The sequence below is a fragment of the Bacillus sp. ES1-5 genome (assembly GCF_022487605.1).
Classification (GTDB): Bacteria; Bacillota; Bacilli; order Bacillales; family Bacillaceae_G; genus Bacillus_A; species Bacillus_A wiedmannii.
Window position 1 is genome coordinate 169,783 of sequence record NZ_JAKVPU010000002.1, and the last position, 230,686, is coordinate 400,468.

At 36.3% G+C, this 230,686-nt stretch carries 237 protein-coding genes, 1 pseudogene, 3 riboswitches and 1 other annotated feature (2 of these 242 running past the window's edge); of the genes and pseudogenes, 193 read left to right on the top strand and 45 right to left on the bottom strand.

The features are described 5' to 3' along the window. From MKO96_RS10665 to MKO96_RS10680, 4 genes are all read right to left on the bottom strand, one after another. A protein-coding gene (locus MKO96_RS10665) for a methylthioribulose 1-phosphate dehydratase (RefSeq protein WP_000811321.1) crosses the window boundary here: on the bottom strand, positions 1 to 320 show its 5' portion. Its footprint begins 319 nt before the window's first position; 320 of the gene's 639 nt are visible here — the first part of the coding sequence; the start codon lies at positions 318 to 320; the stop codon falls past the left edge of the window. Continuing rightward, positions 317 to 976 carry a 2-hydroxy-3-keto-5-methylthiopentenyl-1-phosphate phosphatase gene (locus tag MKO96_RS10670; protein WP_240587462.1) on the bottom strand — a complete coding sequence of 220 codons (660 nt, stop codon included), beginning with the start codon at positions 974 to 976 and terminating at the stop codon, positions 317 to 319. Before MKO96_RS10670 ends, MKO96_RS10665 begins: the two co-directional genes overlap by 4 nt. Then, complete coding sequence (gene mtnW, locus MKO96_RS10675) at positions 973 to 2,217, bottom strand: 2,3-diketo-5-methylthiopentyl-1-phosphate enolase (protein ID WP_240587463.1); 1,245 nt, start codon at positions 2,215 to 2,217, stop codon at positions 973 to 975. Before mtnW ends, MKO96_RS10670 begins: the two co-directional genes overlap by 4 nt. Before the next feature lie 64 nt (positions 2,218 to 2,281). Further along, positions 2,282 to 2,387, bottom strand: a riboswitch (SAM riboswitch). 64 nt (positions 2,388 to 2,451) lie between these two features. Continuing rightward, positions 2,452 to 3,630: a pyridoxal phosphate-dependent aminotransferase gene (locus MKO96_RS10680; RefSeq protein ID WP_240587464.1), complete on the bottom strand. Its 1,179-nt coding sequence runs from the start codon at positions 3,628 to 3,630 to the stop codon at positions 2,452 to 2,454. A 14-nt stretch (positions 3,631 to 3,644) separates the two neighbouring features. Between MKO96_RS10680 and MKO96_RS10685 the strand changes: the two genes are divergently transcribed. The 4 genes from MKO96_RS10685 to MKO96_RS10700 all read left to right on the top strand — a co-directional run bounded on the left by MKO96_RS10685 (position 3,645) and on the right by MKO96_RS10700 (position 7,258). After that, positions 3,645 to 4,508: a carbon-nitrogen family hydrolase gene (locus MKO96_RS10685; RefSeq protein ID WP_240587577.1), complete on the top strand. Its 864-nt coding sequence runs from the start codon at positions 3,645 to 3,647 to the stop codon at positions 4,506 to 4,508. Positions 4,509 to 4,579: 71 nt separating this feature from the next. Continuing rightward, positions 4,580 to 4,722: riboswitch (SAM riboswitch) on the top strand. Between the two features lie 91 nt (positions 4,723 to 4,813). Next, positions 4,814 to 5,995 carry an S-methyl-5-thioribose kinase gene (gene mtnK, locus MKO96_RS10690; RefSeq protein WP_087982717.1) on the top strand — a complete coding sequence of 394 codons (1,182 nt, stop codon included), beginning with the start codon at positions 4,814 to 4,816 and terminating at the stop codon, positions 5,993 to 5,995. Further along, the gene (gene mtnA / locus MKO96_RS10695; RefSeq protein WP_240587465.1) at positions 5,992 to 7,053 is read left to right on the top strand and encodes an S-methyl-5-thioribose-1-phosphate isomerase; all 1,062 of its coding nucleotides are present in this window, start codon (positions 5,992 to 5,994) and stop codon (positions 7,051 to 7,053) included. Before mtnK ends, mtnA begins: the two co-directional genes overlap by 4 nt. Before the next feature lie 67 nt (positions 7,054 to 7,120). Beyond that, positions 7,121 to 7,258 carry a YvrJ family protein gene (locus tag MKO96_RS10700; protein WP_000393342.1) on the top strand — a complete coding sequence of 46 codons (138 nt, stop codon included), beginning with the start codon at positions 7,121 to 7,123 and terminating at the stop codon, positions 7,256 to 7,258. A 58-nt stretch (positions 7,259 to 7,316) separates the two neighbouring features. On the opposite strand, the gene MKO96_RS10705 is transcribed toward MKO96_RS10700, so the two are convergent. Next, positions 7,317 to 8,093 (bottom strand): 3-hydroxybutyrate dehydrogenase, encoded by a 777-nt coding sequence (locus tag MKO96_RS10705; protein WP_240587466.1) that lies wholly within the window; start codon positions 8,091 to 8,093, stop codon positions 7,317 to 7,319. A 195-nt stretch (positions 8,094 to 8,288) separates the two neighbouring features. Here MKO96_RS10705 and MKO96_RS10710 point away from each other — a divergent pair, with 195 nt between their 5' ends. From MKO96_RS10710 to MKO96_RS10730, 5 genes and pseudogenes are all read left to right on the top strand, one after another. After that, positions 8,289 to 8,621: a PadR family transcriptional regulator gene (locus MKO96_RS10710; RefSeq protein ID WP_000107986.1), complete on the top strand. Its 333-nt coding sequence runs from the start codon at positions 8,289 to 8,291 to the stop codon at positions 8,619 to 8,621. After that, positions 8,621 to 9,385, top strand: a complete 765-nt coding sequence (locus MKO96_RS10715) for a DUF1129 domain-containing protein (protein WP_240587467.1) — start codon at positions 8,621 to 8,623, stop codon at positions 9,383 to 9,385. Before MKO96_RS10710 ends, MKO96_RS10715 begins: the two co-directional genes overlap by 1 nt. A gap of 16 nt (positions 9,386 to 9,401) precedes the next feature. Further along, positions 9,402 to 10,163 (top strand): DUF1129 domain-containing protein, encoded by a 762-nt coding sequence (locus MKO96_RS10720; RefSeq protein ID WP_240587468.1) that lies wholly within the window; start codon positions 9,402 to 9,404, stop codon positions 10,161 to 10,163. A gap of 22 nt (positions 10,164 to 10,185) precedes the next feature. Then, on the top strand, positions 10,186 to 10,851 hold the full coding sequence (locus tag MKO96_RS10725; RefSeq protein WP_240587469.1) for a DUF1129 domain-containing protein: 666 nt from the start codon (positions 10,186 to 10,188) through the stop codon (positions 10,849 to 10,851). 71 nt (positions 10,852 to 10,922) lie between these two features. Next, positions 10,923 to 11,164: pseudogene (locus tag MKO96_RS10730) on the top strand (DNA-binding protein). A 15-nt stretch (positions 11,165 to 11,179) separates the two neighbouring features. On the opposite strand, the gene MKO96_RS10735 reads toward MKO96_RS10730, so the two are convergent. Then, positions 11,180 to 11,797 (bottom strand): ImmA/IrrE family metallo-endopeptidase, encoded by a 618-nt coding sequence (locus MKO96_RS10735; RefSeq protein ID WP_240587470.1) that lies wholly within the window; start codon positions 11,795 to 11,797, stop codon positions 11,180 to 11,182. Positions 11,798 to 11,957: 160 nt separating this feature from the next. Here MKO96_RS10735 and MKO96_RS10740 point away from each other — a divergent pair, with 160 nt between their 5' ends. The 3 genes from MKO96_RS10740 (at position 11,958) to MKO96_RS10750 (ending at position 14,126) form a co-directional block, all read left to right on the top strand. Beyond that, complete coding sequence (locus tag MKO96_RS10740) at positions 11,958 to 12,251, top strand: DUF3928 family protein (protein WP_000288329.1); 294 nt, start codon at positions 11,958 to 11,960, stop codon at positions 12,249 to 12,251. A 110-nt stretch (positions 12,252 to 12,361) separates the two neighbouring features. Further along, a complete protein-coding gene (locus MKO96_RS10745) occupies positions 12,362 to 12,811 on the top strand; it encodes an NUDIX hydrolase (protein ID WP_240587471.1) in 450 nt (149 codons plus the stop codon). A gap of 139 nt (positions 12,812 to 12,950) precedes the next feature. Beyond that, complete coding sequence (locus tag MKO96_RS10750) at positions 12,951 to 14,126, top strand: acetyl-CoA C-acetyltransferase (RefSeq protein ID WP_000552069.1); 1,176 nt, start codon at positions 12,951 to 12,953, stop codon at positions 14,124 to 14,126. 31 nt (positions 14,127 to 14,157) lie between these two features. Here MKO96_RS10750 and MKO96_RS10755 read toward each other — a convergent pair whose 3' ends face one another. Both MKO96_RS10755 and MKO96_RS10760 read right to left on the bottom strand, forming a co-directional pair. Beyond that, positions 14,158 to 14,910 (bottom strand): AAA family ATPase, encoded by a 753-nt coding sequence (locus tag MKO96_RS10755; protein ID WP_000567977.1) that lies wholly within the window; start codon positions 14,908 to 14,910, stop codon positions 14,158 to 14,160. A 10-nt stretch (positions 14,911 to 14,920) separates the two neighbouring features. Further along, positions 14,921 to 15,163 (bottom strand): hypothetical protein, encoded by a 243-nt coding sequence (locus MKO96_RS10760; RefSeq protein WP_240587578.1) that lies wholly within the window; start codon positions 15,161 to 15,163, stop codon positions 14,921 to 14,923. A gap of 175 nt (positions 15,164 to 15,338) precedes the next feature. Here MKO96_RS10760 and MKO96_RS10765 point away from each other — a divergent pair, with 175 nt between their 5' ends. Continuing rightward, positions 15,339 to 16,067, top strand: a complete 729-nt coding sequence (locus tag MKO96_RS10765; RefSeq protein ID WP_240587472.1) for a DUF4184 family protein — start codon at positions 15,339 to 15,341, stop codon at positions 16,065 to 16,067. A 36-nt stretch (positions 16,068 to 16,103) separates the two neighbouring features. After that, positions 16,104 to 16,868: a hypothetical protein gene (locus MKO96_RS10770; protein ID WP_240587473.1), complete on the top strand. Its 765-nt coding sequence runs from the start codon at positions 16,104 to 16,106 to the stop codon at positions 16,866 to 16,868. Positions 16,869 to 16,914: 46 nt separating this feature from the next. Here MKO96_RS10770 and MKO96_RS10775 read toward each other — a convergent pair whose 3' ends face one another. Then, positions 16,915 to 17,346, bottom strand: coding sequence for a DUF3997 domain-containing protein (locus MKO96_RS10775; RefSeq protein ID WP_240587474.1), 432 nt, complete (start codon positions 17,344 to 17,346; stop codon positions 16,915 to 16,917). Between the two features lie 131 nt (positions 17,347 to 17,477). Here MKO96_RS10775 and MKO96_RS10780 point away from each other — a divergent pair, with 131 nt between their 5' ends. The 3 genes from MKO96_RS10780 to MKO96_RS10790 all read left to right on the top strand — a co-directional run bounded on the left by MKO96_RS10780 (position 17,478) and on the right by MKO96_RS10790 (position 18,936). Further along, complete coding sequence (locus tag MKO96_RS10780) at positions 17,478 to 17,933, top strand: RDD family protein (RefSeq protein WP_087981750.1); 456 nt, start codon at positions 17,478 to 17,480, stop codon at positions 17,931 to 17,933. Positions 17,934 to 18,263: 330 nt separating this feature from the next. After that, positions 18,264 to 18,362: a flagellar motor protein gene (locus MKO96_RS10785; protein WP_087954423.1), complete on the top strand. Its 99-nt coding sequence runs from the start codon at positions 18,264 to 18,266 to the stop codon at positions 18,360 to 18,362. A gap of 64 nt (positions 18,363 to 18,426) precedes the next feature. Next, a complete protein-coding gene (locus tag MKO96_RS10790) occupies positions 18,427 to 18,936 on the top strand; it encodes an SDR family NAD(P)-dependent oxidoreductase (protein WP_000218425.1) in 510 nt (169 codons plus the stop codon). A gap of 63 nt (positions 18,937 to 18,999) precedes the next feature. On the opposite strand, the gene MKO96_RS10795 is transcribed toward MKO96_RS10790, so the two are convergent. After that, positions 19,000 to 20,100, bottom strand: coding sequence for an ABC transporter ATP-binding protein (locus MKO96_RS10795; protein WP_240587475.1), 1,101 nt, complete (start codon positions 20,098 to 20,100; stop codon positions 19,000 to 19,002). Between the two features lie 262 nt (positions 20,101 to 20,362). Here MKO96_RS10795 and malL point away from each other — a divergent pair, with 262 nt between their 5' ends. Then, positions 20,363 to 22,039 (top strand): oligo-1,6-glucosidase, encoded by a 1,677-nt coding sequence (gene malL, locus MKO96_RS10800; protein WP_087981747.1) that lies wholly within the window; start codon positions 20,363 to 20,365, stop codon positions 22,037 to 22,039. A 40-nt stretch (positions 22,040 to 22,079) separates the two neighbouring features. Here malL and MKO96_RS10805 read toward each other — a convergent pair whose 3' ends face one another. After that, positions 22,080 to 23,840 (bottom strand): alpha-glycosidase, encoded by a 1,761-nt coding sequence (locus MKO96_RS10805; protein ID WP_240587476.1) that lies wholly within the window; start codon positions 23,838 to 23,840, stop codon positions 22,080 to 22,082. Between the two features lie 323 nt (positions 23,841 to 24,163). Here MKO96_RS10805 and MKO96_RS10810 point away from each other — a divergent pair, with 323 nt between their 5' ends. The 4 genes from MKO96_RS10810 to malR all read left to right on the top strand — a co-directional run bounded on the left by MKO96_RS10810 (position 24,164) and on the right by malR (position 28,938). Continuing rightward, positions 24,164 to 25,423 (top strand): extracellular solute-binding protein, encoded by a 1,260-nt coding sequence (locus tag MKO96_RS10810; RefSeq protein WP_240587477.1) that lies wholly within the window; start codon positions 24,164 to 24,166, stop codon positions 25,421 to 25,423. 64 nt (positions 25,424 to 25,487) lie between these two features. Further along, positions 25,488 to 26,789: a maltosaccharide ABC transporter permease MalC gene (malC, locus tag MKO96_RS10815; protein WP_001194989.1), complete on the top strand. Its 1,302-nt coding sequence runs from the start codon at positions 25,488 to 25,490 to the stop codon at positions 26,787 to 26,789. Further along, entirely contained in the window at positions 26,790 to 27,632 is an 843-nt protein-coding gene (malD, locus tag MKO96_RS10820; protein ID WP_001022607.1) for a maltosaccharide ABC transporter permease MalD, read from the top strand. A gap of 283 nt (positions 27,633 to 27,915) precedes the next feature. Next, entirely contained in the window at positions 27,916 to 28,938 is a 1,023-nt protein-coding gene (malR, locus tag MKO96_RS10825) for a maltose operon transcriptional repressor MalR (protein WP_000219036.1), read from the top strand. A 13-nt stretch (positions 28,939 to 28,951) separates the two neighbouring features. On the opposite strand, the gene MKO96_RS10830 is transcribed toward malR, so the two are convergent. Both MKO96_RS10830 and MKO96_RS10835 read right to left on the bottom strand, forming a co-directional pair. After that, positions 28,952 to 30,115, bottom strand: coding sequence for an aminotransferase A (locus tag MKO96_RS10830; protein ID WP_087981744.1), 1,164 nt, complete (start codon positions 30,113 to 30,115; stop codon positions 28,952 to 28,954). 123 nt (positions 30,116 to 30,238) lie between these two features. Continuing rightward, positions 30,239 to 30,439 (bottom strand): hypothetical protein, encoded by a 201-nt coding sequence (locus MKO96_RS10835; protein WP_000929285.1) that lies wholly within the window; start codon positions 30,437 to 30,439, stop codon positions 30,239 to 30,241. Positions 30,440 to 30,748: 309 nt separating this feature from the next. Here MKO96_RS10835 and kinB point away from each other — a divergent pair, with 309 nt between their 5' ends. Continuing rightward, positions 30,749 to 32,023 carry a sporulation sensor histidine kinase KinB gene (gene kinB / locus MKO96_RS10840; RefSeq protein ID WP_087981743.1) on the top strand — a complete coding sequence of 425 codons (1,275 nt, stop codon included), beginning with the start codon at positions 30,749 to 30,751 and terminating at the stop codon, positions 32,021 to 32,023. A 38-nt stretch (positions 32,024 to 32,061) separates the two neighbouring features. Here the strand turns inward: kinB and MKO96_RS10845 are convergent, their stop codons facing one another. After that, entirely contained in the window at positions 32,062 to 32,811 is a 750-nt protein-coding gene (locus MKO96_RS10845; protein WP_000388458.1) for a DUF3967 domain-containing protein, read from the bottom strand. Positions 32,812 to 33,048: 237 nt separating this feature from the next. Here MKO96_RS10845 and nucA point away from each other — a divergent pair, with 237 nt between their 5' ends. Continuing rightward, entirely contained in the window at positions 33,049 to 33,483 is a 435-nt protein-coding gene (gene nucA, locus MKO96_RS10850) for a DNA-entry nuclease (RefSeq protein ID WP_240587478.1), read from the top strand. 35 nt (positions 33,484 to 33,518) lie between these two features. Further along, complete coding sequence (gene comJ / locus MKO96_RS10855; RefSeq protein WP_240587479.1) at positions 33,519 to 33,908, top strand: competence protein ComJ; 390 nt, start codon at positions 33,519 to 33,521, stop codon at positions 33,906 to 33,908. A gap of 37 nt (positions 33,909 to 33,945) precedes the next feature. On the opposite strand, the gene metE is transcribed toward comJ, so the two are convergent. The 3 genes from metE to MKO96_RS10870 all read right to left on the bottom strand — a co-directional run bounded on the left by metE (position 33,946) and on the right by MKO96_RS10870 (position 39,092). Then, positions 33,946 to 36,234, bottom strand: coding sequence for a 5-methyltetrahydropteroyltriglutamate--homocysteine S-methyltransferase (gene metE, locus MKO96_RS10860; RefSeq protein WP_240587480.1), 2,289 nt, complete (start codon positions 36,232 to 36,234; stop codon positions 33,946 to 33,948). 128 nt (positions 36,235 to 36,362) lie between these two features. Continuing rightward, positions 36,363 to 36,550: riboswitch (cobalamin riboswitch) on the bottom strand. Between the two features lie 351 nt (positions 36,551 to 36,901). After that, positions 36,902 to 37,459, bottom strand: a complete 558-nt coding sequence (locus tag MKO96_RS10865; RefSeq protein WP_240587481.1) for a PadR family transcriptional regulator — start codon at positions 37,457 to 37,459, stop codon at positions 36,902 to 36,904. A 91-nt stretch (positions 37,460 to 37,550) separates the two neighbouring features. After that, entirely contained in the window at positions 37,551 to 39,092 is a 1,542-nt protein-coding gene (locus MKO96_RS10870) for an MDR family MFS transporter (RefSeq protein ID WP_240587482.1), read from the bottom strand. Positions 39,093 to 39,518: 426 nt separating this feature from the next. Between MKO96_RS10870 and MKO96_RS10875 the strand changes: the two genes are divergently transcribed. Further along, positions 39,519 to 40,019 carry a hypothetical protein gene (locus MKO96_RS10875; protein WP_240587483.1) on the top strand — a complete coding sequence of 167 codons (501 nt, stop codon included), beginning with the start codon at positions 39,519 to 39,521 and terminating at the stop codon, positions 40,017 to 40,019. Positions 40,020 to 40,050: 31 nt separating this feature from the next. Here MKO96_RS10875 and MKO96_RS10880 read toward each other — a convergent pair whose 3' ends face one another. Continuing rightward, entirely contained in the window at positions 40,051 to 40,284 is a 234-nt protein-coding gene (locus MKO96_RS10880; RefSeq protein ID WP_000939452.1) for an SPP1 phage holin family protein, read from the bottom strand. 163 nt (positions 40,285 to 40,447) lie between these two features. Between MKO96_RS10880 and MKO96_RS10885 the strand changes: the two genes are divergently transcribed. Both MKO96_RS10885 and MKO96_RS10890 read left to right on the top strand, forming a co-directional pair. Next, positions 40,448 to 41,089: a diguanylate cyclase domain-containing protein gene (locus MKO96_RS10885; RefSeq protein ID WP_240587484.1), complete on the top strand. Its 642-nt coding sequence runs from the start codon at positions 40,448 to 40,450 to the stop codon at positions 41,087 to 41,089. A gap of 653 nt (positions 41,090 to 41,742) precedes the next feature. Beyond that, entirely contained in the window at positions 41,743 to 42,405 is a 663-nt protein-coding gene (locus MKO96_RS10890; protein WP_240587485.1) for a YkyA family protein, read from the top strand. Positions 42,406 to 42,436: 31 nt separating this feature from the next. Here the strand turns inward: MKO96_RS10890 and MKO96_RS10895 are convergent, their stop codons facing one another. Continuing rightward, entirely contained in the window at positions 42,437 to 42,895 is a 459-nt protein-coding gene (locus tag MKO96_RS10895; RefSeq protein WP_240587486.1) for a YkyB family protein, read from the bottom strand. A gap of 177 nt (positions 42,896 to 43,072) precedes the next feature. Between MKO96_RS10895 and ppx the strand changes: the two genes are divergently transcribed. Together ppx and MKO96_RS10905 are read left to right on the top strand one after the other, a co-directional pair. Then, positions 43,073 to 44,611: an exopolyphosphatase gene (gene ppx / locus MKO96_RS10900; RefSeq protein ID WP_240587487.1), complete on the top strand. Its 1,539-nt coding sequence runs from the start codon at positions 43,073 to 43,075 to the stop codon at positions 44,609 to 44,611. 107 nt (positions 44,612 to 44,718) lie between these two features. Further along, positions 44,719 to 46,827 (top strand): polyphosphate kinase, encoded by a 2,109-nt coding sequence (locus MKO96_RS10905; RefSeq protein WP_240587488.1) that lies wholly within the window; start codon positions 44,719 to 44,721, stop codon positions 46,825 to 46,827. 174 nt (positions 46,828 to 47,001) lie between these two features. Here MKO96_RS10905 and MKO96_RS10910 read toward each other — a convergent pair whose 3' ends face one another. Both MKO96_RS10910 and MKO96_RS10915 read right to left on the bottom strand, forming a co-directional pair. Continuing rightward, entirely contained in the window at positions 47,002 to 47,238 is a 237-nt protein-coding gene (locus MKO96_RS10910; RefSeq protein WP_048563234.1) for a hypothetical protein, read from the bottom strand. A gap of 97 nt (positions 47,239 to 47,335) precedes the next feature. Beyond that, positions 47,336 to 48,193 carry a metallophosphoesterase gene (locus tag MKO96_RS10915; protein ID WP_240587489.1) on the bottom strand — a complete coding sequence of 286 codons (858 nt, stop codon included), beginning with the start codon at positions 48,191 to 48,193 and terminating at the stop codon, positions 47,336 to 47,338. 244 nt (positions 48,194 to 48,437) lie between these two features. Here MKO96_RS10915 and fadH point away from each other — a divergent pair, with 244 nt between their 5' ends. From fadH to MKO96_RS10930, 3 genes are all read left to right on the top strand, one after another. Next, positions 48,438 to 49,202 carry a 2,4-dienoyl-CoA reductase gene (fadH, locus tag MKO96_RS10920; RefSeq protein WP_000660897.1) on the top strand — a complete coding sequence of 255 codons (765 nt, stop codon included), beginning with the start codon at positions 48,438 to 48,440 and terminating at the stop codon, positions 49,200 to 49,202. Between the two features lie 255 nt (positions 49,203 to 49,457). Continuing rightward, positions 49,458 to 50,675, top strand: coding sequence for an EAL domain-containing protein (locus tag MKO96_RS10925; protein WP_046957433.1), 1,218 nt, complete (start codon positions 49,458 to 49,460; stop codon positions 50,673 to 50,675). A 182-nt stretch (positions 50,676 to 50,857) separates the two neighbouring features. Further along, on the top strand, positions 50,858 to 51,346 hold the full coding sequence (locus tag MKO96_RS10930; RefSeq protein ID WP_001233813.1) for a DUF3993 domain-containing protein: 489 nt from the start codon (positions 50,858 to 50,860) through the stop codon (positions 51,344 to 51,346). Between the two features lie 118 nt (positions 51,347 to 51,464). Here MKO96_RS10930 and MKO96_RS10935 read toward each other — a convergent pair whose 3' ends face one another. After that, complete coding sequence (locus MKO96_RS10935; protein WP_001225788.1) at positions 51,465 to 51,701, bottom strand: glutaredoxin family protein; 237 nt, start codon at positions 51,699 to 51,701, stop codon at positions 51,465 to 51,467. A gap of 233 nt (positions 51,702 to 51,934) precedes the next feature. Here MKO96_RS10935 and MKO96_RS10940 point away from each other — a divergent pair, with 233 nt between their 5' ends. From MKO96_RS10940 to MKO96_RS10985, 10 genes are all read left to right on the top strand, one after another. Beyond that, on the top strand, positions 51,935 to 52,171 hold the full coding sequence (locus MKO96_RS10940; protein WP_000055151.1) for a YkuJ family protein: 237 nt from the start codon (positions 51,935 to 51,937) through the stop codon (positions 52,169 to 52,171). Positions 52,172 to 52,386: 215 nt separating this feature from the next. Next, positions 52,387 to 52,536 carry a hypothetical protein gene (locus MKO96_RS10945; RefSeq protein ID WP_000440533.1) on the top strand — a complete coding sequence of 50 codons (150 nt, stop codon included), beginning with the start codon at positions 52,387 to 52,389 and terminating at the stop codon, positions 52,534 to 52,536. A 74-nt stretch (positions 52,537 to 52,610) separates the two neighbouring features. Further along, the gene (locus MKO96_RS10950) at positions 52,611 to 53,129 is read left to right on the top strand and encodes a ribonuclease H-like YkuK family protein (RefSeq protein WP_240587490.1); all 519 of its coding nucleotides are present in this window, start codon (positions 52,611 to 52,613) and stop codon (positions 53,127 to 53,129) included. Positions 53,130 to 53,237: 108 nt separating this feature from the next. Beyond that, the gene (gene abbA, locus MKO96_RS10955; protein WP_048546142.1) at positions 53,238 to 53,429 is read left to right on the top strand and encodes an antirepressor AbbA; all 192 of its coding nucleotides are present in this window, start codon (positions 53,238 to 53,240) and stop codon (positions 53,427 to 53,429) included. A gap of 169 nt (positions 53,430 to 53,598) precedes the next feature. Further along, the gene (gene cbpB, locus MKO96_RS10960) at positions 53,599 to 54,042 is read left to right on the top strand and encodes a cyclic-di-AMP-binding protein CbpB (protein WP_000623572.1); all 444 of its coding nucleotides are present in this window, start codon (positions 53,599 to 53,601) and stop codon (positions 54,040 to 54,042) included. Positions 54,043 to 54,184: 142 nt separating this feature from the next. Further along, positions 54,185 to 55,069 (top strand): transcriptional regulator CcpC, encoded by an 885-nt coding sequence (locus MKO96_RS10965; protein WP_002008407.1) that lies wholly within the window; start codon positions 54,185 to 54,187, stop codon positions 55,067 to 55,069. 71 nt (positions 55,070 to 55,140) lie between these two features. Then, positions 55,141 to 55,863: a 2,3,4,5-tetrahydropyridine-2,6-dicarboxylate N-acetyltransferase gene (gene dapD, locus MKO96_RS10970; protein WP_240587491.1), complete on the top strand. Its 723-nt coding sequence runs from the start codon at positions 55,141 to 55,143 to the stop codon at positions 55,861 to 55,863. A 61-nt stretch (positions 55,864 to 55,924) separates the two neighbouring features. Further along, positions 55,925 to 57,055, top strand: coding sequence for an N-acetyldiaminopimelate deacetylase (locus MKO96_RS10975; RefSeq protein WP_000301171.1), 1,131 nt, complete (start codon positions 55,925 to 55,927; stop codon positions 57,053 to 57,055). A gap of 254 nt (positions 57,056 to 57,309) precedes the next feature. Beyond that, entirely contained in the window at positions 57,310 to 58,176 is an 867-nt protein-coding gene (locus MKO96_RS10980) for a hypothetical protein (protein ID WP_046956446.1), read from the top strand. An 83-nt stretch (positions 58,177 to 58,259) separates the two neighbouring features. Beyond that, positions 58,260 to 58,925, top strand: a complete 666-nt coding sequence (locus tag MKO96_RS10985; protein ID WP_000504032.1) for a potassium channel family protein — start codon at positions 58,260 to 58,262, stop codon at positions 58,923 to 58,925. A gap of 38 nt (positions 58,926 to 58,963) precedes the next feature. On the opposite strand, the gene rnjA is transcribed toward MKO96_RS10985, so the two are convergent. Then, a complete protein-coding gene (rnjA, locus tag MKO96_RS10990) occupies positions 58,964 to 60,631 on the bottom strand; it encodes a ribonuclease J1 (RefSeq protein ID WP_000670372.1) in 1,668 nt (555 codons plus the stop codon). A 4-nt stretch (positions 60,632 to 60,635) separates the two neighbouring features. Next, a complete protein-coding gene (locus MKO96_RS10995; protein WP_000576445.1) occupies positions 60,636 to 60,848 on the bottom strand; it encodes a DNA-dependent RNA polymerase subunit epsilon in 213 nt (70 codons plus the stop codon). Between the two features lie 547 nt (positions 60,849 to 61,395). On the opposite strand from MKO96_RS10995, the gene MKO96_RS11000 reads away from it, so the two are divergent. After that, positions 61,396 to 62,169 (top strand): Cof-type HAD-IIB family hydrolase, encoded by a 774-nt coding sequence (locus MKO96_RS11000; protein WP_172552736.1) that lies wholly within the window; start codon positions 61,396 to 61,398, stop codon positions 62,167 to 62,169. A 59-nt stretch (positions 62,170 to 62,228) separates the two neighbouring features. Here the strand turns inward: MKO96_RS11000 and def (MKO96_RS11005) are convergent, their stop codons facing one another. Next, the gene (def, locus tag MKO96_RS11005) at positions 62,229 to 62,783 is read right to left on the bottom strand and encodes a peptide deformylase (protein ID WP_240587492.1); all 555 of its coding nucleotides are present in this window, start codon (positions 62,781 to 62,783) and stop codon (positions 62,229 to 62,231) included. A gap of 165 nt (positions 62,784 to 62,948) precedes the next feature. Then, positions 62,949 to 63,095 (bottom strand): YjcZ family sporulation protein, encoded by a 147-nt coding sequence (locus tag MKO96_RS11010; RefSeq protein WP_000274561.1) that lies wholly within the window; start codon positions 63,093 to 63,095, stop codon positions 62,949 to 62,951. A 513-nt stretch (positions 63,096 to 63,608) separates the two neighbouring features. Here MKO96_RS11010 and pdhA point away from each other — a divergent pair. The 5 genes from pdhA (at position 63,609) to MKO96_RS11035 (ending at position 68,972) form a co-directional block, all read left to right on the top strand. Further along, positions 63,609 to 64,724 (top strand): pyruvate dehydrogenase E1 component subunit alpha, encoded by a 1,116-nt coding sequence (gene pdhA, locus MKO96_RS11015; RefSeq protein ID WP_000536893.1) that lies wholly within the window; start codon positions 63,609 to 63,611, stop codon positions 64,722 to 64,724. 3 nt (positions 64,725 to 64,727) lie between these two features. Beyond that, positions 64,728 to 65,705, top strand: a complete 978-nt coding sequence (gene pdhB / locus MKO96_RS11020; protein WP_000068162.1) for a pyruvate dehydrogenase complex E1 component subunit beta — start codon at positions 64,728 to 64,730, stop codon at positions 65,703 to 65,705. A gap of 93 nt (positions 65,706 to 65,798) precedes the next feature. Beyond that, entirely contained in the window at positions 65,799 to 67,088 is a 1,290-nt protein-coding gene (gene pdhC / locus MKO96_RS11025) for a pyruvate dehydrogenase complex dihydrolipoyllysine-residue acetyltransferase (RefSeq protein WP_071713168.1), read from the top strand. 5 nt (positions 67,089 to 67,093) lie between these two features. Next, complete coding sequence (lpdA, locus tag MKO96_RS11030) at positions 67,094 to 68,506, top strand: dihydrolipoyl dehydrogenase (protein WP_000260105.1); 1,413 nt, start codon at positions 67,094 to 67,096, stop codon at positions 68,504 to 68,506. Positions 68,507 to 68,744: 238 nt separating this feature from the next. Then, the gene (locus MKO96_RS11035) at positions 68,745 to 68,972 is read left to right on the top strand and encodes a hypothetical protein (RefSeq protein ID WP_087981726.1); all 228 of its coding nucleotides are present in this window, start codon (positions 68,745 to 68,747) and stop codon (positions 68,970 to 68,972) included. 1 nt (position 68,973) lies between these two features. Here the strand turns inward: MKO96_RS11035 and MKO96_RS11040 are convergent, their stop codons facing one another. Further along, positions 68,974 to 69,366, bottom strand: a complete 393-nt coding sequence (locus tag MKO96_RS11040; RefSeq protein ID WP_087981725.1) for a DUF1885 family protein — start codon at positions 69,364 to 69,366, stop codon at positions 68,974 to 68,976. A gap of 128 nt (positions 69,367 to 69,494) precedes the next feature. Between MKO96_RS11040 and MKO96_RS11045 the strand changes: the two genes are divergently transcribed. From MKO96_RS11045 to MKO96_RS11060, 4 genes are all read left to right on the top strand, one after another. Further along, positions 69,495 to 69,791: a DUF3055 domain-containing protein gene (locus MKO96_RS11045; protein WP_240587579.1), complete on the top strand. Its 297-nt coding sequence runs from the start codon at positions 69,495 to 69,497 to the stop codon at positions 69,789 to 69,791. A 196-nt stretch (positions 69,792 to 69,987) separates the two neighbouring features. Next, positions 69,988 to 70,116 carry a GapA-binding peptide SR1P gene (locus MKO96_RS11050; RefSeq protein ID WP_000536778.1) on the top strand — a complete coding sequence of 43 codons (129 nt, stop codon included), beginning with the start codon at positions 69,988 to 69,990 and terminating at the stop codon, positions 70,114 to 70,116. Positions 70,117 to 70,175: 59 nt separating this feature from the next. Beyond that, entirely contained in the window at positions 70,176 to 70,304 is a 129-nt protein-coding gene (locus MKO96_RS11055; protein ID WP_064474947.1) for a GapA-binding peptide SR1P, read from the top strand. Between the two features lie 45 nt (positions 70,305 to 70,349). Beyond that, positions 70,350 to 70,478 (top strand): GapA-binding peptide SR1P, encoded by a 129-nt coding sequence (locus MKO96_RS11060; RefSeq protein WP_000536796.1) that lies wholly within the window; start codon positions 70,350 to 70,352, stop codon positions 70,476 to 70,478. Between the two features lie 40 nt (positions 70,479 to 70,518). On the opposite strand, the gene MKO96_RS11065 is transcribed toward MKO96_RS11060, so the two are convergent. Both MKO96_RS11065 and speA read right to left on the bottom strand, forming a co-directional pair. Next, positions 70,519 to 71,349, bottom strand: coding sequence for a protein-glutamine gamma-glutamyltransferase (locus MKO96_RS11065; protein ID WP_240587493.1), 831 nt, complete (start codon positions 71,347 to 71,349; stop codon positions 70,519 to 70,521). Positions 71,350 to 71,424: 75 nt separating this feature from the next. Next, positions 71,425 to 72,897, bottom strand: a complete 1,473-nt coding sequence (gene speA, locus MKO96_RS11070; RefSeq protein WP_140386878.1) for an arginine decarboxylase — start codon at positions 72,895 to 72,897, stop codon at positions 71,425 to 71,427. A gap of 367 nt (positions 72,898 to 73,264) precedes the next feature. Here speA and MKO96_RS11075 point away from each other — a divergent pair, with 367 nt between their 5' ends. After that, positions 73,265 to 73,534, top strand: coding sequence for a UPF0223 family protein (locus MKO96_RS11075; protein WP_000456565.1), 270 nt, complete (start codon positions 73,265 to 73,267; stop codon positions 73,532 to 73,534). A gap of 81 nt (positions 73,535 to 73,615) precedes the next feature. On the opposite strand, the gene MKO96_RS11080 is transcribed toward MKO96_RS11075, so the two are convergent. Beyond that, positions 73,616 to 74,242, bottom strand: a complete 627-nt coding sequence (locus tag MKO96_RS11080) for a YktB family protein (protein ID WP_000175087.1) — start codon at positions 74,240 to 74,242, stop codon at positions 73,616 to 73,618. 206 nt (positions 74,243 to 74,448) lie between these two features. Between MKO96_RS11080 and MKO96_RS11085 the strand changes: the two genes are divergently transcribed. Beyond that, the gene (locus MKO96_RS11085) at positions 74,449 to 74,637 is read left to right on the top strand and encodes a hypothetical protein (protein ID WP_001250166.1); all 189 of its coding nucleotides are present in this window, start codon (positions 74,449 to 74,451) and stop codon (positions 74,635 to 74,637) included. A gap of 88 nt (positions 74,638 to 74,725) precedes the next feature. Next, on the top strand, positions 74,726 to 75,517 hold the full coding sequence (locus MKO96_RS11090; protein WP_098355051.1) for an inositol monophosphatase family protein: 792 nt from the start codon (positions 74,726 to 74,728) through the stop codon (positions 75,515 to 75,517). Between the two features lie 47 nt (positions 75,518 to 75,564). Here MKO96_RS11090 and MKO96_RS11095 read toward each other — a convergent pair whose 3' ends face one another. Continuing rightward, positions 75,565 to 75,741, bottom strand: coding sequence for a DUF5325 family protein (locus MKO96_RS11095; RefSeq protein ID WP_048563222.1), 177 nt, complete (start codon positions 75,739 to 75,741; stop codon positions 75,565 to 75,567). A gap of 140 nt (positions 75,742 to 75,881) precedes the next feature. Between MKO96_RS11095 and typA the strand changes: the two genes are divergently transcribed. The 3 genes from typA (at position 75,882) to MKO96_RS11110 (ending at position 78,476) form a co-directional block, all read left to right on the top strand. Next, positions 75,882 to 77,726: a translational GTPase TypA gene (gene typA, locus MKO96_RS11100; protein ID WP_000914755.1), complete on the top strand. Its 1,845-nt coding sequence runs from the start codon at positions 75,882 to 75,884 to the stop codon at positions 77,724 to 77,726. A gap of 157 nt (positions 77,727 to 77,883) precedes the next feature. Further along, complete coding sequence (locus tag MKO96_RS11105) at positions 77,884 to 78,186, top strand: YlaH-like family protein (RefSeq protein WP_000893657.1); 303 nt, start codon at positions 77,884 to 77,886, stop codon at positions 78,184 to 78,186. Between the two features lie 14 nt (positions 78,187 to 78,200). Continuing rightward, positions 78,201 to 78,476, top strand: coding sequence for a hypothetical protein (locus MKO96_RS11110; protein WP_063260459.1), 276 nt, complete (start codon positions 78,201 to 78,203; stop codon positions 78,474 to 78,476). Between the two features lie 35 nt (positions 78,477 to 78,511). On the opposite strand, the gene MKO96_RS11115 is transcribed toward MKO96_RS11110, so the two are convergent. Further along, the gene (locus MKO96_RS11115; RefSeq protein WP_001995040.1) at positions 78,512 to 78,712 is read right to left on the bottom strand and encodes a YlaI family protein; all 201 of its coding nucleotides are present in this window, start codon (positions 78,710 to 78,712) and stop codon (positions 78,512 to 78,514) included. Positions 78,713 to 78,857: 145 nt separating this feature from the next. On the opposite strand from MKO96_RS11115, the gene MKO96_RS11120 reads away from it, so the two are divergent. Both MKO96_RS11120 and MKO96_RS11125 read left to right on the top strand, forming a co-directional pair. Then, on the top strand, positions 78,858 to 79,313 hold the full coding sequence (locus MKO96_RS11120; protein WP_000024571.1) for a PNPOx family protein: 456 nt from the start codon (positions 78,858 to 78,860) through the stop codon (positions 79,311 to 79,313). A 246-nt stretch (positions 79,314 to 79,559) separates the two neighbouring features. Continuing rightward, a complete protein-coding gene (locus tag MKO96_RS11125; protein WP_000358079.1) occupies positions 79,560 to 80,888 on the top strand; it encodes a PhoH family protein in 1,329 nt (442 codons plus the stop codon). 46 nt (positions 80,889 to 80,934) lie between these two features. On the opposite strand, the gene MKO96_RS11130 is transcribed toward MKO96_RS11125, so the two are convergent. Continuing rightward, a complete protein-coding gene (locus tag MKO96_RS11130) occupies positions 80,935 to 81,432 on the bottom strand; it encodes a molybdopterin-binding protein (protein WP_088123318.1) in 498 nt (165 codons plus the stop codon). A 150-nt stretch (positions 81,433 to 81,582) separates the two neighbouring features. On the opposite strand from MKO96_RS11130, the gene MKO96_RS11135 reads away from it, so the two are divergent. From MKO96_RS11135 to pyc, 3 genes are all read left to right on the top strand, one after another. Further along, positions 81,583 to 81,870 (top strand): Fpa/YlaN family protein, encoded by a 288-nt coding sequence (locus MKO96_RS11135; RefSeq protein ID WP_000135698.1) that lies wholly within the window; start codon positions 81,583 to 81,585, stop codon positions 81,868 to 81,870. A gap of 125 nt (positions 81,871 to 81,995) precedes the next feature. Then, on the top strand, positions 81,996 to 83,177 hold the full coding sequence (locus MKO96_RS11140; RefSeq protein WP_240587494.1) for an FtsW/RodA/SpoVE family cell cycle protein: 1,182 nt from the start codon (positions 81,996 to 81,998) through the stop codon (positions 83,175 to 83,177). Positions 83,178 to 83,511: 334 nt separating this feature from the next. Next, entirely contained in the window at positions 83,512 to 86,958 is a 3,447-nt protein-coding gene (gene pyc, locus MKO96_RS11145) for a pyruvate carboxylase (RefSeq protein ID WP_087981717.1), read from the top strand. Positions 86,959 to 87,196: 238 nt separating this feature from the next. Here the strand turns inward: pyc and ctaA are convergent, their stop codons facing one another. Further along, positions 87,197 to 88,132 carry a heme A synthase gene (ctaA, locus tag MKO96_RS11150; protein WP_087981716.1) on the bottom strand — a complete coding sequence of 312 codons (936 nt, stop codon included), beginning with the start codon at positions 88,130 to 88,132 and terminating at the stop codon, positions 87,197 to 87,199. 496 nt (positions 88,133 to 88,628) lie between these two features. On the opposite strand from ctaA, the gene ctaB reads away from it, so the two are divergent. From ctaB to ctaG, 6 genes are all read left to right on the top strand, one after another. Continuing rightward, positions 88,629 to 89,552, top strand: coding sequence for a protoheme IX farnesyltransferase (gene ctaB / locus MKO96_RS11155; protein ID WP_001015058.1), 924 nt, complete (start codon positions 88,629 to 88,631; stop codon positions 89,550 to 89,552). Positions 89,553 to 89,645: 93 nt separating this feature from the next. Continuing rightward, complete coding sequence (gene coxB, locus MKO96_RS11160) at positions 89,646 to 90,695, top strand: cytochrome c oxidase subunit II (protein WP_000745278.1); 1,050 nt, start codon at positions 89,646 to 89,648, stop codon at positions 90,693 to 90,695. A gap of 60 nt (positions 90,696 to 90,755) precedes the next feature. Further along, on the top strand, positions 90,756 to 92,591 hold the full coding sequence (gene ctaD, locus MKO96_RS11165) for a cytochrome c oxidase subunit I (protein WP_000501451.1): 1,836 nt from the start codon (positions 90,756 to 90,758) through the stop codon (positions 92,589 to 92,591). Continuing rightward, a complete protein-coding gene (gene ctaE, locus MKO96_RS11170) occupies positions 92,591 to 93,214 on the top strand; it encodes a cytochrome c oxidase subunit III (RefSeq protein ID WP_000557861.1) in 624 nt (207 codons plus the stop codon). The genes ctaD and ctaE overlap by 1 nt, the downstream gene beginning before the upstream one ends. Before the next feature lie 3 nt (positions 93,215 to 93,217). After that, positions 93,218 to 93,550: a cytochrome c oxidase subunit IVB gene (gene ctaF, locus MKO96_RS11175; RefSeq protein ID WP_087981715.1), complete on the top strand. Its 333-nt coding sequence runs from the start codon at positions 93,218 to 93,220 to the stop codon at positions 93,548 to 93,550. Positions 93,551 to 93,635: 85 nt separating this feature from the next. After that, complete coding sequence (gene ctaG / locus MKO96_RS11180) at positions 93,636 to 94,541, top strand: cytochrome c oxidase assembly factor CtaG (protein WP_087981714.1); 906 nt, start codon at positions 93,636 to 93,638, stop codon at positions 94,539 to 94,541. A gap of 36 nt (positions 94,542 to 94,577) precedes the next feature. On the opposite strand, the gene MKO96_RS11185 is transcribed toward ctaG, so the two are convergent. Further along, positions 94,578 to 94,943: a YugN family protein gene (locus MKO96_RS11185; protein WP_064474955.1), complete on the bottom strand. Its 366-nt coding sequence runs from the start codon at positions 94,941 to 94,943 to the stop codon at positions 94,578 to 94,580. Between the two features lie 206 nt (positions 94,944 to 95,149). Here MKO96_RS11185 and MKO96_RS11190 point away from each other — a divergent pair, with 206 nt between their 5' ends. The 6 genes from MKO96_RS11190 (at position 95,150) to MKO96_RS11215 (ending at position 98,679) form a co-directional block, all read left to right on the top strand. After that, positions 95,150 to 96,184: a CAP domain-containing protein gene (locus MKO96_RS11190; RefSeq protein ID WP_240587495.1), complete on the top strand. Its 1,035-nt coding sequence runs from the start codon at positions 95,150 to 95,152 to the stop codon at positions 96,182 to 96,184. A gap of 186 nt (positions 96,185 to 96,370) precedes the next feature. Beyond that, complete coding sequence (locus MKO96_RS11195; RefSeq protein ID WP_061678261.1) at positions 96,371 to 96,808, top strand: YlbD family protein; 438 nt, start codon at positions 96,371 to 96,373, stop codon at positions 96,806 to 96,808. An 11-nt stretch (positions 96,809 to 96,819) separates the two neighbouring features. Continuing rightward, positions 96,820 to 97,065: a YlbE-like family protein gene (locus tag MKO96_RS11200; protein ID WP_001200991.1), complete on the top strand. Its 246-nt coding sequence runs from the start codon at positions 96,820 to 96,822 to the stop codon at positions 97,063 to 97,065. A gap of 82 nt (positions 97,066 to 97,147) precedes the next feature. Continuing rightward, complete coding sequence (locus tag MKO96_RS11205; RefSeq protein ID WP_240587580.1) at positions 97,148 to 97,720, top strand: histidine phosphatase family protein; 573 nt, start codon at positions 97,148 to 97,150, stop codon at positions 97,718 to 97,720. A 116-nt stretch (positions 97,721 to 97,836) separates the two neighbouring features. Then, positions 97,837 to 98,286, top strand: coding sequence for a YlbF/YmcA family competence regulator (locus tag MKO96_RS11210; RefSeq protein ID WP_087981711.1), 450 nt, complete (start codon positions 97,837 to 97,839; stop codon positions 98,284 to 98,286). Between the two features lie 126 nt (positions 98,287 to 98,412). Continuing rightward, on the top strand, positions 98,413 to 98,679 hold the full coding sequence (locus MKO96_RS11215) for a YlbG family protein (RefSeq protein WP_002080814.1): 267 nt from the start codon (positions 98,413 to 98,415) through the stop codon (positions 98,677 to 98,679). A gap of 55 nt (positions 98,680 to 98,734) precedes the next feature. On the opposite strand, the gene MKO96_RS11220 is transcribed toward MKO96_RS11215, so the two are convergent. Then, positions 98,735 to 99,124 carry a DUF7147 family protein gene (locus tag MKO96_RS11220; RefSeq protein WP_000616012.1) on the bottom strand — a complete coding sequence of 130 codons (390 nt, stop codon included), beginning with the start codon at positions 99,122 to 99,124 and terminating at the stop codon, positions 98,735 to 98,737. Positions 99,125 to 99,641: 517 nt separating this feature from the next. Between MKO96_RS11220 and rsmD the strand changes: the two genes are divergently transcribed. Next, positions 99,642 to 100,208, top strand: coding sequence for a 16S rRNA (guanine(966)-N(2))-methyltransferase RsmD (gene rsmD, locus MKO96_RS11225; protein WP_001266975.1), 567 nt, complete (start codon positions 99,642 to 99,644; stop codon positions 100,206 to 100,208). Continuing rightward, positions 100,205 to 100,696: a pantetheine-phosphate adenylyltransferase gene (gene coaD / locus MKO96_RS11230; protein ID WP_000200598.1), complete on the top strand. Its 492-nt coding sequence runs from the start codon at positions 100,205 to 100,207 to the stop codon at positions 100,694 to 100,696. The genes rsmD and coaD overlap by 4 nt, the downstream gene beginning before the upstream one ends. Here the strand turns inward: coaD and ylbJ are convergent. Continuing rightward, a complete protein-coding gene (gene ylbJ / locus MKO96_RS11235; protein ID WP_098274642.1) occupies positions 100,688 to 101,914 on the bottom strand; it encodes a sporulation integral membrane protein YlbJ in 1,227 nt (408 codons plus the stop codon). The two genes, coaD and ylbJ, sit on opposite strands and share 9 nt — an antisense overlap. A 113-nt stretch (positions 101,915 to 102,027) precedes the next feature. Between ylbJ and MKO96_RS11240 the strand changes: the two genes are divergently transcribed. After that, positions 102,028 to 102,819 (top strand): patatin-like phospholipase family protein, encoded by a 792-nt coding sequence (locus MKO96_RS11240; RefSeq protein ID WP_000662602.1) that lies wholly within the window; start codon positions 102,028 to 102,030, stop codon positions 102,817 to 102,819. Next, positions 102,812 to 103,837: a SepM family pheromone-processing serine protease gene (locus MKO96_RS11245; RefSeq protein WP_000476312.1), complete on the top strand. Its 1,026-nt coding sequence runs from the start codon at positions 102,812 to 102,814 to the stop codon at positions 103,835 to 103,837. The genes MKO96_RS11240 and MKO96_RS11245 overlap by 8 nt, the downstream gene beginning before the upstream one ends. A 25-nt stretch (positions 103,838 to 103,862) precedes the next feature. Here MKO96_RS11245 and MKO96_RS11250 read toward each other — a convergent pair whose 3' ends face one another. Next, positions 103,863 to 105,104: a nucleotidyltransferase gene (locus MKO96_RS11250; RefSeq protein WP_369294514.1), complete on the bottom strand. Its 1,242-nt coding sequence runs from the start codon at positions 105,102 to 105,104 to the stop codon at positions 103,863 to 103,865. 153 nt (positions 105,105 to 105,257) lie between these two features. On the opposite strand from MKO96_RS11250, the gene MKO96_RS11255 reads away from it, so the two are divergent. From MKO96_RS11255 to MKO96_RS11265, 3 genes are all read left to right on the top strand, one after another. Then, positions 105,258 to 105,758 (top strand): YceD family protein, encoded by a 501-nt coding sequence (locus tag MKO96_RS11255; RefSeq protein WP_000872150.1) that lies wholly within the window; start codon positions 105,258 to 105,260, stop codon positions 105,756 to 105,758. A 61-nt stretch (positions 105,759 to 105,819) separates the two neighbouring features. Continuing rightward, entirely contained in the window at positions 105,820 to 105,993 is a 174-nt protein-coding gene (rpmF, locus tag MKO96_RS11260; protein WP_001984764.1) for a 50S ribosomal protein L32, read from the top strand. Positions 105,994 to 106,122: 129 nt separating this feature from the next. Further along, positions 106,123 to 106,629 (top strand): RsfA family transcriptional regulator, encoded by a 507-nt coding sequence (locus tag MKO96_RS11265; protein WP_087981707.1) that lies wholly within the window; start codon positions 106,123 to 106,125, stop codon positions 106,627 to 106,629. 35 nt (positions 106,630 to 106,664) lie between these two features. Here the strand turns inward: MKO96_RS11265 and MKO96_RS11270 are convergent, their stop codons facing one another. Then, positions 106,665 to 107,138 carry an N-acetyltransferase gene (locus MKO96_RS11270; protein ID WP_087981706.1) on the bottom strand — a complete coding sequence of 158 codons (474 nt, stop codon included), beginning with the start codon at positions 107,136 to 107,138 and terminating at the stop codon, positions 106,665 to 106,667. Positions 107,139 to 107,513: 375 nt separating this feature from the next. Here MKO96_RS11270 and panE point away from each other — a divergent pair, with 375 nt between their 5' ends. The 39 genes from panE (at position 107,514) to pyrE (ending at position 151,153) form a co-directional block, all read left to right on the top strand. After that, positions 107,514 to 108,404, top strand: coding sequence for a 2-dehydropantoate 2-reductase (gene panE / locus MKO96_RS11275; protein WP_240587497.1), 891 nt, complete (start codon positions 107,514 to 107,516; stop codon positions 108,402 to 108,404). Between the two features lie 79 nt (positions 108,405 to 108,483). Continuing rightward, on the top strand, positions 108,484 to 110,100 hold the full coding sequence (gene bshC / locus MKO96_RS11280; RefSeq protein ID WP_240587498.1) for a bacillithiol biosynthesis cysteine-adding enzyme BshC: 1,617 nt from the start codon (positions 108,484 to 108,486) through the stop codon (positions 110,098 to 110,100). Between the two features lie 369 nt (positions 110,101 to 110,469). Then, positions 110,470 to 111,402 carry a 16S rRNA (cytosine(1402)-N(4))-methyltransferase RsmH gene (gene rsmH, locus MKO96_RS11285; protein ID WP_000472512.1) on the top strand — a complete coding sequence of 311 codons (933 nt, stop codon included), beginning with the start codon at positions 110,470 to 110,472 and terminating at the stop codon, positions 111,400 to 111,402. 15 nt (positions 111,403 to 111,417) lie between these two features. Continuing rightward, the gene (gene ftsL / locus MKO96_RS11290) at positions 111,418 to 111,780 is read left to right on the top strand and encodes a cell division protein FtsL (RefSeq protein WP_000067081.1); all 363 of its coding nucleotides are present in this window, start codon (positions 111,418 to 111,420) and stop codon (positions 111,778 to 111,780) included. 21 nt (positions 111,781 to 111,801) lie between these two features. Continuing rightward, positions 111,802 to 113,952 carry a penicillin-binding protein gene (locus MKO96_RS11295; protein ID WP_087981702.1) on the top strand — a complete coding sequence of 717 codons (2,151 nt, stop codon included), beginning with the start codon at positions 111,802 to 111,804 and terminating at the stop codon, positions 113,950 to 113,952. Between the two features lie 81 nt (positions 113,953 to 114,033). Then, a complete protein-coding gene (locus tag MKO96_RS11300; protein ID WP_087981701.1) occupies positions 114,034 to 115,950 on the top strand; it encodes a stage V sporulation protein D in 1,917 nt (638 codons plus the stop codon). A gap of 207 nt (positions 115,951 to 116,157) precedes the next feature. After that, positions 116,158 to 117,633 (top strand): UDP-N-acetylmuramoyl-L-alanyl-D-glutamate--2,6-diaminopimelate ligase, encoded by a 1,476-nt coding sequence (gene murE, locus MKO96_RS11305; protein ID WP_240587499.1) that lies wholly within the window; start codon positions 116,158 to 116,160, stop codon positions 117,631 to 117,633. Positions 117,634 to 117,655: 22 nt separating this feature from the next. Then, positions 117,656 to 118,630 carry a phospho-N-acetylmuramoyl-pentapeptide-transferase gene (gene mraY / locus MKO96_RS11310; protein WP_000893058.1) on the top strand — a complete coding sequence of 325 codons (975 nt, stop codon included), beginning with the start codon at positions 117,656 to 117,658 and terminating at the stop codon, positions 118,628 to 118,630. Then, the gene (gene murD / locus MKO96_RS11315; RefSeq protein ID WP_240587500.1) at positions 118,631 to 119,983 is read left to right on the top strand and encodes a UDP-N-acetylmuramoyl-L-alanine--D-glutamate ligase; all 1,353 of its coding nucleotides are present in this window, start codon (positions 118,631 to 118,633) and stop codon (positions 119,981 to 119,983) included. A 90-nt stretch (positions 119,984 to 120,073) separates the two neighbouring features. After that, the gene (gene spoVE / locus MKO96_RS11320) at positions 120,074 to 121,165 is read left to right on the top strand and encodes a stage V sporulation protein E (protein WP_000753517.1); all 1,092 of its coding nucleotides are present in this window, start codon (positions 120,074 to 120,076) and stop codon (positions 121,163 to 121,165) included. Between the two features lie 104 nt (positions 121,166 to 121,269). Next, positions 121,270 to 122,364 carry an undecaprenyldiphospho-muramoylpentapeptide beta-N-acetylglucosaminyltransferase gene (gene murG, locus MKO96_RS11325; protein WP_087981698.1) on the top strand — a complete coding sequence of 365 codons (1,095 nt, stop codon included), beginning with the start codon at positions 121,270 to 121,272 and terminating at the stop codon, positions 122,362 to 122,364. 61 nt (positions 122,365 to 122,425) lie between these two features. Next, the gene (gene murB, locus MKO96_RS11330; protein ID WP_240587501.1) at positions 122,426 to 123,331 is read left to right on the top strand and encodes a UDP-N-acetylmuramate dehydrogenase; all 906 of its coding nucleotides are present in this window, start codon (positions 122,426 to 122,428) and stop codon (positions 123,329 to 123,331) included. A gap of 98 nt (positions 123,332 to 123,429) precedes the next feature. After that, a complete protein-coding gene (gene divIB, locus MKO96_RS11335) occupies positions 123,430 to 124,200 on the top strand; it encodes a cell division protein DivIB (protein WP_000798232.1) in 771 nt (256 codons plus the stop codon). Positions 124,201 to 124,600: 400 nt separating this feature from the next. Next, the gene (ftsA, locus tag MKO96_RS11340; RefSeq protein ID WP_087981695.1) at positions 124,601 to 125,908 is read left to right on the top strand and encodes a cell division protein FtsA; all 1,308 of its coding nucleotides are present in this window, start codon (positions 124,601 to 124,603) and stop codon (positions 125,906 to 125,908) included. 39 nt (positions 125,909 to 125,947) lie between these two features. Further along, on the top strand, positions 125,948 to 127,102 hold the full coding sequence (gene ftsZ, locus MKO96_RS11345; protein ID WP_087981694.1) for a cell division protein FtsZ: 1,155 nt from the start codon (positions 125,948 to 125,950) through the stop codon (positions 127,100 to 127,102). A gap of 328 nt (positions 127,103 to 127,430) precedes the next feature. Next, on the top strand, positions 127,431 to 128,348 hold the full coding sequence (gene spoIIGA / locus MKO96_RS11350; RefSeq protein WP_000261976.1) for a sigma-E processing peptidase SpoIIGA: 918 nt from the start codon (positions 127,431 to 127,433) through the stop codon (positions 128,346 to 128,348). Between the two features lie 19 nt (positions 128,349 to 128,367). Continuing rightward, the gene (sigE, locus tag MKO96_RS11355) at positions 128,368 to 129,087 is read left to right on the top strand and encodes an RNA polymerase sporulation sigma factor SigE (protein WP_000976947.1); all 720 of its coding nucleotides are present in this window, start codon (positions 128,368 to 128,370) and stop codon (positions 129,085 to 129,087) included. 157 nt (positions 129,088 to 129,244) lie between these two features. Then, positions 129,245 to 130,024, top strand: a complete 780-nt coding sequence (sigG, locus tag MKO96_RS11360) for an RNA polymerase sporulation sigma factor SigG (protein ID WP_000197753.1) — start codon at positions 129,245 to 129,247, stop codon at positions 130,022 to 130,024. A gap of 172 nt (positions 130,025 to 130,196) precedes the next feature. Beyond that, entirely contained in the window at positions 130,197 to 130,475 is a 279-nt protein-coding gene (locus tag MKO96_RS11365) for a YlmC/YmxH family sporulation protein (RefSeq protein WP_000619414.1), read from the top strand. A 120-nt stretch (positions 130,476 to 130,595) separates the two neighbouring features. Beyond that, positions 130,596 to 131,414, top strand: a complete 819-nt coding sequence (gene pgeF / locus MKO96_RS11370) for a peptidoglycan editing factor PgeF (protein WP_087981693.1) — start codon at positions 130,596 to 130,598, stop codon at positions 131,412 to 131,414. Continuing rightward, positions 131,411 to 132,085, top strand: coding sequence for a YggS family pyridoxal phosphate-dependent enzyme (locus MKO96_RS11375; RefSeq protein WP_240587502.1), 675 nt, complete (start codon positions 131,411 to 131,413; stop codon positions 132,083 to 132,085). Before pgeF ends, MKO96_RS11375 begins: the two co-directional genes overlap by 4 nt. A gap of 19 nt (positions 132,086 to 132,104) precedes the next feature. Next, positions 132,105 to 132,575 (top strand): cell division protein SepF, encoded by a 471-nt coding sequence (locus MKO96_RS11380; RefSeq protein WP_064474974.1) that lies wholly within the window; start codon positions 132,105 to 132,107, stop codon positions 132,573 to 132,575. Positions 132,576 to 132,581: 6 nt separating this feature from the next. Then, entirely contained in the window at positions 132,582 to 132,845 is a 264-nt protein-coding gene (locus tag MKO96_RS11385) for a YggT family protein (protein ID WP_087981691.1), read from the top strand. 15 nt (positions 132,846 to 132,860) lie between these two features. Then, entirely contained in the window at positions 132,861 to 133,628 is a 768-nt protein-coding gene (locus MKO96_RS11390; protein ID WP_087981690.1) for a YlmH family RNA-binding protein, read from the top strand. Positions 133,629 to 133,717: 89 nt separating this feature from the next. Further along, positions 133,718 to 134,224, top strand: a complete 507-nt coding sequence (divIVA, locus tag MKO96_RS11395; protein WP_001131609.1) for a septum site-determining protein DivIVA — start codon at positions 133,718 to 133,720, stop codon at positions 134,222 to 134,224. A 51-nt stretch (positions 134,225 to 134,275) separates the two neighbouring features. Next, positions 134,276 to 134,500, top strand: a binding site (T-box leader). A gap of 71 nt (positions 134,501 to 134,571) precedes the next feature. Then, the gene (gene ileS2, locus MKO96_RS11400) at positions 134,572 to 137,337 is read left to right on the top strand and encodes an isoleucine--tRNA ligase (RefSeq protein WP_000455964.1); all 2,766 of its coding nucleotides are present in this window, start codon (positions 134,572 to 134,574) and stop codon (positions 137,335 to 137,337) included. A gap of 156 nt (positions 137,338 to 137,493) precedes the next feature. Continuing rightward, positions 137,494 to 137,823, top strand: coding sequence for a TraR/DksA C4-type zinc finger protein (locus tag MKO96_RS11405; RefSeq protein WP_001004658.1), 330 nt, complete (start codon positions 137,494 to 137,496; stop codon positions 137,821 to 137,823). A gap of 124 nt (positions 137,824 to 137,947) precedes the next feature. Then, positions 137,948 to 138,406 carry a lipoprotein signal peptidase LspA gene (gene lspA, locus MKO96_RS11410; RefSeq protein WP_000642186.1) on the top strand — a complete coding sequence of 153 codons (459 nt, stop codon included), beginning with the start codon at positions 137,948 to 137,950 and terminating at the stop codon, positions 138,404 to 138,406. Between the two features lie 4 nt (positions 138,407 to 138,410). Continuing rightward, entirely contained in the window at positions 138,411 to 139,319 is a 909-nt protein-coding gene (locus tag MKO96_RS11415) for an RluA family pseudouridine synthase (RefSeq protein ID WP_000005846.1), read from the top strand. 202 nt (positions 139,320 to 139,521) lie between these two features. Next, a complete protein-coding gene (gene pyrR, locus MKO96_RS11420; RefSeq protein WP_001156490.1) occupies positions 139,522 to 140,064 on the top strand; it encodes a bifunctional pyrimidine operon transcriptional regulator/uracil phosphoribosyltransferase in 543 nt (180 codons plus the stop codon). Positions 140,065 to 140,210: 146 nt separating this feature from the next. Next, on the top strand, positions 140,211 to 141,494 hold the full coding sequence (gene uraA, locus MKO96_RS11425) for a uracil permease (RefSeq protein WP_000435919.1): 1,284 nt from the start codon (positions 140,211 to 140,213) through the stop codon (positions 141,492 to 141,494). Between the two features lie 145 nt (positions 141,495 to 141,639). Beyond that, positions 141,640 to 142,554, top strand: a complete 915-nt coding sequence (gene pyrB / locus MKO96_RS11430) for an aspartate carbamoyltransferase (RefSeq protein WP_240587503.1) — start codon at positions 141,640 to 141,642, stop codon at positions 142,552 to 142,554. After that, positions 142,538 to 143,824 (top strand): dihydroorotase, encoded by a 1,287-nt coding sequence (pyrC, locus tag MKO96_RS11435; protein WP_240587504.1) that lies wholly within the window; start codon positions 142,538 to 142,540, stop codon positions 143,822 to 143,824. The genes pyrB and pyrC overlap by 17 nt, the downstream gene beginning before the upstream one ends. Next, positions 143,821 to 144,918: a carbamoyl phosphate synthase small subunit gene (locus MKO96_RS11440; protein WP_000828668.1), complete on the top strand. Its 1,098-nt coding sequence runs from the start codon at positions 143,821 to 143,823 to the stop codon at positions 144,916 to 144,918. Before pyrC ends, MKO96_RS11440 begins: the two co-directional genes overlap by 4 nt. Continuing rightward, positions 144,903 to 148,121: a carbamoyl-phosphate synthase large subunit gene (gene carB / locus MKO96_RS11445; RefSeq protein ID WP_046957415.1), complete on the top strand. Its 3,219-nt coding sequence runs from the start codon at positions 144,903 to 144,905 to the stop codon at positions 148,119 to 148,121. Before MKO96_RS11440 ends, carB begins: the two co-directional genes overlap by 16 nt. Further along, entirely contained in the window at positions 148,118 to 148,897 is a 780-nt protein-coding gene (pyrK, locus tag MKO96_RS11450; protein WP_000983346.1) for a dihydroorotate oxidase B electron transfer subunit, read from the top strand. Before carB ends, pyrK begins: the two co-directional genes overlap by 4 nt. Then, complete coding sequence (gene pyrD, locus MKO96_RS11455) at positions 148,894 to 149,823, top strand: dihydroorotate oxidase B catalytic subunit (protein ID WP_001081053.1); 930 nt, start codon at positions 148,894 to 148,896, stop codon at positions 149,821 to 149,823. The genes pyrK and pyrD overlap by 4 nt, the downstream gene beginning before the upstream one ends. Beyond that, positions 149,808 to 150,524, top strand: coding sequence for an orotidine-5'-phosphate decarboxylase (gene pyrF, locus MKO96_RS11460; RefSeq protein ID WP_000083488.1), 717 nt, complete (start codon positions 149,808 to 149,810; stop codon positions 150,522 to 150,524). Before pyrD ends, pyrF begins: the two co-directional genes overlap by 16 nt. Continuing rightward, on the top strand, positions 150,521 to 151,153 hold the full coding sequence (gene pyrE, locus MKO96_RS11465) for an orotate phosphoribosyltransferase (protein WP_098653370.1): 633 nt from the start codon (positions 150,521 to 150,523) through the stop codon (positions 151,151 to 151,153). The genes pyrF and pyrE overlap by 4 nt, the downstream gene beginning before the upstream one ends. A gap of 114 nt (positions 151,154 to 151,267) precedes the next feature. Here pyrE and MKO96_RS11470 read toward each other — a convergent pair whose 3' ends face one another. Next, positions 151,268 to 151,522: a YbeF family protein gene (locus tag MKO96_RS11470; RefSeq protein ID WP_001003934.1), complete on the bottom strand. Its 255-nt coding sequence runs from the start codon at positions 151,520 to 151,522 to the stop codon at positions 151,268 to 151,270. A 167-nt stretch (positions 151,523 to 151,689) separates the two neighbouring features. Continuing rightward, positions 151,690 to 153,075: a hypothetical protein gene (locus MKO96_RS11475; protein ID WP_240587505.1), complete on the bottom strand. Its 1,386-nt coding sequence runs from the start codon at positions 153,073 to 153,075 to the stop codon at positions 151,690 to 151,692. Between the two features lie 116 nt (positions 153,076 to 153,191). On the opposite strand from MKO96_RS11475, the gene MKO96_RS11480 reads away from it, so the two are divergent. Beyond that, entirely contained in the window at positions 153,192 to 153,557 is a 366-nt protein-coding gene (locus tag MKO96_RS11480) for a YoqO family protein (RefSeq protein WP_240587506.1), read from the top strand. A gap of 15 nt (positions 153,558 to 153,572) precedes the next feature. Continuing rightward, positions 153,573 to 153,941, top strand: a complete 369-nt coding sequence (locus MKO96_RS11485) for a YoqO family protein (protein ID WP_240587507.1) — start codon at positions 153,573 to 153,575, stop codon at positions 153,939 to 153,941. A gap of 34 nt (positions 153,942 to 153,975) precedes the next feature. On the opposite strand, the gene MKO96_RS11490 is transcribed toward MKO96_RS11485, so the two are convergent. After that, a complete protein-coding gene (locus MKO96_RS11490; protein WP_240587508.1) occupies positions 153,976 to 154,500 on the bottom strand; it encodes a DinB family protein in 525 nt (174 codons plus the stop codon). A gap of 83 nt (positions 154,501 to 154,583) precedes the next feature. Then, a complete protein-coding gene (locus MKO96_RS11495; RefSeq protein ID WP_240587509.1) occupies positions 154,584 to 155,654 on the bottom strand; it encodes a M24 family metallopeptidase in 1,071 nt (356 codons plus the stop codon). Positions 155,655 to 155,938: 284 nt separating this feature from the next. On the opposite strand from MKO96_RS11495, the gene MKO96_RS11500 reads away from it, so the two are divergent. Beyond that, a complete protein-coding gene (locus tag MKO96_RS11500) occupies positions 155,939 to 157,102 on the top strand; it encodes a lysozyme inhibitor LprI family protein (protein WP_240587510.1) in 1,164 nt (387 codons plus the stop codon). Between the two features lie 49 nt (positions 157,103 to 157,151). Here MKO96_RS11500 and MKO96_RS11505 read toward each other — a convergent pair whose 3' ends face one another. Continuing rightward, positions 157,152 to 158,861, bottom strand: coding sequence for an Rqc2 family fibronectin-binding protein (locus tag MKO96_RS11505; RefSeq protein WP_087981676.1), 1,710 nt, complete (start codon positions 158,859 to 158,861; stop codon positions 157,152 to 157,154). A gap of 105 nt (positions 158,862 to 158,966) precedes the next feature. Between MKO96_RS11505 and MKO96_RS11510 the strand changes: the two genes are divergently transcribed. From MKO96_RS11510 to spoVM, 17 genes are all read left to right on the top strand, one after another. Next, entirely contained in the window at positions 158,967 to 161,690 is a 2,724-nt protein-coding gene (locus tag MKO96_RS11510; protein WP_240587511.1) for a calcium-translocating P-type ATPase, SERCA-type, read from the top strand. A 99-nt stretch (positions 161,691 to 161,789) separates the two neighbouring features. Further along, entirely contained in the window at positions 161,790 to 162,665 is an 876-nt protein-coding gene (locus MKO96_RS11515) for a YicC/YloC family endoribonuclease (RefSeq protein ID WP_087981674.1), read from the top strand. A gap of 67 nt (positions 162,666 to 162,732) precedes the next feature. Next, entirely contained in the window at positions 162,733 to 162,996 is a 264-nt protein-coding gene (remA, locus tag MKO96_RS11520) for an extracellular matrix/biofilm regulator RemA (RefSeq protein ID WP_001251456.1), read from the top strand. A gap of 13 nt (positions 162,997 to 163,009) precedes the next feature. Then, positions 163,010 to 163,627 carry a guanylate kinase gene (gene gmk / locus MKO96_RS11525; protein WP_001257740.1) on the top strand — a complete coding sequence of 206 codons (618 nt, stop codon included), beginning with the start codon at positions 163,010 to 163,012 and terminating at the stop codon, positions 163,625 to 163,627. Positions 163,628 to 163,629: 2 nt separating this feature from the next. Continuing rightward, a complete protein-coding gene (rpoZ, locus tag MKO96_RS11530) occupies positions 163,630 to 163,842 on the top strand; it encodes a DNA-directed RNA polymerase subunit omega (RefSeq protein ID WP_000933964.1) in 213 nt (70 codons plus the stop codon). Between the two features lie 172 nt (positions 163,843 to 164,014). Next, positions 164,015 to 165,220 carry a bifunctional phosphopantothenoylcysteine decarboxylase/phosphopantothenate--cysteine ligase CoaBC gene (gene coaBC, locus MKO96_RS11535; RefSeq protein WP_000911721.1) on the top strand — a complete coding sequence of 402 codons (1,206 nt, stop codon included), beginning with the start codon at positions 164,015 to 164,017 and terminating at the stop codon, positions 165,218 to 165,220. After that, complete coding sequence (priA, locus tag MKO96_RS11540; protein WP_240587512.1) at positions 165,217 to 167,622, top strand: primosomal protein N'; 2,406 nt, start codon at positions 165,217 to 165,219, stop codon at positions 167,620 to 167,622. Before coaBC ends, priA begins: the two co-directional genes overlap by 4 nt. A gap of 11 nt (positions 167,623 to 167,633) precedes the next feature. Further along, the gene (gene def / locus MKO96_RS11545) at positions 167,634 to 168,104 is read left to right on the top strand and encodes a peptide deformylase (RefSeq protein WP_061678221.1); all 471 of its coding nucleotides are present in this window, start codon (positions 167,634 to 167,636) and stop codon (positions 168,102 to 168,104) included. A 23-nt stretch (positions 168,105 to 168,127) separates the two neighbouring features. Beyond that, positions 168,128 to 169,072, top strand: a complete 945-nt coding sequence (gene fmt, locus MKO96_RS11550) for a methionyl-tRNA formyltransferase (RefSeq protein WP_098274668.1) — start codon at positions 168,128 to 168,130, stop codon at positions 169,070 to 169,072. Continuing rightward, positions 169,069 to 170,403, top strand: coding sequence for a 16S rRNA (cytosine(967)-C(5))-methyltransferase RsmB (gene rsmB, locus MKO96_RS11555; RefSeq protein WP_087981670.1), 1,335 nt, complete (start codon positions 169,069 to 169,071; stop codon positions 170,401 to 170,403). The genes fmt and rsmB overlap by 4 nt, the downstream gene beginning before the upstream one ends. A gap of 4 nt (positions 170,404 to 170,407) precedes the next feature. Further along, positions 170,408 to 171,496, top strand: a complete 1,089-nt coding sequence (rlmN, locus tag MKO96_RS11560; RefSeq protein ID WP_000450539.1) for a dual-specificity RNA methyltransferase RlmN — start codon at positions 170,408 to 170,410, stop codon at positions 171,494 to 171,496. A 4-nt stretch (positions 171,497 to 171,500) separates the two neighbouring features. Continuing rightward, positions 171,501 to 172,253: a Stp1/IreP family PP2C-type Ser/Thr phosphatase gene (locus MKO96_RS11565; protein WP_000648694.1), complete on the top strand. Its 753-nt coding sequence runs from the start codon at positions 171,501 to 171,503 to the stop codon at positions 172,251 to 172,253. An 8-nt stretch (positions 172,254 to 172,261) separates the two neighbouring features. After that, positions 172,262 to 174,235: a serine/threonine protein kinase PrkC gene (prkC, locus tag MKO96_RS11570; protein ID WP_240587513.1), complete on the top strand. Its 1,974-nt coding sequence runs from the start codon at positions 172,262 to 172,264 to the stop codon at positions 174,233 to 174,235. Between the two features lie 266 nt (positions 174,236 to 174,501). Next, positions 174,502 to 175,383, top strand: coding sequence for a ribosome small subunit-dependent GTPase A (rsgA, locus tag MKO96_RS11575; protein ID WP_001113945.1), 882 nt, complete (start codon positions 174,502 to 174,504; stop codon positions 175,381 to 175,383). A gap of 2 nt (positions 175,384 to 175,385) precedes the next feature. Then, positions 175,386 to 176,030 (top strand): ribulose-phosphate 3-epimerase, encoded by a 645-nt coding sequence (gene rpe, locus MKO96_RS11580; RefSeq protein WP_087981668.1) that lies wholly within the window; start codon positions 175,386 to 175,388, stop codon positions 176,028 to 176,030. Positions 176,031 to 176,129: 99 nt separating this feature from the next. Continuing rightward, on the top strand, positions 176,130 to 176,810 hold the full coding sequence (locus MKO96_RS11585) for a thiamine diphosphokinase (protein ID WP_060488423.1): 681 nt from the start codon (positions 176,130 to 176,132) through the stop codon (positions 176,808 to 176,810). A gap of 66 nt (positions 176,811 to 176,876) precedes the next feature. Continuing rightward, a complete protein-coding gene (gene spoVM / locus MKO96_RS11590; RefSeq protein WP_001213599.1) occupies positions 176,877 to 176,957 on the top strand; it encodes a stage V sporulation protein SpoVM in 81 nt (26 codons plus the stop codon). Positions 176,958 to 177,030: 73 nt separating this feature from the next. Here spoVM and rpmB read toward each other — a convergent pair whose 3' ends face one another. After that, on the bottom strand, positions 177,031 to 177,219 hold the full coding sequence (gene rpmB / locus MKO96_RS11595) for a 50S ribosomal protein L28 (protein ID WP_000124776.1): 189 nt from the start codon (positions 177,217 to 177,219) through the stop codon (positions 177,031 to 177,033). Between the two features lie 375 nt (positions 177,220 to 177,594). On the opposite strand from rpmB, the gene MKO96_RS11600 reads away from it, so the two are divergent. The 51 genes from MKO96_RS11600 to pnp form a co-directional block, all read left to right on the top strand. After that, positions 177,595 to 177,957: an Asp23/Gls24 family envelope stress response protein gene (locus MKO96_RS11600; RefSeq protein WP_000021109.1), complete on the top strand. Its 363-nt coding sequence runs from the start codon at positions 177,595 to 177,597 to the stop codon at positions 177,955 to 177,957. A 22-nt stretch (positions 177,958 to 177,979) separates the two neighbouring features. Continuing rightward, positions 177,980 to 179,656, top strand: a complete 1,677-nt coding sequence (locus MKO96_RS11605) for a DAK2 domain-containing protein (RefSeq protein ID WP_076539722.1) — start codon at positions 177,980 to 177,982, stop codon at positions 179,654 to 179,656. Between the two features lie 288 nt (positions 179,657 to 179,944). Then, complete coding sequence (gene recG / locus MKO96_RS11610) at positions 179,945 to 181,993, top strand: ATP-dependent DNA helicase RecG (RefSeq protein WP_240587514.1); 2,049 nt, start codon at positions 179,945 to 179,947, stop codon at positions 181,991 to 181,993. 88 nt (positions 181,994 to 182,081) lie between these two features. Next, on the top strand, positions 182,082 to 182,675 hold the full coding sequence (fapR, locus tag MKO96_RS11615; RefSeq protein ID WP_240587581.1) for a transcription factor FapR: 594 nt from the start codon (positions 182,082 to 182,084) through the stop codon (positions 182,673 to 182,675). Beyond that, positions 182,672 to 183,664, top strand: coding sequence for a phosphate acyltransferase PlsX (gene plsX, locus MKO96_RS11620; protein WP_000684108.1), 993 nt, complete (start codon positions 182,672 to 182,674; stop codon positions 183,662 to 183,664). The genes fapR and plsX overlap by 4 nt, the downstream gene beginning before the upstream one ends. Before the next feature lie 14 nt (positions 183,665 to 183,678). Then, a complete protein-coding gene (fabD, locus tag MKO96_RS11625) occupies positions 183,679 to 184,623 on the top strand; it encodes an ACP S-malonyltransferase (RefSeq protein WP_098274672.1) in 945 nt (314 codons plus the stop codon). Then, positions 184,623 to 185,363, top strand: coding sequence for a 3-oxoacyl-[acyl-carrier-protein] reductase (gene fabG / locus MKO96_RS11630; RefSeq protein ID WP_000911778.1), 741 nt, complete (start codon positions 184,623 to 184,625; stop codon positions 185,361 to 185,363). Before fabD ends, fabG begins: the two co-directional genes overlap by 1 nt. A 69-nt stretch (positions 185,364 to 185,432) precedes the next feature. Continuing rightward, entirely contained in the window at positions 185,433 to 185,666 is a 234-nt protein-coding gene (gene acpP, locus MKO96_RS11635) for an acyl carrier protein (protein ID WP_000786062.1), read from the top strand. Between the two features lie 58 nt (positions 185,667 to 185,724). Further along, positions 185,725 to 186,462, top strand: a complete 738-nt coding sequence (gene rncS, locus MKO96_RS11640) for a ribonuclease III (protein WP_001146867.1) — start codon at positions 185,725 to 185,727, stop codon at positions 186,460 to 186,462. Between the two features lie 147 nt (positions 186,463 to 186,609). Then, positions 186,610 to 190,179 carry a chromosome segregation protein SMC gene (smc, locus tag MKO96_RS11645; protein ID WP_240587515.1) on the top strand — a complete coding sequence of 1,190 codons (3,570 nt, stop codon included), beginning with the start codon at positions 186,610 to 186,612 and terminating at the stop codon, positions 190,177 to 190,179. Positions 190,180 to 190,194: 15 nt separating this feature from the next. Next, positions 190,195 to 191,184, top strand: a complete 990-nt coding sequence (ftsY, locus tag MKO96_RS11650) for a signal recognition particle-docking protein FtsY (protein WP_087981662.1) — start codon at positions 190,195 to 190,197, stop codon at positions 191,182 to 191,184. 133 nt (positions 191,185 to 191,317) lie between these two features. Beyond that, a complete protein-coding gene (locus tag MKO96_RS11655) occupies positions 191,318 to 191,650 on the top strand; it encodes a putative DNA-binding protein (RefSeq protein ID WP_000891061.1) in 333 nt (110 codons plus the stop codon). Between the two features lie 12 nt (positions 191,651 to 191,662). Next, positions 191,663 to 193,012 (top strand): signal recognition particle protein, encoded by a 1,350-nt coding sequence (ffh, locus tag MKO96_RS11660; protein WP_076539707.1) that lies wholly within the window; start codon positions 191,663 to 191,665, stop codon positions 193,010 to 193,012. Positions 193,013 to 193,112: 100 nt separating this feature from the next. Beyond that, positions 193,113 to 193,385 (top strand): 30S ribosomal protein S16, encoded by a 273-nt coding sequence (gene rpsP, locus MKO96_RS11665; protein WP_000268750.1) that lies wholly within the window; start codon positions 193,113 to 193,115, stop codon positions 193,383 to 193,385. A gap of 14 nt (positions 193,386 to 193,399) precedes the next feature. Beyond that, positions 193,400 to 193,627, top strand: coding sequence for a KH domain-containing protein (locus MKO96_RS11670; protein ID WP_000737397.1), 228 nt, complete (start codon positions 193,400 to 193,402; stop codon positions 193,625 to 193,627). A 121-nt stretch (positions 193,628 to 193,748) separates the two neighbouring features. Continuing rightward, positions 193,749 to 194,264, top strand: coding sequence for a ribosome maturation factor RimM (gene rimM / locus MKO96_RS11675; protein ID WP_087981661.1), 516 nt, complete (start codon positions 193,749 to 193,751; stop codon positions 194,262 to 194,264). Then, positions 194,264 to 194,998, top strand: coding sequence for a tRNA (guanosine(37)-N1)-methyltransferase TrmD (trmD, locus tag MKO96_RS11680; RefSeq protein WP_048563178.1), 735 nt, complete (start codon positions 194,264 to 194,266; stop codon positions 194,996 to 194,998). The genes rimM and trmD overlap by 1 nt, the downstream gene beginning before the upstream one ends. 146 nt (positions 194,999 to 195,144) lie before the next feature. Then, positions 195,145 to 195,489 carry a 50S ribosomal protein L19 gene (gene rplS / locus MKO96_RS11685; protein ID WP_001186518.1) on the top strand — a complete coding sequence of 115 codons (345 nt, stop codon included), beginning with the start codon at positions 195,145 to 195,147 and terminating at the stop codon, positions 195,487 to 195,489. A 101-nt stretch (positions 195,490 to 195,590) separates the two neighbouring features. Beyond that, entirely contained in the window at positions 195,591 to 196,142 is a 552-nt protein-coding gene (gene lepB / locus MKO96_RS11690) for a signal peptidase I (protein ID WP_087981660.1), read from the top strand. Positions 196,143 to 196,162: 20 nt separating this feature from the next. Beyond that, entirely contained in the window at positions 196,163 to 197,053 is an 891-nt protein-coding gene (gene ylqF / locus MKO96_RS11695; protein ID WP_000236708.1) for a ribosome biogenesis GTPase YlqF, read from the top strand. Positions 197,054 to 197,104: 51 nt separating this feature from the next. After that, positions 197,105 to 197,878 carry a ribonuclease HII gene (locus MKO96_RS11700; protein WP_087981659.1) on the top strand — a complete coding sequence of 258 codons (774 nt, stop codon included), beginning with the start codon at positions 197,105 to 197,107 and terminating at the stop codon, positions 197,876 to 197,878. A 194-nt stretch (positions 197,879 to 198,072) separates the two neighbouring features. Next, the gene (sucC, locus tag MKO96_RS11705; protein ID WP_076539696.1) at positions 198,073 to 199,233 is read left to right on the top strand and encodes an ADP-forming succinate--CoA ligase subunit beta; all 1,161 of its coding nucleotides are present in this window, start codon (positions 198,073 to 198,075) and stop codon (positions 199,231 to 199,233) included. A gap of 19 nt (positions 199,234 to 199,252) precedes the next feature. Next, positions 199,253 to 200,155 carry a succinate--CoA ligase subunit alpha gene (sucD, locus tag MKO96_RS11710; protein ID WP_000115178.1) on the top strand — a complete coding sequence of 301 codons (903 nt, stop codon included), beginning with the start codon at positions 199,253 to 199,255 and terminating at the stop codon, positions 200,153 to 200,155. An 87-nt stretch (positions 200,156 to 200,242) separates the two neighbouring features. Further along, positions 200,243 to 201,112 (top strand): DNA-processing protein DprA, encoded by an 870-nt coding sequence (dprA, locus tag MKO96_RS11715; RefSeq protein WP_240587516.1) that lies wholly within the window; start codon positions 200,243 to 200,245, stop codon positions 201,110 to 201,112. Positions 201,113 to 201,256: 144 nt separating this feature from the next. Further along, positions 201,257 to 203,335 carry a type I DNA topoisomerase gene (gene topA, locus MKO96_RS11720; RefSeq protein WP_001286953.1) on the top strand — a complete coding sequence of 693 codons (2,079 nt, stop codon included), beginning with the start codon at positions 201,257 to 201,259 and terminating at the stop codon, positions 203,333 to 203,335. Positions 203,336 to 203,383: 48 nt separating this feature from the next. Continuing rightward, positions 203,384 to 204,688: an FADH(2)-oxidizing methylenetetrahydrofolate--tRNA-(uracil(54)-C(5))-methyltransferase TrmFO gene (trmFO, locus tag MKO96_RS11725; protein WP_000211996.1), complete on the top strand. Its 1,305-nt coding sequence runs from the start codon at positions 203,384 to 203,386 to the stop codon at positions 204,686 to 204,688. Positions 204,689 to 204,753: 65 nt separating this feature from the next. Further along, positions 204,754 to 205,653, top strand: coding sequence for a tyrosine recombinase XerC (xerC, locus tag MKO96_RS11730; protein ID WP_001101235.1), 900 nt, complete (start codon positions 204,754 to 204,756; stop codon positions 205,651 to 205,653). Positions 205,654 to 205,695: 42 nt separating this feature from the next. Next, positions 205,696 to 206,238, top strand: a complete 543-nt coding sequence (gene hslV / locus MKO96_RS11735; protein WP_000526271.1) for an ATP-dependent protease proteolytic subunit HslV — start codon at positions 205,696 to 205,698, stop codon at positions 206,236 to 206,238. 22 nt (positions 206,239 to 206,260) lie between these two features. Further along, positions 206,261 to 207,652, top strand: coding sequence for an ATP-dependent protease ATPase subunit HslU (gene hslU / locus MKO96_RS11740; RefSeq protein ID WP_000550070.1), 1,392 nt, complete (start codon positions 206,261 to 206,263; stop codon positions 207,650 to 207,652). Between the two features lie 77 nt (positions 207,653 to 207,729). Continuing rightward, entirely contained in the window at positions 207,730 to 208,509 is a 780-nt protein-coding gene (gene codY / locus MKO96_RS11745) for a GTP-sensing pleiotropic transcriptional regulator CodY (protein WP_000421290.1), read from the top strand. Between the two features lie 351 nt (positions 208,510 to 208,860). Next, positions 208,861 to 209,562, top strand: a complete 702-nt coding sequence (rpsB, locus tag MKO96_RS11750) for a 30S ribosomal protein S2 (RefSeq protein ID WP_000111484.1) — start codon at positions 208,861 to 208,863, stop codon at positions 209,560 to 209,562. Positions 209,563 to 209,665: 103 nt separating this feature from the next. Beyond that, a complete protein-coding gene (gene tsf / locus MKO96_RS11755) occupies positions 209,666 to 210,553 on the top strand; it encodes a translation elongation factor Ts (protein ID WP_064475011.1) in 888 nt (295 codons plus the stop codon). A 66-nt stretch (positions 210,554 to 210,619) separates the two neighbouring features. Next, positions 210,620 to 211,342: a UMP kinase gene (gene pyrH / locus MKO96_RS11760; protein ID WP_000042666.1), complete on the top strand. Its 723-nt coding sequence runs from the start codon at positions 210,620 to 210,622 to the stop codon at positions 211,340 to 211,342. 2 nt (positions 211,343 to 211,344) lie between these two features. After that, a complete protein-coding gene (frr, locus tag MKO96_RS11765; protein WP_000531506.1) occupies positions 211,345 to 211,902 on the top strand; it encodes a ribosome recycling factor in 558 nt (185 codons plus the stop codon). Between the two features lie 85 nt (positions 211,903 to 211,987). Beyond that, complete coding sequence (gene uppS / locus MKO96_RS11770) at positions 211,988 to 212,764, top strand: undecaprenyl pyrophosphate synthase (RefSeq protein ID WP_000971311.1); 777 nt, start codon at positions 211,988 to 211,990, stop codon at positions 212,762 to 212,764. A gap of 17 nt (positions 212,765 to 212,781) precedes the next feature. Continuing rightward, complete coding sequence (gene cdsA, locus MKO96_RS11775) at positions 212,782 to 213,573, top strand: phosphatidate cytidylyltransferase (RefSeq protein ID WP_076539685.1); 792 nt, start codon at positions 212,782 to 212,784, stop codon at positions 213,571 to 213,573. 23 nt (positions 213,574 to 213,596) lie between these two features. Beyond that, positions 213,597 to 214,739 (top strand): 1-deoxy-D-xylulose-5-phosphate reductoisomerase, encoded by a 1,143-nt coding sequence (dxr, locus tag MKO96_RS11780; RefSeq protein WP_240587517.1) that lies wholly within the window; start codon positions 213,597 to 213,599, stop codon positions 214,737 to 214,739. Between the two features lie 17 nt (positions 214,740 to 214,756). Then, positions 214,757 to 216,013: an RIP metalloprotease RseP gene (rseP, locus tag MKO96_RS11785; RefSeq protein ID WP_240587518.1), complete on the top strand. Its 1,257-nt coding sequence runs from the start codon at positions 214,757 to 214,759 to the stop codon at positions 216,011 to 216,013. Between the two features lie 109 nt (positions 216,014 to 216,122). Next, positions 216,123 to 217,823: a proline--tRNA ligase gene (locus MKO96_RS11790; RefSeq protein WP_087981657.1), complete on the top strand. Its 1,701-nt coding sequence runs from the start codon at positions 216,123 to 216,125 to the stop codon at positions 217,821 to 217,823. Between the two features lie 124 nt (positions 217,824 to 217,947). Then, on the top strand, positions 217,948 to 222,249 hold the full coding sequence (locus tag MKO96_RS11795) for a PolC-type DNA polymerase III (protein WP_240587519.1): 4,302 nt from the start codon (positions 217,948 to 217,950) through the stop codon (positions 222,247 to 222,249). A gap of 334 nt (positions 222,250 to 222,583) precedes the next feature. After that, positions 222,584 to 223,054, top strand: a complete 471-nt coding sequence (gene rimP, locus MKO96_RS11800) for a ribosome maturation factor RimP (RefSeq protein WP_000359098.1) — start codon at positions 222,584 to 222,586, stop codon at positions 223,052 to 223,054. Between the two features lie 17 nt (positions 223,055 to 223,071). Beyond that, positions 223,072 to 224,178, top strand: a complete 1,107-nt coding sequence (gene nusA / locus MKO96_RS11805; protein ID WP_000102596.1) for a transcription termination factor NusA — start codon at positions 223,072 to 223,074, stop codon at positions 224,176 to 224,178. A gap of 11 nt (positions 224,179 to 224,189) precedes the next feature. Further along, positions 224,190 to 224,462, top strand: coding sequence for an RNase P modulator RnpM (rnpM, locus tag MKO96_RS11810; RefSeq protein WP_000071127.1), 273 nt, complete (start codon positions 224,190 to 224,192; stop codon positions 224,460 to 224,462). Next, positions 224,463 to 224,774 carry a YlxQ family RNA-binding protein gene (locus tag MKO96_RS11815; RefSeq protein WP_001286527.1) on the top strand — a complete coding sequence of 104 codons (312 nt, stop codon included), beginning with the start codon at positions 224,463 to 224,465 and terminating at the stop codon, positions 224,772 to 224,774. It abuts the gene before it with no gap. A gap of 4 nt (positions 224,775 to 224,778) precedes the next feature. Beyond that, positions 224,779 to 226,845, top strand: coding sequence for a translation initiation factor IF-2 (gene infB / locus MKO96_RS11820; protein ID WP_076539681.1), 2,067 nt, complete (start codon positions 224,779 to 224,781; stop codon positions 226,843 to 226,845). After that, positions 226,842 to 227,123: a DUF503 domain-containing protein gene (locus tag MKO96_RS11825; RefSeq protein WP_000582364.1), complete on the top strand. Its 282-nt coding sequence runs from the start codon at positions 226,842 to 226,844 to the stop codon at positions 227,121 to 227,123. The genes infB and MKO96_RS11825 overlap by 4 nt, the downstream gene beginning before the upstream one ends. 15 nt (positions 227,124 to 227,138) lie before the next feature. After that, positions 227,139 to 227,495 carry a 30S ribosome-binding factor RbfA gene (gene rbfA / locus MKO96_RS11830; RefSeq protein WP_000776445.1) on the top strand — a complete coding sequence of 119 codons (357 nt, stop codon included), beginning with the start codon at positions 227,139 to 227,141 and terminating at the stop codon, positions 227,493 to 227,495. Between the two features lie 86 nt (positions 227,496 to 227,581). Beyond that, positions 227,582 to 228,505, top strand: coding sequence for a tRNA pseudouridine(55) synthase TruB (gene truB, locus MKO96_RS11835; RefSeq protein WP_240587520.1), 924 nt, complete (start codon positions 227,582 to 227,584; stop codon positions 228,503 to 228,505). A gap of 43 nt (positions 228,506 to 228,548) precedes the next feature. Next, the gene (gene ribF / locus MKO96_RS11840) at positions 228,549 to 229,520 is read left to right on the top strand and encodes a bifunctional riboflavin kinase/FAD synthetase (RefSeq protein WP_088097483.1); all 972 of its coding nucleotides are present in this window, start codon (positions 228,549 to 228,551) and stop codon (positions 229,518 to 229,520) included. Between the two features lie 100 nt (positions 229,521 to 229,620). Continuing rightward, the gene (rpsO, locus tag MKO96_RS11845) at positions 229,621 to 229,890 is read left to right on the top strand and encodes a 30S ribosomal protein S15 (protein WP_001229392.1); all 270 of its coding nucleotides are present in this window, start codon (positions 229,621 to 229,623) and stop codon (positions 229,888 to 229,890) included. Positions 229,891 to 230,050: 160 nt separating this feature from the next. Then, positions 230,051 to 230,686: the 5' portion of a polyribonucleotide nucleotidyltransferase gene (gene pnp, locus MKO96_RS11850; RefSeq protein ID WP_240587521.1), read on the top strand. Its footprint extends 1,503 nt past the window's final position; 636 of the gene's 2,139 nt are visible here — the first part of the coding sequence; its start codon is at positions 230,051 to 230,053; its stop codon lies off the right edge, out of view.

Consider the following 230,686-nt stretch of genomic DNA (forward strand, 5'->3'; position numbering starts at 1 on the left):
GTGATGACGTTATTATCAGTTGTATGAACATGAAGTACGCACCCAGCATTCGTATTGTTATAAATATGTGTATGCAATATTGTTTCTGCTGAAGGGCGTAATTCAGTCTCTAATACGGGAAGCCCTAGATGATCTACTAATAGAAAATCATCTGGAGTAGTTTTTGTTTTATCTTTACCACTTGCTGTAATAAGAAAAGTAAGTGGCTCATGACTAACCTTTATAGAAATATTACCACTCGTTGCTGGAAACCAATTTCGTGTTGTTAATTCTTTTTTTATCTCGCTTAAGTCATACCATTGACGAAAAAGTTGTTTCATGATTTCACCTCCAACAAATGTTTTAATTGGGTTTGAACATCGTGAAATGTTTCAAACGGTGTATAAGCAATATAATTCTCTTCACACTTTGTAATAAGGAAGTCGCGAGCAAATACTTTATCTGCTTGTTTCGCAGCTTGTAAATCAGTAATTGAATCTCCAATCACAATATGGAAGTCATTCGTATTACTTAATTTACGGATTAAAGATGATTTGCATAATCCGCAATGATTTTGACAATGATGATCACAAGGATGAGGCCACTTAACTGTAATGAATTCACTTGAAAAGTCTGTTTCATTACAGTAAATTTGCTCTTTTGGAATGATTCCTTGTAAGAGTGGATAGACGAAGAAATCCATTCCACCTGATATAACGTAAAAAGAAATGTTATTTTCATTTACAAATTGTATAAATTCATGAAAACCACTACGGATTTCAGCAGTTTCTATTAAAAATTGAATCATATCATCGTGTAGACTAGTAGGTATTAATTGAAATAATTGAGAAACACCTTCTTGAATAGACAGCTCTTGTGATAAAATTCTATTCTTTACTTCTTCGGCTTCTGATGGTGCGAATTTTTCCATAATGGACATAATGTTATCATTATTTGTAATCGTGCCATCGAAATCACAAAATACTTGAATACTCATAATTTCACCCCATGAGAAGGATTTCCCCATATTTGTAGTGCACTATGCAAATTTATGTCATCTACTTCATGGAGTGGTGTATTTTGCAAAGTAGCATTAATTGCAGTACGGAAAGCTTTACCGCCCCCTTGCGCCCCACTCGGATGTCCATGTATCCCGCCGCCAGCATTAATAACAACATCTTTACCGAAATCTCGTAGAATAAAGGGAACGAAACCAGGGTGAATACCAGCAGACGGAACAGAAAAACTCTTCTTGAAAAATGCATCGTCTTCAGTTAAATATTTTGAGATGGCAAGAGCCTCCTCTTTTTCTAGTGCAACACTTCCGTATGGAGATGGGAATAATGAAAAGTCAGCCCCGGCATAACGTAGTAGCTTTCCAAGTAATAATGGAAAGGAGACTCCATATAACTTGGATGCTGAATAAGCACCACTTACAGCAGGGTGTGCCATAATAGGAACTGGGATTTCATCATCTTCTGCAAGTGATTGTAGTACATCTAGTCCGTAAGCAAATACATTAAATAATAGAATATCTGCCCCAGCTTGCACTGCGCGTTTCGCATTTTCTTTTAAATCGAAAGTTCGTCCTGTTAAATTTACGGCATATAACGTTTTATGTCCGTATGTTTCATATACGGATTGTAAAACTTCTTTTCCAGATACAATGCGTTTCGTAAGTGGTGTTAATGTATTCTCAAATAATATTTCATCATCTTTTACTATATCTACACCACCAATTGCTTGATCGCGTAATTGCGTTTTTAAATACCCAATATTTCGTCCAATCATTCCTTTAAAAATACTCATTAAAAGGGGACGTTCATGCACTTGTAAAAGATTTCGAATACCATCTATCCCGAATTTTGGACCAGGGAAATATTGTTTTAACTCGTCTGAAAATGTTAAGTCGATTAATTTCACTTCACCATCAAGTGATAGCTTTCCGAATGTAGTTGTTAAAATTGCTGGTAAGTCCGGACTGAAGTTTAATAACGGATATTCGATTTTAATAATCCCGCGTTTAACTTTTTTACGTAAATACGAATTGGTATGTTCTTGTTCAGCTAGTTCCTCAACATGAATGACGTTGCCTTTATGCTGTTTTAATTGTTCTTGCAATAAGTGTGGCAAATGAGTCCAAGAACCAATTGTTAAACCGAGTGCAATTTGCTCGGCCTTTTTTTCTAAGTTATGTGAATCATCATGGATTAAATACGTTGCTATAATTTCGCTCATTGTTAAAACCTCCTAGTTAAATAAAAAAACCTCTCAGCTAAGGAGAGGTTTTTTTACAACCAGCTCCTTATCTGTCAGCATAATGCTGCGAGAATTAGCACCGTGTCTACAATTGTAGATCGGTTGCCGGGTTTCGTCGGGCTCGTCCCTCCACCTGCTCTTGATAAGAAGTATTTAGAAATGTTTAAATTTTTAAGATAACTGAATTTTGTCAGATATTTTTCATGTTGTCAATTACTTTTTGAAAAAATTTAATTTATCAATTCGATTAATGGCTTCTCGTAATCTATCTTCTGTATGCAAGAGACCAACACGGACATATCCTTCGCCATGTTCACCAAATCCAACACCAGGAGCAACTGCAACGTGTGCTTTTTCTAGTAAAATATCAGAAAATTGCTCAGATGTATATCCTTTCGGAACAGGAAGCCATGCAAAGAATGAGCCTGTTGGAATGTCTACATTCCAACCAATTGAGTGACAAGCTGAAACAAGAGCGTTTCTTCGAGATTCGTAACTATTTACAAGGTCTATTACGCAAGACTGTGAACTTAATAGTGCTTCGCGGGCAGCATCTTGAACTGCACCAAAAATACTAACATACATATGATCTTGTAATAAGTTAATTGTCTCAATCACACTTTCATTCCCCACAGCGAAAGCGATGCGCCATCCAGCCATATTGAAAGTTTTCGATAGAGTGTAAATTTCAATACCTGTATCTTTAGCACCGTCTGCTTGCAAGAAACTAACAGGTTTTTGACCATCGAATCCAATAGCACCGTAAGCAAAATCATGAACGACTAATATATTATGTTCATTAGCAAAATGAATGGTTTCATCAAAGAAATCTTTTGATGCAGTAGCACCGGTAGGATTATTTGGATAGTTTAAAAACATTAATTTTGCACGCTCGGCAATAGAGTCATCGATTTTCGTATAATCTGGTAAAAAATTCTTTTCTGCAATAAGCGGCATTGTTTCAAATTGTGCTTTAGCTAAAGCAACTCCTGATAAATAATCTGGATAGCCTGGATCTGGAACGAGAATAGTATCACCAGGGTTTGTAAAACAAACTGGTAATTCTACTAATCCAGCTTTTCCACCAAACAAAATAGCAACTTCTGTTTTGGGATTTACTACTACATCATATTCGCGTTGATAGAATGTTGCCACGGCTTCTTTTAAACTTTCGTGTCCGCGAAATGGCGGATATTTATGATGAATGGCCTTTTCAGCAGCGTCTTGTAAAGCTTTTACGATATGCTGCGGTGTTGGTTGATCTGGATTACCTTGTCCTAGATTAATAACATCGTGACCTGCTGCAACGACTTTGTTAACTTTTGCAACAAGTGAAGCGAAAAATTGTGTTGGCAATGATGTTACTATCTCAGAAGGTTGAAATAATTTCATACTTTCCACCTCTTTTGAAAGTTGTTACAATTCTAGTGACAAATGATATAATCTTTCCAGTATTTTGTAAAGAAAAAATTAAGAATGGGGCTGACAAAATGAAAGTCGCATGTATTCAAATGGATATTGTCTTTGGAGATGTAGAAAAAAATATTGAGAATGCTAAAAATAAAATAAGTGAAGCGATGAAAGAAAGACCAGATGTTATTGTCTTACCAGAACTGTGGACAACAGGATATGATTTAACGAGGCTTACTGAAATTGCAGATAGGGATGGATTGCAAACGAAAGAAAAGCTGAAAGAATGGTCGAAGCAATATGGTGTACATATTGTCGGTGGGTCTATAGCGAAGCAAACAGAGCAAGGTGTTACAAATACAATGTATGTTGTAACTAATAAAGGAGAACTAATTAATGAATATAGTAAAGTGCACTTATTTCAGCTTATGGATGAACATAAATATTTAATCGCTGGAAATAGTACAGGTGAATTTAAGCTAGATGATGTAGAGTGCGCCGGCACAATCTGTTATGATATTCGTTTTCCAGAGTGGATGCGCGTTCATACTGCTAAAGGTGCAAAAGTTTTATTTGTTGTAGCAGAATGGCCATTGGTTCGTTTAGCTCATTGGCGTTTGTTATTGCAAGCAAGAGCAGTTGAAAATCAGTGTTATGTTGTTGCCTGTAATAGGGCAGGGAAGGATCCGAATAATGAGTTTGCCGGTCATTCTTTAATTGTCGATCCTTGGGGCAAAGTTGTTGTAGAAGCGAATGAAGAAGAATCAATTTTATTTGGAGAGCTTCATTTTGAGAAAATTAAAGAAGTACGCAAAGGAATTCCAGTTTTTGCAGATCGTCGTCCAGAATTATACAAATAAAATGTTGACAAGGGATTTTTATTCTTGGTATAGTCTTCAACATAAAGTTAAAAATTCAAAAAATTATACAACTCTTATCAAGAGCAGGTGGAGGGATTTGGCCCGATGAAGCCCAGCAACCGACCGTAATACCATTGTGAAATGGGGCGTTTATTTACGCCAAAAGGCACGGTGCTAATTCCAGCAGAAAGTAAACCTTTCTGGCAGATAAGAGGGGAGAAGATAAACTTCAAACCTCTTTCTTTGTGGAAAGAGGTTTTTCTACGTCAGAAAAACCTCTGAATTTAAAAAAGGGGGAGAAGACGATGGGATATTATTCATTAACTGAAACGACAGCTATACAATATGCGAAAGAACACGGTTATTTTGAAAAGAAAGCAAATGTAGTTTGTCATGAAATTGGAGATGGAAATTTAAATTACGTGTTCAAATTAGATGATGGAGAGAAGTCTATTATAATAAAACAAGCACTGCCATATGCGAAAGTAGTTGGTGAGAGCTGGCCACTGTCTATAAAAAGAGCGACGATTGAAAGTAAAGCATTACAAATTTTTGCGAAGTATGTGCCGGAATATGTGCCGGGAGTGTACAGTCATGATGAAGAGTTAGCGGTAACAGTCATAGAAGATCTATCAAGGCTAACAATTGCAAGAAAAGGATTAATAGATGGAGAGGAGTACCCACTTTTATCTCAACATATTGGTCGTTTTCTAGCACATGTTTTGTTTTATACTTCAGATTTCGGGTTAGAGTCAGAAGAGAAAAGGGTACTAGAAGGTGCATTTGTAAACCCAGACCTTTGTAAGATTACAGAAGATTTAGTGTTTACAGATCCGTTCGGTCATTACGATACGAATGATTATGAGCCGGAGTTACAACTAGCGGTGGATGAATTGTGGAGTGACAAAACTTTAAAGTTAAAAGTCGCGCAATATAAATATAAATTTTTAACGAGAAAAGAAGCGCTTATTCACGGTGATTTACATACTGGTAGTATTTTTTCATCACCTTCTGAAACGAAAGTGATTGATCCGGAATTTGCAACATATGGCCCATTTGGATTTGATCTTGGTCAATTTATTGCAAATCTATTATTAAATGCTCTATCCAGAGAAGAAGAACAGAGAAGTTTGCTATTTTTCCATATTGAGAAGACGTGGAGTTATTTTGTAGAAACTTTTACGAAGTTATGGATTGGAGAAGGTGTAGAAGCATATACGAAAGAGAAACAATGGTTGCCGATTATTTTGCAAAATATTTTTAAGGATGCCGTTGGATTTGCTGGATGTGAGCTTATCCGTAGAACAATTGGCTTAGCGCATGTAGCTGATTTAGATGAAATAGCAAATAAAGAAACGAGAATTCAAGCTAAGAAACAAGCGCTATCCTTAGGTAAAGAACTAATAAAATATGAATCTAAGAGCGCTGATATTCAACTGTTCCGAACACTATTTCAACAGACAGTTCCAGGAGGTATAAAAGCATGAGTACAATTGTTACTGTTCCGAGGTCTGTCAGTTGGAAAGGTGATGCCATTGCAGTATTAAATCAAACAAAGTTGCCGCATAGCACAGAATACAAAACATTAACGACGATTGAAGAGGTATGGAAAAGTATTGTCATGCTAGAAGTACGAGGAGCACCTGCAATTGGAATTGTAGCTGCATTTGGCTTGGCGCTTGCATCAAAAAAATATAACACTGTACATATTGAAGAATTTCAAAAGAAGTTTAATAGAGATTGTAATTATTTAGGAACGTCACGCCCGACAGCAGTCAATTTATTTTGGGCAATCGATCGTATGAGAGAATCGATTCGAGAAATTACTACAATAAAAGAAGCACAAAAAATATTAGAAGAAGAAGCGCTTCTCATTCAGCAAGAAGATGAAGCGGTATGCCGGCGTATTGGAGAACATGCATTAACATGCTTTAAAGAAGGTGATAACATTTTAACAATTTGTAACGCTGGAAGTATTGCAACTGCTAGATATGGCACTGCATTAGCACCGTTTTATATTGGGAAAGAAAAGGGTGTACGTTTACATGCGTATGCGTGTGAAACGAGACCGGTTTTACAAGGCGGGCGTTTAACGACCTGGGAATTAAAACAGGCAAATATTGATGTAACACTTATTACCGATAATACGGCAGCTCATGCTATTCAAACGAAAGAAATAAACGCGATTATAGTAGGAGCGGACCGAATTGTCGCAAATGGAGATACAGCAAATAAAATTGGAACAATGAATTTAGCTATATTAGCAAAGTATTTCGATATTCCATTTTACGTTGCAGCTCCGTTATCTACGTTTGATATTACGAAACAAACAGGTACAGAAATTGTTATTGAAGAAAGAGATGAAACCGAAGTTACGAAAATTTTTGGAAAACAAGTGGCGCCAATTGGAACTGATGTTTATAATCCTGCATTTGACGTAACACCGAATGAATTAATTACAGGTATTATTACTGAAAAAGGCATCATACGTGGAGATTATAAACGGGAAATTGCATTATTATTTGAAAGACAAGCTAATACATAATAGCTTGTTTTTTTATGCCTAAATGTATTTCGCACTCTTATTTATATAATGAAAGGGGGAGAGAAAGATGGAAGAGTGGATCAGGATGATAGGTAATGTAGGGTTTCCGATTGTTGTAACATTATATTTACTCCATCGTATTGAAAGTAAATTAGATGGGGTAATTGTTGCAATCGAGAAACTCCCTAAACAATTACTAAAGTAGGAAGGTCCTAGCGATAGAAAGTAAAATAAAGTTTGCTCTTCGTGAGCAAACTTTATTTTTATTGAGCAGTATAGCCACCATCAATAACAACTGCTTGACCAGTTATACCCTTTGCTTTTTCGCTCGCTAAAAACATAGCATAATCAGAGATTTCTTGTACTTGTAATAAGCGTTTTTGTGGTACAAGTGGATAAATAACATCCTCTAAAACATTTTCAAGTGGTACGTTTCGTGTAGTAGCTAAATCTTGTAGTTGATTACGTACAAGAGGGGTATCGACATAACCAGGACAAAGCGCATTAACGGTAATTCCGTGAGTAGCGCCTTCTAAAGCGGCAACTTTTGTTAATCCAATTACGCCATGTTTCGCGCTATTGTAGGCGGATTTCCCTGCAAATCCAACGAGGCCATTAATGGAAGCGACATTAATAATTCGGCCATACTTTTGTTTTTTCATAATCGGGAAGGCATGCTTAATTGCGATAAAAGGAGCGATTTGCATAATTTTAATAAGTAGTTCGAACTTTTCAGTTGGAAAATCTTCAATTGGTGACACGTGCTGCATTCCTGCGTTGTTAATTAATATATGTAATGAACCGAAATGCGTAACGGTTTGAGAAATTGCAGCGGTAATTTCTTCTTCAGATGTAACATCACATTTTAAACCGATAGCTTGATAGCCTTCTTTTTGTAATTTTTCAGCAGCTTCTTTTGCACGTTCTTCAAGACGATCGGTAATCACAACTTTTGCACCTTCTTTTGCAAAAGCGTTTCCCATTTCATAACCAATACCGCTTGCAGCACCTGTTAAAAAGACAACTCGATTTGTAACCATGGTGAAAAACATCCCTTCGTAATAAAGTTCTCATATTGCTCTATTTAGAGAGTTGATAATAAAAATCCTGCAAAGATTTGGAAAAATATTGTTAGCTATCTTGTTTTGCAAAATAGTTCCTGCTATACTATTTTTTAAAGCAAGATACTTACGCTTATCTATCTTGTAAAACAAGATAGTGGGAGGATTTCAATTATGTCGACAAGTCAAATGCTGAAAGGGATTTTAGAAGGATGCTTACTTGCTATTATTTCTGAAGGTGAAATATACGGTTATGAAATGAGTGAAAAGCTAGCGAAGTATGGCTTTACAATGGCGAGTGAGGGAAGTATTTATCCGTTATTAATACGAATGCAAAAGGAAGGATTAATAACAAGTGTAATGAAGGAATCTCCATCTGGTCCAAAGCGGAAATATTATACATTAACAGAAAAAGGCGAGGAAGCACTTCATGAATTTATGGATCGCTGGGAAGCGATGCAAAGTAGTGTAGAGCGTCTGCTTGAGGGGAAGGGGAGAAAAAAATAATGTTATCAAGTGAAGCACGAAAGTTTTTATTAGATATGAGATTATTTTTAGTGGCAAAGAGTGTGAAAGAAAGCGATATTGAAAATTTTATAGAAGATGCGGAACTCCATTTAATTGAGGGTGAGAGTGATGGGAAAAGTGTAGAAGATATTTTCGGAAGCTCACCGCAAGAATATGCAAATGAACTTGTAAAAGTAATGGAAAAGGATAGACAAGAAACGTGGAAGCAAATTGGCTTTACAGTAATGAATATCGTATCGTTTTGGATTATTGCTTCTATCTTAATAGTGAATAACGGAATGTTACAGATTTCACTTATTCAGTGCATTGGCTATAGCTTTACATTGATCGTAGCTGTAATAAGTCCTAATTTTCTACTTCGTAAAATGACCTTCGTAACAAGTTTTACAAAAACATGGTTTGCTATGTGGTCTTTAGTCATGATTGTACCAATGTTTCTAATAGGGGCTGTAACGATATTAGATGTGATATATCCTACAAAAATGTTTATATTCACTCAAACGCAAAGCTATATATTAGCTGGAGGTATATTTATCATCACAGTAGCGATAAATATATATTTTGAAGGATGGTTTAAAAACTTATATTTAATTATTCCGCTTTCTATTATGTTAGTGTTTCAAACATTTACATCGGAAGACCTCGTGCCAATGTTATTTCAAATTATATGTTTATACGGAAGTTTGTTTATTTTAATTTTCCTTGAAATTATGATGAAGATGAATAGAAGAGAAGCTGTTTAATAAGGAAGGGGCTATAATGAAGGTTTCTAAAGAAGGAGAAAAGTTTTTAATTGATACGAAAGTGTATTTAATAACGAAGGGAATTAAAGAAGAAGATGTGGACGCTTTTTTAGAAGATGCAGAACTTCATTTAATAGAAGGTGAGAAAAAGGGAAAGATTGTAAAGGATATATTTGGTGATTCGCCAAAAGAGTATGCAGAAGAATTGGCGAAAGAGATGGAGAAGGATAAAGGCGGAAATGTAAAGACTATTTTAGGAATGATAATTGGAATAGGTGGATATTGGTTACTTACAAATATTTTATTTGAAAGCCCAAATCATGAATTTACATTAACGAATGTACAATTGATTGGATACCCAATTGTTTTAATGATTACGATTGTAGGAATTGTATTTGCTTTTAGAATGTCATCATTTAAGAGCAAAATAAAAGAATTTGGCATTATTTATGTAGCATCTTTGCTACCAATTCTATTACTAGTATTGTTAATGTTTATGAATAAATGGTATGGGACACCTGTATTGCAATTAACGACTATGCAAAGTTATATACTAGCTGGAATTGTTTTATTAGTGCTGTTAATTAGTGAAGCGTACATACTTGGATGGATTGGAATATTAGCTGTTATCGTACCGTTATTCATTATGTTTGTATTTAAAGGATTAGGAGAGAAAAATCCATACTGGGGAATGTTAGAATCTTTACTTCTGTACGGAAGTTTATATGTATTAATGAGATGGTCTTTAAAAATTGAAGAGAGAAAAAGTGTAAGCTAGTAGTTTGGAAGGAGGGAATGCGATGCTTTCTCATGAGTCACGAGATTTCCTTGCAAATACAGGTACTTATTTAACAGCAAAGGGGATAAGTGAAAAAGATATTGAATCATTTTTAGAAGATGCAGAATTGCATTTAACTGAAGGTGAAAAAAGGGGCAAGAGTGTAGAGGATATGTTTGGTGATTCACCAAAGGAATATGCAAATCAACTTGTAAAAGAAATGCAAGTTGATTATAAACGGAATCTAGGATGGCTAGCTACAGCTATTATGAGCATATTATGCTATTGGACTGTTCCAGATCTTTTATTTCGAAATTTAAATGAACCTTATACCATTTCTTTAATAGGGTTGATTGGATATCCGGTTATTTTAGTGTTAATGATTATGGGAGGAATTTTATTTTTAAGAGGTGCTAGTTTTCAAAGGAGTATGTTGAAAAAGAGCTTACTGCTATTTGGAGCAGTAATACTTACTTATTTACCAGTATTAATAATGTTCTTAAAAGATTGGTATAGTTTTCCTTTCTATGAAGTCCCTCAATTAGGAAGATATTTAATTGGAGGAGTTATACTAGTAATAACAACGATTGTAAATGTTCGGTCTCTTGGTTGGATTGGTTTGTTTGTGTTAGGAATTCCAATTTTTATGATAGTTATGGTTGAACAACTAGTAAGAGTATTTTTCTAATTAGAAGCTCTAGAGATGAAAGAAGAGGATGAGTATATATGTAAATCATACTAATATGTATATTAACTATTATGTTTCTAGGATTAATGACTTTAGGAATTTATACTGCTTTCACCAAAAGAGTATAATGAATATTTTAAACATCACGATATATTTTGCTCTTCAGTTTACTAGGAAAGTGGCTGCTCTGGATATACTATAAATTATTTCCAAAGAAATACTATATTTTGATTTTTAGAGAGAGTGCGTTTAGTTGTATATTGTATCCTTTGCAGCCGGGATTTGGTTTGTAGATTGGAATAAATTGTTTTAAACAGTAACAGGACAGTTACTGTTTTTTTCTTTGTAATAAAGAGCTTTGTAAAGAGAGTTCTTTTTGTTCGTTTGTTAATAAGGAATGAATATGGACGTTTTCAGGACGAGGTACGATAGGGTACATAAGATTTGATGGAGACGGATGGTGCTCCGATCCAGTTAGGGAATGAGGATCTGCGTGAGTAAGTTTTCCGTGAACACGTCTTGTAAATAAAATATGACCGATTTCGTGAGCGAGCGTATATATATTTTTCATGGGAGCAGCTGAATTTGTTAAAACGATATAACCAGTAAGTTGCTGTTGTTTTGCTAAAGAGTAAGCGCAGGCAATTACGGCTGTTTCTTTGAAATAATCACTGCCAATATAACAAATGTAAAGGTCGCATTCAGGAGCTTCATTTACACATGTTTGGAAAAAGGCTGCTAATTTTTCCTGACTTTGAATAGAATTTTTATAACTAATTTCACGGTCAGAAAAACGGAAAAGTTCATTTAAAATAATTACGTCTGTAATTTGAAATGTAATCGGGTGCCAAATTGATTCTGCTACTGCTAAATCTTTTGCGATACGGTCATCAGAAATATCGGCGCCTGGAGTAATGCAAATACATATATTGACGTATGGATCCATAAGGAACACCTCAACTGAAAAAATTCTTCTTATAATATATGTGGAAAAAAGCTCCTATGTATGGATAAACGCCTTGTTTATTACAAGTCGAAAAAATTTCATAGTTCTATAACGTAGTGTGATCCTCTTTTTGATATAGTAAAGAAAAGGGGGAGAATATATGTATACATTAAAAATCGTTTCAGACAGAGAAGCTCTTTATCAATTTGCAAGTTATGTAAGAGTTGTGCAAGGGGTGGAAGATGTATATGTAGAGGTGGGAGAACCTTTATATGAACATCCATTAATGAAGTTTTATGTACATATTAAGCTGGGGGAAACATATGAGCAACATAAAGCGTTACAAGAAATAGCAAGATTAGTAGAATTAGGGCGTTTTACATACGTTCATTATCGTAATGATGAAATTGAAGAAGCTTTTGAAGCTGTGAAATATGAAAGTTTTAAGAAATAAAAATGGAAAAAGGGAAGCGAAAGCTTCCTTTTTTTTCTTGGAAATTACATCAACAAAAGGAGAAAAATTTTGTTATGATAAGGGAGGGTGAGGAAAGGAGAATTTACATATTGGGGTATATTGAAGAGTTACGCAAAGTCGTTGGGACAAGACCACTTATTCTTGTTGGATCAGCAATAATTATACTAAATGATAATCAAGAAGTATTGCTTCAATATCGTTCAGATACATATGATTGGGGTGTACCTGGCGGAGCGATGGAACTAGGAGAAACGACGGAAGAAACTGCTCGCCGAGAATTATTCGAGGAGACGGGATTAACTGCAAAAATCATGCAATTTCTAGGTGTCTTATCAGGAAAGGAAGTATATTTCCGTTACCCTAATGGGGATGAAATTTTTAATGTTATTCATCTGTATCAGGGGCATAATGTGAGTGGAGAATTAAGGCTTGATCATGAGGGATTGAAGCTTCAATATTTTCCGGTAGATAAGTTACCAAAATTAAATGAAACGACAGAGAAAATTTTACAAAAATTTTTATATGCATTAACAGAATAGAAGGTTAATTCCTTCTATTTTTATTATATTAAATATTTTGATTTTTTAGTATGTTTATAGTATGATAGATGTAGACATACATCTTATGGAATTTCACCTAAAAACTGACTAGGGTACATAAGAGAGGGGCAAGTGCAAAATGCATAATGTTGTTATTACAGCTGCAGTTCGTTCGCCAATTGGAACTTTTGGAGGAGCGCTAAAAAATGTAACGCCAGTAGAATTAGCGGTTCCTGTACTTCAGGAAGCTGTAAAACGAGGCGGGGTAGAACCACACGAAGTTGATGAAGTAATTTTAGGTCATTGTATTCAAAGAACTGATGAAGCAAATACTGCAAGAACAGCTGCATTAGCGGCAGGATTTCCTGACACAGTTACGGGGTATACAATCCAACGCCAATGTTCTTCAGGTATGCAAGCAATTATGTCAGCTGCAATGCAAATTCAATTAGGTGTAAGTGATGTTGTAATTGCAGGTGGAGTAGAAGCAATGAGTTCAAGCCCTTATGCATTAAAACAGCACCGCTGGGGACAACGTCTACAGCACGGAGAAATTCGTGATACGGTGTGGGAAGTACTAGAAGATCCGATTCACCATATTATGATGGGTGAAACTGCGGAAAACTTAGTTGACCAATATGAAATTACAAGAGAGGAACAAGATGAAGTTGCGCTTCGCAGTCATACATTGGCACTGCAAGCAATCGAGTCTGGATATTTTGACGAGCAAATTGTTCCTATTACGATAAAAGAACGTAGAAAAGAAATAGTATTTTCGAAGGATGAACATCCACGTGCAGATATTACAGCGGAAAAATTAGCAGGATTAAAACCAGCTTTCCGTAAAGATGGATCTGTAACGGCAGGGAATGCATCTGGCCTTAATGATGGAAGTGCGGTTCTAGTATTAATGAGCGAAGAAAAAGCGAAAGAAAAAGGCTTACAGCCGTTAGCTAGAATTGTTGGATATTCAGTAGCTGGGGTAGATCCGAAAATTATGGGTATTGGACCAGCACCAGCAATTCGTAAAGGGTTAGAAAAAGTAGATTGGTCATTAGAAGATGCTGATTTACTGGAAATTAATGAAGCTTTCGCGGCTCAATACCTAGCTGTAGAGAAAGAATTAGGTTTAGACCGTGAAAAAGTGAATGTAAACGGTAGCGGTGTAGGACTTGGACATCCAATCGGTTGTACAGGAGCTCGTATTACGGTAAGTTTAATTCATGAATTGAAGAGACGCGGTTTAGAAAAAGGAATTGCCTCTCTATGCGTCGGTGGCGGTATTGGGGTAGCATTATTTATAGAAGCACTATAAAAAAGAAGCAGCAATCGCTGCTTCTTTTTTATTAAGAATCAAATAAATGATGAAATAATCGATCACGATTTTCAAAGAAAAGTTTTGTCGTTTGGTAATGCTCGGTTTCTTCTAATGTGGATTCATGAATCCCTTCTTGTGTTAAAGAATATATAGTGGATTCAGGATAAGCCATTAAAATAGGAGAATGCGTCGCGATAACAAATTGTGAACCTTGTTCCGCTAGTTCGTGCATTCGAATAAGCATGGAAAGTTGCCTCATTGGTGATAGAGCGGCCTCAGGCTCATCTAAAATGTATAAACCTTGTCCTGAAAAACGATTCATAAATAAGGAAAAGAATGATTCGCCGTGTGATTGTTTGTGTAGTGAGATACCACCATATGAGTCAATAACTGGATTCCCGCGTGCTTCTAGATCAGCATCCATCTCATCAATATAAGAAGCAACGTTATAAAATGATTCAGCGCGAAGAAAGAAACCGTCGTTTGGTGTATTGAAACTTTTAGAAATTCGAAGGTATTCATGTAAAGATGAATGTGAATCGTTTGTACTAAAGCGGAAATTCTTCGTTCCACCTTCTGCATTAAATCCTAAAGCGATTGCAATTGCTTCGAGTAATGTTGATTTTCCCGTTCCGTTTTCTCCAATAATGAATGTTACATTTGGGTGGAAGGCAAGTGATTGTAAAGTTCGGATAGCGGGTAGACAGTAAGGATATGCAGAAAAACTAGGGATATTTTCTTTTTTTAATGTGACATTTTTTAAAAAGGGTACGTCAATCAATATATAAACCTCAATTCATAACGGATTTTGATTCTAAAAAAGCAGCAAATACAAGAGTAAGGCAACTTGCAAATAGTATTGTATATTGAAGTGCGCCAAAGCCAAGACCTTCCCAGCCGAAAGTCATTCTCTTCCATATGAAAATAAAAAGAACGCTTATAAAGCCAACGAGAGCAGGCATATATTTTATAATTTTTAAGTGCTTCCACAGAAAAAAGCTGATGTATGTAAGTACAAAGAAGATAAGCAGAATGAGAAAAAAGGCAAGTGTTAATGAAACGTGAACCTCTCCTTATTTTCTGAATATTTTATGTGGATTATAACATGTAAACTATCATATTCCAATGTGAAAATAAATATTGCATCAAGATCAATTCTCTCGTTATGATAGATGGTATTCTATTGAAGATATGAAAAGGAGTTCAAACATGCCGTTTACATTTGCGCATCCAGCAGCAATTCTTCCTTTGGTGAAAAAGCGTTCTCAATATATTTCAGTAACGGCTCTTATATTAGGGAGTATGGCGCCTGATTTTGAATATTTTTTATACTTTAGACCGTATGGTGTTATTGGTCATACAGGGCTTGGGTTCTTATATTTAAATTTACCGCTTGTATTTCTACTCGCATACATATATCATTACATTTTAAAAAAGCCGTTTATAACACATTTACCTAAACCGTTTGCTGGCTATTTTGCATATGCAGTAGATGAGCGGTGGGGGCTTCATACATGGAAGGATTTCTTTGTATTTTGCTATTCTGCTTTATTTGGTATGCTCACGCATGTCGTTTGGGATGCATTTACTCATAATACAGGCTATTTTGTTACGAAGATACTATTGTTACAAAGAGGATTACATAGTATTCCAGTGTATAAATATATGCAACATGGGAGTACATGTGTTGGTTTCTTATTACTATTATACGTACTATGGAAGTATAAAGATGAAACAGGGAAAGATATTATGATAGCTTCAGAAAAAAGGGAGTATTGGGTTTCGGCAATAATTGTGGCAGCTCTTATATTTATCGTTCACGCGTTCGTAGATCCCTATTTTCATATTTTCCAAATAGGAGGTATAATAGTATCTGGACTGACAAGTTCGTTTTGTGGACTTCTCATTGTTTCTATAGTTTACAAAGCAAAGGACTAATTTACATTAATGAATGATAGTGTTAGGAGAAATTATATGATGAAAGCATGGAAAAGTATTTTTGTTTTATGTAGTTTTCTTCTTATGTTAAGTGGTTGCTTCCATCAAGAAGAAAAGAAAGCTGAACCGAAGAAGAAAGAATCTATTCCTGAAACAAAAGAATATGGTGGGCGTGAGCTGAAAAAAGTAGGACAAAAAGTGAAAGAAACAGGGTGGGGTACTTTTAAGTTAGACCAGATTCAATCTGTGAATCAAACATTTGAAGTAGCACCAATGAAAATTCACATGCAAGATGTGAAAGTAATCTCTTTATCGCAGATGAGTAAAGATGCAAAAAATACATTAAAAGTATATACGGCATTAACTCCTGAAGAAGTAAAGCGTAGATTAGGAGATAAAGTAAGTCAAGAAGATGCGGAGTTATATGCATCGATCAGTGGTACAGAAATTAGTGATACGATTCGTTACGTTGAAATTACATATAAGGTGGAAAATACCGGGAATAAAAATATGCAATTTTTCTCTATGAATGATGTTACGATTAATGATAAGCAACACTTTAAAGTAGCAACTCAAAACTTTTTATATGATGAAGATACGCTCATTGGTACAAAAAATGTATCAAGAGAAGACTATAAGCCTGGTGAAACAAGAGATGGTATTATCGGCTTAATACTTGATGATGGAAAAGAAAAGGTAAAGAATATTAAGTTTACAACAGATAATGTAGTTGCAGCAGATGCAGAAACGCAAGATGTTGTAAAAGAGGCACAAACTTTTAATATCTCACTTTCTGAGTAGGGGATTTTTAAAAACATATAAGAAAAAACAGTCAGCGCTAAAAATATTATGCTGACTGTTTTTGCTGTTCTTTTATGTATGAATCTACATTTTGAAAAGGTACCTTAATTTTAAACGCATCTTTTTGTTCATTAAATTGCTTTTCATTATAAGGGCCAAAACGTTTATTATGCTTTACGTCAATAATCCAATAATGCTCACTTTTTTTATTTGCAATTGCTCCGTCAGGGTTATTCGGATCTGACTTTTCCTCAATTTGTTTTGCAATAATGTATTTATCATCCCAAGCAATGTCTGTAATTTTTGCAGGAATGTATTGTGTGGCATATACAGCATCTTGCGATGGGAAAAGTTCAAATGCATTTCCAGAAGTACGTATGAGTTCGTATTCATCGTTAATCGTATAAGTTATATGATTTGTATTTCCAGCACAACCGGCTAATAGGAATGCGACGAATAGGATTATCCATTTTTTCAATATGGGAACCTCCTTTACAATGCTGTTGTAACACATTGTACAAGAAAAGTAAGAGAAACGCTAGTTTACAATGTTTTTTAGAAGTGGTACGATGAGACGGGTAAAGAAGGATATGAAGGAGTCGACATAAAATGAAGTTAAAGATGCATCGTCCAGCGCTTGTAATGAATCGCATAGGTGCTTCCCTAATTGATATGTTTTTAATCTCGGTTATGTATGGTGCAGTAGTAGCTATTATGACCGGAAATTATAGTGCTATTTTTAATCGCTTTAATATTAGTTTTGGTGATTATAGATATGATCTCGCAGTAGTTTTTATATTAATGGCGATATATTTTATTTTGGTACCCTTTATTTGGAACGGTGTTACACTTGGTAAAAAGGTAACGAGAATAAAATTAATTTCATTGAAGAGTGAAAAGTTAACATTACAAACATTAATTATACGATTTTTTGTATTGTTATTACCGAACATATTGCTACTTGGACTTCCGATATTATGTAACGTATATATGATGTTATTCCGCAAAGATAATTGTGGTTTTCAAGATTTAATTACAAAAACAAAAGTGATAAGTCTTGTATAATAAAACAGAGACCTTTTTATACATAAAATAAGAAGGTCTTTTTTTATCCCGCTTTAATGGGCAGTAAGACCCCCACCTCAAAATTCAGCGAAAGCAAAGAAGTTAGGTGGGGGATCAACTGCCCATAAAAGTCCGATTGGTTCAACTAATAATCAGTGGGGGATGAAGAAAACCCCCACTGATTAAAGTTTCACTTTATACAAATATATTTTAAAGGATATATAATAAGAAAAAGTTAATCCATATCATTTTTGATTTTAATAGATTGAAAATTAAGAAAATGTTATAATAATTAAAATAATATCTTTATATAATAAGGGGGAAATTGAAATGACTGGAGGTAGCGTAATCTTTTGGGGGATTTTAATTTTCATCGGTTTAGTTTTCGATCAGCGTAATAGTAAGAAAAAAGAAGAAGTAAAAAAGTAATCGCTTACAAATAAATAAGCAACTTTTCTTGCTTGCAGACTAATCTCATAAAGGAGTATACTGAATGACGGTAAGACTTATAGAAGGGGTAATGAAAATGAAGCTTGCAGGAAAAGTTGCTATCGTAACTGGCGGTGGCATCGGTATTGGACGTAATACAGCTCTTTTGTTGGCTAAACAAGGCGCAAAAGTAATTGTGACGGACATTGATCAAGAAAGTGGACAAGCAACAGTGGAGGAAATTACGAATCTAGGCGGAGAAGCACTTTTTGTATCCTATGATATGGGAAAGCAAGGAGATTGGCAACGCGTTATCAGTATTACTTTGAATGCATTTAGTCGCATTGATATGCTTTTTCAAAATGCTGGTTTATATAAAATAGATTCTATTTTTTCTCGCCAACAAGAGAACGATTCCAATGTACTTTGTATTAATGACGTTTGGATAGAGATAAAACAATTAACGTCATCTTTTATGAAACAGCAAGAAGAAGTGGTGCTGAGTGACTTACCGATTTCCGGCATCATTGGCACGAAAGGACAATCATTTCATACAGTAGAAGCCCTCGTATAATAATGAAAACCGCCCTCAAAATATGTGGACGGTTTTTTTGTATGTTATATAGGAAAAAACTTTTTAACGAATACGTTGTTCAGTTTGACTGTCAAAGAAATGCGCTTTATTCATATCAAATGCTAGTTTAATTTGGTCACCAGGAGAAAATGTATGTCTTGCATCAACACGTGCTGCAAAATCTTGATCTCCAAGTTTCATATATAAAATAGATTCAGCACCTAGTAACTCAGCAACTTCGATTTTTGTTGTGAAGGCAGTAGATTGTGAAGCTTCTAAAAATAATAGTTCATCATGAATGTCTTCAGGACGAATACCTAAAACAATTTCCTTATTTACATAGCCTTGTTCACGTAACATCTTCATTTTTCCTTCAGTTACTTTAACTTTTAATGAATTATCTATAACGAAATCGGTTTCAGTTAATTTACCACGGAAGAAATTCATCGCTGGAGAGCCAATAAATCCACCAACGAAAATATTTTCAGGTGTTTCATATACTTCTTTTGGAGTTCCGATTTGTTGAATCTTGCCGTCTTTCATAACAACGAGACGTGAAGCCATTGTCATTGCTTCTGTTTGATCATGCGTTACGTAAATTGTTGTCGTTCCAAGACGGTGGTGTAATTTAGATATTTCTGAGCGCATTGCAACACGTAATTTAGCGTCTAAGTTGGATAAAGGCTCATCCATTAAGAAAACTTTCGCGTCTCGAACAATTGCTCTACCTAATGCAACACGTTGACGTTGTCCACCAGATAACGCTTTCGGTTTTCTATTTAAATATTGTTCCAGTCCTAAAATCTTTGCTGCGTCTGTCACACGACGGTCGATTTCATCTTTTGGTATTTTTCTAAGTTTTAATCCAAATGCCATATTATCATACACACTCATATGTGGATATAAAGCATAGTTTTGGAAGACCATTGCGATATCGCGATCTTTTGGAGGGACATCATTCATTAGCTTACCATCAATTGAAAACGCTCCTTTTGAAATATCTTCAAGTCCAGCCACCATTCGTAATGTTGTAGATTTTCCGCATCCAGAAGGACCGACAAATACGATAAACTCTTTATCTTGAATGTGTAAATTAAAATCTGTTACAGCTGTTACGTTATTATCATATATTTTATAAATGTTTTCTAATTTCAATTCTGCCATGGTATTGCCCCCTAGAAAAAATTATGCAAACGTTTTCTTTGAATTTATTATAAACTAATAGATTCAAAAAATAAACAAAAAAATAAAACGTTTTCATTTATTAGAGTAATACTAGTAATTTTCGTATGTTTTCCTAGAAAAATAAGAATAAAATTTGTAAGCGCTATTTTAAATTAAGATAGAATCTGTTATCATTCATTAATGAAAACGTTTGCGCCTTAAAAAATAGAAAATCGAATTATTAATGAAATGGGGTAGCATAATGGAAAAACAGTGGTGGAAAGAAAGTGTAGTATATCAAATTTATCCTCGTAGCTTTATGGATAGTAACGGTGATGGTATTGGGGATCTTCGCGGTATTATTTCAAAGCTAGATTACTTAAAAGAATTAGGGATTGATGTCATTTGGTTATCGCCAGTCTATGAATCTCCAAATGATGATAATGGTTATGATATAAGTGATTATTGTAAAATTATGAATGAGTTCGGAACAATGGAAGATTGGGATGAGCTATTACATGAAATGCATGAACGTAATATGAAACTTATGATGGACTTAGTTGTTAACCATACTTCTGATGAACATAATTGGTTTATTGAATCACGTAAATCAAAAGATAATAAATATAGAGATTACTATATATGGCGTCCTGGAAAAGAAGGAAAAGAGCCGAACAACTGGGGAGCAGCTTTTAGTGGATCCGCATGGAAGTATGATGAAATGACAGATGAATATTATTTACATCTGTTTTCTAAAAAACAGCCGGATTTAAATTGGGATAATGAAAAGGTAAGACAAGATGTTTATGAAATGATGAAATTTTGGTTAGAAAAAGGAATTGATGGCTTCCGTATGGATGTTATTAATTTTATTTCTAAAGAAGAGGGATTACCAGTTGTTGAAACGGAAGAAGAGGGGTATGTTTCAGGTCATAAGCATTTTATGAACGGTCCAAACATTCATAAATATTTACATGAAATGAATGAAGAAGTATTGTCTCATTATGATATTATGACGGTTGGTGAAATGCCTGGTGTAACGACAGAAGAAGCGAAAATGTATACTGGGGAAGAACGAAAAGAACTGCAGATGGTATTCCAATTTGAACATATGGATTTAGATTCGGGAGAAGGCGGAAAATGGGATGTAAAACCATGTTCACTCCTTACTTTAAAAGAGAATTTAACGAAGTGGCAAAAAGCATTAGAGCATACAGGGTGGAATAGCCTGTATTGGAATAACCATGATCAGCCACGCGTTGTATCTCGTTTTGGTAATGATGGAATGTATCGCATTGAATCTGCGAAGATGTTAGCGACGGTGCTTCATATGATGAAAGGAACACCATATATTTATCAAGGAGAAGAAATCGGAATGACGAACGTTCGATTTGAATCGATTGATGAATATCGAGATATTGAAACATTAAATATGTATAAGGAAAAAGTGATAGAGCACGGTGAAGATATAGATAAAGTAATGCAGTCTATTTATATAAAAGGCCGAGATAATGCTAGAACACCGATGCAGTGGGATGATAAGAATCATGCTGGATTCACAACAGGTGAGCCATGGATTACGGTAAACCCTAACTACAAAGAAATCAATGTGAAACAAGCGATCCAAAATAAAGATTCAATTTTTTATTACTATAAAAAATTAATTGAGTTACGTAAAAATAATGAAATAGTTGTGTATGGATCATATGATTTACTATTAGAGAATAATCCTTCTATTTTTGCATACGTAAGAACATATGGAGAAGAAAAACTTCTTGTTATTGCAAACTTTACGGCGGCAGAATGTGTATTTGAATTGCCTGAGGACATTAGTTATAGTGAATCAGAGTTATTAATACACAATTACGGCGTAGAGAATGGATCGATAGATAACATGACATTACGTCCATATGAAGCGATGGTATTTAAATTAAAATAAGAAAAACCCTTATGCCATACCTTGGCATAAGGATTTTTTATTACCATTTTAAGATTGAGAATCCATATGGAGGAAGTGTAACTTGTAATACACTTGCTTCTGCTGAAAATTCTTCGTTTGTATAAATGTTAATGATTTTCTTTCCATTAACATGGAGAGGGAGTGAAGTAGTAACTTCCCTATTAGTCGGATTTAAAACGAAAAAGATAGTTTCATCTTCATATGTTTTCGTATAAGAAATATAATTATGTTCATCATTTGCTTCGATGAATTGGAAAGTACCATGTCCTCCAAATGCTTTATATTGCTTTCGTAATGAAATTAATGTTTGTATATGTGTAAATAATAGATGATCTTGTTCTTTCGTATCCCAAATCATACATTTGCGACAAGCTGGATCCATACCGCCGTCCATACCAATTTCGTCTCCATAATAAATGCAAGGAGAGCCGATGAAAGAAAGATGGAATACATAAAGTAACTGTAACTTATTTTTATCTCCGTTACATGTTGTCAATATTCTTGGTGTATCATGGCTGTCTAATAAATGAAACGCTGATTCATTTACATTCATAGAGTAGGAATGGAGAGATTCTGTAATTTGTTTCATAAATTCATTTGCTTTAATGGAATCGTTGGCAAAGTAAGACAGTAGAGCATTTGTAACAGGATAGCTCATTACAGCATCAAATTGATTTCCTTGTAGCCATGGAAGTGCATCGTGCCAAATTTCTCCTAAAATATATACTTCAGGATTTAATGCTTTTATCTCGCTTCGGAATTCTCTCCAAAAGCTGTGGTCGACTTCATTTGCTACATCAAGGCGCCAACCGTCTATATTAAATTCTCTTACCCAATAACGCCCAACTTCAAGTAAGTATTCTTTTACATCTGGGTGTGCTGTATTTAATTTAGGCATATACGGTGTAAACGCGAAAGTATCATAATTCGGAAGTGGCTCAGTTATAATTGGAAATTCATGAATATGGAACCACTCTTTATAAGCAGACTTCTCGCCGTTTTCTAGTACGTCTTGGAATTTATCGAAAAAGTATCCACTATGATTAAACACGGCATCGAGCATTACTTTTATACCGTGTGTATGACATGCTTGAACGAGTTCTTTGAACGTTTCTTTCGTCCCGAATTGTGGGTCGATTTCCATGTAGTCAATTGTGTCATATTTATGGTTGGAATGTGCTTTGAAAATAGGCGTGAAGTATATTCCCGAAATTCCAAGCTTAACAAGGTAATCGAGGTTTTGAATAATACCAGCAAAATCTCCGCCGAAAAAATTAGTTGGAGTTGGCTCAGCGCTTCCCCAAGGAAGAGTGTTTTCTGGATTTAGTGCACGATCTCCATTAGCGAACCGTTCTGGGAAAATTTGATACCAAACGGTGTCTTTAATCCAAGAAGGTGCTTTGAATACATCATTTGCATGAATAAATGGCAAACAGAAAAAGTTACCAACGTCATCATTTGGAATACTGGAAAAAAATCCCCGCTCTGCATAAATAAGCGTTTCTGTATCATTTTTTAATTCGAATCCATAACGTAAGCGCTTAAATTTTGGTTCGATAGAAATGGACCAATAATCAAACAATGCGGTAGAACCAGTTTTTTTCATCGGTGTATTTGATGTAATCCATTTCCCATCTTTCCAGTCATAAGGATCACCGTAAATAAGAGTGGCACTTTGAACATCTTCTCTTTTAGTACGTATTCGGATGTGAATCGTTTTTTCATCGTAAGCGTATGCGTAATTATCTTTTGGCCTATGATAAATAGCTTCTTTAAGCATATAGAAAATCCCCCTTTAATATCTCCATGCATATTGTTCCCTTAAGTATAATAATAAAGTATATGTTGCAAACGATTGCTTTTTGTATAGCTTTAATATTGCTTATAAGAGTAGTATTCATTTCATATAAAGTCAATGTATAAGGAGTGTAGTAATAATATTTTAAAATTAATATTTGCAAAATGAATAAAAGAATGTATAATGATAGACAAATAGCGCAAACGTTTTCATAGATTAGGATATTGTTTGCGCTTCTATTAAACTATTAAATGCAAACGTTTTCAATTAGTAAGGTACATATACAATTTAGGGAGGTTTTTGGGATGAAGAAAGCATTATCATTATTAACGGTTTCAGCATTATCAATTGGTATGTTATCTGCATGTGGACCGAAAGATTCAGGGAAAAAAGAAGAAAGTAAAGTAAAGAAAGATTACGATCTTCTCGTTTGGGAAGATGATAAAAAAGGTGTTGGTTTAGAACCAGCAGTGAAAAGCTTTGAGGAAAAATATAAAGTAAAAGTAAAAGTTGTTGAAATGCAAATGACAGATCAAGTGAAGAAGTTACGTCTTGATGGACCAGCGGGGACGGGACCAGATGTTGTAACATTGCCACATGATCAAATCGGAAACGCAGTAACAGAAGGCTTACTTTCTGAAGTGAAAGCTGATGATGCTGTAAAGAGTAAATTTACTGACTCATCAATAGCAGCGCAGACATATAACGGAAAATTATATGGTTTACCAAAAGCAATTGAGACACCAGTCTTTATTTACAATAAAAAATTAATGCCAAAAGCACCGGAAACGATGGACGAGCTGTTTAACTTCTCAAAAGAATTTACGAAGGATGGCAAGTACGGATTTTTAACACTAGGAGATAACTTCTACTTTGCTAATGCATTCATGGCAGGTATGGGTGGTTATGTGTTTGGTGAAAAAGATGGAAAGCCAAATGCAAGTGATGTTGGATTAAATAATAGCGGAGCAGTACAAGGTGCGGAATACCTTCAAAAATGGTACAAAGAAAAGTTATTCCCGAAAGGTATTATCGGTGAATCTGGTGGACCTGCTGCTGATGGACTATTTAACGAAGGAAAAGCAGCATCTATCATGAACGGCCCATGGGCGTTCCAAGCAATGGAAAAGAACGGAATTGATTATGGTGTTGCTCCAATGCCGAAATTACCAAACGGTCAACCAATGAAAACATTTGTTGGGGTTAAAGGATGGCATGTAACAAGTTTCTCTAAACAAAATGATTTAGCTACAAAGTTCACTGAATGGGTAACAAATGAAGAGAACGCAAAAATTCGATTTGAGAAAACAAAAGAAATTCCTCCAGTAAAAGCAGTAATGGAAGATCCAATTATTAAAGATAATGAAGCTGCAAAAGCAGTTGCAACACAATCTGAAAATGGAATTCCAATGCCGAACATTCCAGAAATGCAAGAAGTATGGAAACCAGCTGGAGATGCGCTTCAATTAGTTGTTACGGAAAAAGAGGCACCAAAAGCAGCACTTGACAATGCAGTGAAGCAAATTAAAGGTAATATTGAGGCAAATCATAGTAAGAAAAAATAAGGTGAAATTCGTGCCTCTCATATGAGGGGCACGAATTCTCTCCCAGAAAAAAGGGGGAAGGAACATGCAAACATCTATGGAACCAGCAAACGGCTTAAACGGTTCAAAACATAGGAAAATGGCAACCATGTTATCAATCATTCCAGGCGTGGGCCAAATGTATAATAAGCAATTTGTAAAAGGTCTTATTTTTCTAGTATTAACAGGCTCATTTATTGTAGCCTTTGCTGATTTATTAAATATGGGATTATGGGGAATTGTAACGCTTGGTACAGAAGTTCCACGTGACCATTCTGTCTTTCTATTAGTAGAAGGAATCTTGGCACTCATCGTCATCGTGTTTGGACTCGGAATATATGCATTTAATTTATATGATGCATACCAAAACGGGAAGAAACGTGATATAGGAACACCTTTAAACTCTGTAAAAGAGCAATACCGTAATTTACTAGATCAAGGTTTTCCATATTTAATGGTTTCACCAGGTTTTCTATTACTTATCTTTGTAGTTGTATTTCCAATCATCTTCGTAATTTTAATTGGATTTACAAACTATGATTTATATCATTCTCCTCCAGCTAAATTAGTAGATTGGGTTGGGTTTAAAAACTTTATTGATATCTTTACATTACCGATGTGGAGAGAGACATTTTTAAGTGTATTTTCTTGGACTGTCATTTGGACATTCGTAGCAACGACATTACAAGTAGCGCTTGGTATTTTCTTAGCGATTATCGTGAATCAGCCTGGTATTAAAGGGAAGGCAATTATTCGAACAATCTTCATTTTACCGTGGGCGGTTCCAGCATTCGTATCTATTCTTGTTTTCTCTGGTATGTTTAATGAAACATTTGGAGCAATTAACAATCAAGTATTAGCTTTATTTGGAATCGAAAAGATTGCTTGGATGACAGATCCATTTTGGGCGAAGATTGCTTTAATTATGATTCAAACGTGGCTTGGATTCCCGTTCGTCTTTGCAATGACGACAGGTATATTGCAATCGATTCCAGGAGAATTATATGAAGCTGCTACAGTAGATGGAGCTACAGCTTGGCAACAGTTTCGTAAAATTACATTGCCACTTGTTCTATATGCAACAGCACCAATATTAATTACGCAATATACGTTTAACTTTAATAACTTTAGTATCATCTATCTATTTAACGGCGGAGGTCCTGCTGTAGCTGGACAAGACGCAGGTGGAACAGATATTTTAATTTCATGGATTTATAAGTTAACGATGACTTCGGCGCAGTACGGGAAAGCGGCAGCTCTTACAATGATCTTATCGTTAATCGTTATTACAGTTGCGTTATGGCAATTTAAGAGAACAAAATCATTCCAAGAAGAGGATATGATGTAAATGAATATTAAAAGACAAAAGATGTTACGTCTCTCATTAAGTTATCTCGTTATTTTCGTAATGTGTGCCATCATTTTCTATCCATTATTATGGATTATTGGCTCATCGTTCAATCCAGGTGATAGTTTATCTGGATCAAGTATTATTCCGCAAAATGCAACGTTAGATCATTATCGTAAGTTATTAGATTTAGAGAATAGTAATTATTTACTATGGTATAAAAACACGTTAAAAGTAAGTGTTATAACGATGATTTTCTCAGTGTTAGCAATTAGTTTTACTGCTTATGCATTTTCGAGATACCGTTTTGTTGGAAGGAAAAATGGTTTATTAACGTTTTTAATTCTGCAAATGATTCCGAACTTTGCGGCGCTAATCGCTCTATACGTATTAGCACAGTTAACAGGGTTAATCGATACGCACCTTGCATTAATTTTAATTTATGTAGGCGGGGCAATTCCAATGAATACATGGCTTATGAAAGGATATTTTGATACGATTCCGAAAGAATTGGATGAGTCAGCTCGTATGGATGGGGCAGGACATTTCCGTATTTTTTGGCAAATCATTATGCCACTTGCAAAGCCAATCGTAGCGGTTGTGGCATTATTCACTTTCATTGGTCCATTTACAGATTTCATTTTAGCGAGTGTTATTTTGCGCACACCAGAAAATTATACGTTAGCAGTTGGGTTATATGAAATGGTAGCGAAGAAATTTGGTAATGAATTTACAACGTTCGCAGCGGGTTCAGTATTGATTGCAATCCCGATTTCAATTTTATTCCTATCACTACAAAAATACTTTATCTCTGGTTTAACTGCTGGAGGTACGAAAGGATGAAAAATGGGACGTTACGTCCCATTTTTCTTTTCATCTCCCTATAAAAAATTTTATAGGGAGATGAAAAGAGATTTGACATCACATATGCAAAGAAGTGAAATAAATAGTATATTATAGTATAGGAAAAAAGAGCTATATCCCTTACAATACATGGAGAGGGAGAATATGATAGGTATTACAAGATAGAATCAATGAAAGTTTATGACTTCTCCTATTACTTGCAACGGGTGCAAGATTAAAATATATAACAAAATGGCAGAGAAGTGAGAGGAGGGGGATTTTTATGACAGTTACAATTAAAGATGTGGCGAAGAAGGCAAATGTAGCACCATCTACCGTTTCTCGTGTAATTGCTGATAATCCAAGTATAAGTGAAAAAACAAAGCGTCGTGTTCGGAAAGTAATGAGTGAACTAGGGTATCATCCAAATTTAAACGCAAGAAATCTAGCTAACCAAACAACAAAAACACTTGGTCTTGTTATGCCAAGTTCTGCAAGTAAAGCTTTTCAAAATCCGTTTTTCCCAGAAGTTATAAGAGGAATTAGTTCATTTGCACATGTGGAAGGGTATGCGCTTTATATGTCGACAGGTGAAACGGAAGATGAAATTTTTAATGGTGTTGTAAAGATGGTACAGGGGCGCCAAATTGGTGGCATTATTCTTTTATATTCAAGAGAGAATGATCGGATTATTCAATATTTGCATAAACAAAATTTCCCGTTTGTTTTAATCGGGAAACCGTATGATCGAAAAGATGAAATTACATATGTAGATAATGATAATTATACAGCTGCAAGAGAAGTAGCAGAATATTTGATTTCATTAGGTCATAAACAAATCGCGTTCATCGGCGGTGGATCAGATTTACTTGTAACGAGAGATCGTTTGGCTGGTATGAGTGATGCTTTAAAATTAGCGGACATTGTATTACCAAAAGAGTATATTTTACATTTTGATTTTTCGAGGGAAAGCGGTCAACAAGCCGTTGAGGAGTTAATGGGACTACAGCAACCACCGACAGCAATTGTGGCAACGGATGATTTAATTGGACTTGGTGTGTTAAGTGCTCTTTCTAAAAAAGGATTCGTTGTACCAAAGGATGTTTCCATTATAAGCTTTAACAATGCTTTATTATCAGAAATTGCGAGCCCGCCCCTTTCGACAGTTGATGTGAATATTTATCAACTAGGATATGAGGCAGCAAAAGCTTTAGTGGATAAAGTAGAGAATGCGGAGTCTACTGCAAAGTGTATTATTATTCCTCATAAATTACTAAAGCGCCAAACTTGCGATCATTATGCATAAAAAAGCTAAGAGTTTAACTCTTAGCTTTTTGTTGTAGAAAGGCCTCTAATCGATCACAGCCTTCTTTTAAAGTTTCAATACTATACGCATAGGACAAGCGAAGATAGCCTTCACCATATTCAGAAAATGCAGTTCCAGGAACGACAGCTAGTCCAGCTTCTTTGACAAGGTCAAGTGCAAAATCAAATGATGAAGATGTTAAATGACCAACATATGGGAATAAGTAAAATGCACCTGTTGGCTTTTCAACTGTTAAGCCCATTTGAATGAGTCTATTATATACGTAATCACGACGTTTTTTGTATTGATGACGCATCATTTTTGGTGCATCTTTAGCAGCTGTTAATGCTTCAATTGCAGCATATTGAGCGATTGAAGTAGCACACGTTACGTTGTATTGATGAACTTTTAGTATATGTCCTGCTAAATAGCTTGGTGCGAATAATAGCCCGATACGCCAGCCAGTCATAGAATGAGATTTTGATAAACCGTTAATGACGATAGTCTTTTCACGCATTTCTGGGAAATGAGCGATAGATGTATGCTTTTGTTCATATACAAGTTCGCTATAAATTTCATCAGAAAGGACGAAAATATTTTTATCTTTTAAAACAGTTACAATATCCTGTAATTCTTCTTTTGATAAAGTTACACCAGTTGGATTAGAAGGATACGGCAGTACGACGCATCTTGTTTTTTCTGTAATAGCATTTTCTAGCGCTTCGGCTGTTAAACGGAAGCCAGTTTCACGAACATCGATAAAAATAGGTGTAGCACCGCATAATCGAATAATTGGTTCGTATCCTGGATAAATAGGGGCAGGTAAAATAACTTCTGTTCCTGGCTCTAAAATCGTTCGGAATGCAATATCAATTGCTTCACTGGCACCGATTGTAACGATGGTTTCGTTTTCAGGTAAATACTGTAAATCGTAGTTATCTTTTACAAAGTTACAAGCTGCCTTGCGTAATTCTAGTAAACCGGCGTTATGTGTATAGCTTGTATAATTTTCTGTAATAGCCCGTTTTGCCGCTTCTTTTACGAGAGAAGGCGTAGGGAAATCGGGTTGTCCAATTGTTAAAGAGATAAGATTATCATAGTTTTGAATCATGTTAGAGAATTGACGGATTCCAGAAATTTGGATGTCCTTCACTCTCGGGTTAATGAATTGTTCCATTGTATCTCCCTTTCTTCCGTTTGAAAATTAAGTTCATTTTAACATATTTTCTATGATTTCGCTTGCGTATATGTTATGTAGAAAGAGAGGGATAATAGAAAAAAAGCCGCTGTAAGCGACTTTTTAATATCCGTACTCCCAATCTATTTCATCTTCATTCCAAAGTACAGAGGATACTTTGCCAAGGTGAACAACTGATTCATTCACAGCACATGTGCAATTTTCTTCTCCGGTTTTATGCTGTAACTCTTCATATACTGATTTTTCAACATTTTCTAGAACGACCAAATTTTCTTCTTTTAAAACAAGCGTAGTACCCGCCATATTTATCTTCCTCCTACTAAAATAATGATCACTTATTTGTAAACATAGATAGTATGGATTATATGCTGTATTTTGCTATAGTTGTCCGTCTCATGAAGTATTTTTTATTTTCTTTGTAATCCGTATTCATTGTATACTGCCTGGCAGAAATTTGGTACAGGGTTTACAGTCATTTCGAAAATCTGTAACAATTATTATGTGTTGTTAACAAAGAATTAACAAATATGTTAAGAAAAATCAAAATTTTAAAACAAATAAACCCGTAAAATGATATAATCATATCAAAATACATATAGGGGATGAGAGGCTATGGAGCTGATCCGTGATTTAATGATCCAAATTGCCATCATTATTTTGCCACTATTTTTATATGAAGCGATTCGTTTAAATCGTTATCAAGAAATGCCTCCGAAGCCGAACCGCTACTTTATTATGTTTTTATCCAGCATTACACTCGTTCTCTCCATGACATACTCTATTTGTTTTGGTGACATTTGTGGGTATAACTTTCACCCAATCCCGATTGTTAGTGGCTTTTTATATGGTGGGATTGTTGGTTTAATCCCGGCCGTTATTTTTGTTGCATATGAATGGGCGCTAAAGGGAATGAGCCTTCTTCCAGTCATAGAAGTAATATTTCTATTAATAGTTCCATTATTTTTATCAAAGAAATGGTCTCTATTTTCAAGGGATAAGAAGCTAATTTTAGCATTTATGATTTCATCACTATACGTACTTGTTTCTTTAGTGATTGGCATGATTAAAGTTCTGTTAGAAACGGGGTTTACACCACATATTTCGCACCTATATAGCGGATATATATTTGCTTCGCTTATTATGGTTATGACTATGGTATTTCAAGTGTACTTAACAGAATATTTAAATGAAAATGCAATATTACGTACAGAGATGCAAAAGTCAGAAAAGCTTAATATTGTAAGTGAGTTGGCAGCAAGTGTTGCACATGAGGTTCGAAATCCACTCACTGTTGTTCGTGGTTTTATTCAATTGTTAGAAAGTACGGAAGATGTAAAAAATAAGGATTATATGCGTCTCGTATTAGCCGAATTGGATCGGGCAGAACAAATTATTTCAGATTATTTGAATTTAGCAAGGCCACAAATTGAGAAAAAAGAACACATTTGCTTATCCGCTCAATTAATAGAAATGACAACTCTTATGTCATCATTTGCAGCGATGCAAGGTGTATATTTGCAAGTTGAGATTTCTGAAAGTCTTTATACGATCGGTGATAAGACGAAATTGAAGCAAGCTATTATGAATGTTGTTAAAAATGGTATTGAAGCAATCCAAGGAAATAAAGGATATTTAAAAGTAACGGCTATGCAAAAAGATGAAACAATTGTAATAAGAGTTAAAGATAGTGGTGTTGGAATGACGACAGAACAGTTAGCAAGGCTGGGACAACCATATTATTCTTTAAAAGAAAAAGGGACAGGATTAGGGCTTATGGTAACATTTAGTATTTTACAAGCACATAATGGTACGCTGGAATATAAAAGCGAAAGTGGGAAAGGAACTGAAGCGATTATTATATTGCCAGCTGTAAAAAATAAGGAATAAAAGTTACCGATGAAAGGTAACTTTTTATTTTATATTGTTTATTCATTTGTTTTTTCTTGTTTTGCTCGGCTAAATAAACTTTTAAATGATTGCAAGAATCCTTGCTCTTTTGAAGCAGCAACCATTCTTTTTGTTTCTTGAATTTCGCGAATCACTTGCATAAGTTGTGCATCCCGATTGCTGTCTTTATTATAAATTTGATTTACGAGTTTATTCATTTTTTCCTCTTGCTTAGATTCGCGTTTATACATATGATTCATTAATAAGTCCATCTTTTCTTTTTGCAGGGCATCTGTTTGAGCGGCATGATCCACTAACTCTTGTAGCATTTTTTCTTGAGAACCTTCTTTTACATAAACTTGTTGCATCAATTCATCTAGCTTTTCATCTTTTAAACGATTTTGGGTAATAAGGGTAGAATTTTGATGAATAATTGCTTCATTTAATTGAGCGAGCATTTCAAGTTTTAACATGAACTCCTCAAAGTTACGCCCATCTTCTTTTTCTTTCGGTTGTATTTCTTGCGTATCTTGTATAACTGGTACAGGCGGGGCCTCTTTTTCTTTTAAAATAATAGGTATCGTTTCTGAAATATCTTCTTGCAGTGTAGCAGCTCTTTCATGTATAGATTTCAATAGTTTTAAATCATCCAGTTTATAAATACGAGCATCAGCTGTTTTGGAAATGATATAACCATGATCCTCTAACAGTTGACTATATTTGCGAACTATATGTTTTGGGATGCCTGTTTTATTCGTGACATCTTTCGTTTTATAGGTAGCTTCCATAATATTTCCTCCCCAAAAAGTATCGTATATATCATTTCAATCTTTTATGAGGACTTCCTTTGAAAAAGAATGTCGGAAGGTTATTAGTTTTCTACAGCATTAGTGAAAAGATGAAGGAAAATGAGAGTTTTTTGGCGGAATGGCGAAGAAGAGCTAAAATAATGTCTGAAAACATATACAGGAGAAGTTTGTTATAATAACGGAGGAAAAGAAACTGGTAGAATCATGGAGGTATACATGAAGCAATTAAAAGGTATTATCATTTCAATTATTGCAATTCTTTCTATTCTAGTAGCGGTGTATGAAGTACTTGTTCCAGAAGAAACAAGTATCAAAAAAACGAATGCGTATGATCAAGTTCTAGAATTTCCGAGAGAGCGATATCCAGAGACAGGGAAACATATTACGGATGCTATAAAAGAAGGGCATTCAGAAGTTTGTACAATCGACCGTGGTGGCGCTGCGGATAGAAGAAAATTATCGTTAGCTCCATACCCATCAAAAAAAGGGTATGATCGTGATGAATGGCCAATGGCGATGTGTAAAGAAGGCGGAAAAGGAGCACATATTGAATATATAAGTCCAGCCGATAATCGCGGGGCAGGGTCTTGGGTAGGAAATAAGTTAGATAAATACCCAGATGGTACACGTGTGAAATTTGACGTAAAGTAGTAGTTGTATATTTCATAATGAAGGAGAAGGGACCTATGGAGTTAACAATTTCGTATTTGCAATTAATGTTGATGAACTATGACGGTGATCAGCCTTACGTTGACTGGACGGATGAAGATTTTGAAAGAGGTTATGCGAAGGCGGATGGAACTGTTATTTTTGAAGCACTCTCTGATTATACTTGTGAAGTAAAAGTGACTTGCGGGAAGCATATTGAGAAAGAAGAAGTGATTAGAACGGTTACAGTTCCTTTTACAGTTAAAAATGAATGTATCGTTGTAACAAGTATTCTTTCAAAAAAATTTCAAATCCCTATTCCGAATGGTGAGTATACAGTTGTATTACAGGCAACTCCTCTTGAAGAACCAACGGATGATGAATTATATAAAATACAATACGAATTCTTTTTTGAAAGTAAAGAATAAAAAATGGGTTATCCTTAAAAAGGATAACCCATTTTCGTTATGCGTTTGTTTTTAGTAGGGAACGTGCATCTTTTGCTGCTTGCACCATGTGTTCTAAAGCCGGGATAACTTCTTCCGTTCTTCTCGTTTTTAAACCACAATCAGGATTAATCCAGAAATATTTAGGATCGCATACTTCTAAAGATTGTTCCACGATTTTATACATTTCATCTTTACTTGGTACACGTGGACTATGAATATCATATACACCTAGACCGATGCCTTTTTCATATGTTGTATGTTTTAATGTATCAATAAATTCTCCGTGACTTCTTGATGTTTCGATAGAAATCACATCTGCATCTAATGCGCGAATCGCGTCAACAATATCTTCGAAATTACTGTAACACATATGCGTATGAATTTGTGTTTCATTTGCTACAGAAGAAGTTGCTAAAAGGAAGGATTGTACTGCCCATGTAATATAAGCGTCCCAATCTTTTTCTTTTAGTGGCATTCCTTCACGAAGTGCTGGCTCATCGACTTGGATTACTCGAATTCCGGAAGATTCAAGTAGTTCAATTTCGTGACGAAGAGCTAATGCAATTTGATACGAAACTTCTTTTCTTGGAATGTCATTTCGAACGAAGGACCAATTTAAAATCGTAACAGGTCCAGTTAACATTCCTTTTACAACTTTCTCTGTTAAGCTTTGTGCATAAACAGTTTCCTTAATAGTCATTCCGTTAATAAAGGCAACATCACCATAAATAACAGGTGGTTTTACGCAGCGAGAACCGTATGATTGTACCCAACCGTTTTTAGTGAATGAGAAACCAGCAAGGCGCTCACCAAAATATTCGACCATGTCAGTTCTTTCGAATTCACCATGTACAAGGACATCAAGACCAATTTCTTCTTGGTAACGAATCCATTTTTCTGTCTCTTTTTCAATAAATTGTTCATATTGTTCATTTGAAATAACACCGTTACGCCATTCTTTTCGCGTTTGACGAACTTCAGTTGTTTGCGGGAAGCTACCAATAGTCGTAGTTGGTAATAAAGGTAACTCCAGGGCAACTTGTTGTAATTCGTATCGTTTTTCAAATGGAAGAGGACGTGAAAAATCTTCTTCTTTTAGTGCTGTTCGTGCTGCTTTGACATCTTCACGGTTACGTACAGCAGATGAACGAATTGTATGATGTGCATTTCGATATGTTTCCAGCTCATTACTAATACTTTCTGTACCTTGAGTGAGAGCAGAATGAATGAGAACTAACTCTTCTAATTTTTGATTTGCAAATGCTAACGCATCGAATAGCTCAGTCGATAAGTGAGTTTCTTCTGTTTTATCGATTGGTGTATGCAATAAGCTACAAGAAGGCTGAACGATGAAATCTTTCGTTTGGACTTGTTTTTGTAACGTTGTAAATAACGTAAGAACTTCATCAAGGTCAGCTCTCCAAATGTTACGGCCATCTATACAACCAACAGCTAAAGTTTTATCAGCTGGGAATCCATATTTTGAAATAGCATGTAGATTACCTTCTTTACCATGAACGAAATCTAATCCAATACCGGATACAGGGAATGTAATAATTTCTTCATAGTTTTCTTCTACACTATCAAAATATGTTTGTAAAAGAAGATTCGCATTTGGAACTTCTTTACGAATAGCTTCATAAATTTCTTTTGCTTGTTGAACTTCTTCTTTCGTTAAAGAAGCAAAAATCGGTTCATCAACTTGAATGACTTGTGCACCAGCTGCATGTAGTTCTGAAAGCAGTTGTACGTAAGGTGCAACTAACTGTTTTAAAATCGTAGTAAATTGCTCTTGTGTATAGCCTTTAGCTAATTTTAAGAAAGTATATGGTCCTAAAATAACAGGTTTTCCATCTACTCCTAATTCTTGTTTTGCCTCTTCGTATAAGCGAAGTGGACGATTATCTTTTAAAGAGATTTGTAATCCCTCTTCATATTCAGGAACGATATAATGATAGTTTGTATTAAACCATTTTGTCATTTCGGAAGCTACGTGATCTTTAGAGCCACGCGCCATTGCGAAATATACATCAAGGTAAGATGTAAACTCAGAAAAACGTGATGGGATAAATCCTAGCATATAAGCAGTATCCAAAACGTGATCATAATATGTAAAGTCGCCAATTGGAATGAGTTCAATCCCTTTTTCTTGCTGTACTTTTACGTGTTGAAGGCGAATTTCTTTCATCTTTGTTAAAAATTGTTCTTCATTGATTTTATTGGACCAAAAAGCTTCTAATGTCTTTTTCCACTCTCGTTGTAGTCCGATACGTGGATAACCTAAGTTACTTGTTTGAATTGCCATTTTAAATTCCTCCCTAATTGAAAGTAAGCATTTCCGTTTACTAGGAAATACCTATAACAAAAAGCATAAAGGCATAGAAAATAAGCCTTCCTTTTTGTTTTAACACCTCATCATCATCCGTGAATCTATCAGTGTTGTTAAAACAGGCAGGTCTCCTGACTTATGCTTCATATAATCTCTTTTACCTTCCCGTTTTCACAGTGGCATAGAAAAGAAATCTCAGCATTTACAGTGGCGGGACCGTGTTGGAGTTTCACCAAGCTTCCCTTTTAAACACGAAACGAAATTTTCGTGTACCTATTTTCCTTTTGAAAGGAAGTTAACAAGCGATATGATATTGAAACAAATTCTAACACAATTTTTGGAATTTTGTCTACTGTTTTAAAATAAGAAAATTCTAAAGTTTTTTATTTTTATTATTCGGATTCTTCTGATTTTTATGGAGTTGAAGAGAGGTAGCAGTAATTGAAATAAAGTGCGATTAAACTTATAAAGAATTGTGTACCTGTACAGAGATAAGATGTCAGTTATGTTATTTAACAATCGGTTCATGTAATATCAAAACCTAGACAAGTATCCCCCGTCCTAAATTAGAACGGGGGATACTTGTTTTAGGTTTTAATATTAAATAACTTTATTGTCTTTTTACAGTTTCTTCTTTATAAGTTTAATTTGTATCTATATCAATTTCTGACAGTCGCCCTGCAACTGCATCTGTAAGCAGGGTGTTTAACCATTGCAATTCAACTGTAATATGTTCAATAACGCTTTGTAAAATATATAGTTGTGCACGTGGAATTTGTCCTTTGCTACAATCATAAATAGTTTGCATTTTATGTAAATATTGAACGGTATCATTTTTCTTTTTTTCTAAAATAGGAATTAACTCTTGATCATCGCCAAAATGAGCGAAAGAGAGTGCTGAATAAATTGGTTTATATATTTGATTTTTTGCCTCGAATTGTTTTAATAGTAACGTGTGAAATAACCGTTTACCTGCTTCTGTTATATGAAAGATTGTTTTATCGGGTCTATTCGTATCTCGTACAATCGTGGTAACACGAATTGCACCCTGCTTTTCTAATTGCTCGAAGGCGTAGTAAAGTGATCCTTTTGCATATTTAATATAACAATCCATTTGTCGTTCTTTCATGATGTGCTGCACTTCATATGGATGTTTATCTCCTTCGAGTAGCAAGCCGAGAATGACTAATTTCATGCTCATGCTGTCTCAACTCCTATAAATAAAAACTTTATACATATTATAAACGGCATATCCGTTTTCATAAAGGGATATGCCGTTTCTTTTCTCTATATTAACTTACTTGCTTTTGTTTTTGTTTCGTTTTTGGACCTGTAAAGAGGCGTTCATTTCCCATAAGTAAAATACAAATAATACTTAGTACAGCCGGGATAAGCGCCCAGAAGAATGTACTGGCAATAGAGGTAGCGAGAGCATCTTTAATACCAGTTAATATTTCAGCTGGAAGCTTCTCGGTAGCACCTTGTGATAATAAGAAACTTGTGTCTCCGCCTTTTGGAGCTAATTTAGCTAGTTCAGGAGGGAACACAGTGTTTAATTTAGTAGTAAAAATATGGTTTTGAATTGTACCGAAAATCGTTACACCAAGAGTCATACCGAGTGAACGGAAGAATGAGTTTGTTGATGTAGCAGAACCACGGTCTCGCATTTCTAACTTGTGGATAGAAGACATACTTAAAACTGAGAATGAGAAACCAACTCCAAGTCCAGTGAGAACCATAAATAGCGTTACAAGTAGACGAGGTGTATCCATTGTTAAAGTGCTTAGTGAATAAATACCAATTACGAAGAAAACACCAGATACCATCATGATGTTACGATAACTTGTTCGAGAAGCTAACTGTCCACCAGTTTGACTTCCAATTACAGAGCCAACCATCATAGGTGTTAAAATTAATCCAGCATTGGAGGCTGAACCACCGAGAACACCTTGAACGAAGATTGGGATATAAACTGTACAGATAATAAAAGCGGCACCATAGAAAAAGGCAACTCCTTGGCTAGCTGCGAATAAAGGTTTTTTAAATAGATGGAAAGAAATGATAGGTTCAGTTGCTTTTCGTTCTACGAAGAAGAAAATAATAAGCATAATAACAACTGTTGTAAATAAACCGATAATTACAGTGGAATTCCATGCGTATTCTTTACCACCAAGTTCTAAGGCGAACATTAAGCAAACGATACTAATAACAAGTGTAATAGCGCCGGCCCAATCAATTTTTTGTTTTCTAAATTCTAGAGATTCACTGTAGTATTTAGTAATGAAGAAGAAGGAGATAAGTCCTAATGGAATATTAATATAGAAGACCCAATGCCAACTTATATAGTCTGTAATATAAGCACCTAATAAAGGGCCAAATACACTAGATGTCCCGAAAACCGCACCGAATAGCCCTGTCATTTTTCCGCGCTTTTCTGGTGGGAATATATCGTACATAATCGTGAAAGCGATAGGCATAAGAGCACCGCCACCGATCCCTTGAATTGCTCTATAAATACTTAGTTGCTCAATACTAGATGCTGTCCCGCAAAGTGCAGAACCGAATAAGAAAAGAATGAGACCACCAATATAAAAGCGTTTCCGTCCGTACATATCAGAAAGTTTTCCGAAGATAGGCATCCCTGCCATTGTTGCTACCATATATGCAGACGTGACCCAAACGAACTTGTCAAATCCTCCTAGGTCTCCAACAATTGTTGCCATTGCTGTTGCAACGATTGTATTATCCATTGCTGCCATTAAAATACCAAGTAGTAAACCAGCAACAACAAATTTTGTATTGTTGGAGTCTTTTTTTGATAATTGAGATTCCAAATATAACCCTCCTTTAATAATAAGTAAACTATATGAAGTTTTGAGTGCAACACATAAAAATTTAAAGTATAGTTCTTTCAAATTAATTTAAACAAGTGCACTGACAAAGCCATAAAGAATATTATAGTCAAATTTGACTAAAAGGCAAATTTTTTCTTCCGTCAAAATATTCTGTTGTATGGACAGCGAAAGAGTGAGTAATACTTAGTATTGTTGTAAAGTCAATGAAGGAAATTGTAAAAAAATATTTCAGTAAGAATACCTTCTGTTAACAGAGGAAAAATGGTTTTTTCTTTATATTGTCGAATAGGATAAAAGGAAGAGTAATAACTATATATCGTTTGTAACAAGCTTTATTAATATGGTGTGGAGAGGCAGAATAAGGTCGTATGGATATGATGCATCTGAAATGGGGTGAATATTATTATGAAAGTATGGAAACGAATTTCAGATCAAGGTAGGTGTTCAATACCGCTACAACCGGTGTTATGGATTGATGGCTCAAAAAAGGAAAACGAATGTCCTAATGTAGCAGTTACATTGCAAATGCGTAGTATGTATAAAGAAAAATTTTCATATGAACTGACCTATGATGTAAATGACATACTTATTATTCGAATTGAAGTAGAAAATAAAGGAATGGAAATGATTTCACGAGTTGTAGTAAGTCATATGATTCGAGATTATTTTGCATATATCCCAAATTCATTAAAGGCTGATAAGGGGATGAGCGAGTTTTTGTTCCAGCTTGTAAGGTGGCGAATTGATAATTTATTACCGAATGAGAAAGTAGAACTAATTTGTAAAATAAAAGCAAATAAAGATAAAGCAATCAAAAACGCATTATTTCAGGCTACATATACATTTCAATATAAAGGAGTATCATATGGCCCACTGCAAACAAATGAAGTTGTTGTGCGGCAATGATAAAAAGGAACCTGTAAGAAAGGTTCCTTTTTTAATGAAGGTTGTGTTTTTTGAGTACTTTTTTTTGCTCGATTCCTTTTTTTCCTACATAATTATTTTTATAACCAAAATATAAAATGAAAAGAAAGGAAGCAACATTTACAATAGCATCAATTTGATCGTTTGTAATAAAGTTCACTCCGAAAGAATTAAACAGTAATTTTAATGATAATAGAAAACCTGCTAGTAAACGTATAATATCTGATAGATTCTCTTTTTGTAGCATATAAGTCACCTCTTTCTAAAACGATATATAGTATATATATGAAATAGAATAGAAATGGTAGACAAGCTTAAGCGGAAATGTACACTCAATATGTACATTTTTTATTTTGTAGAAAAACATAATTGTTATAGAAGCATATATTGGTATGGAAAGGAGGAGAAGTATGAAACATAAAGGGAAAATTAGTGGGTTATTACTTGGGAATACAGTGGCAGTTACAGAATGGATTGCGCTTCAGGATGTAATTACAAAACTGGATTCGCGATCATTTTATACCGTCTTTATTATTTATATATTGCAAATGATACTCAGCTATTATTTTGGACATTGGTATGATAAAAGAGCGAGTGGGCGTATGGATACGGAAGTAGGGGGAATGGCAAGTAATGATTTTGTAGTTGATTTCTTTGAGAAAGTAGCTGCTTTATCAGAACGGGATTCTCATAATATTACAGTGTACATTCTTTCTGTGAAAGAATGGAAAGAACTAAAAGAAACAGTGCAAGAAAAAAAATTGGAGGTGTTAGTACAAAAATTGGAGAGTACTCTTGTAAAGACAATTCGTAAAGGAGATGTCGTTACTAGGTGGGATGAAAATAAGTATGTTATTGTGGCGATTGATAACGGACATGAAAAGTCGACAATAACAAACCGATTAATGAAAAATATTGAAAGTGAAATAGAAAATGGTTTGTTAAGTATGACGCTATTATTTGGAGCTGCTAGTTATCCAATAGAAGGAAAAACTTTTGAAGAATTGTTAAGAAAGGCACAAAATCAATTGTACCAGCATAGGGATTTGTAAGAAAATGAGTGAAACTTTGATTTAAAGAAATATGATATGAAGAAGTTTTTAATGTAACATTTTTTTGACTTTTATTACAAAAAGAACTTTTATTGTAATAAAAGTCTTTAAAAATATATGGAATAAGCATATAATTATGATGGATGTGTCAATGCATTTTGCACAATGTGTTTCATTTTAAAAGTGTAGAGGGAAGCATGCTCTACACTTTTCCTTTTTAGGGAATGACAAGAATAATTGTAAGTTGTTGCAAGATAGCATTTATACTGTGTAAAATGAACAAATAGATTATTTGATAGAAAGCCGGAAAGGGAATGATAGAATGATAAACGTGAGAGAACAACGATCATCTTTTATCAGGTGAATTATTATTACTGTTGTTCTTCAAATTATTATGGCTGTGATGAATTCCGTTGTACTTTTATGTAATACATAGTATGAACAGGCTTTAAAAAGTGCTAAGTAAAAGATGGATATGAAACTGCTAATTGGTTCAAAAAAGTAAAATGTAATTTTAAGTAATACAATTTGTACAAGCATTATAAACAATATCAATGATTTTCGTAGAAAAGGTGCGAGTATGGAGTTTATAGAAGGATATATAATTTTCATAGCTTTTTACACGATGATCGTATATAAGTAGGAGGAAGAAGATGTTGAAATATAGTAAATTAGCAATTGTAACTGCATTATCAATGACTTTATTAGTCGGTTGTTTCGGACCGAAACCAGAAGAGGAATTATATGTTGCATTTGAAAATGCTGCAAAGCAAGAAAAAACAATGTTTGAAGATGCAAAGAAACTTGAAACTTTAGAAAAAGAGGGACAAGAATTATATAACCAGATTGTTCAAGAAGGAAAAGATAATAATCAAACTGTTAAGGAAAAATTGAACCAAGCAGTGAAAAATACAGATGAACGAGACAAAGTGCTTAAAAAAGAAAAAGAATCTTTAAGTAAGGCACAAGAAGAAGTAAAATCAGCAGATAAATATGTGAAGAAAATTGAAGATAAGAAATTGAAAGATCAAGCGGATAAAGTGAAAAGCACATATGAGAAACGACAAGATTCATTTAACAAAATGTATGATAGCTATAATAAATCGTTAAAACAAGAAAAAGAATTATATACAATGTTACAAGATAAAGGTACAAAATTAAAAGATATTAGTGAAAAAGTAAAAGTAGTAAATCAATCTTATAAGGATATTGAATCAGAAAAAGACAAGTTTAACGAATTTACAAAATCTTACAATGCAGAAAAAATAGCTTTTTATAAACAAGCAAATATTAAAATTAAAGAAGAGAAAAAATAAAACAGTTTGGCCTACAATTGGCCAAACTGTTTTATTTTTTTGTATAAGTACGACTATACCATGGGACAGGTTCACTTAATTTTTTTTCTTGTTTCAGTGCTTCAGGACCAATATAATCTTGAAGTGTTTTTTTTGCTACTGTTAAAGATAAGGTTGTTTTCGGATTTCGATAGGAGGATTCAAGATGACCAAGATGTGGTAGGATTCGAAAATCTTCTTTGGTAGGAGGAATATGGAAAAAATAATCACCTAAACGTATAAGAACATCAGATTGTTGTTGGCTAAAACGTGGATTTCTAGAAAAATGTAATCCTTCTTTAATAGCTTTTTTTTCAGCAATTAAGCGCTCTAAAGCCGTCTTTTTTAACCAGTATAAATACTTCGGATTAGTTGCAGCTTTAGCATGACGATTCACAACGAAAATAGATTGAGCTAGTCGATTAATAGAATGTTGGCTTTGTAATTGAGATTGTGGTTGTGAAGGTTTCATATTGAATCTCCTTTCAATTTTTCATTATTATAACATAAATAAAAGAGGTTTTTATTATATGCAAAAAGTGATTGTATATATTTTCAATATTAAAGCAATATTGTTACAAAAAACAACTATTTTGTATAATAGTAATAGAATGTGCTTTAGAAATTTGATAATGAAAGAGTGAGAAGTTTGAAAGAAATATTAAAACAGCAATATGCCATTATAGATATTGGATCTAATACAATGCGTTTAGTTATTTATGAAAAGCAAAACGGTGGTTTTTATAAGGAGATTGAAAATACGAAAGTGGTTGCTCGGTTAAGGAATTACTTAATTGATGGTGTGTTGATTGAAGAAGGAATAGAGGTATTGTTACAAACATTATTTCAATTTCAAGAAAGTACACGATTCCACCAGTTGCATCATGTACTTTGTGTTGCAACAGCAACAATTAGACAGGCTGAGAATCAAGAGGCAATTAAAAAACTGGTTGAAGGACAAACAGACTTTACTCTTAGAGTCTTATCAGAATATGAGGAAGCACGTTACGGCTATTTAGCAGTTATGAATTCAACTTCGTTCTCTGAAGGAATTACAGTAGATATTGGTGGAGGAAGTACAGAAGTTACATACTTTCGAAATAGAGAGATTCTAGAGTACCATAGCTTTCCTTTTGGAGCACTTTCTTTAAAACAACAATTTATTAAAGAGGATATACCTACTGAAGACGAGTTGGAAAAGATTCAAACGTACTTAGAATATCAATTTCGAACATTACCATGGTTAATTGATAAGAAATTGCCTCTTATTGCAATTGGTGGTAGTGCGAGGAACTTAGTGAAAATCCATCAAAATTTAATTTGTTATCCTATAGCAGGGGTACATTTATATAAAATGAAAGAAGAAGATATTAAAAATGTGAAAGAAGAATTGGAAGCATTGTCGTTCATAGAACTTCAAAAATTGGAAGGATTGGCAAAAGATCGAGCAGATACAATTATTCCAGCAGTCGAAGTTTTTCATACGCTTGTTAATGTTATAGAAGCACCAGCATTTGTGTTAAGTAGAAAAGGGTTACGAGAAGGTGTTTTCTATGAAGAGTTGACAAAAGATTTGGGGATTTCATATTATCCGAACGTAGTCGAAGAAAGTTTACATTTATTATCACATGAATATGAAATGGATATGGAATTTGTAATTCAGCTTATTAAACATGGAAGATTGATTTGTCAACAGCTTGAGGAAACAGGGCTAATTTCTATGTCAGCAAAAGACTGGGAAGTATTCCATCAAGCGGCGAAAGTATTTAATATAGGTAAATATATAGATGAAGAAGCGAGCCGCTTACATACGTTTTATTTATTAGCGAATAAAACAATTGATGGGATGATGCATAAAGAGCGAGTTAGATTAGCGCTTATTGCGTCTTATAAATCAAAAATGTTATTCAAACAACACTTGTCCCCATTTGAAGGATGGTTTGATAAAAATGAACAAAAAAAAATCCGCCTATTAGGAGCTGTTTTACAATTTTCAGCAGCTCTAAATATAAGACAAAGATCGCTTGTTGAATCGATATCTATAATAGAAAGTAAAGAAGGATTAACATTTAAAATTGTATGTGAGCAATCGGCATTAGCGGAAAAAGTACAAGCTGAAAAACAAAAAAAACAGCTGGAAAGAGTATTGAAAACGAACATTAACTTATCCTTTGAAGCAAAACGTTAAGTTGTACGGATGTCTTTACGAAAAATTAACACTTTGGAATATTGTAATTTGCTAAAATGAAAGTAACTAAATTATAGTAAAAAAGTTTCAAGGGAAGTGTGAAGAGGATGGAAATGTTGAAGGGGAATATAGTAAATTTAAATGATACAGCTTATTACAATAATCGAGAATTAAGTTGGTTAGCATTTAATGAACGTGTACTACAAGAAGCACAGGATGAAACGAATCCGCTCTTGGAAAGATTAAAGTTTATTAGCATTTTCAGTTCAAATTTAGATGAATTCTTTATGGTACGCGTGGCAGGATTGAAGGATCAAGTGAGTGCTGGGTTTAACCAACCAGAAAATAAGGCTGGCTTAACACCAAAAAAGCAATTAAATAAAATTGCGATAAAGGCTCATGAATTAATGACTGTACAATATAATACGTTTAAAAATTATGTGTTGCCAGCGCTGGAGCTAGAGGGAATTGAGCGTTTAACATTCCACGATTTGACGAAAGAACAGAGAGAATTTATAGAAGAGTATTTTGATGAGCAAATTTTCCCAGTCCTAACACCTGTAGCTATCGATGCATACCGTCCATTTCCGATGTTATTAAATAAAAGTTTGAATTTAGCTACTCTTTTATATGATGAGAAACAAGTGGAGGAAGAAAACCGTACGAAGTTAGGGATTGTACAAGTTCCTTCATTACTCGAACGTTTCATATTTTTACCGAGTGAAGGGCAAAAGCATAAATTTATTTTATTAGAAGATGTAATTAGTGGTTTTACTCATAAATTATTTACAGGATATAATGTATCATCTGTTACTCGTTTCCGTATTACACGTAATGCGGATTTAACAATTCATGAAGAAGGTGCGAGGGATTTATTAAAGGTAATTGAAAAAGAATTAAAGAAGCGTAAGTGGGGAGCTGCTGTGCGTTTAGAAGTTGGCAAAGAGCATATTGATGAAAGAGTATTAGCGTTATTATATGAGGTGTTGGAAGTAAAAGATGAAGATGTGTATATAATGGATGGACCGCTAGATTTAACATGTTTATTTTCTTTATATAAAAAACTAGCTCCTTTATATGAACATCTAGTATATCCGGCTCTTATTCCGCAACGGCCTCAAGACTTAGGGGATGCGGAAGATGTATTTGAAAAAGCGATTGAGCATGATATTTTATTACATCATCCTTTTGAATCATTTCAGCCAGTAGTTGATTTTGTCCGTGATGCGGCAGACGATCCAAATGTACTTGCAATCAAACAAACATTATATCGAGTAAGTGGGGGTTCGCCGATTATTCAGGCGCTAAAGGTAGCAGCTGAAAAAGGAAAGCAAGTGACGGTATTAGTTGAATTAAAGGCAAGATTTGATGAAGAAAATAATGTGAATTGGGCTAAAGAATTAGAACAGGCGGGCTGTCACGTTATTTACGGTGTAAGTCACTTGAAAACACATAGTAAAATTACGCTAGTTGTAAGGAGAAAGAACGGGAAAATTGAAAGATTCGTACATCTAGGGACTGGAAATTATAATGACGCAACTGCAAAGTTATATACTGATTTTGGGTATATTACATCACGAAAAGACTTTGGGGTCGATGCAACAAATTTCTTTAATTATTTGAGTGGTTATACAACAAAGCCACATTTTCATCATTTATCGGTTGCACCATTTGATATAAGAGAGCAATTTATGGATTTAATAGATGAAGAAATCCGTTATCATAGGCAATATGGAAATGGATATATTATTGCTAAGATGAATTCATTAACAGATAAACCATTAATAAAAAAAATGTATGAAGCATCACAAGCTGGAGTAAAGGTAGAGCTCATCGTTCGAGGAACATGTTGTTTAAGGCCTGGTATTCCAAATGTAAGTGAAAATATTCGGGTAGTTAGTGTTGTTGGGAGATATTTAGAACATAGCCGAATTTATTATTTCCATCATAATGGAGAGGAAAAGACATATTTATCTTCAGCTGATTGGATGACGCGAAATATGGAAAAGCGAGTAGAAATATCTTTCCCAATATTAGATATTGAAATGAAGGCGAGAATTAAGGCGATTTTACAGCTTACATTAGCTGATAATGTGAAAACGCGTGAACAAAATAAAACCGGTGATTATTATTATGTTATTAATAGTAGTACAGAAGAAATTGATAGCCAAGTGAAGTTGTTTAAGATGGCGTATCAAAACACGGATGCTGAATAATGAGAACAAAGTAAAAAACCTCTTAAAAAAGAGGTTTTTTTACTTTGTTCTCTACTTATTATACGTTCTCTAAATAGATGGATGCGTAGAGAGAATAGTTTTTATTGTAAGCATGTTAATAGATCATAGATCGGTCAAGAGAGGGAATAACATTGGTAGAATTGTTGCAGTACATTAATAATAGTATGGTTGTTGACAAGGTCCACCATAACAAGGATAAGGTGTTGGCGGTGGGAAAGGTGGTGGATATGGTGGATAATACGGTCTAGGACCGAAAGCCAATGCACCGCCTAGCAGTCCGCCAGCAATGCCAGCTAGAAATGGAACGCCAAAAAATGGAAAGAAGCGTGAGTCGCCTACTGGACCAATAGGTGCTGAACGGACTGGGATTGGCTGATAATATGGGTACATGAACAAACCTCCTTTATTGGACTCACTTTTATCATATGGTAAATGAAACGTGGATGAGCGCGTACAAGAAAGGATATGTAAGAAAATAGGCGGATTATTACGAATGTTGGAGCGTAAAAATCGTAATTTCAGGTTTTGACATAAATCGGAATGGGACACGTGTTCTTCCAAGGCCCCGATTGACATAGAGAGCTAAATCTTGAATCGTATAGAAGCCTTCAACATAGTTTTTAGCAAGTGATGGGGTAATAATAGCGCCTAAAAAAGGAATTTGTACTTGTCCGCCATGGCTATGACCAGAAAGTTGTAAGTTAACTGGATATTTAGCGATTTGCGGTGCAATATCTGGCTCGTGAACAAGAACAATGTTATAAGTATTTTGCCTCGCGTGCTGTAGTGTCTCCTCTATTTTTGGTTTGCCTAGTAGTATATCATCGAGCCCGAAAATTGAAATTTCACTATTATCCAGTAGACGGATTCTCTTTTCGTTATTTAGTAATAGTTCAAATCCAGATTCACGCATGATGTGCTCGTAGTATTCCGTTCCATATCCGCCGTGATCATGGTTACCATAAATAGAAAATTTACCGAAGGGTGCTTGTATATTTTTTAAAATGGATGCAACGAAAGGGGTGTCAGTATATGTTTGATAATTATCAATGAGATCACCAGTAAAAAGAACAATATCGGGTTTTACAGCATTAATTTTAGAAACGATTTGAGATAAATGTTGGAGAGAGAAATAGTATCCGAGATGTAAATCGCTAAATTGAAGAATCTTCATACCATGAAAACTTTTGGGTATGAGTTGAGATGTAAGTGTATGCTCTGTAAAAGAGATTAAATGAGGCTCAATATATTTAGCGTAATAGTATCCGATGCTAGTAGTTATAAATGAATATAGACAAGTGCGCATGCCAACTTTTAAAAAATCTCTTCTAGTAATTTTCTTCATAAAAATATGAGTATACCTATTTGACTTATATCACATGTGTTCGTTACATTTACAGGTTACCCAAATCTCCTTTCAGTTTATTTGAAATATATTTTAAATCATAAAAAAGTAGTATAGATTACGAAAAAAATGAATGAAAAGAAACCTCTTTACGTTAAAATATCAGAAAAGTTTAAAAATATAAAGATTTCTATTAAATAAAATGATAAAATGAATGTGTATTCATTTTTGGGAGGGGATGTATGTGAAAGAAAAGGTAGTTATAATAACAGGTGGATCAAGCGGAATGGGAAAAGGAATGGCGATTCGTTTTGCAAAAGAAGGGGCACGAGTTGTTATTACAGGACGTACAAAGGAAAAACTAGAGGAAACAAAGTTGGAAATTGAACAATTTCCAGGGCAAATATTACCCGTACAAATGGATGTAAGAAATACTGATGATATTCAGAAAATGATTGAACAGATTGATGAGAAGTTTGGACGAATTGATATTTTAATAAATAATGCAGCTGGAAACTTTATTTGTCCAGCAGAAGATTTATCCGTGAATGGCTGGAATTCGGTCATAAATATTGTGTTAAATGGTACATTTTACTGTAGTCAGGCTGTCGGAAAATATTGGATTGAAAAAGGTATAAAAGGGAATATCATTAATATGGTAGCAACATATGCATGGGATGCAGGTCCGGGAGTTATTCATTCGGCTGCAGCGAAGGCTGGAGTGTTAGCAATGACGAAGACGCTTGCTGTTGAGTGGGGACGTAAATATGGAATACGAGTTAACGCTATCGCGCCAGGACCAATTGAACGTACGGGCGGTGCTGATAAGTTATGGATTTCAGAAGAAATGGCTAAGCGTACGATACAAAGTGTTCCGCTTGGAAGGCTGGGTACGCCAGAAGAAATCGCAGGTCTAGCTTATTATTTATGTTCAGATGAAGCTGCGTACATAAATGGAACTTGCATGACAATGGATGGAGGACAACATTTACATCAATATCCATTTTAAAAGGGATGAGAAAATGAATGTTTGATCCATATTCTTACGGTTAAATGTGACGGAATTGTTACATATGAAAGAAAAGTGTTTACAAGAGGTCATATATACGTTATATTTAAGACCTCTTTTTTCTTCATAGTAGAATTGCTAATTCCCCTTAGCATTTTACCCCTCTAATCCCTTCAGGAAAACTGAAGGGATTTTTTATTATTTTTCCGTAAATATCATGTTATAATTTTTGAAAAGTAAAGGGAGGGAAGCACGTTGATAGATGCATTAGATGTAATGAGTAACTTGGATAAAGTCCTTCCTTATTATCAAGCTATTTTTAGTGCTGATGAGCATACTGTAATTGGATATGAAGTAGTAGGACGTATTCAAACAGAAGAGGGCATACAAAGTTTAGCTTCTTTCTTTCATGATGATTCTATTCCGAGTGAGTTTCAACTGGAAGCGGATAACATTATAGTAGAAAAAGCTTTAAATCGTTATTTAGAAAGTGATCAAAAACTATTATTATTTATACATCGGAATGCTAACGTATTAATGAACGATGATGATGAAAGTTTACTTCAACTTTTATTGATGTATGAAGAGCAAGGTTTAAATTTGAAGCACATTGTTTTAGAAATTACAGAACATGAATGTCAAGAAGATATAGAGCAATTTAATCATTTGCTTATGTATTATCGTACATATGGTATTCAAATTTCGATTAATAAAGTAGGAACGGGTACAAGTAATTTAGAACGTATTAGCGTGTTAGCACCGGATATTTTAAAAGTAGATTTAACAAACTTAAGGCAAACTGCACTTTTACAATCTTATCAAGATATTTTATATTCTTTATCATTACTTGCTAGAAGAATTGGTGCAACATTGTTATATGAAGAAATAGATGCTTTTTATCAACTACAATATGCTTGGAAAAACGGTGGTAGATATTATCAAGGGAATTATTTGAAAGAGTGCTTACCTGATTTTATTGAAACGAACGTTTTGAAAGAACGACTTGGTAATGAGTGTCATCAATTTATTCAACATGAGAAGAAAAAGTTACAAAAGATTTATAATTTAACAGAAATGTTACGTGATCGAATTGGTGATGTTCTAGCCAAACAGAAAAAGAATGAAGATATAAATGATTGGTTATTACAATTTAGCCAAAGTGTATCACAGTGTAGTTTCCGCATATTTATTTGTAACGAAGATGGTTTCCAACAATCAGGAAACGTTATGAAAAAAGATGGGGAATGGATTGTGATGCCTGAGTATTATATGAAGAACTGGAGTTGGCGTCCGTATTTTCTAGAAAATATTATGAAAATGCGTTTTGAGAATAAGGCAAGACTTTCAGATTTATATGCTGATATTGAAACCGGTGAGATGGTACGGACATTTTCCTTCCCAATTGATGATGAAAACTTTTTATTTATAGATTTATCGTATGAATATTTATATGAGGAAGATGTTTTATTTTAATGCACGAAGAGATTCGTGCATTTTTTGTTTGTTTTTATCATAAATTGGTAATAGTGAAAATGGTGATGAAAATGCTGTCTATCGTTGTAAAGATTTTACGAACGAAACCACCCCTGTCTTTGCATAATCATTGTTACAATGAATACTACAAAGACAAGTTTTCTTAAAAGGAAGGTGAAAAAATGAGGAAATATGGAATATGGTTAGTTCTATTTGTATGCGTTGCCTTTCTAGTTGGTTATAGTGTCACAACTGTTTTAGGAAAAGAGGAAGTGAAAGTCGATCGGGAAGAAGTGTTTACAACGATACAAAAGGGCTATGAAACCCAATTTTCAATTCGTGGGAAGCATTTGCCGATGAATAAGATGATAGAAACGTTATCACCATATTTTACAGAGAATTTCCTTCAAGTATTTACAGATGAAAATAGTAGAAGTGATAAACAAAGTGGTGAATATTTACTTCCAGCAAAAGAAGCGCCGTTTTCTTTTCATTCAGAAACGAAAATGTCATATGATGAAGAGCATAAAATTTTATATGTATATGAGCGGGCGAAAAGTGGACAATATCAAATTGTAACATTGCAAAGAGATCAAGGGAAATGGAAATTGGCCGGATATCATGAAAGCCAAGAACTTTTAACTGAAATAAAACGATTACAACAATTATAAAGTGAAACTTTAATCGGTGGGGATGTTCATCTCTCGCTGATTAATAGCTCGCACCAATCGGGCTATTATACTGCCCACAAATAGTGGGATAAAAATAAGAATAGGTCTTTACCTATTCTTATTCAATATTGAGTAGCTGTTGTAATTTTTCGATTTGAAAACCAGCAACAACTTCTCCATCAATTACAACTGTTGGAGTTGAATACGAATCATAGTCGTATAAAAGACGATTGCGTGCAGCAGCGTCTTTTTTTACGTCAAATTCTTCATATACAACGTTATTATGCTTTAAAAATTCTTTCACAATGACACATGGCGGACAATCAGGTTGTGTGTAAACCTCAATTTTTCTCATTGTAATTCCTCCTTTTTTCTGTTTTTTATTATATTCTTCCAGTATAAAAATCGCAATAAAGAAGGGAAAAGATGTTCTTTCTGTTTTTTCCTTAGCATTTCGACAAATTTTTAGTTGAGTTTCTGGCCAATAACCTTTATCCTAGACTGTGGAACATTTTTTCTGTTATGACGGATAGAATGAGTATAGCTGTAAAACCTATTGGTAGGAAGATCAGAGAAAGGAGAGATTTCATGTCTCTACTCCAAGGAATTTTAACTCGACTTGTTAGTCTACAAGAACAAGCTGAAAGCGGTGAAGTAGCACAACGCTATTTTGAAGTGAACGGTGAGCGCAAATGTAGCGTGAAATTTTTCGATAAAAGTGAAATGTATGAGTTAGAAGTGTATCAACAAGGTGAAAAACCTCAAGTGTATCAATTCGATAATATCGACATGGTTGCAATTGAGATTTACGATATCATTTCTTGATACATATAAAAAAGGTGTTGCCATATGGCAACACCTTTTTTAGTTCTATTACTTTTTAGCATATATGTATAGGGAGTTTTTAATTTTCCTACAATGGTAATAAAGTGAAATTGTAATCAGTGGGGCTTCTTCGTCCTATACTGAATATTAGTCATCAACAATTGGTTGTTTACAGATAGCAAAAGCGAGATAAAAATAATGAGGAGGTGTGTTGTATGGAACGTTTACCAGTTGTGATTTGTCCTAAATGTCACAATTCTGCTGAGATTATTCATGTATTAACGGCTCAATCGAATCAAAATGTAATTTATACGTGCCAAGTTTGCCATTATGTAATTCGAAATATTGAAACGAATAAAGGATAGGAAGTTATAATTTTTATTTTTGTCCCATACAATGAGAATACGAAAAGTCTGTCTAATTGAAAGGACGTGACTATGTGGCCGGTGAACATACATTTTATAATGTTTCAGAGAGACATTTAAATTTTGATATGGTCTTTAGCCGTATTTGTAGTTTCATTGAAAAGGATCCACGAAATTTATATCGCTTATCCATTGGAACAGACTCACAAGCACATCAAAAGGATACGAGGTTTATTACGGCAATTCATATTCATCGCGTTGGAAAAGGTGCCTGGGGGTGTTTACACCATAAATCAGTGAAAGATAAGCCAGCAACTTTACGTGAGAAAATATATTTAGAAACGCAGTTTAGCCAAGAGATCGCATGCCTATTTACTCCAAACCGTATACAAACAATATGGGATTTATTGCATCCATATGCTCAAGATGGGGCTGGATTTATAATGGAAATTCACTTGGATATCGGAAATGATGGTTTAACAAAAGAATTTATTCTAGATATGACAGCGAAAATTCAAGCGATGGGATTAACTGCAAAAATTAAGCCAGATGCTTATGCGGCGTTTAGTTATGCAAATCGATATACGAAATAAAAAACAATTTTTATATATACTCCGCTAAAAACTGAATATTACATCTATTAAATAGGTTGGAAATTATATATAATAAGAGTAACCATGCGAGTATAAGGAGAGGGGTATATGAAAAGGGAATTTGTTTTAACAGAAGAAGAAGAGAGTTTATTACTAGATATTCTATTTCAGCAAAATTATGCGAGTGAAATTTTAGCTGTGGAAATTACAGATATTGAGAATGGTTTAAAACAGACAGATGTGACACAGTATAAAAAAATCACAAGGTTATTTTACAGATTAAAAAATAAGGGGTATTAAGCGCTACCGGAATGGTAGTCTTTTTTTTGTGTTGTATGCTAAAATAGCTGTGTAATTTTGTTTTTATTGAAATAAAGTAAGGACAAAATAATAATATGAAAACGCTGTCATAAAATATGAATAGATTCGGTGATTAAAAGTAGGAAAAAGGGAAAATGGGGGATGTAATATGATTAGTATTCCGAAAGACGAGTTTCAACAAATTTTTGTGAAAGATTTAATGATTTCATCAGAAAAAGTAGCACATGTCCAAATGGGGAATGGTTTAGAGCATGCTTTACTCGTTCTTGTGAAATCTGGATATTCGGCGATACCTGTTTTGGACCCGATGTATAAATTGCATGGGCTAATTAGTACTGCTATGATTTTAGATGGTATGTTAGGGTTAGAACGTATTGAGTTTGAAAGACTTGACGAAATGAAAGTAGAACAGGTGATGAAGGAAGACATTCCGGTTCTTAAGTTAGAAGATTCGTTTGCAAAAGCTTTAGAAATGACAATTGATCATCCTTTTATTTGCGCTGTCAATGAAGATGGGTATTTTGAGGGGATTTTAACACGTCGGGCTATTTTAAAATTGTTGAATAAAAAAGTAAGGCAACATAATCGATAATGTGAGAAAAGTGACTTCATAGAAGCGGAGAAGTCACTTTTTTTTCGTGCATATCAGTTGTGTATGTATTATATTTAAAAAGATAAAAAATATAAGAGTATATAGTTAAATTAAGGATGAAAAGCTTATTGAGATAAGGTGTATGGAAGCTAAGGAAAGAGGGAGAAAGTTGCAAATTGATGATTTTCAAATGATGGTTGTGTTAGCTCAGGAATCAAATATGAGAAAAGCGGCGGAACGTTTATTTGTTTCACAACCTGCGCTTAGTCAACGATTACAATCTATGGAGAAACAATGGGGAATGAAGTTTTTTATTCGCTCACAAAAAGGATTGACAATTACACCTGAAGGGGAAAAAGTCGCAAATTATGCAAAAGAAATGTTGCAAAAGGAAGAGGATATTAAAAGTGAGCTAGCTGTTTTTAGAACAGAAACTCACGGAACGTTAAAAATAGCTGTTGCATCAGTTATTGGTCAATATTGGCTTCCTCCTGTTTTGAAGAAGTTTGTACATAAATACCCTTCTGTGAAAATATCGCTGTTTACTGGCTGGAGTAGTGAAGTACAAAAGCAATTTTATGAAGGGGACGTTCATGTTGCTATATTGAGAGGAACACAAGAATATAAAGGTCAGAAGCAACAATTATTTGAAGATGAGCTTTATTTAGTGGATAAAGAAATAAAAGATATTACGATGTTAAAAGAAACAAATAGACCATTTATTCAATTTAAAAGTGATTCGACTTATTATGGACAAATACAAAATTGGTGGTATGGTTTATTTTCTAATCCACCTAAGAGAACAATTGTGGTTGATCAAATTGAGACTTGCAAACAACTCGTTTTAAATGGTATAGGTTATGCTCTTTTACCTTCTACTGTTTTAAAAGAAGTACAGGAAAATATGTATAAAACACCTGTTCAATTAACGAGAGAAACATGGTTATTGACGAGTGAATCGGCCAGACAATTGAAGCAAGTAAGGGCATTTTTAGAAATTATAGAAGAAATTCAGATGGAAAAATAGGATTATTATCTTGCTACTCGCTCTATCGTTTGGTAGAGTAACATTATAAATGGATTTAGGAGGCAACAAGAATGAAAATGATGGACGCTAACGAAATTATTTCGTTTATTCAAAAAAGTGAAAAGAAAACTCCTGTAAAGGTATACATAAAAGGGGATTTAAAAGAAGTAACATTCCCTGAAACGGTACAAGCATTTGTAAATAAAAAGTCTGGTGTATTATTTGGAGAATGGTCTGAAATTAAGACAATTCTTGATGGAAATAGCAAGCACATTGTTGATTACGTTGTTGAAAATGACCGTCGTAATTCTGCAATTCCAATGCTTGATTTAAAAGGTATTAAAGCTCGTATTGAGCCAGGCGCGATTATTCGTGATCACGTTGAAATCGGCGACAACGCTGTTATTATGATGAATGCAACAATTAATATCGGTGCTGTAATTGGTGAAGGTACTATGATTGACATGAACGTGGTACTTGGTGGACGTGCAACTGTTGGTAAAAACTGTCACGTAGGCGCAGGTGCAGTACTTGCAGGTGTTATTGAGCCGCCTTCAGCAAAACCAGTTATCGTTGAAGATGATGTTGTAATTGGTGCAAACGTAGTTGTGTTAGAGGGAGTTACAGTAGGTAAGGGTGCAGTTGTAGCAGCAGGAGCTGTTGTAACAGAAGATGTACCTCCATATACAGTTGTTGCCGGTACTCCAGCACGTGTAATTAAAGAGATTGATGAGAAGACAAAAGCAAAAACTGAAATTAAACAAGAGCTTCGTCAATTAAACCCAGAGAAATAAACACAAAAAAAGCGTAAGAGCATAACAGGCTCTTGCGCTTTTTATAGATAGAGGTGCAAAAATGGCAGTAAGCAAATTCGTTCAAATTCGTAGAGACTTACACAAAATACCGGAAATTGGATTTAAAGAGTGGAAAACACAACAGTATATTTTAGATTACATAGGAACGCTTTCGAATGAATATGTGGAAGTGAAAGTATGGAAAACGGGTGTCATTGTTAAAGTAAATGGAAAAAATCCAGAAAAAATTATCGGTTATCGCGCAGATATAGACGGTTTACCAATTACCGAAGAAACTGGATATGAGTTTGCTTCAATTCATGAAGGAATGATGCATGCATGTGGACACGATTTGCATACAACAATCGGTTTAGGCCTTCTAACAGCAGCTGTAACAGAAAGAATAGATGATGACCTTGTGTTTCTATTCCAACCAGCTGAAGAAGGGCCAGGAGGGGCTCTTCCTATGTTAGAGAGTGAAGAGTTAAAAGAATGGAAGCCGAATATAATTCTTGGTCTTCATATTGCACCTGAATACGCTGTAGGAACAATTGCCACAAAAGAGGGGCTATTATTTGCAAATACATCAGAGTTATATGTTGATTTGAAAGGGAAAGGTGGACATGCAGCCTACCCGCATACTGCAAATGATATGATTGTAGCAGCAAGTCACCTTGTTACACAACTTCAATCCGTTATTAGTCGTAATGTGAATCCTCTTGATAGTGCAGTGATTACAATCGGAAAAATAACAGGTGGTACAGTTCAAAATATCATAGCAGAAAAGTCTCGGTTAGAAGGAACGATCCGAACGTTATCAGTGGAATCAATGAGGCGTGTTAAAAGTAGGATTGAGGCAATTGTTGCAGGTATAGAAGCTTCCTTCCAATGTGAAGCTGTTATTGACTATGGAGCGATGTATCATCAAGTATATAACCATGAAGTATTAACGAGAGAGTTTATGCAGTTTGTAAGTGAACAAACTGATATGAATGTAATTACATGTACTGAGGCAATGACAGGGGAAGATTTTGGTTATATGCTTCAAGAGATTCCTGGATTTATGTTTTGGCTTGGGGTAAATTCAGAATATGGTTTACACCATGCAAAATTAAAACCAGATGAAGAGGTTATTGAGAAAGCTATCGCATTTTTAGATCAATATGTAAAGTGGAAAGGAACTAGAAAGTAAACTCGCTCGCCAACTTTGCAAAAACTTACAGTGGGTATTTGTTAGTTCCAAGACGAAAACATCTTTCATATTTGTTTTGGATACACATTGGCATACAAATGGATAAAGTAATGAGCAGCGGTTTTGAGCCGCTGCTCATTATTCATTATCGCTTATTGAGAAGATGATTAGTTAACTAGCTTATATATGTTTACATTTCGTGTAGAAAGTGTGTAAAATCAAGGTGAAACATAGAAAAAAGGGTGGGGAATTACGTGCAAATTAGCAGTGCAATGTTGTGTTTCGTCTTATATGCGTATGTTATTATTGCGGCGGTGTATTTTGGGATAAGTTTTTATGCCTACCGTTTAGTAGATAATCACGAATATGACGAAACATATAAATGGGTGAAAAGATATTTATCACCTGTATTAGAAATTATGAATGGGTTTGTGCTCTTTTTATTTATTGGATTAATTGCTTTCTCGACGAGTTTAGTAGGGAATAAAACGACATTATTTGTACTAGGTATCATTATTTTTATGTTGTTAGGAATACGGATTGGTAACACAGTGTTTTGGAATGAAAGAAAAGTAGATGGTTGGACTGGAATGTTAATCCCGTGTATGTTAGCGGCTATCGTGACAAACATAGAGCATGAGTATTATCAATTACATTTTTGGCTTATTATCGTTTTAACAATTCTTTCAGTTTTGTACATAAGTACGGTAGTACTCACATACATTGCACATGAAAAAGGTGATGTTAAAGGAACACGCTTCTTTAGAGGGCGAGCATTATTTTGGAGTGTGCCAACGATGGCTGTTATAGGAATTATTGCGATATTAGTAAATGGATATCAATTTACTAATTGGCAACTGTTTTTAGAAAATTGGTGGATTTTCATCATTTCGTTTATCGCTTTTTTAGGTGCAACACATTATTTATTCCATCAACATCATTATATATTGGCATTGCTATTCGCATTTACACAACTATTATTTGCTTTCTTCGGACAAGAAACGTTATTATTCGTTTTTGAAACATTTAGTTCATTTGGAAATATATTCGTATTTGGTATGTTAATTTTCAGTATCGCATTTTATTTACAACAGTATTTTTATATGCAAAAACAAAAATAAGAATGATATACAGGTTTTTGTAGCAAATCTAAAGTATGTTACAATAAAAATACATAGTATTCGATGTTATTGGAGGAATTCCTGTGGGTGAAAAAGAGAAAGAATTTGCTGTCATTGGGCTTGGACGTTTTGGTGGAAGTATTTGCCGAGAACTCGCTCAATTAGGTATGGAAGTAATGGCAATTGATTCAGATGAGGATAAAATTAATGAGTTTGCAAATATAGCTTCACATGCTGTAATTGCAGATTCAACAGATGAGATGGTATTAAAAAGTCTTGGTATTCGTAATTTTGATCATGTAGTCGTTGCTATTGGAGACAATTTAAATTCAAGTATTTTAACAACATTAATTCTGAAAGAGTTAGGTGTAAAAAATATTACTGTAAAAGCTCAAAATGATTACCATGAAAAAGTGTTAAGTAAAATAGGTGCAGACCACATTGTGCACCCCGAGCGTGATATGGGAAAAAGGATTGCTAATAATATTGCATCAAGTAATGTATTAGACTATCTTGAGCTATCAGATGAGCATAGTATTGTAGAGATTATTGCAAATAAAAAAATTGATGGTCATTCTTTAATCGAATTAGATATTCGTGCGAAGTTTGGATTGAATATTGTAGCGATTAAACGTGGTAAAGAAGTTATTGTATCTCCTCGAGCTACGGAAAACATTCAAGCGGGAGATATATTAATTGTAATTGGTCATGACGATGAAGTAGATCGTTTTAAACACTTTTTAAGATAAGAGAAAAGGACAATACCATGAAGGTATTGTCCTTTTTCTTATATTTCCATAATGATTGGTAAAATCATTGGGCGACGTTTTGTTTTCTCATATAGGAATGGTGCTAATGTGTCTGTAATTTCATTTTTAATTTCAGACCATTGTGTTGTTTTACGCTCCATTACTTTTTCTAAATGAGTTGTAATTAATGTTTGAGCATCATTAATTAAATCACTACTTTCGCGCATATACACGAAGCCACGTGAGATAATATCAGGTCCTGCTGCAACTTTAAACTCTTTCATATCAATGCTTACAACTACAATAACAAGTCCTTCTTCAGAAAGAATACGACGATCGCGTAATACGATATTACCGATATCTCCAATACCATTTCCGTCAATATAGACAGAGCCAGATGGTATTTTACCAGCTACGCTTGCTTCATCAGAACGAAGAGCGAGAACATCTCCATTATCCATGATGAAACAGTTTTCTTCTGGAATACCACAATCGTTTGCTAACTTCATATGCATACGTTGCATGCGATATTCACCATGAATTGGCATGAAATACTTCGGTTTAATTAGACGAAGCATTAGTTTTTGTTCTTCTTGTCCACCGTGTCCACTCGTATGAATGTTTGACAGTTTTCCGTGGATTACATCAGCACCAGCACGATACAACATGTTAATTGTACGACTTACACTAATTGTATTACCAGGGATTGGAGAAGAAGAGAAAACAACTGTGTCGCCAGGAATGATTTGAATTTGACGATGAGTACCATTAGCAATACGTGAAAGTGCTGCCATTGGCTCACCTTGACTACCTGTACATAAAATAACAACTTTATTAGCTGGTAGGCGGTTTAGTTGAGATGTATCTATGAATGTATCCTTCGGACAGCGAATATAACCAAGGTTTTGTCCGATTTCAATCGCTGCTTCCATACTGCGACCGAATACAGCCACTTTACGATTGTTTTCAACAGCTGCTTCAACAACTTGTTGTAGACGATGGATATTTGATGCAAAGGTTGCGAAGATAATACGACCTTCTACTTTGCGGAAAATATCTTGAATACTATCACCAACACGGCGCTCAGACATTGTAAAGTTTGGAACTTCACTGTTTGTACTATCAGATAAGAGACAAAGTACACCGTCTTTTCCGATTTCAGCCATTTTTGTTAAGTCTGCTGGTTCACCGACTGGTGTGAAATCAAATTTGAAATCACCAGTATGAACAACTTGTCCTTGAGGTGTTTTCACAACAACTCCGTATGAATCTGGGATACTGTGAGTTGTACGGAAGAAGGAAACAGATGTCTTTTTAAATTTAATAACATCATCTTCTTGAATTTCATAAAGTTTTGCTTTACGAAGTAATCCGTGCTCTTCTAATTTGTTTTTAATTAGTGCAATTGCTAATTTTCCACCATAAATCGGGATGTTTACTTGACGTAATAAGTAAGGAATTCCACCGATATGATCTTCGTGACCATGTGTAATGAATAATCCTTTAATTTTATCTTCGTTTCGCACAAAATAAGTGTAATCTGGTATTACATAATCGATTCCGAGGAGTTCGTCTTCTGGAAATTTAATTCCAGCATCAATAATAATAATTTCATCTTGAAATTGAACAGCATATGTATTTTTACCGATTTCACCAAGTCCACCTAAAGCAAAAACGGCAGCTTGATCATTCTTTAGAAATTTCATATGACTATACGATTTCCGCTAATGTTAAATCAGCGTTTTCTTTTTCATATTCAAGATGAGCACCAGTAACAGACTGAACGAACTCGATATTATATGCGAACTTATTTAATTTCTTACGAACATCCTTTTCAGACGTAGCCTCTAAATATAAAACTTTTGTATTTTCACGTACTGGAACCTCAGTCAATTTTACTTGATAAAATACTTTAAAAATCATTTGGAAAACCTCTCCTTGTCTATGTTTTGCATTATCTGTTACTTATTATAAAGCAAACAGTCACGATTTTCATGTTTTTTCGAATGAGAATGAAGAAAAAGCCCGAAATGGGCACAATTTAAGCGATTGTCTTTTTACGGACTAGATCTTTTAAATAACGCTTGAGCTTTTTCTTCAGCTTCTTCAGCATGATTACTCCTTCCTTTCCTTATTTTAAACATGCATATTACTAGTGAAAACTCCGTCTCTGACATAAGAAAGAAGACAAAAGTGGATGTTGAATCTTGTCCTTTCTCATACAGGAAAAGTTATTCTATAGTAACGATTAGTAGCCGTTAGTTATAGGTATAGTATGAGAAAGAATAGAAAAGAAAATTCATACGAACAAGTATCCACATTTTTTACTAATATATATATGCAGGTTTCATAAATAAGGTCAGAAAGTGAACGCTTTCTTCACAGATGTTTAATATGTTATACTTTTTTTTAGAATTTGAAAAGTGATAATCAAAATAGGAATATAGAGTAACGGAAAGGATTTTGACAAATGAATGATAAAATTGTCTTTTTTGATATTGATGGAACATTATTAGATCACGATAAGAAGATTCCGCAATCTACACGAGATGCAGTAAGACATTTACAAGAAAAAGGTGTGCATGTAGCAATTGCGACAGGACGTGCGCCATTTATGTTTGAAGATATCCGTGAGGAACTCAATATACATAATTATGTTAGCTTTAATGGACAGTACGTTGTATTTGAAGATGAGGTAATATTTAATAACCCGTTACATCCAGCTGCCTTACATAAGTTTACTCAGTTTGCAAAACAAGAAGGATATCCACTTGTATATCTGGATCATCAAGAAATGAGAGCATCAGTGGAATATCATGATTATGTGAAAGAAGGTTTTGGAAGCTTAAATTTTGAGCATCCGGCATATGAACCTGATTTCTATGAGAAACGTAATATTTATCAAACACTTCTTTTCTGTGAAGTGAATGAAGAGGAAAAGTTTATTAATCATTACCCAGATTTTCATTTTATTCGCTGGCATGCATATTCAATGGATATTATTCCGAATGGTGGTTCGAAGGCAAAAGGAATTGAGAAATTCATTGGAAAATTAGGATTTAACCGTGAACAAGTGTATGCATTTGGAGATGGCTTAAATGATTTAGAAATGATCGAAGCAGTTGGGACAGGTATTGTGATGGGTAATGGTCATGAAGACTTGAAAAAACTTGCAAATCATGTGACAAAGGATGTTAGTGAAGACGGCATATATCATGGATTAAAATGGGCTGGATTGCTATAAGTGAATATGGAACCTATTTCATATAAAAAAGGCGGAAGATTAACTTCCGCCTTTTTTTATTATCGCTCTAGAGGTTTTGAATCGTCAGGAGCAGTAAATGGATTTTCTTTATTAATGTGGTCATAGAACATAACACCATTTAAATGGTCAATCTCATGCTGAAATACAATTGCTGGTAAACCTTTTAAACGTAATTTTACTTCTTCACCTTTGATAGATGTTGCTTTCACTGTAATTCTTGTGTAACGAGGGACATAACCAGGTACTTCGCGGTCTACTGATAGACAGCCTTCCCCGCTTTGTAAATATGTACGTTCAACAGAATGACTAATGATTTTTGGGTTGAATAATGCATGACTATATAACGTACCGTCCGTATCAGTTACATGAACCGCAATCATTTTCTTTGAAATACCGATTTGTGGAGCAGCTAATCCGATTCCAGGGCGCAAACTATATTTTTCAGCCATTTCAGGATCTTGGCTATTTATTACAAATTCAATCATTTCTTTAAGGGCAGTTGTATCTTCTTCGCTCGCCGGCATTGATACCTCTTCTGCAACGTTGCGCAAAATAGAATCTCCTTCGCGAATTACATCTTTCATTGTAAGCATATGTAATCTCTCCTTTCTTCTTTAGTCTACCAAAGGAGGTGGAAAAAGTCATCGACAAGTAGGGAAGCACTTTGGAAAGTGTTTTACTATAGAATATTTATGTATGTAATAAAAAGAAAAGACGGCAAAGCCGTCTGTTTCTTTCCATAGTTGTTTCATTTTACATTAGCGAATGCAAGCAGCACCAACGATAATTAAAAGAATAAACAACACAACGATTAAGGCGAAGCCGCGTCCAGACCCGCCACAAGAACCGCCATAACCGTAGGAAGGATTTGAACAAGTTGGATAGCAATATGAGTATCCGTACATGAGATGACCTCCTTTATCATTTCCCGCTAACACTGCGGTTACTATAATGTATGGAGGGAAGAGTAGAAATGTATGGGTAATTACCTATAAAAGGAAGAAGAGTTTGTATATTTTTGCTAAGAAGAGAGAAAAACTAAAGAGAATTAAATCGTTTACATATTATTCTAAGAGAAAAAATAAGTTGAAAAGGGAATAATATAACAGTAGGTTAATGCTTACTAATACAGATGTGAAAAATAAAAACACGTTTGTGTAGAAGAAACCTGCAGATTATTTATAAAAAAACGTAACCAAAGTAATTGACATCGTAATTAGAATAGTTGTAAACTAAAAAACGTGATCAAGATTGTATTAATATGTTTCTGAAAAAACATTAGTACAGATTGTTAGGTACACAAAATTATTCTCAACCGACAGATAAATTTGTTGGTTTACATTGTTGCGTTTTCAGTCTAGCTAATAGATAGTGAAAGCGTTTCAGAATATGGTTCAAGAGAGGAAGAGGTGAACGGAATGGGTACTAAAACAAAAAAGACCCTATTTAATGTTGATGAGCAAATGAAAGCTATCGCAGCTCAATTTGAGACATTACAAATTTTAAATGAAAAAGGCGAAGTTGTGAATGAAGCAGCTATGCCTGAATTATCTGATGATCAATTAAAAGAATTAATGCGCCGTATGGTGTATACTCGCGTACTAGATCAACGTTCTATTTCTTTAAACCGTCAAGGACGTTTAGGTTTCTACGCACCAACAGCTGGACAAGAGGCTTCTCAATTAGCAAGTCATTTCGCACTTGAAGCAGAAGATTTCATCTTACCAGGATATCGTGATGTGCCACAATTAGTATGGCACGGTTTACCATTATACCAAGCATTCTTATTCTCTCGTGGACATTTCATGGGTAACCAAATGCCTGAGAATGTAAATGCACTTGCTCCACAAATCATCATCGGTGCGCAAATCATCCAAACTGCTGGTGTTGCGTTAGGTATGAAACTACGTGGTAAAAAATCTGTTGCAATTACTTACACTGGTGACGGTGGTGCTTCACAAGGTGACTTCTACGAAGGTATGAACTTTGCGGGTGCATTCAAAGCTCCAGCAATCTTCGTTGTACAAAACAACCGTTATGCAATCTCTACTCCAGTAGAAAAGCAATCTGCAGCTAAAACTGTAGCACAAAAAGCAGTAGCAGCAGGTATTTACGGAATTCAAGTAGACGGTATGGATCCATTAGCTGTATACGCAGCAACTGCTTTCGCTCGTGAGCGTGCAGTAAACGGCGAAGGCCCTACTTTAATCGAGACTTTAACATTCCGTTACGGTCCACATACAATGGCTGGTGATGACCCAACTCGTTACCGTACAAAAGATATCGAGAACGAATGGGAACAAAAAGATCCAATCGTACGCTTCCGTGCATTCTTAGAAAACAAAGGCCTATGGTCTCAAGAAGTTGAAGAGAAAGTAATCGAAGAAGCAAAAGAAGATATCAAACAAGCAATTGCTAAGGCTGACCAAGCTCCGAAACAAAAAGTTACTGATCTAATGGAAATCATGTACGAAAAAATGCCTTACAACTTAGCTGAACAATATGAAATTTACAAAGAAAAGGAGTCGAAGTAAGCCATGGCTCAAATGACAATGATTCAAGCAATCACTGATGCTTTACGCGTTGAAATGAAAAATGACCCTAACGTACTTGTGTTTGGTGAAGACGTTGGTGTAAACGGCGGTGTATTCCGTGCTACTGAAGGTTTACAAGCTGAATTCGGTGAAGATCGTGTAATGGATACTCCACTTGCAGAGTCTGGTATTGGTGGACTTGCAGTTGGACTTGCATTAGAAGGCTTCCGTCCAGTTCCAGAAATCCAATTCTTCGGTTTCATTTATGAAGTAATGGATTCAGTTTCTGGTCAATTAGCTCGTATGCGTTACCGTTCTGGTGGACGTTGGACTGCTCCAGTAACAATTCGTTCTCCATTCGGTGGCGGTGTTCATACTCCTGAACTACATGCTGATAGCTTAGAAGGATTAGTGGCTCAACAACCTGGTCTAAAAGTTGTTATTCCATCTACTCCATACGATGCAAAAGGTCTTTTAATCTCTGCGATTCGTGACAACGATCCAGTTATCTACTTAGAGCATATGAAATTGTACCGTTCATTCCGTCAAGATGTACCAGAAGGCGACTACACAATTGATTTAGGTAAAGCTGATATCAAACGTGAAGGTACAGATGTATCTGTTATCGCTTACGGTGCTATGGTTCATGCTGCATTAAAAGCTGCTGAAGAACTTGAAAAAGAAGGTATCTCTTTAGAGGTAGTTGACTTACGTACAGTTCAACCATTAGATATCGAAACAATCATCGCTTCTGTTGAAAAAACAGGCCGCGTAGTTGTAGTTCAAGAAGCACAAAAACAAGCTGGTATTGCAGCTAACGTTGTAGCGGAAATTAACGACCGTGCAATCTTAAACTTAGAAGCTCCAGTTGTACGTGTTGCAGCTGCTGATACAGTATTCCCATTCTCTCAAGCTGAGAGCGTATGGTTACCAAACCATAAAGATATTGTTGAAGCTGTTAACAAAGTAATGAACTTCTAATTTTTAGTTTTTCATGTGCAAAAGAAATCAGCACATGCTGGTTTCTTTTGTACATATTCCATAATAATGAAATGAATCAGGGGGCTGAATTCCGTGGCATTTGAATTTAAACTACCAGATATCGGTGAAGGTATCCACGAAGGTGAAATCGTAAAATGGTTTATTAAACCAGGCGATGAAGTAAACGAAGACGATGTACTTCTTGAAGTACAAAATGATAAAGCAGTAGTAGAAATCCCTTCTCCTGTTAAAGGTAAAGTACTTGAAGTACTTGTAGAAGAAGGAACAGTTGCAATTGTAGGAGATACATTAATTAAATTTGATGCTCCTGGATACGAAAACCTTAAATTTAAAGGTGACGATCATGATGAAGCTCCAAAAGCTGAAGAAGCAGCAGTAGAAGCTCCAGCAGCGGAAGCTACTCCAGCAGCAACTGCAGAAGTAGTAAATGAGCGCGTAATCGCTATGCCATCTGTTCGTAAATATGCTCGTGAAAACGGCGTAGACATTCATAAAGTAGCTGGTTCTGGTAAGAACGGCCGTATCGTAAAAGCTGACATCGATGCATTTGCAAATGGTGGACAAGCAGTAGCAGCAACTGAGGCTCCAGCAGCAGTAGAAGCTACTCCAGCAGCAGCGAAAGAAGAAGCACCAAAAGCACAACCAATCCCAGCTGGTGAATATCCAGAAACTCGTGAGAAAATGAGTGGTATCCGTAAAGCGATTGCAAAAGCAATGGTTAACTCTAAGCATACAGCTCCTCACGTAACATTAATGGATGAAGTTGATGTAACTGAGCTTGTTGCTCACCGTAAGAAGTTCAAAGCTGTTGCAGCTGACAAAGGTATTAAATTAACTTACCTTCCATACGTTGTTAAAGCTTTAACATCTGCATTACGCGAATACCCAATGTTAAACACTTCTTTAGATGATGCTTCTCAAGAAGTAGTTCATAAACATTACTTCAACATCGGTATCGCAGCTGATACAGACAAAGGTCTATTAGTACCAGTTGTTAAAGATACAGATCGCAAGTCTATCTTCACTATTTCTAACGAGATCAATGATCTTGCTGGTAAAGCACGTGATGGTCGTTTAGCTCCGGCTGAAATGAAAGGTGCTTCTTGCACAATCACAAACATTGGTTCTGCAGGTGGACAATGGTTCACTCCAGTTATCAACCACCCAGAAGTAGCAATTCTTGGTATCGGCCGTATCGCTGAGAAGCCAGTTGTGAAAAACGGTGAAATCGTTGCAGCTCCAGTATTAGCATTATCTCTAAGCTTTGACCATCGTTTAATTGACGGCGCAACTGCTCAAAAAGCATTAAACCAAATTAAACGTCTATTGAATGACCCACAATTATTAGTAATGGAGGCGTAATAACAATGGTAGTAGGAGATTTCCCAATTGAATTAGATACAGTCGTTGTTGGTGCAGGTCCTGGTGGATACGTTGCGGCAATTCGTGCAGCACAATTAGGTCAAAAGGTAGCAATTATCGAAAAAGCTAACCTTGGTGGCGTATGCTTAAACGTTGGATGTATTCCTTCAAAAGCGTTAATCAATGCAGGTCATCGTTATGAGAATGCAATGCATTCTGATGACATGGGTATTACTGCAGAGAACGTAAAAGTTGACTTTACAAAAGTTCAAGAATGGAAAAACGGCGTAGTTAAGAAATTAACTGGCGGTGTTGAAGGCCTTCTTAAAGGTAACAAAGTTGAAATCATTCGCGGTGAAGCTTACTTCGTAGATGCTAATACATTACGCGTAATGACTGAAGATGCAGCACAAACGTATACGTTTAAAAATGCTGTTCTTGCAACTGGTTCTACACCAATCGAAATTCCAGGATTCAAATACTCTAAACGTGTTATCAACTCTACAGGTGCTTTAAGCTTACCTGAAATTCCTAAAAAACTTGTTGTAATCGGCGGCGGTTACATCGGTATGGAATTAGGAACTGCATATGCTAACTTCGGTACAGAAGTTACTGTAGTAGAAGCTGGCGACGAAATCTTAGCTGGTTTCGAAAAAGCTATGAGCTCTGTTGTTAAACGTGCTCTTCAAAAGAAAGGTAACGTAAATATCCATACAAAAGCTATGGCTAAAGGCGTTGAAGAAACAGAAACTGGCGTAAAAGTTAGCTTTGAAGTTAAAGGTGAAATCCAAACTGTAGAAGCAGATTACGTATTAGTAACTGTAGGTCGTCGTCCAAACACTCAAGAAATCGGTCTTGAGCAAGTTGGAGTTAAAATGACTGACCGCGGCATCATCGAAATCGATGAGCAATGTCGTACAAACGTACCAAACATCTATGCAATCGGTGATATCGTTCCTGGACCACCATTAGCTCACAAAGCTTCTTACGAAGGTAAAGTAGCTGTTGAAGTAATTAGTGGCCATGCATCAGCAATCGATTACATCGGAATTCCTGCAGTATGCTTCACTGATCCAGAATTAGCATCTGTTGGTTACACTAAGAAACAAGCTGAAGAAGCAGGAATGACAGTAGCTGTATCTAAGTTCCCATTCGCTGCTAACGGTCGTGCATTATCATTAAACAGCACTGACGGTTTCCTACAACTTGTAACACGTAAAGAAGATGGTCTTCTTGTAGGTGCTCAAGTTGCAGGTGCAGGCGCTTCTGATATTATCTCTGAGATTGGTTTAGCTATCGAAGCTGGAATGACAGCAGAAGATATCGCTCAAACAATCCACGCTCACCCAACATTAGGTGAAATCACAATGGAAGCAGCTGAAGTTGCTCTTGGAATGCCAATTCACATTGTAAAATAATTTAAGTAATGAAAATAGCCCATCTCTTATTTAAAGAGATGGGCTATTTTTTATTTTAATAAAAAATGGCTTGCAAGGTCTTTATATGTACTTGTCGAATGAATATATAATACTTTAATTGAATCGTTAGAACATATATTAATCCAAAAGCCATATATACGCTTTCGTATAATAAGTAATTGATTCAAACTTAATCCCATATATTAATAAAATAGAGCATGTCAAAGGAGAAGGTTTCATGAGAATATTGCATGTTATATTTTATCATTTATTATTATGGAGTGGTTTTTCTGTTGTATTAGCATTATCAAATGGTGATAAGTTGCATTACAAAGTCATTCTATTTTTTGTATTTCTTTATTTAGCATATGTAATCGCTTATTTTGTATTGCAAACTAGAAAGCAGTCATTATTCCTTACGTGTTCAAATTGCATACTTTTCTTAATCATATTTTCTATTTTTTAAATTAACGTTTATAGAAATACATCGTTCTTCCATTAAATAATTGTAATTCTCCTTCTAATTTCTTCGCTAGAAAACGGCAAAATTCATTTGCTTTTCCTTTATCACCAAATGTTGCATTAGGTGGTAAAGAAATCTGAATATAAGATTGTTCCTTTTCAATACCAACACCAACATAAATGGAGTCATATCGATCGTGAGTAGATTGTAGTTTTAATGTTGTTGCTGATGTATCTAAAATTTCATAAGGAAAAGCGGTATTTGTATAAGCGTAATTAATTTGAACACCAGTTTTGGAAGTAACTGTTTGATAGTAATGAAAAAGTTGTTTTATTTCATCTATTGAAACAGATTGTTGATTGGATTTAGGTACAAGCGTAATAAAGGCATGTTGCATATAAGTTCCCCCTAACCTTAGTAGAATACTATTATTCTACATCCTACTGAATTTTTTGACAATTAAAAGGAGTATTCCTTTTTTTGTTTAATATACTAATGAAAGGTGATGGAGAAAGGTGGAAACCGATGTTTGAAAAATTGTATGATGAGCATGAAAGTGTGAAGGTACGATTTTTGGGGTTTATGACACATGATACTCGTTATGATTTTGGTGTTATTTATACAAATATGTTTTTTGGAAAGCCACTCATTGTTTGCATGCAAACAGGAAGGTCTACTTTACTTGGGCGAGATGATGTAGAAAATGTTCAACATATACAGGAGATTTTTAAATTAAGATCAGAAGAGGAAGCGGTAGAGTTAGCTCAGTTTTTCAAATTTTTAGTCCCATCTACTTCTTTGCATGCGGAGTATGAAGAATAATTAATGTAAAACAGTCGTACGTATAAATATGGCTGTTTTTTTATTTGAATATCGCATACTAATTTAAATTTAAAATATTTAATGTGTTATACTAAAAACCTATTGACGTAAAAAGTATAACATATTAAAATGAAGACAGAAAGTTAAGCGGTTACAAAAAAGTTTTTGGGATTATAAACTTAGGGGGAAATGAAAAATGGGAACGATCGTATGTCAAGATTGTGAAGGTACAATTGCACACTTCGAGGATGAAAAAGTAACGGTACTTTACGGGAAATGTGGATCTTGCGGATGTGATCACACAGAGCATACAAAAGCCCAATAATTGATAGGAAATGGACAGCTAAAAGTTTTTAGGACCATAAACTTAGGGGGAAATGAAAAATGGGAACAATTGTATGCCAAGTATGTGAAGGAACAATCGGTCATTTTGAAGATGAAAAAACGACAGTGCTTTACGGAAAATGTGGTACAAATTGTGAATGTGCTAATAGAGATAAGGCGAAAGCTTAATTATAAATAAGTAGATTATTATTAAAGCTCAGGGGGAAATGAAAAATGGGAACAATCGTATGCCAAGTATGTGAAGGAACAATCGGACATTTTGAAGATGAAAAATCAACAGTACTATACGGGAAATGTGGATCTCATTGCGAATGTGACCATAAAGAACATACAAAAGCTTAAATAAGAAAAAGCGCCTACATATGTATATGTAGGCGCTTTTTTAATAAATTGTAGTTGTATGACCAACTGTTGCAACGATTGCATCATCTCTAATCGGAATAAACCCTATCGATGTCTGTGGAGTGCTAGGAGAAGCGTAGTGGCTCATAAGACGGCTATCAATACGGGTAATAGTATCGGTCAAGAAAGCTGAAATAAAAGCGTAAGGGATTCGTCGTTCATTTAATGAGTATATAATTTCTTCTTTTGTTTTTACACCTACGCCATGTCCGTAAAAAAAGAAATTTCCTAGATAGATTGCATTTTCTCCTTGCCACTCGATCGTAGCTGGATTCACTTGTGGATTTTTAAAATAAATGAGATCACCTGGAACAAGATCACCACCCGTTTTTGTTATGAGCTTTAAATCTTGATCGTAGTCCCACGTATAAAGTAAAAGGTTTGCAAAGAGACGGTTGAAAGTTTCTTCCTCATATAATGATAGTAAAGCTTTGTAAAAAATAATGATCATAGCGGTGGCGCATTCAGTTCCATATAGTTTTCCGTTTTTGAAAATATCTTGTATGGCAATGGAAGGGGGTATGTTTGGTAGTAGCTCGAATCCTCCAAGTGACGTTCTTTTCCAATACTGGGGGTTGCAAAAGGATTGTTGAAATGTGCGAAACTGAAATCCACTTTGAAAAAGTTCTAATGCAGAAGTAATAATATTCACTCGCAAATTTAGATCAAAGCTGAGTTCATCAGATGTTCGGAAGGAATAAATTTCTTGATTTCCTGCCATTATCGATAAAATTTGTTGTTTCTCAGCTGCAAATGGCTCATATTCATTTGTGATATAAGGATGTACAATAGAACGGCCTATTACAATCATAATCGTATCCCCACCTATACGTTACATTACTTAATATCGTATGGGAAAAGGGAAAAAGGGTGAAAGAAAAGCCTATCAACTGATAGGCTTGTACTCTTTAATCACACGTAATGTTTGTAATGTCATGTCTTCAGGACCTTGTACAGGTAAACCTGCTTCTAAGTTTTTACGAATATACGCTAAGTTATCTTGTGTAATAATTTCCCCCGGAGTAAAGATTGGAATCCCTGGCGGATAAACCATAACGAAATCAGCTATAATACGACCTGCTGCATTTTCAAACGGAATGACTTCTGTTTCCGAATAAAAAGCATCTCGAGGAGAAAGTGCTAGCACTGGAATTTCTGGAATTTCTACTTGTATTTGAACACCTTTATCGGCTTTATTTCTAAATGTTGCTGCTAAATCTTGTAATGCTGCAATAAGTGTATTTGTCTCACTTTCTGTATCCCCAAAAGTGACAAGACATAGTATGTTGTATAAATCTGAGAGTTCTACTTCAATGTTATATTGCTCTCTAAGCCATACTTCAGCCTGATGTCCTGTAATACCTAAATCTTTTACAGATACAATTATCTTTGTAGGATCATAGTTAAAAGTAGCATCCGTACCTAGCATTTCTTTCCCAGGACAGTAAAGATCCTCAACAGCATTAATAGCATCACGAACTTGTTCCGCTAATTGTATTGTTTGTTCTATGAGTGCTGTTCCTTCTGTAGCAAGACGTTTTCTAGCAACATCTAGGGATGCTAACAAGATGTAAGAAGTTGATGTCGTCGTAAGCATGCTAATAATAGATTGAACATGTTTTACGTTCACAAGGCCTTCCTTCACGTTAAGAATAGAACTTTGCGTTAAAGATCCTCCTAATTTGTGAACACTTGTTGCTGCCATATCTGCACCGGCTTGCATCGCTGACATCGGCAATTCATCGTGAAAATGAATATGAACACCATGAGCTTCATCAACTAGTACAGGGATATCATAAGAATGCGCTAATTGGACAATCTGTTCTAAGTCCGCAGCAAAGCCAAAGTATGTTGGATTAATAACAAGTAAGCCTTTCGCATCTGAATGCTCTTCAAGTGCCTTTTTGACAGATTGAATTGTGATTCCGTGTGAAATACCAAGTTTTGGATCGATTTCAGGATGCATGAAAATCGGTTTTGCACCTGAGAAAATAATAGCTGACATTACTGATTTATGCACGTTTCGTGGCACTAGGATTTTGTCACCAGGACCGCACACGCTCATCACCATTGTCATTATTGCACCACTTGTACCTTGAATAGAAAAGAAAGTATGATCTGCACCAAATGCAGCGGCTGCTAAATCTTGTGCTTCTTTAATCATACCTTTTGGATGATGTAAATCATCGAGCGGCGCAATATTAATTAAATCAATTGCTAATGCATTATGCCCAATAAATTCGCGAAATGTAGGATCCATGCCCTGTCCTTTTTTGTGACCAGGAATATGGAATTGAATTGGATTTCGCTTACTGTGCTCAACTAAAGCGGTAAACAATGGTGTTTCGTATTGGGACAATCTATACACCCCTTCTTTTTCATAATATTTATTAGAGTTTGTTTTATATAATCTTGTTCTAAAAAAGTTAAGTGCTTTTTAGAATGAGACTTGTTTTTCTGCCAATCACAAAAGCATTTTTGAGATGGTAGGTTCACTTTATTTTCTATAAAACAAAAGCATTATATCACCAATAATTATAGATGTATAGAAAAAAATATTTTTACAGTGAGTATGTTAAATAGTTATTTCCAATTAACTTATAGAGGAAGACAATTCCATCACAATGAATAAATAGTGTATAATGCAAAGTGGCTATAGTGAAGAAGAAAAAAATCCCTTTAAGATAGCATATTGAAATAAGAAGAAATGATAAATGAGGTGCGAAATGGAATATCAATATCCGTTAGATTATGATTGGTCAAATGAGGAAATGGTTGTAATTGTGAAGTTTTATGAAGCAATTGAGAAAGCATACGAAAAAGGAATTATAAGAGAAGAATTAATGGGATTATATCGTCGTTTTAAAGAGATTGTTCCATCTAAAGCAGAAGAGAAGAAAATTGATAAAGAGTTTCAAGAAGTAAGTGGATATTCTATATACCGTGCGATTCAAAGGGCGAAAGAAACTGAAGAACAAAAGCTTGTGAAAATGTAAAAAATATTTTGAAAAATGAAAACTGAAGTGATATAATGTGATAACAACTAAAAACGGACAATATATATTGTCCGTTTTCTACTATCGATTACAAAGTGCATATAGAGGAAGGAGTGATTGCATCGTAGATTCAATCTTAGCAAGGAATTGTTCGTTGGTCATTGCTGAAAACTCCTCTGGTGATATATGAATACCGACTAATAATTCTGCTTTTTTCACAGTAGCTAGACGCTCAATCATCTTTTGTAAGTCTTCTGTTTCAAGGGTTTTATGTAATTTTACACTTGGTTTAGTATGGTCAATGGACCAAACGAAGTCATTTGGAATATTTGTTTTTAAATCATTTAAATGTTCTAAGAAGGCGTGAGCCGTCTCCACTTTTTGTGGACACTCATAGATTAAACCAAAGTATATGAAGGCATGAGTACCCCATAACCCAATTTGGAAATGTGGCAGCATTTTATAACCGCGTTTATTTGTTGAAAAAGCAACCCAAGTATCGTTTGGTGGATTGACTTTGCGACGTGCATGTTTTGCTACATGATAAAAAAAGTTCTCATCAGTTTGTTTGGATAAATACGTTGCAAACTGTTCCCCTAAAGCTTCCAGCTTAGGATGAATGTTCGTTTTAATTGCACTCATTCGTTCTTCGAGACCATCAACTGTAAAGACCTCAAAATCAGTTGACTTGAATGTTTGTAGTGTCATGATTGTTCCTCCAACTCCTATTTTGCTTTTATTTTAGCATAGCTTGTACTATTCATAAAAAAAACAGCACAAAAAAATTTAAATAAAAAAATATAATTTTGTTGCATAGATGATTTATCCAACATAGTATAGTATAAAACAAAAAATCAGAAAATTGAATTAATTCTAGTCCGAGGGCAGACGAATATTGGGAGGAGGCAAATAATATGAGACAGGTGATTAATGCGTTAAAGAGAACAGATGCTGAAAAGAGAATACCGGTGCTACGTTTGGAGCTAGATTATGAATTAGCAACTTTATATGATGCGATGATGGAAAATGATAAACTGAAAAAAGAAGAGTGTGTACAAAAGTTAGAAGTGTTAAGACTTGAAATGATCCGTTTAGAAGCGTAATAATAGTATATGTATAAAAAATTAGTTGGTGCGAACCTTATAAAGGGTTCGTTTTTTCTGTGAACAGTATAGATCGGAGTGTTTAAACATGCAAGAAGTATGGAAAGACATCGATGCACACGCCAAACAGTGGATTCGAGATGCAGGAGAGTTTTTAATGGCATCAATGGAAAAAGCACTTATTATAGAAACGAAATCCAATGCAGCTGATTTAGTAACAAATATGGACCGAGAAATAGAACAGTTTTTAATTGGGAAAATTAAAGAAACATTCCCGAACCATAATATTTTAGGAGAAGAAGGTTATGGAGATGAGATAACTTCTTCTGATGGGGTTGTTTGGTTAATTGATCCAATTGATGGCACGATGAACTTTGTTCATCAAAAAAGAAATTTCGCAATTTCAATTGGAATTTATGAGAACGGTATTGGAAAGGTTGGACTCATTTATGATCCAGTTCATGATGAATTATACCATGCGGTAAAGGGAGCTGGAGCATTTTGTAATGAAGTACCAATACCTTTATTGGAAAAAGGAACTGTAGAGCAAGGTATTGTAGCTTTAAATGCGATATGGCTTACCGACAATCCATTGCTTAATAAGGAAAGTATGATGGCACTGGTTAAGAAAGCAAGAGGCACGAGATCATATGGTTGTGCAGCGTTAGAGATGGTATACGTTGCAACAGGAAGAATAGATGCATATGTAACGCCGAGATTATCACCATGGGATTTTGGTGGGGGACAGATAATTGTAGAGGAAGTTGGAGGCAAGGTGACAACATTTTCTGGATCACCGCTTTCTATCGTAGAGAAGAGCAGCGTATTAGTTGCAAAACCAGGAGTGTATGAAGAGGTGTTACGATTTATAGCGGAGTAACAAAAAAAGTAAGAGGCTGTATAAGCGCTTCTTACTTTTTGACGTTATTACGATTTACGCATTTTTCTTTTTGTTACAAAACCGTATCCAACTGTAACAAATGTGCCGATAATGCAAATAATAATACCGATGGGACTATTTTCAGCAACCATAATGCCGATACCGATTAAGAAAATAACACCGATAATTGCAGTTAATAAAAAGCGATATTGAATGTGTTCCATTTCTTCACCCTCCAATTTCATTTTACTTTCACAAAAGTAAGAATACAACTATATTTTCATTCTTGATTTTATTTTGATTGCCATAGTATCCCCTTCGCTCTTATAATAGAGAAGGATTAAAAAGACATTAGGAGTTGGACATGTTGAAAAAACGACAAGATTTACGAAATATAGCAATTATTGCCCACGTTGACCATGGTAAAACAACACTTGTTGACCAGTTATTACGTCAAGCGGGGACGTTCCGTGCGAATGAACATATTGAAGAACGCGCAATGGACTCAAACGATCTAGAAAGAGAACGTGGTATTACAATTTTAGCGAAGAATACTGCGATTCACTATGAAGATAAACGAATTAACATTTTAGATACACCTGGTCACGCTGACTTCGGTGGAGAAGTAGAACGTATCATGAAAATGGTTGATGGTGTTCTACTTGTTGTTGATGCATATGAAGGTTGTATGCCACAAACACGATTTGTTTTAAAGAAAGCTCTTGAGCAAAACTTAACTCCAATCGTTGTTGTAAACAAAATTGACCGTGACTTCGCTCGCCCTGATGAAGTAGTTGATGAAGTAGTTGACTTATTCATCGAACTTGGTGCAAACGAAGATCAATTAGAGTTCCCAGTTGTATTTGCATCAGCAATGAACGGAACAGCAAGCTTAGATTCAAATCCAGCAAATCAAGAAGAGAATATGAAATCATTGTTTGACACAATTATTGAACATATTCCAGCACCAGTTGATAACAGCGAAGAGCCACTTCAATTCCAAGTAGCACTTCTTGATTACAATGACTATGTTGGTCGTATCGGGGTTGGACGCGTATTCCGTGGTACAATGAAAGTAGGACAACAAGTTGCATTAATGAAAGTTGACGGAACTGTAAAACAATTCCGTGTAACGAAATTATTTGGTTACATTGGATTAAAACGTCAAGAAATTGAAGAAGCAAAAGCTGGAGATTTAGTAGCTGTTTCAGGTATGGAAGACATTAACGTAGGTGAAACGGTATGTCCGGTTGAGCATGAAGAGGCTTTACCATTATTACGTATTGATGAACCAACACTACAAATGACATTCCTTGTAAATAACAGCCCATTTGCAGGTCGTGAAGGTAAATTCATTACATCTCGTAAAATTGAAGAGCGTCTTCGTTCACAATTAGAAACAGATGTAAGTTTACGTGTAGATAATACAGATTCTCCTGATGCGTGGATCGTATCTGGACGTGGGGAATTACATTTATCTATTCTAATTGAAAACATGCGTCGTGAAGGTTATGAACTACAAGTATCTAAGCCTGAAGTAATTATTAAAGAAGTTGATGGCGTAAGATGTGAGCCTGTAGAGCGCGTGCAAATCGATGTACCTGAAGAATACACTGGTTCTATTATGGAATCTATGGGTGCACGTAAAGGTGAAATGTTAGATATGGTGAATAACGGAAACGGTCAAGTTCGCCTTACTTTCATGGTTCCAGCACGTGGTTTAATTGGTTACACAACAGAATTCTTAACATTAACTCGTGGTTACGGTATTTTAAACCATACATTCGATTGCTACCAACCAGTACACGCTGGACAAGTTGGTGGACGTCGCCAAGGTGTTCTAGTTTCACTTGAAACAGGAAAAGCATCACAATACGGTATTATGCAAGTTGAAGACCGTGGTGTAATCTTCGTTGAACCAGGTACAGAAGTATATGCTGGTATGATTGTTGGAGAACACACTCGTGAGAATGACTTAACAGTTAACGTTGTAAAAATGAAACAACAAACTAACATTCGTTCTGCGACGAAAGATCAAACTTCAACAATGAAAAAACCACGCTTAATGACTTTAGAAGAGTCATTAGAGTACTTAAACGATGACGAGTTCTGTGAAGTAACTCCAGAATCAATTCGTCTACGTAAAAAGATTCTTGATAAGAGTGAGCGCGAAAGAGCTGCTAAGAAAAAGAAATCTGTAGAAGCGTAAAATAATAGAACAGCTACCTTTGAGGGGTAGCTGTTTTTTTATTGTATTTATTTTTGGAATATTTACTCTTTTTTGTGGACAGTATTTTTTTTGCAGGTTACTCTTGTATTAAGTACATAAATAAAATTTGTTTTTTTGTGAGAAAGGGGGATGAATGATGTTAGAAAGAATGTCGTTTTTTGCGAAATTATGTAAAGTTGATGAAAATCCAGAACTAGGGATGTGGTTGCTATATGGTATCATTATTATATTAAGTGCACTTGTGTATAATTTAGGTTTTGCAAGAAAACTATCAATAATAAAAAATATAGTGATATATATATCGTTAGCGATTGGGTGTACAGTTTTAACTTTTTTTGCAGTTTTTTTACCTGTTGGAGAGGGTCTTGTTGTAGCGGCAATTGTACTTGGGATTTATAGGTTGCGTTTACGTCAAGCAAGACAACAAAATGCTGGGTGAGGAGGCGAATTTTTATGCGATCAGTACAAGATGCGTTATATAATTGGTTAACGATTAAAACAGTTGCTGAAGCACGTCCAGATGATCGTGCTGCAAAAGAAACGTATTTGTTATTTCAAAATATGATATATGAAGAACATAAATTAAAGAATGTGGAAGTTAAAAAGAACGAAGAAATGTATTTGATTACATATGAAATGAATGGAGAAAAAAAATCTGCCAGGTTTCCATTAGAAGCTATTGATTGCTTTTTGGATCAAATGAATCGTGAACCTGAAAAATATAAATAAGTCCTTATCTATATGATTAAGGACTTATTTACATTTTACCAATCGTCTTCGACTTTTTTATCACGATATAATCGGAAATTACCGCTTGCATGACGTTCCATCGTACGTTCTGCAATTCGTTCCGAACATTCCATGCACATATATGTATGAATAGGGCGGTTACGCAGTTTTTTTGCCATAGGATTTTCATCATCTAACATATCTTTTTTATCACAAATCATACATTTGACTCTCATTTCGTCACCTCAATACGAATTCTATCAGTATAAGTATATCATGGAAGTGTAATATTTTTGAATAATAGCGGGAAAAAATAATATTTTCGCAATTCGAAAAATAAGTTATGATAAGGATATGTTAATTATATTTGGAGGTGGAAATATGGCGAATGTAGTAGATCCTACATTAACAGATGATTTAGTACAAACGTTACGTAAAGAATGTATTGTTATGGTAGCAACAACAGACTTCGAAAAACAAGTTCCTAACGTAAGTGCTATTTCTTGGGTGTATGCAGTGAGTAAAACTAGTATTCGATTTGCAGTAGATCAACGTTCACGTATTGTGGAAAATATACGGCATAGTACTGGGCTAGTATTGACTATAATGGCGAACGAATCCGTATTTTCCATAAGTGGTGCAGGTGAAATCTTGACTGATAGAATGGAAGGCATTCCTCTAAAATTAACTGTAATAGAAGTAAATGTACAAGAAGTACGTGATGTTATGTTTTATGGAGCGAAACTTGCAACTGAACCAACGTATGAAAAAACATATGATATTCGCGCAGCGAAAAAGTTGGATAACCAAGTGTTAGTAGGAATAAAAGAATTATAAATGTGATAAATAAGAAATTCAGTTATTAACTTTTGTAATCGGTTATTGTGATTTTATGTTAATAATTATAATTAAAAGTAATATATTGAATAGAAATGAATAAAAAATAAATAAAAGGTTTAATGGCTATGAATTTCGATTCTACCTCGTTTATACGGTACATATAATTATAACAATGGTTCGTCCATATTTTATGGATGAAACCCTTGTTCTACAAATTTAAAAGTGGAGTCAGGGGGTAACAGGTTGGATAAAATTTATGTGTTAGATACGAATGTACTTTTGCAGGATCCTTTATCTATTTTTTCATTTGAAACAAATGAAGTAGTGATTCCAGCAGTTGTATTAGAAGAGGTTGATTCGAAAAAACGTTATATGGATGAAGTAGGACGAAACGCTCGTTATGTATCTAAGTTAATAGACAAATTTCGTGAAATAGGAAAGCTGCATGAAAGTATTCCGTTAGAAAACGGCGGTACATTTCGTATTGAATTAAATCATCGTTCATTTGTTCAACTACAAGATATTTTTGTAGAAAAAACGAATGATAATCGAATTTTAGCTGTAGCAAAAAATCTATCTTTAGAAGAACAAGAAAAAGAGGACGGGAAGTCTGTTATTTTAGTAAGTAAAGACGTGCTCGTAAGGGTAAAAGCTGATGCAATTGGTTTGAAGGCGGAAGATTATTTAAGTGATCGTGTAATTGAAGTAGATAATATATATTCAGGATTTTTAGAAGGGTATATATCAAAAGAGCAATTAGATTATTTTTATGAAAAAGGTGAATTGCCTTTATCCGAAATTGCAAATCACCCTTTTTATCCAAATCAGTTTGTAGTAATGAAAGATGCATTAGGGGGATCTAGTTCAGCACTTGGCATTGTGGATCATTTAGGTAAGAAGGTAAAGAAACTTATTTTTCACAATGAACAAGTATGGGGGATACGACCACGAAATGTGCAGCAAATTATGGGGTTAGAATTGTTGCTTCGTGAAGATATTCCGCTAGTAACGTTAACGGGGAAAGCTGGTACAGGAAAAACATTACTCGCGCTGGCTTCAGGACTCATGCAAACGGAAGATTTAGGGCTATATAAAAAACTACTCGTTGCAAGGCCAATTGTTCCAGTCGGAAAAGATATCGGTTATTTACCAGGAGAAAAAGAAGAAAAGTTAAGACCGTGGATGCAACCGATTTTTGATAATCTAGAGTATTTATTTAATACGAAAAAGCCAGGAGAGTTAGATGCTATTTTAGCTGGAATGGGTTCGATTGAAGTAGAGGCCCTTACCTATATACGTGGGAGAAGTATTCCAGATCAGTTCATTATAATTGATGAAGCACAAAATTTAACGAAGCATGAAGTGAAAACGATATTAACAAGGGTAGGAGAAAAAAGTAAAATTGTATTAATGGGAGATCCTCAGCAAATTGATCACCCGTATTTGGATGAATATAATAATGGTTTAACATATGTTGTAGAGAAGTTTAAAGAGCAACGTATTAGTGGTCATGTAAAGTTTGTTAAAGGGGAGCGGTCTAATTTAGCTCAACTAGCAGCAGATTTATTATAAAAAGAGTGAGCTGAAGCTCACTCCTTTTTTCTTTCAAGTATACATGTTAAATAATGGTGAATTTACGGATGTTACGGATTGGATTTTGTCTATTAGATCCATCATTGTAATATAGATGAACAGGTCCATCCTCTTTTAATGGTTTTCCTTCTTTTGAAAAACCAAGAATAGCATTTTCTACAGTTTCTAATGGAAGTATTATTGTTTGATCTACTGTTTCAATTTCGACTTGCGTAGCGTCCTCTGAAATTTCGGCGTTAGCAAGAAATGGATGAAATGGTATACCGAACGTTCCAGTAATTAGTTGTTCTTTTTTATATTTCTTTACACTTTGTTGTATCGGTGGAAACGCAGCACCATCACGGATTTCGCGATCCCAATGCTCTGAAGTGTTTTTTAAATAAGCTTCTAGTTCTGAAGTGTTTTCTCTTGTTTCATCAAAGTAAGTTGTCAAATCTACTTTTCGATCATCAAAGATCCAAACAGTTGGATCGATAGTGATTGGAAAACGAACTTTTCCATTAATAAATAAAATTTCGCTCATTGCTGTTCCCCCATTTGTGTTATACTCCCACTTTTCAGTATAATAGCATTAGACACGGTTGTCACAAAAAATGTTTCTATTGCAATTTACTAAAACTATCGCTAATATTAATAGATAGGAGAGAGTAGGACGGAAACGGAGGGAATCAATTTGGCGTCTGAGACAGTATCAAATCATCAGGAAAAGGCACTAGCCCTTCTACAAGCGGATGCGGAGAAGATTTTAAGACTTATTAAGGTGCAAATGGACAATCTTACAATGCCGCAATGTCCATTATATGAAGAAGTGTTAGACACACAAATGTTTGGACTATCCCGCGAGGTCGATTTTGCAGTTCGCCTTGGTCTTATTGCAGAAGAACAAGGGAAAGCAATGTTAGGAGAGCTTGAACGTGAGTTATCTGCACTTCATGAAGCATTTACGAACAAACAACAATAACGGGTTCAAATAGGGGGGCTCAAACTGAAATAGTTTGGGCTTTTTATTTGTATAATAAAGCAGGAAGAATCAATGTACATATGGAATACAACAATAATTAAATTGAAACAGAAAGAGGAAATGAAATGAAAAGAGTATGGAAATCAATGGATTATTCATTATTACTTCCTCTTGTTATCTTATGTGTGTTGGGAGTTATAATGGTATATAGTTCTAGTTCCATTGTCGCGATTTCGTCGAAATATAACTGGCCAGCAGATCACTTTTTTAAAAAACAATTAGTTGCTCTTGCTATTGGAACGGTAATGCTTGTGATTGTCGTTATAATCCCTTACAAATTGTGGAGGGAAAAAATAGTTCTTACAGCGATGGGGTTAGGGAGTATTGGATTACTAACAGCAGCTTTCCTTTTCGGTAAGGTAATCAATGGTGCAAAAGGATGGATACTAGGTATACAACCAGCTGAATTTGTAAAAATAGCAGTTATTATTACGCTAGCAAGTTTTTTTGCTAAGAAACAAGAGAGGCAAACCCCTTTTTTTCAAGGGATAATACCTCCTATATTTGTTGTCGGTGGATCGATGGTATTAATTTTATTACAAAATGACTTAGGGACTGACATATTAATAGGTGGAACAGTGTTAATTATGTTCTTCTGTTCAGGAGTTAATGTTAACTTGTGGATAAAAAGATTTTTATTAACATCTGTCGTGTGGATTCCGGCGTTGTATTTTATCGGAAACTATAAATTAAGTCTATACCAAAAAGCTCGATTTTCAGTTTTTCTTGATCCATTTAGCGATCCGCAAAAAGATGGATTTCAATTAATAAATTCATTTATTGGAATTGCCTCAGGTGGGTTAAATGGTAGAGGACTAGGAAATAGTATACAAAAGTATGGCTACTTACCAGAGCCGCAAACGGATTTTATTATGGCGATTATATCTGAAGAACTAGGTTTTATAGGTGTAGCTATTATTTTAATCTGTTTACTACTTATTATCATTCGTTCGTTTAGAGTAGCACAAAAGTGTAAAGATCCATTTGGAAGTTTAATTGCAATCGGAATTGCAAGTTTAATTGGGATACAAACTTTTGTTAATGTTGGTGGTATGTCTGGATTAATACCACTTACAGGAGTACCTTTACCGTTTATTAGTTATGGTGGTAGTTCTTTATTGGCTAATCTAATTGCGATGGGTATATTATTAAATGTTGCTAGTCATGTAAAACGACAAGAGAAACAACAAAATGAGATAATGAAAGAAAGAGAGCAAGATGGACCGCGTCTTGTTGTAGTAAAATAAAAAACACATTGTGCTTTAGAGCGCGATGTGTTTTTTTATGTTCAAGAAACATCGAATAGGATGCATTAATTGGTATATACATTAAAAAATATATCACATTCAATCAAATGTGATATACAATTAAGTTGTTAGAAAAGGAAGAGGTATGCTATACTATTTTTGTGAAACAAATTGATCAGAAAACTTATCATTTATTAAAAAATAAGGTATGATGGATAAAAATAAAGTGAAGCTTTCTAAGTATAATATAATGTAGAAAGTGAAGAACTTCACGCTCTTTATGGTGTGTATATATTTTATCTCTAGAGTGGTAGGAAAGTAGAGGGGGAAAATCATGACAAAGCTGCAACGTATTCAAAAAGTATTGGTAGCTAACCGTGGAGAGATTGCAATTCGTGTGTTTCGAGCTTGTTCGGAACTTGGATTAAAAACAGTTGCAATCTATTCTAAAGAGGATAGTGGTTCTTATCATCGTTATAAAGCCGATGAGTCCTATTTAGTTGGGGAAGGGAAAAAGCCAATTGATGCTTATCTAGATATTGAGGGCATTATTGAGATTGCGAAAAGTAATCATGTAGATGCAATCCACCCTGGATATGGTTTCTTGTCAGAAAATATTCAATTCGCAAAACGTTGTGAAGAAGAAGGGATTATCTTTATTGGTCCAAAGAGTAAGCATTTAGATATGTTTGGAGATAAAGTGAAAGCAAGAACACAAGCGCAGCTAGCACAAATTCCAGTTATTCCTGGTAGTGATGGGCCAGTAAATTCAGTAGAAGAAGTCGGAGAATTTGCTGAAAAGTATGATTACCCGATTATTATTAAAGCTTCCCTTGGCGGTGGCGGTCGTGGTATGCGTATTGTACGTAGTAGTGAAGAATTAAGAGAATCGTATAATCGAGCGAAATCAGAAGCGAAAGCAGCCTTTGGTAATGATGAAGTGTACGTTGAAAAATTCGTTGAAAAACCTAAACATATAGAAGTTCAAATTTTAGCAGATGAAGAGGGCAATGTTGTTCATTTATACGAGCGAGACTGTTCTGTACAACGTCGTCACCAAAAAGTGGTAGAAATTGCACCTAGTGTGTCACTTTCAGATGATTTGCGTCAGCGTATTTGTGATGCTGCTGTTAAGTTAACGAAAAATGTAAATTATTTAAACGCAGGAACAGTAGAATTTCTTGTAAAAGGTGATGAGTTTTACTTCATAGAAGTAAATCCGCGTGTTCAAGTTGAACATACGATTACAGAAATGATCACAGGAGTGGATATCGTTCAATCACAAATTTTAATAGCTGATGGACATGCATTACATAGTAAAATGGTAGGTGTTCCGAAGCAAGAGGAAGTAGTTGTACATGGATTTGCGATCCAATCTCGTGTAACGACTGAAGACCCATTAAATAATTTCATGCCGGATACAGGGAAAATTATGGCATATCGATCAGGTGGTGGTTTCGGTGTTCGTCTTGATACAGGTAATAGTTTCCAAGGTGCTGTTATTACACCGTACTATGATTCTTTACTTGTAAAAGTTACAACATGGGCACTTACTTTTGAACAAGCTGCTGCGAAAATGGAACGTAACTTAAAAGAATTCCGTATTCGTGGTATTAAAACAAATATTCCATTTCTAGAGAATGTAGTAAAACATAAAAACTTCTTATCAGGAGAATATGACACTTCATTTATTGATGCGTCACCTGAACTATTCCTGTTCCCGAAACGTAAAGACCGCGGAACGAAAATGTTAAATTACATTGGGACAGTAACAGTAAATGGCTTCCCAGGAGTAGGGAAAAAAGAGAAACCAATTTTCCCGGATGCTCGTATACCGAATGTATTACACTCAGAACCGATTCAAAATGGAACGAAACAAATTTTGGATGAGCGTGGAGCGGACGGATTAGTAAAATGGGTACAAGATCAAAAGCGTGTACTTTTGACGGATACAACATTCCGTGATGCACATCAGTCATTACTTGCGACGCGTATTCGTACAAAAGATTTACATCAAATTGCAGAGCCGACAGCGAGAATGCTACCGAACCTATTCTCAGCGGAAATGTGGGGCGGTGCAACGTTTGATGTTGCATATCGTTTCTTAAAGGAAGATCCATGGGAACGATTACTAGATCTTCGTGAAAAAATGCCAAACGTTTTATTCCAAATGTTACTTCGTTCTTCAAACGCAGTTGGTTACAAAAACTATCCAGATAATTTAATTCAAAAATTTGTGGAATGTTCTGCTCAAGCTGGAATTGATGTATTCCGTATTTTTGATAGCTTAAACTGGGTAGAAGGTATGAGAGTTGCGATTGATGCTGTGCGAGATACTGGTAAAATTGCAGAAGCAACAATGTGCTACACAGGAGATATTCATGATCCGTTACGTAGTAAATATGATTTAAATTACTATAAAAATTTAGCAAAAGAGTTAGAAGCATCAGGAGCACATATATTAGGAATTAAAGATATGGCAGGCTTATTAAAACCTAATGCGGCATATGATTTAGTTTCTGCACTAAAAGAGACGGTATCGATTCCGATTCACTTGCATACACACGATACGAGTGGAAATGGTATATTAACGTATACAAAGGCAATTGAAGCAGGTGTTGATATTGTCGATGTAGCAGTAAGTTCTATGGCTGGTCAAACGTCACAACCAAGCGCAAACACGCTATACTATGCGTTAGGCGGAAACGAAAGACAGCCGGACGTTAACGTAGATTCATTAGAAAAACTATCCCATTACTGGGAAGATGTCCGTAAATACTACGCACCGTTTGAAAGTGGTATGAATGCTCCTCATACAGAGGTATACATGCACGAAATGCCAGGCGGACAGTATAGTAATCTACAACAACAAGCGAAGGCGGTTGGTTTAGGAGATCGCTTCGATGAAGTGAAAGTAATGTACCGCCGTGTGAATGACATGTTTGGCGATATTGTGAAAGTAACACCATCATCTAAAGTTGTCGGTGATATGGCATTATTTATGGTTCAAAATCACTTAACAGAACAAGATGTTTTAGAGCGTGGGCATTCGATGGACTTCCCAGGATCTGTTGTTGAAATGTTCTCAGGAGATTTAGGACAACCTTATGGTGGTTTCCCGAAAAAGTTACAAGAAATTATTTTAAAAGGGAAAGAGCCATTAACAGTAAGACCGGGTGAATTATTAGAGCCAGTAGATTTCGACGCGTTAAAAGAAGAGCTATTCCATAAGCTTGGACGCGAAGTGACGATTTTTGATGTCGTTGCCTATGCATTATATCCAAAAGTATTTATGGATTACGAAAAAGTTGCTGAGATTTATGGAAGTGTGTCTGTACTTGATACACCGACATTCTTCTATGGTATGAGACTTGGTGAAGAAATCAATGTGGAAATCGAACAAGGTAAAACATTGATGGTTAAACTAGTATCAATCGGAGAGCCTCAGCCAGATGGAAATCGTATTCTTTACTTGGAATTTAACGGTCAACCACGTGAGATTGTTGTGAAAGACGAAAGTGTGAAAGCAACAGTGGCACAACGTGTGAAAGGAAACCGTGAAAATCCAAACCACATTAGTGCAACAATGCCAGGAACGGTTATTAAAGTAGTTGTAAAAGAAGGCGATGAAGTGAAAAAAGGCGATTCTATGGCAATTACAGAAGCGATGAAAATGGAAACGACAGTTCAAGCGCCGTTCAATGGTAAAGTGAAAAAAGTATATGTTAACGATGGTGATGCGATTCAAACGGGTGATTTACTCATTGAATTAGATCACTAAAATAGAAAAGAGCTGTGTAAATGCAGCTCTTTTTCTTTATCTCGCTATTTGCGGGCAGTAAGACCCCCACCTTAAAATTCAGCGAAAGCAAAGAAGTTAGGTGGGGGTCGGGCTGCTCATAAAAGCCCGATTGGTGCGGGCTAATAATCAGTGGGGATGAAGAAAACCCCCACTGATTAAAGTTTCACTTTATCGCAAAAAATACCTTGCCAATTCGACAAGGTATTTTAATTTAAATTTATTTTGTTTGTTCAGAAGTTGATTCAGCTTCTTTTGCATTCGCTTTACTTCTTGTACCTAACATAACTAAATAGCATAGTACAGCAAACAAGCAAGAAATGAATAGTGAATGTAATAATGCCATTACTAAATTAGCATTTGTAAATACGACTAAAATTCCTACGATCGCTTGAAGTGTAACAAGGATAAATGAAATGATCCATCCCCAGTATACGACAGGTTGCTGCTTGTAATGGCGAATAGCGAGAATCATCGCGTATAGTATCCAAGCGAAAATTAACATCGCTGCAACTCTATGTCCCATTTGAACCCATTCATGTAGTTGAGTTGGCATAGGTCTATTTTTGCTACATAAAGGAAAGTCTGGGCAGGCTAAGCTAGCTCGTTCGTGACGTACTAAAGCGCCTGTGTAGACGACAATATAACTGTAAATTGTTACACCATAAATATGAAATTTCATTTTTTTGTCCATAATAAGTGAACGTGCATCAAATTTCTGGTCGATTTCAAAGATAAGACACGTTAATAAAATGACAGAAGCAAATGAAATTAAGGAAATACCGAAATGGATAGCCAGTACAGCTGGCATTTGTCCCCAAACAACTGCTGCAGCTCCCATTAATGCTTGTGCAACTAAAAATACGAAGGATAAAATTGCTAACGTTTTTGTTTCGCGCACATGTTTATAATATTTCCAGGACAAAATACAAAGGAGTGTGACAAGAATTCCTGCTGATCCTGATGTAAGGCGATGACTTAGTTCAATAATAGTTTCCATTGATAAATTAGATGGAACAAATTCACCGTTACAAAGTGGCCATGATTTACCGCACCCTTGGCCAGAACCTGTTTTTGTAACTAAGGCGCCTCCTAGTAAAACTATTAATAAATCAAGACTCGTAATGACTGCTAACCATTTAATAAAGCGTTGCAATCTATTTCACCATCTTTCTGCTATGAAGTTATTGCGAAATATTTTCATTCCATTATGTATAGAATAAAACGCGCTAGTTCCTATGATATATAAAAAATAATAAAATAGCAAAGAAATGGCGGGGGAAGACAGGGGAGAGAAAATGGGTGTGGAAATAGGATGTATAAGGGAATTTTTAGGTGAAAAACAGGCTGTTTTGAAAAGAAATGGGGAGAATACGTGTTAAATATGACAAAAAAGTTTATGATAGAAGGTAACATCATGTTATGATAAGGACAAGTAAGAATTAAGTTTTTATATTCGACACAAAAAGTTCATGTTTTCTTCACAAAATGTTCGGGAAATATGATTTAATATATTGGAGTATGGGCGTAGATTAGTAGTAGAATGGATTAACAATATTTCTACTGTAATAATATTGCTATATAGAAGCGAAATATTTCATACGAAATAGGCGCAAAAAGAAAGATGAAAGTTTTAAGAGGGGGTTAAAGTGATGAACCATGCAACAAGTGAGCTGCATGATGAGTCTGCTGTTACAAGTGTACCGGAAACAACTCGGTTACAAGATTTAAAAGCACTCGTTAAAATGGGGATTGTAAACTCAAATACACTTACTGTATTTACAGGATTTTGGTTGGCATTACACTTTAATGGATTAAGTGTAATGGACAATTTGGATAAGTTATTTTTTACAATCGTTGGTTCTGGATTAGTTATGGCAGGGGTATGTTGTTTAAACAACTACATTGATCGAGACATCGATCCATTAATGGAAAGAACAAAGACCCGTCCAACGGTTACTGGAAAGTATAAACCAGGATTTGCACTTACATTTGGACTAGTTATATTACTTCTTGGGTTTGTATTTTTATTATTAACAACACCAATGGCAGTTTTAATGGGATTTATTGGTGCCTTCACATATGTTGTTCTATATAGTTTATGGACAAAGAGAAAGTATACACTAAATACTGTTGTAGGTAGTATATCTGGTGCAGTTCCACCTTTAATTGGATGGGCAGCAATCGATCCATCTTTAGGTCATCCAATTGCTTGGATGTTATTTTTAATTATGTTTATTTGGCAAATCCCACATTTCCTTGCATTAGCAATGAAACGTGTTGATGAATATCGAAATGCAGGAATTCCAATGCTTCCTGTAGTTCATGGATTTGAAATTACGAAACGCCAAATTATGATTTGGACAGTATGTTTATTACCACTACCATTTTATATGAGTGGACTAGGGATAACATTTATGGTAATTGCAACATTGTTAAACATCGGATGGATCGTTTTAGGGTTTTATGGCTTCCGTAAGAAAGATGACATCAAATGGTCCGTACAAATGTTTGTTTATTCCCTAAATTATTTAACAATCTTATTTGTATCAATGATTGTAGTTACATTCTTCTAAGACAACGACATAATTGGATTTCTTTACGTTGAGATTTACTTTACTTAACTATAAAGTACAATCTAATTCACAAGGAAAGTGGGGGTTGTTTGTATGAAGAAACAGTGGCGACTGCTTTCGTTCGTTTCACTGCTGGCTTTACTGTTAGGGGGATGCGGTAAAGCCTTTCAATCTACTTTAATTCCGCAAGGAGAAGTAGCAAAAATGCAATATGATTTGCTCTTACTAGCAACTGCGATCATGGTAGGAGTAGTACTAGTAGTTACTATTATTTTCTTATATGTAATTGTGCGTTTCCGACAAAAGAAAGGTCAGGAAGATTATATTCCGGAGCAAGTTGAAGGGAATCACAAGCTAGAAATTATATGGACAGTTATTCCGATTATTCTTTTGTTAATCTTAGCTGTTCCGACGGTTACATATACATTCAAACTTGCTGATGTAAGTGCGATGGAGAAAAAGAATATTGATAAAGATACTATCGTTGTTGATGTAACAGCGAATCTTTATTGGTGGGAATTTTCTTATAAATCAGAAAAAATAGTCACTTCTCAAGATTTAGTCATCCCCACAGGTAAGAAAGTGTATTTGAATTTGAAGGGTGCCGATATTAAACATTCGTTTTGGGTTCCATCTTTAGCTGGGAAAATGGATACAAATACAGATAATGTGAACAAAATGTGGTTAAAGGCAGATAAATCGGGCACTTATAATGGTTTTTGTACAGAATTTTGCGGCCCATCACATTCTTTAATGCAATTCAAAGTGAAAGCTTTGGATGAAAGCGAGTACAAAAAGTGGCTTGCTGATATGAAGAAGATTGATGGGAAGAAGGAAGTAGCTTCAACAAAGGCGCAAGAGGGCCAAGAAATATTTAATAAAAGCTGTATTGGTTGTCACGCAGTTGGATCTAATGATAGTAGACCACCTTCCGCTCGTATCGCACCAAACTTAGCAAACTTTGCGGATCGCGATATGGTTGCCGGTATTGCCGAAAACAATGAAGAAAACTTAAAAAAATGGCTGAAAGATCCTGAAAATATGAAACCAGGAAATAAAATGACTGGTAAATATGGCAACTTAACGGATGATCAAATTGATGCATTAAATGCATACTTACAAACGTTAAAAGTTGAAAAGTAAAGAGGGATTATTCGCGAAGGGGAGGTTGAAAACGTGAGTTCTGTAGCAAAAAAACAGGGGATGGGTGCTGTCATATGGGATTATTTAACGACAGTAGACCATAAAAAGATTGCCATTCTCTATTTAATTGCAGGTGGATTGTTTTTTATAATAGGCGGAATAGAAGCTCTATTTATTCGCCTTCAATTAGCGATTCCTAACAACGCTTTTCTTGTTGGGGATGCTTATAATCAAGTATTAACGATGCACGGTACAACAATGATTTTCCTCGCAGCTATGCCACTCGTGTTTGCATTTATGAACGCCGCTGTACCACTTCAAATTGGTGCACGTGATGTAGCGTTCCCGTTTTTGAATTCACTTGGATTTTGGTTATTTTTCTTTGGTGGAGTATTTTTAAATTTAAGTTGGTTTTTAGGTGGAGCACCTGATGCAGGATGGACATCTTATGCATCTTTAGCTTTAGCCTCAAAAGGCCATGGTGTTGATTTTTATGTACTCGGCTTGCAAATCTCCGGTATTGGTACATTAATTGGAGGTATTAACTTCCTTGTAACCATTATTAATATGCGTGCGCCAGGAATGACGTATATGCGTATGCCGATGTTTACATGGACGACATTTGTAACATCTTCGCTAATATTATTCGCTTTTCCGCCGTTAACTGTAGGATTAGGACTTTTAATGTTAGATCGTTTATTTGGAACAAGTTTCTTTAATCCAGCATTGGGTGGGAATACAATTATATGGGAGCATTTATTCTGGATTTTCGGTCATCCAGAAGTATACATTCTTATACTCCCAGCTTTCGGAATATTCTCAGAAATCTTCGCGACATTTTCGAAAAAGCGATTATTTGGTTATTCATCGATGGTGTTTGCGACAGTATTAATTGGATTCTTAGGATTTATGGTATGGGCGCATCATATGTTTACTGTCGGGCTTGGTCCAGTTGCAAATGCTATTTTCTCAGTTGCAACAATGGCGATTGCGGTTCCGACCGGTATTAAAATATTCAACTGGCTCTTTACGATGTGGGGCGGAAGTATTCGTTTTACGACACCGATGATGTGGGCAGTAGCTTTCATTCCATCATTCGTAATGGGAGGAGTTACAGGTGTTATGCTAGCATCTGCACCTGCTGATTATCAATTTCATGACAACTATTTCGTAGTAGCGCACTTTCATTATGTAATCGTCGGCGGTGTTGTATTTGGTTTACTTGCAGGAGCTCATTATTATTGGCCACTGATGTTTAATAAAGTATTGAATGAAACGTTAGGAAAGATAACATTTTGGCTATTCTTTATCGGTTTCCATTTAACGTTCTTCATTCAGCATTTCCTTGGATTGATTGGTATGCCGCGTCGTTACTACACATATCTTGAAGGTCAAGGGTTGGAAATGGGGAATATGATTAGTTCTATTGGAGCGGTATTTATGGCTCTTGGAACGATTGTTCTTCTATTCAATGTAATCAAAACAACAGTATCAAAAGAAAAGGCTGGTCGTGATCCGTGGGATGCACGTACATTAGAATGGACAATGCCAGCACCTACACCGGAATATAACTTTAAACAATTACCATTTGTTCGCGGGTTAGATCCGTTTTGGATTGAAAAACGTGAAGGGAATAAAGAGATGACAGCGGCGGAACCAGTTGGTGATATTCATATGCCAAATCCATCGTTTTCACCATTTATCATTTCTTTAGGATTGTTTATAGCGGCATTCGGTGCAATGTATATGCAGGGTGGAAAAGATAAGTTTTGGTTATTAGTAGCAATTATTGGTTTAATCATTACATTCGGTACAATGTTCCTACGTTCAGTAATCGATGATCATGGATATCATATTCATAAGGAAGATTTAGAAGATAAGGGGGGCAAGGCATAATGCATGTAGATGAAAAATTAACGAATGAAACATTTCCAGCAGAGCCTGAAAAAGCAACCCTTGAGGGAAAAAATAAGTTTGTCGGTTTTTGGTTATTTCTTGGAGGCGAAACAGTATTGTTCGCTTCCTTATTTGGCACATATTTAGCGTTAAAGAATTCTACAAATGGTGGACCAACATCTCAAGAGATGTTCCAAATGCCGCTCGTTTTCATTATGACGATGCTTTTATTAACGAGTAGCTTAACGAGCGTATATGCGATGTATCATATGAAAAACTTTAACTTTAAGAAAATGCAACTTTGGCTATTAGTAACAGTGTTGCTAGGTTTAGGATTTTTAGGGTTTGAGATATATGAGTTTTATCATTATACGCATGAATTTAAGCATACTATGAGAAGTAGTGCGTTTGGTTCCGCGTTTTATGCTCTTGTTGGTACGCATGGACTCCACGTATTGTTTGGATTGTGTTGGATTTTAACATTAATCTTTAGAAATGCGAAGAGAGGTCTAAATTTATACAATGCACCGAAGTTTTATGTTGCATCGATTTATTGGCACTTTATTGACGTAGTTTGGGTGTTTATTTTCACTGTAGTATATTTAATGGGAATGGTGGGATAAACAATGGCGATAAAGCAAATGAATAATCCTAAAGTTGATCTTGTTTATCGAAAGAGAAAAAGTGCGGAGGAAATGAAACATCAAGTTATTACGTTTGCATTAATGATTTTTTTAACATTAGTTGCATTTGTAGCTGTAGCATATCCGAAAACTTTTAGTCCGACTTTCTCAGTACCATTTATTTTACTATTAGCAGTGGTACAAGTAATTTTTCAATTGTATTATTTTATGCATATGAGTCATAAAGGGCATGAAGCGGCAAGTTTCTTTCTTTATTCTGGTCTGTTAATCGGGTTAATTACAATTTTAGCTTTTATGACAATTGTGTGGATTTGAAAAGTGAAAAATAAGGGAGCTTGTGTTGTCACAGCTCCCTCTTCATATTATGTGAAAGGGTAACCTTCAGAAGGTGGGTGTGACAATGAGTAACTTGTGGATATTTGGTTTTCAAGCTCTGTGGAGTCCAATCTTTTTATTATTTATGCTTGCGATTCTTATTGGGTACTTTTTAATTATTGGGCCATATAGAATGCGATTTGAAAATGCGACGAAGGTAAGTAAGAAGCAAATTTTTTATTTTACGACTGGGATTGTTCTTTTGTACTTTGTAAAGGGAGGGCCTATTGATTTAATTGGTCATATTATATTTAGTGCACATATGTTTGAAATGGCAGTTATGTATATTGCAGTTCCACCGTTATTGTTGCTAGGTATACCAAATTGGTTATATCGTTATATTACTTCTTTTAAGTTCGTTCAAATTATATTAAAGATATTTGCTAAGCCACTTATTGCATTGTTTGTATTTAATGGCCTGTTTTCTTTTTATCATTTACCAGTTGTTTTTGATGCAGTAAAACAAAGTCAAATTGCTCATCCTATTTGTCTCGCTATATTGTTCTTTACGGCAATCATGATGTGGTGGCCGATGCTAAATCCATTACCAGAATATCAAACGTTAAGTGATATAAAGAAACTTGGTTATATGTTTGCTAACGGAATATTATTAACGCCAGCTTGCGCGTTAATCATTTTTGCGACTGCACCGTTATTCGCAACGTATACGGATCCGGCTGCTTGGATGAAGGCGATGGAACTTTGTGTACCAGCGGGAACTTTATCAGATTTAAATATAACGGGACCAGAATTTTTACACTGGATGCCAGTCGTACAAGACCAACAAACAGGCGGCATCATTATGAAAATTGTCCAGGAAATAGTGTATGGCACAATTATCGGTTATGTATTCTTTCGATGGGCGCGTCGAGAGCGTGAAAAGGATAAAGAGCAGTTGCAACAATTGCCGCCGTATTTACAAACGAAATAAAAGTGAGTGCATCATATTGATGCACTCACTTTTATTTTATTCAATGATTTGGAATTCTTTTAACTCTTTTTCGATATTTTGTAGGAGTTGTTCGCTTTTTTGAAGTACATTCGTTGGGAAAGTTTCACCATCACCATATTCAACGCCGTGAGGATAATAATGTTTTCCTAATAAGGGAGGAAGTAGCTTTATTTCAGCGTGTCTGCTACCAACATCACCTTCAACAGCCAAACCTAGTACGCGCAAATAATAAATATCATTTAATATTTCAAATTTATAATCGTATGTAACTCGTTCATAATCCCACTGTCCAGCAAGTACAAAATGGTTCTTTTCCATAATCTCAGTTAATAGTGTTAAATCAACGACTGCCCCATTAAATTTCGTATTTGTAAATTGCATATAATACCTCCTCTTTTCATGTTACATCATTATTTTTATAATAGTATGAATAATAAGAAAGTGCAATTCATATTGAGAGAAAAGGGATAATCCAGACTTTTTTTGCGAAAATATGATATAGTGAAAAGAGTACGGTACACACAAAAAAGGAAAGAAAAGGATTTGTGTATATCTCAATTTTATGTTTTGTGCAGGAGGTATATCGATTGAAGAAATTATTGCGTATCGTAATGATTACATTTTTAATTTTAGCTGTTGATTTATACGGGAAATTACTCGTTTCACAATATATATTAACCCCATCTCAATCAAAGCAAGAAAATAAAATTGTGAAAAAGAAAAAACAAGTAAATGAAGACTCTTCCGATACTGTTTTAAATATGATTGGTGGGGACTCTGAAAATTTATTAGCAAAATGGGGCGAACCATCTCGGATAGAGCCATCTGCTTACGGATATGAATGGTGGGTATACAATCAAGATTTAACTCAGTATGTGCAATTTGGGGTTGCAGAACGAAAAGTTGTAACGGCGTATGTTGCTGGTGAGCAAGTTAAGGTGCCGCCTTATTATATAAATGAAAAGTATGAAGAAGTGTATAAAAAGAATCCACTCTCCCATGAGATTTCGTTAAAAAGAGGGAAGAATAGTTATCAATTTGAGTTATCTGACACGGAAGTGATGGAACAACCATTAATACCTGTAGAAGATGGCTGGGCACAATTATATTTTGATCATTTTACACATGAGCTTGTTGGTGTTCGTTATATGGATGACGAAACGTTATTACGCCAAAGACCGTATCAGCTTGTTTATTCAGGTGAATTACTAGCAGAACAACCATTGACTCAAGATAAAATGAAACAAATAGAGAATGGGAATATGCAACAAATTTTTGATTTAACAAATATTATTCGAAGTCGTCATAAGTTACCGTTATTAGCTTGGGATCAACAAACAGCAGAGGTGGCTATAGGTCATAGTAAAGATATGAAGGATAATAATTACTTTTCACACGATTCACCTACATTAGGTACGCTAGGAGATCGTTTGCAGCGTGGGAAAGTAGGATTTCAACTTGCTGGTGAGAACATAGCGGCGCAACATAGTGATGGAATTGCGGCGGTGCAAGGTTGGTTAAATAGTGAAGGACATAGAAAGAATGTATTAAATGAACAATTTACAGGATTAGGTGTTGGGGTATACGATAAGTTTTATACACAAAACTTTATTCGAAAATAAAGTGAAATTTCAAGTTGTGTAAGGGACACCTCCCGTTTAAGTACTTCATATTCACTGAAGTGTAGGTCGGAATCTTCCCGTATGCAAATAGCAGGATAAAAAGGTGCATGAATCGTCTAAAAATAGGCGAACCATGTGCCTTTTTTTTCTTACTATATAGTAGATATACATGAAGAGGTGAGGATTATGCCAACAACAAAAGGACCGTTACATCCATCGGTTCAACAGTTTAAAGAGTTTGTAAACCATCACCCTAAAATGGTTCATGAGGTTAGAAGTGGTCACAAAACTTGGCAACAGTTTTATGAAGAATGGTACTTACTTGGTGAAGAAGATCCAATATGGGCAACTTTTAGGCCTGATGGAGCGCCAGCTTTTTCTTCGGTAAAAGAAAATAAACAAGAAAAAGATAATCGAACTGAAGAGGAAAAAACTGCTGATGTGATGGGACAAATGCTTTCTTTCTTTAAAAAGCTAGATGTGGAACAGATGCAACACCATTTAGCTAATGTGACGAGTGCTATTGGTAGTGTGCAACAAGTTTTTCAACAATTTCAAGGGAAGCCCGCGCGGCAAGAAGAAAGTACTTCCGAAAATAATCCATTTTTCTTTCAGAAGGATTAGGGGGAAAGCGGATGAGAGCAGAAATTATGGAGTTTATAAAGGCTGATGAGGATTTATCTCGCTATATTAGGGAGCAACCGTACTGGTATAGAAAACTAACGCGAAACCCTGAAGAAAAAGAGGCATTTGAGTTAGCGGCTATGCAGCATTTCAAAAAAACGATACCAGATAAAGTTGAGAAATTCCAAAATCAATTGGCAGTTGCCTCCATTATGATCGATATGTTTCAGTATATGAAGCAGCAAAATACAACATAATTGGAAGGGAAAACTATGTCCGTCATGCAGAACTTTTGATACAATAGAAGCGGATTATTTAAAAAGGAGTTGCAGCATGAGCATGACGGAAATTTGTTTAGTACGACATGGACAAACTGATTGGAATTTTCAAGAGATTATTCAAGGACGTGAAGATATTCCACTTAACGAAGTGGGAAAGAAGCAAGCAAGTCAAAGTGCAGCTGCTTTGCAAGCGGAAGCATGGGATGTAATTATAAGTAGCCCATTAATTAGAGCGCACGAAACAGCTAAGGAAATTGCAGCGGCTACAGGATTGCAATCGATTTTATTAGATGAGCGATTTGTTGAACGTAATTTTGGTGAAGCTTCTGGGAAGCCAGTTGCGACTGTTAGGGAGTTAATTGCAGAAGGTAAAGTAGAAGGTATGGAGCAAGATGAAGAGATTGTAACGCGTTGTTTTGTTGCTATAAAAGATGTTGCAGAAACTCATTCTGGCAAACGTATTATCATTGTAGCGCATTCACATGCGATAAAAGCAATTTTACATGCAATTGCACCGGAAGATGTTTCGTTTAAGACGCCATTAAAAAATGCATGTATTAGTTATGTGAAAGAAAATAGTGGGAAATGGGATGTTCTGAAATATAATATTGCGGAACATATTAATGTATAAGTATGTGCTAGAATTATATGGGAAATAGTTAGAATGATATCTTTCTGTTTAGTGAGACACTTCAATTAGTAGTTCTATTCTAAATGTGGTATGATGAATATTCGGAGGTGTCTCTCATGATTGTAGCGACGCTGGAAAGCGTATTGATATTAGATAAGGCAGAGCAGCTTGCAAAAGCGATTATCTGTTCAGATATAGCAGAAGACTATCGTAAGTGTTATAAAGAATTGCATGAAGATATGGAAGTTCAGACGTTAATTCAGCAATTTACAGCGATGAAAGAACGATATGAAGAAGTGCAACGTTTCGGTAAATACCATCCTGATTATACTTTCGTTTCGACGAAAATGAGGGAGTTAAAGCGTTCTGTAGACTTACATGATAAGGTTGCAACTTTTAAACGAGTAGAAACGACTTTGCAAAAGTTGTTAGATGAAGTTAGTGTAGCAATCGGTTCGGAGGTGTCTTCTTCCATCAAAGTTCCAACAGGAAATCCATTTTTTGATGCTGGTGGCTGTGGTGGCGGTTGTGGTACCGGCGGAGGTTGCGGCTGTAAAACGGGGTAAATTACCCCGTTTTTTAGAAGATAGAAGAAAACGTATACAGAGTTTGTCCTGTAATGTCATAAATTTCTGATTGGTTTTCATAAAATATAAAATATATGTTTTTAAAAGGAGAAGATGGAGAAGATTATGTTCGGGCAACGACAAAGTATGATTGTTTATTTACATTCATTGAAACATGCCAAGATTTTAAGGAAATATGGTAACATACATTACATATCAAAACGCTTAAAATACGCAGTAGTATATTGTGATATGGAACAAATTGAGCATATGATGCAAAAGTTGAACAAACTTCCTTTTGTGAAGAAGATAGAACAGTCGTACCGCCCGTATTTAAAAACGGAATTTGAAAATTCACGTCCTGATCGGGCAAAAGAATACGATTATAGCTAATAAAAAAATCCCCTGCTAATTTTAGCAGGGGATTTTTTTCACTTGAAATAACACTTTATTTCATTGGAGGAATGAAATTATTCATTCGTAAAATACCAATTAAATGATTGAAAAACAGTTCTTTTTCTGGGAAAGTTGTGGATGGTTTTACCGTAAAGGTAGTCACTTTTCTTCCTAGTTGTTCTGCCGTTTCTTCAAATAAAATGACGCGTTTACTTTTTTTGTTTTCAAGTACAGGAATGCCTTCGCGACATATGTATAATGGTTGGAAATCACCAGTAGTAGTTGGTTTTAATATTACAACAAGTGAGCACACTTTTTTTTCATTTTTAATCGTTTCAAATTGTAACATATGTGTTATACGTTCTTGATTTGCTTTGGCAATTTCAAGTAATTCATATAAATCAGAGTAGCCTTCTCCGAGTTCTATAAAGCGTTGAATCATATTTTTTCCTCCTCTTTCTTTTACTTACTGTACCATCTCACTTTTTAAATGAAAAGGAGACAAAGAAAAAAACCCTGCAAAGCAGGGCCCTTCTTATACTAGCATGTACTAGTAAGAAGGAAAAGGGAGAGGAGAAACCGGAGGAAGAACTTATGGGGAAACGTAAGTCTTCTCCGCGGTTGGCAACAACATCGAAGGTGATGTTGTTATAATTATTTATGTCCAATCTAAATGAAGATATACATCATGAAATTAAATTTTATGTTTGGCTTTTTATTTTTCTTTTTTTTATTTTATGATAGGATAAAAAAGATAAAGTGAAACGAATGTACATAATGGGTTCGTGTTAGCACATGGTGAGATGAATACATAAAAATGCAGAGCGGTTATTTTAAGCCAAAGTTCTCCTATTGTTCGTTGAGAAATGAATGGAATAGTATAGTTTGGTAGCGGTTACCGAAGGGAGAAAGGTTTTCTATAATTGCTCGATAGATTGAAATAAAGGTAGTGACAACAGATGAGAGTAGTTTCAGGAAAATGTAAAGGGCATCCACTAAAAGCGGTGCCAGGTAATACAACACGTCCAACGACAGATAAAGTAAAAGAATCAATCTTTAATATGATAGGTCCTTATTTTGATGGTGGTATCGCTCTTGATTTATTTGGCGGTAGTGGTGGTCTTGGAATCGAGGCTATAAGTAGAGGGATTGATAAAGCGATTTTTGTTGATCGAGATAATAAAGCGATAAAAGTAATCCATCAAAATTTAGAAAGTTGTCGAATACAGGAACAAGCTGAAGTATATCGAAATGATGCAGAACGTGCGGTAAAGGCCCTTATAAAACGTGAAATATCATTCGATCTTATATTAATTGATCCTCCATATAAAGATCAAAAAATTGTATCTTTAATTAGTGTGATGGATCAACATGGATTGCTACATAGAGATGGATTAATTATGTCAGAGCATGGTAATGATGTGGTTTTACCTGATTCTATAGGGAGTCTTGTAAAAGTAAGAGCTGAAAATTATGGGATTACAGCAATATCGATTTATAAGTATGAAGGTGAGGGGACGGAATGACTAGTATAGCTATTTCTTCGGGAAGTTTTGATCCAATTACCCTTGGGCATCTGGATATTATTAAAAGGGGAGCAAAAGTATTTGATGAGGTATACGTAGTAGTTTTAAACAACTCGTCAAAAAAACCGTTCTTTTCAGTTGAAGAGCGCTTAGATTTAATTCGAGAAGCAACAAAGGATATCCCGAATGTAAAAGTAGATTCACATAGTGGACTATTAGTGGAGTATGCGAAAATGCGTAATGCAAATGCGATTTTGCGTGGGTTACGAGCGGTTTCTGATTTTGAATATGAGATGCAAATTACTTCTATGAATCGAAAATTAGATGAAAATATTGAAACCTTTTTTATTATGACAAACAACCAATATTCATTTTTAAGCTCAAGCATTGTAAAAGAAGTTGCGAGATATGGAGGAAGCGTAGTAGATCTTGTACCTCCTGTTGTAGAACGTGCTTTAAAAGAAAAGTTTCAAACCCCGTTAAAGTGAACGGGGTTTTTCTTTGTTGCTACGAAAAAATAATAAGATAACATATACATATAAACAAAATAAAGTAAAGATCGGTCCATAGTGTACAAAAGATGTCCAAATTTCATGCAGTATAGAAGAATTCGATAAAAATACGGGGATATCTTTTTGCATAGGTGTAAAAGAGCTTGCTTTTTCATAAAATGGTTTCCAAAATATAAAAGTAAAAATAGGAGCAAGAATACTTTGGATAATTCGTGCGAAAAAATAGGGCTTAAATCGGATGTCTGTTTCAGCTAATATGCTAGCAACTTGTGCCTGAATAGAAAGGCCGCTAAATGCTAAAATAAAGCTTGTTACCATAGCTTGCTGCAGGAGGGGTGTTTCATTTATTTGACTAATCATTTGACTACCGAGTGTCATTTCAAAAATGCCTGATAAGATTGGAATACTAAATTCGGTAGTTAGTTGGAAGAATGATAAAATATGTTGCATAATAAAAGAAAGTGCTGCTGTAATATGAAATACAGTAATCATTTTATTTAAAACAGAGAATAAAATAATAAATCCACCAATCATAAGTAACGTTTGAATAGAAGAAACGATAGCGTCCCCAAGTACTTTTCCTATTGGTCTTTTTTCTTGCATGCGCGTCTCGTGGAGGACTGAAAAAGGGTTTTGAAAAGGACGTTTTTTAGTAGGATGTTGATCCTTCGTGGAAATATTGTTATTGCCGTAAAAACGCATCAATAACCCGACGGCAAAGTTACTTAAATAATGTGCAGCAGCTAATACGATTCCTAATTTCGGATTATTGAAAAAACCGATAGAAACAGCTCCAAAAATAAAAAGTGGATTAGATGAGTTTGTAAAAGATACGAGGCGTTCTGCTTCGATTTGTGTTAGCTGATTACTTTTACGCAGTCTAGCGCTTAATTTGGCGCCAGCAGGGAATCCTGAAGCCATTCCCATTGCCCAAACAAATCCGCCTATCCCTGGAACGCGAAAAAGTGGTCGCATGAGTGGTTCTAATATAACACCTATAAATTTTACAACACCAATACTAATTAGAAGTTCCGCAATGATGAAAAACGGTAAAAGTGAAGGGAATACAACTTCCCACCATATATTTAACCCTCGAATGGAAGCTTGCAAAGCAGCTTGGGGGTGAAGTACAAGAGAAAAGGTTAAAAACAGTGTTGATATGGTAAGAAAAGCCGTTTTCCATTTTTCATACATGTAAGTAAATCCCCCTTTGTCCCAAAAAACGTTCATTTCAGTATACGTGGATACGTAGTGCATTTAGACCATAAGTATGAAAAAGGAATGAAAAAAATTAAAGGGTGAGAAAAATGAAAGAACCGAAAATTGGTTTAGCTCTTGGATCTGGGGGCGCAAAAGGGTTTGCGCATATTGGTGTTATAAAAGTTTTAAGAGAAAATGGTATACCGATTCATATGATTGCAGGAAGTAGTATGGGGGCTTTAGTAGGTACGTTTTATGCAGCTAGCTCAAACGTTGAAAGGTTGTATAAACTGGCAAATGTTTTTAAGAGGAAATATTATTTAGATTTTACAGTTCCGAAAATGGGATTTATTGCTGGAAAACGTGTCAAAGATATGATTAAAATGTTTACATATAATAAAAATTTAGAAGAGTTAGATATCCCGACGGCTGTTGTGGCTACTGACATCTTGAAGGGGGAAAAAGTAGTTTTTACAAGTGGTCCTGTTGCAGAGGCTGTGAGAGCTAGCATATCTGTACCAGGAGTGTTTGTACCAGAAAAAATAGATGGACGATTATTGGTGGATGGCGGAGTGATTGATCGCATTCCAGTATCGGTTGTGAAAGAGTTAGGTGCCGATATTGTTATTGCTGTTGATGTATCCCCGATTAAAGTGAATGGAGAGGTTACGTCTATTTATGATGTAATTATGCAGAGTATTGAAATTATGCAACATGAGCTGGTGATGAATCGACAAATTGCATCGGATTTAATGATGCGACCAGCTGTAGAACAATTTAGTTCACGTGCTTTTACAAACATTGAAGACATTATTCGAGTTGGAGAAGTAGAGGCGGAAAAACATGTTGCAAATATTTATTTATTAATTGAGCAGTGGAAGGAGAAACATAATGTTTAAGCGTTTTCGGTTTATATATGCAATTTTAATAGGGGTTATATTGGCGATGTTACTTGTTTACGTACGTTTACCGTATTATGTAACAAAACCAGGAATGGCGGCAAAATTAGAGCCTTACGTTCAAGTTGAGGGTGGAACGAAAGAATCTGGTGATTTTATGCTTGTTACGGTTTCAATGGGACCAGCAAATGTGGTGAATTTAATAGCGGCACAGTTTAATAAATATACACACATTTCAAAAGCGGAAGAAATATTGCAAAAAGGTGAGAGTGATGAAGAATATCAATTTCGCCAAAATTATGCGATGAAAGATTCGCAAAATGCAGCAATCTATAATGCTTATAAACGTGCAAACCGTACTGTTTCTTTTGAAAATAAAGGTGTATTGGTTGCAGGAGTAGCGAAAGGGATGCCGTCAGAAGGAAAGCTTAAGCTTGGAGATGTCATCATAGCTGTCGACGGAAAAACATTTGAAAAGACGGAGCAATTTATTGAATATATGACAGGAAAAAAAGAAGGGGAAGCAGTAAATATTGAGTACAAGAGGAATGGAAAACAGTTAAAAGAAAATTTAAATGTAAAGACTATTCCGAATGGAAATGGGCGTGTTGGTATAGGGGTTTCTATCGTTACTGAAAGAGAATTAGTGGTAGATCCGAAAGTGAAAATTGATTCTCATGAAATAGGCGGACCATCGGCAGGCCTAATGTTTACATTAGAAATATATAATCAACTTGTGGAAGATGATTTAACAAGAGGGCATGAAATAGCTGGAACAGGGACGATAAATGAAAAGGGAGAAATTGGCCCGATTGGTGGTATTCAGCAAAAAGTGGTCGCTGCAAGTGATGCTGGTGCTGAAGTGTTCTTTGCGCCAAATGAAAAAGGTGCGGAGAAATCGAATTATAAAGATGCGCTTGAGGCTGCGAAAGATATTAAAACAAAAATGAAAGTTGTACCAGTTGATACGCTGGATGACGCATTGCTGTATTTGGAAAAAATGGGTGAGAAAAAATAAACCTCTCTGAAAAAGAGAGGTTTATTTATAGAAATTTTGCAGTTGTTTCATCATAACGAATTGGATGGTGTGTTGCATCTTGTTTTAGTAGTTGTGTTCGTAATGGTTCTTGCATGATGGAGAAATATACAGAATTGGCTTTTCGCTCTATATGTAAAGTAGGATGGTCAAATGTTTTTGTATGGGTAAGGACGGGAAGTTCTATTTTTTTCTTGTTTTTTGAAAGGTAAGTTTGTCCTTTTTGTGACATGCCTAGTAGACGAATGTACGGTGCATGCTGCTCTATATTTGCGCTATGTATTTCTTCTTTTGTTGTATTTGTTAAAATGTGTGTACAAGCTCTTTGTAATCTAGTCCATGTATAACGCTTCGTTTTTAATGCTTCCATGAATGAATGGAAGGAGGAACTGTTTTGTATTTTTGATAAAATACGATGCTCTAAACCTTCTTCTATTTCATATATATGTCGTAAGTCTTCTGGAGACATCGTCATGAGTTTGTATTTGAAAAATGAAAAGTATTGTTCCCAATTATGTAATATCCCGTAGTTTTGTTTGTAACTTGCTAAAAGAGAAGCAGTCGCTTTTGGGATAAAAGGCTCAATTTCTGTAAAAGAACTATTTTCGCTAAAAAGTTGTTTACGAATACTGGTTGCGCTTGCAATGTGTTGGTCGCTAAATGTTTCATCATGATAATGAGATGCGAATCTTTTTATCGTTTGTGCTTGCATAGAACTATTTTGTAAGAAAATTGATTTCATGTATTGGAATCCTAATATGTTATTCGGTTGTGACATGTCTATGTTTTTTTCGGATGGTAAAATGTGTAGGAAGGCTTTAGATGTAGCTTTTGCGTAACTGTTACCTGCATTCATAAATTGCTTTACAAGACGATTAAAAGTATCTTCTTCATTTTTTTGCACAGAGATGGTATTATGAAAATTTTCAATCTGCCCATCTTCACTACCGAAACAAATTTCAGAAACACGCAGGGCGTTTAAAATAGAAATAGCGCCATTTGCAAAGGTTTCAGCCTTTTGTGTTGAGAAGGCGTATGGAAGCTCTACAACAAGGTCTACACCGCATGATAAGGCCATTTTGGTACGATACCATTTGGATAGGAGTGCTGGCTCACCACGCTGTAAAAAAGGGCCACTCATAACAGCGATTGTAATATCGGCGTGTGTTAACTTTTTTGTTTGTTGCACATGATAATCATGACCGTTATGAAAAGGGTTATATTCAACAACAATACCACTGGCTTTTATGGTAATCTCTCCTTTCGATGTAGCATCTTTTTCAAAAACGTGATACTCTATATATTATTTACTATGATGACTTCATTATAGTGTAAAGAAAAAACATTGACAAATATAAAATGGCTAGCTATAATTTTGTTTGTTGCCTTGAGGTGATATGATATGAAATGGTCCATCCATCAATTGAATAAATTGAGAAATAAAGGATTGACATTGGATGAGATGGTAGATGTAAGTGAGCTACAAGAGGTCGAGAAAGATATTCGTGAAATTAATCCTGCTCATGTAACAGGAAGAGTTGATTTTGGCTCCGGTAAGTTTACGTTCCATCTACATATAACTGGAAGCATGGTTTTACCATGTTCTCGCTCTTTAGTAGATGTGACATTACCATTTGACATTAAAACAACTGAGGTGTTCCAAACTTCACAAGAAGAATTTGAAACTGAAGCTGAAATTCATTGTTTAGAAGGAGAAGTACTTGACTTACTGCCCGTAATCAAGGAAAATATACTTTTGGAGATTCCAATGCAAATTTTCAGTGATGATGTTTCTGGTGGAGCACCGATGCAAGGTCAAGACTGGCAAGTGATTTCGGAAGAAAACAAAGAAAAGACTGTTGATCCACGATTAGCAGGACTTGCAAAGTTTTTTGACAAATAATCGGAAGACTGGTTTAGGCCTTCATATGAAAATAACTATTTCTTTTAAGGAGGTGGGAAGAATGGCTGTACCTTTTAGAAGAACTTCTAAAACAGTAAAAAGAAAGCGTCGTACGCATTTCAAATTATCAGTACCTGGTATGGTAGAGTGCCCAAGCTGTGGTGAAGCGAAATTAGCTCACCGTGTATGTAAAGCATGCGGTACTTACAAAGGTAAAGAAGTAATCAGCAAGTAATTGCGGGAAAATAAACGTAGAAGATATCTTCTACGTTTATTTTTTTTGTCTTATTCTTTATTTGTTGTATTCTATCTTTTCTAGTAACTGCATATGCTTAATAAAAAATGCATAGGGAGGACTAGAGAGATGGCGACAACAAGACAAGATGCTTGGACTGATGATGAAGATTTGCTTCTGGCAGAAGTAGTACTCCGGCATATTCAAGAAGGTGGAACGCAATTATCTGCCTTTAAAGAAGTGGGAAGACATTTATCTCGTACACCAGCAGCATGTGGCTTTAGATGGAATTCTTACGTTAGAAAGCAATACAAAGAACGTATTGAAGAAGCGAAGCAACTACGTAAAGTAGAAAATTATGAAGTAAAAGAGACAAAGGTAGTAGAGCCTATGTCAATTACATTGAATGATGTTATTGATTTCTTGCAAAATTATAAAGATGAAAACTCTTTAATGGTGTTACAACAGCAAATTGAATCGTTACAAACAGAGAGAGAGAGTCTTTTGGAGCGATTATCAGTATATGAGGAAGAGTATAGAACGTTGCTTGATTATATCGATCAAAAAAGAAGTGTAATGGTAGCAGAAAGAAATAGCGCTCGTTCGAATGGGAAATTAGAAAAGTTAAAGAAATAAAAAAACAGCTGCTATGTAGCTGTTTTTTTTATTTTTTATGCAGACTCTTCATTTGTAATCGTATTCAAATTTGTTTCTGGGTTCCAAACATAAAAATCACCATCAGGTACTGATACAGGCTGGAAATTTAATTTATCCCAAAAACCAGCTGAATGGATACGTGCGATCGTTTTAATTGGGAACTGTAGCCCCTTCGCATAATTTACAAGCATTTCTCCGAATCCTTGTTTTTGGAAAGTTGGTAACACTTCAAGTTTATAGAGTTCTAGGTAAGTACCTGTAATTTCGAATGGTTCCCCGCCGTTCCTTTTCATATATAGACTCATACGTGCAATTAGTGATCCGCCATAATAAATGCCGTAAAATGGAGATTCACTATCGTTTTCAATAATGTTTGCCTGTAATTCTTCTAGCATGGATAATTCTTGAGCTCCGCAACCTTTAAATTTTTTAAATTCGTCTAATGTTTTATAATTGATGAGCAAGCGCTCAACTTTTGGGAATCCCATAACATCACATCCTTTTCTTGTCTCGTTGAATGCAGAAAAGTAAAAATATTTATAATAATATTATAACTCATTTTTTTATTTTTATGAAGAAGATAGTATATTTCTTTTATTATTTTTTTGAGGATTTGCTAAACTAAGAGTAGAAGCATATTAATAGGTAGTATATACATATTGAAAGAAGGGGTTGCATTTGTTTGGTAAAGAGCAATGAAATTGTAAACTGTGTTCATGGAATTGAGAAAGATAAAGTGAAACTGTAATCGGTGGGATTTATTCACCTTTAGTTAATTATGATTCCGTACCAATCAGGCGTTTGCGGGATAAAAAGGGGGAGGGAAAAGGGACTTGTGTATCGTATTTATATGAGTTCCTTGTGTGAAAATGAAAATCGGAGTTGTGGGACCAGGAGCTATCGGTCTGTTATATGCATTTTATTTACAAAAAAGTAATCAAGATGTTACGTTGTTTACAAGGACAGCTAAACAGGCTGAGGAATTGAATATAACGGGTGTAACTTGTATGAGTGAGGAAAAACGTGAAACTGTATTCCCGCCTGTTTTGCCAATAGAAAGTATGCTAGACCAGAAGCTAGACTATATATTTATTGCTGTTAAGCAATATCATATAACTGACATACTGCCTTTTGTGCGAGGGGAATCCTCATTAATCTTTTTGCAAAATGGAATGTCGCATCTTCATGCTATGCAGAAAATAGGGAATGAAAATATTGCAGTTGGGATTGTTGAGCATGGTGCAAAAAAAGAAGAAAGACATACCGTTTATCATACGGGGATAGGTGTAACGAAGTTTGGAATCGTGCACGGCCAGTCTATACATTTTGAAAAAATATTTAAGTGCTTTCCATTTCCTCATTTTCCGATTCAAATAGAAGATGATTGGAAGGATGTCATGCACAAAAAATTAGTAGTTAATGTATGTATCAATCCATTGACAGCATTATTACAAGTCCAGAACGGAGAGTTGATTACGAACCCGTTTTTTTATCGATTGATGGAGCAAGTATTTCAGGAAGTCGTTTTTCTTGTTAAAGAAGAAAAAGAAATGGTATGGAAAATGGTACGTCACGTATGTGAAAGAACGTCTCATAATACATCATCTATGCTGGCAGATGTAAGGGCGAATAGACAAACGGAAATTGGTGCGATTGTTGGATATGTATTAGAGGAAGCTAAGAAACAGCAACGATCCGTTCCGACACTTCAATTTTTGTTCGATGCAATAAAAGGATTAGAAGTAAAAGAATAAGTGTAATTCTTTGCTTTTACGTGCAACATTGACTACAATGTGGATTGGTGAGAGAACAGGATACGAAAGGAAGAATTATATGGAGATAAAAGAAATCTCTGTTCCGCAACAAGGTGTTGTAGCGGACTATATGAACGGTAAAAAAGAGATACAGTCGTGTTTTGACTATATGTTAACAGAAGATGCTTTTAAACAGCGTGTACATGATTTGCGTGAGAGGGAGTTTTTACGCCAAGATTTAGTAGCGCATTTATTAGAATATAATACAAAATTACAAGCGGGAGAAGCTACGATTCAAAATGTAAAAGCGCTTGGAGAAGAAAATACATATGTTGTGATAGCTGGACAACAAGCCGGGTTATTAACTGGACCACTTTATACAATTCATAAAATCATTTCAGTTTTACAGCTTGCGAGGGAAAAGGAAGAAAGTTTAGGTGTTAAAGTTGTTCCTGTTTTCTGGATTGCTGGTGAAGACCATGATATGGATGAAATTAATCATACTTTTGTAACGAAGAATAAAAAAATAAAAAAGACTATTTTTCATGATCGTAATCCGAAAAAGGCGAGTGCTTCAGAGTCCGAGCTTTCTTTGGAAGACTGTAGAAAGTGGATTGAAGAAATTTTCAAAACATACCCTGAAACGAATTTTACAAAGGATGTACTGCAATTTATTGATGATTCTTTGGGGGAATCGAATACGTATGTAGATTTCTTTGCCCATCTTATTATGAAAATGTTCGTGAATTCTGGTTTAATTCTTGTTGATTCACATCATCCTGAATTAAGAAAATTAGAAGTGCCGTTTTTCAAGCAAATTATAGGTAAGTATAAAGAAGTGCAAGAGGGGCTTCATAACCAACAGGAAATAATTAAAGAATTAGGATATAAACCGATTATTGAAACGAAGTATAATGCAGTACATATATTCATGGAAATTGATAATGAGCGAGTATTACTTGAAGATGATCAAGGGAAGTTTGTAGGGAAGGATGGAGCGTATTCCTTTTCATATGAGGAATTGATGGAAGAGATGGAAAGAAGTCCGGAACGCTTTAGTAATAATGTTGTAACGCGCCCTCTTATGCAAGAGTATCTATTTCCTACGCTCGCGTTTATTGGAGGACCAGGGGAATTAGCTTACTGGAGTGAATTGCAACAAGTTTTCCATACGATCGGTTTCCAAATGCCGCCTGTCGTTCCGCGTATTACAATCACTTATGTAGAGAGGGATATAGCGACAGATTTATACGATGTGCAATTGCAAGACAGTGATCCGTTTTTAAATAACGTAGATAAGTTGCGTGAAAACTGGTTATCTAATCAAATAGAGGAACCGATAGATGATCGATTTGTAGAGGCGAAAAAAGAAATAATTGATATCCATACGTCATTACAACAGTTTGTGAAGAAAATAGATCCTGGATTAAGTGCGTTTGCAGGGAAAAATGAATTCAAAATTAATGAACAAATTGAACTGTTGGAAAGAATGTTGAAAAGAAATGTTGAGAAAAAACATGAAGTACAGCTAAATAAATTCCGTCGCATACAATTTGCACTTCGTCCATTAGGGGCGCCGCAAGAGCGTGTGTGGAATGTATGTTACTATTTAAATCAGTTCGGTTTGGATTTCGTTGATCGTGTAATGGAAAAACCGTTTTCTTGGGACGGAAAACATCATGTTATAAAACTATAGAATCTTGCTCTTAGGAGCAGGATTTTATTTTTGTCCTGTTGAATTTACTGTGAAGTGAAATTTTTCTGAATTATTAATTTTAAAAACGGTGAATATCGTAATTATGCAGGATACTTAAATATATGACAAAATAGCACAAAATGTAAACGTATTATCATCTTTTTCGACAGTTTTTTATTTAAATTCCCGCAAAAGATGATAAAATTTAGTATATAATAAAAGAAAATAGCGATTTGTATAGTATGCTGCCTTTGTAGGCAAGTTAAATGAGTCGTTCTTTCATAGTATTTCGTTCTCTAATCGTGAAATATGCGTTTGGAGGAGGAGATGCATTCAACATAATTAATTGGAAAAAGAGTAGGTGCAACAATGTTTAAACACGTAACAGTGCTTTTGAAGGAAACAGTAGACGGCTTAGATATAAAGCCAGGTGGTACATATGTAGATTGTACACTGGGGGGAGGAGGACATAGTTCTTATTTATTATCCCAATTAACTGAAGGTGGAAGATTAATCGCGTTTGATCAAGATGAGATAGCGATTCAAAATGCGAAAGAAAGATTCTCTTCATACGGTGAGCAGTTCATAACAGTAAAGAGTAATTTCCGTTATTTATCCGAAAAACTACAGGAATTAGGTATAACAGAAGTAGATGGTATTTTATTTGATTTAGGTGTTTCATCCCCACAATTAGATACACCAGAGCGTGGCTTTAGTTATCATCATGATGCACCGTTAGATATGCGGATGGATCAAGATGCCCCATTAACAGCATATGATGTTGTAAATAGCTGGTCATATGAGCAACTTGTAAGAATTTTCTTCCAGTATGGTGAAGAGAAATTTTCAAAACAAATAGTAAGGAAAATTGAAGCGTATCGTGAGAATAAAGCTATTGAAACGACAGGAGAATTAGTAGAGCTAATTAAAGAGGGTATTCCAGCTCCTGCTCGTAGAACCGGTGGACATCCTGCGAAGCGAGTGTTCCAAGCAATCCGTATTGCGGTAAATGATGAATTGAAAGTATTTGAAGAAGCGTTGGAATCTGCAATTGAGATGGTCAAGCCGGGCGGAAGAGTTAGTGTTATAACATTCCATTCTTTAGAAGACCGTATTTGTAAAACGACGTTTAAGCGAAATAGTACAACGCCACAATTGCCACCAGGATTACCAATTATTCCTGATGAATTTAAGCCAAAATTAAAGCTTATTACAAGAAAACCGATTTTACCTTCTGATATAGAGTTAGAAGAAAATAATCGAGCGCGTTCTGCGAAATTGAGAATCGCTGAAAAACGATAAAAAGGGGAGAGAGGTATGAGTAACTTAGCTGTAAAGTACAAACAACAAGCGCAAGAAGAGGTACAGATTCAAACGCCCCCACAGCAGATGGTTCAGCCAAAAGCTAAAGCGAAGATTACAAGAATCGAAAAACTGTTGTATGTAGCATTTATTGGCTTTTTATTGTATGCCTGTGTAGCGTTTATTGGAAATAAAGCAGGCCTTTATCAAGTTAATGTAGAAGCAGCGACGATAGAACAAAAAATTGTACAGCAGCAAAAAGAAAATCAAGAGTTACAGGCTGAAGTAGAGAAGTTAAGTCGCTATGAACGAATCGCTGAAGTTGCAAAAAAACACGGGCTAGAAATTAATGCGAATAATGTGAAGGGCCTCAAATAAGGCAATAGGTGTGAAGGGAAAATGAAGAGAAATATGACTAAATTTCATACCAATAAGGGAGCAGGGTATTTTATGATTTTATTCCTCCTGCTCTTTTTGCTATTGTTAGCCCGGTTTTTTTACATACAAGCAACAGGGTCAGTTCATAATCATGATTTGGATGCACTTGCTAAGCAAAAACATAGTAAAACAGGAGTTCTGGAAGCAAATCGCGGGACGATTTATGATCAAAACGGTCATGTATTAGCGCAAGATGCAAACTCTTATAAACTTGTAGCGGAATTAAAAGGTGCGAATCATGTTGAAAATAAAGAGGATACTGCAAAGAAAATTGCGGCAGTACTCGGAAAAGACGAAGAGAAGATTTTAGCCACGTTAAATAAAAAAGATAAAAATCAAGTCGAATTTGGAACGCTAGGTAAAGATTTGACGAAAGAACAGAAGGAACAAATAGAAGCATTGAAATTGCCAGGCATATCTTTTATTACTGAAAATGCAAGAGTGTATCCGAACGGTGATTTTGCATCTTACGTTATAGGTCATGCTAAACCGAATGAAGAGGGAACTTCGGTAGGGCAATTTGGTTTAGAAAAAAGTTTAGATAAGTATTTAAGTGCTTCTAACGGAAAAGTAGCTTATACAGGTGATCGTAAAGGTGTGTCTCTTGACGGTGGGAAAGTGAACGTAGAGGCACCTAAAAACGGAGATAACGCGTATTTAACGATAGATCAGCGTATTCAAAGTTACTTAGAAGATGCGATGAAAGCTGCAAGTAAGCATTACGATCCAGAAAGTTTAATAGGGATTGTTGCGGATCCAAAAACAGGGAAAATATTAGCGATGTCTAGTAAACCTAGTTATGATCCAAATGATCGTCAAATTAAATATTTCTTCAATGATGCAATTGCAAATGCATTTGAACCTGGATCAACAATGAAAATTTTCACGCTAGCAGCAGCTATTAATGAAGGTGTGTATAAAGGACAAGATTATTATCAGTCTGGTACATATCAAGTCGGAAACCGAAAAATAAAAGATCATAACGGCGGCGCTGGATGGGGATCTATCACATTTGATGAAGGGGTAGAGCGCTCTTCCAACGTAGCGTTTGCAATTTTAGGGGATCAAAAACTTGGCCCCGAACGTTTCCGAAAATATATTCATAGTTTTGGATTAGATGAAAAAACGAACATTGATTTACCTGGTGAAGGTTCAAATACAATTGGATTCGATCAGCAAATACAGCAAGTAACAACAGCTTTTGGACAAGGTTCTACTGTAACGCCAATACAGCTTGTACAAGCTGCAACTGCTATTGCAAATGATGGAAAAATGATGAAACCTTATACAATTGATAAAATTGTAGATCCAATAACAGGCGAAGTAAAATTAGAACATAAGCCAGAAGAAGTGGGAAAACCTGTTACGAAAGAAACAGCAGCGCAAGTAAGACAGTTATTAGAACGCGTTGTTACATCGCCGAAAGGAACAGGAACTGCTTATAAAATCGATGGATATTCAGTTGGTGGTAAAACAGGGACAGCGCAAATTCCGGATGGCAAAGGTGGCTATATGACGGGAAGAGAGAATTATATATTCTCATTCTTAGGGATGGCACCTATGGACGATCCGCAACTTGTCGTGTATGTAGCTGTAAAACAGCCGAAATTGAAAGATGATGAGAATGGCGCACAGCCTTTAGCTGATATTTTTAAATATGTAACTAAAAATAGTTTAGAGTATTTAAAGATTAAGCCAAATGAAATAAAAGACCCGAAAAAATATGTGAAAGAACAACAAACTGTCGTTCCGGATGTAACAGGGAAAACGATGGAAGAAGCGAAAAAAGCAATTGATAAAGCAAAACTTCGTCCAATCGTATTAGGTGAAGGGAAAGTGCAGCAGCAAGTGCCGAAAGCAACTGAGCAAACATTAAAAGGTGATCGAGTCTTCTTAGTAGGAGATAAACCTACAATGCCAAATATACAAGGCTGGGCACTGCGTGATGTTATGAATTTAGCAAAAACATTAAAGCTTAACCTAAAACCTACTGGTACCGGATACGTAACTGAACAAAGTGTGGCAGAAGGAACATTGTTGCAACCTGGTACAGAGTTAGGTGTAACACTTGTACCGCCACTTGAACCACAACAAGAAGCAGAAAAACAGTAATGGTAAAAGAGAAGAAGTTCTAATTAAATAAGTACAAGCATATATTGGAACAAGCTAGGCGTAAGGGAGGCTTGTTCCAATATGCGTGTATCAAATGTAACAGTTAGAAAACGACTTATTTTTATACTCATATCAGGTATACTTATTTTCACTATCATCGATATTCGTCTTGGATATGTGCAATTTTTTCTTGGCAATATGTTAACGGATCGTGCGAAGGATTCATGGAGTCGTAATATTACTTTTGAACCTGAACGTGGGAAAATTTTAGACCGGAATGGTGTGGAACTTGCTACGAATAAAAGTGCACCAACTGTTTTTGTTGTACCGAGGCAAATTGAAAAACCAGCAGAGACTGCAGAGAAGTTAGCTGCAGTATTAGGTGTGGAAAAAGATGAGGTTTATAAGCGGATTACAAAAAAAGAATCAATTGTAAGGTTAGATAAAGGTGGAAGGAAAATATCACATGATAAAGCGAAAGAGGTACGAGGATTAAGTTTGAAAGGTGTTTATATCGCAGAGGACTCTATCCGGTACTATCCATTTGGGAACTTTTTATCACATGTATTAGGGTTTGCTGGTAGTGATAACCAAGGTCTTATGGGACTAGAAAAATATTATGATAAAGAGCTAAATGGTGATGAAGGTCATGTGCGTTTTTTTGCAGATGCAAAAGGACAAAGGATGCCTAATGTTGGCGATGATTTCAAAAAACCAGAAGCTGGTTTGAATTTAGGATTAACAATTGACGCACGTATTAATAGAATTATGGAAAGAGAAATGAATATTGCGGAGTCGACATATAATCCAGATGGTATGATTGCGATTGCAATGAATCCGAAAAATGGTGAAATTTTAGGCATGTCGAGTCGGCCGAGCTTTGATCCAGCAGATTTTCAAAGTGTTTCTCCAGAAGTGTATAATAGAAATTTACCAGTATGGAGTACGTATGAGCCTGGTTCAACATTTAAGATCATTACGTTAGCAGCAGCCTTGAATGAAAATTTAGTAGACTTAGAGAAAGATACATTTTATGATGATGGAGCAGCTGAAGTGGGTGGAGCTAGATTGAAATGCTGGAAAGCGGGAGGCCATGGTAGCCAAACGTTTTTAGAAGTAGTTCAAAACTCTTGTAATCCAGGATTTATCGAACTTGGTGATCGTCTTGGTAAAGACCGATTGTTTAAATATATTCGTAATTTCGGCTTTGGACAGAAAACCGGAATTGATTTGCAAGGTGAAGGTAGTGGGATTTTATTTAATTTAGATAAAGTTGGTCCAGTCGAGCAAGCAACTACTTCATTTGGTCAAGGGGTTTCTGTAACACCAATTCAACAAGTAGCAGCAGTAGCAGCGGCTGTAAATGGTGGGACATTGTATCAACCGTATATAGCTAAGGAATTTATTGATCCGAAAAATAATCAAGTTGTAAGTAAAAAGACACCTGTGGAAAAAAGAAAAGTTATTTCCAAGGAAACTTCAGAAAAAGTTCGGTATGCATTAGAGAATGTTGTAGCAAAGGGATCGGGTAAAGGTGCTTTCATTGATGGGTATCGTGTAGGTGGAAAAACAGGCACGGCTCAAAAGGTGAAAGATGGTAAATATTTAGAGAATAATTATATAGTATCTTTTATCGGTTTTGCTCCAGCAGATGATCCGGAAATTGTTGTCTATGTTGCTGTTGACAATCCGAAAGGTGTTACGCAATTTGGTGGAGTAGTAGCAGCTCCAATTGTTGGGAATATTCTTCGGGATGCACTTCCTGTTATGGGAGTGAAACCGAGACAAGAACAAGTTGAGAGAGAATATAAATGGGGCGATACACCAACTGTAGAAGTTCCGAATTTAATTGGTATGAAAAAGAAAGACTTACAGACACAACTCGTCGATTTGAAGCTTGATATAAGTGGAGACGGGGAGAAAGTAATTAAACAATCGCCAGAAGCAGGAGCTAAAGTGAAAGAAGGCTCAAAAATTAGAATTTACTTCGGGAATTAAAGGTAACCTAGTACGTTTTATGGTACAATTGGTGGAAGTGAGTTCTTTATAGAAGAGTTACTTAATTTGAGGCTGTAAGAGCCTCAATTATAAATAGGTCTATTTATTAGACACAGTAGCACTTACCTCCTATTTTACATAATTAGGAGGTAACGTGTTGCTTATTAAAAAAGAGATAAATACACAATGTAGAGAGGGTTTAGTGAAATGAAGTTGCATACACTTTTATCATGTTTGCATGATTTTCCAGTTGTTCCAAAAGAAAATCCAGAAATCACATCTATAGAAGCTGATTCACGTAAAGTGAAAGAGGGAAGCTTATTTGTATGTATGAAAGGATATACGGTTGATAGCCATGATTTTGCTAAGCAAGCAGCGGCACAAGGAGCGGCTGCTATTGTTGCGGAAAGACCAATTGATGTTGACGTTCCAGTTGTACTTGTGAAAAACACTTTTCGTTCGTTAGCGGTTTTAGCTGATTATTTTTATGGTCAACCAACACACAAGTTACATTTAATCGGAATTACAGGTACAAATGGAAAGACAACAACATCGCATATTATGGATGAGATTATGCGCGCACATGGTCATAAAACAGGGCTAATTGGAACGATTAATATGAAAATTGGTGATGAAACATTTGAGGTGAAAAATACAACACCAGATGCACTAACACTTCAACACACATTTTCAAAAATGGTTGAGCACGGTGTAGATAGTACAGTAATGGAAGTTTCGTCACATGCTTTAGATCTTGGTCGTGTACACGGATGTGATTACGATGTAGCAGTGTTTACAAATTTAACACAAGATCATTTAGACTATCATAAAACGATGGAAGAATATAAACATGCAAAAGGGTTGCTATTTGCACAACTTGGCAATAGTTATAATCATAATCGTGAAAAGTACGCGGTACTGAATAACGATGATGCTGTAACTGCGGAATATATGAGAAGTACTGCGGCAACTGTTGTAACGTATGGAATTGATACAACAAGTGATATTATGGCCAAAGATATCGTTATGACGAGTGGTGGAACTACATTTACGCTTGTAACACCGTATGAAAGTGTAAATGTTACGATGAAATTGATTGGGAAATTTAATGTATATAACGTACTAGCGGCAACAGCGGCAGGACTTGTTTCTGGTGTAAGTTTAGAAACGGTTATTGATGTAATAAAGCAACTAGCTGGAGTTCCAGGACGTTTTGAAGTAGTTGATGGTGGACAAAATTATACAGTTATTGTTGATTATGCACATACACCAGATAGCTTAGAAAATGTATTAAAAACAGCAAAACAGTTTGCAAAAGGCGATGTATATTGTATCGTCGGCTGTGGCGGAGATAGAGATCGAACAAAGAGACCAATCATGGCAAGTGTTGCAACAAAATATGCAACTCATGCAATTTACACTTCAGATAATCCAAGAAGTGAAGAGCCAGGGGCTATTTTAGATGATATGGTGCAAGGTGCAAATGGGAATAATTATGAAGTAATTATTGATAGAAAAGAAGCGATATACCATGCAATTACTAATGCGAAAGCTGAAGATATCATAATTATTGCTGGTAAGGGTCATGAAACGTATCAAATTATTGGTAAAGACGTTCATCATTTTGACGATCGTGAAGTCGCTAAAGAAGTAATTACAGAGCTTTTAAACAACGAAGAGTAACAACGTGAGAGGAGGACTACATGTGCTTGAGCAAGGTTTATTAGTAACGGCTGGGGTAGCATTCTTAATTTCTGTTGCCCTTTCGCCATTGTTTATTCCGTTTTTAAGGAAATTAAAGTTCGGACAGAGTATTCGTGATGAGGGACCAAAGTCACATCAAAAAAAATCAGGGACACCTACAATGGGTGGTATTGTCATATATGTATCTATGATGGTAACTTCACTTATTATGGCGATTAAGTTTAATCATTTAGGTGCAGAGGTTTCGTTATTATTATTAGTGACATTTGGTTACGGATTGATTGGATTTTTAGATGACTACATAAAGGTAGTTAAGAAGAGAAATCTTGGTTTAACATCAAAACAAAAATTAGTAGGTCAGCTTGTTATTGCTATTGCGTTCTTTTTAATTGGAAAAGGGCAAGCGTTCCACACATACATCATGATTCCGGGAACAGATGTTAAGTTTGAACTAGGTTGGGCGTATTTTGTACTTGTATTATTTATGCTTATTGGTGGATCAAATGCAGTTAACTTAACTGACGGTTTAGATGGTTTATTATCAGGAACAGCTGCTATTGCATTTGGAGCGTTTAGTATTATTGCAGTAGCGCAAGAGCAATTTGGAGTAGCGATATTCTGTATGGCAGTTGTAGGAGCTGTACTTGGATTTTTAGTATTTAATGCAAATCCAGCGAAAGTGTTTATGGGAGATACAGGTTCCTTAGCTTTAGGTGGAGCCATTGCAGCTGTAGCGATTTTATTAAAACAAGAATTACTACTTGTAATCATTGGTGGAGTATTCGTAATGGAAACTTTATCTGTTATTATTCAGGTCATTTCGTTTAAAACAACAGGAAAACGTGTTTTTAAAATGAGTCCATTACACCATCATTATGAATTATGTGGTTGGTCAGAGTGGCGTGTTGTTGTGACGTTTTGGTCTGTAGGATTTTTATTAGCTGTGTTAGGAATTTATATCGGGGTGTGGATGTAATTGAAAACTGTAACTGAATTTCAAAATAAAAATATTCTTGTATTAGGCATTGCAAAAAGTGGTTATGCGGCAGCTACGTTGTTACAAGAATTAGGGGCAAATGTTATTGTAAATGACGGAAAGCCTTTAGCAGATAATGTACTTGCTGCAGAATTACAAGCAAAAGGAATGGACGTTGTATGCGGTGGTCATCCTTTAGAATTGTTAGAGAGAAATATTTCTCTTGTAGTAAAAAACCCAGGAATCCCGTACTCTAATCCAATATTAGTTGCTGCGAAAGAAAAGCAAATTCCAATTGTTACGGAAGTTGAATTAGCATATCGTATTTCAGAAGCACCATTTGTTGGGATTACGGGGTCTAACGGTAAAACGACGACGACAATGCTTGCATTTGAAATGCTAAAAGAAGGACAAAAGCATCCTATAATTGCAGGGAACATAGGAACTGTAGCGTGTGAAGTAGCAAAGGATGCAAAAGAAAATGAAGTTGTAGTTACAGAACTTTCATCGTTCCAACTGATGGGAGTAGAATTGTTCCAACCTAAAATTGCTGCGTTTTTAAATTTATTTGAGGCCCACTTAGATTATCACGGGACGAAGAAGGAATATGGTTTAGCAAAAGCAAATATTTTTAAAAACCAAACAGAAAATGATTATAGTGTAATAAATGCAGATGATGCAGATGTAATGGCTTTATCTGCTTATAGTAAAGGGCAAAAAGTACTATTCTCGACAACGAAAGAAATTGAAGATGGTGCGTGTATAAAAGAGAATGCTCTTTGTTTTAAAGGTGAAAAAGTTGTTGAAGTAGGCGATATCGTTTTACCTGGTCAACATAATTTAGAAAATATTTTAGCAGCGATGAGTATCGCAAAATTATTAGGTGTTTCTAATGAAGCGATTACGGCGGTGTTAAAACGTTTTACAGGTGTAAAACATCGTTTAGAATATGTAACAACTATTAACAATCGTAAGGTTTATAATGACTCAAAAGCAACGAATATGTTAGCGACTGAGAAAGCTTTATCTGCGTTTACACAACCGATTGTGTTATTAGCAGGTGGGCTTGATCGTGGAAATGAATTCGATGATTTAATTCCGTATTTCAAAAATGTAAAAGCAATTGTGACATTTGGACAAACAGCTCCCAAATTAGTAAGAGCTGCAGAAAAAGCGGGATTAGATACAATTGAAAGTGTCGATACTTTAGATGAAGCGGTAGTGAAAGCTTATGCTCATTCTACAGATGGCGATGTAATTCTTCTTTCTCCAGCATGTGCAAGCTGGGATCAATTTAAAACATTTGAAGAAAGAGGAGACATTTTTATACAAGCTGTGCATAAACTTATATAAAGTAAATCAAAACATCAGTAGGCTAACACCTACTGATGTTTTGTTACATAGGGCAAAAGTTTCTGCCTAAAGAGGTGGTGTTTATGGCTAATGAAGAAAACGCCTGATTTTATTCTCATCATCGTTACACTTGCGTTGTTAACAATCGGAATGGTTATGGTGTATAGTGCGAGTGCGGTTTGGGCCTCTTATAAAATGGGGGACTCATTCTTTTTTGCAAAAAGGCAATTACTATTTGCAAGTATTGGTGTAGTGGCTATGTTTTTAATTATGAAAATTGATTATTGGGTGTGGCGTACGTATTCAAAAGTAATTTTGCTAGTTTGCTTCATTCTTCTTATTCTTGTTCTTGTTCCTGGGGTAGGACTTGTTCGAGGAGGAGCGCGAAGTTGGATTGGAATCGGGGCATTTTCCATTCAACCGTCAGAATTTATGAAGTTTGCGATGATTATTTTCTTAGCAAAATTTTTAGCGGAACGACAAAAATTAATTACCTCTTTTAAACGTGGTTTACTACCAGCTCTTAGTTTTGTATTTCTTGCTTTTGGGATGATTATGTTACAGCCAGATCTTGGCACAGGAACGGTAATGGTTGGGACATGTATTATTATGATATTTATCTCGGGAGCAAGGGTCTTTCACTTTGCAATGTTTGGTTTGCTTGGTGTAGCAGGATTTGTAGGGCTAATTGCATCAGCACCGTATCGAATGAAGCGTATTACATCATATTTAGATCCGTGGTCAGATCCGCTTGGAAGTGGATTTCAAATTATTCAATCGTTACTCGCAATTGGACCTGGTGGATTATTCGGGCTTGGACTTGGACAAAGTAGACAAAAGTTTCTTTATTTACCTGAACCGCAAACAGACTTTATATTTGCAATCTTATCCGAGGAATTAGGTTTTATTGGTGGTTCATTTGTGTTATTATTATTTAGTCTATTATTATGGCGTGGGATTCGTATAGCTTTAGGAGCGCCAGATTTATATGGTACGTTTTTAGCAGTAGGTATTGTGGCGATGATTGCGATTCAAGTAATGATTAATGTTGGTGTTGTAACAGGATTGATGCCTGTAACAGGTATTACTTTGCCGTTTTTAAGTTATGGTGGATCAAGTTTGACATTAATGTTAATGGCAGTAGGTGTATTATTAAATATAAGTCGCCATTCTCGCTACTAAACCCTGTTTTATAAGACAGGGTTTTTCGTATGTGCGCGAAGAAACATGATGTATATAGAAATAAATACGACTGAAATAAGAAAAGAGAAGCGGAGGAGTTAGTAGTGCGTGTATTAGTAAGTGGTGGGGGCACTGGAGGTCATATTTATCCGGCTCTTGCTCTAATAAGAGAAATAAAAAAATTAAATCCGGAAGCAAGGTTTTTATATATTGGTACGGAGAGTGGATTAGAGAGCACGATCGTTCCAAAAGCAGGCATACCGTTTCAATCTATTGTTATAAGTGGATTTAAGCGTAAAATATCGTTAGATAACGTGAAAACGGTGATGCGTTTCCTAAAGGGTGTACAAGATAGTAAACGATATATTCGTCGTTTTAATCCGGATATTGTGATTGGAACGGGTGGATATGTATGTGGACCAGTTGTATATGCTGCAGCAAAATTAGGTATTCCAACCATTGTACATGAACAAAATAGTGTACCTGGTGTAACGAATAAATTTTTAAGCCGCTATGTTGATAAAGTTGCGGTTTGTTTTGAAGCGGCTGCAGAACATTTTCCACAGTCAAAAGTGGTGATGACAGGAAATCCAAGAGCATCAGAAGTGATGGATCAGAATGGAATGAAAGGAAAACGTTCAGTAGGTTTATCTCTTCCTAAAAAATCGGTACTTATTTTTGGTGGAAGTCGTGGGGCTAGACCGATTAACGATGCTTTCGTAGAGGCAATTGAACAGTTTGGAAATAAAAGTTACGAAATATTGTATGTAACAGGTGAAGTTCATTATGACAAAGTGATGGAAGCAGTGAAGCAAAAAGGGAATCCGAATAATGTTATTATTAAACCTTTCATTCATAATATGCCAGAGGTACTTACAGGTGTAGATCTTGTTGTTTCAAGAGCGGGGGCCACAACACTTGCAGAATTAACCGCGTTAGGTAAGCCAAGTGTGTTAATACCGAGTCCTTACGTAACAAATAACCATCAGGAAAAGAATGCACGTTCCGTTGTCGATAAAGGAGCAGCAAAAATGTTGCTTGAAAAAGATTTAACAGCAGAAATGCTTATTCGTGATATTGATGAGATTTTATTAGATGCACAAACATTACAAAATATGAAGCTGGCTGCGGGGCAATTAGGTATTCCAGATGCAGCAAATAAGCTGTATGAAGTAATGAATAAGCTTGTAAAAAAATAACGTTAGGTGAACGCCCTGCATACTACTGTAATAAGGATAATTAGTATGGGGGAGATTGTTTATGGAGCAATTAGTAAATGAGCTTATAGAAGCAAATGTTGGTCGCGTGTTAGTAAATGAAGCGTTAGCGCGTTATACCACTATGAAAATAGGTGGACCAGCTGATATTTTAATTGTGCCAAAGCATGTTGCCAGTATTGAAAAAACGTTGCAGTTAGTAAAAAAATATAAAACAAAGTGGACTGTAATTGGTCGAGGTTCGAACCTTCTTGTATCTGATCTAGGTATAGAAGGTGTCGTTATTCGTTTAGGAGAAGGATTAGACCACTTAGAAGTCGAAAAACATAGAGTAAGAGTTGGTGGTGGGTATCCCCTTATTAAATTATCAACTTTACTTAGTCGTCAAGGGTTATCCGGCCTGGAATTTGCCAGTGGTATTCCAGGAAGTGTTGGTGGTGCAGTGTATATGAATGCAGGAGCACATAAATCGGATATATCAAACATATTATCAAAAGCTCTTATTTTGTTTGAAAACGGAACAATTGATTGGTTAACACATGAAGAAATGGAGTTTTCCTATCGTACTTCTGTATTGCAAACGAAACATCCTGGTATTGTTTTGGAAGCTGAGTTTCAATTGCAGGTAGGAGAGCGTGAGGGAATCGTAAGCGTCATGCAAAAGAATAAAGACTACCGCCGTGAAACACAGCCGTGGAATCATCCTTGTGCAGGAAGCATATTTCGGAATCCAATCCCATACTTTGCAGGAGACTTAATAGAAAAGGCGGGGCTTCGTGGTTATCAAATAGGCGGAGCTCAAATTTCTGAAATGCATGGGAATTTTATTATTAATACTGGGGGAGCCAGTGCGCAAGATGTCTTATCTTTAATTGCATTAATAAAACAAACAATCGAGGATAAATTTGGCGTAGAAATGCATACAGAAGTAGAAATCATTGGAAGATAACGGTTATTCGTTCCGCTCATTATCATTTATGTTATAATAAGAAGATAAGAACGGCATGAGGAACATGCCGTTTTTTATGTTACGTAGGGGGATCGTACATGAAAAATAGTAAAGTGATTAAACTACAGGATCGTGTACCAAAGTTAAAAAATCAACAGAAGAAAAACAAGAAAAATGTTAATCATCGGTTGATTTTATACATATCAATTTTATTTTTATTAGTGCTCTTTTTAATTTATTTTCGGTCTCCGCTAAGCAATATCAAAAAGATAAGTGTGTTTGGAAATCATTATATGACAGATGAACAAGTGATGAAGGAATCAGGTGTGACGTATGATACAAGTTATTTCCGAGTGACAGCACATAAAGCAGAAGAAAACCTAACGAAACGAAAAGAAATTAAAGCAGTAAATGTAAAAAAACGTTTTCCAAATAAAATTGATGTTCATATTGAAGAATATTTAACGATTGGTTATATAAACAAAGATGGGAAATTACAACCGTTACTAGAGAACGGGAAAACACTCGATGTACTTCCGAACGGAAAACTTCCTGTTGCAGCACCAATTTTTGAACCTTTTAAAGAGGAAAAAATGAAGGAGTTAATTGCTGAGCTTGAAAAATTAACACCAACTATTTTAAGGTCTATTTCTGAAATTCGTTATTCACCGACGAATGCGAATGAAGATCACCTTACTTTATATATGAATGAAGGGTACGAAGTGAGCACTACGATTCAAAATTTCGCAAAGCGTATGGAAGCTTATCCGCTTATCTTAAAAACAATTGAGCCGGGTAAAAAGGTATTAATTGATTTAGAAGTAGGGGCATATACGAAAGAATTAGGAGCGGAAGAAAAAAAAGAATAGAACGATAGTTTTTACTACGTTCCTGTAGAAAAAACGAAACGAACGTTCTACTTGATGCATCTGAATTTACAAGAATGGTTCATTTGATGAAAAAGATGTAAAAATTCTTAGTTTCATACTAGGATTGGTACAAGTTTCACTTTTCTATGAGTACATCTTAGTGTAGACTTATACTTGGCGGTAATCTTTACACTTGAAATAGAATTATTTCAAGATAAGCAGTTATTCACAGTTTACTGCGATATTCTTAAATGAATGTTAAATAAAAATAAGAAAAATATAGGGTTAAAAAAGGGAAACGTATAAAGACGTTGAATATTTTTCTTATAAATAGTAAAGTTGCGATTGTTGTTCCATATATTGAGTTGTATGGTATAAATAAAGAAGGAGGTGCCAAAGAATGAACAGCAATGAAATATATGTTAGTCTTGACATCGGTACATCCAATGTTAAAGTCATCATTGGTGAAATGGTTAATGACAGCTTAAACATTATTGGTGTTGGAAATGTAAAATCAAATGGTTTAAAGAAGGGATCGATAGTTGATATAGACGAGACTGTTCGATCAATTAAAAAAGCAATTGAACAAGCTGAGCGCATGGTGGGAATCCACATTGAGCAAGTTGTAGTAGGTGTCAATGCAAACCAGGTACAGCTACTTCCTTGTCACGGAGTAGTCGCTGTTTCAAATGAAGATCGTGAAATCGGGAATGAAGATGTCTTACGCGTTCTAGATGCAGCACAAGTTGTGTCAATTGCTCCAGAACGTGAGTTTATTGATGTGGTACCTCGACAGTTCATCGTAGACGGTCTTGACGAGATTAACGATCCACGCGGGATGATCGGTGTAAGATTAGAAATGGAAGGTACACTTATAACAGGCTCGAGAACTTTACTACATAACCTACTTCGTTGTGTAGAAAAAGCAGGTCTTGAAATAGTTGATATTTGTCTTCAACCTTTAGCGGCTGCAACAGTTGCTATATCTTCAGATGAAAAACATAGAGGAGTAGCCCTTGTTGATATGGGGGGAGGATCTACAACTTTATCTATTTTTAAAGATGGAGAGTTACAAGCGACGAGCGTATTACCGTTAGGTGGAGACCATATAACGAAGGATATTGCGATTGGGTTGAAAACTTCAACAGAAAATGCAGATCAAATTAAGTTGAAATATGGACATGCTTTTTATGATACAGCATCTGAAGAAGAGATGTTTACGGTTCCTATTATGGGAAGCGATCAAACAGAACAATATTCTCAGTTGGAATTATCGGATATAATAGAGGCTCGTGTAGAGGAAATTTTAATGTTTGTTCAAGATGAAGTGCGTAAGTTAGGAGTAAAGCAAGTAGCTTCTGGCTATGTACTAACTGGTGGAATTGCTTCTATGCCGGGTGTTCTTGATCTTGCATATGATATTTTACATGAAAATGTTCGTATAGCGACTCCTGATTATATTGGTGTGCGTGAGCCCCAATATACAAGTGGAGTAGGATTAATTAAACATTCTTATCAAAAAGCTAAATTACGTGGGAAAAATGTGCAGGAAAAGCAAGAACATTTTGAAGCAGTATCAGCACCAGCACCAACGCCGGTACAACAGCAACCTGCGAAACAAAAAACTCGTAATCAAAACAATAATAATCAAAATGATGAACGTATGATGTCAAAAGTAAAACGTGTATTCCGTTATTTATGGGATTAAAATTGGACACGAAAAATGAGGTTCTAGGGGGATTTCGACATGTTAGAGTTTGATACTACTCAAGATCAATTAGCGAATATAAAAGTTATCGGTGTCGGCGGTGGCGGAAACAATGCTGTAAACCGTATGATTGAACACGGTGTACAAGGTGTAGACTTTATCGCTGTGAATACTGATGCACAAGCATTAAATCTATCAAAAGCTGAAACAAAAATGCAAATTGGTGGAAAATTAACACGTGGACTTGGTGCAGGTGCAAACCCTGAAGTAGGGAAAAAAGCTGCAGAAGAAAGTAAAGAACAGATCCAAGAAGCACTTCGTGGTGCGGATATGGTCTTCGTAACTGCTGGTATGGGCGGCGGAACTGGAACTGGTGCAGCTCCAGTTGTTGCTCAAGTTGCAAAAGAATTAGGTGCATTAACAGTTGGTGTTGTGACACGTCCATTTACATTTGAAGGACGTAAGCGTGCAACACAAGCAGCATCTGGTATTGCGGCATTTAAAGAAAATGTAGATACACTTATTGTAATTCCAAACGATCGCTTATTAGAGATTGTTGATAAAAATACGCCGATGTTAGAAGCGTTCCGTGAAGCAGATAACGTATTACGTCAAGGTGTTCAAGGTATTTCTGATTTAATTGCAACACCAGGTTTAATTAACTTAGACTTCGCAGACGTAAAGACAATTATGTCTAATAGAGGTTCTGCTTTAATGGGTATTGGTTCTGGTAATGGAGAAAACCGTGCTGCTGAAGCTGCGAAAAAAGCGATTTCTAGTCCATTATTAGAAACATCTATTGATGGAGCTCAAGGTGTTATCATGAACATTACGGGTGGAGCTAACTTAAGCTTATATGAAGTACAAGAAGCGGCAGACATTGTAGCTTCAGCTTCAGATCCAGAAGTAAATATGATCTTCGGTTCTGTTATTAATGAAGGATTAAAAGATGATATCGTTGTAACTGTAATTGCAACTGGTTTTGATGATAGTGCTTCGACGCAGCCACCAAAACCAATTATCCGTCCGACTGCGAATCACACGCAACAACAGCAACAGCCAGTAGCTCAACCTTCAAAACAACGTGAAGTAAAACGTGAAATGAAGCGTGAAGAGCCGGTTGTTCATGAGCGTCATTCAGATTCAGATGATATCGATATTCCAGCATTTTTACGTAACCGTCGTAGACGATAAAAGAAAAGGAGCTTTCATGCTCCTTTTTTGTTTTATACAGGGAAAAGATCTGCTAAGCAGGTCTTTTTTTATTTTATATATTTCGATTTATCCAGCTATGTGCTTGGCTGCCCGTAAAAGCCTGATTGGTGAGGGCTAATTAAAGTTTCACTTTATATGTAAGTAAAAAAGTATAGTATTCTATTCTATGAAACATATACTTTTATTTTTTACCGACAGATTCTGTCTAGAAAGCACAAAATAACAAAAAAACACCTCCGCAAATTGACACACTTTCCTATTGGATATGCATTATACTAGTCTCAACTTAAAAAAAGAGGTGAATTGTTTGGTTGTTTACGCCGACGTTGTTTGGTTGTTAAACGCCTGCATTGATTTTCTTTTACTTTTATTAACAGCTACCGTGTTAAAAAAGAAGATCAAAAGATGGAGGCTTGTGTTAGGGGCATTTATAGGTTCAACCATTGTTATTTTTGCCTTTACTCCTTTTGCTTCTATGATGACACATCCAATTATGAAACTACTGTATTCGTTACTTATTGTGTATACAGCATTTGGGTTTACAACGTTTAGAAACTATGCACAAACTGTTTTTACTTTTTACTTTGTAACCTTTATGGTTGGCGGAGGGTTAATTGGGACTCATTTCTTTTTGCAAACGAATGAAATGGTAAATGGGTTGGTTCAATCTCAATCAATTTCTTACGGTGATCCAATTAGCTGGTTGTTTGTTGTTTTTGGTTTTCCAGTAATTTATTATTTTTCTAAAAAGCGTATTGAAAGCGTAGAGGTTACAAAAATACACTATGATCAAATTGTGAAATTGAAAATTCAATTAGCTGAAGAGGAACTAGAACTCGCAGGTTTAATTGATAGTGGGAACCAACTTTACGACCCGTTAACAAAAACACCCGTTATGATTATGCATATTTCATCATTAGAGCATTGCTTGCCAGCTTGGTTAACAGAACAAATTTATTCCAAAACAGAGATTCCTCAAATACCAGAAAATGATTCTGGATGGGCGACAAAATTACGCTTAATTCCTTTCAGAGCAGTAGGAGTAGAGAATCAATTTTTATGGGCAATTAAGCCAGACAGTGTGCAAATTTATCATGAAGGTAGTTCTATTGTAGTCAGCAAAGTATTGATTGGATTAAATACACAACAGTTGTCAACCAATGGAGAGTATCAATGTATTGTGCATCCGAAAATGTTAATTTCGCAAAAAATGGTCATTGCTTAATAATGGGAGGCGGGATAATATGATGAAATTAAAATTTTATTTAGTATACCTTTGGTATAAAGTATTGCTGAAATTAGGAATTAAGACCGATGAAATTTATTACATCGGTGGAAGTGAAGCGCTGCCACCACCGTTGACGAAAGAAGAAGAGGAAGTTCTTTTGAATAAATTGCCAAAAGGAGATCAGGCAGCAAGATCGTTACTGATTGAACGCAACTTACGGTTAGTTGTATATATAGCAAGAAAGTTTGAAAATACAGGGATAAATATTGAAGATTTGATTAGTATAGGAACAATCGGCCTTATTAAAGCAGTGAATACATTTAATCCGGAAAAGAAAATAAAATTAGCAACATATGCCTCACGGTGTATAGAAAATGAAATTTTAATGCATTTGCGCCGGAATAATAAAAATCGTTCAGAAGTTTCTTTTGACGAACCGCTTAACATTGATTGGGATGGGAATGAACTTTTGTTATCAGATGTATTAGGTACAGATGATGATATTATTACAAAAGATTTAGAAGCTACTGTAGATCGTCATCTTCTAATGAAAGCATTGCATCAATTAAATGATCGTGAAAAACAAATTATGGAACTTCGGTTTGGGCTTGCTGGAGAAGAAGAAAAGACGCAAAAAGATGTGGCGGATATGCTTGGGATTTCACAGTCATACATTTCGCGTTTAGAAAAAAGAATTATAAAAAGATTACGAAAAGAATTTAATAAAATGGTGTAAAGAATAAGACCAGCCGTTATCTAGGCTGGTCTTATTCTCTTTCGTTGTATGAGAAGAGACAACGAAAATGAAAAATGAAGAGAAAACCGCATGCATAAAATCCCCTTCAAAGGAAATACTTTACACTGTACAGCAACTCCCGATAGGAGGGAACACTTTGACGAGAAACAAAGTAGAAATTTGCGGTGTTGATACAGCTAAACTTCCCGTACTAAAAAATGATGAAATGCGTAAATTATTTCGTGAAATGCAAAGTGGAGAGATAAGCGCAAGAGAGAAATTAGTGAATGGAAACTTACGTCTTGTACTGAGCGTCATCCAAAGATTTAATAACAGAGGAGAATATGTTGACGATTTATTTCAAGTTGGTTGCATCGGACTTATGAAATCCATTGATAACTTTGATTTAGGCCAAAATGTAAAATTTTCAACGTATGCTGTGCCGATGATTATTGGGGAAATACGCAGATATTTGCGTGATAATAATCCGATTCGTGTATCTCGATCATTACGAGATATTGCGTATAAAGCGTTACAAGTAAGAGAGAAATTGATTGCAGAAAATTCAAAAGAACCAACAGCAATGGATATTGCAAAAGTGCTTGAAGTGACTCATGAAGAAATTGTTTTTGCATTAGATGCGATTCAAGATCCAGTTTCATTATTTGAACCGATTTATAACGATGGGGGAGATCCTATCTTTGTAATGGATCAGTTAAGTGATGAAAAACAAAAGGACGAGCAGTGGGTTGAAGAGTTAGCACTGAAAGAAGGGATGAAGCGTTTAAATGATCGTGAGAAAATGATTATTCGAAAACGTTTCTTTCAAGGAAAGACACAAATGGAAGTTGCAGAAGAAATTGGGATTTCTCAAGCACAAGTGTCACGTTTAGAGAAATCAGCTATTAAACAAATGAATAAAACGATCCAAGGATAAGGTTTCACCATTTATGGTGAAACCTTTTTATATGTAATATAGTTTGTCCTCGCTCATAGTAGGGAAGCTGTGTTCATATAATGAAAATAATATGGGATTAGTAGAGGGTGCTTCCTGTTAATTTGAGAAACAGTGTTTTTTCAATTCGTCATATATAAGGGAGAGAATGAAAATGATAAGAATTTCGGAGTTGCAGATGAAAGAGATAATAAATGTTTCAGATGGAAAAAGGCTTGGGAATATTGGAGATATTGAAATTGATATGAACACAGGGAAGATCGGGTCTATTATTATTTCCAAACAGGCACGTATGTTGGGGATCTTTGGGAAGGATGTAGAAATTGTAATTCCTTGGGAGGAAATTATGAAAATTGGGGAAGATGTCATACTTGTTAGAGTAAATCCTGTTAATTCTGTAACAGAGTCAATACAAACACCGACAATTTCATAAAGAATATTACAAATTCCTCTTTTTTTTCTGTTGGCATTATGAAAAAATAAAAGTATGGTAAAATAGACAGGAAGTACCATGCTTTTTTATGTTATTTTAATTAAAAGGAGCCGCTTTGTTATGAGAGAACCATTTAAATATGTGGACGGTATACTATATTTACAAGCGTGGAAAGAACTTGGAAACATTACTGCTGGATTTACGACAAAAGATGGTGGGGTAAGTACGGGCTCCTTTCATGCGATGAATTTAGGATTACATGTGAATGATATCGTGGAGAACGTTCATGAAAACAGACGCATTTTAGCAAATAAGTTACAAAAACCATTAGAAAACTGGATTTGCTCTGAACAAGTTCATGATCATCATGTTGAAAAAGTAGGACAACAGGAAAAAGGAAGTGGCGTCTATTCATATGAAGACGGCATTTCAAAAACAGATGGCATTTATACGACTAATAATGATGTTCTTCTAACATCATGTTACGCGGATTGTGTTCCACTCTATTTTTATGCGCCATCACATGGTATGATAGGACTTGCGCATGCTGGATGGAAAGGGACTGTAAAAGAGATTGCAAAGGAAATGATTCAAAAATGGAATGCAGAAGGGATTTCAAGCGATGAAATTCATGTTGCAATTGGACCAGCAATTGGGTCTTGTTGTTACGTTGTTGATGATAGAGTGTTAACAGCAGCAGAGCAAGTAGTAAACGGTTCTGTCCCTTATAAAAAAATTTCCGATGGGCAGTACGCAATTAATTTAAAAGAAATTAATCGTATATTATGTGTACAAGTAGGCATAAAAGAAGAGAATATTGTAATGTCATCTCTTTGTACAAGCTGTGAAGAACAACTATTTTTCTCTCATCGTCGTGATCAAGGTAAGACAGGGAGAATGTTGAGTTTCATAGGTTTTAAGGAGGAAGAAAGCAAGTGACAGTACAAAAAAAATTAACAACTGTAAACGAAGAAATTAAACAATCTTGCGCACGAGCGGGACGTTCTTTGCAAGATATTAAACTCGTTGCAGTTACAAAAACGGTAGGAATTGAAAAGACAAACGAAGTAATTGAAGCTGGAATTAGCGATTTAGGTGAAAATAGAAATGAAAGTTTCTTACAGAAGTACGAACATTTCGGTTCAAAAGTGAATTGGCATTTTATTGGATCATTACAAACGAGAAAAGTAAAAGAAATCATTAATGAAATTGATTATTTACATTCGTTAGATCGACTTTCACTTGCAAAAGAAATTCAAAAACGTGCTGATAAGAAAGTGAAATGTTTTATTCAAGTGAAAACATCATCTGAAGAATCAAAGCAAGGATTGGCAATAGAAGAAACCGTTTCTTTCATTCAAAGTTTGCAAGAATTGGATAAGATTGAAGTGGTTGGACTAATGACAATGGCTCCGTTTACAGAAGAAGAGGACGAAATCAGACGCTGTTTTAAGGAGTTACGTATGCTACAAACAGAGGTGCAGGAGTTAGAATTATTACATGCGCCATGTAAAGAATTATCAATGGGAATGTCTAATGATTACACGATTGCAATTGAAGAAGGTGCTACATATATTCGTTTGGGGACGATTTTAGTAGGAAAAGCGTAAAAGGAAGGAGAATCTTATTATGAGTTGGTCAAAAGTAAAATACTTCTTTTTTGATACACCGGAAGAAAAAGAAGCAGCTCAATATAGTTATGAAAAGGAGCAAACAGACATGAAGAAGCAGCAAGATCCGCCAGAACAACAAGATGTTACGTTTCCAAAAGCGCAACCGAAACAAAATGTTGTGAGCATTGAAACGGCAAAGCAATCTTCAAAAGTTGTTTTATTAGAACCACGCACATATTCGGAAGCGCAAGGGATTTCGGACCATTTAAAAGGTAGACGAGCTGTTGTGATTAATTTACAACGAATGTCTACTGATCAAGCTGTACGTATCGTTGACTTTTTAAGTGGTACTGTATACGCTATAGGCGGGGATATTCAAAAAATAGGACCGAAAACATTTATGTGTACACCTGAAAATGTAGATATTGTTGGTGCAATTTCAGAGTTATTCGGTGAAGAAGAAGACACAAATATAAAGAGGTGGTAATACGCCATGGAAACAGTTTTAAGGCTTTTAGTTTATGCTATCGAGATTTACTCGTGGGCACTTATTATTTACATTCTCCTATCATGGTTCCCAGGTGCAAAGGAATCAACCTTCGGAGATATTCTTGCGCGTATTTGTGAACCGTATTTAGACCCATTTCGCAGATTTATTCCGCCGCTTGGTATGATTGATATCTCTCCACTCGTTGCGATTTTCACGTTAAAGCTTGCTACGAATGGTTTAATAAGTATATTCAACTATTTCTTATAGTAAGAGGTTAAATAAATGAGCATCTATGAACATTTCAGACCCGATGAAGAGGTCTTTGTGGATAAGGTGTTAGAGTGGAAGCGAGCAGCGGAGTACCATCAAGTGAAGTTAACAGACTTCCTTGATCCAAGACAACAACAAATTGTCACTATGGTAATAGGACAAGGGGATGTTGCTGTACAGTTTGATGGTGCAACGCCTTATGCAGAGCGTAAGAGAGCACTCATTTATCCGGACTATCTAGTAATGAATGAAGAGGAATTTCAAGTGGAAGTATTGGAAATTGACTACCCTTCCAAGTTTTATACGCTAGAACATAGGCAAATATTAGGTACATTTATGTCTCTTGGTTTAACGAGAGAAAAATGTGGTGATATTTTGCTTCAAGAAGATCGTGCCCAAATTGTAGTCGCGAAAGAAGTTGTATCTTATATTGAGATGAACTTACAATCTATAGCGAAAGTGAAAGTCTCCTTATCATCAGTGCAAGGAGAAAAAATTATACAGATGCAAGAAACGTGGGGAGAGAAATCTGGAACGGTTTCTTCACTTCGTTTAGATGTTATGTTAGCTGAAATGTTACATATATCCAGACAAAAAGTACAACCTTTCATAAAAAATGGTTTAGTAAAAGTTAATTGGAAAACAGTGGAGCAAACTTCTTATGAATGTTATCCAGGAGATGTTTTTTCAGTGAGAGGATATGGACGAAGTAAATTGTTTTCTGTAGAAGGTAGAACAAAGCGCGACAAATGGAGAATTTTGTATGGTATACTAAAATGATTGGTTTTTTAGAAGGAAATTCTCCTATTTTGTCGAAGAAAAGATATAATTGAAAGAGGAAATTTAGATAACTACTTGGAGGTGGCGTTGTGCCGTTAACACCATTAGATATTCATAACAAAGAATTTGGTCGCGGATTCCGTGGCTATGATGAAGATCAAGTAAATGAGTTTCTTGATCAAATTATCAAAGATTATGAATTAGTCATTCGTGAGAAAAAAGCTTTAGAAGAAAAAGTTGCGCAATTAGAAGGGAAGTTAGATCATTTCTCTAATATTGAAGATACGTTAAACAAATCTATCATCGTTGCACAAGAAGCAGCGGAAGAAGTAAAACGTAATGCGCAAAAAGAAGCAAAATTAATCGTACGTGAAGCTGAAAAGAATGCAGACCGTATTATTAACGAAGCGTTAGTAAAATCAAGAAAAGTTGCTTTTGATATTGAAGAGCTAAAGAAACAAGCGAAAGTATTCCGCACTCGTTTCCGTATGTTATTAGAAACACAGCTTGAAATGTTAAACAACGATGATTGGGATAAACTAATTGAGTTAGAAGACGAAGTAGATGAACTGTTGAAAAAAGAAGAAACAGTGTAAGCTTGACGTTTTTCTCATTATTACATATAATTTTAAACAACATATTTATTAAGAAAAACGAAGATAGGGATAAGTACCTTTTTCATACCTTATATAGCGAACTGAGGATGGTGTAAGCTCAGGATAAGGAGATAATGGGAATATCACCCTGGAGTTCCGCGCTGAACAAATAGAGTAAGCGTAGGCGTATATTCGCGTTAAGAATATAAAGAGGATTGTATACATACGTATAGGATCTACTAGGGTGGTACCGCGGGAGACTTTCTCGTCCCTTTTTGGGATGAGAAGGTCTCTTTTTTATTCCGTTTTTTAAGTGTTTCTTTTATACATGTAAGGAGGAATTGAGCATGGAGTACAAAAATACATTACTAATGCCAAAAACAGAGTTCCCAATGCGTGGGAATTTACCAAAACGTGAGCCTGCAATGCAAGAACAGTGGGCTGAAATGAATATTTATGAAAAGGTACAAGAACATACGAAAGGTCGTCCTTTATTTGTACTGCATGATGGACCTCCATATGCGAATGGTGACATTCATATGGGACATGCATTAAATAAAGTGTTAAAAGACTTTATTGTTCGTTATAAATCCATGACTGGTTACTGCGCACCATATGTACCAGGTTGGGATACACACGGTTTACCAATTGAGCAAGCTTTAACAAATAAAGGTGTAAAGCGTAAAGAAATGACAGTTGCTGAGTTCCGTAAGTTATGTGCAGAGTATGCATATGAACAAGTAGAACGTCAACGTGAACAATTTAAGCGTTTAGGTGTACGTGCTGATTGGGATAACCCATATATTACTTTAGAGCCAGCTTATGAAGCGCAACAAATTAAAGTGTTCGGTGATATGGCGAAAAAAGGTTATATCTATAAAGGGCAAAAACCAGTTTACTGGTCTCCAACGAGTGAATCAGCTTTAGCAGAAGCTGAAATTGAATACCAAGATAAAAAATCAGCATCTATTTACGTAGCATTCCCTGTAAAAGACGGAAAGAACGTATTAGAAGGTGATGAGAAATTCATTATCTGGACAACAACACCTTGGACGTTACCTGCAAACTTAGGTATTTCTGTTCATCCAGAACTTGAATACGCTATTGTAAAAGTAAATGATGAAAAATATATTATTGCTTCTGAACTATTTGAGACAGTTGCAAAAACGTTAGAGTGGGAAAATGCTGAAGTTGTGAAAACGGTAAAAGGTAGCGAACTTGAGTACACAGTTGCAAAACATCCATTCTACGATCGTGATTCATTAGTTATGCTAGGAGATCACGTAACAACAGATGCAGGTACAGGTTGTGTTCATACAGCACCAGGACATGGGGAAGATGACTTCGTTGTTGGTAAGAAGTATGGATTAGAAGTACTTTGCCCAGTTGATGATAAAGGTGTATTAACAAATGAAGCACCTGGATTTGAAGGCCTATTCTATGATAAAGCTAACAAGCCAATTACAGAAAAATTAGAAGAAGTAGGCGCGTTACTGAAACTAACATTCATTACGCATTCATACCCACATGATTGGAGAACGAAAAAACCAATTATTTTCCGTGCGACAGCACAGTGGTTTGCATCTATTGAAGCGTTCCGTAAAGAATTATTAGAAGCTGTTGCGGAAACAAAATGGGTACCAGCATGGGGAGAAACTCGTCTTCATAATATGGTTCGTGACCGTGGTGACTGGTGTATTTCTCGTCAGCGTGCATGGGGTGTGCCAATCCCTGTATTCTATGCAGAGAATGGTGATCCAATTATTACAGATGAAACAATTAACCATGTAGCAGATTTATTCCGTGAGCACGGTTCTAACGTATGGTTCGAGCGTGAAGCGAAAGATCTATTACCAGAAGGATTTACACATACAGGTAGCCCAAATGGTGAATTCCGTAAAGAAACAGACATCATGGATGTATGGTTCGATTCAGGTTCTTCTCACCAAGCGGTATTAGAAGAGCGCGAAGACTTACAACGTCCAGCTGATTTATATTTAGAAGGATCAGACCAGTATCGTGGTTGGTTTAACTCTTCATTATCAACAGCAGTTGCTGTAACAGGTAAAGCTCCATATAAAGGCGTACTAAGCCATGGTTTCGTATTAGATGGTGAAGGACGTAAAATGAGTAAGTCGATTGGAAACATCGTCGTACCGAAGAAAATTATGGATCAATTAGGTGGAGATATTTTACGCTTATGGGTATCTTCTGTTGACTATCAATCTGATGTACGTATTTCAGATGATATTTTAAAACAAGTAGCAGAAGTGTATCGTAAAATCCGTAACACATTCCGTTTCTTATTAGGAAACTTAGATGACTTTAAGCCAAGTGAAAATACAGTAGCTGTAGCTGAACTTCGTGAAGTAGATCGTTACATGTTAGTGAAATTAAATGACTTAATTACAAAAGTAAAAGAAGCATATGAAACATACGACTTCGCTGCTGTGTATCATGCAATTCATAACTTCTGTACAATTGATTTAAGTTCATTCTACTTAGACTTTGCAAAAGACATTTTATACATTGAAGGTGCAAACCATGAAGATCGTCGTGCAATTCAAACTGTATTATATGATGTTCTTGTTGCATTGACGAAACTTGTAACACCAATCTTACCGCATACAGCTGATGAAGTATGGCCATATATTCCGGGTGTAACAGAAGAAAGTGTACAATTAACTAATATGCCAGAAGCTGTACAATTAGATGGTGCGGAAGCATTAAAAACAAAATGGGATGCATTTATGACGCTGCGTGATGACGTATTAAAAGCGTTAGAAGTAGCTCGTAATGAGAAAGTAATCGGTAAGTCATTAAATGCAAGTATTACGCTATATCCGACTGTAGAAATGAAAACTATGTTAGAGTCTATTAGCGAAGACTTAAAGCAATTATTCATCGTTTCTGAGTATAAACTTGGTGGTATGATGGAAGAAGCGCCAGCAGATGCGCCGAAGTATGAGCATACAGCGGTTGTTGTTGCTCAAGCAACTGGTGAAACATGTGAACGTTGTTGGGTAGTTTCAGAAACAATTGGTAAAGACGCTGAACATGAAACATTATGTGAGCGTTGTGCAACAGTTGTTAAAGAAAACTATGTGAAATAATAAAAAACTGACTGTGCGTAAGTACAGTCAGTTTTTTTATTGATGATATATTAAAATAACTTTCGCTCTCTTTCCTATGAAGGAAAAATGTGTTTGAGGTAAGCATAGAAATTTCGGACACACTAATCGTACATTGCAGCTGGGAGGAATGTACACGTGAATGAAATGTATATGGAAATCAAAGAAGAATTGCAATTGATGCGAAAAGAGTTACAAGAGAGGCTAGCTAAAGAGGTCATGCACAAATATGATACAGAGTTTAGCGAAGAGCTTGGATATGAAATTAAGGAAGAGATAAAGAAAAAACTCCTATTACATGATATAAAAGAGGACTTAAAAGATGTAGAACGTGCATTATTTAAAATGGAAATAGATATGTATGGTATTTGTGAAGAAACGGGGAGAGCAATTTCGGTAAAACAAATGAAGACGATGCCGACTGCCCGTACCATTCATGAATTTTTCTATGAAAAAGTAAATGTATGAATGCGCACAACGATATTATATTACCTTTTTTTAATTTATTTTATTCTTCTATAAAGGTTCATTGTGAAAAGGTTGCAGCTATGCTAAAATTTTGAGGTACACTGTCTTTGTGGGGGAAATGAAAATGATATATTATGTAATAGCGTTATTTGTCATTGCCATTGATCAAATATCGAAATGGCTAATTGTAAAGAACATGGAATTGGGTACGAGCATTCCGATTATCGATAATGTATTATACATAACATCACATCGAAATAGAGGAGCTGCCTGGGGGATTTTAGAAAATAAAATGTGGTTTTTCTACATTATTACAGTCGTTTTTGTAGTATTTATCGTAATTTATATGCAAAAATATGCGAAAACAGACAAACTTCTAGGGATTTCATTAGGTCTAATATTAGGCGGAGCAATTGGTAATTTCATTGATCGTGTATTTAGACAAGAAGTAGTGGATTTCATTCACGTGTATATTTTCTCGTACAACTATCCAGTATTCAATATAGCTGATTCAGCATTATGTATTGGTGTTGTATTAATTATTATTCAAACATTATTAGAAGGCAAGAAAACGAAGGAGTAATTGAATGAGTGAAGTAGTACAAGTAACAGTTGCAGAAGAACAAAAAAGTGAGCGAATTGATAAATTCGTTGCAGAAATAAACAGTGAATGGTCACGTTCACAAGTACAACAATGGATTAAAGATGATGTCGTTACAGTTAATGGAAAATCGGTAAAAGTGAATTATAAAGTTAAAGAAAACGATGAAATTACAGTAACGATTCCTGATCCAGAAGAGTTAGATATCCAAGCAGAAGATATGGGCTTAGAAATTTATTATGAAGATGCAGATGTACTCGTTGTAAATAAGCCACGTGGTATGGTTGTACATCCAGCTCCAGGGCATACAAGCGGTACGCTTGTAAACGGACTTATGCACCATTGTACAGACCTGTCAGGTATTAACGGTGTAATGCGTCCTGGTATTGTGCATCGTATTGATAAAGATACATCTGGACTATTAATGGTTGCTAAAAATGATGTGGCGCATGAGTCACTTGTAAATCAACTTGTAGCAAAAACAGTAACAAGACGTTACAAAGCGATTGTACACGGTGTGATTCCGCATGATAAAGGAACGATCGATGCGCCAATTGGTCGCGATAAGAAAGAACGTCAAAGCATGACAGTTGATGAAAATGGTAAGAATGCTGTTACGCACTTCCAGGTGTTAGAACGCTTTAAAGATTTTACACTTGTAGAATGTCGCTTAGAAACGGGACGTACGCACCAAATTCGTGTTCATATGAAATATATTGGCTATCCACTTGCAGGAGATCCGAAGTATGGTCCGAAGAAAACATTAGACATGAATGGACAAGCACTTCACGCAGGTATTTTAGGGTTTGACCATCCTCGTACTGGTGAATATATTCAGTTTGAGGCACCGATTCCAGAAGTGTTTGAAGACGCATTAAATATTTTACGGAAATAGTATTGACAAATCATAAGAAAATTGAGATACTGACAACAGTTAAATAATGATCCTTTAACACAGCCCCGTGAGGTTGAGAAGGTAACGGTTTGAAATACATAGGGTATGCTGTACCCTTTTTCAAAAGTCCTCTCGCACACGCTGAGAGGACTTTTTTTATACCATTACTCTCACGCAAGAAAAAAGCTTGGAGGTGTAGAGCATGCAAGAGAAAGCTGTCGTTTTAGATGACCAAATGATTCGCCGCGCTTTAACACGAATTAGTCATGAAATCGTGGAACGAAATAAAGGTGTCGATAATTGTGTTCTTGTCGGAATTAAAACTCGTGGAATTTTTATTGCACAACGTTTGGCAGAACGAATTGGTCAAATTGAAGGAAAAGAAATGGAAGTTGGAGAGCTAGATATTACGTTATATCGTGATGATCTAACACTACAATCGAAAAATGAAGAACCACTTGTAAAAGGTTCTGATATCCCTGTAGATATTACGAAGAAAAAAGTTATCCTGGTGGATGATGTATTATATACAGGAAGAACAGTTCGAGCAGCAATGGATGCTCTTATGGATTTAGGTAGACCATCACAAATCCAACTGGCGGTTCTTGTTGATAGAGGTCATCGTGAACTACCAATTCGCGCTGATTATGTAGGAAAGAACATTCCAACATCAAGTGAAGAGCGTATCGAAGTTGATTTGCAAGAGACAGATCAACAAGATCGAGTAAGCATATACGATAAGTAAAGCCCTTTTAAATGTAGTCCTGTGAGGCTGCCAAAGGGTCTTGGCTTTCATATGTCAAATTTGGCATACGAAAGTGTAGGACTCTTTGTGCACAGGCACAAAGAGTTTTTTTATTGCAAAGATTTAAACTGAAGGAGGATGTAACAATGGAACAAAAGCCAGTGTTAGACGTTAATGAAGTACCGAAACCGGGAAAATGGTTATTTTTAAGTATACAACATTTGTTCGCGATGTTTGGATCAACAGTGCTTGTTCCGTTTTTAACAGGATTGAATCCGTCAGTAGCATTAATATCAAGTGGATTAGGAACGCTAGCGTTTCTTCTTATAACGAAAGGTCAAGTACCTGCCTATCTAGGATCATCATTCGCCTTTATCGCACCGATTATAACAGCGAAAACAGCAGGTGGACCTGGAGCAGCAATGCTCGGTGGTTTGTTTGCAGGGCTTGTGTACATCTTAATCTCACTCGGAATTAAGAAGTCAGGATCAGAGTGGATTATGAAATTACTTCCGCCAATCGTAGTTGGTCCAGTCGTAATGGTAATCGGTCTAGCTTTAGCACATACAGCAGTTAACATGGCGATGAACGGTGCGGATGGCAAATATAGCTTTACACACTTTTCAGTAGCATTAGTAACATTAGCAATTACAATTATCTGCTCTATATTCGGAAGAGGGTTTTTCAGTATCATACCAGTGTTACTGGGCATTATCGGCGGATATATCTTCGCTTACTTCCAAGGGCTAGTAAACTTAAAGCCGGTAGCTGAGGCAAAATGGTTTGTTGTACCAGATTTCACAGTACCATTTGTAACATATACTCCGGAGTTTTCGTGGAAGATTGTACTCTTGATGGTACCAGTTGCACTAGTAACAATTTCAGAACATATTGGACATCAAATTGTACTTGGAAATGTTATTAAAAGAGATTTAATTGAAAAACCAGGTTTACATCGCTCAATCTTCGGTGATGGAATAGCGACATTGATTGCATCACTAATAGGTGGACCACCGAATACAACGTATGGTGAAAACATCGGTGTGCTAGCAATTACGAGAGCTTACAGCGTATACTTATTCATAGGATCAGCAGTATTCGCAATCATGTTTGGTTTTATCGGTAAGATTTCCGCCCTGATTCACTCCATACCAACACCGGTTATGGGCGGAGTATCAATCTTACTATTCGGTGTAATCGCATCAAGCGGATTACGCATGATGGTAGATGATAAAACAGACCTAAGTGACAAACGAAACTTAATGATTGCATCAGTAATACTAGTAATCGGTATTGGTGGAGCGGTACTTCATGTAGGAGAATCGTTCCAAGTAGAAGGAATGGCACTAGCAGCAATTGTAGGTGTACTATTAAATCTACTACTACCGGAAACGAAACAAATAAAACAATCTAAGCAGATTGCTTCATAATAACCTTTTAATTCAGTCCTGTGAGACCGGAAAGGGTGGCTTCTTCTTTGCACCCTAGTCTCAAATGACTAGGGTATTTTTATACAAAAGTTGTTATAAAAATACAAAAGTGGTAACATAAAAATCAGAAAGATGAGGGATGACGATGAGCCATTTGTTAACGATGAGTGAATTATCGGAAGTAGAAATTTCAGAAATCCTACAAGACGCAGAAGATTTCGCGAATGGAAAAGAGAGCAAAACGACAGAGCAAACTTTTGTTGCGAACTTGTTCTTTGAGAATAGCACGAGAACGAGATTTAGCTTTGAAGTTGCTGAGAAGAGATTAGGACTTGAAGTTTTAAACTTTTCAGCTGATGCATCTAGCGTACAAAAAGGAGAAACTTTATACGATACGATAAGAACACTAGAATCAATCGGAACAAAAGCGGTGATCGTCCGCCATGAGCAAGATCGCTACTTCGATGAACTAAAAGATCAGGTAAATATCCCAATCTTAAACGCTGGAGATGGATGTGGAAACCACCCAACGCAGTGCCTACTCGATCTTCTTACAATTAAACAAGAGTTTGGAAGATTTGAAGGATTAAAGATTGCGATAGTAGGAGATGTTCGTCATAGCCGAGTAGCACGTTCTAATGCAGAAGCATTAACGAAACTGGGTGCAACAATTTACTTTGCAAGTCCAGAAGAGTGGAAAGATGAAGACAGCACATTTGGAACATACAAACCATTAGATGAACTTGTTCCAGAAGTGGATGTAATGATGTTACTTCGTGTACAACATGAGCGTCATGATCATTATGAAACAGACATTATGAAAGAGTATCATGAGAAACACGGATTAACAGTGGAAAGAGAAAAACGTATGAAAGAAGGAAGCATTATTATGCATCCAGCTCCTGTAAACCGTGATGTTGAAATTGCAAGTGAACTTGTTGAGTGTGAGCGTTCACGCATATTTAAACAAATGGAAAATGGAGTTTACGTAAGAATGGCTGTACTAAAACGCGCCTTACCAAATGTATTAGGAGGAATGAAACATGAATTATTTGTTTAAAAATGGTCGTTATATGAATGAAGAAGGAAAAATCGTAGCAACAGATCTTCTCGTACAAGACGGTAAAATCGCTAAGGTAGCAGAAAATATTACGGCAGATAATGCTGAAGTAATCAATGTGAACGGAAAGTTAATCGCACCTGGATTAGTAGATGTACACGTACATCTTCGTGAACCAGGTGGTGAACATAAAGAAACAATTGAAACAGGTACACTAGCAGCGGCAAAAGGTGGATTCACTACAATTTGTGCAATGCCAAATACACGCCCAGTACCAGATTGCAGAGAACATATGGAAGACTTGCAAAATCGTATTCAAGAAAAAGCGCATGTCAACGTACTACCATACGGAGCAATTACAGTACGCCAAGCTGGTTCTGAAATGACAGATTTCGAAACATTAAAAGAACTTGGAGCATTTGCTTTCACTGATGACGGTGTAGGCGTACAAGATGCTAGCATGATGTTAGCTGCTATGAAGCGTGCAGCGAAATTAAATATGGCAGTGGTTGCGCACTGTGAAGAGAATACTCTTATTAATAAAGGTTGTGTACATGAAGGGAAGTTTTCTGAGAAACACGGATTAAACGGTATCCCATCAGTATGTGAATCTGTACATATTGCAAGGGATATACTGCTTGCTGAAGCGGCAGATTGTCACTATCACGTATGTCACGTAAGTACGAAAGGTTCTGTACGTGTAATTCGAGATGCGAAACGCGCTGGAATTAAAGTAACAGCAGAAGTAACACCTCATCACTTAGTGTTATGTGAAGATGATATCCCATCAGCTGATCCTAACTTTAAAATGAACCCACCGCTTCGTGGAAAAGAAGATCACGCAGCGCTAATTGAAGGTTTATTAGATGGAACAATTGATATGATCGCAACTGATCATGCACCGCATACAGCGGAAGAGAAAGCGCAAGGAATTGAAAGAGCACCATTCGGAATTACTGGTTTTGAAACAGCATTCCCACTTCTATACACAAACCTTGTGAAAAAAGGAATTATTACATTAGAGCAGTTAATTCAATTCTTAACAGAAAAACCAGCTGATACATTCGGCTTAGAAGCAGGTCGCCTGAAAGAAGGTAGAACTGCTGATATTACAATCATTGATTTAGAACAAGAAGAAGAGATTGACCCAACAACATTCTTATCAAAAGGAAAAAATACACCATTCGCAGGTTGGAAATGCCAAGGATGGCCGGTAATGACAATCGTTGGTGGTAAGATCGCATGGCAAAAGGAGAGTGCATTAGTATGAAAAGACAACTTATCTTAGAAGATGGAACAGTATTAATTGGAAAAGGTTTCGGAGGAGAAATCGAAAAGTCAGGTGAGGTTGTATTTACAACAGGAATGACTGGATATCAAGAAACATTATCTGATCCATCATATTGCGGTCAAATCGTAACATTCACGTACCCATTAATCGGAAACTACGGCATCAACCGTGACGATTTTGAATCGATTCACCCATCTGTAAATGGTTTAATCGTAAACGAAATTTGTGATCACCCATCAAACTTCCGTAATGAAATTTCGTTAAATGATTACTTAAAAGAAAGAAATATCCCAGGATTAGCAGGAATTGATACGAGAAAATTAACGAGAAAAATTCGTCAATACGGTACATTACGTGGACGTCTTTGCAACATGGATGCAGATGTAGAATACATCGTGAGCCAATTAAAAGCGACAGTATTTACAGATCACGTGAAACGCGTATCAACGAAAGATCCATACCCAAGCCCAGGCCGTGGACACCGAGTTGTACTTGTAGACTTCGGAATGAAACATGGTATTTTACGAGAATTAAATAAACGTGACTGTGATGTAATTGTAGTACCTTACAATACAACAGCAGAAGAAATTTTACGTCTTAGCCCAGATGGAATTATGTTAAGTAACGGACCTGGAGATCCAAAAGATGTACCAGAAGCAATTGAAATGTTAAAAGACATTATCGGTAAAGTTCCTTTATTCGGAATTTGCTTAGGACATCAACTATTCGCTCTAGCATCTGGTGCGAATACAAGTAAGTTGAAATTCGGTCACCGCGGTTTAAACCATCCAGTAAAACATCTTGCAACTGGAAAAGTAGCAATTACATCTCAAAATCATGGTTACGCAGTAGAAGAAGAATCAGTTAAAAATACAGAACTTGAAATTACACATGTTGCTTTAAATGATGGAACAGTAGAAGGTCTTCGTCATACGAAGTTCCCAGCATTTACAGTGCAATACCATCCAGAAGCTTCTGCAGGACCAGAAGATGCAAACGATTTATTCGAAGATTTCTTAGCAATGATTGAAAACTTCAAGAAAGAAGGGGAAGAGTTATGCCAAAACGCCTAGACATTAACACAATTTTAGTAATCGGATCAGGACCAATTGTAATTGGGCAAGCAGCAGAGTTTGACTACTCTGGTACACAAGCTTGTCAATCTCTTAGAGAAGAAGGTTACAAAGTAATCCTTGTTAACTCTAACCCAGCAACAATTATGACAGATACTGCAACAGCAGATAAAGTATATATAGAACCATTAACACTAGAATTCGTAAGCCGTATCATTCGTAAAGAACGTCCAGATGCAATCTTACCAACATTAGGTGGTCAAACAGGCCTGAATATGGCTGTTGAACTTGCGAAATCAGGCATACTTGAAGAGTGCGGAGTCGAAATTTTAGGAACAAAATTATCAGCAATCGAGCAAGCGGAGGATCGTGATTTATTCCGTACCTTAATGCAGGAATTAAATGAACCAATTCCATCTAGTACCATTATTCATACGCTAGAAGAAGCACATGAATTTGTAAAAGAAATTGGATATCCAGTTATTGTTCGCCCAGCATTTACGATGGGGGGAACAGGTGGCGGAATCTGTAGTAATGAAGAAGAACTAATTGAAATCGTATCAGGTGGATTAAAACATAGTCCGGTAACACAATGTTTATTAGAAAAGAGCATTGCTGGTTGTAAAGAAATTGAATATGAAGTAATGCGTGATTCAAATGATAACGCGATTGTAGTATGTAACATGGAAAATATCGATCCAGTTGGGGTTCACACAGGTGATTCTATCGTTGTAGCACCGAGCCAAACATTAAGTGACCGTGAATATCAAATGTTACGAAACACTTCATTACGAATTATTCGTGCATTAGGAATTGAAGGTGGATGTAACGTCCAGCTTGCACTTGATCCACATAGTTTCCAATACTATGTAATCGAAGTAAACCCGCGTGTAAGTCGTTCATCTGCACTAGCATCTAAAGCAACTGGATATCCAATTGCGAAGCTAGCGGCAAAAATTGCAGTCGGTTTAACATTAGATGAAATTATAAATCCAGTAACACAAAAAACATATGCTTGTTTCGAACCAGCATTAGACTATGTTGTTTCAAAAATTCCACGCTGGCCATTTGATAAGTTTGAATCAGCAAACAGAACACTGGGTACACAAATGAAGGCAACTGGTGAAGTTATGTCAATCGGACGTAACTTAGAGCAATCATTATTAAAAGCGATTCGTTCTTTAGAACTTGGTGTTTATCACTTAGAGTTAGAGCATTTAAAAGAGCTTGATAAAGAGACAATGAAAAAACGCATTATAAAAGCTGATGATGAGCGACTGTTTATTGTAGCAGAAGCAATTCGTCAAGGTGTAACGAAAGAAGAAATCAACAATTGGTGTGAAATGGACTTCTTCTTCTTACAAAAAGTTGAAAATATCGTAAATATGGAACGCGAAGTAAAAGCAAATGTAGGAAATATGGAAGTATTACAATCAGCGAAAGAAATGGGCTTCAGTGACCATTACATCGCCAATGCTTGGAATAAAACAGAGCGTGAAATTTACGATATGCGTAAAGAAAGCAATATAACTCCTGTTTATAAAATGGTAGATACTTGTGCGGCAGAGTTTGAATCTGCAACACCATACTACTACAGCACATATGGTGATGAGAATGAATCGGTTAGAACAGATCGTAAGAGTGTAGTAGTTCTAGGATCTGGTCCAATCCGTATCGGTCAAGGTGTTGAGTTTGACTATGCAACAGTTCACTCTGTATGGGCAATTAAAGAAGCGGGATATGAGGCAATCATTGTTAATAACAATCCAGAAACAGTTTCAACAGACTTCAGTATTTCTGACAAATTATACTTTGAACCATTAACAATCGAAGATGTAATGCACATTATCGATTTAGAAAAGCCAGAAGGTGTTATCGTCCAATTCGGTGGACAAACGGCAATTAACTTAGCTGCTAAATTAGAGGCTCACGGTGTGAAAATCTTAGGAACATCACTTGAAGATTTAGACCGTGCAGAAGATCGTGATAAGTTTGAAGCAGCTCTAACACAACTTGGTATCCCGCAACCAGTTGGTAAAACAGCAACGACTGTAGAGCAAGCGGTAGCAATCGCTGACAAAATTGGTTACCCAGTATTAGTAAGACCATCTTACGTACTAGGTGGACGCGCGATGGAAATCGTATATCGTCAAGAAGAACTGCTGCACTACATGAAAAATGCAGTTAAAGTTCACGCAGATCACCCAGTATTAATCGATCGTTACATGGTTGGTAAAGAAATTGAAGTAGATGCAATTTCAGACGGTGAGAATGTATTCATTCCAGGTATTATGGAACATATTGAACGCGCTGGAGTTCACTCTGGTGACTCAATCGGAGTATATCCACCGCAAAGCTTATCTGCAAAACTGAAAGAACAAATTATTGAACATACAATTGCACTTGGAAAAGGTTTAAACATTGTTGGATTACTAAACATTCAGTTTGTAGTATTCAAAGATGAAGTGTATGTAATTGAAGTAAATCCACGTGCGAGCCGTACAGTACCATTCTTAAGTAAAATTACAGGCGTACCGATGGCGAATGTTGCAACGAAAGTTATTTTAGGTCAAGATCTTGTAGAACAAGGATATGGAACTGGTTATCACCCAGAAGAGAAAGAAGTGTATGTAAAAGCACCGGTATTCTCATTTGCGAAGCTACGTTCAGTTGATACAACATTAGGACCTGAAATGAAATCAACAGGGGAAGTAATGGGGAAAGACTTAACACTTGAAAAAGCATTATACAAAGGGTTAGTTGCTTCAGGAATTAACATCCCAACGCACGGATCAGTAATCATCACTGTAGCGGATAAAGATAAAGAAGAAGCAATGGAAATTGCAAAACGTTTCCATGAAATCGGCTATAACTTATTAGCAACAGCTGGAACAGCACAATCGTTAGCAGAGCAAAACATTCCAGTGCAAGTTGTAAATAAAATTGATTCTGAAGAATACAACTTACTTGATATTATCCGTCAAGGAAAAGCACAGTTTGTAATCAATACATTAACAAAAGGCAAACAACCAGCGCGTGATGGTTTCCGCATTCGCCGTGAATCAGTAGAAAATGGTGTGGCTTGCTTAACATCACTTGATACAACGAGAGCAATCTTACGAGTACTAGAATCTATGACATTCTCAGCTCATTCAATGAAAGAAATTACGCAAACGAAGCGTCACGAGGTGGTACATGCATGATGCAAAAGCAAAATATGATCGTCGTTAACCAAAAAGAAATCGCAAAAAACATTTACGAATTAGTGCTTCAAGGGGATCTAGTGCAGCAAATGAACGATCCAGGGCAGTTTGTACACATTAAGGTAGCAGAGGGCATTACGCCCCTTCTGCGCCGCCCAATTAGTATTTGTAATGTCGATCAAGACAAGAACGAATTTACAATGCTATATCGTGCGGAAGGACAAGGAACAAAAACATTAGCGAAAAGAAAACAAGGCGAACTTGTAGATGTGTTAGGCCCACTTGGACATGGTTTTCCTGTAGAAGAAGCGGAAGCTGGACAAACGGCTCTATTAGTTGGAGGGGGAATTGGTGTACCACCACTATATGAATTGTCACAGCGTCTTGTAGCAAAGGGAGTACGCGTTATTCACATCTTAGGTTTCCAAACGAAAGATGTTGTCTTCTATGAAGAGAAATTCGCAGAGCTTGGTGATACGTATGTTGCAACAGTTGATGGTACGCATGGTACAGAAGGCTTTGTAACAGATGTAATTGATAGCTATGGAATCGACTTTGACATTCTATACTCATGTGGACCTTTAGCGATGCTTCGTGCATTAGAAGGACGCTATAAAGAGAGAAAAGCCTACATTTCATTAGAAGAGCGTATGGGCTGTGGCATTGGAGCATGTTTCGCATGTGTATGCCATTTACAAGCAGATCCGAGTGGACATTCTTACAAGAAGGTGTGTAGCGACGGACCAGTATTTCCAATCGGGGAGGTTGTACTATGAACAGATTGCAAGTTGAATTACCAGGGTTATCATTAAAAAATCCAATCATCCCAGCATCTGGTTGCTTCGGATTTGGTCGTGAGTATGCACAGTTCTATGATTTAAGTGTACTTGGATCAATTATGATTAAAGCGACAACAGAACAGCCTCGTTACGGAAACCCAACGCCTCGTGTTGCGGAAACACCAGGCGGAATGCTAAATGCAATCGGGCTTCAAAATCCTGGATTAGAAAAGGTAATGAATTCTGAATTACCTTTTCTCGAGCAATTTGATCTTCCGATTATTGCAAATGTTGCTGGCTCACAAGCTGAGGATTATGTAGCAGTTGCGAAGGAAATTTCAAAGGCACCTAATGTTCATGCGCTAGAATTAAATATTTCTTGTCCAAACGTCAAAACGGGTGGTATCGCTTTTGGTACGAATCCTGAAATTGCTGCTGATTTAACGAAGCGAGTAAAAGAGGTTTCTGAAGTGCCGGTATATGTGAAATTGTCACCGAACGTGGCAAACATTGTGGAGATTGCAAAAGCAATTGAAAATGCGGGTGCAGACGGTTTAACGATGATTAATACATTGCTTGGTATGCGTCTAGATTTAAAAACTGCAAAACCAATTTTAGCAAACCGTACGGGCGGACTATCAGGGCCTGCGATTAAGCCGGTAGCAATTCGTATGGTACATGAAGTAAGTCAAGCGGTTAACATTCCGATTATTGGAATGGGTGGTATTGAAACTGCGGAAGATGTAATTGAATTCTTCTATGCTGGTGCAAGTGCGGTTGCAGTTGGAACAGCGAACTTTATCGATCCGTTCGTTTGTCCGACAATTATTGAAGAGTTACCAGCATTACTAGATGAATTAGGATTTGATCACATTTCGGAATGTCAAGGAAGGAGCTGGAAGCAAACATGTCACAGTCGTTAATTGTTGCACTAGATTTTCCAGGGAAACAAGATGTAGAACAATTCTTACACCACTTTGAAGGGGAAGAGTTATTTGTCAAAGTTGGTATGGAGTTATTTTACAAAGAAGGCCCTGCGATTATTACGTACTTAAAAGAAAAAGGGCATAAGATCTTCCTAGATTTAAAACTTCATGATATTCCGAATACAGTAAAAAGCGCTATGCGTAGCCTAGCTAGTCTAGATGTTGATATGGTAAATGTTCATGCTGCTGGGGGAAGTAGTATGATGAAAGCTGCGATTGAGGGATTAGAGGAAGGTAAGCAAGAAGGAAAAGAGAGACCGATTTGTATTGCAGTTACACAACTAACAAGCACTTCGGAAGCTATGATGAAAAAAGAGATCGGCATTGAGAAAACGTTAGAAGAAGCGGTTGCTCATTATGCAAAACTAACGAAAGAAAGTGGACTTGATGGCGTTGTTTGTTCAACACTTGAAGTTCCAAAATTACGTGAAGTATGCGGAAATGAATTTGTAACAGTAACACCGGGGATTCGTCTTGCAAGCGATGATGTAAATGACCAGGTGCGCGTAGCAACACCGAAACGTGCGAGGGAACTTGGCTCAAGCTACATTGTAGTTGGACGTAGTATTACAAAAGCAGAAAATCCGCTTGAAGCGTATAAAACAGTAAAACAACAGTGGGAAGGTGTAACAGTATGAAAAAAGAAATCGCATCGCATTTATTAGAAATTGGAGCAGTATTTTTACAACCGAATGATCCATTCACTTGGTCTTCAGGTATGAAATCACCAATTTATTGTGATAATCGTTTAACTTTATCTTATCCAAAAGTACGTCAAGCGATTGCAGCTGGATTAGAAGAGTTAATTAAAGAGCACTTCCCAACTGTAGAAGTTATTGCAGGAACAGCAACTGCTGGTATTGCGCACGCTGCATGGGTAAGCGATCGTATGGATTTACCAATGTGCTACGTACGTAGTAAAGCAAAAGGTCACGGTAAAGGGAACCAAATCGAAGGAAAAGCTGAAAAAGGTCAAAAAGTAGTAGTAGTAGAAGACTTAATTTCAACTGGCGGTAGTGCAATTACATGTGTAGAAGCACTTCGCGAAGCTGGATGTGAAGTGTTAGGAATCGTATCAATCTTCACATACGAGCTAGAATCAGGAAAAGAAAAACTAGAAGCAGCTAACGTAGCATCATACTCTTTAAGTGACTACAGTGCATTAACTGAAGTAGCAGCAGAAAAAGGTATGATCGGACAAGCTGAAATGAAAAAATTACAAGAGTGGCGTAAAAATCCAGCGAATGAAGCTTGGATCACAGCGTAACACGAAAAAAACGACTGCGGGGGAACGCGGTCGTTTTTTTATATCATTGCTAAAATTTCATGTGAAGTTCCATCAATATCAAAGAAAATCAAATTACAATCTCCTCGCTAATAACTATTTAGCGTTTTCCGCAACTTCATACCCTCTTACAAACAATAGCGTCATATAAGAAACAATAAATGAGAAGATGCTATACATGCCAACCCAAAAGAAAAATTTTGGAGTAAAGGCGATAACACCTATTATTAAAAAACTAGCAAACGTTACAATTGGCATTACGTAATACGTTTTCGTCTTGCGTGTTCCAATAACAGAAACAATAAAGATAAGTAATGGACAAATTAATAAGACGAAAATCAATTCATTCATAGTTATGTCCCCTTTTCTAATGGAAGTAATCTGTTTCTCGTAAACGTTTTGGAATAAATACTCTCTTAATATAATTTCGCTAACATATACATAACTCCTTTTGAAAGCCAGTAATTCATGATGAATTTTACAATAAAAAAACATAAGCAAGAGAACACTTGCTTATGTTATAGGATAAACATCGCAACGATTGTGGTGACAATTAAGCCAATCACAACCGGTAAAAAATTTCGGCGTGCAAGTTCAAATGGATCCACTTTACAAATGGCAGCGGCAGGAATAAGCGCCCAAGGAATTAAGGTCCCGCCTCCGGTCCAGATTGCAGCAATTTGCCCGAGAGCTGTTAATGTAGCTGTTCCATGCCCAAGTGCTGTTCCGAAAAGATTGGCAATCGAACCAGCAAGTGATATACCGGAAAAGCCAGACCCATCTAAGCCTGTTATGACACCAACGATAGTTAATGTTCCCGCCGATACATATTGATTTAAAGGAACTGTTTGAGATAAAGCGATTCCTAAATCGTTAATGATTCCATGTGAACCTTTCGGTAAATAGTCTCCAATAATTTTTACAAAACCGCTATCTCCTAAATAAAAGAGTGCAGCAATTGGAATAACTGGGCCGAAAATTTCAAATCCAAATTGGAGCCCTTCTATAAAGTAATCGGTCGTTTTATTCAGTCCATTTCCTTTGTAGGCAATGAGGGAAATAATGATAATCATAATAACAGTCGTCCCGCCGATAAGTGCAGTTGCGTCGCTTCCTTGTAGTTTAAATTGAATCATGCAAAGGATATCGATGGCATATACGACCGGAATACAAATAGCGAGCCATTTTTTTGTCCGAGAAGATAATGAAGTGAGCGTTTTAGAAGACTCAGTTGATGGAGTAGATTCTTGCATCGATAAGCCTGTATGAAATTCTTTTCGTAAGAAGAAAAATGCGACGGAAGTTGTCACAATGCCCATAACGATAACGAGCGGAACACTGGCAGAAACAACGCTGGAAACAGGAAGACCAGCAGCATCCGCTGTTAATTTCGGTGCACCTTGAATAACGAAGTCACCAGATAAGGCGATACCGTGTCCGAACAAGTTCATAGCAATGGCAACTCCAATTGGCGGAAGGCCGACGCGTACAGCGACGGGTAATAAAATAGCCCCCATTAAGGCGACAGCTGGAGAAGGCCAAAAGAAGAAAGAAATTGTCATCATTAAAAGGCCGATAATCCAGTAGGCGAGGGTAGGGGTACGAATCATCTTTGTAAATGGTGAAATCATCGTATCATTGATGCCAGTATGAACGAGTAGATTGCTCATTGATACGATAATGGAGATGATTAATATAGTTGGTAATAGCTCGGTAATGGCGTAAATGAAACTTTGAAAAATACCGCGAATGGCAAGAGGGATAGAACTTGTAGCGGTTAATGCTAATAAAAAGATAAAAACGATACAAATAATCGTCGTATCTTTCCGGAGAATAAAAAAGGCGATAATTGTGAGTAAACAAAGAATATAGAGAGCGTGTAACAGCGTTAATTCAACTCCCATAACATTCACATCCTTTAGGCGTTCGTGTAGTTTATTGTATGAAAGCAGTAATGGTAAGAAGTAAAAATGGATGTTACAATACAATTAATCCTAAAAATGGAATTTGAGGAGGGCTTATGCACAAAAAAATTGGATTTTTGGGATTCGTTACATCTTGTAGTCTATTAATCATTTTAAACCTGTTTACAAACAATGAATGGATCAGTATCATACCTGTTTTCGGGTTTGTATTTATCCTTTTATATAACTGGGATGATATGAAACAATATAGTAAGAAAAGTATCGGAATTATGATAGGTATCATTGTTGTTTGCTCATTTTTCGTAGGGTTTATTTTAATAGAAGGGCAGAAGCAAATGGAGAAAATGTCTATTTTTCAACAATGGATGTCTTCTGCAAAAGGTCTTTATCTTGTAATTGTCGTTGTTGTATTTCTAAGAATTGTTATAAGCGTAGCAAGTTACATATTAAAGGAGAAGTAGAATGGGGGAGTACGAATGAGAAAGAAAATAGGTTATTATGGTGTGCTCGTTTGTTTACTATTATCAGTTGTTTCAGGGCAATTTCTTAAAAGTGAATGGGTACCAGCTATATTATGTATAGGAGTATTGATTTTTGCACCTATGTATCGCTGGGATGAATGGAAGGCATATAGCCGAAAAAAGAAAATTGTTTTCAGTATCGAGTTTGTCATTATAATTAGCACGATTCCATTTTTGTTATTGAAAGGAAATGAGATAATAGATGGAATTGCAATGTTTCAAGGGTGGTTGTTTATTACGAAATTGCTATATTTAATATGTATTTTAATGTCGGTAGCGGTAGTCGCTAAAAAAGTAAACGAAAAGTTATTCGTTAATGAATAAAAAAATGCCACCTTATTCGGTGGCATTTTTTTTCTTACTTTACTGAATGAGCTTTTTGCATCTTTTTAATTAAACGAATTTGTCCGCGATGATTGATTTCATCTTCAAAAACGTGAAACCATTTAAAGTAGTTGTTTGCAGGTTTGTCATACCAAAATTCTGTCGTTTTAAATAGCCATTCATCAGGTAACGATTGAAAAGTCTCGATCGTTTTGGAACGTACTTCTTGTAATGTGTTTATGTAAAATTCTATAGAGTTGCCTTTTATTTTCTCGCGTCCAAGAGCTCCTAACTCAATAGCAGGTAACCACCGTTCTAATTCAGCTTCCGTTGGTTCACGGTCTTCAAAAGTATGAATTTGGTAGTAAAATTCAATAGCGGCCATATGGTACAAAAGCATGCCGATTGAGTTTGCTTCCTCATCATATAAATAATCAAGTTCTTCAATTGTTAAACCTTCCACCGCTTGCATTGTTGTATAGTGAGCGTAATTCATCATGGAAACAAGTTTTGAAAATTCAGCTTGCAAACCATCTATTTTATCAATTACAAAGTTCAATTAAAATTCCCCCTCTTTAAACGATGACTCCAGAGAAAGAATTCTATGTGCAGCGAAAAACTCCTTTTAAAAAGACCATGATTTTAACAAGGTATGACAATTAGTTCCCGATTTGATTTTGTAATAACTTCATATCCGTCTTTTGTAATGACAATATCATCTTCAATTCTACAACCGCCCCAGTTTGGTATGTAAATACCAGGTTCAACTGTAACAACCATACCTTCTTCTAAAGTAGCCTTGCTTTCTTGGGATAGGCGAAGAGGTTCATGTATTTCTAACCCAAGACCATGACCAGTAGAGTGTCCAAAATATTGGCCGTATCCATGCTCAGTAATGTAATCTCTCGTTATATCATCGATACTTTTCGCAGTTTCCCCAGGTTTAATTGCTTCCGTCCCACGTTTTAACGCTTCTCGTACAACATTGTATATCTTTTTGAATTCTTCTGATGGTTCTCCGATTGCTACAGTACGTGTGATATCGGAACAATATCCATCGTAAAGTGCACCGAAATCTAATGTAACGATGTCGCCTCGTTCGATTATTTTATTTGATGCAACTCCATGAGGAAGTGAAGAACGGACGCCAGAAGCTACAATGATTTGGAATGAAGAGGATGTAGCCCCTTTTTTTCGCATGAAAAATTCTAACTCATCTCGTACATCATTTTCACTTATTCCTGGTTTTAGAAACGTAATGATGTGGTGAAATGCTTCGTCAGCAATATTAGCTGCGATTTTCATTGTTTCTATTTCAGGTGTGCCTTTAATAATACGAATATTTTCAATGATTTCGCACACTTGAACCATATCCGCATGTACGTATTTTTGTAAGTTTTTATATTGTTGTAATGTCATGTTATTTTCTTCAATTCCGAGTCTTTGAATGTTTAATTTCGATACTTGATTTGCAATTTCTTTTTCTAAATTTCCTTTATGCATAATAATTTCGGCATCTTTTATTTGTGATTTTGCTTGATCTACATAACGAAAATCAGTTATAAAAACAGCTTTATCCGCAGAGATTAAGACGACGCCAGCGCTACCTGTAAAGCCAGTTGCATATTGACGATTTTCTTTTTTTGTAATGAGTAACCCGTCAATTCCGTAATTATGTAGTTGTTTTTGGATATTAGTTATTCTTATATTCATTTTAATTCCTCCTTTTTATATTAATAAAGCAAGAATTGTGCCAGTATGTTTATTTATAATAAAAGAGGAGAGGGAGTTGTGTGTCAAAAAAACTAGACAAATATAAAATAAATATGTCAAAATTTTTTAGAGTAATGTAAACTTGCACATGATAATCCTTTTAATTATAATATTATATTTTTTATATAAATAAATAATATTAATTGGTATAATAAGGGGTTGTTATGTATTTTCTGGTAGGTAACGATACGTAACGAATAAATAGAGTTAAGGATTGTGAATACATGAAGAAATTAAGTAAAGTAATGTCATGTTGCTTGGTGGCTAGTATGTTAGTTGTAGCAGGTTGTGAAAAAGGTGAAAATAAAGTTCAAGTAAATGAAACGATTGAACAGCTTGAGGAAGCGCCAGAAGTGACAGAAAAAGAAGTGAAAAAGATTGTAAGAAAGAGTGTAGATGCAATAGCAAATGCATTTAGTGAGATGGAAAAAGAAAATGGATGGAGCCGAAATAATCCTGGAGATTTAGCTACAGCTAAAAAAGGCGTTAAGGGATTAGTTTCAGATAAGTTTGTGGAGAAGGAGCTTCCAGGATTGCTTGATACATTTAATAGATCAAGGGAAACAGATATGTTACCATTTCCGATTCATATTGAGCCGGACTTGAGGACAACTTATTCACAGAAAAATGATGTTTTAAAGATTGAGACGCTTACTCTTGCAAATGATATGGGGAATGAAGCGGAGATGTGGGAATTTGTTTTCGTGTATACCGATGGAAAATGGTTAATGGATAGATGGTCATCAAATACCCCAGTAGATTTAAAGTTAACTAAAGAAGAAGCTAAAGAACTTCTTAGAGTACAAGGTTTCAAGAATGTCTCTTTTGTTAGAGAAGAGAATAGTGGAAATAAGAAATATATTTTTAAAGAAAGTAATGGAGTAGTTGCTGTCGACGCCAAAAACTCGGTTATTGCTCATAATGTAGATGATGAAGAGCAAGAAAAGGTAACGAAAAAAGATTTTGTTCAAGAGCAAGAAACAGTTAAAGGGAATGATGCTAGTACGTCTACTAGTTCAAAAAAAGAAACTTCGTCAGCAGTAGGTAAAACTAAGGTTTTAAATGAGTTAGCAGCTCTAGAAAACGAAGAAAAACATACAAATGTTATGTCAACAAATGACATAGTAAATGAAATGGAAGGAAATTATCAACTGTGGGATAATAAACTAAATGAAATTTACAGTACATTAAAAAATACGATGTCAGCTGATGCGTTTCAGTCGTTGAAAACGAAACAAGTTGCATGGGTTAAAGAAAAGGAAAGTAAGGTTAAAGCCATTGCTACGGATGAAAATAATGGAACGATGAAATATATTGAAGCTGCAGATGAAAAATACAAGATGACAAAAGAAAGATGCTATGAATTAGTGAATGGGTATATGAACTAGTGTGAACGAATGTAAAAAATGCGTTGCTTATAAGCAACGCATTTTTTATTTACGCTTTTAGTTTCATTACAGTATCAGCATCCGGTGTTACATATACGGTTTGCTGATTGTCGTACGTAACAAAACCAAGTTTTGCACCACTCGGTTTTTTGACATGGCGTATTTTGGTGAAATCTACAGGAACAGAACTAGAATCTTTTGCTTTACTGAAATAGGCAGCGATTTTAGCAGCTTCTAACACAGTTTCTTCGGTAGGTTCAAGAGAACGAATGACAACATGAGACCCAGGGATATCTTTCGTATGTAACCAAATCTCATCACGACGGGAAAACTTCGTTGTTAAATAATCATTTTGCTTGTTGTTTTTACCGACGAAAATTTCTGTTCCGTCACTAGCTAAATATTTGTCCAATACCGGTTTAGTTGGTTTCTTCTTAGCATTTTTTGCTTTACGATTGCGCATATAACCTTCTTCAGCTAATTCCTCACGAATTTCTTCAATATCTTTTGAAGAAGCAGCTTCCATTTGTTGAAGTAAGCTATCAAAATAAAGAATTTCTTCATTTGTTTTTTCGATTTGTTCTTCTACAACAACAACTGAATTTTTCGCTTTTTGGTACTTTTGGAAATAGCGTTGCGCATTGTCAGATGGTGTTTTTAAAGGATCTAATGTAATTTTTACAGTTCCGCCATTTTCGTCGTAATAGTTAACGACTTCAATATCTTTATCCCCTTTTTTCAAAGCGTACATGTTGGCTGTAAGTAGTTCTCCAAATAGTTGATATTTATCTGCTTTTCCGGCATCTTGTAATGTTTTTTCTAGTTTAATGAGTTTTTTCTCATTTTTATTTTTTTCGTTTTGCATAAAGCGCTCTAAATCATAAGCTTGTTGTTTTACACGGTCGCGCTCTGCTTTTCCGAAAAAGAAACGGTCTAGCAATTCACTAACAGATGAAAATATCTTATCTTCTCCTTGCAAGTGTGCAAGAGGGAAAAGATAAAAGAATTCTTTCCCATTTGAAGTAGTCATTGTTGGTGAATATGTATGAGTTAGTAATGGTTTTTGTATGGAGAAAAATGCGTCCGCTAATGCTTTTTCATTTACCATACCTGCTTTTTTCACTACTTCTTTTGCGAATAACGGCGATATTCCCGTAAAGGTGCCGACAAGCTGTTTATCCATGTTTCCAGATAGAAAGTCTAGCGGTCTAATAAATTCATCATTTGTTTCAATCTGAAGTGGGTTAATTTTATGTTGTGCTGGTGGTGCAATATATTCAGCTCCAGCGTATACAGTTCGATGGCGGTTTACTGCTAAAGAAACGTGTTTTAAGCTATCTAAAATATTGTTTGTTTTTGTGTCTACCAAAATGATGTTACTATGTCGTCCCATTATTTCAATTACTAATGTTTTTAGCGATTCATCACCAATTTCATTTCTGCTACGAACGGTGATTTGAATAATACGCTCTAAATCAATTTGTTCAATTTTTTCAATGAAACCACCTTCTAGATGCTTGCGGAGAAGCATACAAAACATTGGCGGAAGTGCAGGTGAATCGTAATTTTGATTTGTTAAGTGTAAACGTGCATATGTCGGATGAGCGGAAAGAATCAGTTTTTGATTTTTTCCGTTTGCTCGAATATGTAATAAAATCTCGTATTTTGAAGGTTGGTATATCTTGGAAACTCTTCCTGTGTAAAGAGAATTTGCAATTTCATGTGTAATTGCCCTTGTAAATAATCCATCGAATGCCATAAATGAACACTCCTTTCTAACTAAAAGTTAATTATAGCATTTTTTTGGACGAGGCTGAATAAGCTTTCAATAGAGTATGTCTGGAATCAGGAGGTCGATAGCGGGATGAACTGGTATGGAATGCGCGCACACGAAGTGGAAGAAAGAACGAATACGAATGTGAAGGTTGGACTTACAGAGAAGGAAGCAGAAGGGCGAATAAAAAGATTTGGTACAAATGAATTAGATGAAGCCAAAAGGCCTTCTGCACTGATGGTATTTTTAGCGCAGTTTAAAGATTTTATGGTACTTGTTTTATTTGGTGCAACAATAGTTTCGGCTTTTTTAGGTGAATACATTGATTCTATTGCGATTGTTGCGATTGTTATTATCAATGGTATTCTTGGCTTTTTTCAAGAAAGAAAGGCTGAAAAGTCACTGGAAGCTTTAAAAGAGCTAGCCGCCCCGCAAGTTACTGTAATGCGGAATGGAAAGTGGGTAAAAGCACCGTCTAAAGCACTTGTTTTAGGTGATGTCATTAAATTTTCTAGTGGTGATCGTATTGGGGCGGATGTACGTCTTGTTGAGGCATCAAGTTTATATATCGAAGAATCAGCTTTGACAGGAGAGTCAGTACCTGTGCAGAAGAAGGTAGAAGCTCTGCAGGGGCAAGATGTTTCAATTGGTGATCAAAAAAATATGGCTTTTATGGGTACGATGATTACACGAGGAGCTGGAACAGGGGTCGTTGTAGCAACTGGTATGAATACAGCGATGGGCCAAATTGCAAATATGTTACAAAATGCAGAGCAAATGGAAACACCACTGCAAAGAAGATTAGAGCAACTCGGGAAAATATTAATTATTGTGGCTCTTATTTTGACAGCGCTTGTCGTATTAGCCGGTGTGTATCAAGGGAATGAAGTGTATCATATGTTTTTAGCAGGCGTGTCGCTAGCTGTTGCTGCTATTCCTGAAGGATTACCAGCAATCGTTACAGTAGCTTTATCGCTTGGTGTACAGCGTATGATTAAAAAGAGAGCAATTGTAAGGAAGTTACCAGCGGTAGAAACGTTAGGATGCGCTTCTGTTATATGCTCTGATAAAACAGGAACAATGACGCAAAACAAAATGATGGTAACACATATGTGGTCAGGTGGAGAGTTATGGAAAGTCACGGGGCAAGGGTATGAACCTAATGGCTCTTTTTTGAAAGGTGAAAAAGAATGCGATCCAGCTAAAACGAAAGCATTGTATCAACTACTCACATTTGGTTCACTATGTAATAACGCAAATATTATTCAAAAGAAAAAGGCGTATGTATTAGATGGAGATCCAACTGAGGGAGCACTAGTAGCTGCAGCAATGAAAGCGGGGATAACGCGTGAGGCACTGAAAGGGAAATTTGAAATTATTCGTGAATTTCCATTCGATTCAACTCGAAAAATGATGAGTGTTATTGTGCGAGATAGAGAGGGGAAAAAGTTTCTTGTTACGAAGGGAGCACCAGATGTCCTCTTGCAAATGAGTCAAACGATTTTATGGGGGGATAAGCAACAACCGATAAGTGAGTTGTATAGAAAAGAAGTACAGGCGGCTATTCATAGTTTAGGTAGTCAAGCGCTTCGAACCATTGCGGTTGCATTTAAGCCATTAAAAGTAACAGATTCTATTGAACATGAAAGAGACGTTGAAAAAGATTTTATGTTGGTCGGGATACAGGGAATGATTGATCCGCCAAGACCAGAGGTAGAACAGGCTGTAAAAGAGTGCAGAGAAGCTGGTATTCGAACAGTGATGATTACAGGAGATCATAAAGTGACAGCAATGGCAATTGCGGAACAATTAGGGGTTTTACCACCTGGTGGACGTGTTGTTGAAGGAGTAGAACTCGCGAATATGGATGTAGAGGAACTAGAAAGTGTTGTAGAAGACACATATGTATTTGCTCGAGTATCACCTGAACATAAATTGAAAATTGTTAAGGCGTTGCAAAATAAAGGGCATATAGTAGCGATGACAGGTGATGGAGTAAACGATGCTCCGGCTATAAAAACAGCGGATATTGGGATAGCAATGGGAATTACAGGGACAGACGTTGCGAAAGAAGCTTCTTCTCTTGTTTTGCTAGATGATAATTTTGCTACGATTAAATCAGCGATTAAAGAAGGTAGAAATATATACGAGAATATACGTAAGTTTATTCGTTATTTATTAGCATCGAACGTAGGAGAAATTTTAGTCATGCTATTTGCAATGTTACTTGCATTACCGTTGCCGATGGTTCCCATTCAAATTTTATGGGTGAACTTAGTTACTGACGGTTTACCGGCGATGGCATTAGGATTGGATAAGGCGGAAGGAGACGTGATGAAGAGAACGCCGCGTCATCCGAAAGAAGGTGTATTTGCTAGAGGGCTTGCCTGGAAAATTATAAGTCGTGGCTTTCTAATTGGAGCAGTGACGTTAGTGGCGTTTATTATTGCATATAATCAACATCCAAATGAACTGAAATATGCACAAACTGTGGCGTTTGCGACGTTGGTGCTTGCACAACTTATTCATGTATTTGATTGCCGAAGTGAACATTCTATCTTCCACCGTAATCCATTTGGGAACGTGTATTTAGTAGGAGCGGTTATCATTTCTTTACTGTTAATGTTAGTGGTTATATATTACCCACCGCTACAACCGATCTTTAGTACAATGCCAATACAAGCGAGAGATTGGTTGTTAATTGGAGGTTTGTCATCAATTCCGACCTTCTTACTAGTAGGTTCTTTATTAACAGGGAAAAAGGGGAAGAAGGAAAAGCCAATATTATATAAGAAGGGATTAAACTTGAAATAGTCAATGATATGAAAATGTGATATAATTTACAGAAGGTAGTAGAGCCTTGTCTCTATTACCTTTTTCATTGAGTTATTTCATGGCTTGGATGTGATAAAAATGATTTGTAGTATGACAGGATTTGGAAGATCAAAAGTAGAAAATGATACTTTTCAAATTACAGTAGAAATGAAATCGGTGAACCACCGTTTTCTAGAGATGAGTATTCGACTTCCGAAGCAAATGATGATATTTGAAGACAAAATTCGTAAAATAATTGCAGAACAAGTTCGGCGTGGACGCATTGAAGTGTCTATTAGTATAACGGGTGAAGGGCTTGTTGAAAGAAAATTAAGTGTGAATTGGTCGCTTCTTGAGCAGTACCAATCGATTATGGAAGATATAAAAGGAAAATTTCAATTACAAGATTCTATTACACTTCAGCAATTAATGGAAATGCCAGAAGTAACAGCGATTGAAGAAGTAGAAAATGTAAATGAACAATTTGAGAACGGTTTATATGAGGCTGTTCGCCAAGCTGCTCATATGTTAAAAACGATGAGAGATGGCGAAGGAGAACGATTACATAAAGATATAGCGTATCGTTTACAAGAGATTCACAATTGTGTAAATGCAATTATTCCGCATGTACCAATTGTTACACAAAAATATCGTGAACGATTAGAAAATCGCTTAAAAGAATTACATAATCAAGATCTAGATGAACAAAGATTGTTAACAGAAGTCGCAATCTTTGCAGAGCGTTGTGATATTCACGAAGAGTTAGTTCGTTTGCAAAGTCATTTAGAGCAATTTCGTGAAACACTGCAGATTGAAGAGCCTGTTGGAAGGAAAATGGATTTCATCGTGCAAGAGATGCATAGAGAAATTAATACGATTGGTTCTAAGGCAAATGACTTAACAATTTCAAAATATGTTGTAGAAATGAAAAATAACCTTGAAAAAATTCGTGAACAAGTACAAAATATTGAGTAGCTTTCAAAAAATATATAAAGTTATACGTGGTGGAGAAATCGGATAGACTTACTAGGAGGCGCAAACTATGGCCATGCGGTTTTTAAATATTGGATACGGAAATATTGTATCTGCTCATCGAATTATTGCTATTGTAAGTCCGGAGTCAGCTCCTATTAAACGAACAGTACAGGAAGCACGCGAACATAATGCTTTGCTTGATGCTACGTATGGGAGAAAAACAAGGGCGGTTATTGTTATGGATGATGGGCATGTGGTATTAAGTCCAATTCAGCCAGAGACGATTGCACATCGTTTGAATAATAAAGAAGATTTAAGTGAGGAAGGGTAGGTTTTACATATTTATGAGAAGCAGAAGAGGATTGCTCATCGTTCTTTCAGGACCTTCTGGGGTTGGTAAAGGAACGGTTCGAAAAGAGCTGTTTAGTCATGAGGATACACGTTTTCAGTACTCCATTTCAGTAACGACACGTAAGCCACGTGAAGGTGAAGTAGATGGTGTGGATTATTTCTTTAAAGAGAGAGAAGAGTTTGAGGAAATGATTCGTAATGAAAAATTACTTGAGTGGGCTGAGTTCGTAGGTAATTATTACGGAACACCGATTGACTATGTTGAAAAAACATTACAAGAAGGAAAAGATGTATTCTTAGAAATTGAAGTGCAAGGAGCAATTCAAGTTAAGAAAGCTTTCCCAGAAGGTGTATTTATTTTCTTAGCACCTCCAAGTTTATCTGAACTAAAGAACCGTATTGTCGGCCGTGGTACAGAAACTGAAGATGTTATTGAAAATCGTTTAACGGTAGCGAAAGAAGAAATCGAAATGATGGACGCTTACGACTATGTTGTAGAAAACGATCAAGTTGAATTAGCTTGTGAAAGAATTAAAGCAATTGTGGTTGGTGAACATTGCCGCCGCGAAAGAGTAGCAAAATATTATAAAGAAATGACGGAGGGTCTATAATTATGTTAAATCCATCAATTGATTCATTATTAACAAAAATCGATTCTAAATATACACTTGTAACAGTAGCTGCAAAGCGTGCGCGTGAAATGCAACTTGCTGATAACTGTGTTATCGAGCAACCTGTTTCTCATAAATGTGTAGGTAAATCATTAGAAGAAATCGATGCAGAAGTATTAAAATATGTACCAAGCGAAGACAAAATCATCGATTAAGACATTCTTTTCGACAAATTAAAACATAGACTTTATAATTTTCTATGTAACGGTAACAACCTATTTACAAGTAGGTTGTTATTTTTTTACGATAGGGAAGAAATATTGGTACTGATGAGCTGGGAATTCTGTTTCAGTATTATAAGTTTGAAAAAGAAAGAGGACGAGCCATATGCTAAAAGGGAAAAAGATACTTCTATGTGTAACAGGAGGCATTGCGGTCTTTAAAGCGGCTGCGTTAACTAGTAAATTGACACAAGCTGGTGCTATTGTAAAAGTAATGATGAGTGAGTCTGCAATGAAGTTTGTTACGCCTCTTACATTTCAAGCACTTTCTCGCCATGACGTATATACAGATACATTCGATGAGAAAGACTCGGCTGTTATTGCACATATCGATTTAGCTGATTGGGCAGATGTAGTACTTGTTGCACCTGCTACTGCCAATTGTATTGGGAAGTTAGCTGGTGGTATTGCAGACGATATGATTACAACTACTTTGTTAGCTACTACAGCCCCAGTGTGGATTGCACCTGCTATGAATGTGCATATGTATGAAAACAAAATTGTACAAAAAAATATGATGACGTTAAAAACGTTAGGATATACATTTATTGAGCCTGGAGAAGGTTTTTTAGCGTGTGGTTATGTTGCGAAGGGAAGACTAGAAGAACCGGAAGCAATTATTGCACGGTTAGAAGAGGCTTTTTCAGAACAAAAACCATTGCAAGGAAAAAAAATATTAATAACTGCTGGCCCAACTCGTGAAAAGATTGATCCAGTGCGTTTTATGACCAATTTTTCTTCTGGGAAAATGGGATATGCAATTGCGGAAGTGGCAGCGAACTTAGGTGCTGATGTCATACTTGTTTCGGGACCGACAGCATTAAACCCACCATTACATGTAAATACGGTACAAGTGGAATCTGCACAAGATATGTTAGAAGTAGTTCTGCAACAGTATCAAAACGTAGATGTTGTCATTAAAACAGCAGCAGTGGCAGATTATCGCCCGAAATATGTTCATGATAATAAAATGAAAAAGAAAAATGGTGATGCTGTAATCGAACTCGAGAGAACAGTAGATATTTTAAAAACGTTAGGTGAGATGAAAGATAAACAGTTACTTATCGGTTTTGCGGCTGAAACGACAAAGGTAGAGGAATACGCAACAAAAAAATTACGTGAGAAAAATGCGAATATGATTGTTGCGAACGATGTAAAGGCACAAGGAGCTGGATTTGGTACAGATACAAACATTGTAACAATGTATAGAAAAGATGGAGAAGTTATCGAGTTACCGCTTTTAACGAAGAAAGAGGTTGCTCGTGAAATATTAAAGCAAATTGAAATGATGTTAGAAGATGATCGTCTATGAAATTTGCAAGTGTAATTGTTGATGTACCTGCACGTCAGACAGATCGACCATTTGATTATATTATCCCTAAAAAGTGGGAAGATATTGTCCAGACAGGCATGCGTGTAGTAGTTCCATTTGGCCCAAGGAAATTGCAAGGATTTATTATTGGAATCAAAGATTCGGCTGAAGTAGAAAGTAAGAAGCTAAAGACAATCCATGAAATATTAGATGTAACACCAGTTTTAAACGAGGAATTATTAAAGCTTGGATATTGGCTTACAAGCGAAACATTATGTTATATGATTTCAGCCTTTCAAGTCATGCTTCCAACGGCGATAAAAGCTACGTATAAAAAGCGTCTACAACTTCGTAAACAAGAAGAAGTAGCACCTGAATTACTGTTTTTATTTCAGGACAAAGAGGCGATAGATTGGGAAGCGATTGAGACGCAGCCGCATCTATACCGCACGATTCAACAAGAAATTAAAAATGGCACGATTGAAGTTGTTTATCAGGTAAAAGATAAAGTGCAAAAGAAGAAACAAAGAGTCGTTCAACCGGAGTTGTCAGAAGATAAATTGGAATTAGCAGCATTTGAACTGAAAAGTAAAAAACAACAAGATGTACTCTATTATTTTGTGGAAAATTATAAAAGTGTGCCGTTGAAAGTAATAACAGAAGAGTTGCAAATAACAGACGCTCCGATTAAAGCACTTGTTAAAAAGGGGCTAATTTCAGAAAAGTATGTGGAAGTGTACCGAAATCCGTATGACGATGATGATTTTGAACAAACGAAACCATTCCCACTTACGGAGGAACAAAAGCAAGTTATTACACCGATTTTATCATCAATTACAAATGAAACTTACAATCCATTTTTACTATATGGTGTTACAGGAAGCGGAAAAACAGAAGTATATTTACAATCTATAGCAGCGGTGCTTGCGAAAGGGAAAGAAGCTATTGTGCTTGTTCCTGAAATTGCACTAACGCCTCAAATGGTAGATCGTTTTAAAGGTAGATTTGGCTCGCAAGTTGCGGTTCTTCATAGTGCGCTGTCTGTTGGAGAAAAATATGATGAATGGCGTAAGATTTTAAGAAAAGAAGTGAAGGTTGTAGTTGGTGCACGTTCAGCCGTATTTGCACCTTTTGAAAATTTAGGGATTATTATTATTGATGAGGAGCACGAATCGAGCTATAAGCAAGAAGATAATCCGAGGTATCATGCAAGGGATGTAGCTGTGTGGAGGGGACAATATCATAAATGTCCTATCGTTCTTGGTAGTGCAACACCGACACTTGAATCGTTTGCAAGAGCGAAAAAAGGTGTGTATGAATTACTAACGATGGAAAAACGTATGAATAAACAAGCTTTACCAACAGTAGAGATTGTTGATATGCGTGAGGAACTTCGTGACGGGAATCGTTCCATGTTTTCGAAAGCATTGCATGAAAAAATAGCAGATCGATTAGAAAAGAAAGAACAGATGGTGCTCTTTTTAAATAGAAGAGGTCATTCTACATTTGTTATGTGCCGTGATTGTGGGTATGTTGTACAATGTCCGCATTGTGATATCTCGCTGACATATCATAAAATGAACCATCGTTTAAAATGTCATTACTGCAGTCACGAAGAGAATATGCCGACTGCGTGTCCTGCTTGTCAAAGTACATATATTCGTTTCTTTGGTACAGGTACACAAAAGGTAGAGGAAGAAATTACAAAACTATTTCCAGAGGCACGAGTCATTCGAATGGATGTAGATACGACAAGTCGCAAAGGAATGCATGAAAAATTATTAAAGGCGTTCGGGGAAGAAAAAGCAGATATACTACTTGGAACACAAATGATTGCGAAAGGATTAGATTTTCCTAAAGTAACGCTTGTCGGGGTTTTAACTGCAGATACGATGCTTCACTTACCTGATTTTCGAGCGAGTGAAAAGACGTATCAGTTATTGACGCAAGTAAGTGGACGAGCAGGCAGACATGAATTGCCAGGGGAAGTTATAATTCAAACGTATACGCCAGAACATTACAGTATAGAGTTAGCAAAGAACCAACATTATGATGTGTTTTTTGACCAAGAAATGCAAATGAGACGAACAAGACAATATCCACCGTATTACTATGTTGTACTTGTAACAGTATCTCATCCAGAATTATTAAAGGCAGTGCAAGTGACGGGAAAAATTGTCGGTCATTTACGGGCGCACTGCACGCAGCAAGCGATGGTGTTAGGACCGGTTGCTTCAGCAATTCCAAGGATAAAAGATAGATATCGTTATCAATGCATGATAAAATACAAACGGGAACCAAACTTAAAGAACGTGCTCAAAATGGTAAATGAACATTATCAAGCAGAAATGCAAAAAGAGCTACAAATCTCAATTGATTTTAATCCAACAATGTTAATGTAGCGGAGGGAAATATGGCAGTTTTAGAAATAGTAAAGCATCCAAATGAAGTGTTAGAAACACCATGCGAAAGAGTAATTAACTTTGATAAAAAGTTAGTGAAATTGTTGAAAGATATGCATGAAACAATGTTAATTGCGGACGGAGTCGGTTTAGCTGCGCCTCAAGTAGGTGTAAGCTTGCAAGTAGCGGTAGTTGATATCGATGATGATACGGGGAAAATCGAGTTAATCAATCCATCGATACTAGAAAAACGTGGTGAACAAGTAGGTCCCGAAGGTTGTCTAAGCTTCCCGGGACTTTATGGTGAAGTGGAACGTGCGGATTACATTAAAGTACGTGCGCAAAACCGCAGAGGTAAAGTATTTTTACTAGAAGCAGAAGGATTTTTAGCACGTGCCATTCAACATGAAATCGATCATTTACACGGTGTGTTATTTACATCGAAAGTGACAAGATATTATGAGGAAAACGAATTAGAATAGGTATTAAAAGGAGCGGTTTTTTAATGATAAAAGTAGTATTTATGGGAACACCGGACTTTTCAGTGCCGGTGCTTCGTCGTCTTATAGAAGATGGCTATGATGTAATAGGTGTTGTGACGCAGCCTGATCGTCCGGTAGGTAGAAAAAAAGTATTAACACCTACACCTGTTAAAGTTGAAGCAGAAAAACATGGTATTCCGGTGTTACAACCGTTAAGAATTCGTGAAAAAGACGAATATGAACAAGTCTTGGCATTAGAGCCAGATTTAATTGTAACAGCTGCTTTCGGTCAGATTGTACCAAATGAAATTTTAGAAGCACCGAAGTATGGATGTATTAACGTCCACGCGTCTTTACTACCTGAACTTCGTGGTGGTGCACCAATCCATTATGCAATTATGGAAGGTAAAGAAAAAACGGGTATTACAATTATGTATATGGTAGAGAAATTGGATGCTGGTGATATCTTAACGCAAGTAGAAGTGGAGATTGAAGAGCGTGAAACGACAGGCTCTTTATTCGATAAGTTAAGTGAAGCAGGGGCACACCTTCTATCTAAAACAGTACCTTTATTAATCCAAGGTAAGTTAGAACCAATTAAACAAAACGAAGAAGAAGTAACGTTTGCATATAATATAAAACGTGAGCAAGAGAAAATTGATTGGACAAAAACAGGTGAAGAAGTATACAATCACATTCGCGGATTGAATCCATGGCCAGTTGCTTATACGACTTTGGCAGGACAAGTTATTAAAGTATGGTGGGGAGAGAAGGTCTCTATTACAGAGAAAGCTGAACCAGGTACAATAGTAGCTCTTGAAGAAGATGGATTTGTTGTTGCAACAGGGAATGAGACAGCTGTTAAAATCACTGAATTGCAACCTTCTGGTAAAAAACGTATGAGTTGTTCGCAATTTTTACGTGGCACAAAACCTGAAATTGGAACGAAGTTAGGAGAAAATGCATGAGACAAAATGTTCGTGAATTAGCTCTTGATGGCTTAATTCAAGTAGAAAAAAGTGGTGCATACAGTAACTTACTTTTAAATAATCTAATTGAAAAAAATGCAATTGATAGAAAAGATATTGGTTTGTTAACTGAAATTGTATATGGAACGATTCAACGTCGTGACACATTAGATTATTATTTACAGCCTTTTTTAAAAAAGAAGGTTGAGGCGTGGGTAAGAGTATTACTTCGCTTATCTTTATACCAAATGATTTATTTAGACCGAGTGCCTGAAAGAGCGGCTATTCATGAAGCAGTTGAGATTGCAAAGCGTCGCGGGCATAAAGGGATTGCTGGTATGGTAAACGGTGTATTACGTTCGATTCAGAGAGAAGGGGTACCTTCTGTAGATGAAATCAAGGATCCAGTAGAACGTTTGGCAATCGCAACAAGTCATCCAATGTGGCTTGTGCAAGACTGGGCTTCTGAATATGGTTTAGAGACAGCAGAGAAGATGTGTGAAGTAAACATGTTACCCCCAGTACCAACAGCGCGTGTAAATGTGGATAAAATAACAGTAGAAGAAGCAATTGAGCTATTGGCTAGTGAAGGTATAGAAGCGAAGCGCGGCGATTTATCAGAGGATGCGATTCAAATTGAAAGAGGGAATGTAGCGCATACAGATGCGTTCAAAAAAGGTTTTCTTTCTATTCAAGATGAAAGTTCTATGCTTGTAGCACGCGCTTTAGAACCGAATGAGGGAGATGTAGTTCTTGATAGTTGTGCTGCTCCAGGCGGAAAAACAACGCACATTGCAGAGCGATTAAAAGGAACAGGTCAAGTTATGTCTCTTGATTTACATGCACACAAAGTACGTTTAATTAAACAACAAGCAGAGCGACTTGGTCTAGAAAATGTCGAAACAAAAGCACTAGATGCTAGAAAAGTGCAAGAACACTTTGCGAATGAAACATTTGATAAAATATTAGTAGATGCACCATGTTCTGGATTTGGTGTGATTAGACGTAAACCTGATATTAAGTTAGGGAAAAATAAAGGCGATAGTGAAAGATTATCGACGATTCAACTTGCAATACTAGAAAAAATAGCACCGTTGTTAAAGCAAGGTGGTCGCCTTGTTTATAGTACGTGCACAATAGAAAAAATAGAAAATGAACAAGTAATAAAGCAATTTTTACAAGAGCATCCTGAATTTGAATGGGATACTACGATAAAAGATCGCATGCCAGAAAAGTTAAATCCGTATATTGATGAAGGTCAAGTACGAATTTTACCGCATTATTTTGCAACAGATGGCTTTTATATTGCTTGTTTAAGGAAGAAGGTGTAGCATCGTGGAAACGACTGTGAGAAAACAAAAGAAAAATCTAGAAACGAAAAAACCATCAATTTATTCTTTACAACTTCATGAAATGCAAGATTGGTTAAAGGAACAAGGAGAACCTAAATTCCGTGCAGGACAAATCTTTGATTGGCTATATAAAAAACGTGTAAAAAATTATGACGACATGTCGAATCTTTCTAAAGGATTACGCGATAAATTGTCGAATTCCTTTGATATTACTACTTTAAATACATTGGTAAAACAAACATCTTCTGATGGAACAATTAAATTCTTATTCCAATTATATGATGGTTATTCTATTGAAACAGTGTTAATGCGACATGAATATGGAAATTCTATTTGTGTAACAACACAGGTCGGATGCCGTATCGGTTGTACGTTCTGTGCATCTACACTTGGTGGGTTAAAACGAAACTTAGAGGCTGGAGAGATTGTAGCGCAAGTAGTAGAAGTGCAACGTGCACTTGATGAAACAGAAGAACGTGTAAGTTCGCTTGTTGTTATGGGAATTGGAGAGCCGTTTGATAATTACGACAACTTAATGTCATTCTTACGCATTGTAAACCATGAAAAAGGAATTCATATTGGTGCAAGACATATGACAGTTTCAACAAGTGGAATTGTTCCAAAAATTTATAAGTTCGCTGAAGAAGATATGCAAATTAATTTTGCGATTTCATTGCATTCTGCAAATACAGAGTTACGTTCAAAATTAATGCCGATTAACCGTGCTTATAAGCTACCAGACTTAATGGAAGCTGTTAAATACTATGTAAATAGAACAGGGCGTCGTATTACGTTTGAATATGGCTTATTTGGAGGAGAAAATGACCAAGTTGAGCAAGCTGAAGAACTTGCTGCGCTTTTAAAAGGTGTAAAATGTCATGTAAACTTAATTCCGGTAAACTACGTACCTGAACGTGATTATGTACGTACCCCACGTGAACAAATTTTCTTATTTGAAAAAACGTTAAAAGATCGTGGAGTGAATGTAACAATTCGCCGTGAACAAGGTCATGATATTGATGCAGCCTGCGGTCAGTTACGTGCGAAGGAGCGTAAAGAAGAGACGAGGTGACGAGATGAAAGCCGTGTTTCTATCAGATAAAGGAAAAGTTCGTCAACATAATGAAGATAGTGCGGGAGTTTTTCACAATTTAGATGGAAATATTTTAGCGGTAGTAGCAGATGGAATGGGAGGTCATCGAGCTGGTGATGTAGCTAGCTCGATGACCATTCAATTATTCCATGATTATTGGAAGCAAACGCATAATATGAATGAACCCAAAAAAGTAGAAGAGTGGTTACATACGAGTGTTGGGATTATTAATGAGCGTATATATGAGTACTCTAAGCAACATGTAGAATGTAATGGTATGGGAACAACACTTATAATAGCGATTTGTACGCCAAACTTTGTGACAATAGGTCATATAGGAGATAGTCGTTGTTATATGGTATCAGAGGGAGAAATCTCGCTTGTAACGGAAGATCACTCACTTGTAAATGAACTTGTGAGACATGGTGAAATTTCAAAAGAAGACGCAGAATATCACCCGAAAAAGAATGTTTTGTTAAGGGCATTAGGAACAGAAGAAAAAGTCGGATTAGATGTTAAAACATTGGTGCTTGAGGAAGATGATCAGTTACTTCTTTGCTCTGATGGGTTATCTAACAAAGTTTCTATTGCTGATATGCAACAAATTTTACAGTTAAATGAACAGCTTGAAACTAAGGGACAACGTCTCATTCAATTGGCGAATGATCGTGGCGGGGAAGATAATATCACCCTTGTTCTTATTGATTATGCGGGTTCGACAAACGAAAGTAGGTGAAGTGCAACGTGCTGATTGGAAAACGCTTAAATGACCGTTATAAGCTGCTAAAAATGATTGGTGGTGGTGGAATGGCCAATGTGTATTTAGCTCATGATGATATACTTGGCCGAGATGTAGCGGTAAAAATATTAAGACTCGACTATTCAAATAACGAAGAGTTTATTAAACGTTTCCATCGAGAAGCGCAGTCTGTTACAACGTTGTCGCATCCAAATATTGTGAATATGTATGATGTCGGAGAAGAAGATGGTATATATTATCTTGTAATGGAGTATGTACCAGGACAAACATTGAAGCAATACATAATTGAGCGAGGGATGTTACCTATAGGAGAAGCTCTTGATATTATGGAGCAGTTAACATCAGCCATGGCACACGCCCATCATTTTGAAATTGTGCACCGTGATATTAAACCGCACAATATTTTAATTCGAGCTGATGGAGTAATAAAAGTAACAGATTTTGGAATTGCGACAGCTACAAGTGCAACAACAATTACACATACAAATTCGGTACTCGGTTCGGTGCATTACTTATCACCAGAACAAGCACGCGGCGGGATAGCAAATAAACAATCAGATATTTATTCCCTAGGGATCGTTATGTTTGAGTTGTTAACAGGAAGACAACCGTTTTCTGGCGAATCTGCTGTTGCTATAGCTTTAAAACATTTACAAAGTGAAATTCCGTCTCCAAAGAGATGGAATGAAAATATTCCGCAAAGTGTCGAAAATATTATATTAAAGGCAACTGCGAAAGATCCGTTTCACCGATATCAATCTGCCAATGCGATGAAACGAGATATTGAAACTGCGCTATATCCAGAGAGGATAAATGAGCAGCCATTTTACATACCGGAAGATATGGAAGCGACAAAAGCGATTCCTATTATTCAACAAGAACAATTATTTGAAAATGTAACTGATGAAACAATTGTTTTAAAAGGAAGTAAAGTGGATGAACAGAAAAGAAAAGAAGAAACGGAATTAAATAAGAAGAAAAAACGAAGTAACAAATGGATCAAAGTTTTAATTACGACATTTTTACTTTTAGCAATTGGAATAACGTTAGCGCTTACTGTTATTCCGGGATTCTTTATTCCAAAAGATGTAAAAGTCCCTGATGTGGCTGGTATGAAGTATACGACAGCAGTAAATAAATTAGTTGAAAAGGGTTTTGAGGTTACGGAACCTAAAATTGTATATACAGATGATGTTGAATCCGGTGATGTGATAAAAACAGATCCTGTGGCAGGTAGAGTCGTGAAAGAAAACTCTAAAATTACTATCTATCAATCAGGCGGAAAAAAGAAAAGTAAGATGAGCGATCTCACAGGAAAAGATTTTGAGAGTATAAGGAATGAATTAGAAGAAAAATATAAACAAGTTACAATAAATTATATTGAAAATGATAGGCCAAAAGGTGAAATCGTAGTGCAAATTCCGACGCCTGATCAAATGGTAGTAGAGGCGGAACAAGAACTGAAAATTTGGGTAAGTAAAGGTCCTTATCAAATTAGACCAGGTGATTTTTCAGGATGGACTGAAAATAGCGTAAATGGTTATTTGAATGAGAGAAAACTAACTCCAGATATAAAACGGGAGTATTCCGATACTGTTGATAAAGGACTTGTAATTTCGCAATCTCCAAAACCAGGAACGCCGTTAAAAGAAGGAGATAAAGTGACGATTATCATCTCAGAGGGGCCTAAGCCGAAAGTAACGAAAACAGTGAAAGTGGATAATATTTCTATTCCGTATGAGTCTTCTATAATTGGTGAGAAAAAACCGCAAACAATAGAAATTTATAAAGAAGATATGCAACAAAAAATGGATAGACCAATTGAAACTAGAACAATTTCAGAGTCGGCAACTATTTCTTTAGAATTTGTAATTCAAGAAGGTACAAAAGGACACTATAAAATTGTACGAGATGGTGTAACGATTATCGACAAAGAAGTACCATACCCAACTCAATAATAATGACTTCCATTTTCTTTCTAGAGGGGATGGAATGTATTACTCTTGCCTGTTATGCTGTCTACATATAGTGGACTGTATAACAGGCAAAAATATATGATTCAAAAAGTTATAAAAGTGATACTGTTATAAATAATATTTTAAGTTTGATGGTAGATTAAATATATTAACTTGTATATGACGGGTTTTGAAATAAGTATTTAAAGAATTTTAAACCATTCAATATTAATGACAGCTTCACTTTATACAAAATAAAGGAGAATTATATGCCAGAAGGAAAAATTGTAAAAGCTCTAAGTGGATTTTATTATGTGCAGCATGAAGAAGGGATTACACAATGTCGCGGGCGTGGTGTGTTCAGAAAAAATAAAATTACACCACTGGTAGGAGACCAAGTTGTTTTTCAAGCAGATAATCCAACTGAAGGATATGTGCTTGAAGTATTTGATCGAAAAAATGAACTTGTTAGGCCTCCTATCGCTAATGTTGATCAAGCAATTCTCGTTTTCTCTGCAGTAGAACCAGATTTTAATCCGGGACTATTAGATCGATTTTTAGTGCTGATTGAATATCATAACATTAAGCCGATTATTTGCATTAGTAAGATGGATTTAGTGGATGAAAAAATGAGAGAGACTGTTGAATCTTATGCAAATGACTATCGTGAGATGGGATATGATGTATTATTTACTTCTATAAATACATCGGAAAGTATTGATATTTTAAAACCATTCTTAGAAGGTTGTATTTCTGTCGTTGCAGGGCAATCTGGTGTTGGAAAATCTTCTATGCTTAACGTTTTACGTCCAGAGTTAGAACTGAAAACGAATGATATTTCCTCGCATTTAGGACGCGGGAAACATACGACAAGACACGTGGAATTAATTGCGGTTGGAAGCGGGCTAGTTGCAGATACACCTGGTTTTAGTTCACTTGATTTCATAGATATAGAGGTAGAAGATCTTACATATTGTTTTCCGGAGTTGAAAGAAGCGAGCCAATACTGTAAATTTAGAGGGTGTACACATCTTTCTGAACCGAAATGTGCTGTGAAGACAGCGGTTGAAGAAGGAAAAATTACAGAATATCGTTATAAAAATTACAAACAATTCGTAGAAGAAATTAGAGAGAGAAAGCCGAGGTATTAGTTATGATTAAAATTGCACCATCGATCTTATCAGCAGATTTTTCAAAATTAGGGGAAGAGATTAAAGATGTAGAAAAAGGCGGAGCGGATTACATTCACATCGATGTAATGGATGGACATTTCGTACCAAATATTACGATTGGACCATTAATTGTAGAAGCTATCCGTCCGATTACATCGTTACCATTAGATGTACATTTAATGATTGAAAATCCTGATAACTATATCCCGACTTTCGCAAAAGCGGGAGCGGATATTATTACTGTTCATGTAGAAGCTTGCCCTCATCTGCATCGTACAATTCAGTTAATTAAATCTCATGGCATTAAAGCGGGAGTTGTATTAAATCCGCATACGCCAGTTTCAACGATTGAGCATGTATTAGAAGATATAGATATGGTATTACTTATGACAGTAAACCCAGGATTTGGTGGACAGAAGTTTATTCATTCTGTATTACCGAAAATTAAACAAGTGGCAGAAATGGTTAAAGAGCGCAATCTAGAAGTAGAAATTGAAGTTGATGGTGGTGTAAATGCTGAAACAGCAAGACTTTGTGTTGAAGCAGGAGCAAATGTACTTGTAGCTGGATCAGCAGTATACAATCAAAAAGACCGCGGTGAAGCAATTCGTGTCATTCGTGGATAATGAATGAACGAGTCTTTATCCCAGTGAAACTTCTAGTGTAGTAAGTTTTCACTATTTATAAAGGATAGAGAAAAAATATGTAAAAAGGCAATCTACCGGATGGCAGATTGCCTTTTTACAATAGAAGGGGAAGGAAACATGATTATTCATATTTTAGCGGGTGGACCTGCGGAATATTGTGCAGATTTTTCTCGATATGAAAATGAGAAAGTAGTATGGGCGGCAGTTGATAGAGGAGTATATCGTTTATTAAAAGGAGGAATTACTCCAGCTGTTGCGTTTGGAGATTACGATTCAGTTACTGAAGAGGAATTAGTATGGATGGGCCAGCAAACAAATGACTTACATATTGTTCCTCGTGAAAAAGATCAAACAGATTTAGAAATTGCGATTAACTGGGCGTTGGAACAAAATCCGACATTGATTCGTATTTTTGGTGCCACCGGTGGAAGGCTGGATCACGGTTTAGCAAATATACAGATGCTTTTAAGAGGGTTAGAAGTAGGGATAGAAATGTGTATTGTAGACAATAAAAATGAAATAAGCGTGAAAAAAGTGGGGACACATATAATTGAAGAAAATAAAAATTTCCCTTATGTATCTTTTGTGCCGGTTACTGAAATAGTAGAAGGGATTACATTACTTGGTTTTAAGTATCCTCTAACTAATAAAACAATAGAATGGGGATCAACACTTTGTATTAGTAATGAACTCGTTGAGGAAAAAGGTACTTTTTCATTTACTTCTGGCATATTAATGGTGATAAGAAGCACTGATTAAAGAAACAATTTTGCTCCTTACATCATATAGTGAACAAGTGGAGTAATGGGGATTAGGAGGGAAACCATGAGATTTTATACAATTAAGTTACCTAAATTTCTTGGTGGAATTGTTCGTGCCATGTTAAATACCTTCAAAAAAGATTAAAAAAAGCACCTATTACCGGTGCTTTTTCCATTTTTATAGTAAAAAAAGAGCCTATCGGCTCTTTTTTTTATTATTAAACACGTTCGATTTTGCCAGATTTTAATGCTCTAGCAGAAACGTAAACACGTTGAACTTTTCCGTCGATGCGTACGCGAACTTTTTGAAGGTTAGCGCCCCATTTACGTTTTGTAGCGTTCATTGCGTGAGAACGAGAGTTACCAGAACGAGCTTTTCTTCCAGTGATTGCACAAACACGAGCCATTTATATTTCCCTCCCTTGATACCTTACCATACGTAATTTTTCAATGTTAGTCTTTTTTGCGATGCTAAAAACACTACTATAATTTAACACAACTAAAAAGAGAATGCAACACCGTAGAAAAAAGAAATCAAGAAAAATTACTTGACACCATATGTCGATGATGAAAAGCCGAAATCAAGAAAAATTGCTTGACATATTATAGTGGTACATGTTGTATAATAACAATGGACTATTTTGCTCATCATAAAAAATGTGATTTAAAACATAAAATATGAGAGTGAAAAGAAAGAACGATGGAATTTTCTTTAAAAAGATTATATGATAGTAACTAAAGTAGTCTAGCTCACTTTCACCATTTATGAAGGGGGAAACGAGATGTCAATTGAAATTAAAACAAAGTATGGTCAAATTGATATTAGTACAGATGTAATTGCAACAATTGCTGGAGGTGCCGCAGTAGATTGCTACGGTATCGTAGGTATGGCATCAAAAAATCAGTTAAAAGATGGTTTAACAGACATTTTACGAAAAGAAAACTTCACTAGAGGTGTTATTGTTCGTAAAGATGAAGATGAAGTACATATTGATATGTATATTATTGTGAGCTATGGTACGAAAATTTCAGAAGTAGCACATAACGTGCAGACGAAAGTGAAATATACATTAGATCAAACTGTAGGACTAGCAGTAGATTCTGTAAACATCTACGTACAAGGAGTTAAAGTAATAAACTTGTAATGTGCATTAAGGAGGAAAATCTGTGTCAATTCAAAAAATTGATGGGAAACGTTTATCACAAATGATCATGCAAGGAGCGAATAATTTAACAAATAATGTTCAGCTTGTTGATGCATTAAACGTATTTCCAGTTCCAGATGGCGATACCGGTACAAACATGAACTTATCAATGACTTCAGGCGCACGTGAAGTGAAAGCGAATCCTTCACAGCATGCTGGTAAAGTCGGCGTAAGTTTAGCCAAAGGATTATTAATGGGAGCTCGTGGTAACTCTGGTGTTATTTTATCTCAGTTATTCCGTGGTTTCTCTAAATCCATTGAACAAAAAGAAGAATTAACAACAGTCGATTTTGCTGCAGCTTTAGATGCTGGGGTAGAAGCGGCTTACAAAGCGGTTATGAAACCGATTGAAGGAACGATTTTAACGGTTGCAAGAGAAACGGGTAAATATGCAGTGACAGTTGCGAAAAAACAGCGCGACTTTGTTTTGTTTATGGAAGACGTTGTGAAAGAAGCGAATGCATCGTTAAATCGTACGCCAGATTTATTACCTGTATTAAAACAAGTTGGCGTTGTAGATAGCGGTGGTAAAGGTCTTGTTGTTGTATACGAAGGATTTTTAGCTGACTTAAAAGGAGAAACGATTTCTTCGAATGTGTCTGCCCAACCATCTATGAATGACATGGTACGCGCAGAACATCACCGTAGTGTACAAAGCCAATTGAGTACAGAAGATATTAAGTATGGATATTGTACGGAATTCATGGTGAAATTAGAGCCTGAAAAAATGAAAGAACATAATTTCTCTGAACAAAAATTCCGTGAAGATATTAGTGTGTACGGAGATTCACTACTTGTTGTATCAGATGATGAGGTTGTTAAGGTTCATATTCATGCGGAACATCCTGGAGATCCTATGAATTATGGACAACGTTATGGTAGTTTAATTAAGATTAAAGTAGAAAATATGCGTGAACAGCATACTGCTTTATTAGATGAGCCTACTATGATGCCTGAGCCGACTAGCCAGTCTAAAGAGAAACAACCGTACGGTATCGTAACTGTAGCTATGGGATCTGGTATCAAAACTTTATTTGAGAGCATTGGCGCGACGAAAGTGATCGAGGGTGGCCAAACGATGAATCCAAGTACGGAGGATATTGTGAAGGCGATTGAAGAAGCGAACGCTGAAAAAATCATTATTTTACCGAACAACGGAAATATCGTGATGGCAGCAGAACAAGCAGCGTCAGTTGTTGATCAAGAAGTGATTGTAGTTCGTTCGAAAACAGTTCCTCAAGGTATGGCTGCAATGTTAGCATTTAATCCAGTTGGAACGTTAGAAGAGAATGAAGAAAACATGAAAGAAGCTTTATCTCATGTGAAAACCGGTCAAATTACGTATGCTGTACGTGATACGGAAATTGATGGTGTAGCAATTCAAAAAGATGATTTCATGTGTATTGCAGATGGAAAAATCGTATCAACAAATGCTGCAAAAGTAGGAGCTGCAAAGCAATTACTAGAAGCACTTATTGATGAAGATTCTGAAATTGTAACGATTCTACAAGGTGAAGATGCAACTGACGAAGAAGTAGCTGAGTTAGTTGAATTTGTAGAAGAGAATTTTGAAGATGCAGAAGTAGAAGTACATGCTGGAAACCAACCGGTGTATTCGTTCATCTTCTCTGTAGAATAAGAAAAAATTCGTTTTGAAAATAAATGGATTACTTACTTGCTAATGGATAAGAAGTAGTAATATGAAGTTCATTACTAGTTTTTATTCAAAAGGCTAGCATATTGAAGATAAAAAAGAGCCTTGCTGCTAATAGTGAGGCTCTTTTCTTTCGTGTTGCTTACGAGGGATTTGAGTAGTTTCTCTTAGAATGCCTATGATAGAATATATAGGGTGAAAGAGAGCGATTACAGATGTCAATAGTATGAATAGAATGAATCAAAGAAAATAATGTGACGGAGCGTGAGAATCTTGAATGAAGTTGTACAAGTTCCTGTTACGGATGTAAAGGGAATCGGAGGAGAAACATCTGAATTACTATACGAGATGGGAATTTATACAGTTTCTCATCTATTAGAACATTTTCCGTACCGTTATGAAGATTATGCGATGAAAGATCTTGCTGAAGTAAAGCATGATGAACGGGTAACAGTTGAGGGAAAAGTTCATAGTGCTCCTTTACTGCAATATTATGGGAAAAAGAAGTCGCGTCTTACGGTTCGTGTCCTCGTCGGTCGTTATTTAATTACAGCTGTATGTTTTAATAGGCCGTACTATAAGCAGAAGTTAAATTTAGATGAAACGGTAACGATTACTGGTAAATGGGATCAGCACCGTCAAACGATTGCGGTATCAGAGCTTCATTTTGGACCAGTTGTACGTCAACAAGAAGTAGAGCCTGTATACTCAGTGAAAGGGAAACTTACAGTAAAACAAATGCGTCGTTTTATTGCCCAAGCGTTCAAGGAGTATGGGGAATCTATAGTTGAAGTGTTACCTGATGGATTGCTAAGTCGATATAAATTATTGCCGCGTTATGAAGCGCTTCGGGCATTGCATTTTCCAGCAGGACAGGAAGATTTAAAGCAAGCACGTCGCCGTTTTGTATATGAGGAGTTTTTCTTATTTCAGCTAAAAATGCAAACATTACGGAAAATGGAGAGGGAAAATTCGAAAGGGACGAAAAAAGAAATTCCTTCAGCAGAATTGCAAGAGTTTGTCGATGCTCTTCCGTTTCCCTTAACTGGTGCACAGCGTCGGGTAGTAGATGAAATTATGAAAGATATGACATCTCCTTATCGGATGAACCGTCTGTTGCAAGGTGATGTAGGTTCTGGGAAAACAGTCGTTGCAGCGATTGGCCTTTATGCAGCGAAGTTAGCGCATTATCAAGGTGCTTTAATGGTTCCTACAGAAATTTTAGCAGAGCAACATTATCAATCGCTCGCAGAGACGTTCTCGCACTTTGGTATGAAGGTTGAATTGTTAACCAGTTCTGTTAAAGGTGTAAGGCGTCGAGAGATTTTGGCAAAATTAGAACAAGGAGAAATAGATATCCTTGTTGGAACACATGCTTTAATTCAAGATGAGGTTATCTTTCATAGGTTAGGTCTCGTTATTACTGATGAACAACATCGATTTGGTGTAGCGCAGCGACGGGTTTTAAGGGAGAAAGGTGAAAGTCCGGATGTTTTATTTATGACGGCGACGCCAATTCCGCGTACGTTAGCAATTACTGCATTTGGAGAGATGGATGTTTCTATAATCGATGAGATGCCAGCTGGTAGAAAGGTAATTGAAACATACTGGGCAAAACATGATATGTTAGATCGAGTTCTCGGTTTTGTGGAGAAGGAGATAAAAAAAGGAAGACAAGCATATGTTATTTGTCCCCTTATTGAAGAATCTGAGAAACTTGATGTACAAAATGCGATCGACTTACATAGTATGCTGACTCATCATTATCAAGGGAAATGTCAAGTCGGATTAATGCATGGCAGACTCTCATCTCAAGAAAAAGAAGAGATAATGGGACAATTTAGTGAAAATAAAGTGCAAATTCTTGTGTCGACAACAGTTGTTGAAGTAGGTGTGAACGTACCGAATGCGACTGTAATGGTTATATATGATGCGGAGCGTTTCGGTTTATCGCAGCTCCATCAGCTCAGGGGACGTGTTGGGCGTGGTAGTGAACAATCATATTGTTTATTAATCGCGGATCCAAAATCGGAAACGGGAAAAGAGCGAATGCGTATTATGACCGAAACGAATGATGGATTTGTATTGTCAGAAAAAGATTTAGAGTTAAGAGGTCCTGGAGATTTCTTTGGAAGTAAGCAAAGTGGTTTACCAGAATTCAAGGTTGCTGATATGGTACATGATTATCGAGCGTTAGAAACAGCTAGACAAGATGCGGCGTTACTAGTAGAGTCAGAAGCGTTTTGGCATAATGATCAGTATGCTTCGCTGCGTACTTATCTTGACGGGACAGGTGTGTTCCAAGGAGAGAAGCTCGATTAAAGGGAGGCAACGAAAGTTTTTGTTGCATTCTACTTTTAATGATTATATACTACTGTTAGTACCTAGTCATAAAAATGGATGGTGCGGTATGAAAAAAAGAAGAAGTAAAAAAGAAAGACAAGAATTATTACAACAAACAATAGAAACGAATCCTTTTATTACGGATGAAGATTTAGCAGAAAAATTTCAAGTGAGTATACAAACCGTACGTCTTGATCGTATGGAATTATCTATTCCTGAATTAAGAGAAAGAATTAAACATGTAGCTACAAAGCAACATGAAGAAGATGTGAAATCTTTACCGTTAGAAGAGGTTGTCGGAGAAATTATCGATATAGAATTAGATAGACATGCGATTTCTATCTTCGAAGTGAAGGTAGAACACGTATTTAAAAGAAATCAGATTGCCCGTGGGCATCATTTGTTTGCACAAGCAAACTCACTAGCTGTTGCGGTTATTGATGAAGAATTAGCTTTAACTGCAAAGTCTACCATTCGATACATTCGTCCTGTAAAATTAGGAGAGCGTGTTATTGCAAAAGCGCGCGTTGAAGATGTAGAGAATGATAAAGGACGGACCGTTGTCAAAGTGCGTAGCTTTGTTGGAGAAGAACTTGTTTTTACAGGCACTTTTGAAATGTATCGATCTAGTAATTATAGTGAGGAAGGTAACAACTTATGAAAATCGCAATAGATGCAATGGGCGGCGATCATGCTCCAAAGGCTGTCGTATTAGGAGCAATGAAAGCTATTAAGGAATATTCTGATTTACATATTACGTTAGTAGGGAAAGAAGAGGAAATTCGTCAATACTTAACGAGTGAAGAACGAATTACTATACTTCATACAGATGAAAAAATTGAATCGACAGATGAACCAGTAAGAGCGGTTCGTCGAAAAAAACAAGCTTCAATGGTACTAGCAGCGCAGCAAGTGAAAGACGGCGTAGCCGATGCTTGTATATCAGCGGGTAGTACAGGAGCTTTAATGGCGGCTGGATTGTTTGTTGTAGGTCGTATGGAAGGAATTGAGCGACCAGCTTTATCCCCTACAATGCCAACTGTTGATGGAGAAGGTTTTGTTATGTTAGATGTTGGAGCGAACGTTGATGCAAAACCAATTCATTTATATCAATATGCAGTAATGGGATCTGTATACGCTGAGAAAGTAAGAGGAATTAAAAATCCTCGCGTTGGACTTTTGAACGTTGGAACAGAGGATGGCAAAGGGAACGAGCTTTCAAAACAAGTCTTTGCAATGCTTAAGGATGCCCCAATTAATTTCGTTGGGAACGTTGAATCAAGAGATTTATTGCAAGGTGTAGCAGATGTTGTTGTATGTGATGGTTTTACAGGGAATGTAGCGCTAAAATCATTAGAAGGAACAGCACTTGCGTTATTTTCTATGTTAAAAGAGCAGTTAATGAGTTCGTTTACGAGCAAATTAGCGGCAGCGGTATTAAAGCCAAAACTTATGGTATTAAAAGATAAAATGGATTATTCGGAGTATGGAGGAGCGGCATTATTTGGATTGAAAGCTCCTGTCATTAAGGCTCACGGTTCTTCCAATGACCAATCAATATTTAGTGCGATTCGTCAAACGAGAGAAATGGTAGCGAAAGAAGTTATTCCTACTATTTCAAGCGTAATGGAGAAAGAGCCACTCCAATAAGAGGAGGATTTGAAATGGGAAAACTAGCATTTCTTTTTCCGGGCCAAGGTTCACAGGCAGTTGGAATGGGTAAACAGTTAGCGGAGAATAATAAAGAGGTTGCAAATGTGTTTGCAAAAGCAGATGAGGTGTTGCAAGATTCACTTTCAGAAGTGATTTTTGAAGGGCCACAGGAAAAGCTTACATTAACGACAAATGCGCAGCCTGCCTTATTAACAACGAGTTTTGCTATTTTGACAGCTTTGAAAGAGTATGATATTACACCAGACTTTGTTGCAGGGCATAGTTTAGGCGAATATAGCGCTCTTGTAGCAGCGGGTGCAATAACTTTTGAAGACGCTGTATATGCTGTAAGGAAACGTGGGGAATATATGGAAGAAGCTGTTCCTGGCGGAGAAGGTGCAATGGCGGCTATTTTAGGTGCTGATCCACATATGCTGAAACAAGTTACAGAAGAAGTAACGAGTGAAGGATATGCAGTACAAATCGCTAATATGAATAGTACGAAGCAAATTGTGATTTCTGGAACAAAGCAAGGAGTCGAGATTGCTTCTCAAAGAGCGAAAGAAAATGGTGCAAAGAGAGCAATTCCGCTTAAGGTAAGTGGTCCGTTCCACTCTTCGCTTATGAAGCCAGCAGCGGAGAAGTTCCAAAGTGTCTTAAATGAAATTACAATTCAAGATACGAATATTCCTGTTATCGCAAATGTAACAGCAGACGTTATTACAAGTGGTGCACATATTCAAGAAAAGCTAATTGAACAGCTCTATTCGCCTGTCTTATGGTACCCGTCCATTGAAAACATGGTGAGTCAAGGGGTAGATACATTTATTGAGATTGGACCTGGGAAAGTACTTGCTGGACTTATGAAGTCAATTGATTCATCAGTGAAAGCATATGCGATATATGATGAAGAGACATTAAAAGATACCATTTCAAATTTGAGAGGAGAAAACTGATGTTAAAAGGGAAAGTAGCATTAGTAACTGGCGCTTCACGTGGAATTGGTCGTGCGATTGCGATTGATTTAGCGAAACAAGGGGCAAATGTTGTAGTAAATTATGCTGGTAATGAGCAAAAGGCAAATGAAGTAGTTGATGAAATAAAGAAATTAGGTTCGGATGCAATTGCAGTAAGAGCAGATGTTGCAAATGCTGAAGACGTTACGAATATGGTGAAACAAACTGTAGATACATTTGGACAAGTTGATATTCTTGTAAATAATGCAGGTGTAACGAAAGATAATTTATTAATGCGTATGAAAGAAGAAGAATGGGATACAGTTATTAATACAAACCTAAAAGGTGTATTCTTATGTACGAAGGCAGTATCTCGATATATGATGCGCCAGCGTCATGGACGTATTATTAATATCGCTTCTGTTGTTGGAGTAACAGGTAATCCAGGACAAGCAAACTATGTTGCTGCTAAAGCGGGTGTAATTGGATTAACAAAAACATCAGCAAAAGAATTAGCGAGCCGTAATATTACTGTAAATGCAATTGCTCCAGGTTTTATTGCGACTGATATGACGGATGTATTAGATGAAAATATAAAAGCCGAAATGTTAAAGTTAATTCCTGCAGCTCAGTTTGGTGAAGCGCAAGATATCGCAAATACTGTAACGTTTTTTGCTTCTGATCAAAGCAAATATATTACAGGGCAAACGTTAAATGTTGATGGCGGAATGGTAATGTAATAAAAGAATCGATTTCAACTAGTTTTTTTGTCCAATATTTAATATAATATTTGAGGGGAGGTGAATGGAATGGCAGATGTTTTAGAGCGTGTAACAAAAATCATCGTTGATCGTTTAGGTGTAGAAGAAACTGAAGTAGTACCAGCTGCGAGCTTTAAAGAAGATTTAGGCGCAGACTCCCTAGATGTAGTAGAACTTGTAATGCAATTGGAAGATGAATTCGAAATGGAAATTTCTGATGAAGATGCTGAAAAGATTGCTACTGTTGGCGATGCTGTGACTTACATAGAGAGTCATCTATAATGCTTAAGTGAAGTCCCGTTTTTTAGCGGGGCTTCTCGGCTTATATCTGGAGGGACCTATGCCGTACCGAAAACATAGAGAAAAAAAATACGAAACAAAATATCGTGAAGCGTTTAAAGTATTTCAAGAAGAGATAGGTATTACGTTTTCAGATGAAAAATTATTGATTCAAGCATTTACGCATTCATCGTATGTGAATGAGCATCGAAAAAAACCGCATGAAGACAATGAGCGTCTCGAATTCCTTGGAGATGCAGTATTGGAACTTACTGTGTCACAGTATCTGTTTCAAAAATATCCGACAATGAGCGAAGGAGAGTTAACGAAACTACGTGCAGCTATTGTATGTGAACCATCTCTTGTTCGTTTTGCAAACGAGTTGTCATTTGGTAGCCTTGTTTTATTAGGAAAAGGTGAGGAAATGACAGGTGGACGTGAACGACCAGCTTTATTAGCGGATGTCTTTGAAGCGTTTATTGGTGCCCTTTATCTTGATCAAGGGTTAGAAACAGTATGGGGATTCTTAAAAGAAATTGTATACCCTAAAATTAATGAAGGTGCTTTTTCTCATGTGATGGATTATAAGAGTCAATTACAAGAGTTGATTCAGCGTGATGGTAGTGGCAATATTGAGTATCAAATTTTGCAGGAAAAAGGACCGGCCCACAATCGAGAATTTGTGTCACGTGTTACGTTAAATAACGTGGCTTTAGGTCTTGGTAGTGGCAAGTCGAAAAAAGAAGCAGAGCAACAAGCTGCTGCAGAAGCATTGAAAAAATTAAAAGAACAACTATAAGGAATCCCCCTTTGAATGAGGGGGATTCCTTATGCATAGAATGAAACTTTCTTTTTGTTTGTGAATAAAGGGAAGGGAAATCCGTATAATAGCTTGTTTTTGTATAGACAACAGTTATAACAACGGAGAATAGGAGGAAGGCCTTTCGTGTTTTTAAAAAGATTAGAAATAGCAGGGTTTAAGTCTTTTGCTGAGCGTGTATCTGTTGATTTTGTCCCAGGTGTAACTTCTGTAGTAGGACCTAATGGAAGTGGGAAAAGTAATATTACTGATGCGATTCGCTGGGTACTTGGTGAACAATCTGCAAAATCATTACGTGGTGCAAAGATGGAGGATATTATTTTTGCAGGCAGTGATACGAGAAGAGCAGTTAATGTTGCTGAAGTAACAATAACTTTAAATAATGAAGATCAACGTTTACCGATTGAATATAATGAGGTATGTGTAACGCGTCGTGTATCTCGTTCAGGTGATAGTGATTTTTATATTAATAAACAATCATGTAGATTGAAAGATATTATCGATTTATTTATGGACTCTGGTATGGGTAGAGAAGCTTTTTCGATTATTAGCCAGGGGAAAGTTGAAGAAATTTTAAGTAGTAAATCAGAAGAACGTCGTGGTGTATTTGAAGAAGCTGCGGGAGTGCTGAAATACAAACTTCGTAAAAAGAAAGCTGAAGTGAAATTAGCAGACACACAAGAAAACTTAAATCGTGTACAAGATATCATTCACGAATTAAGTAGTCAAGTAGAACCTTTAGAAAGACAAGCTTCTATTGCGAAAGATTATCTCGAGAAAAAAGAAGAATTAGAGAAAGTAGAAGCGGCGCTTATTGTACATGAAATTGAAGAATTACATGAGAAATGGGAAGCGCTTCGAAATCAGTTTGGGCATAATAAAAACGAAGAAGCTAAAATGTCAACGCATTTACAAAAAGGTGAAGAAGAGCTTGAGGAATTACGAGGACAATTACAAGCAGTAGATGAGTCTGTAGATTCCTTACAAGAAGTACTGCTTCTTTCTAGTAAAGAGCTAGAAAAGTTAGAAGGACAGCGTGAGTTATTAAAAGAGAGAAAACAAAATGCAACGACGCATTGTGCACAACTCGAACAGTTAATTGTTGAATTAACAGAGAAAGCTACAAGTTATGATGGTGAAATTGAATCCAGTACAGAAGTGTTGATGCAATTTGTAAATCAAGTAAAAGAGTTGGAGACAAAATTGCATGATAATGAGCTACTGCTTGCAACTTTTGCTGACAATTTAGAGGAACAAATTGAGAATTTAAAAGGTGACTATATTGAACTTTTAAATCAACAAGCTAGTCATCGTAATGAGTTATCTATGATTGAAGAACAATCTAAACAACAAAACTCAAAAAATGAACGCCTCGATGAAGAAAATGCGAAATATGTAGAAATACGCATGGAAATTACAGCGAAAAAGACGAAACTTGTGGAAAGTTATGAACAAGTGAAAGAAAAAGTAGCTGGTATCCTTTCGAATATACAAAAGACAGAAGCTGCACTTGGGAAATGCAAGACGCAGTATAGTGAAAATGAAACAAAACTGTATCAAGCGTATCAATTTGTACAACAGGCACGTTCTCGAAAAGAAATGCTAGAAGAGATGCAAGAGGATTACTCTGGTTTCTATCAAGGGGTACGTGAAGTATTAAAAGCTAGAGAAGATAGGTTGCAAGGTATTGAGGGTGCTGTTGCAGAACTGCTAACGGTACCGAAAGAATATGAAATTGCAATGGAAATTGCTCTAGGTGCAGCGATGCAGCATATTGTCGTACAAAAAGAAGAACATGCTCGTAATGCAATTACGTTTTTAAAACAAAATAAACATGGACGAGCAACATTTTTACCGCAAGCTGTTATTAAAAGTAGATCGTTATCATTTGAACAATTACGTATTGTAAATCAACACCCGTCGTTTGTAGGTGTGGCGGCAGAACTTGTGCAATATAACAATAAATATGAAAATGTAGTTTCAAATTTATTAGGTACTGTTATTGTTGCGAAAGATTTACGTGGGGCGAATGAGTTGGCGAAACAACTGCAATACCGATATCGCATTGTAACAATCGAAGGTGATGTAGTGAACCCTGGTGGTTCTATGACTGGTGGAGCGGTAAAACAGGCGAAATCTTCTTTATTAGGACGTCAACGTGAGCTAGAAGAGTGGACGAACAAGTTAACTGATATGGAAGAAAAAACGACAAAGTTAGAAAACTTTGTTAAAGCAGTAAAGCAAGAGATTCAAGAAAAAGAAGTGCAAATACGCGAACTAAGGCAAAGTGTAGAAGCAGAGCGTGTAGATGAACAGAAATTAAGAGAAGAAATTAGTCGCTTAGAATTAGAAGAACATCGTATTAATGATCGTTTATCTATTTACGATTTAGAGATTGAAGGATTCTTACAAGATCAAGTGAAAATACAGGGACGTAAAGAAGAGCTAGAAAAGATTTTAGCAACGCTTCAAGCGGAGATTACGGAATTAGATAGCAAAATTGTCGCTTTAACAAAACAAAAAAGTGAGCAGCATTCTTCGAAAGAAAAAGTGCAAAAGGAAATGACTGAGTTAAAAGTGTTGGCGGCTGAAAAGCAACAACGCTTATCTAATCAAAAAGAAAAAGTTGAACGATTGACGAAGGAAAAAGAAGAAACGGATGCAACGCTTGTCAAAACGAAAGAGGATTTAGCATTCTTAAAACAAGAAATGACATCTAATTCAAGTGGTGAAGAACAGATTACGAATATGATTGAGAAGAAAGCATATGATCGTAATCAAACTTCAGAGTTAATTCGCTCTCGTCGTGAACAACGCGTATCGTTACAAGAGAGAGTAGAACATTTAGAACGTAATCTGAAAGAAACAACAGGTAAACATAAATACATTCTTGAGATGCTGAAAAATCAAGAAGTAAAAATAAACCGACTTGATGTAGAGTTAGAAAATAGATTACAACATTTACGTGAAACATATACGATTTCATTTGAAGCAGCAAAACTGAAGTATACAATGATGATGCCTGCAGAGGATGCACGTAAAAAGGTGAAACTAATTAAATTATCCATCGAAGAGCTAGGCACCGTGAACTTAGGGGCAATTGAAGAGTATGAGCGTGTAGCAGAGCGTCATACATTCTTACTAGAGCAAAAAGATGACCTAGAAGAAGCGAAAACGACATTGCACCAACTTATTACTGAAATGGATGAAGAAATGAAAAAACGCTTTTCTACTACGTTTGAAGGAATTCGAATGGAGTTTCAATCGGTATTCTCTGAATTATTTGGAGGCGGTAGAGCGGATTTAGTCATGACGAATCCAGAGGACTTATTAAATACTGGTATTGATATTGTAGCGCAACCGCCAGGGAAGAAACTGCAAAACTTAGGTTTACTTTCTGGTGGAGAGCGTGCTTTAACAGCAATTGCGCTGTTATTTGGTATTTTAAAAGTGCGCCCAGTCCCATTCTGTGTACTAGATGAGGTAGAAGCGGCTCTTGATGAGGCGAATGTTGCCCGTTTTGCGCAGTATTTAAAGAGATTTAGTGATGAGACACAGTTTATTGTCATTACACATAGAAAAGGTACAATGGAAGAGTCTGACGTATTGTACGGTGTAACAATGCAAGAGTCAGGGGTATCTAAACTTGTTTCGGTTCGTTTAGATGATGGAGAAGAACTAGTTGCAAGTAATTAGGAAGGATGGGACAGTATGAGCTTTTTTAAAAAATTAAAAGAAAAAATTTCAAAACAAACAGATACGGTAACAGAGAAATTTAAAAATGGATTAGAAAAAACGAGAAATTCGTTTGCAGATAAAGTAAATGATTTAGTTTATCGTTATCGTAAAGTAGATGAAGATTTCTTTGAGGAATTAGAAGAAATTTTAATTGGTGCAGATGTCGGAGTTTCGACGGTAATGGAATTAATTGATCAATTGAAAGAAGAAGTGCAACGTCGTAACATCCAAGATCCAAAAGAAGTACAAGCTGTTATTTCAGAAAAGTTAGTAGGAATTTACAAAGGTGACAGTGAGTTTAGTAACGAAATTAATATGCAAGAGGATCAATTAACAGTTGTTTTATTTGTCGGTGTTAACGGCGTAGGAAAAACGACGACGATTGGTAAACTAGCACATAAATTCAAATCAGAAGGTAAGTCTGTCCTATTGGCGGCAGGAGATACATTCCGCGCGGGAGCGATTGAACAATTAGAAGTATGGGGCGATCGCGTTGGTGTAGAAGTGATTAAACAAGGGTCAGGATCTGATCCAGCGGCGGTTATGTATGACGCTGTACAAGCCGCGAAAGCACGTAAAGTAGATGTGTTACTATGTGACACAGCAGGACGCTTACAAAACAAAGTAAACTTAATGAAAGAGTTAGAGAAAGTGAAGCGTGTAATTGAGCGTGAAGTACCGGGGGCTCCTCACGAAGTATTACTTGTTATTGATGCAACAACAGGACAAAACGGTTTAAGTCAAGCGAAAACATTCCGTGAAGCAACGAATGTTACTGGTATTGTTTTAACAAAGTTAGATGGAACTGCTAAAGGTGGTATTGTATTAGCGATTCGTAACGAAATGGATGTACCGGTGAAATTCGTTGGATTAGGAGAGCAAATGGATGACTTACAGCAGTTTGATCCAGAACAATATGTGTATGGTTTATTTGCGAACTTAGTAGAAACAGAAGAAGTGTAAGTGAAAGAAGCGGTATTTTCCGCTTCTTTTTCTATAAAAATATGTGATGTTAAGAAAAAAACTTGACACTCTTTTGTACTCCATGTAAACTAATTGATGTAAAGGGAAATCACTTAACAAAGGATGATCCAACATGCTCGAGAAAACAACGAGAATGAACTATTTATTTGATTTTTATCAATCGTTGTTAACGCAAAAACAAAGAAGTTATATGTCGCTTTATTATCTAGATGATTTATCTCTTGGTGAAATTGCGGAAGAATTTGATGTAAGTCGCCAAGCCGTGTATGATAACATTAAACGGACTGAAGCGATGCTTGAAGAATATGAAGATAAATTAGTATTACTTCAAAAGTTTCAAGAGCGACAGCGACTTGTTGCAAAGCTAAAACAGCTAATCAGCGAAGAAGAGCATGTGAATGAAGAAATGAAACAAGTTGTTGAAGCTATCGAAAAATTAGATTAGGAGGGCGGCAATATGGCATTTGAAGGATTAGCCGACCGACTTCAACAGACAATGCAAAAAATCCGCGGCAAAGGAAAAGTTTCTGAAGCCGATGTGAAAGAAATGATGAGAGAAGTTCGTCTAGCTCTTTTAGAAGCGGACGTTAACTTTAAAGTAGTAAAAGATTTTGTAAAGCGTGTGTCTGAACGTGCTGTCGGACAAGATGTAATGACAAGTTTGACACCTGGACAACAAGTAATTAAAGTCGTACAGGAAGAACTTACAGAACTTATGGGCGGAGAGCAAAGCAAAATTGCTGTTGCTAATAAGCCACCGACTGTTATAATGATGGTTGGTCTGCAAGGTGCGGGTAAAACAACGACGACAGGTAAGCTTGCGAATTTGCTTCGTAAAAAGCATAATCGTAAACCGATGCTTGTTGCAGCTGATATTTACCGTCCAGCAGCGATTAAACAGCTTGAAACATTAGGGAAGCAATTGGACATGCCTGTATTCTCTTTAGGAGATCAAGTAAGTCCTGTTGAAATTGCGAAACAAGCGATTGCAAAAGCAAAAGAAGATCATCACGATTATGTTTTAATTGATACAGCAGGTCGCCTGCATATTGATGAAGAACTAATGGATGAATTAGCGAAAGTGAAAGAAGTTGCGAAACCGGATGAAATCTTCCTTGTTGTCGATGCGATGACGGGACAAGATGCGGTAAATGTTGCACAAAGTTTCCATGAACAGTTAGGTTTAACAGGTGTTGTATTAACGAAATTAGATGGTGATACGCGCGGTGGTGCGGCATTATCTATTAAGGCGGTAACAAATACACCGATTAAATTTGCTGGTATGGGTGAAAAACTAGATGCGATTGAAGCGTTCCATCCAGAGCGTATGGCATCCCGAATTTTAGGGATGGGAGACGTCTTAACATTAATTGAAAAAGCGCAAGCTACAGTTGATGAAGAGAAAGCAAAAGAACTTGAGCAAAAAATGCGTACGCTTTCGTTTACGCTTGACGATTTCCTAGAACAACTTGGACAAGTGCGTCAACTTGGACCACTTGATGAATTGTTAGGAATGCTTCCTGGTGCAAATAAAATTAAAGGGCTGAAAAATGCGCAAGTTGATGAAAAACAAATTGGGCATATTGAGGCAATTATTCGTTCTATGACTAAATTAGAGCGAGAACAACCGGAAATAATCAATGCTAGTCGCAAAAAGCGCATTGCCAAAGGTAGCGGTACAACGGTACAAGAGATCAATCGTTTAATCAAGCAATTTGATGATATGAAAAAGATGATGAAAACGATGACGGGAATGCAAAAAGGTAAGAAAAAAGGACTAGGTGGATTGAAGTTTCCATTCATGTAAGGAAAAAAGATGGCTCTGTTAAGAAAAAATACTTTACAAAGCAATAGTCTTTTTGCTAATATAATTATCTGTGTGAAATAAATTCGGAGGTGCTTTATAAATGGCAGTTAAAATTCGTTTAAAACGTATGGGAGCTAAAAAAACTCCTTTCTATCGTGTAGTTGTTGCAGATTCTCGTTCTCCTCGTGACGGACGTTTCATTGAGGAAATCGGTACTTACAATCCGGTTGCTCAACCAGCTGAAGTTAAGATCAACGAAGAAGCAGCATTAAAATGGTTAGGAAATGGTGCTAAACCATCTGATACAGTTCGTAACTTATTCTCTAACCAAGGTATCATGGAGAAATTCCACTTATCTAAACAAGGTAAGTAATTGAGGCAATGACTATGAAGAAGTTAGTCGAGACGATTGTCAAGCCTCTTGTCGATCATCCTGAAGATGTAAAAGTTACACAGGAACTTTACAACGGAGAGATAAAGTATCGATTAACTGTACATCCTGAGGATGTTGGAAAAGTCATTGGAAAGCAAGGGAAAGTTGCGAAAGCAATTCGAATGCTCTTGTATTCAGTGGGACATCATAATGATGAAAAAGTAACACTGGAAATTCAATAAACGTAAAAAGGGCGAGGAGTTATTTCCTCTCCCTTTTTTAACATTTAAAGAGAAGTTGCATGTTCCATATGTGAAATGGAGATGCTTAATTTATATAGAAACCAGGGGTGACATACTATTTATGACAAAATGGTTTAACGTAGGGAAAATTGTAAATACTCATGGCGTAAGAGGAGAAATTCGTGTTATTTCTCGTACTGATTTTCCAGAAGAGCGATATAAAGTAGGAAACACGTTATACATAAGTAATGAGAAAAGTACAGACTACCTTCCGGTAAAAGTAACTTCTCATCGTCAACATAAGACATTTGATCTATTAACATTTGAAGGATACAACAATGTAGAAGAAGCAGAGAAGTTTAAAGGTTCTTTAATAAAAGTACCAGAAGAGCAGTTAGGCGAACTAGCTGAAGGCGAATACTACTACCATGAAATTATTGGTTGCAGTGTTGTAACGGAAGAAGGAGAAGCGCTAGGAACAATAAAAGAAATTTTATCTCCTGGTGCAAATGATGTTTGGGTAATTAAACGTCCAAAAGGTCAAGATCTATTAATTCCTTATATTGATGATGTTGTACTTCAAGTTAACATTGAGAATAAATTAGTAACCATTCATGTAATGGAAGGGTTATTATAATGAAAATTGACATTTTAACATTGTTTCCAGATATGTTTACGGGTGTGTTTGGATCTTCAATTTTAAAGAAAGCACAAGAAAAAGAAGCGGTAGAGCTTCGTGTTGTCAATTTCCGCGATTATACAACGAGTAAGCATAATAGCGTAGATGATTATCCGTATGGCGGTGGCGCTGGGATGGTATTAACCCCCCAGCCTATCTTTGACGCAGTGGAAGAGTTAACGAAGGAAACAGACCGTAAACCGAGAATTGTCCTAATGTGTCCACAAGGAGAGCGTTTTACGCAGAAGAAGGCAGAAGAACTTGCTGAAGAAGAGCATGTTATTTTTGTGTGTGGTCATTATGAAGGGTACGATGAACGAATTCGTGAGCATCTCGTAACAGATGAGATTTCTATCGGTGACTACGTATTAACCGGCGGAGAGTTAGCCTCTATGGTTATTACTGATAGTGTCGTGCGTCTCCTACCGGGAGTGCTAGGAAATCATGCTTCACAAGTCGAGGATTCGTTTAGTACAGGTTTATTAGAACATCCTCATTATACACGTCCAGCTGATTTTCGTGGTATGAAGGTACCGAATGTACTAATGTCAGGAAATCATAAAAATATTGATGAATGGCGACACAAAGAATCACTACGTCGTACGTACACGCGTAGACCAGATTTACTGGAAGAACGAGAATTATCTAAGCAAGAAGCGAAATGGCTAGAACAGATTAAAGAAGACAAGTAAGGGCTTGATATATTTGCTATTGCAACAGTCCTAGCAATATGCTATTATAACACTTGTGCTACTGAAATCAGTGGCCGTATTAACGATGTTCCGCTGTAATTTATTAAGACTTTATAAGAGCATCTGTTTAAAGGAGAGAATTTAATATGCAACAATTAATCGCAGAAATTACTCAAGGCCAATTAAAAACTGACCTTCCTTCATTCCGTCCTGGAGACACTTTACGTGTACACGTAAAAGTAGTTGAGGGAACTCGTGAAAGAATTCAGCTTTTCGAAGGTGTTGTAATTAAACGTCGTGGTGGCGGAATCAGTGAAACATTCACAGTTCGTAAGATTTCTTACGGTGTAGGTGTTGAGCGTACATTCCCAGTTCACACGCCAAGAATCGCGAAACTTGAAGTACTTCGCCGTGGTAAAGTACGTCGTGCTAAGTTATACTACTTACGTAACCTTCGCGGTAAAAAAGCACGTATTAAAGAAATTCGATAAGACATGTATGGGAGCTTGTAAATACACAAGCTCCCTTTTTCCAATCTATATAAAATTTTGATATAATACGAGCAGCTTACATAATCGTGGAGGGGAAATGCATGAAGAAAGAAAAGAGTTCACTTTGGGAATGGATCAAAGCAATTTTGATTGCTGTTGTATTAGCGGGTGTTATTAGACAGTTTTTCTTTGCGCCAATTCTCGTAGATGGAGTATCGATGGCGTCTACTTTACATGATCGCGATCGAATGATTGTCAATAAAATTGGTTATCACATAGGAGATCCGAAGCGATTTGATATTATCGTATTCCGAGCGACGGAAGATAAAGATTATATTAAGCGCATTATCGGCCTGCCAGGTGATGAAATAGAGTATCGTAATGATAAACTATATGTTAACGGAAAGGCTTATGAGGAGCCGTATTTAGACAAGCAGAAAAAACAAATTGCTGACGGACCGCTTACATATGATTTTACTCTTGAAGAAATGACAGGGAAGAAAACTGTTCCAGAAGGTCAATTATTTGTTTTAGGCGATAATCGTCGTTTTAGTAAAGATAGCCGTTCGATTGGTACAATTGCAATGGACCAAGTGATTGGAAAAGCAAATATACTATATTGGCCGTTAAAAGATGCTCGTATTGTGAAATAAAAGAAAAAGAAGGTGGCAACATGGTAATTCAATGGTTCCCGGGACATATGGCAAAGGCTAGACGCCAAGTAACAGAGAAATTAAAGTTAATTGATGTTGTAATTGAGCTTGTAGATGCTCGATTACCTTTATCTTCTCGAAATCCAATGATCGATGAGATTATTACACATAAGCCGAGGCTTGTTGTTTTAAATAAAGCGGATATGGCAGATGATCGTTTAACAAAGCAGTGGATCGCATATTTTAAAGAAAAAGGCCAGATGGCAATTTCAATTAACGCACAAGCTGGACAAGGTATGAAGGAAATTGCAGCGGCTTGTAAAGTGTTGGTGAAAGAAAAATTTGATAAAATGGTTGCAAAAGGTATTAGACCGAGAGCAATTCGTGCATTAATTGTAGGTATACCGAATGTTGGTAAATCTACGTTAATTAATAAGTTGGCGAAGAAAAATATTGCTAAAACAGGAGATCGTCCTGGTGTGACAACAGCTCAACAATGGATTAAAGTTGGGAAGGAAATGGAACTGTTAGATACACCCGGTATTTTATGGCCTAAATTTGAAGATCAATTAGTGGGTCTTCGTTTAGCGACAACGGGCGCAATTAAAGATTCAATTTTAAATTTACAAGATGTTGCTGTTTACGCTTTACGTTTTATGGAAAAACATTATCCAGAACGTTTGAAAGATCGATATAATTTAAATGAAATTCCAGAAGATATTGTGGAGTTATTCGATGCAATTGGAAAAAATAGAGGCTGTTTAATGGGCGGCGGAATGATTGATTATGATAAAACATCTGAGCTTATACTTCGTGAGCTTCGTGGTGGAAAACTTGGGAAAATGACGTTTGAAACACCAGAAGAGTTTGCGGAGCAGACAGAAGATGCAGAAAAAGTAGAAGAAGTATAAGACGTGCGTTTGTACGTCTTTTCTTTTTTGTATATAAAGGGAGTGGCATGAATGCAAAAAGTGACTATTCAAGAAGCGGAACGTTTACTGCATGAAATAATGAGTGAAGAAGATGACCGCTTCCAAATATTAATGAAAGACGAGCGAAAAGGAATACAAAAGCTCATTTTGAAGTGGCATAAACAAAAAGAGTTAGCGCAGAAAGAAAAAGAAAAGTTTTTCGAAATGTCCAAGTACGAGATTGCATTACGTGAAAAAGGGCTCACACTTATCGCGGGTATAGATGAAGTAGGGCGTGGGCCGCTAGCTGGGCCTGTCGTGACTGCAGCTGTTGTCCTTCCGGAAGATTTTTATATTCCAGGGTTAAATGACTCGAAAAAGCTGAGTGAGGCGAAGCGAGAGCGTTTTTATGATGAAATTAAAGCACAAGCAATTGCAATTGGAGTTGGAATTGTATCACCGCAAATTATTGATGAGATAAATATTTATCAAGCGACGAAACAAGCGATGTTAGATGCTGTTGCGAATTTATCTTGTGCACCAGAATATTTATTAATTGATGCGATGAAACTTCCTACACCAATTCCGCAAACATCCATTATTAAAGGTGATGCGAAAAGTATTTCTATTTCAGCTGCATCCATTATTGCGAAAGTAACGAGAGATCGTATGATGAAAGAGCTTGGAGAAAAGTATCCTGCATATGGATTTGAACAACATATGGGATATGGAACAAAACAACATTTAGAAGCGATTGAAGCGCATGGAGTATTAGAAGAACATCGGAAATCGTTTGCACCAATTAAAGATATGATTCAAAAATAAGCTGCGAATATGCAGCTTATTTTTTTATTTTGGTATATGAACATTATTATTTCCAAAAAAGAATAAAGCGATTTCAGTTTTCTGACACTTTATTGTAGACAGCGTGCCAATCATCTTATACAATGGCAATGTAATGTTTTTTAAACATTAAAAAACTTTTCGAGTAAAACAGGAAAACAGGGGAGGATGGGACCATGAATATCCATGAGTACCAAGGTAAGGCAGTCCTTAGAAGCTATGGGGTTAGCGTTCCGAACGGGAAGGTTGCATTTACAGTAGAAGAAGCTGTAGAAGCAGCGAAAGAATTAGGAACGGATGTATGTGTAGTAAAAGCACAAATTCACGCTGGTGGACGCGGCAAAGCTGGCGGAGTAAAAGTTGCAAAAAATTTAGATGAAGTTCGTACATATGCAGAGAGCATTTTAGGAACTACACTTGTGACACATCAAACAGGTCCTGAAGGTAAGGAAGTAAAACGCTTACTTATCGAAGAAGGTTGCGATATTAAAAAAGAATATTATGTTGGTCTAGTTTTAGATCGTGCAACTTCTCAAGTTGTTTTAATGGCATCTGAAGAAGGTGGAACAGAGATTGAAGAAGTAGCAGAGCAAACACCTGAAAAGATCTTTAAAGAATATATTGATCCAGCAGTAGGCTTACAAGGCTTCCAAGCGCGCCGAATCGCATTTAACATTAATATTCCAAAAGAGCTTGTAGGACAAACTGTGAAGTTTATGATGGGCTTATACCGTGCGTTTATCGAAAAAGATTGCTCTATCGCGGAGATCAATCCACTTGTTACAACAGGTGACGGTAAAGTTATGGCATTAGATGCGAAATTAAACTTTGATTCTAATGCTTTATATCGCAATAAAGACATTTTAGAACTTCGTGATCTTGATGAAGAAGATTCAAAAGAAATTGAAGCTTCTAAATATGACTTAAACTACATTCCTTTAGATGGAAATATCGGTTGTATGGTTAATGGTGCAGGTTTAGCGATGGCTACAATGGATATCATTAAACATTACCATGGCGATCCAGCTAACTTCTTAGATGTTGGTGGCGGTGCAACAGCTGAAAAAGTTACAGAAGCATTCAAAATTATCCTTTCTGACAAAAATGTAAAAGGTATCTTCGTTAACATTTTTGGTGGCATTATGAAGTGTGATGTTATCGCAGAAGGTGTTATTGAAGCGACGAAACAAGTAGGTCTTGAATTGCCTTTAGTTGTACGTCTTGAAGGTACAAACGTAGAGTTAGGTAAGAAAATTTTAAATGAGTCTGGCTTAAATATTGTTGCAGCAGAATCTATGGCAGACGGTGCACAAAAAATTGTTTCACTAGTGGGCTAATAGAAAGCGGGGGAGAAAAATGAGCGTATTAGTTAATAAAGATACAAAAGTTATTGTTCAAGGTATTACAGGTTCTCAAGGTTTATTCCACACAAAACAAATGATTGAATACGGTACGAAAATTGTCGGTGGTGTAACGCCAGGTAAAGGTGGCACTGATATTGAAGGTGTACCAGTATTTGATACTGTAGAAGATGCAGTGAAAGCAACAGGCGCAAACGCTTCAGTTGTATACGTTCCACCCGCTTTTGCGGCTGATGCAATTATGGAAGCAGTTGATGCAGAAATCGATTTAGTAGTATGTATTACTGAAGGAATTCCTGTATTAGATATGGTAAACGTAAAGAGATATATGGCGGGTAAACATACACGTTTACTTGGACCAAACTGTCCTGGTGTTATTACGCCTGATGAATGTAAAATTGGTATTATGCCAGGGTATATTCATAAAAAAGGCCATGTAGGTATCGTATCTCGCTCTGGTACATTAACGTATGAGGCTGTACATCAGTTAACACAAGAAGGTATTGGCCAATCTACTGCTGTAGGTATCGGTGGGGACCCAGTTAACGGTACGGACTTTATTGATGCTTTAAAAGCATTTAATGAAGATGAAGAAACGCATGCTGTAATTATGATTGGTGAAATCGGTGGTACAGCAGAAGAAGAGGCAGCTGAATGGGTGAAAGCTAATATGACAAAACCTGTTGTAGGCTTCATTGGTGGCCAAACAGCGCCTGCTGGCAAACGTATGGGCCATGCTGGTGCAATCATTTCTGGTGGTAAAGGAACTGCTGCAGAAAAGATTAAAACGATGGAAGCTTGTGGTATTAAAGTAGCGGAAACTCCAGCGGTTATGGGCGAAACGCTAATCTCTGTCTTAAAAGAAAAAGGTCTATTTGAGACTTGTAAAAACTACTAATCTGTTGAAAGACACCTTCTTACTTGAAGGTGTCTTTTTACGTAATTCTTGTTTACATAATAAAAATTATGGGTAAGGAGAATTAAGATGAAAAGAGAACGATTGTTACATCTTCATTATTTTTTAGCGGATCATTGGAAGGCGATGGAAAGACTACTATATGTCGATCCTGAATTGAAGGGAATATACACGTTTAATACAAAACAAATGGAATACTACACTGGAATATCCTCGAAAAAATCTTCAGAATTAGTAAATTTTCTTCAAAGTTCAAATCTCCCGCAATATATATCTTATTTAGAGAAAAATCGAATCTTTTATATGACTATATGGGATGAAGATTATCCACAATTATTACGTGAAATACAAGATCCCCCCTTTGTGTTATATGGAAAAGGAGAGAAGGATTTTCTCAATAAAGCGAATAAATTAGCGGTTATTGGAACGAGAGAACCGACTTTATATGGACATGAGAGTTTAAAATTTATTTTACACCCATTATTAGAAAGGGAATGGCTTATTGTCAGTGGGTTTGCAAGAGGGATAGATACAATGTCTCATGAAATTACAGTAAGACGGCATTGCCCGACTATTGCAATACTAGGACATGAATTATCGTATATGTATCCAAAAGAGAATAGACATTTATATGAAACGTGGAATGAATATATATTGTTATTAACGGAGTATCCGCCGCATTATGCACCGAAAAAATGGTATTTTCCAAAAAGGAACCGGATTATTAGTGGTATAAGTAAGGGTGTTTTAGTTGTAGAAGCGAAATCAAGAAGTGGAACACTTATTACTGCGGACCTTGCTTTAGAGCAAAATAGAGAGGTATTTGCACTTCCTGGACCTATATTTATAGATAGTGCATCAGGAACGAATCATCTGATTCAACAAGGAGCAAAACTAGTAAGAAATGCAGAAGATATCTTGGAAGAGGTTTTAAATTAACCTTATATTTTTATGTTTTTATTAAACAATTATTGACAAATGGTAGATAGGCACTGTATGGTATATTCATTCTTGATTGACAAAAACAAGAGAAATCAATAAGATTGATGAAGACTTGAATCCACCTCTTAAGGAGGCACTAGCATGTCAGATTACCTCGTAATCGTGGAGTCGCCTTCTAAGGCGAAGACCATTGAGAAATATTTAGGGAAAAAATACAAAGTTGTCGCGTCTATGGGACACGTTCGCGATTTACCTAAAAGCCAAATGGGGATAGAAGTAAAGAACAACTTCACCCCGAAGTATATTACCATTCGTGGTAAAGGTCCCGTCTTAAAAGATTTAAAATCAGCGGCCAAAAAAGCAAAGAAAGTCTATCTCGCGGCCGATCCAGACCGCGAAGGGGAAGCAATTGCTTGGCATTTAGCCAATACGTTAAATGTGGACGTTGAATCAGATTGCCGAGTTGTGTTTAATGAGATTACAAAAGATGCAATAAAAGAATCATTTAAACATCCTCGTGCGATTAATATGGATTTAGTAGATGCACAACAAGCAAGGCGTATACTAGATCGTCTTGTTGGTTACAATATTAGTCCTTTATTATGGAAGAAAGTAAAAAAAGGATTAAGTGCAGGACGCGTACAATCTGTAGCAGTTCGTTTAATTATCGAACGTGAAAAAGAAATTCAAATCTTTGAGCCTGAAGAATTCTGGACAATTAAGACAGAATTTGTGAAAGGGAAAGACACATTTGAAGCAAGTTTTTACGGTGTAGATGGTGAAAAAGTTCAATTAACGAATGAAACGCAAGTGAATGAAATAATTGAACAGATGAAAGATAATGCGTTTTCAGTTGAAAATGTAACGCGAAAAGAGCGAAAACGTAATCCTGCATTACCGTTTACAACATCTTCCTTGCAACAAGAGGCAGCTCGTAAGTTAAACATGCGAGCAAAGAAAACAATGATGCTCGCGCAGCAATTGTATGAAGGTATAGATCTTGGAAAGCAAGGGACTGTAGGTCTTATTACGTATATGAGAACTGACTCAACACGTATCTCAGAAACAGCTCAAACAGAGGCGCGTACTTACATTACTGAGGCGTTTGGTGCGGAATACATAGGGACAGAAAAGAAGAAAGAAACGAAAAAGTCGAACGCGCAAGATGCGCATGAGGCAATTCGTCCTACTTCGGTAATGAGAAGGCCAGAGGAACTAAAGAGTTTCTTAAGTCGTGATCAACTTCGGTTGTATAAACTGATTTGGGAGCGATTTGTTGCAAGTCAAATGGCGTCTGCTATAATGGATACTGTGACAGCTAGACTCATTAATAACAATGTTCAGTTCCGTGCAAGTGGATCGGTTGTAAAGTTTCCAGGATTTATGAAAGTGTATGTAGAGTCGAAAGATGACGGGGCTGAAGAAAAGGATAAAATGTTGCCACCTTTAGAAGTAGGGGAAACGGTATTTTCTAAGGATTTAGAACCGAAGCAACATTTTACACAACCTCCGCCGCGCTATACAGAGGCTCGTCTAGTAAGAACACTTGAAGAGCTTGGAATTGGAAGACCGTCGACTTACGTGCCGACACTTGAAACGATTCAAAAACGTGGATACGTAGGTTTGGATAATAAACGCTTCGTTCCAACTGAACTTGGTGAAATAGTAATTGAACTTATTTTAGAGTTTTTCCCAGAAATTATTAACATTGAATTTACTGCTAACATGGAGCAAAGTCTTGATGAAGTAGAAGAAGGAAATGCGAATTGGGTAAAAATTGTTGATGATTTCTACGTAGGTTTTGAACCGCGTTTAGAAAAAGCGGAAAAAGAAATGCGTGAAGTGGAAATTAAAGATGAACCAGCTGGGGAAGATTGTGAACTGTGTGATCACCCAATGGTCTTTAAAATGGGTAAATACGGGAAATTTATGGCTTGTTCGAATTTCCCAGATTGTCGTAATACAAAACCGATTGTGAAAGAAATCGGTGTTACTTGTCCGAAGTGTGATAAAGGTCAAATTATTGAACGCCGTAGTAATAAAAAGAAACGTCTTTTCTATGGATGCGGTACGTATCCAGAGTGTGACTTTGTATCTTGGGATAAACCAATTGGTCGTAAATGTCCGAAGTGCGAAGGTATGCTTGTAGAGAAGAAGTTGAAAAAAGGCGTGCAAGTACAATGTATTTCGTGTGATTATGAAGAAGAACAACAAATGTGAGCGTAACTGCTCACATTTTTTTCGGGAAGAAAAGGAAAGGTGATAAATATGACAACACAAGTAGTAAACGTCATTGGCGCAGGTCTTGCAGGAAGTGAAGCAGCTTACCAAATTGCAAAACGTGGTGTCCAAGTAAAATTATATGAAATGAGACCAGTAAGGCAAACGCCAGCTCATCACACAGATAAATTTGCAGAGTTAGTATGCAGTAACTCGCTTCGCGCAAACACATTAACAAACGCTGTTGGTGTTATTAAAGAAGAAATGCGTCTAATGGACTCTGTTATTATTCGTGCAGCTGATGAGTGCTCTGTACCAGCAGGAGGGGCTTTAGCTGTAGATCGTCATGAATTTGCGGCAAAGGTAACGGAGTATGTGAAAAACCATCCGAACGTAACTGTGATGAATGAAGAAATTACTGAAATTCCAGAAGGTCCTACTGTTATCGCGACAGGTCCACTTACGTCTCCTGATCTTGCTGCACAATTAAAAGAATTAACAGGTGAAGATTATTTTTATTTCTATGATGCTGCAGCACCGATTGTTGAGAAAGATAGCATTGATATGAATAAAGTATATTTAAAGTCTCGTTACGATAAAGGTGAAGCTGCATATTTAAACTGCCCAATGACGGAAGAGGAATTTGACCGTTTTTACGAGGCTTTAATTGCTGCTGAAACAGTACCTTTAAAAGAATTTGAAAAAGAAATTTTCTTTGAAGGTTGTATGCCGGTAGAAGTTATGGCAAGTAGAGGAAGACAGACGTTAGTATTTGGACCGATGAAACCTGTTGGATTAGAAGATCCGAAAACAGGGAAAACGCCATATGCTGTTGTTCAGTTACGTCAAGATGATGCAGCCGGAACGTTATACAATATCGTAGGTTTCCAAACGCATTTAAAGTGGGGACCACAAAAAGAAGTGTTACAGTTGATTCCAGGACTGGAAAACGCAGAGATTGTACGTTATGGTGTAATGCATCGTAATACGTTTATTAATTCACCTAACTTGCTTCGTCCAACATACCAATATAAACAACGTGATGATTTATTCTTCGCTGGTCAAATGACTGGAGTAGAGGGATATGTTGAATCAGCGGCGTCAGGATTACTAGCGGGTATTAACGCTGCTCGACTTGTGAAAGGTGAAGAACCGGTTGTATTACCGCCTGTAACTGCAATGGGAAGTATGGCGAATTATATTACTGCGACAAACGCGAAAAACTTCCAGCCAATGAATGCAAACTTCGGTTTGTTTGCACCGTTGGAGAAGAAAATTAAGAGGAAAGCAGAACGAAATGAAGCATATGCAACACGCGCTTTAGAAACAATTCAAAATTTTGTAAATATTTAGTTAAATTTCTTGCAAAGGCTACTAAGTTGTGATACGATTTAGTAGCCTTTATTGAGGTGAATTGTGTGAATGTGAAGAAATTGTTACAATTATTCGTTGGATATTTACAAATTGAAAGAAATTATTCAAAATATACAATTGCAAGTTATCAAAATGATTTAGAACATTTTGTGCAATTTATGGAGCGAGAAGGCATATCCTCTTTTTTAGATGTTACATACGCGGATGTTCGTTTGTACTTAACGACGTTGCACGATGAAAAGTTAGCCCGTAAATCTGTCGCAAGAAAAGTATCAAGCTTACGAAGTTTATATCGTTTTTTGATGCGTGAAGGTTATCGGAAAGATAATCCGTTTGCACTTGCGTCACTCCCCAAAAAAGAATTGTCAATCCCAAAGTTTTTATATGCTGAAGAATTAGAGGAATTATTTGAAGTTGCTGATACGGAAACGCCGCTAGGTCAAAGGAATCAAGCTTTATTAGAGTTGATGTATGCGACTGGAATCCGTGTGAGTGAATGTGTCAATTTACAACTTACCGATATTGACTTCGCGGTGGGAACAATTTTAGTAATGGGAAAAGGGAAAAAACAAAGGTATATTCCGTTCGGAAGCTATGCGCAAGATGCTTTAATTACTTATATAGAGAACGGGAGAAAACAGTTAGCTCACAAAACTGAAGAACACTCTCATATGGTATTTTTAAATGCGAAAGGCACGCCGCTAACAAGTCGAGGGGTACGCTATGTATTAAACGAACTCATTAAGAAAGCTTCACTGACAATGCGGATAAGTCCCCATATGTTAAGGCATACATTTGCTACACACATGTTAGATGAAGGGGCAGATTTACGTACTGTACAGGAGCTACTCGGTCATGAGAATTTGTCGACGACACAAATTTATACGCATGTCTCTAAAGAAAGATTGCGTTCGGTCTACATGAAGCATCACCCGCGGGCATAAATTGCTTTTAAAGCTATAAAAACATATAAAGGAGTTTTTTCTATGGGAAATTTCCACGCTACAACGATATTTGCAGTTCATCATAATGGAGAATGTGCAATGGCTGGAGATGGTCAGGTGACAATGGGAAATGCAGTTGTAATGAAACATACAGCTCGTAAAGTCCGTAAACTTTTCCAAGGGAAAGTTTTAGCTGGCTTTGCAGGTTCCGTTGCTGACGCATTTACTCTTTTTGAAATGTTTGAAGGGAAATTAGAAGAGTACAATGGGAACTTGCAGCGTGCTGCAGTCGAGATGGCAAAACAATGGCGTGGCGACAAAATGTTACGTCAGCTAGAAGCGATGCTCATTGTCATGGATAAAACAACTATGCTTCTTGTTTCAGGTACAGGAGAAGTGATTGAACCGGATGATGGTATTTTAGCGATTGGATCTGGTGGGAATTATGCGCTTTCTGCAGGTCGTGCTTTAAAGCAATATGCAAGTGAACATTTAACAGCGAAGCAAATTGCGAAAGCGAGTTTAGACATTGCTGGCGATATTTGTGTTTATACAAACCACAATATAATTGTGGAAGAATTGTAGAATCGTAAGGGAGGCATTTTATATGCATTTACATTTTACTCCGCGTCAAATTGTGGAAAAATTAGATCAATACATTATCGGTCAAAAAGATGCGAAGAAAGCGGTTGCTGTAGCTTTAAGAAATCGATATCGTCGAAGTAAATTAGCTGAAAATCTACGTGATGAAATTGCGCCTAAAAATATTTTAATGATTGGACCGACAGGTGTTGGTAAAACAGAGGTAGCACGACGAATGGCGAAACTCGTTGGAGCACCTTTTATTAAGGTTGAAGCTACCAAATTTACAGAAGTTGGATATGTAGGTAGAGATGTAGAATCGATGGTACGTGACCTTGTGGAAACGTCAGTTCGTATCGTGAAAGAAGAAATGGTAATTAAAGTACAAGACAAAGCAGAAGAACAAGCGAACCAACGTCTTGTTGAAATTTTAGTGCCGAGTCCAGAGAAACAATCTGGATTTAAAAACCCATTAGAAATGCTATTTGGCGGTGCTCAAAATTCGAATCAAACATCTGATGCACAGGAAGATGTTGAAATCGAAAAGAAACGTCAAGATGTGGAAAGAAAGCTTGCTGCAGGACTTCTTGAAGATGAAATTGTATCGATTGAAGTGACTGAGCAACAGTCTTCCATGTTCGATATGTTACAAGGAACTGGTATGGAACAAATGGGGATGAATTTCCAAGATGCATTAGGAAGTTTTATGCCGAAAAAAACAAAAAAACGTAAACTTTCTGTGAAAGAAGCAAGAAAACTCTTGACAAATGAGGAAGCACAGCGCTTAATTGATATGGATGAAGTTACACAAGAGGCTGTTTATCGTGCTGAACAGCTCGGGATTATTTTTATCGATGAAATTGACAAAATTGCTGGTAAGCAGTCGAATAGCGTAGATGTATCACGTGAAGGTGTGCAACGTGACATTTTACCAATTGTAGAAGGATCGAATGTTGCGACAAAATACGGATCAGTAAAAACGGATTATATTTTATTCGTTGCAGCTGGAGCGTTTCATATGTCTAAACCGTCGGATTTAATTCCGGAACTGCAAGGGAGATTTCCGATTCGAGTAGAATTAACAAAATTATCGACAGATGATTTTGTTAAAATATTAATCGAGCCTGACAATGCGTTAATTAAACAATATATGGCTTTATTAGCGACTGAAGGTATAGAAATTGAATTTTCAGACGAAGCTATTCGTAAGATTGCTGAGATTGCTTATCAAGTTAATCAGGATACAGATAATATTGGAGCAAGAAGACTTCATACGATTATGGAGAAACTCCTTGAAGATTTATCGTTTGAAGCATCTGAAATTACGTTAGAGAAAATAACGATAACACCTCAATACGTTGAGGAGAAATTAGCAACGATTGCTAAAAATAAAGATGTGAGCCAGTTTATTTTGTAATAGTGTCATCAGGTGACTCGCCCTAGTTTCCAAGTGATGAAAAAATATGTAAGTAACATGTAGGAGGAACTTTTGAAATGGAATTATTAGCAAAAACAAGAAAATTAAATGCGTTATTACAGAGCGCAGCAGGAAAGCCTGTAAACTTTAGAGAAATGTCTGACACAATGTGTGAAGTAATCGAAGCGAACGTATTCGTAGTAAGCCGTCGTGGTAAATTACTAGGTTATGCAATTCACCAACAAATTGAGAATGAGCGTATGAAACAAATGCTTGCAGAGCGTCAATTCCCGGAAGAATACACGCAAAGCTTATTCAACATTACAGAAACATCTTCAAACTTAGATGTAAACAGTGCTTACACAGCATTCCCAGTAGAAAATAGAGAATTATTCGGTCAAGGTTTAACTACAATCGTACCAATCGTTGGTGGCGGTGAGCGTCTAGGCACATTAGTGTTAGCTCGTCTTGGTCAAGAGTTCTTAGACGATGATTTAATCCTTGCTGAATACAGTTCAACTGTAGTAGGTATGGAAATCTTACGTGAAAAAGCAGAAGAAATCGAAGAGGAAGCACGTAGTAAAGCTGTTGTTCAAATGGCGATTAGCTCATTATCTTACAGTGAGTTAGAAGCAATCGAGCATATCTTCGAAGAATTAAATGGAACAGAAGGTTTACTTGTTGCAAGTAAAATTGCTGATCGCGTAGGAATTACTCGTTCTGTAATCGTAAATGCACTTCGTAAATTAGAGAGTGCTGGTGTTATTGAGTCTCGCTCTTTAGGTATGAAAGGAACATACATTAAAGTGCTAAACGACAAGTTTCTACAGGAACTTGCTAAATTAAAAACAAACTAATTTATAAAACTCTCCTCATTTTTTGAGGAGAGTTTTTTTGTGTATAAAAGATTGATGTTGTTTGTAAATAGCGTCATAATCGTATTTTACGGAAAAGCTATGAATTGAATTTTATTTTTTTGCTTAAAGGAAATACAGGTTGGTAATACTAGAATTCGAGTGTGAACAAAGAAAGTTTTACATTGTTCGCATTTTCGACTTGATTGTAATATTTCAGTATGATATAGTAAGCAGTGGTGTCAGTACAAAGTACACACGTTTACTGATTTAAGTGTTGGTGCTACGTTTGTAGTTTCGCTTAGAGATGAAGTAAACGGAGGATATCAAAAACCATTTAGGAGGAACTATATTATGTCAGTAATTTCTATGAAGCAATTGCTTGAAGCTGGTGTTCATTTCGGACATCAAACTCGTCGTTGGAACCCAAAAATGAAGCGTTACATTTTCACAGAGCGTAACGGTATCTACATCATCGACTTACAAAAAACTGTGAAAAAAGTTGAGGAAGCTTACAGAACGATGCGTGACATCGCTGCTGAAGGCGGAGACATCTTATTCGTAGGTACTAAAAAACAAGCACAAGAAGCTATTAAAGAAGAAGCAACTCGTGCTGGTATGTACTTCGTTAACCAACGTTGGTTAGGTGGAACTTTAACAAACTTCCAAACAATCCAAAAGCGTATCAAGCGTCTTAAAGACATCGAAAAAATGCAAGAAGATGGTACTTTCGAAGTACTTCCTAAGAAAGAAGTTGTTCAACTTAAAAAAGAGTTAGAGCGTCTTGAGAAATTCTTAGGCGGTATTAAAGATATGAAAGGTCTTCCAAGTGCATTATTCGTAGTAGACCCTCGTAAAGAGCGTATTGCAGTTGCTGAAGCACGCAAATTACACATTCCAATCATCGGTATCGTTGATACAAACTGTGATCCAGACGAAATCGATCACGTTATCCCAGCAAACGATGATGCAATTCGTGCTGTAAAACTTCTTACATCTAAAATGGCAGACGCGATCCTTGAAGCAAAACAAGGTGAAGAAACTGTTACTGCGTAACAAATTTGGAAAGGTGATAAGGGGTTCGGCCTTTTATCACCTTTTTTAAGGTATAAACACCTTTATAAAAGGTATAAATACATATTTTAGGAGGATGAAAAATATGGCAATCACTGCACAAATGGTAAAAGAACTTCGTGAAAAAACAGGCGCAGGTATGATGGACTGCAAAAAAGCTTTAACTGAGACTAATGGCGACATGGAGAAAGCAATTGACTTCTTACGTGAAAAAGGTATTGCGAAAGCTGCTAAAAAAGCAGACCGCATCGCTGCTGAAGGTTTAACTTTCATCGAAACAAACGGTAACGAAGGTTTAATCTTAGAATTAAACTCTGAAACTGATTTCGTTGCGAAAAACGAAGGTTTCCAAGCATTAATTAAAGAATTAGCTGCTCACTTATTAGCTAACAAACCAGCTAACGTTGAAGAAGCTATGGCTCAAACAATCGAAGGCGGCAAAACAGTAGAAGAGCACATCAACGAAGCAATCGCTAAAATTGGTGAAAAACTTACACTTCGTCGTTTCGAAATCGTAACAAAAACTGATGCAGATGCATTCGGTGCTTACCTACACATGGGTGGACGCATTGGTGTTCTAACAGTTCTTGAAGGTTCTACTGATGAAGCAGCTGCTAAAGATGTAGCAATGCACATCGCAGCAGTTAACCCTAAATACATCGACCGCGATGCTGTAACAGCTGAAGAAGTTGAGCATGAGCGTCAAGTATTAACACAACAAGCTTTAAACGAAGGCAAGCCTGAAAAAATCGTTGCAAAAATGGTTGAAGGCCGTCTAGGCAAATTCTTCGAAGAAATTTGCTTACTTGACCAAGCATTCGTTAAAAACCCTGATATGAAAGTTCGTCAGTTCGTTGAGTCTAAAGGCGGAACATTAAAAGGATTCGTTCGCTACGCTGTTGGTGAAGGTATCGAAAAACGCGAAGACAACTTTGCTGAAGAAGTAATGAACCAAGTAAAAGGTAGCAACTAATAAAGATTAGGGAACACATTGTGTTCCCTTTTTTAAAATAAAGATGTAAGCAATTGGAGGTTCATTATGAGTAAACCGAAATATAATCGTGTCGTATTAAAGCTAAGCGGAGAAGCGTTAGCTGGCGAACAAGGATTTGGAATTAACCCATCTGTTATTAAATCAGTTGCGGAACAAGTGAAAGAAATTGCAGAACTTGATGTAGAGGTTGCTGTTGTTGTTGGTGGCGGAAACATTTGGCGTGGAAAAATCGGAAGTGAAATGGGAATGGATCGTGCTGGAGCAGATTACATGGGTATGTTAGCAACAGTTATGAACTCATTAGCTCTTCAAGATAGCCTAGAGAACATTGGAATTCAAACTCGTGTTCAAACTTCAATCGAAATGCGTCAAGTAGCAGAGCCTTACATTCGTCGTAAAGCAATTCGTCATCTAGAGAAAAAACGTGTTGTGATCTTTGCAGCAGGTACAGGTAACCCATATTTCTCTACAGATACAACGGCAGCACTACGTGCAGCGGAAATCGAAGCAGACGTTATCTTAATGGCGAAAAACAATGTAGATGGCGTATATAATGCAGATCCATCTCTTGACCCAACAGCTACGAAATACGAAACACTTACTTACTTAGATGTATTAAAAGAAGGTTTAGGTGTAATGGATTCAACAGCTTCTTCTTTATGTATGGACAATGATATTCCATTAATTGTATTCTCGGTTATGGAAAAAGGTAACATTAAACGTGCCGTTTTAGGCGAAAATATCGGAACAGTTGTAAGGGGGAAATAAATATGGGACAACAAGTATTGAAGTCTTCAAATGAAAAAATGGAAAAAGCAGTTGCTGCTTACTCTCGTGAATTGGCAACAGTTCGCGCAGGTCGTGCAAGCTCGTCTGTATTAGATAAGGTACAAGTTGATTACTATGGTGCACCAACACCTGTTGTGCAATTAGCGAACATTACAGTTCCAGAAGCACGTTTACTTGTAATTCAACCTTATGATAAAACTTCTATCGGTGATATTGAAAAAGCAATCTTAAAAGCAGATTTAGGCTTAAACCCTTCTAATGATGGAACTGTAATTCGTATTGCATTCCCTGCATTAACAGAAGAGCGTCGTCGTGATCTTGTAAAAGTTGTGAAAAAATATGCTGAAGAAGCAAAAGTTGCTGTTCGTAATGTACGTCGTGACAGTAACGATGATCTTAAGAAGCTTGAAAAAGCTGGCGATATTACAGAAGATGATTTAAGAGGATATACTGAAGATATCCAAAAAGAAACAGATAAATATATTGCAAAAGTTGACGAAATCGCAAAAAACAAAGAAAAAGAAATCATGGAAGTGTAATAGCGATACCTTCGCAAATATGACCCTCTTCTTAAGGGGGTCTTTTTACACTTTTAGGCATACGTCTGCTTGCTGGAGGGTATGAATGATGTTTAAAAACTTTCCTTTTTTTAAAAGTAAAAAGGTCGCATCGTTTGATCATCTCGTTGAAAAAGTGAAAAAAGGATACATCCCAGAACATATTGCCATCATTATGGATGGTAATGGAAGATGGGCAAAGAGGAGAGCGATGCCTCGTATTGCGGGACATCATGAAGGCATGCAAGTTGTAAAGAAAATTACAAAATTTGCAAGCAAACTTAATGTAAAAGTATTAACTCTTTATGCTTTTTCAACTGAGAACTGGAAAAGACCGAAAAAGGAAGTTGACTATTTAATGAGGCTTCCAGAAGAATTTCTAGGTACATTTTTACCAGAATTGATTGAAGAGAACGTACAAGTCCGAGTAATAGGACAACAAGATCGTCTTCCTACGCATACACGCAGAGCGATGGAAAAGGCCATGGAAGATACGAAAGAGAATACGGGATTAATTCTTAATTTCGCGTTAAACTATGGAAGTCGAGATGAAATCGTTTCTGCTGTGCAACATATGGTGAAAGATAGTGAGGAAGGAAAAATTCGTGTTGAAGATGTAAGTGAAGAAATGCTTTCTTCTTATTTAATGACGAGTTCTTTACCTGACCCAGAGTTGTTAATCCGTACGAGCGGAGAGCTACGTATTAGTAATTTCATGTTATGGCAAATTGCATATTCGGAATTTTGGTTTACAGATGTGTATTGGCCAGATTTTACCGAGGAACATTTGCTAAATGCGATTACAGACTTTCAGCATAGAGGGCGCAGATTCGGAGGCGTGTAGAAAGAGAGGGTTTGGTAGTGAAACAGAGAATTATTACTGGAGTGGTTGCTGCCGCGCTATTCATTCCCATCGTAATTTACGGTGGCGTGCCTTTTACGGTTTTAGTGTATGCACTTGCTTCTATAGGTTTATATGAATTAATTCGTATGAATAAGCTTACGCTTATTTCAATACCAACAGTTTTAGCTGCAGTATTATTATGGATTATTTTAATTCCAAGTAGTGCATCAGAACTGTTTACTCAGATTGGATTAGGTAAATTAGAAATCACATTTGTGATTGTTTTATTACTTTTATCATATACAGTCCTTTCTAAGAATACATTTACTTTTGACAATGCTTCATTTTTACTAATGGCAACAACATATGTTGGAATGGGATTCCTATATTTGAATGAAACGAGAATATTAGGAATTAAATATGTGTTTTGTGCATTATTTGTTATATGGGCTACTGATTCAGGCGCATATTTCGTAGGAAAGGCATTAGGAAAGAGGAAATTGTGGCCAGAAATTAGTCCGAATAAAACGATTGAAGGTTCATTAGGTGGCATCGTTTGTGGAATTGTTGTGGCACTCGTTTACAATATGTTCTTCCCTGTTGAGGCTAATGTAGGGATTTTAATTGTGTTGACAATTATCATTTCTATTTTTGGACAAATTGGTGACTTAGTACAGTCTGCATTTAAACGTCATTATGGCGTAAAGGATTCAGGTACAATTTTACCTGGACATGGTGGTATATTAGATCGAACAGATAGTTGGTTATTTGTTTTACCAATTCTCTACTTCTTATTACAATACAATTAATAAATGAACGAGGGGTTGGAGTCATGAAAAACATTAGTTTATTAGGTGCAAGCGGATCAATTGGTACACAAACTTTAGATGTATTACGCTCGCACCCAGACCAATTCCGTCTCGTTGCTTTTTCTGTAGGGAAAAATATTGACTACGCAGTAAATGTAATTCAAGAATTTTCTCCGCAAATCGTCTCTGTGCAAAGAGAGGAAGATGTTTTAAAATTACAAGCTGTCTCTGGTAATACAAAAGTTGTGTATGGTAGTGAAGGGCTTTTAGAAGTAGCATTACATCCAGATGCGGAGATTGTAGTAAATGCTGTTGTAGGTAGCGTAGGGTTGTTACCAACACTTCGTGCAATTGAGGCGAAAAAAACAATTGGAATTGCAAATAAAGAAACGTTAGTAACTGCAGGGCATCTTGTAATGGAAGCAGCACGAAAACATAATGTTTCGTTACTTCCGGTAGATAGTGAACATTCAGCTATTTTTCAATGTTTGAATGGTGAAAATGAAAAAAGAATTTCTCGACTAATTATAACGGCTTCCGGTGGAAGTTTCCGTGATAAAACGAGAGATGAATTGCATCATGTGACCGTAGAAGATGCGCTTCGACATCCAAACTGGTCAATGGGTTCGAAAATTACAATTGATTCTGCTACAATGATGAATAAGGGGCTAGAAGTAATTGAAGCACATTGGCTTTTTGGTATCCCTTATGAGCAAATCGATGTTGTTTTACATAAAGAAAGTATTATCCATTCTATGGTTGAATTTGAAGATCGTAGTGTAATGGCACAGCTTGGCTCACCTGATATGCGAGTACCAATTCAATACGCGCTTACATATCCTGATCGATTGCCTCTAACAGACACAAAACAGTTAAACTTATGGGAAATAGGGACGTTGCATTTTGAGAAAATGAACGAAGAACGATTCCGTTGCCTACGTTTTGCGTATGAAGCTGGAAAAGCAGGTGGAAGTATGCCAGCTGTAATGAACGCAGCGAATGAAGTAGCTGTTGAAGCTTTTTTGCAAAAGAGAATTGGTTTCTTAACAGTGGAAGACCTCATTGAAAAAGCAATGAACCATCACAATGTCATTGCACGTCCGAGCTTAGAGGAAATTCTGGAAATTGATGCAGCCACAAGACGGTTTGTGATGGAAGAAATTTAGCAAAGGTGGTTATGGAATTGAATACAGCGATTGCCTTTATATTAATTTTCGGTGCACTCGTATTTTTCCATGAGCTAGGGCATCTATATTTCGCAAAAAGAGCAGGTATTTTATGCCGTGAGTTTGCGATTGGTTTTGGTCCGAAAATATTCTCATTTGAAAAGAATGAAACGGTGTATACGATTCGATTACTGCCCCTTGGCGGCTATGTAAGAATGGCTGGCGAAGATGCAGACACAGTTGAGTTAAAGCCTGGAAAAAAGGTTGGCCTTGTATTAAATGAAAAAGACGAAGTTGCGAAATTAGTTTTTGATGGATATGAAAAGTATCCAAATGTTCGTGTCATTGAAGTCGAACAAGCTGATTTAGAGCATAATTTAACAATTTCGGGCTATGAAGAGTACGAGGAAGAGCTTCAAACATTCCGAGTGAATGAAAAGGCTCGTATTATTACTGCTGGTGAAGAAATACAAATTGCTCCGTATAATAGGCAGTTCGGCTCCAAGAAATTGGGTCAACGTGCCTTAACCATCTTTGCAGGTCCTGCAATGAACTTCATTTTAGCATTTGTTATTTTTGTGATTCTTGGATTTGTACAAGGTGTTCCTGTTGACAAGCCAATGGTCGGAAAAATAATGGAGAATAGTGCAGCCGAGCAAGCTGGATTAAAAGAAAATGATACAATTCAAGCAATCGATGGGAAAAACACAAGTACATGGAAAGATGTTGTTACCATTGTACGTGAAAACCCAAATAAAGAAATTACGTTACAAGTAAAGCGTGATAATGAACAGTTTAATGTAAAAGTAACGCCGACGCTTGATAAAGAAGGAAAAGACGAAGTAGGTAGAATTGGTGTTTACTCTCCAGTAGAGAAAACAGTAATGGGTTCGATTAAATCAGGATTTGAACAAACATACCAATGGACAAAACTAATTTTTGATTCACTTGTGAAATTAGTAACTGGTCAATTCTCTATTAATGAGTTGTCAGGTCCAGTAGGAATTTATAATCTAACAGATCAAGTTGTAGATTATGGATTTACGCGTGTATTAAGTTTAGCGGCAGTTTTAAGTATTAACCTTGGTTTATTTAATTTACTACCAGTCCCTGCTTTAGACGGTGGACGTTTGTTCTTCTTCTTAATTGAAGCGTTACGAGGGAAACCAATTGACCGCCAAAAAGAAGGAATGGTTCACTTTATTGGTTTTGCATTATTAATGTTACTTATGTTAGTTGTAACTTGGAATGACATTCGTAAGTTTTTCTTGTAAAATAAAGTGAAACTTATAATGAAATAGAGCTCGTAGAATAAAATCCCTCACCTAACTCGAGGTGAGGGGTTTTACTGCGTGTAAGAGTAAAATGAAGAGGTGCGAATAAATGAAACAAAGTATGGTATTCAGTCCTACATTACGTGAAGTTCCAGCTGATGCGGAGATTAAGAGTCATCAGTTATTACTTCGTGCAGGTTTTATGCGTCAAAATGCTTCTGGTATTTATAGTTTTCTACCATTTGGATTAAAAGTACTACACAAAGTAGAACGTATCGTTCGAGAAGAAATGGAGCGCGCAGGAGCTGTAGAATTATTAATGCCAGCGATGCAAGCTGCAGAATTATGGCAAGAATCAGGCCGTTGGTATTCTTACGGATCTGAATTAATGCGTATGAAAGATCGTAACGCTCGTGAATTCGCATTAGGAGCGACACATGAAGAAGTAATTACAGATCTTGTACGTGATGAAGTGAAATCATATAAAAAATTACCGTTAACATTGTACCAAATTCAAACAAAATTCCGTGATGAACAAAGACCTCGTTTCGGTTTATTACGTGGAAGAGAGTTTCTAATGAAAGATGCATACTCTTTCCATGCTACACAAGAGAGCTTAGATGAAGTATACGATCGCTTATACAAAGCATACTCTAACATTTTTTCTCGTTGTGGCTTGAATTTCCGTGCAGTTATTGCTGACTCTGGAGCAATGGGCGGAAAAGATACGCATGAATTTATGGTATTATCTGAAGTTGGTGAAGATACAATTGCATACTCTGATACATCTAATTATGCAGCAAACATCGAAATGGCTCCTGTGGTAGCTACGTATACGAAGAGTGATGAAGCAGAAAAGGCACTTGAAAAAGTAGCAACACCAGATCAAAAAGCAATTGAAGAAGTATCTGCATTCTTAAACATTGAAGCTGACAAGTGCATTAAGTCTATGGTATTTAAAGTAGATGAGAAATTAGTAGTTGTACTTGTTCGTGGTGATCATGAAGTAAACGATGTAAAAGTGAAAAACGTATACGGCGCTTCAGTTGTTGAGCTTGCTTCTCATGAAGAAGTGAAAGAATTATTAAACTGTGAAGTTGGTTCTCTAGGACCAATTGGTGTAACAGGTGATATCGAAATTATCGCTGACCATGCTGTAGCATCAATTGTTAACGGATGTTCAGGAGCAAACGAAGAAGGATTCCATTATGTAAATGTAAATCCAGAACGCGACTTTAAAGTAAGTCAATATACAGATTTACGCTTCATTCAAGAAGGAGACCAATCTCCAGACGGAAATGGAACAATTCTTTTCGCACGCGGAATTGAAGTTGGTCATGTATTCAAATTAGGAACACGTTATAGTGAAGCAATGAACGCAACATTCCTAGATGAAAACGGAAAAACACAACCACTTATTATGGGTTGTTACGGTATCGGTGTATCTCGTACAGTGGCAGCAATCGCAGAGCAGTTTAATGATGAGAACGGTTTAGTTTGGCCAAAAGCTGTTGCACCATTCCATGTGCATGTAATTCCAGTAAATATGAAATCTGATGCGCAACGTGAAATGGGTGAAAACATCTACAACTCATTACAAGAGCAAGGGTACGAAGTATTACTAGATGATCGTGCAGAACGTGCAGGTGTTAAATTTGCGGATGCAGATTTATTCGGCCTTCCAGTTCGCGTGACAGTTGGTAAAAAAGCAGACGAAGGTATTGTAGAAGTGAAAGTACGTGCTACAGGCGAGTCTGAAGAAGTGAAAGTAGAAGAACTTCAAACATATATTGCAAATATTTTAAAATAAGAAGAGGTACCTCGTAATGAGGTACCTTCTCTTTCTTTGTAAACGTATTTTGTAAAAGAAGAAGTGAGAAATCTTTCTTTGTAGTACGTTTCAATTTATAATAGCAAATGGAAGGAGAGTGCTTATGTCTTTAACAAATGAACAACAAGAGCGATTTCAAATTTTGCTCCAGCAGTTGCAAATACCAGACGACCTTATAAATCAATATTTACAAGGTGGTGGTATTGAAAGGCTCGTTATTGATAAAGCGAATAAAAGTTGGCATTTTGATTTACAAGTGCCACGTATTTTGCCTACAGAATTATATGAATTGCTAGAAACAAAGCTTAAGCAATCATTTTCTCATATTGCAAGAACAACATTTGCATTAGAAACAGAGAATAAACAATTTACAGAAGAAGAAGTGAGGGCGTATTGGCCGCTTTGTACGGAACGAATTACATTTTCACCTATGTTTGCTTACTTAAAAAAGCAGCTTCCGCAGGTGAATGGAGTGAAGTTGCTAATAAATGTGAATAATGAGCTGGAATCTACTGCTTTAAAGAAAAACGTTGCGAAACCAGTAGGGGATCAATACGAAGCTTTTGGATTCCCGCGTTTCCAGTTAGACACACATATACAGCAAAATACAGAAGAAATGCAAAAGTTTCGTGAGCAAACGCAGCAAGAAGACCGTGAGCGTGTTATACAAGCTATGGAAGAAATGGCGAAGAAGCAAGCTGAAGAAAGTAGCGTTGTGCATGAAGGACCGATCACACTCGGGTATCTTATTAAGCCGGATGAAGAGATTACACCGATGCGAGAAATTCAAGATGAAGAAAGAAGAAAAACGGTTCAAGGATATGTCTTCCATGTGGAAACGAAAGAGCTTCGTAGTGGACGTACGTTATTAACTTTAAAAATAACGGATTATACGGATTCAATTATGATCAAAATGTTCTCACGTGATAAAGAAGATATTCCAATGCTACAATCCTTGAAAAAAGGAATGTGGGTGAAGGCACGTGGTTCTGTCCAAAATGATACATTCGTTCGAGATTTAGTAATGATTGCAAATGATATTAATGAAATAACAGGACCGTCTCGTAAAGATAAAGCGCCAGAAGGTGAAAAACGTGTAGAGCTGCATCTTCACACACCGATGAGCCAAATGGACGCCGTTACTCCTGTTTCTAGACTTGTTGCCCAAGCAGGTAAATGGGGACATGAGGCGATTGCTGTTACAGACCATGCTGTTGCGCAGTCTTTCCCAGAAGCATATTCTGCGGGTAAAAAGGCTGGGGTTAAAGTTATATATGGTGTAGAGGCGAATTTAGTTAATGATGGTGTACCGATTGCATATAACGAAGCGCATCGTTTACTTGCAGAGGAAACGTATGTTGTTTTCGACGTTGAGACGACAGGTTTATCAGCTGTATATGATACAGTTATCGAGTTAGCGGCTGTAAAAGTAAAAGGTGGCGAAATTATTGACCGCTTTGAATCTTTCGCAAATCCACATCAACCATTATCTGCGACGATTATTGAATTAACAGGTATTACAGATGATATGTTAACGGATGCACCAGAAGTGGATGAAGTGTTTAAAAAGTTTGAAAAATGGATGGGCGACCATACACTTGTTGCTCATAACGCAAGTTTTGATATGGGCTTTATTAACGTAGGCTTTAAAAAGGCTGGACTAGAAAAAACGAATAATCCTGTTATTGATACGTTAGAACTTGCGAGATTCTTATTCCCGGAAATGAAAAACCATCGATTAAATACGATGTGTAAAAAGCTTGATATTGAATTAACGCAACATCACCGTGCGATTTATGATACAGAAGCAACGGGATACTTACTTGTGAAAATGTTAAAAGATGTGATTGAAAAGGGATTTGAATATCACGATCAATTAAATGATAGCATGGGGCAAGGGGATGCGTATAAGCGTGGACGTCCAAGTCATATGACGTTGCTTGCGACATCAGATGTAGGATTGAAAAATTTATATAAACTTGTTTCCTATTCTCACCTAAATTACTTTTACCGTGTACCACGAGTACCAAGGTCACTATTAAAAAAATATCGTGAAGGAATTTTAGTAGGAACGGCTTGTGATAAAGGTGAAGTGTTTGAGGCGATGATGCAAAAAGCTCCTGAAGAGGTAGAAGAAATTGCGCAGTTCTATGATTACATTGAAGTAATGCCTCCAGAGGTGTTACGTCATTTAGTAGAGCGTGAACTTGTTCGAGATGAGGGGCAATTAAAAACAATTATTTCTAACTTAGTAAAACTAGGTGAGACGTTAGATAAACCAGTTGTTGCTACAGGAAACGTGCATTATATAGACCCAGAGGATGCGATGTATCGCAAAATTTTAGTCAGTTCGCAGGGCGGAGCCAATCCGTTAAACCGACATTCATTACCGCCTGTACATTTCCGTACAACGGATGAAATGTTAGAGTGTTTTTCATTCTTAGGTGAAGACATAGCGAAAGAAATTGTTGTAACGAATACACAAAAGGTTGCATCATTAATTGGTGATGTTCATCCAGTGAAAGATGATCTATATACACCGAAAATTGAAGGTGCAGATGATGAGACGCGTGACATGAGTTATAAAATGGCGCGTAGCATTTATGGTGAAGAGTTACCTGAAATTGTAGAAGCGCGTTTAGAAAAAGAATTAAAAAGTATTATTGGGCATGGATTTGCCGTAATTTATTTAATTTCACATAAGCTTGTGAAAAAATCGTTAGTAGACGGATATTTAGTAGGTTCGCGTGGATCGGTAGGTTCATCATTCGTTGCAACGATGATGGAAATTACAGAAGTAAACCCATTACCACCACACTATGTATGTCCGAAGTGTAAGCAATCAGAATTCTTTAATGATGGTTCTGTAGGTTCTGGTTTTGACTTGCCGGATAAAGAATGTCCTGCATGTAATGTTCCATACGTGAAAGATGGACATGATATTCCGTTCGAAACGTTCCTTGGATTTAAAGGAGATAAGGTACCCGATATCGATCTGAACTTCTCCGGGGAATACCAACCACGTGCCCATAACTATACGAAAGTATTGTTCGGTGAAGATTACGTATACCGTGCGGGTACAATAGGTACAGTTGCGGAAAAAACGGCTTATGGATATGTAAAAGGTTATGCAAATGATCATAATTTAACGATTCGAAATGCGGAGATTGACCGCTTAGTAGCAGGATGTACGGGCGTAAAACGTACAACCGGACAGCATCCAGGTGGTATTATCGTTGTGCCAGATTACATGGATATCTTTGATTTCTCACCAATTCAGTTTCCGGCGGATTCAATAGGGGCTGAGTGGAGAACGACACACTTTGATTTCCACTCCATTCATGATAATTTATTGAAACTTGATATACTAGGACACGATGATCCGACTGTTATTCGTATGTTACAAGATTTAAGTGGTATTGATCCGAAAACAATCCCGACAGACGATCCAGAAGTAATGAAAATTTTCTCAGGCCCAGAATCATTAGGGGTAACGGAAGAACAAATTAACTGTAAAACAGGTACACTTGGTATACCAGAGTTTGGTACGAAATTCGTAAGGCAGATGTTAGAAGAGACGAAACCTACGACATTCTCTGAGTTAGTCCAAATTTCTGGACTATCACATGGTACAGACGTATGGCTTGGTAATGCAAACGAGTTAATTTATAACGGTACATGTACGCTAAGTGAAGTTATCGGTTGTCGTGATGACATCATGGTATATTTAATCTATCAAGGTTTAGACCCATCATTAGCCTTCAAAATCATGGAGTCAGTTCGTAAAGGTAAAGGTGTACCGGAAGAATGGGAAGATGACATGAAAAGTAATAATGTACCAGGTTGGTATATTGATTCATGTAAGAAAATTAAGTACATGTTCCCTAAAGCCCATGCGGCTGCTTACGTACTTATGGCTGTACGTATTGCATACTTTAAAGTACATTTCGCGCTTTTATTCTATGCGGCATACTTTACAGTTCGTGCAGATGACTTTGATATAGAGGCGATGGCGAAAGGTTCAGCATCTATACGTGTAAGAATTGATGAAATTGCGCAAAAAGGTTTGGATGCAGCGCCGAAAGAAAAAAGTTTATTAACAGTACTAGAAATGACACTGGAAATGTGTGAGCGTGGATACTCATTCCAAAAGGTTGATTTATACCGTTCGCATGCAACAGAATTTATTATTGATGGGGATACTTTAATTCCTCCATTTAATGCAGTGCCTGGACTTGGTACAAACGCAGCTTTAAGTATTGTAGAAGCACGCAAAAATGGAGATTTCTTATCAAAAGAAGATTTACAGCAGCGAAGTAAGGTTTCGAAAACAATTATTGAGTATTTAGATAGTCAAGGTTGCTTAGGCGATTTACCTGATCAAAACCAGTTATCACTGTTCTAATAGGTAGGAAAAGTCTTTGCAAATCAACATTTGCTATGGTATACTATTAACCGAGATAACCATGTCATGTATATTGTGTAAAAAAAAGAGTGGGGAAACCCACTCTTTCGTGTTACTATCTACGTTTTATTGATGTGGAGAGGTAAGAAATTTCTGTCGTATATACATATTTTGTTACAAGTTTTACTTCTTAAATTTGGTAATACTAAGACAGATATTCCCTGCTAAATGGCAGGGGCTTTTGTTAGCTAACGAGAAAGAATAAGATGGACCGTTTTTATGAACGGAGGTCTTTTCTTGTAAATGGTACATGGCGGCAGGAAGGAGGCTGTTTATGGATAAGAAAGTCACAGAAGTTGTAGAAGCATTTGCGCAGCCAATTGTTGAAGAGTTAAATCTTGAACTTGTAGATGTAGAGTATGTGCAAGAAGGACAAGACTGGTTCTTACGCGTATTCATCGATTCTGAAAAGGGAGTCGACATTGAAGAATGCGGTGCGGTAAGTGAACGTTTAAGCGAAGCTTTAGATAAAGAGGATCCAATTCCTCATCTTTACTTTTTGGATGTATCATCTCCTGGAGCGGAACGCCCATTAAAGAAAGAGAAAGACTTCCAGCAAGCGGTAGGAAAACAAGTGGCAATTAAAACATATGAGCCGATTGATGGTGAAAAAATGTTTGAAGGAAAGCTACTTTCCTACGATGGTACTACAATTACATTATTATTAACAATTAAAACACGTAAAAAAGAAATCCAAATTCCAATGGATAAAGTTGCAAATGCGCGACTTGCTGTTACGTTTTAGTTAGAAGGGGGATCTTCATGAGCACTGAGTTGTTAGATGCCTTGCTCGTATTAGAGTCAGAAAAAGGAATTAGCAAAGATATTATTATTGATGCGATTGAAGCAGCGTTAATCTCTGCTTATAAACGCAATTTTAACCAAGCACAAAACGTTCGTGTGAGCTTTAACCCAGAAGTGGGAACAATTCAAGTTTTAGCACGTAAAGACGTTGTTGATAATGTGTTTGATCCACGTCTTGAAATTTCTGTTGAAGAAGCAAGACAAATTAATCCAAACTATCAAGATGGTGACGTACTAGAAATTGAAGTAACACCAAAAGATTTCGGTCGTATTGCAGCACAAACTGCAAAACAGGTTGTAACACAACGAGTGCGCGAAGCAGAGCGTGGTGTTATTTACTCTGAGTTTAGTGACCGTGAAGAAGATATCATGGTGGGTATCGTACAACGTCAAGATGCTCGTTTCATCTATGTAAGCTTAGGGAAAGTAGAAGCTTTATTACCTGTAAGTGAGCAAATGCCAAACGAACAGTACAAACCACATGATCGTATTCGCGTATTCATTACGAAAGTAGAAAAAACAACGAAAGGACCACAAATTTACGTATCACGTACACATCCTGGTCTTTTAAAACGTTTATTCGAAATGGAAGTTCCTGAAATTTATGATGGAACTGTTGAAATTCGTTCTGTAGCACGTGAAGCAGGCGATCGCTCTAAAATTTCTGTACATGCAGAGAACATTGATGTTGATCCAGTAGGTTCTTGTGTAGGACCGAAAGGACAACGTGTACAACGCATTGTAGACGAACTAAAAGGCGAAAAGATTGACATCGTTCGCTGGTCAAATGATCCAGTAGAATATGTTGCAAATGCTTTAAGCCCATCACAAGTTGTTAAAGTGCTTGTAGATGAAGAAGAAAAAGCAACAACTGTTGTTGTTCCAGACCACCAACTGTCATTAGCTATTGGTAAGCGTGGACAAAATGCACGTCTTGCAGCTAAATTAACAGGTTGGAAAATTGATATTAAGAGTGAGTCTGATGCGAAACAACTTGGTATTGTAACAGAAGAAGATAGCGTAATCGCATTCGGATTCGATTCAGTTGAAGACGAAATCGAATAGAGGTGATGAGTATGAGCAATCGAAAAGTTCCGTTACGAAAATGTGTTGCAACGCAAGAAATGAAATCAAAACGAGAGCTCGTTCGCATTGTTCGTTCCAAAGAGGGAGAAGTGTCCATTGATTTAACTGGAAAGAAATCAGGACGAGGTGCTTATTTATCAAAAGATAAAGAAAGTATTCTTCAAGCCCAAAAGAAAAATGTTTTGGAACATCATCTAAAAGCGAAAATCGACGGTTCTCTATACGAAGAGCTTCTTGAGCTTGTTGAGAAGGAGTCGAAATAAGTGTCCGATTGGAAATCGTTTTTAGGACTAGCAAATCGCGCTCGAAAACTCATTTCGGGTGAAGAACTCGTTTTAAAAGAAGTACGAAGTGGTAAAGCGAAGCTCGTATTGCTTTCTGAAGATGCGTCAGCGAACACTACAAAACGTATCACTGATAAAACGACGTACTACAACGTACCAATGAAAAAAGTCGAAAATCGACAACAATTAGGGCATGCGATTGGGAGAGACGAGCGAGTCGTTGTAGCTGTGTTAGATGAAGGCTTTGCGAAAAAGCTACGTAGCATGCTCGATACAAATTACCGGGGGTGAAGGTATGAGTAAAATTCGAGTACATGAATATGCAAAAAAAAATAATATCTCAAGTAAAGATCTTATGACAAAACTAAAAGAGATGAATATCGAGGTTTCGAATCATATGACAATGTTAGAAGATGAAGTAGTAAACAAATTAGATAATGAATATAACACTGAAGCGGAAAAACCTTCTGTTGCAGATGAGTTTGAAGTAGAAGAGAAAGTTGTTCGCAGTAAAAAGAACAGCAATAAGAAGAAGAAAAAAGGCAAAGGAACTGAAGACAAACGTCAAGATAACTTTGCTGGAAGACAACAAACGCAAATAGTAGAAACACCAGATAAAATTACTTTCTCTGGAAGCCTTACAGTAGGTGAACTTGCTAAAAAATTAAGCAAAGAGCCATCTGAAATTATTAAGAAGCTCTTCATGCTAGGAATTATGGCAACAATTAACCAAGACTTAGATAAAGATACAATTGAGTTAATTGCTACTGATTATGGTATTGAAGTAGAAGAAGAAGTAGTTGTAAGTGAAACTGAATTTGAAACATTCATCGATGAGCAAGATGATGAAGAGAACTTAAAAGAGCGTCCAGCTGTAGTTACAATTATGGGGCACGTTGACCATGGTAAAACAACTTTACTTGACTCTATCCGTAATTCAAAAGTAACTGCAGGCGAAGCTGGTGGAATTACTCAGCATATTGGTGCATACCAAGTTGATGTAAATGATAAGAAAATTACGTTCTTAGATACACCAGGTCACGCGGCATTTACAACGATGCGTGCTCGTGGTGCGCAAGTAACGGATATTACAATCCTTGTTGTTGCAGCTGATGACGGTGTTATGCCACAAACAGTTGAAGCGATTAGCCATGCGAAAGCAGCTGGAGTACCAATTATTGTAGCTGTGAATAAAATGGATAAACCAGCGGCAAATCCTGATCGTGTAATGCAAGAATTAACAGAATATGAATTAGTTCCAGAAGCTTGGGGCGGAGATACAATTTTCGTACCAATTTCTGCAATTCAAGGTGAAGGAATTGACAACTTACTAGAAATGATTCTTCTTGTAAGTGAAGTGGAAGAATATAAAGCAAATCCAAACCGCTATGCAGCTGGTACTGTAATTGAAGCACAGCTTGATAAAGGTAAAGGAACTATCGCGACATTACTTGTTCAAAACGGTACACTTCGAGTTGGAGATCCAATCGTTGTTGGTACTTCATTCGGACGTGTTCGTGCAATGGTAAGTGATATTGGTCGTCGTGTAAAAGTTGCTGGTCCATCGACTCCTGTTGAAATTACAGGCTTAAACGAAGTACCACAAGCGGGAGATCGTTTCATGGCATTCGCTGATGAGAAGAAAGCTCGTCAAATCGGTGAATCACGTGCACAAGAAGCGTTACTTGCTCAACGTGGTGAAAAATCTAAATTAAGCCTTGAAGATTTATTCCAACAAATCCAAGAAGGCGATGTAAAAGAAATTAACTTAATTGTGAAAGCAGACGTACAAGGTTCTGTAGAAGCAATGGCAGCGTCACTTCGTAAAATTGATGTTGAAGGTGTTAAAGTTAAAATTATCCATACAGGCGTAGGTGCGATTACAGAATCTGATGTTATTTTAGCTTCTGCATCTAATGCAATTGTAATTGGATTTAACGTACGCCCTGATGTGAATGCGAAGCGTACAGCTGAATTAGAGAATGTTGATGTTCGTTTACACCGTATTATCTATAAAGTAATCGAAGAAATCGAATCAGCAATGCAAGGTATGCTGGATCCAGAATTCGAAGAAAAAGTAATCGGTCAAGCGGAAGTACGCCAAACATTCAAAGTAACAAAAGTTGGAACAATCGCAGGTTGTTACGTAATTGACGGTAAAATTACACGTGATAGTGGCGTGCGTATTATCCGTGATGGCGTAGTAATTTTTGAAGGACAACTTGATACGTTAAAACGTTTCAAAGACGACGTAAAAGAAGTTGCACAAAACTATGAGTGTGGTATTACAATTGAAAGATATAATGATCTTAAAGAAGGGGACATCATTGAAGCGTACATTATGGAAGAAGTGAAGCGATGATTATCGCTTCACTCTCATTCGAGTGTATGATTTACGATGTGCATTCTTTAAAAGAGAAACGAGCAATTTTGCAACGGGTGCTAACTCGTGTGAAGCAGCGTTATAATGTAGCTGTTTCAGAAGTAGGGCATCAAGATGTATGGCAACGTACAGAAATTGCAATTGTTTCTGTATCCTCTAATCGTGTTATTTGTGAAAAAGAAATGAATCGTGTACTCGAGTACATCGATTCATTTCCTGAAATTGAACGTACAATAACACAATTGGAATGGTATTGAATGAGGTGAAGAGTTATGAAATTACGTGCAAACCGTGTAGGCGAGCAAATGAAAAAAGAATTAGGCGACATCATCAGTCGTAAAATTAAAGATCCACGTGTTGGATTTGTTACAGTAACAGATGTACAAGTGAGTGGAGATTTACAAATTGCTACAGTATATATTTCTGTTTTAGGTGATGAAGAGCAGAAAGAAAGTACATTAAAAGGTTTAGCGAAGGCAAAAGGCTTCATTCGTTCAGAAATTGGCCAGCGTATTCGTCTTCGTAAAACACCGGAAATTTCCTTTGAGTTTGATGAGTCTATCGGATATGGTCATCGAATTGATACACTTTTACATCAAATTAATAAAGACGGTAAACGTGAAGAATAATGGATAGACATTTGTCTATCCATTTTTTCAATGCAAAATTAATTTTGGATAATTACTATGAAAGAATTATGATGAGGTGAACATATATGGAAGGTGTAGTATTATTACATAAGCCAAAAGGCATGACATCACATGATTGTGTATTTAAATTAAGAAAGATATTGCGTGAGAAACGAATTGGTCATACAGGAACATTAGATCCAGATGTAACCGGAGTATTACCTATTTGTGTAGGACGAGCAACGAAGATTGCACAATTTTTAACAAGTGAGACGAAAACATATGAAGGTGAAGTAACACTTGGGTTTTCAACGACAACTGAAGATGCTTCTGGTGAAGTTGTTGAAACGAAAAATGTAGATCGTGTTATTACTCGTAAGGAAGTAGAAGGAGCTCTTGCTGCATTAACAGGTACGATTGAACAAATGCCTCCGATGTTTTCAGCTGTAAAAGTTAACGGGAAAAAATTATATGAATATGCAAGAGCAGGACAAGAAGTTGAACGTCCAGTTCGTACAATTACAATTCATGAATTTGTATTACTAGATGACCGTGAAGTGTTTGAGGGGGAAAATATTTCATTTCGTTTCCGTGTAACTTGTAGTAAAGGGACATATGTAAGAACGTTAGCAGTAATGATTGGTGAAAAATTTGGTTTTCCATCACATATGTCTCACCTTGTAAGAACAGCTTCTGGTGAATTTTTATTAGAAGATTGCATATCATTTGAAGAAATTGAAGAAAACGTGCAAAATGGAACAGTAGAGTCTATCTTCATTTCAATTGATGAAGCGTTAAGTAAGTTCCCGAAAATGGTTGTAGATGAAAAGCAAGCAGAGAAAATAAAGAATGGTATGTTCTTAAAAAATGAATTGCAAATAACAGCGCCATTTATAACAGTGTTTGATAAAAATGATCGCTGCCTTGCAATTTTTGAGCACCATCCAAAACACCCTGGTATGCTAAAGCCGATGAAAGTACTTGTGAATAATCAAGAACTAAAGCTATAATGAATTATTGGAAGGATTATTACAGAAAAAGGTGAATTCAAGCGTGAAACTTATTCATTTAACTCATCCACATGAACAAAAAAAATTAGAATTACCACCTACTGTAATGGCATTAGGATTTTTTGATGGCATTCATTTAGGACATCAATGTGTGATTCGAACTGCGAAACAAATAGCTGATGAACGAGGATATAAAAGTGCAGTTATGACATTTTATCCGCACCCATCTGTTGTTTTAGGAAAAAAGGAAGCGCATGCGGAGTATATTACACCAATGTGTGATAAAGAAAAAATAGTCGAAAACTTAGGGATCGATATATTATATGTTATTAAATTTGATGAATCGTTTGCAGGCTTATTGCCACAACAATTTGTAGATGATTATATTATTGGTTTGAATGTAAAGCATGTAGTAGCAGGGTTTGATTATTCATATGGACGTTTAGGAAAAGGAAAGATGGAGACTTTACCATTTCATGCAAGAGGGGAGTTTACACAGACTGTGATTGAAAAAGTTGAATTTCAAGAAGAGAAAGTAAGTTCTACAGCATTACGAAAGTTAATTCGAAATGGCGAAATGGAACAAATTCCATCTATTTTAGGTAGAGCATATACAGTAGGGGGAACGGTTGTACACGGTGATAAGCGTGGACGCCAAATTGGTTTTCCCACAGCTAATGTAGGTTTAAGTGATGAGTATCTATTACCACCTGTAGGTGTTTATGCAGTGAGATTAAAAGTTCACGATGAATGGTACGATGGTGTATGTAATATTGGATATAAACCAACTTTTAAAGAAGATGAGCGTCAATTATCTATTGAAGTGCACTTATTTGAATTTAACAAAGACATATATGATCAAAACGTTACAGTAGAGTGGCATATGCGTATAAGAGAAGAGAAGAAATTCAATGGCATCGATGAATTAGTTGAACAAATTGCAAAAGATAAGAAAACAGCACAAGAATATTTTGCGAACGAAAAGAATATACTTGCTTTTTCAAATGAAAAGTAGTATTCTATGTTATGTACTTTATGACAACCATTGCTTGGCATTGCGACTCACCGACGCTTGCTAGGTAATTGGGGGTTTAATTAATAGGAGGTGAAATAGGATGGCTTTAACACAAGAGCGTAAAAATGAAATCATTGCACAATTTAGAACTCATGAGACTGATACTGGTTCTCCAGAGGTTCAAATTGCTGTCCTAACGGAGCAAATTAACACTCTAAACGAGCACTTACGTACTCACAAGAAAGATCATCATTCACGTCGTGGTCTATTAAAGATGGTTGGTAAACGTCGTAACTTACTAACTTACCTTCGTAATAGCGATATCACACGTTACCGTGAATTAATCACAAAGCTTGGCTTACGTCGATAGTCAAAGAAGCGGGAATATTCCCGCTTTTTTGTTAGGTAAAAATATATCTTCTACCCTTTATAGCTTACTTCATTTTCGGTAATACTAGAGGTAGAATATTGTGATATACTATCCATTTACATAGAAGAATTGAATACTTTAAATTGAGAGGGGTACTTAAATGAGTCAAGAAAAGCAAGTCTTCTCGATAGATTTAGCTGGTCGCCAGCTAACAGTTGAAACAAGTCAGCTTGCGAAGCAAGCGAACGGAGCAGTATTAGTAAGATATGGCGATACAGCGGTTCTATCTACAGCAACTGCATCAAAAGAACCAAAAAATGTAGATTTCTTCCCACTTACAGTAAACTATGAAGAGCGTTTATATGCAGTCGGAAAAATTCCTGGCGGTTTCATTAAACGTGAAGGTCGTCCGAGTGAAAAAGCAATTTTGGCAAGTCGTTTAATCGACCGCCCAATTCGTCCACTTTTCGCAGATGGTTTCCGTAACGAAGTACAAGTTGTCAGTATTGTAATGAGTGTTGATCAAGATTGTTCTTCTGAAATGGCAGCTATGCTTGGTTCTTCATTAGCGTTATCGATTTCAGATATTCCATTTGAAGGCCCAATCGCGGGTGCAACAGTTGGTCGTATTAACGGAGAATTCGTTATTAATCCAACAGTAGAACAGCAAGAACAAAGTGATATTCACCTTGTTGTGGCTGGTACGAAAGATGCAATTAACATGGTTGAAGCAGGAGCAGATCAAGTGCCTGAAGAAACAATGTTAGAAGCAATTATGTTTGGACATGACGAAATT

What these genes read in the sequence shown, in the direction of transcription:
- MKO96_RS10670 (WP_240587462.1), bottom strand. Translation starts at nt 976, where the DNA reads ATGAGTATTCAAGTATTTTGTGATTTCGATGGCACGATTACAAATAAT.
- mtnW (WP_240587463.1), bottom strand. Translation starts at nt 2,217, where the DNA reads ATGAGCGAAATTATAGCAACGTATTTAATCCATGATGATTCACATAAC.
- MKO96_RS10680 (WP_240587464.1), bottom strand. Translation starts at nt 3,630, where the DNA reads ATGAAATTATTTCAACCTTCTGAGATAGTAACATCATTGCCAACACAA.
- mtnK (WP_087982717.1), top strand. Translation starts at nt 4,814, where the DNA reads ATGGGATATTATTCATTAACTGAAACGACAGCTATACAATATGCGAAA.
- mtnA (WP_240587465.1), top strand. Translation starts at nt 5,992, where the DNA reads ATGAGTACAATTGTTACTGTTCCGAGGTCTGTCAGTTGGAAAGGTGAT.
- MKO96_RS10700 (WP_000393342.1), top strand. Translation starts at nt 7,121, where the DNA reads ATGGAAGAGTGGATCAGGATGATAGGTAATGTAGGGTTTCCGATTGTT.
- MKO96_RS10705 (WP_240587466.1), bottom strand. Translation starts at nt 8,093, where the DNA reads ATGGTTACAAATCGAGTTGTCTTTTTAACAGGTGCTGCAAGCGGTATT.
- MKO96_RS10710 (WP_000107986.1), top strand. Translation starts at nt 8,289, where the DNA reads ATGTCGACAAGTCAAATGCTGAAAGGGATTTTAGAAGGATGCTTACTT.
- MKO96_RS10715 (WP_240587467.1), top strand. Translation starts at nt 8,621, where the DNA reads ATGTTATCAAGTGAAGCACGAAAGTTTTTATTAGATATGAGATTATTT.
- MKO96_RS10720 (WP_240587468.1), top strand. Translation starts at nt 9,402, where the DNA reads ATGAAGGTTTCTAAAGAAGGAGAAAAGTTTTTAATTGATACGAAAGTG.
- MKO96_RS10725 (WP_240587469.1), top strand. Translation starts at nt 10,186, where the DNA reads ATGCTTTCTCATGAGTCACGAGATTTCCTTGCAAATACAGGTACTTAT.
- MKO96_RS10735 (WP_240587470.1), bottom strand. Translation starts at nt 11,797, where the DNA reads ATGGATCCATACGTCAATATATGTATTTGCATTACTCCAGGCGCCGAT.
- MKO96_RS10740 (WP_000288329.1), top strand. Translation starts at nt 11,958, where the DNA reads ATGTATACATTAAAAATCGTTTCAGACAGAGAAGCTCTTTATCAATTT.
- MKO96_RS10750 (WP_000552069.1), top strand. Translation starts at nt 12,951, where the DNA reads ATGCATAATGTTGTTATTACAGCTGCAGTTCGTTCGCCAATTGGAACT.
- MKO96_RS10765 (WP_240587472.1), top strand. Translation starts at nt 15,339, where the DNA reads ATGCCGTTTACATTTGCGCATCCAGCAGCAATTCTTCCTTTGGTGAAA.
- MKO96_RS10770 (WP_240587473.1), top strand. Translation starts at nt 16,104, where the DNA reads ATGATGAAAGCATGGAAAAGTATTTTTGTTTTATGTAGTTTTCTTCTT.
- MKO96_RS10780 (WP_087981750.1), top strand. Translation starts at nt 17,478, where the DNA reads ATGAAGTTAAAGATGCATCGTCCAGCGCTTGTAATGAATCGCATAGGT.
- MKO96_RS10785 (WP_087954423.1), top strand. Translation starts at nt 18,264, where the DNA reads ATGACTGGAGGTAGCGTAATCTTTTGGGGGATTTTAATTTTCATCGGT.
- MKO96_RS10790 (WP_000218425.1), top strand. Translation starts at nt 18,427, where the DNA reads ATGACGGTAAGACTTATAGAAGGGGTAATGAAAATGAAGCTTGCAGGA.
- MKO96_RS10795 (WP_240587475.1), bottom strand. Translation starts at nt 20,100, where the DNA reads ATGGCAGAATTGAAATTAGAAAACATTTATAAAATATATGATAATAAC.
- malL (WP_087981747.1), top strand. Translation starts at nt 20,363, where the DNA reads ATGGAAAAACAGTGGTGGAAAGAAAGTGTAGTATATCAAATTTATCCT.
- MKO96_RS10805 (WP_240587476.1), bottom strand. Translation starts at nt 23,840, where the DNA reads ATGCTTAAAGAAGCTATTTATCATAGGCCAAAAGATAATTACGCATAC.
- MKO96_RS10810 (WP_240587477.1), top strand. Translation starts at nt 24,164, where the DNA reads ATGAAGAAAGCATTATCATTATTAACGGTTTCAGCATTATCAATTGGT.
- malC (WP_001194989.1), top strand. Translation starts at nt 25,488, where the DNA reads ATGCAAACATCTATGGAACCAGCAAACGGCTTAAACGGTTCAAAACAT.
- malD (WP_001022607.1), top strand. Translation starts at nt 26,790, where the DNA reads ATGAATATTAAAAGACAAAAGATGTTACGTCTCTCATTAAGTTATCTC.
- malR (WP_000219036.1), top strand. Translation starts at nt 27,916, where the DNA reads ATGACAGTTACAATTAAAGATGTGGCGAAGAAGGCAAATGTAGCACCA.
- MKO96_RS10830 (WP_087981744.1), bottom strand. Translation starts at nt 30,115, where the DNA reads ATGGAACAATTCATTAACCCGAGAGTGAAGGACATCCAAATTTCTGGA.
- MKO96_RS10835 (WP_000929285.1), bottom strand. Translation starts at nt 30,439, where the DNA reads ATGGCGGGTACTACGCTTGTTTTAAAAGAAGAAAATTTGGTCGTTCTA.
- kinB (WP_087981743.1), top strand. Translation starts at nt 30,749, where the DNA reads ATGGAGCTGATCCGTGATTTAATGATCCAAATTGCCATCATTATTTTG.
- MKO96_RS10845 (WP_000388458.1), bottom strand. Translation starts at nt 32,811, where the DNA reads ATGGAAGCTACCTATAAAACGAAAGATGTCACGAATAAAACAGGCATC.
- nucA (WP_240587478.1), top strand. Translation starts at nt 33,049, where the DNA reads ATGAAGCAATTAAAAGGTATTATCATTTCAATTATTGCAATTCTTTCT.
- comJ (WP_240587479.1), top strand. Translation starts at nt 33,519, where the DNA reads ATGGAGTTAACAATTTCGTATTTGCAATTAATGTTGATGAACTATGAC.
- metE (WP_240587480.1), bottom strand. Translation starts at nt 36,234, where the DNA reads ATGGCAATTCAAACAAGTAACTTAGGTTATCCACGTATCGGACTACAA.
- MKO96_RS10865 (WP_240587481.1), bottom strand. Translation starts at nt 37,459, where the DNA reads ATGAGCATGAAATTAGTCATTCTCGGCTTGCTACTCGAAGGAGATAAA.
- MKO96_RS10875 (WP_240587483.1), top strand. Translation starts at nt 39,519, where the DNA reads ATGAAAGTATGGAAACGAATTTCAGATCAAGGTAGGTGTTCAATACCG.
- MKO96_RS10880 (WP_000939452.1), bottom strand. Translation starts at nt 40,284, where the DNA reads ATGCTACAAAAAGAGAATCTATCAGATATTATACGTTTACTAGCAGGT.
- MKO96_RS10885 (WP_240587484.1), top strand. Translation starts at nt 40,448, where the DNA reads ATGAAACATAAAGGGAAAATTAGTGGGTTATTACTTGGGAATACAGTG.
- MKO96_RS10890 (WP_240587485.1), top strand. Translation starts at nt 41,743, where the DNA reads ATGTTGAAATATAGTAAATTAGCAATTGTAACTGCATTATCAATGACT.
- MKO96_RS10895 (WP_240587486.1), bottom strand. Translation starts at nt 42,895, where the DNA reads ATGAAACCTTCACAACCACAATCTCAATTACAAAGCCAACATTCTATT.
- MKO96_RS10905 (WP_240587488.1), top strand. Translation starts at nt 44,719, where the DNA reads ATGGAAATGTTGAAGGGGAATATAGTAAATTTAAATGATACAGCTTAT.
- MKO96_RS10910 (WP_048563234.1), bottom strand. Translation starts at nt 47,238, where the DNA reads ATGTACCCATATTATCAGCCAATCCCAGTCCGTTCAGCACCTATTGGT.
- MKO96_RS10915 (WP_240587489.1), bottom strand. Translation starts at nt 48,193, where the DNA reads ATGAAGAAAATTACTAGAAGAGATTTTTTAAAAGTTGGCATGCGCACT.
- MKO96_RS10930 (WP_001233813.1), top strand. Translation starts at nt 50,858, where the DNA reads ATGAGGAAATATGGAATATGGTTAGTTCTATTTGTATGCGTTGCCTTT.
- MKO96_RS10935 (WP_001225788.1), bottom strand. Translation starts at nt 51,701, where the DNA reads ATGAGAAAAATTGAGGTTTACACACAACCTGATTGTCCGCCATGTGTC.
- MKO96_RS10940 (WP_000055151.1), top strand. Translation starts at nt 51,935, where the DNA reads ATGTCTCTACTCCAAGGAATTTTAACTCGACTTGTTAGTCTACAAGAA.
- MKO96_RS10945 (WP_000440533.1), top strand. Translation starts at nt 52,387, where the DNA reads ATGGAACGTTTACCAGTTGTGATTTGTCCTAAATGTCACAATTCTGCT.
- abbA (WP_048546142.1), top strand. Translation starts at nt 53,238, where the DNA reads ATGAAAAGGGAATTTGTTTTAACAGAAGAAGAAGAGAGTTTATTACTA.
- cbpB (WP_000623572.1), top strand. Translation starts at nt 53,599, where the DNA reads ATGATTAGTATTCCGAAAGACGAGTTTCAACAAATTTTTGTGAAAGAT.
- MKO96_RS10965 (WP_002008407.1), top strand. Translation starts at nt 54,185, where the DNA reads ATGGAAGCTAAGGAAAGAGGGAGAAAGTTGCAAATTGATGATTTTCAA.
- dapD (WP_240587491.1), top strand. Translation starts at nt 55,141, where the DNA reads ATGAAAATGATGGACGCTAACGAAATTATTTCGTTTATTCAAAAAAGT.
- MKO96_RS10975 (WP_000301171.1), top strand. Translation starts at nt 55,925, where the DNA reads ATGGCAGTAAGCAAATTCGTTCAAATTCGTAGAGACTTACACAAAATA.
- rnjA (WP_000670372.1), bottom strand. Translation starts at nt 60,631, where the DNA reads ATGAAATTTCTAAAGAATGATCAAGCTGCCGTTTTTGCTTTAGGTGGA.
- MKO96_RS10995 (WP_000576445.1), bottom strand. Translation starts at nt 60,848, where the DNA reads ATGATTTTTAAAGTATTTTATCAAGTAAAATTGACTGAGGTTCCAGTA.
- MKO96_RS11000 (WP_172552736.1), top strand. Translation starts at nt 61,396, where the DNA reads ATGAATGATAAAATTGTCTTTTTTGATATTGATGGAACATTATTAGAT.
- def (WP_240587492.1), bottom strand. Translation starts at nt 62,783, where the DNA reads ATGCTTACAATGAAAGATGTAATTCGCGAAGGAGATTCTATTTTGCGC.
- MKO96_RS11010 (WP_000274561.1), bottom strand. Translation starts at nt 63,095, where the DNA reads ATGTACGGATACTCATATTGCTATCCAACTTGTTCAAATCCTTCCTAC.
- pdhA (WP_000536893.1), top strand. Translation starts at nt 63,609, where the DNA reads ATGGGTACTAAAACAAAAAAGACCCTATTTAATGTTGATGAGCAAATG.
- pdhB (WP_000068162.1), top strand. Translation starts at nt 64,728, where the DNA reads ATGGCTCAAATGACAATGATTCAAGCAATCACTGATGCTTTACGCGTT.
- lpdA (WP_000260105.1), top strand. Translation starts at nt 67,094, where the DNA reads ATGGTAGTAGGAGATTTCCCAATTGAATTAGATACAGTCGTTGTTGGT.
- MKO96_RS11035 (WP_087981726.1), top strand. Translation starts at nt 68,745, where the DNA reads ATGAGAATATTGCATGTTATATTTTATCATTTATTATTATGGAGTGGT.
- MKO96_RS11040 (WP_087981725.1), bottom strand. Translation starts at nt 69,366, where the DNA reads ATGCAACATGCCTTTATTACGCTTGTACCTAAATCCAATCAACAATCT.
- MKO96_RS11045 (WP_240587579.1), top strand. Translation starts at nt 69,495, where the DNA reads ATGTTTGAAAAATTGTATGATGAGCATGAAAGTGTGAAGGTACGATTT.
- MKO96_RS11050 (WP_000536778.1), top strand. Translation starts at nt 69,988, where the DNA reads ATGGGAACGATCGTATGTCAAGATTGTGAAGGTACAATTGCACACTTC.
- MKO96_RS11055 (WP_064474947.1), top strand. Translation starts at nt 70,176, where the DNA reads ATGGGAACAATTGTATGCCAAGTATGTGAAGGAACAATCGGTCATTTT.
- MKO96_RS11060 (WP_000536796.1), top strand. Translation starts at nt 70,350, where the DNA reads ATGGGAACAATCGTATGCCAAGTATGTGAAGGAACAATCGGACATTTT.
- MKO96_RS11065 (WP_240587493.1), bottom strand. Translation starts at nt 71,349, where the DNA reads ATGATTGTAATAGGCCGTTCTATTGTACATCCTTATATCACAAATGAA.
- MKO96_RS11075 (WP_000456565.1), top strand. Translation starts at nt 73,265, where the DNA reads ATGGAATATCAATATCCGTTAGATTATGATTGGTCAAATGAGGAAATG.
- MKO96_RS11080 (WP_000175087.1), bottom strand. Translation starts at nt 74,242, where the DNA reads ATGACACTACAAACATTCAAGTCAACTGATTTTGAGGTCTTTACAGTT.
- MKO96_RS11085 (WP_001250166.1), top strand. Translation starts at nt 74,449, where the DNA reads ATGAGACAGGTGATTAATGCGTTAAAGAGAACAGATGCTGAAAAGAGA.
- MKO96_RS11090 (WP_098355051.1), top strand. Translation starts at nt 74,726, where the DNA reads ATGCAAGAAGTATGGAAAGACATCGATGCACACGCCAAACAGTGGATT.
- MKO96_RS11095 (WP_048563222.1), bottom strand. Translation starts at nt 75,741, where the DNA reads ATGGAACACATTCAATATCGCTTTTTATTAACTGCAATTATCGGTGTT.
- typA (WP_000914755.1), top strand. Translation starts at nt 75,882, where the DNA reads ATGTTGAAAAAACGACAAGATTTACGAAATATAGCAATTATTGCCCAC.
- MKO96_RS11105 (WP_000893657.1), top strand. Translation starts at nt 77,884, where the DNA reads ATGTTAGAAAGAATGTCGTTTTTTGCGAAATTATGTAAAGTTGATGAA.
- MKO96_RS11110 (WP_063260459.1), top strand. Translation starts at nt 78,201, where the DNA reads ATGCGATCAGTACAAGATGCGTTATATAATTGGTTAACGATTAAAACA.
- MKO96_RS11115 (WP_001995040.1), bottom strand. Translation starts at nt 78,712, where the DNA reads ATGAGAGTCAAATGTATGATTTGTGATAAAAAAGATATGTTAGATGAT.
- MKO96_RS11120 (WP_000024571.1), top strand. Translation starts at nt 78,858, where the DNA reads ATGGCGAATGTAGTAGATCCTACATTAACAGATGATTTAGTACAAACG.
- MKO96_RS11130 (WP_088123318.1), bottom strand. Translation starts at nt 81,432, where the DNA reads ATGAGCGAAATTTTATTTATTAATGGAAAAGTTCGTTTTCCAATCACT.
- MKO96_RS11140 (WP_240587494.1), top strand. Translation starts at nt 81,996, where the DNA reads ATGAAAAGAGTATGGAAATCAATGGATTATTCATTATTACTTCCTCTT.
- pyc (WP_087981717.1), top strand. Translation starts at nt 83,512, where the DNA reads ATGACAAAGCTGCAACGTATTCAAAAAGTATTGGTAGCTAACCGTGGA.
- ctaB (WP_001015058.1), top strand. Translation starts at nt 88,629, where the DNA reads ATGAACCATGCAACAAGTGAGCTGCATGATGAGTCTGCTGTTACAAGT.
- coxB (WP_000745278.1), top strand. Translation starts at nt 89,646, where the DNA reads ATGAAGAAACAGTGGCGACTGCTTTCGTTCGTTTCACTGCTGGCTTTA.
- ctaD (WP_000501451.1), top strand. Translation starts at nt 90,756, where the DNA reads ATGGGTGCTGTCATATGGGATTATTTAACGACAGTAGACCATAAAAAG.
- ctaE (WP_000557861.1), top strand. Translation starts at nt 92,591, where the DNA reads ATGCATGTAGATGAAAAATTAACGAATGAAACATTTCCAGCAGAGCCT.
- ctaF (WP_087981715.1), top strand. Translation starts at nt 93,218, where the DNA reads ATGGCGATAAAGCAAATGAATAATCCTAAAGTTGATCTTGTTTATCGA.
- ctaG (WP_087981714.1), top strand. Translation starts at nt 93,636, where the DNA reads ATGAGTAACTTGTGGATATTTGGTTTTCAAGCTCTGTGGAGTCCAATC.
- MKO96_RS11185 (WP_064474955.1), bottom strand. Translation starts at nt 94,943, where the DNA reads ATGCAATTTACAAATACGAAATTTAATGGGGCAGTCGTTGATTTAACA.
- MKO96_RS11195 (WP_061678261.1), top strand. Translation starts at nt 96,371, where the DNA reads ATGCCAACAACAAAAGGACCGTTACATCCATCGGTTCAACAGTTTAAA.
- MKO96_RS11200 (WP_001200991.1), top strand. Translation starts at nt 96,820, where the DNA reads ATGAGAGCAGAAATTATGGAGTTTATAAAGGCTGATGAGGATTTATCT.
- MKO96_RS11205 (WP_240587580.1), top strand. Translation starts at nt 97,148, where the DNA reads ATGACGGAAATTTGTTTAGTACGACATGGACAAACTGATTGGAATTTT.
- MKO96_RS11210 (WP_087981711.1), top strand. Translation starts at nt 97,837, where the DNA reads ATGATTGTAGCGACGCTGGAAAGCGTATTGATATTAGATAAGGCAGAG.
- MKO96_RS11215 (WP_002080814.1), top strand. Translation starts at nt 98,413, where the DNA reads ATGTTCGGGCAACGACAAAGTATGATTGTTTATTTACATTCATTGAAA.
- MKO96_RS11220 (WP_000616012.1), bottom strand. Translation starts at nt 99,124, where the DNA reads ATGATTCAACGCTTTATAGAACTCGGAGAAGGCTACTCTGATTTATAT.
- rsmD (WP_001266975.1), top strand. Translation starts at nt 99,642, where the DNA reads ATGAGAGTAGTTTCAGGAAAATGTAAAGGGCATCCACTAAAAGCGGTG.
- coaD (WP_000200598.1), top strand. Translation starts at nt 100,205, where the DNA reads ATGACTAGTATAGCTATTTCTTCGGGAAGTTTTGATCCAATTACCCTT.
- ylbJ (WP_098274642.1), bottom strand. Translation starts at nt 101,914, where the DNA reads ATGTATGAAAAATGGAAAACGGCTTTTCTTACCATATCAACACTGTTT.
- MKO96_RS11240 (WP_000662602.1), top strand. Translation starts at nt 102,028, where the DNA reads ATGAAAGAACCGAAAATTGGTTTAGCTCTTGGATCTGGGGGCGCAAAA.
- MKO96_RS11245 (WP_000476312.1), top strand. Translation starts at nt 102,812, where the DNA reads ATGTTTAAGCGTTTTCGGTTTATATATGCAATTTTAATAGGGGTTATA.
- MKO96_RS11255 (WP_000872150.1), top strand. Translation starts at nt 105,258, where the DNA reads ATGAAATGGTCCATCCATCAATTGAATAAATTGAGAAATAAAGGATTG.
- rpmF (WP_001984764.1), top strand. Translation starts at nt 105,820, where the DNA reads ATGGCTGTACCTTTTAGAAGAACTTCTAAAACAGTAAAAAGAAAGCGT.
- MKO96_RS11265 (WP_087981707.1), top strand. Translation starts at nt 106,123, where the DNA reads ATGGCGACAACAAGACAAGATGCTTGGACTGATGATGAAGATTTGCTT.
- MKO96_RS11270 (WP_087981706.1), bottom strand. Translation starts at nt 107,138, where the DNA reads ATGGGATTCCCAAAAGTTGAGCGCTTGCTCATCAATTATAAAACATTA.
- bshC (WP_240587498.1), top strand. Translation starts at nt 108,484, where the DNA reads ATGGAGATAAAAGAAATCTCTGTTCCGCAACAAGGTGTTGTAGCGGAC.
- rsmH (WP_000472512.1), top strand. Translation starts at nt 110,470, where the DNA reads ATGTTTAAACACGTAACAGTGCTTTTGAAGGAAACAGTAGACGGCTTA.
- ftsL (WP_000067081.1), top strand. Translation starts at nt 111,418, where the DNA reads ATGAGTAACTTAGCTGTAAAGTACAAACAACAAGCGCAAGAAGAGGTA.
- MKO96_RS11295 (WP_087981702.1), top strand. Translation starts at nt 111,802, where the DNA reads ATGAAGAGAAATATGACTAAATTTCATACCAATAAGGGAGCAGGGTAT.
- MKO96_RS11300 (WP_087981701.1), top strand. Translation starts at nt 114,034, where the DNA reads ATGCGTGTATCAAATGTAACAGTTAGAAAACGACTTATTTTTATACTC.
- murE (WP_240587499.1), top strand. Translation starts at nt 116,158, where the DNA reads ATGAAGTTGCATACACTTTTATCATGTTTGCATGATTTTCCAGTTGTT.
- spoVE (WP_000753517.1), top strand. Translation starts at nt 120,074, where the DNA reads ATGAAGAAAACGCCTGATTTTATTCTCATCATCGTTACACTTGCGTTG.
- murB (WP_240587501.1), top strand. Translation starts at nt 122,426, where the DNA reads ATGGAGCAATTAGTAAATGAGCTTATAGAAGCAAATGTTGGTCGCGTG.
- divIB (WP_000798232.1), top strand. Translation starts at nt 123,430, where the DNA reads ATGAAAAATAGTAAAGTGATTAAACTACAGGATCGTGTACCAAAGTTA.
- ftsA (WP_087981695.1), top strand. Translation starts at nt 124,601, where the DNA reads ATGAACAGCAATGAAATATATGTTAGTCTTGACATCGGTACATCCAAT.
- ftsZ (WP_087981694.1), top strand. Translation starts at nt 125,948, where the DNA reads ATGTTAGAGTTTGATACTACTCAAGATCAATTAGCGAATATAAAAGTT.
- sigE (WP_000976947.1), top strand. Translation starts at nt 128,368, where the DNA reads ATGATGAAATTAAAATTTTATTTAGTATACCTTTGGTATAAAGTATTG.
- MKO96_RS11365 (WP_000619414.1), top strand. Translation starts at nt 130,197, where the DNA reads ATGATAAGAATTTCGGAGTTGCAGATGAAAGAGATAATAAATGTTTCA.
- pgeF (WP_087981693.1), top strand. Translation starts at nt 130,596, where the DNA reads ATGAGAGAACCATTTAAATATGTGGACGGTATACTATATTTACAAGCG.
- MKO96_RS11380 (WP_064474974.1), top strand. Translation starts at nt 132,105, where the DNA reads ATGAGTTGGTCAAAAGTAAAATACTTCTTTTTTGATACACCGGAAGAA.
- MKO96_RS11385 (WP_087981691.1), top strand. Translation starts at nt 132,582, where the DNA reads ATGGAAACAGTTTTAAGGCTTTTAGTTTATGCTATCGAGATTTACTCG.
- MKO96_RS11390 (WP_087981690.1), top strand. Translation starts at nt 132,861, where the DNA reads ATGAGCATCTATGAACATTTCAGACCCGATGAAGAGGTCTTTGTGGAT.
- ileS2 (WP_000455964.1), top strand. Translation starts at nt 134,572, where the DNA reads ATGGAGTACAAAAATACATTACTAATGCCAAAAACAGAGTTCCCAATG.
- lspA (WP_000642186.1), top strand. Translation starts at nt 137,948, where the DNA reads ATGATATATTATGTAATAGCGTTATTTGTCATTGCCATTGATCAAATA.
- MKO96_RS11415 (WP_000005846.1), top strand. Translation starts at nt 138,411, where the DNA reads ATGAGTGAAGTAGTACAAGTAACAGTTGCAGAAGAACAAAAAAGTGAG.
- pyrR (WP_001156490.1), top strand. Translation starts at nt 139,522, where the DNA reads ATGCAAGAGAAAGCTGTCGTTTTAGATGACCAAATGATTCGCCGCGCT.
- uraA (WP_000435919.1), top strand. Translation starts at nt 140,211, where the DNA reads ATGGAACAAAAGCCAGTGTTAGACGTTAATGAAGTACCGAAACCGGGA.
- pyrB (WP_240587503.1), top strand. Translation starts at nt 141,640, where the DNA reads ATGAGCCATTTGTTAACGATGAGTGAATTATCGGAAGTAGAAATTTCA.
- pyrC (WP_240587504.1), top strand. Translation starts at nt 142,538, where the DNA reads ATGAATTATTTGTTTAAAAATGGTCGTTATATGAATGAAGAAGGAAAA.
- MKO96_RS11440 (WP_000828668.1), top strand. Translation starts at nt 143,821, where the DNA reads ATGAAAAGACAACTTATCTTAGAAGATGGAACAGTATTAATTGGAAAA.
- carB (WP_046957415.1), top strand. Translation starts at nt 144,903, where the DNA reads ATGCCAAAACGCCTAGACATTAACACAATTTTAGTAATCGGATCAGGA.
- pyrK (WP_000983346.1), top strand. Translation starts at nt 148,118, where the DNA reads ATGATGCAAAAGCAAAATATGATCGTCGTTAACCAAAAAGAAATCGCA.
- pyrD (WP_001081053.1), top strand. Translation starts at nt 148,894, where the DNA reads ATGAACAGATTGCAAGTTGAATTACCAGGGTTATCATTAAAAAATCCA.
- pyrF (WP_000083488.1), top strand. Translation starts at nt 149,808, where the DNA reads ATGTCACAGTCGTTAATTGTTGCACTAGATTTTCCAGGGAAACAAGAT.
- pyrE (WP_098653370.1), top strand. Translation starts at nt 150,521, where the DNA reads ATGAAAAAAGAAATCGCATCGCATTTATTAGAAATTGGAGCAGTATTT.
- MKO96_RS11470 (WP_001003934.1), bottom strand. Translation starts at nt 151,522, where the DNA reads ATGAATGAATTGATTTTCGTCTTATTAATTTGTCCATTACTTATCTTT.
- MKO96_RS11475 (WP_240587505.1), bottom strand. Translation starts at nt 153,075, where the DNA reads ATGGGAGTTGAATTAACGCTGTTACACGCTCTCTATATTCTTTGTTTA.
- MKO96_RS11480 (WP_240587506.1), top strand. Translation starts at nt 153,192, where the DNA reads ATGCACAAAAAAATTGGATTTTTGGGATTCGTTACATCTTGTAGTCTA.
- MKO96_RS11485 (WP_240587507.1), top strand. Translation starts at nt 153,573, where the DNA reads ATGAGAAAGAAAATAGGTTATTATGGTGTGCTCGTTTGTTTACTATTA.
- MKO96_RS11495 (WP_240587509.1), bottom strand. Translation starts at nt 155,654, where the DNA reads ATGAATATAAGAATAACTAATATCCAAAAACAACTACATAATTACGGA.
- MKO96_RS11500 (WP_240587510.1), top strand. Translation starts at nt 155,939, where the DNA reads ATGAAGAAATTAAGTAAAGTAATGTCATGTTGCTTGGTGGCTAGTATG.
- MKO96_RS11505 (WP_087981676.1), bottom strand. Translation starts at nt 158,861, where the DNA reads ATGGCATTCGATGGATTATTTACAAGGGCAATTACACATGAAATTGCA.
- MKO96_RS11510 (WP_240587511.1), top strand. Translation starts at nt 158,967, where the DNA reads ATGAACTGGTATGGAATGCGCGCACACGAAGTGGAAGAAAGAACGAAT.
- MKO96_RS11515 (WP_087981674.1), top strand. Translation starts at nt 161,790, where the DNA reads ATGATTTGTAGTATGACAGGATTTGGAAGATCAAAAGTAGAAAATGAT.
- remA (WP_001251456.1), top strand. Translation starts at nt 162,733, where the DNA reads ATGGCCATGCGGTTTTTAAATATTGGATACGGAAATATTGTATCTGCT.
- gmk (WP_001257740.1), top strand. Translation starts at nt 163,010, where the DNA reads ATGAGAAGCAGAAGAGGATTGCTCATCGTTCTTTCAGGACCTTCTGGG.
- rpoZ (WP_000933964.1), top strand. Translation starts at nt 163,630, where the DNA reads ATGTTAAATCCATCAATTGATTCATTATTAACAAAAATCGATTCTAAA.
- coaBC (WP_000911721.1), top strand. Translation starts at nt 164,015, where the DNA reads ATGCTAAAAGGGAAAAAGATACTTCTATGTGTAACAGGAGGCATTGCG.
- priA (WP_240587512.1), top strand. Translation starts at nt 165,217, where the DNA reads ATGAAATTTGCAAGTGTAATTGTTGATGTACCTGCACGTCAGACAGAT.
- def (WP_061678221.1), top strand. Translation starts at nt 167,634, where the DNA reads ATGGCAGTTTTAGAAATAGTAAAGCATCCAAATGAAGTGTTAGAAACA.
- fmt (WP_098274668.1), top strand. Translation starts at nt 168,128, where the DNA reads ATGATAAAAGTAGTATTTATGGGAACACCGGACTTTTCAGTGCCGGTG.
- rsmB (WP_087981670.1), top strand. Translation starts at nt 169,069, where the DNA reads ATGAGACAAAATGTTCGTGAATTAGCTCTTGATGGCTTAATTCAAGTA.
- MKO96_RS11565 (WP_000648694.1), top strand. Translation starts at nt 171,501, where the DNA reads ATGAAAGCCGTGTTTCTATCAGATAAAGGAAAAGTTCGTCAACATAAT.
- rsgA (WP_001113945.1), top strand. Translation starts at nt 174,502, where the DNA reads ATGCCAGAAGGAAAAATTGTAAAAGCTCTAAGTGGATTTTATTATGTG.
- rpe (WP_087981668.1), top strand. Translation starts at nt 175,386, where the DNA reads ATGATTAAAATTGCACCATCGATCTTATCAGCAGATTTTTCAAAATTA.
- MKO96_RS11585 (WP_060488423.1), top strand. Translation starts at nt 176,130, where the DNA reads ATGGCAGATTGCCTTTTTACAATAGAAGGGGAAGGAAACATGATTATT.
- spoVM (WP_001213599.1), top strand. Translation starts at nt 176,877, where the DNA reads ATGAGATTTTATACAATTAAGTTACCTAAATTTCTTGGTGGAATTGTT.
- rpmB (WP_000124776.1), bottom strand. Translation starts at nt 177,219, where the DNA reads ATGGCTCGTGTTTGTGCAATCACTGGAAGAAAAGCTCGTTCTGGTAAC.
- MKO96_RS11600 (WP_000021109.1), top strand. Translation starts at nt 177,595, where the DNA reads ATGTCAATTGAAATTAAAACAAAGTATGGTCAAATTGATATTAGTACA.
- fapR (WP_240587581.1), top strand. Translation starts at nt 182,082, where the DNA reads ATGAAAAAAAGAAGAAGTAAAAAAGAAAGACAAGAATTATTACAACAA.
- plsX (WP_000684108.1), top strand. Translation starts at nt 182,672, where the DNA reads ATGAAAATCGCAATAGATGCAATGGGCGGCGATCATGCTCCAAAGGCT.
- fabD (WP_098274672.1), top strand. Translation starts at nt 183,679, where the DNA reads ATGGGAAAACTAGCATTTCTTTTTCCGGGCCAAGGTTCACAGGCAGTT.
- fabG (WP_000911778.1), top strand. Translation starts at nt 184,623, where the DNA reads ATGTTAAAAGGGAAAGTAGCATTAGTAACTGGCGCTTCACGTGGAATT.
- acpP (WP_000786062.1), top strand. Translation starts at nt 185,433, where the DNA reads ATGGCAGATGTTTTAGAGCGTGTAACAAAAATCATCGTTGATCGTTTA.
- rncS (WP_001146867.1), top strand. Translation starts at nt 185,725, where the DNA reads ATGCCGTACCGAAAACATAGAGAAAAAAAATACGAAACAAAATATCGT.
- ftsY (WP_087981662.1), top strand. Translation starts at nt 190,195, where the DNA reads ATGAGCTTTTTTAAAAAATTAAAAGAAAAAATTTCAAAACAAACAGAT.
- MKO96_RS11655 (WP_000891061.1), top strand. Translation starts at nt 191,318, where the DNA reads ATGCTCGAGAAAACAACGAGAATGAACTATTTATTTGATTTTTATCAA.
- ffh (WP_076539707.1), top strand. Translation starts at nt 191,663, where the DNA reads ATGGCATTTGAAGGATTAGCCGACCGACTTCAACAGACAATGCAAAAA.
- rpsP (WP_000268750.1), top strand. Translation starts at nt 193,113, where the DNA reads ATGGCAGTTAAAATTCGTTTAAAACGTATGGGAGCTAAAAAAACTCCT.
- MKO96_RS11670 (WP_000737397.1), top strand. Translation starts at nt 193,400, where the DNA reads ATGAAGAAGTTAGTCGAGACGATTGTCAAGCCTCTTGTCGATCATCCT.
- rimM (WP_087981661.1), top strand. Translation starts at nt 193,749, where the DNA reads ATGACAAAATGGTTTAACGTAGGGAAAATTGTAAATACTCATGGCGTA.
- trmD (WP_048563178.1), top strand. Translation starts at nt 194,264, where the DNA reads ATGAAAATTGACATTTTAACATTGTTTCCAGATATGTTTACGGGTGTG.
- rplS (WP_001186518.1), top strand. Translation starts at nt 195,145, where the DNA reads ATGCAACAATTAATCGCAGAAATTACTCAAGGCCAATTAAAAACTGAC.
- lepB (WP_087981660.1), top strand. Translation starts at nt 195,591, where the DNA reads ATGAAGAAAGAAAAGAGTTCACTTTGGGAATGGATCAAAGCAATTTTG.
- ylqF (WP_000236708.1), top strand. Translation starts at nt 196,163, where the DNA reads ATGGTAATTCAATGGTTCCCGGGACATATGGCAAAGGCTAGACGCCAA.
- MKO96_RS11700 (WP_087981659.1), top strand. Translation starts at nt 197,105, where the DNA reads ATGCAAAAAGTGACTATTCAAGAAGCGGAACGTTTACTGCATGAAATA.
- sucC (WP_076539696.1), top strand. Translation starts at nt 198,073, where the DNA reads ATGAATATCCATGAGTACCAAGGTAAGGCAGTCCTTAGAAGCTATGGG.
- sucD (WP_000115178.1), top strand. Translation starts at nt 199,253, where the DNA reads ATGAGCGTATTAGTTAATAAAGATACAAAAGTTATTGTTCAAGGTATT.
- dprA (WP_240587516.1), top strand. Translation starts at nt 200,243, where the DNA reads ATGAAAAGAGAACGATTGTTACATCTTCATTATTTTTTAGCGGATCAT.
- topA (WP_001286953.1), top strand. Translation starts at nt 201,257, where the DNA reads ATGTCAGATTACCTCGTAATCGTGGAGTCGCCTTCTAAGGCGAAGACC.
- trmFO (WP_000211996.1), top strand. Translation starts at nt 203,384, where the DNA reads ATGACAACACAAGTAGTAAACGTCATTGGCGCAGGTCTTGCAGGAAGT.
- hslV (WP_000526271.1), top strand. Translation starts at nt 205,696, where the DNA reads ATGGGAAATTTCCACGCTACAACGATATTTGCAGTTCATCATAATGGA.
- hslU (WP_000550070.1), top strand. Translation starts at nt 206,261, where the DNA reads ATGCATTTACATTTTACTCCGCGTCAAATTGTGGAAAAATTAGATCAA.
- codY (WP_000421290.1), top strand. Translation starts at nt 207,730, where the DNA reads ATGGAATTATTAGCAAAAACAAGAAAATTAAATGCGTTATTACAGAGC.
- rpsB (WP_000111484.1), top strand. Translation starts at nt 208,861, where the DNA reads ATGTCAGTAATTTCTATGAAGCAATTGCTTGAAGCTGGTGTTCATTTC.
- tsf (WP_064475011.1), top strand. Translation starts at nt 209,666, where the DNA reads ATGGCAATCACTGCACAAATGGTAAAAGAACTTCGTGAAAAAACAGGC.
- pyrH (WP_000042666.1), top strand. Translation starts at nt 210,620, where the DNA reads ATGAGTAAACCGAAATATAATCGTGTCGTATTAAAGCTAAGCGGAGAA.
- frr (WP_000531506.1), top strand. Translation starts at nt 211,345, where the DNA reads ATGGGACAACAAGTATTGAAGTCTTCAAATGAAAAAATGGAAAAAGCA.
- uppS (WP_000971311.1), top strand. Translation starts at nt 211,988, where the DNA reads ATGATGTTTAAAAACTTTCCTTTTTTTAAAAGTAAAAAGGTCGCATCG.
- dxr (WP_240587517.1), top strand. Translation starts at nt 213,597, where the DNA reads ATGAAAAACATTAGTTTATTAGGTGCAAGCGGATCAATTGGTACACAA.
- MKO96_RS11790 (WP_087981657.1), top strand. Translation starts at nt 216,123, where the DNA reads ATGAAACAAAGTATGGTATTCAGTCCTACATTACGTGAAGTTCCAGCT.
- MKO96_RS11795 (WP_240587519.1), top strand. Translation starts at nt 217,948, where the DNA reads ATGTCTTTAACAAATGAACAACAAGAGCGATTTCAAATTTTGCTCCAG.
- rimP (WP_000359098.1), top strand. Translation starts at nt 222,584, where the DNA reads ATGGATAAGAAAGTCACAGAAGTTGTAGAAGCATTTGCGCAGCCAATT.
- nusA (WP_000102596.1), top strand. Translation starts at nt 223,072, where the DNA reads ATGAGCACTGAGTTGTTAGATGCCTTGCTCGTATTAGAGTCAGAAAAA.
- rnpM (WP_000071127.1), top strand. Translation starts at nt 224,190, where the DNA reads ATGAGCAATCGAAAAGTTCCGTTACGAAAATGTGTTGCAACGCAAGAA.
- infB (WP_076539681.1), top strand. Translation starts at nt 224,779, where the DNA reads ATGAGTAAAATTCGAGTACATGAATATGCAAAAAAAAATAATATCTCA.
- MKO96_RS11825 (WP_000582364.1), top strand. Translation starts at nt 226,842, where the DNA reads ATGATTATCGCTTCACTCTCATTCGAGTGTATGATTTACGATGTGCAT.
- rbfA (WP_000776445.1), top strand. Translation starts at nt 227,139, where the DNA reads ATGAAATTACGTGCAAACCGTGTAGGCGAGCAAATGAAAAAAGAATTA.
- truB (WP_240587520.1), top strand. Translation starts at nt 227,582, where the DNA reads ATGGAAGGTGTAGTATTATTACATAAGCCAAAAGGCATGACATCACAT.
- rpsO (WP_001229392.1), top strand. Translation starts at nt 229,621, where the DNA reads ATGGCTTTAACACAAGAGCGTAAAAATGAAATCATTGCACAATTTAGA.